Below are 230,686 nucleotides of genomic sequence, written 5' to 3' on the forward strand. Positions count from 1 at the left end.
GGAACGTATGTTTTATTAATTAAACATGATAATATGTCTGTATATGAAATTGAAAGAAGGTTAAGAAACAATACCATTCCTATTATAGTAAGAATTGAAGATAATTTTGTTAAGTTAGATGTTCGAACTATAGAAAAATGTGAATTTGATGAAATTTATAGAGCATTTATTAAATTGGAGTGTTAGAAGATTGAAAAATATTATATTAGGTACAGCGGGACATATTGATCATGGGAAGACCTCGCTTATAAAATGTTTAACTAATATTGATACTGATTCATTAGAAGAAGAGAAAAGAAGAGGAATATCTATAAATTTGGGATTTGCTTTTTTTGATTTGCCATGTAAAATTAGGGTAGGAGTTATAGATGTTCCTGGACATGAAAAGTTTATTAAAAATATGATAGCAGGTTCAGTTGGAATTGATATAGTTCTCTTAGTTATTGCTTGCGATGATAGTATAAAGCCTCAAACTAGAGAACATATAGATATTTTAAGTTTTCTTAATATTGATAAGGGAATAATTGTCCTAACTAAAAGAGATTTAGTTGATGATGAGTGGTATGAGTTTATAAAAAGTGAAATAAAAAATGAATTAAAAGGTACTTTTTTAGAAAATTCTGTTGTTGTGGGGTTTTCATCTAAAACTAGAGATGGATATGATGAACTTGTTAATGAAATAGAAAGATTAATTGATTATGATGATTATAAGAGTTCTGATGGTATATTTAGGATGCCTATTGATAGGTGTTTTAGTTTGAGTGGTTTTGGAACTATTGTAACAGGAACTATAATGTCTGGTAAAATTAGTTTAAATGAGAGTATATTTATATATCCATCTGGTATTGAGTGTAAGGTTCGTAATATTCAAGTTTATGAGGAAAATAAAAAAGAGGCATTCTCAGGTCAGAGGTGTGCAATAAATTTATCTAATGTTAAGAAGGAAATAAAAAGAGGAGATGTTGTATCAACAAATGCTTCATTAGCTTTAAGCTATATGATAGATTGTAGGTTTTATTCAGTTAAAAATTTAAGTAAAGATATATTAAATGGCCAGAGAGTACGTTTTCTCCATGGAACTAGTGAAGTAATGGGTAGAATACATATTTTAGATAAAGAAAATATTGGGAAAAATTCTGAGGCTTATGTTCAAATTCATTTAGAGAAACCTATTTTATGTTTAAAGGATGATAGATATGTGGTTAGAATGTATTCTCCTGTATTAACAATTGGTGGGGGGTACATTATAAATCCATTAGCTAAAAGGATTAAAGATAATAACGTAAAATATTTAGAAGAAGTTAAAATAAAAGAGAAGGAGCTAAACGAAGAATACTTAGCATTATTAATTGAAAATGATAAGAATTATATAATTGATATTAAATATATTTGTAAAAATTATTTATTATTAGAAGATGAAATCTTAGATAAATTTGATATCTTGGTTAGTAATGGTATATTGATTGATTTTCACGATGGGAATAATAGATATTTTATTCATAAAAATAATTTAGATAAGATTTATTTAGAAATTAAAAATATACTTACTGAATATCATTCTAAAAATAAATTCAGAATTGGTTTTTTAAAAGAAGAATTAAGAGGTAAATTGAATTTAAAAGAATTTAAGCCTAAAATTTATATGCTTATACTTAATTATTTTGAAGATATGGGATATATAAAGTCTACATCAAAATATATTTCATTGAGTGATTTTAAAATAGAGTTATCAAATGACATAAATAAAATGATTGATGGAATTATTAATGAATATAAGGAGTCTAAGTTTGTACCACCTAAGATTAAGGATTTAGAGAATAAGTTTGATTGTAAGGATTTTATGGAGGTACATTATTATTTAGAGGAAATTGGAGTTTTATACAAAGTTAATTCAGAGATGTATGTTTTAAGGGAAGATTTTATATCTGCAAGAGATAGGATAATTAATTTTATAGCAAAAAATGGGTTTATTGACCTTAATTTGGCAAAAGAACTTTTAAATTCTAACAGGAAATATTCTGTTTTTTTTCTTGAACATTTAGATCAATTAAAGATAACTGTAAGGAAAGATAATATTAGGGTTTTGTTTTGATAGATGGTGCATTAGTTTGTATCATCTTTTTTTATTTTAAGATAAATATTATTATATGAATTTTTAAGTTTTAAATGGAGAAAATAATTTCGATATATTATAGGGAGGGGATATAGGTTGACATTTACTAATGTTTTTTTAGGTATAGCGATATTTTTAAATAGTATAAGTTTTATAAGCTCTAGTAAAGCTTGCAAAAATCAATCATCTGTAGAAAAAAGTGACATAATGGTTTTAAATTATAATGAGGATTTATTTGATTTATATGAAAGTTCTCCCAAATATTTTTTAGATAGTTTGGTATATGAAAGCAGAGTAAAGGGTATATTAAACAAAAATTTTGAGAAAAGTTTTGATGAATTTTACGATCAAATTAATACTAAGATATCTTTTTTGGAAGGAGAAATAGAGAAGATTGAAAATAATACGCAAGCATTCTCTAGTGAGTACATATTTCATAGGAAAAATCACATAATGACAGAAATTCAAAATTTAAGGAATAGGATAGAGAATATGAGTACGCGAGAAAAGAGAAAGCTCATATGTTATGAATATAGGAATACAGATGTAAATAATTATGAAGGGGTTTTAGGATTTAGTGTTATATATGCTGATAAAGATAAACCATTTCTAATTGGAACTGTAGCAATGCCTGATTATATTGGTAAGATTGAACCGTTAATTACATTTAGATCTTTGGATACATATAGGTCTAAGTATAAAACAACAGCTGATAAATTTTATACTGAACCACTGAATTATTTTGACAGGTATTTTTTAGAAACAGTAGGATTTAAATAAATTATTAAATATTATTTATAAACTTGTAAAATCAATTAAAATAAATTAAATTATAAATAACAAATTGTTTACATGTATGATTTACGAAAGGAATACGAATGATAAAAGTTATAGAGGCTTTTGATGATGACTTCTTAGAAGATTATTTGCTAAGAGAAATTGGTTTTACTGCTGGATTTCATAATAGTATTTTGTTTTATGATTATGTTGTAAAAGACAGATTATTTAAATTTATTTTGGAGTATTTTAATAAGAACTCTATTTATATAATAAGTGGATTTAATATGAAACCATATCTAAATATAACGGAAAATATTTATGATATATTAAATATTGATTTGGATATGGATTCTTGTAATAATTCAATTTTTGATATGTATTGCAATATTTTAGATTTTAAAATGATTAATCGTCAATTTCATTTTTTGACTTATATGGATAAATTAAAGAGTATGATTATTACATCTTTATTGAGTAAAAATAAGGTTATAGTGTTTGATTGGACTTATTCTGATGATGTAATAAAGTGTGCAGAAGAATTAATGGATAAGATAAATACTTTAGGATTATTTTCAGATAGAGTATTTATTGAATTTAAAAAAGCAAGTTGACATTTATAAAAACTTGCTTTTTTGTGTTTTATAGATGTTTGAGCAAAATATTGTTATTAGTATTGATGTTAAAAATTTGACTAATAATCGATGATTTATTTTTAAAAAATTATTTTCAATTGGAATGTTCATGAATGTTGGTATGATTTCATCATCATTTTGAAAATTATTTTTATTATATTCTTTGATTGTTGATTTGATTTCTTCTAATGAAAAATCTTTGTTGTAGATAACTTTTGGTGATAGCTTTTTAATTTTGATAAAATCTTTGTATAATTCATCTATAGAAGTTTTTGGATCATCAAATGTATCACCATATATTTGTATCAATATTCCATCATAATCTTTTGTTTTTACAGTATTTTTAACATCTTCATAAAATAAATGAATTGTTCCATTATCACTTACATTAAAATAGTTATTATCTAAAGGACATTTTAAATTTAAATTTGTATTATTAACTTGTTTTAATTTATATCTACCTTTTGGTAAATTGAATATCTCTATTTTGTTTGATCCATTATGAGATAAAGTTTTAATTATTTTATTGTTATGATAGAGATCGTATTTTATATTTTCAAGATTTGATTGATCATTTGTATCAGTTATTATAATTAATTGTTTATTTCTATTTAAGATAGTTTTATATAGGAGTGATATACAATTTGATAAGTTATTTAATGATTTTTTCTCAATGTTGTTTAATATATAGTTTAGATTATCTTTATATGAATGAATAATCATTCCAAATTCTTTATTTCTGTATCTAGGATATCCAGTATGCATATTTATATCATCCCAACTTGTAGATTCGAAATACGCAAAGGGTATGCCTTCGTATCTAAAGTATACATGATCACTGTAATCGTAACATTCACCTTCTAAAATTGAAATTTCATCATCGTTATTGGATATTAATTTAGGACTAGTCTTTATATTTATGTTTTCATTTTTTGAAATTTCAATAACCTCGTCTCTAAACCATCCTTTGTTTCCGTTATTTCCGTATATGTAGAGGTCATCTCCAGTTAATATACTATCAATATTTATGTATAATAAGGTATTTGATTTTTCATCATTGGTCATATTTTTAACATAATGTCTAGAACCAAATAGCCCTAGTTCTTCTGCATCGAAGGCTATGAATTTTATGTTATAAGGGAGTGTTATTTTATTTAATTTTTGAGCTATTTCTAAAAGAGCAGATACACCTGATGCATTATCATCTGCCCCATTTGATGAGGTAGAGTCGTAATGTGCTCCGATAATTATTTGATTATTATTTAAACCTTTTTTAGAAGCGATAATATTTTTGGATGTTATATTTTTTGAATTAATGAGAGGCCAATTAAATATTTGTTCTTGAACTTCATATCCACATTTTTGAAATTCATTTTTAATGTATTTTTGGGCATTTAAGATTGATTTTGTTCCACTTATACGTGGGGTTTTAGATAAATAAGAAATGTGTTTTATAGCATCTTCCCCAAATATTAGTGTATTTTGTGAATAAGGATATGTTTTAATAACTGTAATATTTGAAGTTATAAATATGAAAAGCAATAATGTATTAAGGAATTTAAAAATATTTTTAAATTTTTTCATTTTAATATCTCCTTGAGAATTATCTGTTAGTTGTAGTTTTAGTATTTTCTTTATAAAAAATTATTTTATGTGGTAAATATTTATTGAATTTTATATTTACCATGATGTTAGTTTGTGTTACCATGGAGTTATTTAATTGAGAGGATAGTTTTTTAAGTGATTATAAAGTTTACTTTTAAGAAAAATAAAAGAAGACTAATAGCTTATGGTTCATTTTTATTATTAAATTTTATATTGATGGTTTATTCCCTATTAAATTGGGATAAAGGTTTATTATTTATATCAGTTTCAGGTTTGATTTTATATTTGATAGTTTTGATAAGAAATTTAGGTAAAAAATAATTTGGAGGGTTGTATTATGAATAAAAATCCTATTGGGGTTATGGTAATAGAAAATTTTGGGGAAATTAAATTTGAGTTATATCCAGAAATTGCACCAGTTACTGTTACGAATTTTATAGACTTAGTAAATAAAGGATATTATAATGGACTAACTTTTCATAGAATTATAAAAGATTTTGTAATTCAGGGAGGATGTCCTTTAGGATCAGGAGTTGGAGGACCAGGATACTCTATAAAGGGTGAATTTAAGATAAATGGAGTTAAAAATGATATAAAGCACGAACTTGGAGTTTTATCTATGGCAAGAGCAAATGATCCAAATTCTGGAGGGAGTCAGTTTTTTATAATGGTTGGTAATTCGCCACATTTAGATGGGAGTTATGCAGCATTTGGAAAGGTTACTGATGGTATTGAAATTATTTTAAATATTGCAAATGAAGAGGTATTTGGGGATAATCCTAAAAACAAACCAATTATAAATAAAATAGAAATTGATACTTTTGGAGTAGATTATGTATTATCTGAGGATCAAAAAATTAAGTAGTATAGAGGTGTGGGTTTATGATAGAGATTATTCTTAAGGATGGATCTAAAAAGGAAATAGATTCTCCTATAAGTGTAATTGACTTTGCAAGGTCTATTAGCAATGGTTTGGCAAAAATTGCCACATGTGCTGAAATTGATGGTAAAATTGTAGACTTGAGATATGTAATTGAAAGAGATTGTAGTGTTAATATATTAACATTTAATGATGAAAATGGTAAGCAAGCATTTTGGCATACTACGAGTCATGTGTTAGCCCAAGCTGTAAAGAGATTATTTCCTGATGCAAAAATCGCGATAGGACCTAGTATTGATAATGGATTTTACTATGATTTTGACATAGATACTCCTTTTTCACAGGATGATCTTAATAAGATCGAAGAAGAGATGAAAAAAATATCCAAAGATAACCTATCAATTGATAGATTCGTTTTAAATAGAGATGAAGCAATTAGTAAAATGAGTAAATATAATGAGATTTATAAGATTGAACTTATAAATGATATAAGTGATGAATGTGAGATTTCTTTTTATAAACAAGGAGAATTTGAGGATTTATGTTCAGGACCACATTTATTATCCACAGGTCCTATTAAGGCAATTAAATTACTGAGTGCTACTGGAGCTTATTGGAGAGGAAATGAAAAAAATAAAATGCTTACTCGTATTTATGGAATATCATTTCCTAAGGCCAGTATGTTAACAGAGTATTTAGATAAACTTGAGGATGCTAAAAAGAGGGATCATAATAAAATAGGAAGAGAGCTTGAATTTTTTACTACAAATGAATTTATAGGTCAAGGATTACCGCTTCTTATGCCTAAAGGAGCAAAACTTATGCAAATTCTTCAGAGGTTTGTTGAAGATGAAGAAGAGAGGAGGGGGTATGTTCTTACTAGGACTCCTACTTTTGCTAAAAGTGATTTATATAAAATATCTGGACATTGGGATCACTATAGAGATGGTATGTTTGTTTTAGGAGATGAGGAGAAGGATACAGAAGTATTTGCTTTGAGGCCTATGACTTGTCCATTTCAGTTTATGATATATAAAGCATCTCCCAAAAGTTATAGAGACCTTCCTATAAGATATGGTGAAACGGCAGTTCTTAGTAGGAACGAGGCATCTGGAGAAATGCATGGTCTTATACGTGTAAGACAATTTACTTTGTCAGATGGACATATAGTTTGCACAAATGATCAGCTTGAGGATGAATTTAGATCAGCTGTAGATTTAGTAAAATACATAATGGAATGCCTCGGAATCAATGAAGATGTTACTTATAGATTCTCAAAGTGGGATAAGGAAAACAAAGATAAGTATATAGGTGAAGCGGAAGTCTGGGAAGAAACTCAGAATAATATGAAGCAAATATTAGATAATCTTAATCTGAATTATAAAGAACAAGATGGAGAGGCCGCATTCTATGGACCAAAGCTTGATATACAATTTAAGAATGTTCATGGTAAGGAAGATACAATAATAACAATCCAGATAGATTTCAGTTTAGCTGAGAGATTTGGTATGTTTTATATAGATTCAGATGGTAAGAAAAAACATCCTATGATAATTCATAGAAGTTCTATAGGATGTTACGAGAGAACAATTGCCATGCTCATTGAAAAATATGCTGGTGCTCTTCCAACTTGGTTGAGTCCGATTCAAGTTAGGGTATTACCTATTTCTGAGAAATTTAATGATTATGCGAAAAAAGTTACAGATAAGCTTAAAAATTTAGGGATTAGGGTAGAATGCGATTATAGATATGAAAAAATAGGATATAAAATAAGGGAAGCAAGGATTGAGAAGATTCCGTATTTATTGATAGTTGGAGAAAAGGAGCAAGAATCAGGAAGTGTGTCTGTTAGGGATAGATTCAATGGTGATAGAGGAATTGTTAGATTAGGGGAATTTATAGATAGTATAAATGAAGAAATACTTAGCAAAAAATAGAGTAGTATATTTTGGATTTATAACTTTTATGAATTAATCTTTAAAATAGTATAAAACTTGAGTAAAATATTGAAAATATGGAATAATTTAAGAAAAACGACTAATTTTGGTATTTAATTTAATTTGTAATTTTTGGTTTATTTAATTATATTAGTAACATGCTTTTAGCACTCTTGATAAATGAGTGCTAATTAAGGATGTTTATTTTAATAGGAGGTTGTATTTAATGAATATAAGACCACTTGCAGATAGAGTTGTTCTTAAAAGACTGGAAGCAGAAGAAAAAACAAAATCAGGAATAGTTTTAGCGGGTAGTGCTAAAGAAAAACCGCAAGAAGCAGAAGTTATAGCTGTTGGACCTGGTGGGGTTACAATAGATGGTAAGGAAATAAAAATGGAAGTTAAAGTTGGAGATAAAGTTTTAATCTCTAAGTATTCAGGTACTGAGGTTAAGGTAGATAAAGAGGAATATATAATAGTTAAACAAGAAGATATATTGGCTGTTGTTGAATAAATTTTTGGAGGTAATTTATAATGGCAAAAACGATTTTATTTAGTGCTGAAGCTAGAAGATCTATGCAAAATGGTGTAGATATATTGGCTGATACTGTGAAAGTTACACTTGGACCAAAAGGTAGAAATGTTGTTTTAGATAAAAAATTTGGTTCGCCACTAATTACAAATGATGGTGTTACAATAGCAAGAGAAATTGAACTTGAAGATCCGTTTGAAAATATGGGTGCTCAACTTGTTAAAGAAGTTGCGACTAAAACTAATGATGTTGCTGGAGATGGAACGACTACTGCGACTGTTTTAGCACAAGCTATAATAAGAGAGGGTCTTAAAAACGTTACGTCAGGTGCTAATCCAATACTTATAAGAAATGGTATAAAACTAGCTGTAGATGCAGCAGTTGAGGAGATTAAAAAACTTTCTAAAAATGTAAATGGTAAGCAAGATATATCTAGGGTTGCATCTATATCTGCAGGTGATTCAACTGTTGGAGAGCTTATAGCTGATGCTATGGAAAAAGTAGGTAATGAAGGCGTTATAACAGTTGAAGAGTCTAAAAATATGGAAACTAGTCTTGAAGTTGTTGAAGGTATGCAGTTTGAAAGAGGTTATGTAAGTCCATATATGGTTACTGATGCGGAAAAAATGGAGGCATCTTTGGAGGATCCATATATTTTAATAACAGATAAGAAAATTTCTAATATTCAAGAGATACTTCCTATTCTTGAGCAGATTGTGCAACAAGGTAAAAAACTATTGATAATAGCTGAAGATATAGAAGGTGAAGCTTTGGCTACTTTGGTTGTTAATAGATTAAGAGGAACATTTACATGTGTTGGTGTTAAAGCTCCAGGATTTGGTGATAGAAGAAAAGAGATGCTTAAAGATATTGCTATATTAACTGGTGCACAAGTTATATCTGAAGAATTAGGGTATGATATAAAAGAAACAACAGTTGATATGTTAGGAAGAGCAGAGAGTGTTAAGATAACTAAAGAGAATACTACAATTGTTGATGGTAAGGGAAGTAAGGAAGAGATAGCTAATAGAGTTTCTCAAATTAAAAGACAAATTGAGGATACAACTTCAGAATTTGATAAAGAGAAGCTTCAAGAGAGACTTGCCAAACTTTCAGGTGGAGTTGCTGTAGTTAAAGTTGGAGCGGCTACTGAAACTGAACTTAAAGAGAAAAAATTAAGGATAGAGGATGCTCTAGCAGCTACTAAAGCAGCTGTAGAAGAAGGAATTGTTTCAGGTGGTGGAACAGCATATGTTCATGTACTTAGAAAAATATGTGGCTTATCTTCTGAAGTGCATGATGAGCAAGTAGGAATAAATATAATTTTAAGATCTTTAGAGGAGCCAATTAGGCAGATTGCATTTAATGCTGGAGTTGAAGGGTCTGTAATAATTGATAAAGTTAAGCAAAGTGAAGAAGGAATTGGATATGATGCCTTAAATGGTAAGTATATAAATATGGTTGAGAATGGAATAGTTGACCCAGCTAAAGTTACAAGAACAGCTCTTCAAAATGCAGCATCAGTTGCAGCTACATTTTTGACAACAGAAGCTGCCGTTGTAGAGATACCTGAGAAAGATAAACAAGTGCCACAAGCTCCAGGAATGGGAATGGATGGTATGTATTAAAGGTTTGGATTATCCAAACCTTTTTTTGTTTTTACTTGTAATAAAAATTTTAATATAGCACAAATTAATAGTATTAATTTATAGGATTTGTTTAGAGGAGAGAGGTTTTTGTTTAAAAGAATTTTGAGAAAAAATGGACCCAATAAGGTTAAATATGATAAAGATTTAATTGATAAAAGAGATAAAGATGAGGATAATGAATTCGAGTATGTAAACAGTAATAGTAGTCGAAGTAATGAGGAAAAAAATAATTTTGAGAATATTAGTAAGGCATTGTTAAATATTGATACAAAGAATGTGGAGTTTAATGAAAAGGCAGATAAAATTTTAAAATATGCCAATTCTCAAAATAATATGTTTGATACGTTAGAAAAGAGAGCAATAGATGGAATAGATGATTATAGTAATTTAAATCAGATAATATCAGATATTTTTAAAATTATAAAGGATGAAGAAATATTAGTATCAGAAGGTGAGGATAAGATTGTATTTTTGATATCTAATGTTGATAAATTAATTCAGAATTTTTCAAATATTAACAAAGTTTTTGGGAGTTTGAATAACAAAATAACGGATATAAATAAATTTACGGAAGTTATAAATAAGATCTCAAGTCAAACTAATCTTTTAGCATTGAATGCGTCTATTGAGGCTGCTAGAGCTGGTGAAGCTGGTAAGGGATTTGCAGTTGTTGCTGATGAAGTTAGAAAATTAGCAGAAGAGACTAAGAAAGCATCGGAACACATAAATAAAACTATAGATGAAATAACTAATGAGACAGAAGAGATTTCATATGAAATGATACAAAATATATCTGATGTGAGTGTAATAAAAGAGTCTTCAGAAGAAACTTTTGGTATGTTAGATTCACTAAAGCAAATGAGTTATAAAAGATATACCCAAATTGAGATGGTTAGGGATAAATTACAGGAATTAAGAACTGGTATGCAATCTATATCTAGTAAATTTTCAAAAATAAAGGATGTGTTTGGACTTAAGGAAGAAATAATAAAAGATATCTTAGAACTTTGTGTTTATTATGTTGATAAGTTGGAGCTATTGAAAGAGATGGTAGATAAAAATGACTAAAAATGTCTACATAAATTTGAATAATAAATAGATTTTGTTGAAAATATTTAAATATATTATGGATATTTAAATAGGGGGTAAACAAAATGAAATTTAAAAATAGAAAAAAGGATGGGTTTAGTATTATAGAGGTTATGGTATCATTTGTTATTATAATTATAATAGTACTTTTAATAGGACCTAATTTATTTTCTACATATGAGAGATCTAAGGAAATGTCTAAGGTAAGTGATGCAAGTGCTATAGTTAATGCAATTGATATGCATAATTTAAATAGGTTTATAGAAGGTGAGATTGAAGCGGTTTCGGATACTCTGACAATGTCTGAATTTCGTAAAATTAATGAACAATATAAATATTTGAATAATTGGCCTAAATGGATAACTGATTCGATGACACTAAAAGATATTAAAGATATAGCAAATAGTTCTGGGAATAAAAACATTATATCTAAAGCAATAGATAATAGAGTGTAAATATGATCTCATATGTATTTATATGTATTTTATTAAGCATTTTAATGAGTATCATATTAAATCTTATAATTATGAAGATTATAGGAAGTTTAGATTATAAGATTTTTGGATTGAAAGATAAGAATAGTTCTATATTTATAATATGCAAAAATATTTTAAAAGATGGGATATTGTTACTTAGGATTTGTTTTTGTAGTTTATTATTTATAGTATTTAATACTGTAATTTTAACTAAGATTTTAGATAATTTTAGTTTTATAATGATTTATACATATTTAAAATATTATTATTTATTTTTAGTAATTTATATATTTGCATTTATAGATTACATAACTTATTATGTTTATACGGTTTTATCTTATCCAATAATTATATTTTCTTTATTTATTTTCATATTATCTTTTTTGGATATAAAAAATATTAGAATTAATTTAGAAACTATTATTTTAATTGGATTTTTATATTTATTGATAAATAAATTTAAATTTTTGGGTGAAGGTGATTTTGACATATTTTTAATAATAGCCTTAACGCTAGGGGTGTTACCTACAGTGTTTATTTTCTATTTATCAATAATTATGTCTGGTATAATAAGTATAGTGATCTTAATTAAGAATTGTTTTAAGTTACAAAATAATAGATTAGCGTTTATTCCATTTATTTTTATAGCGACTACGGTTTTTATAGCTATAAAAGTATAAATATTAATTTGCTTTAATTAATATTTAAATATTACATTGAAACTTAATTATATAAGTAGTATAATTGTATAAATATACTTTGTTTGTATAGATTAAAAAGTAGTTTCATATTTGTTAATATTTAGGGTCACTTGAGAGGATATTTGTAACGTAAAGAACCAAATAATTACATAAAGGTTTATATAAAAAATTATTTTATATTTTTTATAATTTAAGATTAGTTATCTGGATGCCCTGATTAACGTATTACTTTGAGTCAATTATTGTAGTAAGTTAATGTTGTGGCATTTTTTTATTAATATTTAGGTGGTGTACTTAATGAAGCAATATATAATAAGGAGATTACTCTTATTTATACCAATAATATTTGGAATATCGTTTATTTTATTTTTTTTATATGTATCATCGCCAGGTGATCCATTGTCGGGTATAATATCAACACAGCCTGGTATAACACCAGAAAGAATACAAGAGCTAAGGACTCTCTATGGACTTGATGGAAGTATTATTCAGAGATATTTCAACTGGTTAAAAAATGCTATAAGATTTGATTTTGGGGTATCACTTAATTATAGGGAGCCTGTTAGTTCAATATTAGGTGTATATATTTGGAATTCATTTTATTTGAATGTTTTATCATTTTTGTTTTCAGTGTTTGTATCAATTCCATTGGGGATATATATATCAACAAAACATGGTAAAGCACTAGATAAATTTGTTCTTACTTTTTCATTACTATTTACATCTTTACCAACATTTGTTTTAGGTATTATAGCTATAAAATATGTGGCTCCTGTATTTGGATTGCCGATTATAGGTATGACGAGTATAGGGAGTAATTATACAGGGATTGCATATGTAAAAGATGTTTTGCTTCATACTGCTCTACCTTTTATAATTTTAAGTTTGTTTAGTTTAGCAGGCACCTTAAGAGTTGTTAAAACATCCATGCTTGAGGTAATAAGGCAAGATTATATAAGGACAGCAAGGGCGAAGGGAGTAAGTGAGAAAGTTGTTATATATAAACATGCTTTTAGAAATGCATTAATTCCATTAATACCTATTATCGTTGGAGGTATTGTTACTCTATTTAGTGGATCAATAATAATTGAACAAGTTTTTGGTTGGCCTGGTATAGGTAATATAACTTATCAAGCTATTTTAAATAGGGATTATCCTTTGTTAATGGGATCTGCCATGTTCTATGCAATATTGACTATTTTTTCAAATTTATTGACTGATATTGTTTACGCATTTGTTGATCCAAGAATAAGGCTTAAATAGGAGGTTAAGATTTATGAAAGAAGGCAAAGATTTAGTTATTAAAAATAATAGTAAATTTAATGAAGAGAATTATAAAATTGAATCTCCAACTAAGATTATGTTTAAAAGATTATTGAGAGACAAATTAGCTATATTTGGATTTGCCATGCTTACAATAATTTTGATACTAATCTTAATTGTCCCATTTTTTAGCCAGGATTCATCTGTAATAAATGTATTAACAAAAAATCAACCTCCATCTTCTCAGCATATTTTAGGAACGGATGCACTGGGTAGGGATATGTTTGCTAGAGTTCTCGAAGGTGGGAGATTTTCATTTTTTGTGGGATTTGCAGCAACAATTATATCTGTACTTTTAGGAACGGTTTTTGGACTTGTATCAGGTTATTATGGTGGAGTAATTGATATGGTTATAATGAGAATTGTTGATATTTTGATGAGTATACCAACACTTCCACTACTTATCATATTGGCTGCATTTTTATCTGATTTAGAGGTAAATCCTAAATATAGAATTTACGTAACTTTAGGATTATTGGCTTTTATATTTTGGACTACTTATTGTAGGAATATAAGAGGTATAGTTCTTTTGTTAAGAGAGCAGGAGTACATGCAAGCTACTGAAGCCTTGGGATTTTCGACTTTCAGGAAATTGTTTGGACATTTGTTACCTAATATATTGCCTTATATAATACTTTATATAGCAAGTGGATTAGGAACAATGATGATTTTTGAAGCAAGTCTGAGCTATTTAGGTTTAGGTGTTCAAGCACCATATGCATCTCTTGGGAATTTATTACAAACCACGCGTAATTTCTTCGATTTAACTAAGAGAGTATGGCTATGGATTCCACCTACTGTTTTATTATTTGCATCGGTTTTGTCTATAAACTTGGTCGGTGAGGGTTTAAGAAATGCTATAGACCCAAGACTTAAGAAATAGGGGTGATTTTGATGAGTAAAAAAATAGTAGAATTTAAAAACTTATGTGTTTCTTTTAAAGTAGAAGAGGGAATAGTTAATGCTGTAAATGATGTTAGTTTTGAAATTAGACAAGGTGAAGTACTCGGAATTGTAGGAGAATCTGGATGCGGTAAATCAGTTACATCTATGTCTTTAATGAGATTATTAGCAGTTCCTCCAGCTAAGTATGAGTCAGGGAGTATTTATTTAAATGGAATAGATATTTTAACATTATCAGAAGAAGAAATGAGAAAAAGGAGAGGTTCTGAGGTAGCCATGATTTTTCAGGAACCGATGACATCTTTAAATCCAGTTATGAAGATTGGATATCAAATTTCTGAAGTAATAACTATACACCATAAAGTATCTAAAAAAGAAGCAAAAAAACGATCTATTGATATGATAAAGTTAGTTGGTATACCGAGAGCTGAGTCGATTTATGATTCGTATCCACATGAATTATCAGGAGGTATGCGTCAAAGAATAATGATTGCTATTGCCTTAGTTTGTAATCCTCAGGTTTTAATTGCCGATGAGCCAACTACGGCATTAGATGTTACTATACAGGCACAAATATTAGATTTAATAAAAAACATGAGAGAAAAGCTTGGAACTTCTATTATGATGATAACTCACGATTTAGGAGTTATAGCAGAAATGGCTGATTATGTTATTGTTATGTATGCAGGTAAGGTTGTAGAAAAAGCAAAGGTAAGAGAAATATTTAATAATCCGAGGCATCCATATACAATTGGTCTTATGAAGTCAAAGCCTACGTTTGAAGGTAGTACAAGTAAGTTATATTCTATACCTGGGCAGGTACCTAATCCTATGGAGCTCCCAAATTATTGTTATTTTTATGATAGATGCGATAGAAGGCAAGATACGTGTAAAAAAGGTATACCGGAACTAGTGAAGGTTAATGATGCACATTATGCTTCCTGCTATATTTTGGGTAAGGAGGGAAATAATGAGTAGTAATAGAATTCTTGAAGTAACGAATCTAAAAAAATATTTTCCTATTAAAAATGGTATTTTACAAAGAGTTGTAGGTAATGTAAAAGCAGTTGATGATGTTTCTTTCATTATAAATAAGGGAGAAACGTATTCACTTGTTGGTGAATCAGGATGTGGAAAATCAACTTTAGGTAGAACTGTTATTAAATTATTAGATAAAACTGATGGAACAGTTCGATTTAAAGGTATTGATATTCATAGTATGTCTAGAAAGGAAATGAAGGAACTTAGACTTAAGATGCAGATAATATTTCAAGATCCATTTAGTTCCCTAAATCCAAGAAAACCTGTTAGTGAGTTGATAGGAGAGGCATTAATTGCTCATAAAGTTGTAAATAGCAAGAAAGAGTATTATAATAGAGTTGGAGAAGTTATGGAAATATGTGGTCTTGCGAAGTATCATATGAAAAGATATCCACATGAATTTTCAGGAGGTCAACGTCAAAGAATATGTATAGCTAGAGGATTAATTTTGAATCCAGAATTTATAGTTGCTGACGAACCTGTATCGGCATTAGATGTTTCTATACAGTCGCAGATAATAAATCTGCTACAACAGTTTCAGGAAGAGTATAACCTGAGTTATTTGTTTATATCACATGATTTAAGTGTTGTGAGACATATAAGTCATAGGGTAGGTGTTTTGTATTTAGGCTCTTTGGTTGAGGAGGGTAAAAAAGAGGATTTATATGAAAAACCATTACACCCATATACACAGGCTTTAATATCTTGTGTTCCTTTACCTGATCCGGATAGGAAAAATAATAGGATAATATTAAAGGGTGATATACCTAGTGCATCTAATCCTCCATCTGGATGTAAATTTCATACGAGATGTTTATATGTAAAAGATATATGTAAACATGAAATACCAATTTTAAGAGATTTAGGTAATGGTCATAAGGTTGCATGTCATTTGTATTAAATTAGTTTAAAATATTTTTAATAAATATAAAATTTATATTTATTAAATTTAATTAATTTTTATGATTTTTAGGAGGAATAAATGAAAAAGAGAAAATTAATTAGCATATTGGGATTGGTTTTGGGATTTATGTTTGTTGTATCTTCTTGCTCTTCATCAGATTCAAGTCAATTAGATAATCCTGATTTTACAATTCAACCATCTGATAATGTAGTTCTTACAAATGGTACTGGTAATTATGATAGAGAAACTTTGTATTTATCTGCTATGTTACCAGAAACTTTACCTGTAAATTCAGCAAATAGAAAAGATACACTTATAATTGGAATAATAAGTCCAAATGGTGTTTTTAATCCACTTCTTGAAGAATCGCAATATGATTCAGATGTAAATGATGCTATGTGGGCTCCATTACTTGAAATAAATTATGATGGAACAATAATAGAAGGACTTGCTTATATGCCGGAGATATCTGAGGATGGAAAAACTTATACATTTACTTTAAAAGATGATATCAAGTGGCAGGATGGTACACCTATAACATCACAAGATTTTGATTTTACATTTAAATATATAATGGATAAGACTTATACAGGAAGATTTGAAAGAGAAACTTTAAATGTATTAGGTTGGGAAGCGTATAGAGATGGTACATCTACTGAAATTGAAGGATTTAAAATAATTGATGATAAAACTTTTTCAATTACAATGGCTTCACCAAATGCTAAAACATTAGCCTATTTTTCAAAAGATCTTAAGCCTTTAGCAAAACATGTATATGGTGCTGATTATGTTCAAGGGAATGCTAAAGATTTAGATAAGTTTAATAGGAATCCATTTGGTAACGGAGCTTATAAGTTTGTAAGTTATAAGGATGGAGAAGAAGTTACTTTAGTTGCTAATGAAAATTACTATAAGGGTGTTCCAAAGATTAAAAATTTAGTGTTTAGAGTGGTAAATGAAACTAACCAAATGTTATTGTTAGAAAATGGTGATGTAGATATAATGGCTGGTACTGTATCTGTTACTGCAGAGAATTTATCACTTTTACAACAGCTTGGATTTATTAATGCAAATATAGTTGAATATTTGGGCTATGGATATGTTGCTATAAATCATAATGAACCAATTATGCAAGATTTAAATGTGAGGAAAGCGTTAGCTTATGGTTTAGATAGAAGTTCAGTTGTAGAAGCTGCATTTGGAGGACAGGCGAATGTAATAGATATTCCACAATCTACGGTTTCTTGGGCTTATCCTGAGGAAGGAGATTATACGCATTATGAATATAATCCGGAAAAAGCAAAACAACTTTTAGAGGAAGCAGGTTGGAAAGTTGGATCTGATGGAATAAGGGAAAAAGACGGAGTGAAATTATCGCTTAAATTTTTAGCATCTTCTCCAAATCCAGTTAATGATGTTTTGGTTCCTGTAATGATTGATAATTATAAAGCAATTGGTATAGAATTAAAGGCTGAGCAAATGGAATTTAGAACTTTAGTTGATAAGCAAAGTGAAGCTAAAGAAGGGAAATTTTCTTATCATTTAGCATTTTTGGCTTGGTCACTTGATATAGATCCAGATTCAACTTCTACATTTGCTTCAAATGGGGCAAATAATAAAGTTGGGTATTCAAATCCTACGGTTGATAAGTTGTTGAATGATGCTTTAAATGAAATGGATACAACAAAAAGAAAAGAATTGTATGCACAGTTATATAAAGAGATTTCAGAGGATTTACCTTATTTATTCTTGTATCAAAGAAAAGATATGAATGTTTATTCTTCTAAAGTTAAGGGTATGGAAGGAGGAACTCCTTACAGATCATTTAAAGATGAATTAGAGAAGATTTCATTCGAATAGTGTGTTGATTAAAATCTTGCTTATATATTAACTTTGGTTTAATATATAGGTAAGATTTTTTATTTATATATAGAAAGAGGATGATTAAATTAAATAAGTTTTTAGTTTTTACTTTAATATTCATTATGTTTACATTTTGTTCTTGTAAAAAGGAAGGGGATGTTACACAGAATAAAGAAGTTGTATTTGTTAATGGGGTAGATGAATTTGATAAAGAAACTTTATATTTAGTTCCATCGAATCCTGAAGCTTTACCTAAAAATTCTTTGAATAGGAAGGATACATTAATAATTGGAATGCCTTCACCTAGTGGTGTATTTAACCCATTATTTGCAATTTCAACAAATGATGTTGATGTTAATGATACTATGTGGGATCCTATTTTGGAAATTGGTGGTGATGGAAATGTTACGAATGGTATAGCTTATTTACCAGATATTATAGAGAGTGAAAATACTTATAATTTTATTATTAGAGATGATGCTGTGTGGCAAGATGGTGAGCCTATTACTTCTTATGATATGGAGTTTACGTTTAAGGTTTTAATGGACAAGACTTATACTGGGACTTTTGAGAGAGATAATTTTGATATGGTAGGTTGGGAAAATTATAGGGATGGTGTAACTGAAGATATAGAAGGATTTAAGATAATTGATGATAAAAGATTTTCAATTAAATTTAATTCTATAAATGCTAAAAAGAATTATTACTTTGAGAGGATTAAGCCACTTGCTCTTCATGTTTATGGTAAAGATTATATACAAGGAGAAGCATCTAAAATTGAATTGTTAAATAGAAAACCTTTTGGTAATGGTCCATATAAGTTCGTTGAATATATAGAGGGTGAAGAGGTACGGCTTGTAGCAAATGAAAATTATTATAATGGTGAACCTAAGATTAAAAATTTAATACTTAGAGTAATTAATGATTCCAATCAAATTTCTTTAATAGAAAATGGAGATGTTGATATAGTAAGAAAAACAATTTTACCTACACAAGAGAATTTTACTATTTTAAATGATATGGGGTTTGTTGGTGGAATTTTGACTGATGTTTTAGGTTATGGATATATTGCAATAAATCATAAAGAAGAGATTATGCAGGATAGGAATATTCGTCAAGCACTCGCATATGGCCTTGATAGGGAATCAATAGTTGATAGTAGTTTTGGAGATTATGGAAGTGTTTTAAACATACCTCAGAATAAAAATTCTTATTTTTATCCAGATGTAGAAAGCTTTACTAAGTATGATTATAATCCGGATAAGGCTCGTAAACTTTTAGAAGAGTCGGGTTGGTTCTTAGGTGATGATGGGATAAGGGAAAAAAATGGGAAAAAGTTGACCTTAAAATTTTTGGCAAGTTCTCCAAATGAGGTTAATGATATATTGATACCTATAATGCTTGATAATTATAAAAAAATCGGGATTAATGTTATAGTTGAATATATGGAATCTAAAACATTAATTCAGAGGCAAAAAGATGCTAAAGAGGGGAAATTTTCTTACCATTTATCATTTATGTTTACACCATTTGCAAGTCCTGATCCTGATTCATCATCAAGATTTTCTACGGATGGTCCTTCAAATAGATTTTCTTATTCAAATGAAAGGGTAGATAAACTCCTTAATGATGCATTGAATGAACTTGATAATTCAAAGAGAAAAGAAATATATGCAGAATTATATGAGGAACTTTCGTATGATCTACCATATATATTTCTGTTTGAGAGAAAGAATATTGATGTATATACATCAAAAGTTAAGGGGATTAAAAACTATAATTTAAATAGATGGTTTTCTAAAGATTTAGAAAAATTATATTTCGAATAAAAAGCTATCTTATTTTTAAGATAGCTTTTTATATTGTTACAATTGGTCTTATTTGTTTTCCTTTAAGAGCAAGTAGTATTGTGTCAATAACTTTTGAATAGTCTGTAACAAGAGAATTTGGTTTTGATATAACATTGTCTTGAATCATTGGGGAAAAATAAATATTTTTAGTATTTATAAGTGAAGATATATTTTTAAGAGTGAGTCCTAATGCATCATTTGATGATAATGCAATTACGACTGGTTTATCTTGTCCTCGTAGAAAAGATTTAATTGCCATAGTAACAGGAGTGTCGTTTATGCCATTTGCAACTTTTCCTAATGTATTAGATGTACAAGGGGCAACTAATAATAAATCTAAGAAGTTTTTAGGTCCTATAGATTCAGATTCTTCGATGCTTTTTAATATGGCATGATTAGTTTTGACTTTCAAAAATTTCATAGTTTCTTCTGGAATTGCAAATCTATTTTTGATTTTTTGAACATTGAAAGAAACAATAGGATATATATCAGCACCTAATTCTATAAGTTTTTCCATTAGAGCAAAAGATTCATTAAAAGTACAGAATGATCCTGTTATGGCATATCCAATTTTTAGACCTCTCAAATTTTCCATAAATAACCTCTTAAAATATTGATAAAAAGAAAATCATATATAAGAAAATATTCTTTAATATATTAAAAGGTTACTATCACAAGAAATATTTTCAGAGTATTTATTTAATCCTCTGATATATTTTTATAAAAAATATATCATATTCTTTTTGGTCAATAAGTTTAAAGTTATTTAATTGTATATTTAATTTTACGGACTGATTTATAGGGTAGACTTTGGTGTATTTATCTTTTATCATTGTTAAGTGTATTTCATCATAGAAATCTGTAAAATATTTATATATTTTACTTCCTCCTATTATAAAGATATCTTTTGGTGTATTTAGTTTTAAAACACTATTTATATCATTGAAGACAGTATAAGATTTGTCCTTAGGATTACATAAATTTCGAGATATAATTATATTTTCTCTATTTGGAAGAGGTTTGTTATTTAAACTATTGAAGGTTTTTCTACCCATGACGACTATATTATTAATAGTTTTTTCTTTGAAGATTTTTAAATCTTCTTTGATGAAATAAATGAGATTATTATTTATGCCTAGTGAACTGTACTTGTCTATACATGCAATTAGTTTAATCATGATTAAATTCCTAACTCAAATTTTAATTGTGGTGATGTATATTCATAGTTTTCAATTTTAAAATCATTAATTGTGAAATTATAAAAGTCATTTTCATTAGTATTTAATTTTAAAATGGGTTGTTTACCAATTTTTCTATTAAGTAAGATATGTGCTTGATTAATATGCCGATCATAAATATGTACGTTATTAATAACGTGGGTAAATTTTCCGGGTTTTAAATTACACGTTTTTGATATCATCATTTGAAGGGATACATATTGTATTGAATTTATTGAAGATGCTACTAGAAAATCTGAGCTTCTTTGTATTAGCATAGTATCTAAAAAATCTCCTCTTACAGAGAATAGAGTTTGAAATGCACATGGATTAAGTCCATCGCTATCATTAAAATCTTTTTCTTGCCATAAATTCATAATATGACGTCTTCCGTATGGATCTTTTTTTATTCCATTGATTAATTTGTTTATTAGGTCATATCTTTTTACAGTTTCTCCATATCTTATACCAATTGTATTTGGATATTTCTTGCTTTCCCATTCATCCCACCAAAAAATATTGTATTTATTTCTTAGTATGTTTAAGTCTGATGTCTGGTCTTGATATATCCAAAGTATTTCTTTTATAGCATTTTTGACTGGAATATGTCTTAATGTTATTATGGGGAATTCATTTTTGGATATGTCATAACTTTCTATATAGTGAGTTATGAATTTTGAATATGCAGGAGATCCATCTTTATATTTTGGACGTGGATTTTTATCAAATATTCCATTATCCAATATATTTTGAATGCACTTTTTATGGTTTATATCAGCAATACAAATCATCTTTTAAATTCCTTATAATAAATATTATTTAAATGATACTAGATTTTTAGTGTAATTTCTATATTAAAGTTAAAATTAATGAATAAATTGAAGTATTATGATAATATATTTAATTTAAAAATTTAACACTTAGCGTGATGATTCAGGGGTGATAGAATGGATTGTTGTTTAGTTATAGATATCTCAAAAATAAATTTGAAAATAATGTGTATTACACTTAGAAATGATAAAATATTTCTACAAGAGGTTCATAGATGCTCAAAAATTACTGCAAATGGTTTGAATTCTATGAAATATTTAAATGTAGATAAAATAATAAAGGAAATAAATGAGGCTTTAGTTAGTGTTAAACAAATAGGGTATAATATTGAATCAATTTCTATAAATTCTTCTATAAATGAACCCGTTATTTTGGATGATAAAAATAATTTAATAATGGAAATATACTTAGGCATAAATATGAAATCTATTTATTTAAATAAAATAGTAAATGAATTAGGGGCTGCGTATATTTATAGAAAAACAGGAGTTGAACTTAATAGTAATGACACTTTATGTAAACTTTTAATGTACAAAGATTTGTATAAAAGTGAATTTAATAATATCAGAAAAATTGTTTATTTAAGTGACTATATAGGCTATAGGTTAACTGGAAATTTATTCAATGAGAGAACTCAACTTGGATTTTCGCAGTTATTTAATTTTAAAAACCAAAATATTGATAATGATATAATTGATTATGTAGGCTTTGGAAACGAAGTAGAGTTTAATATAGTAGATTATGGGAAAAGTATTGGTAAGTGTAAAGTGAATGGGGTAGATGTAATATCACCTTATGGTAATACATTATTATCATCATTATTTACTACCCGTATATTAAATAAAAATTCTATATTTATAGTTAATTCTAACGAGGGTATTATTGGATGTACCGAAGATTTTTCTAAAATGTATCTTGAAGGTTCTAAATTTGGATTAAATCATCAGATGATTAATAGTGATTTAGTAAAAATATTTAGATATATACCTTGTTATAAGTTAGTTGATGATTTTTTGAAAAATATAGAAAATAACTTTATGGTCGAGAACTTATGGAATATTTTAGATAGTAATGGAGATATAAACTATATTATAGATTTTGATAGTGATATATTTAAAAATTCGGCGGTATTAATGAATATCGTAAAATATTATTTTGATTTTAAATTAAATAGTATGCCAAATTCAATTTCTGATTTTATAAGAATTGTTTACAATAGTTTTGCTGTGTATTATAGGAAGTGTATAAAAGATTTTGAAAAAGTAACAGGTGGAATATTTGATAGTATATGTATGGTTGGAGAGTATAGTTTAAATAATTTTTATAATCAATTTATATCTGATATTACATTGAAGGATTTGGAAATTGGACCTAAAGATTCTGGAATTATAGGGAATGCAATAAATCAGTTTATTGCGATTGGTAAGATAAAAAATATTTATGATATAGATGATTTGCTTAAAAATTCATTTAATTATTCAAAGATAAAATATAGTGGGAGAAAGATTGAGTACCAATATATAGAAAATATAGTTTAATTTCTAAATAGCTACCTCTAGGAGGTAGCTATTTTATTGTTTAAATATGGATTTATTAGAATATTTTATGGTATAATTAGGGATAATTTTAGTTTGGGGGATAGTTTGATGAAAAAATATGTAACACTTGTTCCGGGGTCAAGTCATCATATATATAAGATAGGATTGGGTACATATGATATATTAAAAAGTGGATTATCTGATGAAAAATTGAGAGAATTATTGACTGATTTTTTAGATATGGGAGGAAACGTAATAGATACCTCAATATCTGAGTTAGGATTGAGAAGGGATGAAGTAGAAGAATCTCAAAAATTTATTGGTAGATGGATTAGTTCTTGTAATAGACGTGAAAGTATTTATTTGATTTCTAAAAGTTCGTTTCTTTTAAGTAATAATACTTTTGATTCTTTATTGAATGATTTAAATATTAGTCTAAAAAATTTAAATACCGATTATTTAGATTTATTTTTAATTGATGGCGATGATGAGAAAACAGATGTTTCATTAATACTTGGATATTTAGAGGATATCAAAAAGGATGGAAAGATATTAAATTATGGATGCTCTAATTGGAAGCCTTATAGAATTAGACAAGCTATGGAATATGCAAAGAAACATAATATAGGAGGTTTTGTAGTTAATCAAATGTTATGGAATGCGGGAGTTTTTGGAATGGATGAATCTAAAATAGAAGATAAGTATGTAAAGATGGATTCTGAAATGATGGATATACATAATGAATTTAATATATTAGCCATGCCATATTCCGCATTAGCAAATGGTTTTTTTGCAAAACTTTATTTAAATGAAATGGAGCCACAAACTGTAGATATGGAAGAATTAAAACTAACTTCACCATATTATACGGAAAAAAATTTGGATTTATATGAAGAATTGAAAATCATAGGTGAAAAGTATATAGCATCACCCTCATGGGCTGCACTTGGATATTTATTTAATCAGAATATAGAAACGTGTTCTATAATATCTGTTAATAATTTAAACCAGTTAAAGGAAGCCTTTGAAGCTGTTGATATAAAATATACTTTCGAAGATTTTAAGAGTATAGATATGTTTAATATTGATGAAATTTTAGTTTAATATTTTAAGAGATGAATATATAAAAAGTGTATTTTTAGGGGAAGTTATTAAAATATATCTATATATAGAGTTTTGTATTATTAAATTTCGGAGGGGAAATTTTGAGAGAATTTTGGAAAGATATTAAGAGTCATAAGTTTTTTACAATTTTTATTATGGTTATTATATTGATTCTGTTATATAAGGGTATTGATTATGTACCAGAAGTTTGGGGTAATATTAAAGTATTTTGGGTTAATTTATTTAGTATATGCCAACCAATAATTATTGCGGCAATTATGTCATACATATTAAAACCATTGGTAAATTTATTAGATAAAGGATATTTTAGATTATTTTATAAAATTAAGAAAGATCAAGATCCATTAGAAGTTGTTTCTAAGAAACAATTTGGTAGGATAAGGCTATTAACTGTTGTAACAGTAATGTTAGTTTTAGGATCTGCGGTTGCTATACTTATAGCATTTATATTGGAACCGTTTTTAAATAGTTTAAAAGCTCTTATAAAAGAGTTGCCAGCCTATGTCGATATAATTATAAGATTTTTAAATAATTTTGAGATTGATCCAAATATTATTAATGTAATAAATGAGAAAGTAGGATATTTCCTAAATAATAATTTTAAAAATCTTTTGGATGTGTCTATTTCTGCTTTGACGGCTTTTATTTCCAGCACTGGTGTATTTATATTTAATTTATTGGTAGCTGTAATTTTATCTGTATATATGTTAAGAGATAAAGAAAAAATATCAAAATTTTTCTCAACATTATCTGATATCATATTTAAAAAGAATATTAGTACGAAGATTAAAAATTTTACATTAGATTTTGATCAGGTGTTTGGTGGATATTTTACAGGACTTATAGTAGATGCAGTATTTGTTGGGGTTTGTTCATTTATTTTAACGTATATTATAAAAAATCCATATGCAGTTATAATTGGGGTGTTAGCTGGTATGAGTAATGTTATACCTTATTTGGGTCCACTGATTGGGGCTATAGGTGCTTTTGTATTGGGATTACCATCCGGATTTAGCGTAGCTATACTTGGATTTTTATTATTAATGGCATTTCAGCAGATAGAAGGTAATTTAATTCAGCCTAAGATACTAGGGGATTTTGTTGGATTGCCGCCACTTGTTGTTATAGTTTCTTTAATAATAGGTGGAGGATTGTTTGGAATTGGTGGAATAATATTATCATCACCTGTTGTTGGTGTAATTTCTCTCTATTATAGGAGATATTTGAAGAAGATAGATAAAGAAATTTAATAAGTGTAAAGGTGTATTGATGTGATATCAGTACACCTTTATGTTTGTTTAAGTGAAAATATATTTCCATCATCATCATTGAATTCTGTAAAGATTCCATATCCTGTATCTAAGGGTTCTCTTAAAAATTTTACACCTTTTGAAGAGAGTTCGTTGTATGTTGATTGTATATCATCGGTAAAGAATGTTATTTCTTTATATGATTTTTTAGAATCAGTTCTTAAACTTTTTGGATATAGTACAAGTGATGTCGTGCCTTCCTGAGGGATTACTTCTGTCCAAGTATATTTTCCTTCTATTTGGATATCTTCTTTTATTTTAAAGCCCATTTTTTTTGACCAAAATTCTTTAGCTTTATTTTGATCTTTAACGAAAATAAATACATTACATAGATTTTTAATCATAATTTTCACCCCTATAAAAAATTAAGGTTAATAAATTTTTATGATTATATCGTAAAATACTTATATTTATTCAATAATTTTTAGTAATTAACGGTTAATTAATAAATTGAATAAATTAGTTAAATAATTTAATTAATTAATATTAATACTAAAGAGTGTGGTAATGAAATTTTTACATAGAGTTAAGGTGATATTTATGAGTGATAGTTTGAGAAAGTATCAAGATATTTCTGTTAATTTAACTTTAGATAATAGGACAATATATTTAGATAATCTTCACGATGAGGATTTTTTAGATTTATATATTTTAAAAAGTTATAACGAAGAAGTTTATTCCAATTTTATTAATTTTATATTTTCAGAGAATTGGGATATATTAAAAATTGTTGAAGACCCTTTAACTTGGCAGAGTGATAGATTATTTAAAATTAGGGAGTTAGCTAATAGGAATAAAAAAGAAAAGCTTGAGAAGTTTGAGGTGAATGATGATTTTTCAAGCATAAAAGAGTATGAGATATTTTTAGATGATTTTTATAAGGGAAACATAAACAAAAATTTGGATTTATTAAATGCGCAGTATAGTAGCATGAATGATGTTATTTTAAATTTAGATAAGTTGTGTAAAGAAAATAAAAGTAGGGATTTATATATAGGGTATCCGTTTGTTGAGGGATATATTGACAGCACAAGTTTTGTTCGTATGCCATTTTTTTTAATACCTGTTGAAGTTTTTAATGATAATAATGAGTGGTTTATAAGGAAGAAGATTGAAAGTAAAATAAAGATAAATAGATATTTGATTATTATACTTCAAAGGATTTTTAAACATAAGAATTTGGAAATTAAGCTTGATTATGAGTTTAAGAAAGATTTTAAAAGAGATATTTTAAAATTAGCATTAGATTTTTTGAAAAGTTTAGATATAAGTTTTAGTAATAATGAAGGAATTTTAGATAATAAGTTTGATGAATTTTCAGGTGTATTAAGAAGTTTAAGTAGTGATAATCCATATTTAGAGATTAAAAATTATTTGGTTCTTGGTGATTTTCAGGTAATAGGAGAAGAGTATGAAGATTATGAATCACTCATTTATGTGGATATATCTAATACTCTTGTAGGGAGATTAATTTCTGGAAGTGATAACAAAGAGAAATACAAGGAAGATATAAACAAAGAAATTTATGTGAGAGATAAACTTGATTTTAGTCAGAAACAATCTATTTGTCTAAGTGATGAGAGTTATATTACACTTGTAAATTCAAATTTGGATGTGGGCAAGGATACTACTATAACTAATTTTGTATTTGATAAGATTTGTAAAAATAAGAGTTTGCTTATAATTTCTAGGGATAAGGAATATTTGGAAAAATTGTATAATGAATTCTCTTTTACAAAATCAATTATTATGGACTTATTCCAAAATGATTTTTATCAAAAATTTTATAGAAGTTTTGATAGGATACTTAATTTTCGAGAAGATTTTGAAATAAAAAGGGTATTTAATGAAATTTTAAAAGAGATTAATGAAAAGTATAATTTTATAGAAGATTCTAATGGCATTTACAATAAAATAGAGAGCTTTGGTTTGTCGCTTAAGGATATGTATGAATTAACTATGGATGTAAGTGACAGTAGTATTGATAAAATGTCATTTAATAAATTTAAATTGAATAATCCTGTTTCTGGTTGTACATTCAATGAGATTGTGCACGCAATTGATGAAATTAAAGATAAAAATTTGATAGATATTTTTATATCTCATAAGGAATATTTAAATAAACATAAAATTTTAAATTTAATCAGAGAAGATTTTAATTTCGAAGATATAAATTTATATTTAGATAAATTAAAGGCTCTTAGACAAAAATATGATAAGTTAGCTTTAAATTTTGAAAAAAATAAATGTAGTCTTAGTGTGATTAGGTTATTCAAAGAGAATAAATTTTCTAAAGATGAGATTATAGATAAGTGTTTTAAATATAGTGAATACTACATTGAATCTGAAAATGATAATAATTATGATTCTTTAGAATCTTGGTTTAAAAGTTTAGGTTTTGGGAAAATCAAAAGAAAAAGTATTGAACTTAACAGGCAAGCTTTATTAAATACTGAGATGTATTATGAAGCTATAAAAGAAATTGATCATGATATTAGTTTTATTGGAGATATAGTAAAGCATGATAAATTTGAATTTATTAGGAATAGAATATTTGATTTTAATGATGTAACGCATTATACAGGTAATCTTTTGAATATGATGGATACTTTTCATGAATTTATAGAGTATAGTTATAAAATTAAAAATTTCAGTATGCTTGTTAATGATATATTAGAATATATATATGATAATTCTATCAATGAGAAAATGATGCGAGATAATTTAGATAAAATTTTGAAATTTTCTATATTTGTAAATATTTTAAGACGTCATAATAAACATGGGGATACACTTGAGAATTATAAAATGGTTGATAGATATTTTGATAATCTTATGAAATTATTTGATAAGAGAGCGTGTAATTTAGAAAGATTTGTATTAAATAAGGTTCTGTCTGAAGCAAAGGAAAGTTTAATTAATAATGATAATAAAATAGATAAAAATTCTTTTTCAAATATTTCTAGATATTTAATTAAAGATTTTATAAGCACTTTTAATAAGGAATGTTTAAAATTATTTCCATGTTTTTTAATCGATTATGATAGTTTGTCTTCAAATATACCTTTAATCGAAGGATTATTTGATTATATAGTTTTTGTAGATGGACATAATTATTTTTTAGAAGATATTTTACCTGTAGTGTATAGAGGTAAAAGATTGGTTGTATTCGGAAGTGATAATCAAATTAATTGCAGTAGTAAGAGTTATAATATAATATCTTATGATGTTACAGAGATTTCAAATAATGTGTTTAAATTTGTGAGTGATAAATTTAATAGGGTAAATTTAAAATATATGTATCCGTCTGGAAATGAAATTTTTAGGGATATATTAAATAGTTTATTTAGTATTGAAGACATTATTTCATTACCTAGAGACAGGAAATATTCAGATATTGACAATCCATTTATGATATTTACTATAGGGAATAAAGGTATAGAGAATATAAATGAATATGAGGCTAAATTTGTTGTAGATCTTTTATTTAAACATTTGAAAATTAAGAAATATGAGGATTCTATTGGAATAATTACAATTAGTAAAAGTCACGCAGATTTAATAAAAAAAGTAATTAGTGATAGATTGAAGGTAGATGAGGAATTTAATTTCTTGTATAACAGGGAATGTAAAAAGTATAAATCAAATGCTGGAATATACATAAGTAGCATTCCTGAAATTTTATATAAGAAGATAGATATTGTGATATTTTCTCTAGGTGGTGAGAGAAATATAGAAAATGAGGTAGAAATTAAGTTTAGTGATATAGAAGGTCGGAATTGTAGAAATAAACTAAATATGTTTTTAATGATGACTCAATATGAAATGGATATAGTTACGTCACTCAGTATAAGTGATATTGAGAGTAAAGAATATTCAAATGAAAACGCAAATATTTTAAAAAAATATTTGCATTATGCCAATGAAATTTATAATGGTAATGTGGATAAAATTATGAATGAGTTAAATTGTGATGAAAGTGATAATAGTAAAGTTAATAAAATATTAGATATTATTTGTGATAAGTTACTTGATAGGGGACTTATTGTAGAGAAAAATTTCGGAACTTCATTTTATAAATTTGATTTTGCGATATATGATAAAGACCTTAAAAAATATGTTTTATTTGTAGAACTTGAATCCAGTATAGTTGATAAATTCAAGTGTAGGTTGGAGCAATATATAGATTGTTTTATTTATTTTGATAAACTTGGATATAATGTTTTGAAAATTTGGAGTAAAGATTTATGGAGTGATATAGATTTTCAGGTTGAGAATATAATTTATAATTATTTTTTAGTTAGGGATAAATTGTTGAAGTATAATTCTAATAGAAACTGCGTTGATAGTTTGATTAATAGAAATGGAGTATTAAGCAAGTTTGTTAAGATTATTGAAAATAGAAGAATAGGAATGCTTTTCTCTGAGAAGGCTGATAAAGATTTTATAAAAAGATAGTAGGTTACTACTATCTTTTTTTGATTACAAAATTATTTCAAAATGTTGAACAAAATATTGAAATATGTTAATATATTGTTTACAAAATATTGATAAAATTTGTAAGAGGGGATTATGAAAAGGGTAAAAATTTATGTTTTCTATAAGAACAAGCTTATAGAATGGAATATTGAAAGCTTTCAAAATAGTTCAGTTGAATTTTTATTAGATAAAGATATAACCTTATTTTCAAGAGACTATACATTTCATTTTGAATATGAAAATGGGAATTATATATTGAAATCTTTTAATGATTTTGAGCTTATTTATAAAGATCAAAAATTAAACTCAAAATTGATTATAGATGGAGATATAATTATATGTGATTTAATTAGGGATAAATCTAAGGTTATTTTATCAATACAGTACGAAGATTTTTCAAATTGTAATTTTTATAAGTGTAAAGTGAATGAAATTTCACAGATAAAGATTGGAAAAAATGAATATGCTGATATTATTTATGATAATGATGATATGCTTGACTATCATATTATTTTAAATTTTAGGAAAAATAGTGTGGAAGTTATAAGTAATGGTATTGGTTGTTATCTAAATAATAGGAAGATTTCAAAAGGTGAAGCTTTATTTGGAGATACAATTTTTATTTATGGACTTAAGATTATTTATTTAGGAAAGTATATTGCAGTAAATAATCCAAATGGAAAAGTATCTTCAAGGTTAAAATTTTCCAATGATGATATTGAAGTAATGGAAACTAGGAGTTTTACTAATATTAATAGGGAAATTGAAGATGATGGTAAAGTATATTTGGATTTAGATGAAAATGTAGAGTTTAGGGTTGATGCACCTGTTATTTATAATCATAATTCCTTGAAATTTTTGTTTATTGGATTAATCCCATTAAGCTTAATAGTTTTAGCAGTTTCTATGTTATTTTTGTATTATATAGGGGCAAATTCTTTTTATTATCTTTTAGTTAGTTCGATTGGAACTTTAGTTATTGTATTACTTATATGTTTATTATTTTATTTTAAAGTAAATAGGAGAAGACAAGAAGAAAAGTACAATTCTTATTTGGATGATAAGTTTAAGGAAATATCAGTAATTAAAGATGAATGGGTAAGGGCTTTATCTCAAAGATATCCAAGGACTATTGATTGTTATGAAAGTGTTATTAATTTTGATAATAATGTTTGGAATAGAGTTGGAAGAGATAATAATTTTTTGAATTTGACAATAGGACAAGGTGAATCTTATTTTGGGAATTTAAAAATATTAACTAAAAATGTTCATGATAATAGACTTTTTGATTCCCATAAAATACTTAAGAAGGTGCCAATAACTATACCTCTTAAAAAGATAAGTAAGCTTGCAGTTGTGTCAGACATGCATAAAATTTATGATGTATTTAAAAATTTTATAGTACAATTTACGAGCAATAATTCTTATAAGGACTTGAAAATTGTTACGATTGCATCAAAAGATCATGAAGAAAACATAAATTATTTAAAACTAATCCCTCATGTGTATTCTGATAAAAATGATTTTAGATATTTTGCTATAACTGATGATGAAGTAATTGATGTTTTACATAATTTACGCAAAATAATTAAAGAGAGGGAGAGCATTTTAAGACAGAATACTAATTATGTTTTTAAGACATCTTACGTTGTTTTTTTATTTCATAATTTTACTACCCCAATGAATCAATTTTTAAATTATATAAAGAGTGTTAGTAGTAAGATAGATGTTCATTTTGTGATTTTTACTATAAATAATAAGGATATACCTGAGTGCTTTAAATATATACTAAATGTTGGTGAAAGAGAGCAGATTCTTTATAACATTCGAGAAAATGGAATTAAAAAAGTTGTTTTATCTTATGACTATGTTGACATAGCTAATTTGATTGATATAGATAAATTTACGGATACATTATCTAAAATCAAATTAAGCACAGAAGGAGTGATTAAAGGATTTGAAAGTAGATCAATTTTTGGTTTATATAATGCTTCTTCTGTTAAAGATCTAAATATAGAAGATAGATGGAGAAAGAATAAGTTATTAAGTTCTTTAAATATTCCTGTGGCTACTAAGAATTTTAAAGATGTATTTACTCTTAATATACATGAGAAGCATGATGGAATAAATGGAATAATATTCGGTGAAAGTGGAGTTGGAAAGACCGAATTATTGAAAAATATGATTCTTTCTTACTCAATAAACTTAAGTCCAAATCTTTTAAATTTCATAATACTTAAATCTAATTATAATATAAAGTTAAATAATTTTGTACATCTTCCACATGTGATTGATATTTTGGATAAGGAAGATATTTCAGAGAAGAATAGATTAATAGAACTTATAAAAAATGAAATTAGTAGGAGACAAAAATTATTTGATAGTATAGGTGTTAAAGATATAAACGCATATTTGAATACTTATGAAAATTATTCCGATACTATAATAATTCCACATTTGATTATTATTATAGATGATGTTTGTAAAAATGATATCGACTTTATACGTGAGTTATCACAGTTATATTCATCGATATTGAGTATTGGAATTCATATTATTGTATCTTCTAATTGTGTTAGTGCATTTGTTAAAGAAGAGAAAATTTTGAGTAATTTTGATTTCAAAGTATGTTTTAGGTTATCTGATGTGAGAGATTTGTTTGAAATTATGGGAGAAAATGAAATTTTAAATCCCAATTCCACAGGTAAATTTAATATAAGATTGTCGGATAGTGTTATAGTTAATAATGTGCAAATTGTATATTCGAATTGTTATGTTGGGGATTATGAGGAGCAATTAGCTATAGAACTTGTAAATAATTGTGGTACTATTAGCAAAAAGATCATAAGAGCTTATGAGACGAATGAATTTTTGCTTCAGGAAGATGAAATAATTAATGAAATTTCAAGTCTTTCAACAAATATAAATATGAGATATATGTCAGCATTTAATAGTTCACTTAGATATTTAAGTCTTTATGATTTATCTGGATATAAGAGTAATTTTAATGGGTTTATGTGGACTGAATCTGAGAAACCTTGTTCGGCAATCGTAGGAGTTGTTGATGATCCTAAGTATCAGGTTCAAAGATTTTTAAGTGTGGATTTTAAGAATATTGGTAATTTATTTGTATTTGGATCACCGGGAACAGGAAAGAGTAATCTTATTAAGACACTTATTTATTCTTTATGTTGTGAATATAAGGAAAGGAATTTAAATGTGTATATAGTTGATCCTAATACTAGGAATACAGATTGTTTTGGTTATGCTCCACATGTTAAGAATATAGCTTATACTAAAAGTGAAATTAACTCGTTATTTAAAAAAATATTGGAAGAGTTTGAACTTAGAAAAAAAATATTTGATAATTTAGATATTTCAACTATAGATCAATATAAACTTAGAGTTGGGGAAGAATTACCAAATGTAATTTTAACAATTGATAGTGTACAAGAAATTATAGATGATAAGTGGGATTATATGAAATTTATCAGAATGATAGCAAGAGACGGTAAATTTTATGGAATCTATGTTTGCATAACTTCATCTGAATATGGAAATATAGAAATGAACTTAAGTGAGTATTTTGATAATAAATTCGTATTGAGGTTTAATGATGAATCTTTATACAAAAAAATATTAGGAAGGGAATATAAATTGAATTCCAAATTTAAAGGAAGAGGTATAGTTAATTATAGAGATTCTTTAGGTGATAGGATTCTTGAGTTCCAAGTTGCTCTTCCTATGTTAAGTAATAATGATGTTGATCTTAATAATAAATTAAAGCGTTTATTTATTCACATGAATGAAATAAATAATAAGATTTATGGTGGATCAGAAATTATGGATGTATTAGAACATGAGATTAATGAAGAGAAGCAATTAATTGAAAGTAGAACGGAATTAGATTTAAATAGTTTTTTAGATAATTTTATTAATGATTGTAATAATTTGTGTGTTGTACATGATTCTAAAAACAATGATGGAATTTTATATAATATCTATAAGATTGTAGAAGAAAAGGGAATTAAGTCTTATTTTTTTCAAAATAGAGATTTAGATGAGAATGAGGTAAAAGAATTTATAAATTGGCTAGATTCTGTTACTGATGAGAGAGTTTGTGTAATTATAAGTAATATAGAGAAATTGATATCTTTGTGCAATGATGAGATGATAGGATCATTAAATTCTATTTTAGAGAGGCAATCAAGAAAAATGTATTTTGTTACGTCGATATATAGGACTAGTAATATAGATAATAGATGTTCAAAGGTAATAGATTTATTACTTTTAAATGGGGCAAGCATAATTGTAAATGATGATGAGAATGCAACTATTTTATATAAATCTCAAGAGAATCTCATCAAGATAAATTAGGAATTTTGGAGGACCTATATATGATTTATATACAAGTATATGTGCCAGATAAAAATAGATTTTTTGATTATAAGGTATCTAGGAAAATAAATATTTGTAATTTAAAAAGCTTAATTGTTGAATCAATATATAATGTGAAATGTAATGATGAATTTATAAAATGTAATTATACATTAATGGATTTTAATTGTAGAAAAAGATTGAAAGATGATGTAAATTTGTATAATTATCCTGTTTATAATGGATATAAATTTTTGTTAATATAGAACTTACAATGGCATGCTTATATATAAGCATGCCCTTTAATTTTAAAACATATATAATAAATGAATATTTTTATTTTATTTTTGGAGGTAAGATGATTAATAAAATAAAAACTCTTATTATGATAGGTTTTATTGCAGGATTAATAACTAATTTTAGTGTAATCACTAATGCTAAAAATAATATGGGAACAGAAATTTTAAATGGTTATGGTACCGGCGAATTAATTTATTTAATTAATGAAAATGGAGAATTGGTTATATTAAATAGTGATATGGAAGATATAGTTCCAGAGGATATGCCTAAACTTTTATCTATTGATATTTATGATGATGGTTTTGTTGCATTAACGAGGGAACATGAACTTATTTCTTCAAAAAATTTTACAACATCAAAAAATATAAGTAAAATTGATGGTAGATTTTTATTAACATTAGATGGTAAAGTATCTTCATTTGATATGGAAAATTCTAGAATATTTAAAGATTTTAAAAATGTTAGGGATATAAAAGCTTTAACTGATAATGCACTTATGATATATGAAGGTGAAGATAATGTAAGTATTGTTAATATTGGGAATTCTAAAGTAATGAGTATAAAAAATTTATTTGAAGTGAAAGAGGTAAATATTTTTAGTGATGATTTGATATTAATTATTAAAGAAGATGGGAGCATGATAGGATTCGGTGATGAATATAATAAAGTCTCAAAAATTGTAGAATCAATTAAGAATGCAAAAAAATTTATACATCAGGCAGATAATTTATATGTTGTAACTTATGATAATAAGGCAATACCAATAATTGAAAATGGTTTTAAAGCACCTGAAGAATATTTATTGGATGTATATGACATTACTGTTAACGAATTTTCAAATAGCGAAGGTGAATTTTATAAGTCTTATTTTGTAACTACGGAAGGTAAAGTTTTTTATTATATACAAAGTGATAATGAAATAAGTGATTTTAATAGGCAAAAAATTGAATATATGAATAGTTTTGATAATGTAGAGAAGGTATATGAATCAGGATATTTAACTATAGTACTTCATAGGGATGGATCTATAACTATACCTTTTAATATTCATCATGAATTAAATGGTATTACTGGAGTAATTAGTGTTGAGCTTAAAAATCAAAGTTATGTCGTTTATTTAGATGATGGACAAGCTATAACTTCACTAGATAATATTATTTTAAATGATAGAAGTTCATTTGTTAAACGAGATGAAATTTCAGATTTATATGATTATTTCAATGTAATTTCTTTAAATACTGTGAATAGAGAACTTAATAAGGAAGATTTTGAAAAGATGAGAGAATCTATTTTAAATGATAAGGAATCATTTAAAAATGTTATAAGGAGTTTATGTTTAGATAGGAAATTTATATTGATAGATAATAAATATGATGAAATAATGGATAAATTATATTATTCTATTTTAAATGTGAAGCCAAGTTCTGATGAATATAATCATATGTTATATGCAATAATTGAAAAATCAGAGGAGAATAATATGACTAAGGAACAAATTTTAATTCAGATTGTGAATTATATATTTGAAAATCCACTATTTGAGGACATATTTAAGAAATTTACTCAAATATAGTTGTTGTAGTTGAATATATTTCTATCCTTATGTATATTAACTAGTATGTAAGAATTTTATAGTAATTCGTGGAGGAATGTTAAGCATGAATAAAATAATTACTATAGGTCGTGAATTTGGGAGTGGCGGTAGAGAATTTGGGAAGCGACTTGCTGAATATTTGGGTATTGCATATTATGATAAAGAAATAATAATTGAGATATCCAAAAAAACGAAACTTGCAGAAGAATATATTCAGCAGGTTATTGAGGATAAACCTATTTCATCATTTCCTATTACTATAGGGAACAGTTTTTATGCAATTTTTAACCCTATGACAGAAAATTTAGAAGCAAATATTTATGCAGAGCAAAATAATATTTTAGTTGATATGGCTAAAAAATCTAGTTGTGTTATTATAGGAAGATGTGCAGATTATATACTTAAGGAATATAATCCATTTAAAATATTTATTTATTCTGATATGAAAACAAAGATTAATAGATGTATTGAAAAAGCACCTGAACATGAGAATTTAAGTGAAAAGCAGTTAAGGCATCAAATTTTAAATATAGATAAAAATAGAGCTAAGTATTATCAATTTATAACTGGAAGTAAATGGGGAGATAAATTGAATTATGATTTATGTGTAAATACTAGTTCTGTACTTATAAAAGATGCAGCAGAGTATATTGGTAAGATGATTGAAAATAGAATCTAAAAATAAAAAGCCAGTGTAAAATTACACTGGCTTTTTATATTATTTCGATATTATAGGTTTTGATAATGTTATTTACTTCAATTGTTATAGTTCCTTTAGATGGAACATTTATTGGGTGAAATATATAATCTGAATCAAAGTAACCAATATTACTTGATAATTTTAGATCTGGTAATGTGTATATATCTATTGGATTGAAATTTTTATCGTAAGATACAAAATTTAGTTTTTTTGATTCGTTTGAATTTATTTTTGGAGAATCATGAAAATAGAAATCTTCTATATCAAGAGTATAGGGCATTTTATTTATAATCATGATTGAATTTGATATTAAACGATTTTCTCTTGGGAGATTTGTATATTTCAGCGAATGTATTCCAGGTTCTCGAATCATCATTGACGTTGACCCTCCACCATCTAGGTTTATGGCTTTATATGCCCCTTTTGATTTTAGGAAGTGAGCGAGTTCTATTAAGGACATTCCTTTAAAATCATTTTTTTTGTCAACTGTTAAAGCTAAAAGTGTATTTCTATTTGTGAGGGCTAAAGCTGTTCTATGATTTTTTGAAGTAGTTGAGCCTTGTGACCATGTTCTTGAAAAATAATTTTGTGGTAATATTTGGTTATCATAGAGGATGAATTCATGACCTGTTAGAAGATGTTTTATCTTTGGAGTTGAATAGTTGCTAGATTTTCTTATTTCAAAATTTATTTCCACATCCATATCTAAGAAAGCATTATTAAATAGTGCCTTTTTTTTGTCGTATGAAATTACTATAATTTCATCATTTCTAATCTTATAGGTGTTTGGAGGATCATTTATTATTTCTTTGATTTTTCCTGATATTAAACTTTTATTGTAAAAGGAAGTGTTTTTATTGTTTGGTATTATGGATATAATAGTTGCATCCTCTTTATTGTCTGGTAGAAATATTGTCGATGATTCGTTGTCTTTGCAGTTGAATATGTTTACAGTATCTTCTAAATAGTCACTTCTGTTAATTGAATCTATGTTTATTTGCGTTTTATAGGAATTTGAATCTATTAAATTTATGTATCCTGTAAAATGATAGTTGTCTATATCAATACGATTATTTTCAAATATTGTAAAGCATGGCCTCATTACTTCTTCATCTCTTGTTAATGAGGTTGAAAAAATCTCACCATTTATTAAATTGCTACATACGGGAATACCATTTGACATATTGAAGAAATCACCGTTGATTGCACCGATTATATTATTTCCATTTTTTTGCTCATGATTAACTTGATCATTTAATGTGGATTTTCCATTAGTTATGTTTTGGGATTTATGACACATGAGTGAGTATGTTTGGTTAATTAAGTTTAAATCCATCTCAATATAGTTAATATTTTGGTGATTAAATTGTTTTCCCATAAAATTATAGATTATTTCATTTTTATGAGTTACTCCAATTGCTAAGGGAGTAGATGATATAATTTGTGAATGTTCATTAGATGATTTTGAAAAACATGGCTGATTTTCAAGTAAGGTAAAAATTATAAATACAAATAAAATTTTAATAAAACTTCTTATATCTCATCACCTCAAATTATTTACTTACATAATAGCTTAGTATTTCTTAATTATTAAAAAAAATACTTGATATTTTAAAGGGGGAATTATTTGTGAGGATTATGATCGTAGATGATGAAAGGAAATTGGTTAACATACTTAAAACTTATTTTGAAAAAGAGGGATTTAATGTGATTTGCTCATTTAATGGTGAGGATGCTGTAGATAAGTGTTATTCAAATAAAATAGATCTGGTTATTCTGGATTGGATGATTCCGAAATTAAGTGGGAATGAAGTATGTAAATATATAAAGGAAAATACATCATCTAAAGTTTTAATGTTAACTGCAAAGACTACAACAAAAGATGAGTTGGAGGCACTAAGTGTTGGAGCTGATGAGTATATCAAGAAACCTTTTGATATTAGAGTTTTAATAATGAGGGTAAATAAATTATTAAATCTACATAAAGAAATTGGTTTTAAGGATATTAGAATTAATATAAAAGACAAAAGGGTATATAAAGATGATAGAAATTTAAATTTGACTAAGCTCGAGTTTGATTTATTAAGCTATTTTATAAAAAATAAGGGAATTATATTATCAAGGGATAGAATAATCACTTCGGTTTAGGGATCTGATTACGAAGGGGATTATAGAACAGTAGATACTCATATTAGGAGGCTTAGAAACAAAATAGGAGAAGAAATCATAAAGACATATAGAGGAATGGGATATACTTTGGGGGTCGATGTAGATTAAAATTAAGAACAGAATTTTTGTAGGGAATGTATTTTTTATATTAGTTACGTTTGTTTTAATTGGTATTGCAAATTTATTTTTTATGGACAAGTTTTATATATTAGAAAAGAGGAAATTATTAGATCAAGTTTATAAGATTATATCCTCAGAAGATATAAATATCGTTTTAGATATGATTGATGATATAGAGAAGGAAACATCTACAGTTATTGTTTATATGAAGAATATAGATGATATTAATACATTAAATAATTATATTTTCAATTCCTTTTTTAAAAAGAATATAAAATTAAATAAGTTTTGGATCACAGAAGAGGCAATAAATAAACTGGATATAACAAGTGTGAATAATATATATAATCAGGAAGCTGTTAAGTATAAATTTTATACAAAAGTTTTTAAAAAAGATGATTACATATTTGTTGTTGGAACAACATTGTCAGATATAAATGAAATAATTAAGATAATTAATAAGTTTATAGTGTTTATAAGTATATTTTCTATTTTTATAAATTGGTTACTTGTCAATATAAATATAGGAATAATTACAAGACATATTAAAAATATAAAATATTTGTTGAGAGATATTGCTTCTTTAAATTTTAGAACAGAAGGAATAAAAATATGCGATGAGATAGAAGATTTATCTAGAAGTATAAATCATATGAGTAATAGTTTGAGGAAGGCTCATGAAGAAATAAATTCTCAAAATTTTAGATTAAAAGAACTATTAAGTAATGTTGCCCATGAAATAAAGACTCCATTATCTATTATAAAGGCATATGTTCAAGGAATTGAGGATGGATTTGATGATGGTACATATTTAGATATTGTATATGATGAGATTGGTAAGATTGATGGATTAATTGAAAATTTGTTGTTGTGGTTTAAAATTGAAAGGGAGGATAAGAAAGAAAGGAAAATTGATTTATTAAAAAAACTAGATGAGATTTTGGACAAATATAGATTAATATTTCAAGAAAATGATATTTCAATAAGCTTTAGATATAGTCAAAATGATGTTTTTAATATTTTGATTAATGATGATCATCTAGATATTATTTTGGAGAATTTATTAACTAATGCTATAAAATATACTTCTAACAAAAAATAGATATTGTTTTATTAAAATAAGGTAATAGTATAAAGTTTGAAATAACTAATGGTGTTAGAAATCTTGATAAGGATATAGATAAGATTTGGGTTCCATTCTATGTGGGAGATATATCTCGTGATAAAAATTTTTCTGGAACGGGATTGGGTCTTTCTATAGTAAGAGAAATATTAAATAGGTACAAATTGCCGTTTAATGTTAAACTTGAGGATAATAAATTCAAATTTTATATTTACTTCTCTTAAATTAGATGTAAAATTTCACATTCATGTAAGATTGCCTTGATATTATTAATTTCGAGGTGAGGTTAATTGAGAAAATTGTGTTTATTATTACTTATTTCTTTGAGTATGGTGTCTTGTACTAATAGAACTATAAATATGAAAAGCTCCAATAATGCAGAGGTTTTAAGTGTACAACGGAATTATTTTAAATCTGATTTTGATATTGAAGTAAATCCAGAAACTTTTACTTTAATGGTTAAGGTGAATGGAAGTAGTGAGTATATATCAAAATCATTAAGTGAAAGGAAAGTGTCAAACTTTAAGAAAGAAAGTGATAAGATATCATGGACTTATGAAGAAGAAGGAATTGATGTTTTAATCGAAAACAAGGGAGATCATATAGATGTATCGATTAAATCGACTAAAGATGATGAGAATGAGTTCACTTGGCCAAAGATTTCAGGAGATGAATATATATTGCTTATTGGACAAGGCAAAAAGATACCATCAAATGATGAAGTATGGAAGAAATATTTTACTCAAATTGAATCTATAAAAGGAATTGAAGGATTATCTATGCAGTTTTTTGGAGTTAATAAAAAAGATTATGGGTTGGTTTATATAATAAAGAATCCATATAATAATGAAATTAATTTTGATGTTGGGGATGAAATAGAATTTGATTTTAATCATGAATTTCCATCAATTAATGAGCAAAGAGAATATGGATTTAAAATTTATGTTACAGATAAAAATGTTACAGATATGGCTAAAGTTTATAGAGATTATATGATAAAGAATGGAAATTTTAAAACACTTAAAGAGAAAGAAGAGGATAATGATAATATAAAGAAACTCTATGGAGCTCCTCATGTATATTTCTGGAATAGTAGAGTAATTGCAAAAGATAATATAAAATGGCAACAGTTTAAAAATAATTTACCAGAAGACTTAAAATCATGGATTATTTATCTTTTAAAAGAGTATATAGAAGATAGTGAGTCACTATCATCATTATTTGATGAGATGAAGGAGGAGGAGTATATCAATGATTATATAAAAAATGGAATTATAAATGCGCTTAGTCATGTTTTATTGTTAAAAAACTTTTATAATCCTGATGTATTTATAGATGAAATTAGTTTTAAAAGTGATTTAGAAAAGGGAATAGAAAATCTTAATGGAATCGAACTTGTAGAATTTAATAAGAAAGTTTTAAAGTCGAAACTTAAAGATATAGTTGATCCTGTAGAAAATTGGGGAGATTCAGTTACATTAGATGTTATAGAAGATATGAAAGACTCGGGTATATCAAATCTTTTAATAAATTTTGATGATTGGAGAATCGGTTTTGCTAAGCCAGAATTTGTTAAAAATGCAAATGAATATGGATATTTAATTGGAACATATGAGTCATATCATTCAATACATAAACCAGGAGAGGAACAGTGGTTGACTGCTGCATTTGATGATGTGACACTATTTGATGATGCGACTGTTACGGATAAAAATGGGGAAAAAATAGAAGGATTTAATGGAGTTGGTAGAAAATTAAATCCAACACTTGCAATGCCTAGCGTTAGGAGCAGAGTTGATAGCATTTTAGGTACAGGTATAAATTTTAATACGTGGTTCTTAGACGCAGATGGCACTGGTGAAGTATTTGATGATTATTCTAAAGATCATATAACGACTGAGGGAGAAGATATAAATGCAAGAATTGAACGAGTTGAATATTTAAATAATGAAAAGGATATGATTGTTGGAACTGAAGGTGGGAATGATTTTATAAATAAATATGTTGTATATGCTCATGGTATAGATATGGGAGCTTTTCAATGGATAGATAAAGATTTAAAAGATAAGGATAGTGAATACTATTTTGGACAATATTATTCACCAACAGGTGGAGTAGCTAAAATATTTTCAAAGCAAGTTCCTCTTAAAGATTATTTTAGAGATATATTTTTGGATTATAAATATAGCATACCACTATATAAACTTGTTTATAATGACTATATAATTACGACATATTGGTGGGGAAATGGTAGTTTTAAATTTATAGATGATATTGAAGATAGGATGTTATATGAGATTTTATATAATATACTTCCTTTGTATCATATCGATGAAGAAGAATGGGAGAAGCATAAAAGCTTAATTGTGAATCACTACAATGTGTGGGGTGATTTTTCTAAGAAAGTTATAAATAAAGAGATGGTAGATTTTGAAAATTTAGAAAGCGATGATTCTGTTAAGATGACCCAATATGGTGATGATATAAAAGTTATAGCTAATTTTACAGATAGTGAATATGATTATGGGTAGATTAAGATATCTCCAAAATCTGTTTTAATTAAAAATGATAATGGAGAATTGGTACATTATACACCTTGAGTATAAGTTTTATGGTTGTAATTTAGTTTGATTTTTATTACAATAAAGCAATGAATATTTATTCTAAAGATATGTTCTAGAAGGAGAATAGTATGGGTAATCAATCCATTGTAAGAATAAAAAATTTTCAAGCTGATTATGATTTTAGGATTTGCAATTTAAGTGTGAGTATTTATTGTGTTGGAAGTGGAAATCTAGTTTTAGATATGATAAATAAACAAACTAAGGAATTAGTTCTTGAAAACATAGAAGTTAGGGATGGGACTCAATCGATTCAGTGTGATTTGGATAACGGAATATATAATTTTAAGATATATGAGGTTTTTTCTAGAGAAGATGTTTCTGATAGGTATTTGTTATATGAAGCAAATTTTACATATAGTAATCCTTATGATGCTAAAGATGGGGAGATAATTATTAAGAATATCAAATATAAGTGTGATGAGTATGCATTAAGATATTATTATAAAATTACAGATATAGTTAATGATGAAGAAAATAAAAATATATCTTATGCTAAGATGGTTGGATACGATAAGTTTGATATATTAAAAAGTATAAATGAGCCATATGAGATTAGGATTACTTATTTAGATGAAAAACAAAAAGAGATTTTCATAGAATTTGAAGAAGATGGGGAGTATATGTATTTTTTATTTCATAGAGATAAGAGGATGCTCCTTAAGGAAGAAGATAAAAATGATCAAATAAATTATGAGAGATATTTTGAGTTAATGGATGAGAATAGCAGTTATTTAACTACTAATTATAGATAGAGGTATCACTTTTAAAGTGATACCTCTTTTATTTGTTAATATGTATTGATTTATTTATAAATCTACAAATCTTGGGAAGAGTATGGAATTTTCTATCTGTGAATGAGTTATAACATCATCTTTAAATTCCTTTAATTCAAGATAAAATTTAGATATGCTTCCACATGCATTTTTTGGAGCCACAAAATCATTTGTAAGATCAGTTATCTTTTTTAGTGAAGGTCCTATTACATAGTGTTCTTCTACAGCTTCTTTTATAGATCTTTCCATTAATTCATATTCAGGACTATTTTTTGTGATTTTTTGTGAATTGAATTTTTTCATAGGTTCAAAAATTAACTTTTCTTCTAATATTAAATGAGATTCAAATATACCTCTTATTTTTGAAAATATTTCATGTATTTCCCAAAATAAGTCTTTGTACTCGTGGATATGGTGATCCATAATTTTTAATAATGTTTTAGTTAAATTTGGTATTGTTTTTCTAAGATTTGCATGATAATGATCTATGATAAAAGATATAATTTCATCTGAACTTTTTGATAAAAAATCTTCGAATTTTATAGTCTTTTTTAATTCACCAAATTGTAAAAAGTTACCTTGAGCAGGCTTCTTATTATCTAATTCCATTGTAAAACTCCTTTTTAAATTAGTATATTTAATATTTTACAATAGTTTAATAATTATTAAAAGAGAAATAGTAATTAGGGAATTTTTGATCATTCAGTAAACCTTGGGAATAAAACATTATTCTCAAGTTGTGTATGAGCCATTAAGTGATTTTGGAGTTTTTGAAGATTTTCGTATACTTTTATTACTGTATTACAAGCATCTTGTGGTGGAGTGTAGTTGTTTGTGATATCTGAAATTTGATTTAAATATGGTCCTACAACTGAATGTTCGGTTATCGATTCATTTATTGAGCAGATCATTGTTTTATATTCTACACTGTCTTTGTTAATTTTATTTGATTCGATAGATATCATAGTTTTGAAAATATTTTCTTCTTCAAGTATGAGATGAGATTCTAATAAAATTTGGATTTTTCCAAATAACTCATGAATTTTCCAAAATAGTTCTTTATGATTTTTTATATGAGCCCTCATAATTTTTAATATTAATTTGCTGATTTCTGGAAGATCACATCTTAATTCTTCATGGAAATGATTGATTATGAAATCTATGATATCTTTTGATGGTTTTAATAAAAAATCTGTTGATTTTAATATTTCGTCTTTACTATAATTTTGTATTTTATTGGATTTAATCTCTTTATAAAGTTCATTTAAAATTTCCGCATTTTCAATATTAAGTTCAATAAGAACGTTCTTTAATTTCTTTTGTCCTCCACAGCAAAAGTCAATTTTATATTTGTCAAAAAAGTTTTTGGAATTTGGAAATTTATTTAGTATATCTCCAACTTTTTCGTTCAATAAGTCCATTTTATGCCTCCTATATATAATTTTTATTTTAGTATTATATTAGTATTCTAATATAATTAAATATCTAAACGCAAAAAACCGATATATTTTAAAAATATATCGGTTAAAAATAGGGAAAACGGAGTGTTATATTATGATTAAGTAATTGAAAAGTTTAAAATGTACCTTTGTACATTAACTATATCGTATATATTATTTAAATATTTATAGTTTGAAATAAAAAAATATATTATGTACATAATAAAAATTTACTAAGTAATAATTTATGAGGTAAATTTATGTTGAAGTTTAAAAATGTATTGATAAAATTCATGATATTTTGTATGTGCTTAAATTTACTTTGTGCGTCAGAAGATACTTTTAATCAAGAGATTGATAAGAATAATAAGAAAATTAGAGAGTTATATGAATCTGATGTTAAGTTTAATACAGAAATGGATTTGATACAGAAGAAACTTCTAGAATTGAGTGGTGAGATTGACAAAAAACAGAAAATTGTAGAAGAGTATAGTAAACAGATAGAGTTAAGTGAACAAAAAATTTATGATGCAAATAAAACTATAGAGAGTTTAAATAATGAGATTAATGAACTTGAAGAAGTAATTCATCAGAATTTATTGGATGTTCAAAAATATGAAGAAGAGATAAAAAAGTTTAAACAAATTATTGATAATAGATTGAGAAATTTATATAAAAACATAGATACATATACAAATAATTTAATTAGAATTTTTTATACCTCAGAGAATGTAATAGATTGTATTGATAAAGTTGTGAGCATGAATAAATTTTTGGAAATAGATAGAATTACAATTGAAAAATTTGTAAATAATATTGATTTAATAAAGGTAAAGAACCAAAATATTGAATTTTCAAAAGGTTTGATTGAAGATAAGATAAAACTTGTAAATGAAACTATAGCTGAGAATGATAGGAATTTGCAAAATATGGAACAGCAGAAAAATGAAAAGCAACAGCAATTGGATGACATTAATCAATTAAATGCACAGTTGAATGCACAATATGAGAATTTATCTGAAGATAAAAAACAAATTCAACAAGAGATTATAAGAATCCAAGAAGATAATATAAAATTACAGAATGAATTAAAGAAATATATGGAAGAGCTTAATAAAAATAATAAGGATGCAAAAAAGAAAGTTAAGTATGGTAAATATTTGAAACCTGTTAATGGAAAGATAACATCAAGGTTTGGAAAGAGAGTACATCCTGTAACTGGGAAAGAAAGTAATCATACAGGGATTGATATTGCAGCACCAATGGGTGAAAATGTAAGGTCATCTTTGGGTGGTGAGGTTGTTTTTTCAGGATGGCATGGTAATGTTTATGGGAATGTAGTTATAGTAAATCATGGAAATAATATACAAACTTTCTATGGTCATTTAAGTAAAGTTTTGGTTAAACAAGGAGAGGAAGTTAAACAAGGGGATGTAATTGCAAAAGTTGGAACTACAGGGCTAAGCACAGGACCACATTTACATTTTGAAATTTATGTAAATGGTGAAAGAGTTGATCCAGAAAAAAGAATTTTCAAATAGAAAATTGAAAATTATTGAATACAAAAGTTAAATAATTGAAATAACTAAAACGGTATGAATTACCATTCAACTGTTTATAAAAAAATTATTTAATTTAAATAAAAATTATCATAAAAAATGTTTTAAATTATAAATTAATGAGCATTATTAATTAGTAGATTAAAATTTGTATATTTAAGATAAAAAGCAACATATAATGTACGGTGATATGAAGGGAGTGATATATTTGGTATTAGTCAGAGTAGTTTATGAGGGAAAAGAAAAAATATTGAATGATATAAAAGATGCTCTAAGAAGTATGGAACAATATGAAACTTCACTAAGAGTTTCAATTAAAAAATTTCAGAATATAAGTTTTATAGACATTGAATGTGATCCCTTAAAATATGCAGATAGATTGAAGGATGGGGTTATAAATACTGTAGCTAAGGGAATTTATAGCTTTGTAATAGATATATTTATTAATAAAGAGATGGACTATTTTTTTGATAATTCTTATTTTTTTATTAAATATGATGAAATTTCTGATGTTAAAGAAAAAATAATAGATATACTTGAAAATGATGATTTTGGTGAAGAAATTGATTCATTTTGTTTTGGTAAGAAACAGGATATATTAAATAAAATCATCAAATGTATAGATGAAAATAACGAAATAAATATAAATGGATTTATTAGATTTAGATTAAGAGAATTATTAAATGATTTTGAAATGATCGTTGATAGAGTTGTAGAACGATATATGGTTGAGAAGGAGTATAATGAATTTATAAAGCTTCTTAAGTATTTTGTAGATGTACAGGAAAATAAAATTGATGAGGTTAATATTATAATAGATAAATTAGGCAACTATACGATATTAGATGGGCAACACAATGATATATATGATTTGTTTTTGGATGATTTAAATGATTTTAATATGTCTTCTATGATGGTTAATAAAGATGATTTATTAATAAGTGGACTTATAACTAATTCTCCAAATAAGATAGTTATTCACGGGGTAAAGAATAGCATAAATGTAGAAATAATTGAAACAATAAAACAGGTTTTTGAAAACAAGGTTGAGTTTTGTTGTGGATGTTTGGATTGTGTAGAAATTGCCAATAAATTAATAAAATAAATTATTTACAAATAGTTTGAAATGATTTATAATGGTTTCAGATTTAAGAAGAGACTGCCGTTTCTCACCTTGGGGCTAAAGCTACCTAGGTAACCTGAAGTTTTTTATTTATCGTTGAATTTTTTTGTTCGATGGTGTAGGTTTGTTTATTTAGAGGACGGTATACAATTATACCGTCCTCTTTTGTTTTTTAAGGTAGATTGATTTTTAAATTCGTAAATTATTTGGAGGTGGCTAATATAGCAAAGGATGTTCAAATTAATGGTGAAATTAAATTTAAAGAGTTGAGAGTTATAGATAGTGATGGTTCTCAGCTTGGTATTATGCAAGCGAGAGATGCTTTGAGAATTGCAGAGGATAGAGAATTAGATTTAGTAGTTATTTCACCAACTGCGAATCCACCAGTATCTAGGATAATGGATTATGGTAAGCATGTTTATGAGTTGTCTAAGAGACAAAAAGAAGCAAGAAAGAATCAAAAAACTATAAATATTAAAGAGATAAGAGTTAGTCCGTCGATAGAGGAACATGATATTAACATAAAGGCTAATAATGCTAAAAAGTTTCTTAAGAGTGGAGATAAGGTAAAGATTACTGTAAGATTTAGAGGAAGAGAAGCGGACTATAGTTACATAGGAGAGAAAATATTAGACAATTTTGTTGAAATATTAAAAGAATATGGAGCTCCAGATAAGAAAGCTAAACTAGAGGGTAGAAACATGAGCTTAATTATGTCTCCAAAGAAATAATAAATATTAACGATTTATGGGAGGTATTTTGAGATGCCAAAAATGAAAACTAAGAAAGCTATTTCAAAAAGATTTAGAGTTACGGGAACTGGAAATTTGAAAAGAGCACGCGCCTTTAAACAACATATTCTTACTAAGAAGTCTGCAAAGAGGAAGAGAAATTTAAGAAAAGTTGGTTATGTTTCAGTTACACAATTAAAGACTATGAAAAAATTATTACCATATGTTTAGAAGTTGGAGGTAGGAATAAATGGCTAGAGTTAAGAGAGCTGTTAATGCACGTAAGAATCATAAAAAAGTGTTGAAATTAGCTAAGGGTTATTATGGAGCAAAATCAAAGTTATTCAAAACTGCTAATGAAACGGTTATTCGTGCTTTGTGGAATTCTTATGTAGGAAGAAGATTAAGAAAGCGTGACTTTAGGAAACTTTGGATAATAAGAATAAATGCTGGTGTTAGGGAGCATGGATTAAGTTATTCAAGATTTATATTTGGTTTAAAGAATGCTAATATTAATATAAATAGAAAAATGTTATCAGAGATGGCTATAAATGACAAAACTGCTTTTGCTGAACTTGTGAGGATTGCTAAGGAAAATTTGAATAAATAAATGCGACTTTTTTTGTCGCATTTATTTTTATATTAAAGATGTGAGGATTAAATTGAAAAATTTTAAAAAATTGTATCCTGTACAAATATTAGCATTGTTTTTTATAGTGGTAATAATAATTGGCAGTTTTTTATTAACTATGCCTATTTCTAGTAGTTCAGGTGTAATGACTAATTATCTAGATGCTTTGTTTACAGCTACTTCTGCTACTTCTGTTACTGGTCTCGTAACTTTAGATACTGGTACATATTGGAGTCCATTTGGAACAACAGTAATTTTAATGTTAATACAAATTGGTGGACTTGGCATAATGTCATTTACTACATTTGGAGTCCTTAAATATGGAAATAAAATTTCTTTGTATACTAGTCTTTTGATGAAAGAGGCTTTGAATGTAGATGAGTTCCAGGGAATGTCTCGTATGATTCGATATGTAATTATATTTGTTGTGGCTGTTGAATTACTTGGGATGATTTTTTTAAGTTTTGTATTTGTACCTAAGTATGGTTTATTTCATGGACTTTATGTGAGTTTGTTTACATCTATATCTGCATTTTGTAATGCAGGATTTGATATATTTGGAAATTTTTCTAGTCTTACATCTTACTATAGTAGTGCTTATGTTCTTATTATATGCATGGCTCTTATAATATTAGGAGGTATAGGATTTAGTGTAATAACTGAGTTTATAATTTACAGGTATACAAAAAAAATATCAGTCACGACTAAGGTTGTATTAGTTACTACGTTTTTTTTGGTATTAATAGGAGCGGCTTTATATTTTATATTTGAGTATGATAATCCATTGACTTTCCAAAACATGAGTTTAGGTAATAAAGTGTTAAATAGTATTTTTTCATCAGTATCCCCAAGAACTGCAGGATTTAATTCTATAGATCTAAGTGGTATTAGGTCTGGAACAGTATTTTTAACGTGTATTCTTATGCTTATAGGTGGATCACCTGGGTCGACAGCAGGAGGAATAAAAACTACAACATTTGGTGTTATAATATTATCAATATACCATTACATAAGAAATAAAAATAGAACTATTGTATTAGGAAAGGAAATACCTGCAAAAACAATAAATAAGGCTTTTATTGTATCATTTGTGGCTTTGTTTTTTATAAGTACATTTGTTATATTAATCTCTATGACTAACAAGGATGCATCATTTAGATCTATAGTATTTGAAGTTTTTTCAGCTTTTAATACTGTTGGTTTGAGTTTGGGTCTTACTTCTGAACTTAATGGTTTAGGTAAAATATTGATTATTTTGGCTATGTATTTAGGAAGAGTTGGAACTTTGACTTTAATTTTTGCATTTACGAATAAACATGATAACTCTAAAAAAAGTAGTAGTATAAAGCATCCAGAAGTTAAGATTACAGTTGGATAAAAATTTTTAAGGAGATGTTTCTGTGAGGAAAAAACAATTTGTTGTAATAGGGATAGGACGATTTGGTTTTAGCGTTGCTACGAGTCTTTATAGAGCAGGTTATGATGTGTTAGCGATAGATAAAGATTTAGAAAAGATTGAAGAAATTTCTACTGAGGTTACTCATGCTTTAGCACTTGATGCAACAGATGAGAAAGCATTATTTAGTGTTAATATTTCAGATTATGATACGGCCATAATTGCAATAGGAGGAAGTATACAAGAGAGTTTACTTGTTACCCTACTTGTGAAAGATGCAGGTATTTCTGATATTATTTGTAAAGGACAAGGAGAACTTCATGGAAAGTTATTAAGAAAAATAGGGGCTCGTAGAGTTGTTCTTCCTGAACAAGAAATGGGATATAGGCTTGCAAATAATTTAAAATTTCAAAGTTTATTTGATTATATTGAAATATCTAGAGGATTTTCAATTGCAGAGTTTACTGCACCGAAAGAGTGGATTAATAAAACTATAGGTGAGATTGATATTAGAGCAAAACATGAAGTTATATTGATAGGTATTAAGAAGAGTCCAGATTGTGAAATGAACGTTGATATAAATGCTAATACAATAATTAAGGAAAATGATTTACTTATACTTTTAGGTAGAGATGATAGGTTATGCAGGATACAAAATAAATTTACTTTTGTTCAAAAAGAGGATTAAAAGAATTGAATCATATAAGTAGTCTAGATAATAAAATTTTTAAAGAAATTATGGGATTGAAAAATAAAAAAAATAGATGTAAAAGTAGGCTATATCTTATCGAAGGAATAAGGTTTGTAGAAGAAGCTATAAAGAATAATTGTGAAATAAAATATATAGTAGTTTCTGAATCAAAGAAAGATTATATAATTGACAAATTTGAATTCCAAGATAAGCTATTTAATGTTATGGTATTTTCAGATGAATTATTTGGGAAAATTAAGCAAACAGAAAATACTCAGGGTATAATTGCCTGTTTAAGGATTAAGGATACTATTATAAAATTTAATTTTAATGAAGGAATATACTTTTTAATTGATAAAATTCAAGATCCAGGGAACTTAGGGACTATAATAAGAACTGCAGTTGCTGTTAATGCATTAGGTGTTATATTGATGAAAGGTAGTGTTGATTTATATAATGATAAGGTTTTAAGAGCAACAATGGGTTCTATTTTTAAGATAAATATTAATTTTATAGAAAGCTATTTAGAATTAAATGAGTTTATAAAAAATGATTTTAAACTTGTTATAGCAGATGCTCATGGTGATAATAATTATTATCATGAAGATTTAAAAGGTAAGATTATTTTAGCTGTTGGGAATGAAGGAAATGGAATTTCTGATGAAATTAAAAATTTTCATCATGTTAAAGTTCGTATTCCTATGTGTAATGATCTTGAATCTTTAAACGTTGCTCAGGCACTTAGTATTATTGCTTTTGAACGTGTGAGACAATTGGATGTGTGATTTTTGCAAATATGTTCCTTGATTTTAACCTGAATCAAGGAGTTTTTTTGTTTTTTAGGTATATAGGGAGGATGATGATTTTGAAAGAAAAGTTAGATCAGTTATTTAATTCTGCAATTGAGCAACTTAAGAAAGTTGATTCAATTAGTAAATTTGAAGAGTTAAGAGTTAGGTATTTAGGGAAAAAAAGTGAACTATCAAATATATTGAAGAATATGAAAAATTTGTCTAATGAAGAGAAAATTTCTACTGGGAAAATTATAAATGAGATAAAGAAGAACATAGAGTTAAAATTTTCGGAGACTTTTGAGTCTATCAAGAACTTTGAGATAGAGAGAAAATTAAAAGAAGAGATAATTGATATTACTTTACCAGGCAAGAAAATAGCTATTGGTCATAAAAATCCAATTCAAATTGTGCTGGATGAAATAAAAGAAATATTTCTTAATATGGGATTTGTAATTGAAGAAGGTCCAGATATTGATACGGAATATTATAATTTTGAAGCTTTAAATATTTTAAAGGATCATCCAGCAAGGAGTGAGCAGGACACTTTTTATATAGATGACGATTATGTTTTGAGAACGCATACTTCTACTATTCAAATTAGAACGATGGAAAATAAAAAGCCACCTATAAAAATTATTGCACCAGGTCGTGTTTATAGATCAGATGAATTAGATGCAACACATTCTCCAATATTTTGTCAGATGGAAGGACTTGTTGTAGATAAAGATATCAGAATGTCTCATCTTAAATCTACTCTAAATAAATTTATAAAGTCTATGTTTGGTTCAGAGATTAAGACTAAGTTTAGGGCTCATCATTTTCCATTTACGGAACCTTCTGCTGAGATGGATGTTAGTTGTTTTGCTTGTAAAGGAAGTGGATGTTCTGTTTGTAAAAATAGTGGTTATATTGAGATATTAGGTTGTGGGATGGTTCATCCTGATGTTCTTAGGAGATGTGATGTAGACCCTGAAGAGTATAGTGGATTTGCTTTTGGGTTTGGTATAGATAGAATGGTCATGCTTAAGTATGGGATTGAAGATATAAGGCTTTTATATGAAAGTGATTTAAAATTTTTATCTCAATTTTAATTTATAGGGGGATATTTAATGAAAGTTTCATTTGAATGGATTAAGGAATATTTTGATGAGGAATTAAAGTTGAATGATGTATGTGATAAGTTAACTATTAGTGGAACAAAGGTTGAAAATGTAGAATCTAATAAGATTGAAGTTAAGAATATTGTTACTGGTCTTATTGAGGAAATCAAACCTCATCCAGATGCTGAAAAACTCGTTGTATGCAGTGTTAATATTGGAGAAAGTTATGTTCAAATAGTTACTGGTGCAAAGAATATGAAGGAAGGAGATATTGTACCTGTTGCATTGCATGGGGCGATTTTAGCAGATGGTACTAAGATTAAGAAAGGAAAGCTCCGCGGTGTTGAATCTCAGGGAATGATGTGTTCTGAAGAAGAATTAGGACTTTGCGACCATGCTGATGGACTTATGATTTTGAAAGATGTTCCAATTGGAGAAAATATAGTTAATGTTTTAGATTCAGGACAGGAGATTGTTGAATTTGAAATAACATCAAATCGTCCAGATTGCTTAGGAATTTTAGGAATAGCAAGAGAGATTAAAGCGATATATGGTTTTGATTTAAAAAATCCAAAATTTGATTTTAAATATAGTGGATGTAAGGATATTAATGATCTTTTAAGTGTTGATGTTCAAAATAAAGATTGTAGACGCTATTCTGCTAGAGTCATTGAAAATTTGAAAATTTGTGATTCGCCTAAATTTATACAAGATAGATTAATAGCGTCCGGAATTAGACCGATAAATAATATTGTGGATTTAACAAATTATGTAATGCTTGAGATAGGTCAACCAATGCATGCTTTTGATTATAATGTTGTTAGTAATTCAAAAATTATAGTTGGGAATACTATAAATGGTGATAAGTTTATTACTCTTGATGGTATAGAAAGAGAACTTGATGATTCTATAATCTGCATAAAAGATTCTGAAAAGGTATTAGCTTTAGGTGGGATTATTGGAGGAGAAAATTCGAAAGTTAATGATGATACTAAAAGAATTATACTTGAGAGTGCAAATTTTAAATTTGATGTTATACGTAGGTCGTCAAGAAAATTAAATTTAAGATCTGAAAGTTCTTTAAGATTTGAAAAAAATATAGATGATAATTTGACTCTTATTGCTTTGAATAGGTTTTGTAGTTTAGTTGAAGAATTATCTTATGGAGATGTAGTAAACGGAACAATAGATATAATAAATGAGAGTTATGAGAGAGTTAACATAGAGGTGACTCCTCAATATATAAATAAATTTTTGGGGACTGATATATCTAAAGATAGTATTATAAAAATATTTAAAAATTTAGATATGGAAGTAAAAGAGGATAATGAACTTTTAATAGTAACACCTCCTACATTTAGACGTGATATATTTATTAAAGAGGATTTGGCTGAGGAGATTGCGAGAATTTATGGGTATGATCAAATTAAAGAGGAAGATTTAAAGAGTGTATCACAGGAGATTGGTAAAACTAAAAAGCAAAAATTTATTGATAATATTTTAAATACGATGATATCTTTAGGATTTAGTCAATCAATGAGTTATTCATTTTATAGTCCAAGATCTTTTGACAAGATGAATTTGGAGAAAGATAATGAACTAAGAGATGCAATTACTATAAGAAATCCATTAGGGGAAGATTATAGTGTAATGAGAACAACTATGGTTCCATCTATGATTGAAGCTTTATATAGAAATATTTCTTATTCAAATAGTGAAGCTTGTATATTTGACATAGGTAAGACATATGGCAGAGGTAAGGATGGGAAAATTTTAGAAAATAATGTTTTAGCTATGGGAATGTATGGTAAAAATTTTGATTACTTTACCATAAAGGGAGTTATTGAATCCTTATTTGAACATATTGGTATAACTTTTATGCTTGAGAGAGAAGGAGAAGTTTTTTATCATCCGGGTAAATCAGCAAGAATAGTCTTAGGGAAAAATGTATTAGGTAAATTTGGATCAATTCATCCTTATGTGCTCAGAAATTATGATGCTAAGGTAGAATTATTTATTTGTGAAGTTTATTTAGATAAGATCTTTAACTTTTATAAATCTGATAAAAAATATAAGCAAATTCCTAAATATCCGAGTGTAACTTTTGATTTAAATGTGGTTGTGGATGAGGATGTATTAGTTCAAGATATAGAAAAGATTATTAAATCAAAGTCTGGCAATATTTTAGAAAGTTTGAATATTTTTGATATTTATAGAGGATCACAAGTTCCTGAGGGTAAAAAAAGTGTATCTTATAGTATAATATTTAGAGATAGAAGCAAAACTTTAAATGATAAAGAAATAAATAAGTTAATTGAGATTATCTTAAATGCTCTTAAATTAAGTTTAGGGGCAGAACTTAGAAAGTAACAAATAAGGAGGCAATTAAATATGAAGTTGATATTATTTGATGCGAAGAAATATGATAAGGATTATTTTGATAAGTATTCTAAAGAGGCTAATGTAGATATTGTTTATGAAGAGCAGAAACTTACACCTGAAACGTCTCATTTAGCGGATGGATATGATGCAGTTTGTGTATTTGTTAATGATATTGTTAATAGAGAAGTTATTGATAAGTTATGTGAATTTGGAATTAAGTTAATTGTTTTAAGATGTGCAGGATATAATGGAGTTGATATTAAATATGCAAAGAACAAGATAACCGTGGTTAGAGTTCCAGCATATTCACCAAATTCAATTGCAGAAATATCAATTGGGATGATATTAACATTAACAAGAAAAATTAACAAGGCTATTGAAAAAACAAGAAATTATAACTTTTCACTTGAAGGATTAGTAGGATTTGATTTGTTTAATAGAACTGTTGGTATAATTGGAACAGGTAAAATAGCACAAGAATTTATGAAAATTTTATCTGGTATAGGTATGAAAATATTAGCTTATGATGTGTATCCAAATTATGAAATTGAAAAAGAACTAGGATTTAAATATGTTGATTTAGATACTATTTATAGAGAAAGTGATGTTATTTCCTTACATTGTCCATTAACAAGTGATAATGCACATATGATAAATAAGGATTCAATATCTAATATGAAAAATGGAGTTATAATTTTAAATACAGCTAGAGGAATGTTAATTGATACAAAAGCCTTAATCGATGCAATAAAATCTGGAAAAATTTATGGTGCAGCTTTGGATGTATATGAAAATGAAAAAAATTATTTCTTTAATGATTGTTCAAAGACGGGTGTTGATGATGAAATTCTAAAAGAACTTTTATCACTTGATAATGTTATAGTTTTCTCGCATCAAGCTTATTTAACAGAAGAAGCACTAACAAGTATTGCATTAATTTCATTAAATAATATCAAAAAGTTTTTAAATAATGAATTTTTAAATAATGAAGTATTTTATGATGAGACACAAGATAAGATAGTTGATTTTAGGAAATAGATTAGTAAGTTTATTGCAGTAATAATCACTATTACTGCAAATTTTTTTAAGAATTTATATATAGAGTCATATGAGGAGCAGATGAGGATGAAGAGATATAAAAATTTAGCACTATTTTTAGTTATAGTTTTATTGATGGTAATACAAAATAATTTGTTTTTAAATATGAGTGTACATGCTATAACAAATAGATATTTTGAGGATACTTTTGAAATAAGTGTAGCAGGACTTCCAAGCAAGTATGACAATATAAAGTGTAGTTTAGAAGATGTAAGGGTTGAAATAAAGGGGGACAAGATAGTAATATTGGATCTCGTACCTGATCAAGTTTATCATGACGTTAAAATTACATTTACAGATGATATTGGAAGGAAATATGAATTTAATTTTGACAATGTTATAACTTCACTTCCAAATAAAGCAAACAATAAATTTGTTTATGATGCTTATTCAAATGGTTTAGGTAGAAAACCAGAGCATACAGGATTTAAATATTGGTTTGGAAGATTAAGTAGTGCTACTATTACAGCTGTGGATTTTATAAATGAGATGGTGAATTCGGAAGAATTTAATTTAATTTATAAAACACCAAGGGAAAAAATAGGAGCATTATATAAAACTGTAGTTGGAAGAGAAGCAGAAAAGGAAGGACTTGACTTTTGGTTAAATCAATTTAATTTGTTAGTAGAAGAAGACGGTATGGAAAGCAGTGAGGCGGTATCAGATTTAGTAAATAGAATGGTAAGTGAGAATGAATTTAAGAGTATAGTAAAAGAAGCGGGATTTATATACAATTAAAGGGAGATTTATATCTCCCTTTTTATATATTAAAATAGTTTTAGACTTAGTTCATCACCATGATTATTGAAAAGATCAACAAATTTAATTTTTATAGTTATGTAGTCATCGACTTCTAAAATAGATTCTTCTGTAAGTTCTGAATATTCACCATCATTTATTTTATACAATATTTTTTTAACTGAGTTGTGATTAGATAAATCTAGAGTTACTCTAAAAATTGAGTCGCTAGTCGAAACAGATGGAATGGTTGGTTTATTCAATATATCAGAGATTATTTCAATTAAGAAGTTGGCACATTTAGTTATATCAGTTACATTTGTTTCAGAAACAATTCTTATGAAATCAATATTATTGTTTAAAATGTTATTGAATTGGGTTTTATCTATGATTTCTGAAGAATTAATAAAGTTAAATGAATTAAATTTAATAGAATCGTTAACAAATGTAGATATTTTAGATTCAGTATTTAAATTTAGTACATTAACTTTATTAAGAGTATTCTCAAACTGTAAATCTATTATAGATAATATATCAAGATATAATACGTCATTTAGTGAACTATCAATAGAATTACTAAAACTTGATGAGTTATTAACAAATAGTATAGAAAGATGATATTTTTTGGTGAAATTTTCAAATAATCTGAGTATTTCAAATATTATTGAAATATTTTTTGGGCTGAACTCATTATTGGAATTAAAATATGTTGTGGTAATTAAAAGAGTTTTAGTATTAATATCGCCTAATTCAGATCTTTTAGTAAATAGAAGATTATTATTTTTTGATTGTTGTAGGAAATTATATTCAATTTCTTCATCAAATCCGATATTATCAAGAGTATTTATAATTTTTGCACTAATATTTTTTATGAATTCATCATTTGATGATGAGTCTTGGTATATTTTTTGCAGTTCATTAGATTGGGAATTTATATTTGATATTTCAAAAGTTACCTCATTAACGGTAAGATTTTTATTTGATCTATTAATTTCAACATTAACGTTAAATTTTTTAATAGTATTATTAGTTCCATAATATTTGTTTGATATAGTAGGTTGTGAACAAGATGTAATTGAAAAAATTATGAGAAATATAAAGAGATATTTTTGTAATTTCATTAGTAAAATCCTCACTAAGTTAAGTTTAGTTTATGTTATTTTTTATATTATTTAGTCTTGAATCTATAGAGTTCATTAAAGTATTTTGTGTAGAGTTAGCATAATTGTTTATATTTAGATTATTGGCTTCCAGTATTTTTTTGATTTCTCCCAATTCGGAGTCAATATTATTGAGTTCAATTTCACTATAATTTGTATTAAAGTTATCTAAATAAGAATTTATATTATTCATATTTGAATTTATTTGATTAACAGAGTTTAATAAATTTTTTATTTTAGGGTCATTCATCTTATATTCCTCCAAAAAATAATTATAATATTAAATTATGTAAAAATAAACTTTAAAGGTTACAATTATAAAAATTAAATGTACATTTTTTAAAACAACAACTAATAAAATAAAAAAATAAAATAGAATTTTTGGAGGGTAATGTGACCAAAATTAAACTATTTAATTTTATTTTATTTATGAACTTTATTATATATATTTTTTCAAATTTAATTATATTTAAATATGTTACACAAAGTACATATTATGTATTTTACATGTGTTTAAGAGATATAATATTATTTTTATTTTCTATAGCACTGTATTTAAATTTTTATAATTCTAGAATAAGTTCAATGTTAGTATTTCCAAAATTAAACGGTAAAATTATTAAAAATTCAATAATAATTGGAGTTTCATTTTATTTAATAGCTAATGGTGCAAATTTAATTTTCACATCGATATTTAAATTTACTTTAGGTAATGGATTTTATTTGAATAGTATTTATATTAAGGATTATTTTGGTTTTGAATTTATTGTATATATTTTTATTCATACAATTTTTACAGAATTATTTTTTAGATGTATTTTAAAAGATGCATTTAGATTTTTATCAAATAAATCTAGATTAATATTAACATCTATTATATTTTCATTTTTCTTTTTTGGATTGTCACAAATTGTATATGGATTTATCATTGGCATTTTGCTCATGAGTTTTTTAGATAGGATAGGAAGTGTAACTACCATAATAATAACTAGTTTAACCATAAATATAGCTGATTATTTTGTTAGGGTAATTGGAAATAATTTTACACAAACTTTAATTTCATATAAAACATTTTTCAAGAGTACTGATGTATTTGTTAATCTTATATTTCCAATTATTATAATTCTTATTGGGATGATAATTTATTCGATTTTGAGAGAGAACATAAACATAAATACTAAATCAGTTTCAGCTTTACCTCCAAATGTTAAAGAAGGTAATTTTAATACTAGTATAGATAGTGTAGCAGATATTTATATTTTATTGTTTTTTGTAACATATTTTATTATCACATTCATAGGGTATAAAATATCTCTTTAATTAAATTTTTAGTTCAGCTTTGTCGATTTGGAGAATATATTGAATTGTTAGCTGTTTAAAAGGAGTATTATTTTATGTTTAAGAATAGATTAAGAAATTATGGTTTATGGGTATCTGTAGCAGCACTTATTCCTTTATTATTATCAGCATTTGGAATTAATCTTATTAATGAAGATAAATATGTACAGGTAATAAATTGTATATTGTCTATACTTGTAGCTCTAGGATTAATAAATAATCCAGATACAAATAATCGTTGGTATAAAGATGACAAAATAGAAGAGTGTAAAAATGAAAAGTTAAATTAGTTATTATTTGTGGGAATAAATGTTAACATTTATTCCCACTTTTTTGTATAAATAAACTCTATTATGGAAGTATAGATAATACATTAATAATAAAATGAGGATGAAATGAAGAATAAACCATTACTAAGAAGTGTAATAGTTATTTTATGTATAGGACTATTTATAGATTTACATATAGAAACTGTTTATGCTAATATGAATCTTAATGAGAATATTGCAAATATAGATAGGATTGAAAAGCACTGGTGGGGATATAGAAGGTATATTAGTAGTGATCAGATATCTAAATTTTCAACTGAACTTGATTTATTAGCAGCTGAGCTTAGTTTAATTGGGGGATTGACGACTCCTATAAGTTTTTTAAATCCTTTAGCTGGAGTTATTGTAGGTAGTATGTTTGAAATAACATCATCTTATTGTTGGTTGTTATCTACTTATTTTATCAAGATAGATAAAGGTAATGGTATTATTGTAGATTTTGCAAATGGATTTATATTTAGAGTAAGGGCTATGTAGATAGAGAGGACTAAAATAACTAGTCCTTCTCTTTTTGTTTATAGGTTTAACATCGAGTTCATATTGTATATTCCGGAATTTTTACCAAATAGATAGAGTGCAGCCTTTAATGCACCTTGTGCGAAAACATCACGTGATATAGCAGTGTGCTTTAATTCTATAATTTCATTATTTCCACCAAATAAAATTTCATGTGATCCTATCATGTTTCCACATCTTATTGAATGGACTCCTATTTCTTTTTTTTCACGTTTCTTTTCACCCAATCGTCCATGATTAAAATCAACATCTTCATTAAATTTATCCTTCACAAAATTATTTATTGTGTCCATGAGCATTATTGCAGTTCCACTAGGTGAATCAAGTTTTTGGTTATGATGTTTTTCGGTTATTTCTATATCATAATCTTTATAGAGTGATTGGAGTGCCGTTTTTAATAATTTTTGCAAAACGTTTATTCCAATACTCATGTTGTAAGATATAAAAATAGGGATTGTTTTGCTTGCATCGTTTATTTTATTTAATTGTTCTTTTGTATGACCAGTTGTGCAGATTACAATTCCTATTTTTTTGTTTAAGGCATAAGTTAAAATGCTATCTAATGAGTTTGGATGTGAGAAGTCGATTATTATATCAACCTTTTCTTGTACATCATTTATATTAAGATAGGTTTTAACTTTATTTTCATTATTTTGTTTATTATCAACACCACATATAATTTCTAAGTTATCATACGTGTGACTTAATTCCTCAATTGTTTTTCCCATACGTCCATTTATACCATTTAGAAGTATTTTTAACATTTTTCCTCCAAAGTTTTTTAGATTTTAAAGTAATTCAATATTTTTCATTTCGTCTTTTAATTTGTTTAAATTGTTTTGATCCATTTCTACAAGGGGTAATCTGAATCCTCCAACATTTTTACCCATTAAATTTAATGCAGTCTTTATTGGTATTGGATTTGTTTCTATGAAAAGTGAATTTGTAAAATTTAGATATTTAAGTTGAAGTTCTAATGATTTTTTGATATTGCCATTTATATATTCATGTGTGATATCATGAACGACTTTAGGAAGAATATTACCTAATACAGTAACTGTACCTTTTCCTCCTATACTCATAAATGGAACAATTTGATCATCATTTCCAGAATATAAGTCGATTTGAGGACAAAGCTTTCTATATAGTATAGCCTGGCTTATATTTCCAGAAGCTTCTTTGATTGAGGTAACATTTTTAAGTTTAGAAAGTTCAAGTAATATTTCAGGTGATATATTCATTCCAGTTCTTGAAGGAACGTTGTATGCCATAATTGGAAGATTAATATGATCATTTATAGTTTTAAAGTGTTCAATTAATCCTTTTTTAGAGGTTTTATTATAATACGGTGTTATAACTAATAGTCCATCAGCTCCAACTTCTTTTGAAAATTTAGAAAGTTCAAGAGTTTTTTGAGTATTATTTGTTCCAACTCCAGCAATTACTGGGATTTTTTTGTTTATAATTTCTATAGTTGTCTGAATTAATCTTTTCTTTTCGTTATCAGTGAGTGTAGAACCTTCCCCAGTAGTTCCACAAATTATAATTGCATCTGTGTTATTTTTAACATGCCAATTTAAAAGTTCTTCCAATTTGTTTAAATTAATATCACCATTTTCATTAAAAGGTGTAATAATGGCAACGCCTGAACCAATAAATAAACTCATAATATTACTCTCCTTTATTATTTAAAATATATTCAGCTATTTGAACTGCATTTAAGGCAGCCCCTTTTAGAATATTATCAGCAACAACCCAAATGTTTATTGCTTTGTCGCAAGACTCATCAAGTCTAATTCGGCCAACAAATACTTCATCTTTTCCAGAAATATATCTTGGCATTGGGTACTTATTTTTTTTAATATCATCTATTAATGTAATTCCTTTAAAATTTTTAAGCTCATTTAAAATATCGTCTAGTGTAAAGTCATTTTCAAATTCTACATTTATACTTTCACTGTGTGAATTTTCAATAGGAACCCTAACACAAGTAGCAGTTATTTTGAGAGATTCGTCTTGCAATATTTTCCTAGTTTCATTTATCATTTTCATTTCTTCTTTTGTATATCCATTATCAGTGAATACATCAATTTGAGGGATCAGATTTCCTTTTATTAAATATTGGAATTTGTTTAAATTTACTTCAATATCTACATCTAGATCTTTAATGCCTAAGTTCCCAGCACCTGAAACTGCTTGATAGGTTGAATAAATTATTCTTTTTATTTTAAATTTATCATGAAGTGGTTTAAGAGCTACGACAGCTTGTATAGTTGAGCAATTTGGATTTGCTATAATTCCATTATTTTTCAAAGCTTCTTTTCCATTAACTTCAGGAACTACAAGAGGTGTATTTTTATCCATTCTAAACGCACTAGAGTTATCAATAACAAGAGCATTTTTTTGTACAAATAAATGGGAAAATTTGAGGCTTGTATCACTGCCAGCAGAGAAGAATGCAAAATCTATATCATCTTTAATATTATCTCTGTTTAATTCAATAACTTCATATTCTTTATTTTTAAAATTAAGCTTGGACCCTTCAGATTTTTTGGAAGCGTATAGATAAATATTATTGACAGGAAAATTCCTTTCTTCTAATACTTTAAGAAAGGTTCTTCCTATTTTTCCTGTTGCACCAACAACAGCTACATTATATCGCATAGAAATAACCTCCAGATTTAAAATATAATATCTATTATAGTATAAATGAATTTAATTTAATAATCAAAAACTAATATAAAGTATATTTGAAATAAGTTGTGGTTAAACTGTTATTATATAAATATATACTTTTTTTGAAAGAGGTGATTTATTATAAGTAATAGTAGTTCTCTAAAAAGGGTAATAAAACAAAAGTTGAAGTCGAATAAGAAATTAACTGAATTAGAGCAATTAAGGGAAAATCTAAAGTATGAAATAGCTGAGGAGCTTGGACTGAAAGATAAAGTTGATAAATACGGATGGAGCGGGCTTACATCTAGTGAAACAGGAAAAATTGGTGGGATAATGACTAAAAGGAAGAAGGAATTGAATGTTCCTAAAAATTCGGATATATTGAATCGTTCAAAATAATAACCTTCTGTAAAAAATGGAGGTTTTTTGTTTTTTGATTATTGACTTTTATGTAGGAATTATGCATAATAATATCTGTGGTTTGTATTTGATTTGGCTGGATAGCTCAGTTGGTAGAGCAGAGGACTGAAAATCCTCGTGTCGCTGGTTCGATTCCTGCTCTAGCCACCAAAGAATTTAAGGCAGTGCAAAAGCACTGCCTTAAATATTTTTTGATTTTTCATAAATAAATGATTTAACTTCTTTATCTAGTTCAATAATGGTATTTAAATCTGGATTTTCTATAACTCCATAATGTGATAGAGATTTTTCAATTAAATTTTCTATATCTAAAAATGATATTTTCTTGGTTAAAAATAATCTAACAGCCTCTTCATTTGAAGAATTAAATACAGTTGTTGCTGTACCTCCAAGTTTACCAGCATCAAATGCCATTTTTACACAAGGATATCTAGATAAATCCACTTTAGAAAAGTTTAATGAGGATATTTCTTCAAAATTTAATGGTTTAAAATTTTTATTTTGTATTCTATCTGGATATGTCAGAGCGTATTGAATAGGAACCCTCATGTCTGGAGTTCCAAGTTGAGCTATTATACTTGAATCATTAAATTCGACCATCGAGTGTATGATACTTTCACGATGGAGTATTACTTTTATATTTTGATAATCTACATTGAATAGAAAGTGTGCTTCGATTATTTCAAGTCCTTTATTTGCCATTGTTGCAGAATCTATTGTTATTTTTGCCCCCATTGACCAATTTGGGTGTTTTAGTGCATCTTCAATAGTCACATTTTTAAGTTCTTCTCTTGTTTTATCTCTAAAACTCCCACCAGATGCTGTTAAAATTATATTTTTTATGTCCTCATGGGTTTTTCCATTTAAACATTGAAAGATAGCTGAATGTTCACTATCAAGTGGTATAAGTTCTACATTATATTGTTTGATTTTTTTATTTATTATGTGACCTGCTGTAACAAGGGTTTCTTTGTTTGCAAGAGCAATATTTTTATGAGATTCTATTGCGTATATTGTTGGAAGAAGTCCGATATTTCCAACTAAACTATTTATAATAGTATCTGATTTGTTAAATGTAGCAATCTCTAATAATCCTTCGTTTCCGTATGTGAATTTTATATTTGGATATTCCGCATGCATACGCTCAAAATCATCTTTATTTTTTAAGCATACAAGTTCTGGGGAAAAATGTTTTAAAATCTCTCTAAGTTTAGTTATATTTTCACCGATAGAGATTGAATTTAATTTAAATTTGTGTGGGTTATTCTTTATAACATCGAGAGATTGTATTCCAATGGAGCCTGTTGCTCCTAGAATAGAAATATTTTTCATTTTCAAAATCTCCTTATAAGTTAGTGTATGTATGCAAGTGATTTTATTTTATTTACTATGAGTTCAGGGTCAAGACCAGATATTTTTCTCAAGCTATTGGTATCCCCATGATGAAAGAAATTATTTTCAATTCCAAATATTTCGATGTCATTCTTATATTTATGCCTAATTGCAAATTCACAAATACCTGAACCGAATCCTCCAATTTTGCATGCTTCTTCTATTGTTACAATTGGTACATTTGATTTAAATATTTCATGAAGCATATCTTCATCCATTGGTTTTATAAAACGTGCATTTACAATTTTAATATTTATATTTTCACTCTTTAATGAGTTGCATATTTCGTGGGCAATATCAAGCATTGGACCGAAGGTTAAAATAGCTAAATCATTTCCTTCTTTTTCAACTGTCCATGAACCGAACCTGATATTTTTAAAATGCGGAACATGGGTTAATTCAGAATATCCTCGAGGATATCTATAGGATATGATTCCCTTATCTTCATAATTATAGAGACAATTATGCAATAAGTGTTGGGCTTCTATTTGATCTTTTGGCATTACTATTGATATGTTTGGTATTGGTCTAAGAAAGCTAATATCATAGATACCATGATGAGTATCGCCGTCACCTGTTGCGAAACCACATTTATCTATTGCAATTACCATATTTATATTTTGTCTTGCTATATCATGTATTATTTGGTCATACGCACGTTGTAGGAAAGTTGAATATACGAAAAATATTGGTTTGAGTTTTGATAAAGCTAATGCAGCAGAAAACGTTGCCCCGTGTTGTTCTGCTATTCCAACATCAAAAGTTCTATTTGGGAACTTATTTTTAAAAAATTCTAACTTAGAGCCTTTAGTCATTGCGGGTGTGATACAAATGATATTTTTATCCTTTTTTGCAAGATGTTCTACAGTTTCTGATATAACTGCCCCCCAGGCTCTATGATTTTGTTTTTTGGATTTAATTTTTAATCCAGTAGATTTATCAAAAGGACCAATACCATGCCATGATCCTACAGCATCATTTTCTGCATTATGAATTCCTTTTCCCTTTTTTGTGATTATGTGAAGAACACATGGTTTAGAAATATTTTTAATTTCAGTTAGATTATTTATTAAACTTTTGATATTGTGTCCATCGATTGGTCCGGAATAATGCAAATTCATACTTTGAAAAAAATTTTTAATTGAGTAATTTATTGATTCATTTTTTTTAAGATTGGATATGTATGATGACGAGTCATATATGTCTTTATTATTGCTATTTTTAGGAATTATGGCACAGATGTTTTTTGAGATGGACATTTGATTGTCATTTAAAATGATTATAAGTTTTCTTTGCTCATATCCAATATTATTTAGAGCTTCTAAAGCCATCCCACCAGTTAATGCACCATCACCTATAACTGAAACTATATTTTCTGACGTATTTTTAAAATCTCTGCTAACTGCAAATGCTAGGGCAGCAGATAAAGATGTTGAACTATGTCCTGTCTCCCAGACATCAAAATTACTCTCACTTCTTCTTGGGAATCCTGAGAGTCCATTAAATTTTCTTAGAGAATTAAAAAATTTTGCTCTACCTGTAAGAATTTTGTGAGCATAGCATTGATGGCCAACATCAAAGATTAGTTTATCTTTTTCAAAATTAAAAATATAATGTAGTGCTATTGTTAGTTCTATAACTCCAAGGTTTGAAGATACATGTCCACCTGTAGAACTTAATGATTCAATTAAAAAATCCCTTATTTGATCAGAAAGTAAGTAAAGTTCATCAATTGAAAGTTTCTTCAAAAAACTTGGATTATTTATTCTATATAAATGATCAAATTTTTTCATTTTCTTACCATCCTAAAATGTTTTTTAAATCAAAAGGATAGTTAATTATAACATTAAAACAACAATTAAAAAATTAAAATTGATTGATTTATTTAAATTTAATCTAAAACACTAGGATTATAAAAACAGGAAATAATATAGCACATATAATTAAGTTTATTAACAGCGTTCTATCATTTTTAGATTAATTTTTTGTATTAATACTACTATTTACTTTGTTTTTTTTGTTGGGATAATTTGATTGAATTGTTTGTTGATTTACTCTTTGAGCATAAGCATTTAAGACCATTGTATTATGAGTATTGGGAAGTGGAACGTATGCATGTATATCTTTATTTTTATCTAATGGGATTCTTATCATAGAGCTTGAAGATAAGTAGGTCGATATAATCATAGAAGAAACTAGAGAAGTGGCTAATAATAATTTTTTCATTTAACATCCTCCAAATTAATATTAAGTTAAAAATATTAAATAACTATTAATAAATTATACTATGAATATTTTAAATTGCAAGAGTTAAGTGGTTGGTTGCATACATTTTATATCCAAAATAGTTAATGATTTTGCATATAAAATTACACTTATTAACTAAAATACAAAATTAGATACAAATTTTTATAATTTGAATAGCTTAGTTTTTTATAGAAACCATAATAAAAATTTTTAAAACTGAGAAAACTTACTATTAGTAAAATTAAGGAGGAAATTAATTTGAATAGTAGGGTGAGTAGAAGTTTATTTATATTTTTTATGGTAGTTATTTATTGTTTTAATAGTGTTGTGACGGTATCGGCTATATCATTTTCAAAGAGTATAAATGGATATGATCTTTTGAGGGAAGAGTATGTTGAAACATTAAAATCAAAGGTTTTGTTATATGAACATAAAAAAAGCGGGGCTAAGATTATTCATATAAAAAATGATTCGAAATTAAAACTTTTTGATATAACGTTTAAAGTTCCTACAGTTAATAATAAAGGTACTAATCATATTTTAGAGCATATATTTTTTTCAGGATCTGAGAAATATCCGATCAAAGATGTATTCCCTGCATTGTTTTATTTGAATAATTTGGAGTATATAAATGCAGCAACGGATACAAATTATGTTACATATTACGTATCTTCAAGGGATAATAACCAGTTAAAAACTATTATTGATTATTATTTAAGTGCTTTATTTTATCCAATTGTATATAAGGAAGAAAATATTTTTAAGCAAGAAGGATGGAGATTTGAGTTAGAAGAGATGAATTCTCCATTAAAGTTAACAGGTGTTGTTTTAAATGAGATGAAGGGTTATGTTTTTAATAATGAATTTTATAAATCAATTGCAGCCGTAGACAGTTTATATAAGGGAGCTCCTGGATCATTTAATGGTGGTGGAGATCCTTATGTTATACCAGAGTTAACTTTAGAAGAATTGTTAGAGTCGCATAAAAAATATTATGTTCCTTCAAATTGTTTGGTAATACTCTATGGTGACATTGACACTAATGAGGTACTTAAGTTTATGGATAAAGAGCATTTAAGTTTGCACGATAGAAAAGAACAGATTCAAGAATATAATATCAGTGACAATTTAAGTGAGAAGGTTTATACAAATTTGAAATATCCTGTGCCAGAGAGGGAAAACAGGAACAATAAGCACATCTTTATTAATTCTTTTGCTACAGGAAGTATTAATGATGTGAGAGAAAGCTTTGCTATTAAGTTTTTGGTTTCAATGATGGGTGCGGAATTTTCTGGAATAGAAAAGCGGTTTAATGAGATGAATATCGGAACGGATTTTTCAATTGATTTTAGAAATGTTGGGTCGAAACAATCTTACGTAATGTTCTCTGCTAATTCGGAGCAAGAGTTTGGGGAAGAGTTTGAAAAATTTATTTATAGAGAACTTGAGAATTTTAGGGATAATATTTTAAATGAAGAGTACTTGGAGAATTATTATAATATAACGAGCAATATCATAAATAGGAAGATAACGGATACGCCTGATAGTTTTGTTATGTGGAATGTGATAAATGCTTGGTCATCAGGTGGAGATATCATAGATAGTATTAGATTTTATGAGAACTTGGAGTATCTAAAAGAATATGGAGTAGAAGATTTTATTAACATAATTGATATGCATTTTATAAATAATAAGCATTCAGCTTTTGTAACACTTGAGCCTGATTTTGGAATAATTGAAGAGAAGGAGAGAATCTTAAGAGAAGGTCTTAATAATTATAAGGAATCTATGAGTGAAAATGAAAAAGTTAATTTGATTAATGAAACAAATGATTTTAATTCATGGATTGAGCAAGAAGATTCTATGGTTGTACTTGAAAAGTTATCTAATCCATTTAAAAATGAACACAATAAGCTTGGTGACGCTAAGGTTCAAAGTAAGAATGGAATTTATGAATATGTTTGGGGAAAAATCGGTGAAAATGATTTTATAAATGTATCTCTTAACTTTGATTCGCGAACAGTTCCAAAGAGTAAACTACATTATTTAGCTTTGTTTTCTGATTTGATGAAAGAAGGATTTGGTACTTATGATAAAACAAATATAGAATTGATGAGTGATATTAAACAAACACTATTTAATCTTAATATAACATTAGAGGAAAATTTAAATTGTTTTGATGGGAATATTTATAATCCAACCTTTAGGATATCATTTGATACTACTAAAAATAATTTAGATAGATCTGTAAAGTTATTAAATGAGTTTATAAACAACATAAATTTTAAAAATGTAGATTTATTACAAAATAATTTTAATAGATTGAAATTCTACTATGAGTCAAATTTAATTAATCCTAGCATCGTTTATTATGAAATTGATGGATCAAATTATGATGGGGGAAAATATAAAAATTATGTGAAGGGATTGCCTTATATAAAATTTTTAATCAATGTATTTGGGAAATATGGAGAGGATCACGATTTTATACATACTGTTAACAAGGAAATTCAAAATGTTAGTAATACGGTGTTTAATATAAACAATTTAAAAATCGGAGTTGTTTCTAATAATGAGAATTATAAGCTTGTTAAAAAGAATTTGGAGTCAAATTTATTACCTAATTTGAGGAATAATACAAATAGGAAATATAAATATAAATTTGATGCAGTAAGGGAAAGAATATCAATAAAAGCTCCATCTCCAAATGTGACATTGTATGCATTATTAAATTTTAAGGCTAGTGGTAGAAATTATACACCTAAGTTCTTAGTTGCAGAGTCAGTTTTGGGTGAATATTTGTATAGGAATATGAGGGTTAAGAATGGTGCATATCAGGTAAATTCTTTGGCTACAACTCAAGGAACATTTGCTGTTGTTGCAGGATTTTCTCCGGTATTGAAGGAACAAATAAAAGTTGTAAATAATATAGGTAATTATTTAAGTGAAATAGATATAACTGAATCATTACTTGAAAAATATAAGATAATAACTATTTCATCTCTTGCAAATACTTGCGATGAAATTGATAGAGCAAAAACAGAAGTACATAATTATTTGATAGGGATGACTAAGAAAGAATTTAAAAATATGATCGATGAGATTAAGTCAACAACGATTCAAGATATTAAAAGTATTGGGAAAACTATTTCAGATATTGGTTTTAATAAGATAGGTGTGTTTGGCAATATGAACATAATAGAAGATAGCAGCAAGAATTTCAGCAATATTTTTACTTTACCACTTAAAGAATAGTTTAAGGGTGTATCAAATTTAATTTGATACACCTTTTATTTGGTATCTGCTAAGTAACAATTAATATTAAATTTTCATATATTAATATGTACTTAAATTATAGAGAGGCTATTCATGGATCAATATATAAGTAGTTTGAAGAGGTTAGTAGAAGAAAATTATGACATAACAATATTTGATATAATAAAATTCAAAAATATTTATAAGATATCGGCGGTTGAGGGAAATTTTTGTTTAAAGCAATGTAAATATAAATTTAGTAAATTCAAATATATATTGGATGTTTTGGATTATTTAAAAAAACAAGAATTTGATAATGTTTTGAGTATAATTGAAACGTATTCAGAGGGGAAATACATTGAGCTTAATGGTGTTTATTTTTATATGACCAAGTGGTTAGAAAGCCGTGAATTAAATTATAGCAATTATTATGATGTTATACGAGCATCACAAAATATTGCTAATTTTCATAATTACACAAAAGGATATAAGCCCTCACAAAATATTTTGCCAGACTCTAGATGGATGAAGTGGATTGATCTTTTTAATTCTAAGCTTAGTGATATTATTTCATTTAAAGAGTTATTACAAGATAGAAATGATTTAAACACATTTGATAAAATTTATTTGGAAAATGTGAATAAAAATGTTGATTTAGCCAAGGAAAGTATTGAATTGTTGTATAAGTTTGAGTACGAAAAAATTATAAATGAGCATTCTAAACTGGGTTATATTTGTCATCATGATTTGGCAAATCATAATCTATTGATCGATTCAAAAGGGAAAATTTATTTTATAGATTTTGATTATGTAATTTTAGATACTTATCTTCATGATTTAGGAAGTTTTATTAATAGATGTTTGAAGCTCGGTAATTGGAATGAGCATAAATTTAATATGGTGATTAATTCCTATAGAGATGTTAAGTATTTACCTAGACGTGAAATTTTGCTTACACTTTCTTTTATATTGTTTCCAAATGATTTTTGGCAAATAGGTATTCAGCGTTATAGAGAGAGTATTGGGTGGGATAATGAGAAATTTTTAAAACGTTTAAATAGATCTGAAAATGATAAAGATGATAGGACGAATTTTATAAGAAGTATAATTTTTAAATAGTTTTGTAGGAGTTCTTATGAGTTTGAAAAGTTTTGCTATCTCAAAAAAAATATATGAGTTTGAAGAATTTCAAAAAAATAGAGTGAAGGATTACACGGAAGGAGGTATTTTTGAGCATATTAATATACTTTCTGATTTACATGGACGTTTGAGGGGATGTCCAATACCTTTAACTAATTTGATTAATAAGATGGTAGAAAATTTTAAGATTTCAGAAATGTTTTTAAGTCAAGATATTGAGAGATATAGATTTAATTCAAGAAATGAATTTGAAGAAAATGTAGCACGATTTGGTGAAAAGATATTATATAGAATAAGGAAAATATTAGATATAATACATGAAAATAATTATGAAAACATGATATTAAGAAGTATAAGAAATAAAGAAATTTGCGTTTATAATGTGAATATTAATGATTTTTGTGTTGATTCAGATTCTAAAATATATGTAAGAAATATTAATAATTTTTGTGAAAATATTTTAGAGTATGATTATGTGAAGTTTTTTACCAGATTGAAAAGATCAAATAGAAACATTGAATTTATTAAAATGTGTTCTTATGTTTGTAGCAAAGAGAATTTTGGGATTAATAGTTATAATTTTATTTTGGCTTGCACGAGTTTTCCATATGAATTTGTAAAAGTTATATCAAGATATAGAGATTTAGGGCGTGAATTATCTGATTATTCTAGAGAGTGTGATTTTGGTGACGTCTTAATTAAGGATGGAGAGAGTCTTGTATGATTAATCAAGATATAGATATTTTGGATTTAAATGAATATAATTTGTCTTATGATTTTTTAAATAGTGTTATAGGAATAGATGTGAATGAATGTTACCCGTATAAAAATGGATTTTTTATAATTGATCAAAATGGAAATAATTATTTGATATTTAAAATTTTGGAGAGGGATGTAGAAAAATATATTCAGATATTTGATGTTTTACAGAATATAAATTCCATAAATAGATCAATTCAAGGTATGCATTTTTTTATGGGTAATAAATATTTTATAGATAAGTCCACAGGGCATTATTATGTTGTATTTAATTATCCCAACGGGGAATATATTAAGTGGCTAGATTTTAATATTAATTCTATCAAAGATATTTTAATTAATTTTTACAATGGATCTCAGGATATTCTTAAAGATTTGTATAATTTTAATTTAAAAGAAGATGTAAAGTTACTGACCATAGGTGATGAGGTAAAAGAAATAGATGAATATCTTTTAAACATACAAAACATAGAAATTTTCATTTTGCATAAGTACAATAAGGATAGGTTTGATGATTTATTTCTTGAAAATAAAACTTACATGAAGGATGAGCTAATAAAAATTAGAAAGTTTTTCACTAGCTCTAAGTTTAAAAATTACGTTAGTAACCATAAAAATATAAGATTTATAAATGGAAATTTATCGAATAAGTCTTTTATATTTAATAATGATAGAAGTTATATTATAAATTTTTATAATGCATCTATTGATTTATTTATTAAGGACATAGGTATTTTATCTGAGAAGGCAATATTCAATATTAATATGGATGAGTTTAAAACATTTATTATAAATTTTTTGAGTAACTTTGAAGGAAATATTAATGAACATATAGAGATGTTATTTAATTATATTAGACTTAATAATCGCATGTTTAAATGGTTTAATACTCAATACAAAAATATTCATTATAGTGGTAGAAAAGTTGATTTAGATAGTAAGATATCAGAAATTTATATGTATAAACAAAATATTAACGATTTTATAAATATATTATCCTTCACTTAGTGTGAAGGTTTTTTTATAGTTTGTTGTTATTTATAATGTGTTTTAATAGAGAATCGCATCCAGCTTTAACGAGTTCAAATGTTAAATCAAAATTTCTTGTATAATAAGGATCAGGAATAAATTTATGTGATGTATTTTCAATAAAATCTGTTAATTTATACACTTTTATATTAGGATTTATGTTCATGACATCATTCATATTTGAATCATCCATAACAATTATATAATCGTTTGTATTTAAATCTTTTTCTGTAAGTTTCTCAGATACAATGTTTGAAAAGTCTATGTTTAATTTTTTAAGGATCGTTTGAGTACCATGATGAGGAGGATTTCCCACATTGTATCCAGATGTAGCCCTAGATGATACGTTGATTTTATCACTAAGATTATTTTTTTTGATGATATGTCGCATATAGGCCTCACTCATTGGAGATCTACAAATATTACCTAAACATATGAATAAAACATTGACCAAAGTAATCACCTCAAATATAATTTTCTTAAGATTATATCATAATATAATTATAAATAGATGTTGTTTTTATTGGTATATTTCGTATAAAATTAAGTATAGACTCAAATACTAACTATTAAGATAATAATCAGTAGGGGTGAAATAAGAAGAATGTACATATATTCACACTTAAACATAACAGATGTTTTAGAAATAATTAGGAAAGTGAATCCCGTAAAGATATTAGACGTTAATGTTGGATTTGGACGTTGGGGCATTTTGTGTAGAGAATTATTAGAGAGAGACAATATAGGAAAGGTTCGAAGGCCTGACTTATGGAATATTAAGATAGACGGAATAGAAAATATCACTAGTTCTTGTATACAAACCTATCATGATATCTTTTATGATAATATATATAGGCAAGATTTAGAGGGATTCTTTAAAAACCATTTAGCACTATATGATTTAACAATTTTTTCAAATGTATTGGAATATAGGTCAAGAGAAGAAAGTATTAGAATGTTAAGTAGTGCGATGGAGATATCGAGATTTATATTGGTTTATGTTAAACTTGGAAAACATAATGATCAATACACACCAGATGAAAGACAAGTTAGTATCTGGAAAAAAGAGGATTTTAATGGATATGATGTTGTTAACAATATCATTTTAAATGATAGATATGGAAATAAATATGGGATTTTCTTGATTGAGTGTAATACGATTAAGAGAATATACAATAAAAATGTTGTTATATATGGAATAGATGATTATTTTGATTTATGTGTTAAACCATTTATAGATGAAAATAAAATCATATGTTTTATGGAAGAGAATGTATTTAAACAAGGACTTTTTCATATGGGAAAGATAATTCATACTATAAAGGGAGTTAAAAAAATAAAGGATGATTTTGTAATAATAATAGCAAGTGTATTTTATAGAGAAATAAGGAAAAAACTTGAGGCCGCTAGCTTATATAATTTTATATAATTGTAATTTTTGACGCAAGACCTAATTCTTGTGTCTTATTATTTTTTAAAGGATATTTTTCATTTAATATTGAATTCTTGGTTTAATATAATTTTAATAATGTTCTAGAAATAATTTATTTTAAATAATGTAAAATTGATTGAAGTTTTTTAAAAATAATGTATTTAATGAATGATTTATTTAGGAGAGATTGATATTATGGACAATTTGAGTACAGAGGTAGTCACAGGAAAAGTTCGTTTTAATTGTGTGTATTTATGGGAACCTAGAATTATTAATAGTAATCCTGAATATTCAGTATGTTTATTAATACCAAAATCAGATGAAAGGACACTGAATGATATTAGACAGGCTATGAAAAATGCAAAGGAAATAGGGATAAGTATTTTAAATTACAATATGGATTTAGATCTTAAAATGCCATTAAGAGATGGCGATATTGAAAGATCAGATGAGGTTTACGAAGGATGTTATTTTATGTATGCTAGTAGTGCTAATAAGCCATTTATATTAGATGAATTTAACAATCAAATTAATAATAAGGAAGATTTTTATAATGGTTGTTATGGATATGCATCAATTAATTTTTATGCTTTTAATACAGATAAGAATAAAGGTATAGCGTGTAGGATTAATAATATTGTCAAGATTGAAAATGGAGATTTACTAGATGATAAATCGACTGTAAAAGAAGATATGATATCTATAGAGGCTATAAAATTAGAAAATTTAGAAGGTTTTATGGTTTAGTGAAATTATATAAATTTAGATATAAAGTATTTTGTTTCATAGAAGTTTGAAACTTGTTTGTTATAGAGTTCTATAGGGCAAATGCAGAGCATTTGCTCTATATTTTTTATAGGAAAAGATACAATTAATTTAATGATTTCTCATTAAAAGATACTATTTCAAAATTTTATATTTGTATATAATTAAAACATTAAATAGAACAAGCAAAACAATATATAAATAATTTTTAGTAGATGATTAATATGTTAAAAGATAAGATTAAGAAGATAGTATCAGCGGTGGTTTTAGGGGCATTGTTAACAATTGGAGTAGGAAGTATAAAATCAATGGCAACAACAGACAATACACAACAACAAAATTTATAAGAAGTTTATATGGACTTTGATAGTGTAGACGGAGATTATTATGAATATGAAGGTTATTATGAATATGATGAGTCTACTTACTCTGAGATTATAAAAGAATTGCTAGATGCAGGATATATAGATCAAGCTAAAGCTGATAGGTTTATACAAAATATTAATTCTGAATCAGTACAAGCGGAAATTATTAAAGAGTATAATTTATATGCAGTTGATTCATATGTAAAAGAAGTATATTATAGTGCGGAAGCTGGGGAATTAGAGAAGCAGTTAATAGAAGCACAATATGTAGAGAATGATGCACTAGTTGAAGAGTTAAATAATAAATATATGGAACAATTAGAAAAAGATGGAGTGGTTTTTGATCTTTATGATGATACGTATTATCAAGATGCTGTGGATCATCTATTGAGTGAAGGATATATAGATCAAGCTAAAGCTGATAGGTTTACACAAAACATTGATTCTGAATCAGTACAAGCAGAAATTGTTAAAGATTATACTTTATACGCAATTGATTTATGGGTAAAAGATGGATATTACAGTGAAGAGACTGGAAAATTAGATAAACAAATATTAGAAGCAGAATATGCGGGGAATGATTCACTAGCTGAAGAGTTAAGGAATAAATATATGGAACAATTAGAGAATGATGAACTAGCAAGTTTTTATGAACTTGGATAAGAAATTATTTAGATATGATGGTATTTTAAGAAAGCTTTATAATAAAGCTTTCTTTTTTTATGTGAGTGTATCTTTTACATAAACAACATCACAATTTAAATGAGTGAATAATGGTTCTATTGATGTTTTGAATTCTCCAATTTCGTAATTTAAAGATTGGTTAAATAAAATTTGATTTGTTACATTGTTCATAACTAATAGATTTCCACTTGAAATATCATAGGTAACTGATAAGTCTGTATCATTAGATCTTATGTAATTTAATAAATCGTCGATTGAGTCGAACATAATAACACCTCCTAATTTATACATAATTTAATTATTTCAAGTAAATTAGAAATTATTCAACATATTTTAAAAAAATTAGTTTGTGTGGTAGAATTGCAGTATGGTTTTAATAGGAGGAATGTATGTTAGAGCGGTGGATTTTGAGAAATAGAAATACCTTAATAGAAGGGATAGAAAAGCTTGAAGTATCTAGCAAGCTTTTAAAGATACTCATTAATAGAGATTTTAAAAATTTTGATGATATGAGAAGTTATATGTATCCGAGTGAGGTTTTATTAAATGATCCATTTGAATTAAAAGATTTTCAAAAGGTTATTGATATTTTGATTTCATTAATTGAAAGTGGAGATAAGATAAGAATTGTTGGCGATTATGATGTTGATGGTATAATTAGTGTCTACATATTATATACAACTTTTAAGAATATTGGAATTGATGCTGATTTTGTAATACCTGATAGGGTTAAAGACGGTTATGGAATAAATAAAAAGATAGTTAGTGAGGCTAAAAATGATGGAGTTAAGGTTTTAATAACGTGTGATAATGGTATAGCTGCTATTGATGTTATAAAGTTTGCAAAAGAGAATGATTTAATTGTAATTGTTACGGATCATCATGATATTCAAATTATACACGGTGAAGATGGAAATTGTGATAGGGTTTTGCCTGATGCTGATGCGATTTTAAATCCAAAGCAAGATGAGTGTGCATATAAGTTTAAAAAACTTTGTGGAGCTGGTATTTGTTTTAAGCTTTGTTCTGAGCTATATAAGAAGTTTGGGTTAGAATATAAGATAGATGATTTGATAGAGGTAACTGCTATTGCAACTATTTGTGATGTTGTTGATTTGGAAGATGAAAATAGATTTTTAGCAAAGAAGGGTATTGAGTTATTAAGATCAACAAATAATATTGGCTTGAATGCTATAATTGATATAAATTCTATATCAAGAGAAAATATTTCTTCGTATGAGATAGGTTATATAATTGGTCCTTGTTTGAATGCACTTGGAAGGCTTGAGAGTGGTATGAAGGGACTAGATTTATTATTGTGTGATGACAATGATAAGGTTTATGAACTCGCATCAGAAATAAAGGATTTAAACGATAGAAGGAAGTCTATGACTTTGGATGGTTTTATTGAGTGTTTAAATATAGTTATGGATGAAGGATACTTCAATTCAGATATAATTGTTGTTTATAATGAAAATATTCATGAAAGCATAGCGGGTATAATTGCTGGAAGGATTAAGGAAAGGTTTTATAAGCCTACAATTGTTTTAACAAAAGGTGAGGAAATTTGTAAAGGATCGGCTAGGTCAATTGAGGGAATAAATATTTTTGATTTAATTTCTGAAAATCGAGATATACTTGAGACATTTGGAGGTCATCCTATGGCTGCAGGATTATCTATTAGAGAAGAAAATATAAATTTATTTAGAGATAGATTGAATTCATCAAATAGAATTGATAAGGAGAAGTATTTAAATACTGTGTATATTGATATCTTTTGTCCAATTCAGGATATAGATTATGATTTTGTCAGAGATTTGGACAAACTTGAGCCATTTGGAAAATCAAATCCAAAACCAATTATTGGTGATAAAAGGTTAAGATTATATTCCATCAAAAGAATTGGTAAAAATAGGAATTATATTTCTATGAAATTAATTTCGAGGGATAACAAAATTTTTGATTTTGTTTATTTTGGATATGCTGATGAATTTGATAAATCATTTAGTAATTATTATTCAAGAGTTGATCTCGAGAAACTATATTCTGGAAGATGTAATATGAACAGTCAATTTTTTATTGATGTTTTATATGAAGTTAAGATAGATAATTATAATTTTAGTGAGACGATAAAGTATTTTTTATTAAAGTATAGATTTTAAAGGTGATTTTATGGAAATATATGAGCTTGATAAGCAGATTGACATTATTAATTCGTTTAACGATATTGTTTTGGTTACAGATCTTAACAATATCATTAGATCGTATAATAAAAGGGCCTATGAATCATTTTCATTTGATAAGGATTTTTTAAGAGATAAAAGTATAATTGATTTTATTAGTGCGTTTGAAGTAAGAATATATGATGAATTTATTGATGGGAAAAATTTTGATTTAACGAGCAAAATGCCAAGGAATATATTGAACTATGATATGAAGACTGTTGTTTTTAAGAGAGTTTTTAAGCGTAAAGAATTATTTTTTAAGCTTGGGATTTATGAACATAAGTTATATGGTAGGGAAATAATAGGAAATATTTACATATTGACGGATATAACGGACATTTATATGGCTTATAATGATTTAAGTAAAAATAATGAAGCGATGAGAAATTATATTGTTGATATGAAGGGTCTCATTGATATAAAGCATAGATTGAATAAAAAGAAACATAATCAATTTATACATATAAATAATATAATTAACAATTTGCATGAAGGAATCATAGTAGTAGATAATATGTTTTCTGAAATTTACTGTAATGATGTCTATAAAAACACTTTTGATTTTACAGCAAGAGAATTTTTATCTTTAAAATTTTTGGATAATTATAAGGTTGAATCTATAGGAAATAATTTTATTGATATTAGAGAATTTTTGAAAAATATTAAATGTAAGAATGAAAAGCGGACGGGGCAATTTTTATTTAAGAATATTGAATATAATATTGAAAAATATTTTCAAATAACACTGAACACGATAGATTATCATGAAAATTCTAAGCTTAAATATCATAATATAATTACATTTTCAGATATAACTCAGCTTAAAATTCAAGAGTTGTTGAAGGATGATTTTTTTAATATGGTATCTCATGAATTAAGAACACCTATTACTTTAATAAAATCATCTCTTCAGGCACTTGAAAATTTGTGTAAAAACGAACTGACGATGGGCATGAAAAAATATTTGAGTATGATGAATAAAAATAGCTCAAGATTGTTAAAACTCATCAATAATATTTTGGATTTATCGAGAGCTGAATCTGGTTATATGTTACCTGTTATGAGTTATTTTGATATAGTAATTATAACAGAAGACATAGTTACATCGATAAATTTGCATGCTAATCATAAAAAGAACATAAAGGTTATATTTGAACCAAATGTAGAGGAAGAATATTTATTTTTTGATAAGGATATGTACGAGAAAATTTTACTTAATTTATTATCTAATGCAATTAAATTTACTCCAAATAATAAGATGGTTTATGTTAATTTGATTATAAATAGTGATAATTTTGTATTGAAAGTAAGAGATCAAGGGATAGGAATACCTAAAGATAAATTAGATGGTGTTTTTGATAAATTTAGTCAGGTTAACTCTGTTTTAAGTCGTGGTGCAGAGGGAAGTGGAATAGGATTATCTATAGTTAAGAGATTTGTAGACATTTTGAAAGGTAAAATTGTTGTTAATAGTGATATTGGAATTGGGACAGAATTTATTTTAACATTTGATAGATCTATTGTAGACAATAATTTTGATACAATTGAGGAGGATATATTGATAAATGATGAGATTGATGTTAAAGTAGATATTCATTTTTCTGATATTTATCCTTAAACTAAGATTAAATTAGAATTTATTTTAATATAAAGAGGGTATTCTAGATGAGTAAGAAGATTATATTAACTGGTGGTGGGACGGCAGGCCATGTTATTCCAAATATTGCAATAATACCTAAATTAAAGGAAATTGGATATGATATTGTTTATATTGGAAGCAGGACTGGGATAGAAAAAGAGCTAATACAGGCACATAAAATTAAGTATTATGGTATAAGTACGGGTAAGCTCAGACGTTATTTTGACATGAATAATTTTAAAGATCCCTTTAGAATAGTTAAGGGTGTTTTTGAGGCAGTTAAAATAATGAGAGATGAAAAACCTGATATTGTATTTTCAAAAGGTGGATTTGTTGCTATACCTGTAATATTAGGGGCATTTATAAATAAAATTCCTATTGTTTCTCATGAGTCAGATATCACTCCAGGACTTGCAAATAAAATTGCTATGCCTTTTATAAAAACTATATGTACGACTTTTCCAGAAACGGAGAGATATATTGGAAGTAAAAAAATTGAGCTTACAGGTACTCCAATACGGAAAGAACTATTTTTAGGAAGTGAAATAAAGGGGAAAGAAATTTGTAAATTTAAGAATAATAAGCCTATTATACTTGTAATGGGAGGAAGTCAAGGTTCTACTTTTATAAATAATTTAATACGTAAGAATTTGGATAGACTTTTGGTTAAATTTAATATAATTCACATTTGTGGCAAAAATAATCTAGATAACAGTTTAGATAATAAGGAAGGATATATTCAAAATGAATATATTAAATCTGAATTACCTCATTTATTTAAAATAAGTAGCTTAATAATATCAAGAGCGGGATCAAATAGTATATATGAAATACTTGCGTTAAGAAAACCTAACATACTGATTCCATTATCAAGACGAGCTAGTAGAGGAGATCAAATTTTAAATGCAAAGTCTTTTTTTGACAGGGGATTTAGTGAATTTATAGAGGAAGAAGATATAAAGAGTTTTGATGAATTAAATAATTTAATTAATAAGGTTTATGATAATAGAGAGATGTATATAAACAATATGAATATAAATTCTGATAATCCAATTAAAAATATAATTAATGTTATAGTTAAATATTCAAAATAAGAAAGGAGAATTCAATTTTAAGTTGAATTCTCCTTTTATGTTATAAAATTTTTATAGATACCAGATGTCAATATATTTAAAAGTTTGTCTGAAACTATTATATACCACTGATTATTTTTTTTAGATAATTGTATATCTAATATGCTGGAAAATTTATATTTTGTAGATTTTAACGATTCTAAAAAAATTTCGTATTTATTTTCATCATCTGGAAAAGATGGATCATTTTTAAAAAAGTTTATTATGTGCTTAGCTATATCGTAATATGTAAATCTTATTTTAAGTGTTGATGAGTTAAAAAATGTTTTTGAGGATAATATTTCGTAATCTATGTTGAACATCATATTTTGTATTTCGCTAATTATTTCCATTTTACTCTCATTGTCTGATTGACTTAATACATTATCAAACACATGATTTATATTTGGTATAGAGATATTTAATAAATATTTATTGGCTTGTTCAATATCTTTTGAGGTATATGAATTAATAAAATTTTGAAATGTGATTTCACTATCTTTAGATATTGATAGGGAAAATAGGATAGCAAAACCTAAGACTATAGAAATTAGTATTACACAACAAAATTTTAATAATATATTTTTACTTGTAATTTTCACATTACTCCGTCCTTTATATTAGATTATTTTAAAATTAAAAGGTGATCTTATGAAAAAGAATAACAAAAAATTAAAGAATTATACTGATAGAAAATTAATTAATTTAAGATTATTACAAATAAGGTTAATAAGTAGATTAAATGCACCTGATTTGGAGTACAAGCTATATAATTTACAACAATTAATTACTATTCTTGAAGAAGATGAATTTTATGATCATAAATTAGGTAAACAATACTTAGAAGATATAAAAAATAATAATTTTAATTGCATTGAGCAGTTTAAAGAGGATAATTCAACTATAGATTTAAATTTTCAAAGTGATTTTAAAGAATTAACATATAACCTTAGAAAGATAATTTACGATGGAAATTATGAAAAAGCAATAGAACTTGGAAATAAAATAGGAGAAATATATCAAAAAAAGGATTTAATATGGTTTTTAATAGCTTTATGTCATGACTTAAATGGTGATAAAGAAGAAAGTGTATTCTATTATAAACGATCTATATTGTTAAATGAATCAGAAGTTAAATATTATTATTATTTAGCTAATGTATATATAGATATAGGGGATTTAGAAAATGCTAATAAATATATTTCGTATGCATTAAAATTAGATTGTGAAAGCAGATATATACTTGAATCCCATGCTTATATTTTATTACACAACAATCAGTATGATAGTGCAATTAGTATTTTTAAAGAATTTATGTCTGATACTGAACAGTATAAAAATGTCAATAGAATAATTTCAATTATATATTTTTTGAAGGGTATTAATTATTCTTATAAATCAAAGGATGGATATCTTTATAACATAGATAAGAATGATACTTATAATGTTATTGCGTGTATAGATAAGGCTATGGATTTTGATAGTAGCGATTTATATTTTAAGGAGCATATTGATAATGCAAGAAATTCTTTAAAAATGTGTTTTGATTTAAAGAGAATATGGATTCTTTTGATAACGAGTTTATTTTATATATTAAATGTTCCTTTTATTAAAGTTTTAGTTATTATTATGTTGTTTGTTATATTTATATCTAGTTTCAAAATGGTATGTGTACTTGAAAGATTTAAAATAACAAATGATGGGAGTAAAATAGATAATTTCTGTGATAGAATAAATAAAGTATTTTATTTTAAAAGATAGTTGAAATTGGAGGTATCAAGTTGACTACATTGTATGAACATAATATATTGGGATCTAAGATTTCGATGATTAGTGCTATTTTTAATATACCATTTCTTGTTGGAGAAGGTACAATCTGTTTATATGAGCAAGGAATAACTCTTTTAGATAAAAATGGCAATGAAAAATACATTATAGGATTGGATGAATTAGTTATTAGCTATGAATCCTTTGTTAACACAAGAAATTTAAAATACATTTCTAATATAAAGTTTTTTACATATGATATTAGTTCTAAATTTAGAAACTTAAATAAAAAACTTAAGCATGTTAATGGATCTTATTATGGTAAGATGGTAATAACAATATCTGAGATTGGTGAAGTAGAACTTTTTGATAATCAATCATTTAAATATAGAAAGTTTTATAATCTTGTTAATGATTTAAAAAATGGAATTAGCCCTTTAAAAAATATAGAGGAACAAAAAGGAACGTTTTTATCAAAGTTATTTAAATATAAATTATTTTAAAAACTTTTGGCAAGTATTTGCCAAAAGTTTTTTTTATAAAAAATGAATATTAATTTATTTAATTTTAAAAAATATTAAAGATTTTAATTATTAAGTTCAAATGAGTATGTACCAATACCATTATCGTATTTTAAATCTATGTAGTATATTTTTTCACTGTTAGGTTTAAGAGTAACTTCTTCTTCTGAAGAAGAACTTATATGTAAATATTCTTTACCATCTTCATCTACAACAGTTATATATGTTTTACCTGTTCTAAGTTTTAATGAAGATTTTAGAGTAGATTCTTTTGAAATTGTGAATTTATAGGATTCAGTGCCAGAAAACTTTGAAAAATCTTGTGTTATTTGGGAATTTGGTTCTATTTCACCAATTATTGTTCTTTTTGTTTTAGGAGCATTAGAACATGAAGTTAAGAAAAGAGTAAGTGTTACAATAAATGTCCCTAATATTAAGCGTCGTGATTTCATTATTGAACTCTCCTTTTAAGTACTTTGGATTTAGTATTGCACAAAAATAGGAAAAATTTCAAACAGTTTTACGATTTAACAATTATTTTAAGAATTTAGGAAAGGAAGGAATTAATTTGAATAATGGAGCTTTAAAAATTTTAAATTCAATATTTTTACTCTTGTTTGTGGTAAATTGCTTGGGATTTTCTAGTGCATATTCTAAAAATAAAGTAGTTAAACAATCGAGAGCATATGATTTGGAATTAAAGATTGATAATGTGAATTTCAATTCAGCTAAATTTAGTTGGGTATATCCGGAAGACATTGAATTTACATTTGGAGATTACATAAGTTTGATTTTGATTAATGAAGAGAATGGAAGTCAAGGAGAAACTCCTATATTTTCTGTCATTCATGGTAAAGATGAGGCAGATTTATCAGAGATTACAAGTTTTGAAATTAATTCACTAATACATTCAACAAAGTATCAGTTGAAATTAGAATTAAGCAAAATACAAGGGGATTATTATTCTGTTGAGGAAAGTTTTGAAACATCTGATTTTGAAATATTTGATATTCAAATAGAGGGAGCAGAGGAGGGAGTAGTTAGAAATAAGCTATTGAAGGTTAATTGGAAAACAAATCCTGAAACAGTAGATTTTGGAGAAAATGATAAGGTTGAGATATTTTTAAAGAAATTAAGTGACAATGATTTTTCGAAAAAGCCAATTTTTTCATCAGATAAAGATGTTAAGAGTGCAGAATTTTCTCTCCCTGTGTTTGAAGAAATGTATGATTTCAAAATAGCGTATCGCTTGAAAGGAAATGTAATTTATAGTGATTTCTTTTACTGTGATTTAAAAAGTGGGGGAGCAATTCCTGAAATACAAGATATAAAATCTTCATCGGCTAAGCTTACTTTGAATTATCTGAATGAGGAAATGTTAACTGAAAATAGTAAAGTTAATATCTACATTAAAGAAGATAGGAATCTTGATTATAGTAAAGATCCGATTGTTTCATTTGATGGTAAGGAAGAGATTATTAAAAATAAAGAATATGTATTTAATAAACTTAAGTTTTCGACAAAATATTATGTTAAAGTTCAACTTGTTGTTGAAAGTTTTAATGAATTTGGAAAAGATATGCTAGCTATGGATGAGAATAGATGTGAGTTTGAAACGAAAAAATTTGATATAAAGGATTTAGTTTTTACTGATGGAAATGAAAATATCTCAAAGCTTAGTTGGAATTTTGATGGTGAGGATATTTCATTTTCTGAAGGAGATAATTTGAAAGTTTACATAAAAGAGAGCTCAAAAGATAACTATTCAGAGGATATTTTAAAAGACAGTACTTTAAGTGTAGATGAATTATTGACAAAAAAAGAGTTGGATATTACGTTTCCTAAGTATGATACAAAATATGATATCAAGTTAATTTATACTATTGGGGGTAAACAGCTTTCTAAATATTTAACTCATACTGTTTCTTTACCTAAAATTGATTTTGGAGTAAAGGTGTTAAGTGATGAAAGTTTGGAATTTAAATTTAATTTTGATCAAAATAAAACTAGGTTTGAAAAAAATGAGAATGATAGAATAGAAATTTTTGTTAAAAAATATGGTGAAAAAGATGAGGCTTATAAGTCTATAACATTTAACGATGAGGAGTTAAATGATATGGAAGTTTCATCAAGAGAGGGAGAAGATGTAACTGAGAACAAAATAGAGCGAAAATTGAAGATTGAAAATATTTCATCTGTTGTTAATGGAGCTTCGGGATCAAGAGAGGGAAGTCAGGATGAAGGAGATCAAGTTAACAGTAGTGGAGGAGGTCAAGATGATTCAAGTTCCACGCAAGAGGAGAAAAAGCAATATGATTTTAAAATCGTTGTAACAAAAGATGGGGCTTTGTTCCAAGAGAAGTTTTATAGAGTGTCAATGGAAAAGGATTCACTTCAAATTGTTGATGTGGTTTTTAAGAAGATAAATGAGAAAAAGGTTGAGACAAGTGTTGAGTATGCACCTTATGATTATGATTTTAATGATAAGGTTGAATCGCTTAGTTATACAAAGGAGAAGAATTCATCTTCTAAAAGTAAAAATCCTGAATTTAAGAGGTCATCGAATAAGACTACATCAATAACTAATGATTTTAAAACAAATAACAAATTTGAGATAGAGTTTGAAGATTTCGGAGTTTATAAATTGAAATTTTCGTATAAGATGAAGGAAAATGGAACTACAGATGGGGTTACTACTACTACTAGAAATTCAGAAAATCAGTTTAAATGTAACGAGATGGAAAAAATTTATGATAATAAGTTTGATGTTTTTAAATTTGAGTTAGTAGATGATGTTTTTAATGAAATAAAATTAAATTTAAATTTTGTGAATTATTATAAGCCTAAAAATGGAGATAAAGTTGATATATTTTTCAAAGTAAGTGGTGATGAAAGTGAATCTGAATCCGGAGATGATAGTTTTAGTAAAGATCCATTAGTCACATTTGTTCATAAAGATAATGAACTCGATTTAGTAAATATGGGAGCTTTTGATTTATCTGGACTTGATGCTGGAACTAAGTATACTTTTAGAGCGAAATTCACCGCTAAGGATCATATATCAAATGTGATACAAGAAGATAAAAATGCAGCTACTAAAGATATTAAAATTTCTAATTTGAGGATTGATCATGTATCTGACATAGTTGCATATGTAAGATGGGAGCTTGAAGAGGGATTTGAGTTTGGAGTTAATGATAAAGTGGATATTTTCTATAAAGTAGATGGAGAGGAATATCCAGAAGAAGCAAACCAACAGGAAGAAGATTTATATATTAGTGATGGAGTTATTATTTATTTAGATACAGTTGATACTCAATATAAAGTAAAGTTTATATTTAGGAGTGGAAGTAAAACTCTTGAGAAAGAAATAGATTTTAATAATAAAATAGATGATTTAGATGCCGAAATTACAGATGTTTATGAAACATCCACTTATATAAAATGGAATTATCCTTCTAATTATGATTTTACAGATGGAGAAAGTATTGCAATATTTATAAAAACAAAGGATGGAACTTATGATGAAGAGCCAGATTATTATGTTGAACAAAATGGAGAAGAGGGCGAGGATGTAAAAACATTTAAAAGTATTAAAATGACAAATTTGTATCCAAATACAGAATATGATGCAAAAATTTTATTAGATTTTGGGGATGTAGGGAAGAAAGAAAAGGAAGTTAGTTTTAAGACTAAAGAAATTGATATGTTAAATATTTCACTTAAGGCGTTGTCTAATAATTTTTTTGATATAGGCTGGGAGTTTTCTTCAGATACACTTGATTTTGATGAATATGTGGATTCTTTAAATATATATAGGAAGCTTGAAGATGATGATTTTTCGGATTCTAATATTATTTATAAAATTGAAAATGGTATTGATAAAAGAAATAGTATAAGACTTGAAGTAGATGATATTTATGAGAGTTATGATATTAAGATTGAATACAAATTTTTATCTGGAAGTATAGAGAAAACGATTTCTGCAGGAGGGTTTTTTGCGGAGTTTGAAGGGGATACATCTAATTTGATGGTGAAATATCCTGAATCTTTAGTATTTGAAAAAGGTGATTTTATAAAAGTTCTTGCAAGAGAAGGATTAGAGGGAGATTATGAAGATTTTATAAATATAGAACATTCATCTTCTGAAAATTTAAATAAATTAGAAAATATAGAATTAGATAGTTTACTTAGTGGAACATCGATTATTTTGAGCATTAACAATAAAAATACTCAAGTTTTTCCTGTAGAGATTACTTATGAATATGAGGAAGTTGGAGATGAAGACGGGGGAGAATCAGAATATCCAGTTTTAGATATTGTAAGTGAAATGAAAGGAAATTGGGTAGATATAAGTATTCCAGATGAATATGATATTGATACTTCATCAGAAGTTTTAAATAGCATTGGTGGTAATTCTTACTATGACCAATTAGAAGATGGAACGTATGTAATAGTAATAGATAGAATTGTACCTAAAAAAGTTTACTCTAATGTATTTGTTTTAACATCTGATATAAGTGGAAATGAAGTTAGGTTTGATATAGGTGAATTTCAATTAGAACCATATAATTTGTTAGAAGATTTTCTATTTAACTCTTATTATTTTGCTTTTGATAGGGAACCTGATGAAAACGGATACAATTATTGGAAAGATCAACTTGAAGTAGAGGGAAATTTGTCAGGTAAGTATTTTCTTATTAATTTAATGTTTGCAGAAAGAGAGTTTGCAGATAGAAATCTGAGTGATGAAGATTTGATTAAAGCTTTATATCAAATTGTAGTTAACAGACAGTATGATACTGAAGGATTAAATTATTGGATTTATATGTATGGTGAATATTTAAATGAGTTCGGCGGTGATAAATATGAAGCGAAGAAAACTTTAGTTTTAAGGATGGCTTATGAACCTGAGTTCGGAAGATTATGTGATGAAATGGGAATAGCTTGGTAATTTTGTATTTATGGAGGAGAGGAATGAAAATATGTATGAAGAGATTCATTATTAATCTTATGACTCTTATATTTTTGTTTGAATTGATACCATTTGGGGAAATGGGAATTAAGTTCGGCTTTTTTAAGAAAGCCGAAGCTTATTATACCCAACTTGAAATGGTTGCACCAGGTTATGTGATAAGCCCTGAGGAAGGGGGGATTGTATTTGATTTAAGTCAAAGATTATCATCTTCAATGAGTGTTGAATCGTTTAGTGTAAAGAATACAAATCCTGAACAGCAGAAGAAAGATTTAAAAGAGGAATCTTCTGATGGAGTTAGATGGTTATCAAAGGATGAAATGATAAATGGTCATATTTATGAAATTGAAAGTAAGATTTATGATACTGACACGCAGGAAACAATAACATTTATAAATTCTTTTAAGTATATAGATAAAAATATAGCTTATAATCCTAAGCTATCTTTTTCGAAGTTTGATTCTAGTAGAATGGTTACTCAAGATGTTATATTTGATTTTTCTGAGTGCAGGGAATTAATAGATAATTCAAATAATCTTAAGCTTGAGATTTTAAATTCTGATTTAACAAGAGCAGAGATAGATCCTATGAATATTAATAAAAATGATGTTGTAAATAATGGATATAAGTATACTATTTCTAGAGCAGCTTCTTTATTTAGACCAAACAAAGATTATATAGTTAGACTCCATGCAGATGGTATTATTTGGGATAAAATGATTTCTTGTCCAGTAAAGGGGAATCCTACGATAGTTGAAAATATTAAACCTGTAGCTATGGATTTTAGATATTATCCTGAAAGCAGAAATTTTTACTTTCATACAATAGATCTTGGAATTTGTAAAAAATTTGAGGATAGGATTAATGTTGTGGTTAAGGCTATTTTAAATAATCCAAAAAAAGGTTTTGTTCCAGTTGAGGTAACAGCTGAAATACCACATGTAATAGAAATTAAAGTTCCAGAAGAATATTATACTACATCAATACCAAGTGATTTGAGGGTTTATGTTATTGATAAGAGTACTGGACTTGTACTTGCTGAATATTTATTTCAGTTTACATTTAGGTCTGATAAGGGAATTATAATGTGGAGAAATTTAAAGCATTCAGCTGAAAAAGAAGCAACAGGATATAAGATTAATAAAATAAAATTAGATCATACTGACGATAACAATACTATTCCACATTCATGGGATGGACTTCCTAGGGCACATTATATAACTCTTTATGATAATAAATTAGAAAATCAAATAGGTGGAGAATTCAGATTTGATGTTACAGATCCTGAGTATAGAAAACAATTCCTTGAGCCGACTCATGATGTTAGAGGAGCTAATTTTAAGATACCATTTACTGATATGAAGCAAGGGTTTAATAGTTATAATTTTAAAGTTGAATCTAGTAGTCAGTATCCAGAGTGGGCATATGCACATATACCATTTGGATTTTATGCAGATGTTGCTGAAATAAAAGATTTAGATATTAATATAAAAAATGTAAAACCAAATGAAAATGGAGATAAGTATAGTTTTACTCTTGAAATAAAGAATCAAAAAATTGTTATTGGCGATAAGATGAGCTTTATAGATGATGACGGTAAGGAGCATATATCTACTTCAAATAGTTCGAAGACATTTGACTTTAAAGATGTCCCAATGGTATTTGGAGGGAAATATGTGGTAACTTATAATCAAATAAGTTCTTTGCTTCATTTTAAATCTACAGATTTATCTGTATTGTTTAATCCAGTTGTTATAGGTACTTTTTCAGATGAGAGGGATAGTATTGAAATTACTATCGATAATAAATATGAAAAAATTTTGAACACTGATAAAGGTCAAAATAAGTTAAGAATACTTAATATGAATGGTACTAGTACGGGAAATGATTTTTCAAATTTTGGGATAGGAAAAACTAAATTTGCGTTAAATGGAAATTTGATTGAAGGAGAAAATTATATAGCAGAGGTATCTAATTCTAAGGGAGAAGTATATAAAACTACTTTCCAGTATTCTACAATGAAACTTGATTTATCGGAGATAACAGGTACAACAGCAAAGCTTGACTGGGAATATCCTGATAATTACCTAATAACTGATGGAGATGCATTAAGTATATATTTCAAAAAAGATGGATCTGGATATCCTGCTGTTCCCGATGCAAAAATAGTGCATGGTTTTCAAGGAGTAGATTTCAATGACGTTACTACATACACGATTAAGAATATGAGCCCGAATGTAAACTATACGGCAAAGCTTGAACTTGCAACAAATGAAGGCATGACTTATGTGGATGAAGTTGAATTTGTAACGAGTACTTTTAAAATTTTAAATGAAGAAATTGAGGGTATTTCTGAAGATGGAACCGTAAATAGTAAATCTATAACTTTTAAGTGGGATATAAATCTTGGTGATATAGAATTTTATGAAGGTGATAAAGTTGAGGTTTTTCTTAAACCACTTTCTCATAATGCATTTCCCAAAACACCGACGGCAACTATTGATAAAGATTTAAATAGAATGAAACGGATTAAATTTGATGTACCAAATTATTATGAATCTTATAGTGTCAAAATTGTATATACAATAGGTGGAGTTAGGCATACGAGTAAAGTATTAAATTTTACTGTGAATATGCAAGATGTTGAAGTATATATGAGTACTATTACTCAGTGTACAGCTAATATTAACTGGAAGTATCCAAAGGATGTAGATGTAGATAGTAATTTTGAAGAGGTTAGGATTTATACAAAAAAACACAGTGATTTAGAATTTAAGCTTGAAAAAACTTATAATAAATCTGAGAAAGCTCTTAATGATGTAGTTAAACATGTGATTAAGAATTTAGGTATCGATACCAAATATAAAGCTAAATTAGTATTTAAAATTGGTGAAAAGTCAGTTGCAGGAGTGAAAGAAGAGATAACTCAAGTTGTTGAAACTGAATTTAAAACAGAGAATTTTGTTATAGAAAAATTTAATGTTACGAATGATATAAGTAATTTCATAATAGCAACATGGGATATAAAAGATGATAGTTATCCTTATACTACAAATGATAGTGTGGCACTTTTTGTAAAAGAAAGAGGAGAACCATCACAAAATTATATTAGAATTAATTTTATGGGAGGAGATATTGCAGGGAAAAGATCATTTAATGGCTCTATGGTACCTAAATACAATGTGGATTACGATGTAAAATTGACCTATACCTTAGGAGAAAAAGAAGTTAGTGCTTATTCAGCTATTAAATTAGATATTGGTTATATAAAACTCAAGATAGACGAAATAAATGATACTAAAATTAAACTTTCTTGGACTTATCCAAATGAGATTTTAAGAGGTGATAAGGTCGAAATAAGTTTAAAAAATCTTAGTAATGAAAATGACGTAAAATCTGAATCAAAGGTTCAGAATTTTGATTATGGAAATACTGTTATGATTGAAGAGTTTAGAGAAAAAGAATTTGATTTAACTAAGGATAATATGTATGAAGTTAAACTTAGGTTAACTTCAGATTATTTTTATCCTATGGAAGAATCATTCAGGTTTAAGGCTACTTCTGATTTTCAAATTTTAAGTTTAGATGGTGAGTCTATGGACTCTAGTACATTTAAACTTGATTGGGATTTTTATAATAATAATCAAGAATTTAATACAAGTGATAAAGTTGAAATTTTATATAAACGATTGAATGAATTAGATTTTCAAAGTAATGCTAGGACGACAAGTGAAGATGATCAATTTACAGGTATTAGTTCTGTTAATATGCAAACTGGAACTGAATTGAGCAGATTTAAATCCTACATAGTTCAGGGACTTGATGTGAATAAGGATTATTTATTTAGAGTACGTTATACATTTAATAAAGATAGAATTCAAAAGGTAGTATATAAAGATTTAGTAGGAAAAACAGAGCCTAAAAAACTGAATTCAAGTGTAATTGATGTACAGCCAACAGGTGTTAAAATTATGCTTGAGTATCCAGAGGCCTATGAAATAGTGGAAGGCGATATTTTAGATATATTTATAAAGGAAAAAGAAGGAGCAAATTATGGAGTTAATCCTAATTTTACTGGGAAACATGGTAATGAAGAGGGCGATTTTGATTTAAATGAGGTAACTATGCTTGATATACTTGGATTATCTCCAGATAAAGAGTATAATGCTAAAGTTGTATTTTGGCCAGATGGTGGGTCAGGAAATAAAGAAGAGGTGGAACTTAGTTTCAAAACAGATACCGTAAAAGGTATAGCTGAAGTATCTATAGGTGATGTATTGGATTATGTTGTAAAAGTTGGTATCAAGATGAATCCAGAAGAAATTATTTTAAGTGATAAGGATAGTTGCAAAATTTTTATAAAGAAAAAGGATCAACCACATTATCAAGATACACCAAATGGTGAAATGCGAGGAGATATATTCAACGAAGAAAGATTTGTATCAGCATATTTCGATGAGTTGAATGCAGAGTATACTGTAAAAGCTGTGGTAAATATCGGAGGTAGTGAATTTGAATATGAGACCGACTTTGTAAGCAAAGTTGATGATTTTAGTATTGATGTTATAGAAATTAATCCGATGACAACACAAGTTGAATGGAAATATCCAGATAACTATACTCTTGTAAATGGTGAAAGTATTCAAATATTTATTAAGTATAAAGATGAAGAAGATTTCTTGAGTGAACCTGATCTTGAACTTATTCAATCAGAAGAAATGAGCTTATATGATACAAATTTGGTTGAGTTATATTCACTAATACCTGATACAGATTATGAAGTTAAAGTTAAATTGAATTTATTGGAAGCAGATATTGAACCGATTATTAAAGAATTTACAACAACGACTTTTGAAATAGAAAATTTGGAGATAGCAGATGTAAGCAGTGATGGAATGTCTCTCACATGGGAGTTAAGTACAGAGGAATTGGATTTTTTAGATGATTATGATAATTTAGCTATATTTATAAAAAATAAGGATGAAGATGATTATGATTTTTCAAATCCTGTGGCGGAGTTTACTGAAGACTTAAATAATATAAGATCTGTGTCTTTTGAGACAGAAGAGAGTATATCAGATATTGATATTTATGTATCATATTTAATTGAAGATTATGAAGCATCTATGGAAATATCATATACAGCAATTGAACTTAGTGTTGAAGTGCAAGATGAGGGTGTATTAGTTGAATGGAGTTATCCTCCTGGAATAGAATTTGAACCTGAGGATAAACTCGATATTTATTTGAAACACGCAAATAAGTCAGGATATAAAACAGAGCCAAATTTTAGATACACTCATGAAGAAGATGGGGATTTGACTGAGTTGAATCAAATATTCTTTAATAAATTAGAAAAAGGGAACTATAAGATGAAATTTTCTCTAATTACTGCTGATATGAGATATAATCCTATAGAAATTGAGTTTAGTACGGAAGGTAGTCAAGAAGTAATAGATGGAATAGAACTTAAGTTTAATGGTAAATCGAGTGGAAGAAAAATAGAACTAAATATTGTTGGAGATGAAGAATTTGATTATGAAAAAGGATTTTATATTGATCCTGAAGGATTAGATCTTGAAATAGATGAAGATAGAAATAAGTTTATAGTTTTAAATTTAGTTCCAAATAAGGAATATAAAAATATAATTATAACGTTCTTTACAGCAGATGATGAAGAAGTTAATTTTATTGTTAAAAATGTGAAAATAGATCCAGAAACTCTTTTGGAAGAATTCATAACAAATATTTATAAGTTTGCGTTTGAACGTTATCCAGATGAAGAAGGATATAGCTATTGGTTAGGGAAACTTCTTGAAAAAGGTGAGATTACAGGTAAATTTGTTTTATATAATTTGATGTTTTCAGAACGTGAGTTCTCTGATAGAAATCTTTCTGATGATGATCTCATAAAGGTTTTATATCAGATAGTGGTTAATAGGGAGTATGATGAGGGAGGACTCAATTATTGGATAGGTGAATATAGAAACACATATTTACCTCAAGCAAATAATGATAGTTATGAAGCACAGAAGGCTATAGTAGAGAGAATGTTACATGAACAGGAATTTAAAGATTTGTGCAACAAAATGGGAATCTTATGGTAATATATTAACCATCAATATTAATTGATGGTTAATTTTTTGGCAAATTTGGAAATAATTAATTTTGTAAAGTTAATAATGATAATTTGAGTTAAAAATGGTAGATAGACTTCAGGTGCAATTATAAAGTAAGATATAAATTATTGATAATAAACCTAGGAGGTGGATCATGAATATTGTGACAATTAATGTAAATGGCGTTGAATATAAGTTGAAGGGTGAGGAATCAAAGGAGTATTTAAATAGCATAGCTAAAGAGGTGGATGATAAAATAAAAGAGATGATGGCATTAAATACGAATCTTACGTTGCACTCCTCATCAATTTTATTAGCAATAAATTATTGTGATCAGTTACATAAACTAGAAAATGATAAGGAAAATTTAAATAATAGCATTGAAAATTGTAATTTTAAAATACAATCTCTTATTGATGAAAATAATGAACTTAAAGAAAGAATAATACATATTGAAAATGAGAATTGTGAAATTAAATTAAAGAATGAAAATCTTGAAGAAGAAATAGAAGCCTATAATATTGTTTTAAAAGATGGAAATAAAGATTTATTTTCTAATAACAATGAGATTGAAGAGCTAGAGAAAGAAATAGAGCTCCTTAAACATACAGTGAGAAAAATTAAAGATGAAAATTTTGAATTACAAAATAAATTGAAGGGGAAAATATCTTAATATTATCAATACTTTAAAGTATTTTATTAAATACTAAGGATAATAGGAGGTATTTGAGATGAATTTAGCTAACAGTCAAACTAAAGAGAATTTAATGAGAGCGTTTGCGGGTGAGTGCCAAGCTCATATGCGTTATGATTTTGGAGCCAATTTAGCGAAAAGGGAAGGATTTCATGTTATTGAGAAGGAAATTAAAATTATTTCTACACAAGAGATAGCACATTCCAATGTATTTTATAAATTTTTGAGAGAACTTAATGGTCAACATATAACCTTACAAGGAGCTAAGTATCCAGTCGATTTGTATGATAAAACTTTAGATTTTTTGAAAGCTTCACATGAGAGAGAATTAGAGGAACATGATAGTATATATAAAGAATTTGCTGATGTAGCAGCTAAAGAAGGTTTTATGGATATAAGCTATAAGTTTAAAGAAATTAGTGAAATTGAAAAATTACATGCAGATAGATTTATAAAATTATATAATGATTTATCTAGTGGTATGATGTTTAAGAAAAATACTAAGATAAAATGGTTTTGTACAAATTGTGGTCATGTGCATGAATCTGAGGAGGCCCCAGAATACTGTCCTGTTTGTAGTCATCCACGTGGATATTTTACCCCATATACTAATCAAGCTTAATTAAATTTTAGGAGTATGATAATTTATCATACTCCTAAAATTTTTTTAAATCATTTGAAAATGTGATAAAAATTTGAGTATTTGTTATCCTTGAATTGACTATCTTTTTTAATTCTTGCCGAATTTCATCTAATTCATCTATGGAAAATCTGCCGTTTAAACTTAATGTGATGTATATTTCGGTGAATTTACCAAGTTTTGATATAAATATATCATAAATTCTAATTTCTGGATAATTATGTTCAATTAATAACATAAGTTCTTGTTCAGATTTATAGTGAATTCTTTTATAAGTTAAGATATTTATTTGATTTTTTAAGAGTTGTATTGGTTGATATGCGAAAAAAATAGTTAGAATGATGACAATAATTGCATCCGAGATTGGGAATAGAGGTTTAAGAAATGGAATTACATTAAATAAAATAAATGCAATAGATGCGCCAAGGCTGAGTATTGCATCAATGCTTGCACCGATTGCTTCAGATTTTAAGACTTCTGAACAATTCTCAATTTTTTTGTTGTAGTGCTTATAGATTAAATATAAAGCAAAACAAAGGAGAGTCATTAATGCTCCATTAGTAATGATCAAATTTAAATCTACTTCGGGAATTAGATTTGGATCAGAAATAAATGTGGAAATAGTTATCATACTTGAGAAAATAGATGAGACAAGCAATATTATTATAAGAATTGATTTGAATAAAACATAAAGAGTCTCTTTGCTATATTGACCCAAAGGATATTTTTTCCTACTCGAGGTTTCGATGTCTTTAGAAATTTTTATTGCTATTATGACTGAAATAAATTGTATGAATGAGAACAATCCGTCTATTAATACTGCTTTTGATTTGGAAAATATAAATAATATAATTCCTATAATAGCCATTAATAAGTTTAATATATTTCCACGTTTTAATGCTTTTTGCTCAATTGATAAATCCATTTTATCACCCTAATTTTTATTAGAAATTCTACTTATAATTATTTTAACATATTTGGGTTATGGTGTTCAAAAATAAAATTAAAAATAAGCGTTTATTTTGTGGTAAAATATCGTAAGGCATATTTTTAAACAATTTATTGGAGGTTATTAATTTTGTTTTTTGTAAAGGATAAGAATTTCTATAGGAAAATATTAACTATAGCTGTGCCTATAACATTACAAAGTCTTATAACTTTTGCAACTAATATGATGGATACAATAATGGTTGGAAGTCTTGGTGAGATAGCTTTGTCGGCAGCATCATTATCAGGACAGATTTTTTTTGTATTGAGTGTTTTATGTTTTGGTATAGGTGGAGGAGGAGCAGTTTTAACTTCTCAGTTTTGGGGTAAAAAAGATATGAGTTCAATTTCAAAAACATTATCGATAACGATTAAGTTAAGTTTAGTGGTTGGAATTATAGCCATGATACTTGCTTTAACTATGCCAGATAAATTACTCGGATTTTATATAAATGATTCAGCGGTTATACAGGCTGGAGTTTCTTATTTAAAATTGGCATCTCTTATTTATCCGATTTTTGCTGTATTAACTATAACATCAATAATACTCAGAACTACATCTCAAATTAAAATTTCTGTTTTGGGAAATAGCGTAGCATTTGTACTTAATGTGTTTTTCAATTATATTTTTATATTTGGTAAATTTGGAATGCCACAGATGGGTTTAACGGGAGCAGCGGTTGGTACAGTAATTTCAAGGATTGTTGAATTCTGTATAATAATGGGATATTTATTTTTTATAGATAAAAAAATACAATTCAGATTTAAGGATTTAATTAGTTTTGACAAATTGATATTTGTAAAATATCTTAGGAGTGGTATTAATGTTCTTATAAGCGATGCACTATTAGTTGCAGGACTTACAAGTCTTACAATGATATTAGGAAGGCTTGGACCTGAAATGATTGCAGCAAATAGTATTTGTAGTATAGTAATTCAACTTTCGACGGTATTTATAAATGGAATATCAAGTTCAGGACTTGTTATAATAGGAAATACCATTGGAGAAGGGAAATTTTCGCTTGCGAAGGAGCAATCTAGGACGTTCTTATTAATTTCTATAATAGTTGGAATAATAGCATCTTTATTAATTATTATAACGAAACATTTCATTATAGATTTTTATAATGTTGAACAAGTAACAAAGGACATAGCTCATGAATTAATGAATGGGGCAATATTTATTATAATTTTCCAAGTTCCATCTTCTGTATTAACGAAAGGTATTTTGCGTGGAGGAGGAGATACAAAATTTTTGGTATTTGCTGATGTTTTGTTTTTATGGCTATTATCAATACCACTTGGTATGTTAGCAGCATTTGTGTTTAAATTTTCACCAGCTTTTATATATATTTGCTTGAAATTTGATGAAATAATAAAGGCCATTTGGTGTAGCGTAAGAATGATTGGTAATAAATGGATTAAAGATGTTACTGTAAAAAATTAATGTACTTTAATTAGAGAAGGGATTTATATGGGATGTTTATTTAGGATAATTAAATCATTCATAGTGGTATCATTATTTGTTATTATTTTAGTTCTAGCGAGAGGTTTTTTATTTTATAAGGATGCATTGGACAAGACGCCTTTAAGTGTTAAAGTGAGTGAGATTACTTCAAACTCAAATTATGTAACTATAGATAATATTTCAGATAGTATGAAAAAGTTTATTGTAACTGTTGAAGATAAGAGGTTTTATACACATAGTGGTATTGATATAACCGCAATAGTAAGTTCGATGATCAGTAATTTATCTGTTGGATATTATAAATATGGTGGGAGTACGATAACTCAACAATTAGCGAAGAATATGTATTTTTCGAATGATAAGAATATTACGAGGAAAATTGCTGAAATGTTTACTGCGTTTAAAATTGAAAGAGAGTACTCTAAAGATAAAATTTTGGAAATGTATTTAAATCAGATATATTTTGGACACGGATATTACGGAATAAATTCTGCAAGTTATGGATACTTTGGGGTATCTCCAAAGGATTTAACAAGATATCAATCTTCATTACTTGCTGGTATACCACAATCTCCTAGCATGTATGATTTAAAAATTAAAAATAAATCAATGGGAAAGCGATATTCAGTTGTTCTTAAGAATTTATTGAAAAATGGGGATATAACAATTGACGAGGTAAAGAAGTTTGAAGATGATTATAAGGCATCATGATTTGATTCATGATGCCTTTTTATTTATGTTATAATGTAATTGATTTATGTTAACTCATATTTATTAGGATAAAATTAAGGAGAATTGAGATGAATTTAAATAAAACTGAGCGAAATATAATTATAGATATTGATAATTACAAAAATAAGTATTTAAATGATCCGATTTTTACGAAATACGTAATAGAGTTTTCTGAAAAGGGTGGGGCTACAGCATTTTTAACTAATAATTTTACAAATTTTAAAATATTAAAAGAGTCAACGAGTTTACCAGTATTTTTTGAAGTTGATAGACAATTTAATGGAATAATAAATATAGATCCTGAATTTTTAATTATAGATATAGTTAACTTTGATGGTATTTATGAACAATTAAATGAATTTTTAAATGGAATTAGAGATAAATTTAAGGGAAAAATAATCGGTAAGATTTTTAATAAGAAACAGGCTATATTGGCGTGTAAATTATATTTGGATGGTATTTTGATTGATGTATCTGAAAATAATTTTGATAAAGATTTTATAGCCGAAATTTATTTTGATATAAATATATCTGTTATATTAAGAATTAAATCTTTAGATATAAATAGTTGCAAGGATTTAGTTAAAATTGGTATAAATTACTTTATTTTGGGGGAGGATATAACTAATCCTAATAAAATTCTGAGTAAGATTTAAAAAAACTATACTTCTTAACTGAAGTATAGTTTTAATTTTTTGCTGAACTCATTATCAAAATTTTTAAAACCTTTTCTTTATATATCAATTCTGTAATCATATCCAAATTTTTAATTATTTCATCAAATGATATATTCAAATTCAAATATAAATTACTATCAATTATTCGCTTTGATTTTAGAAAATATTTTTTATCAAATGAAAAATATTTATTGTTTAATTTAGGTGATGATATATTTTCATTGAAGACGTCTTTATGATTAATGTATAAAAAATCTATTATGTTTGGATAAAGATCAAATAAAGAAGGATTGTAGAATACTAAATCATTGATCTTAATTCCACAAAATTTTTTATACCCTAGGGTGTACTCATTAGCTGGTATGTTTTTAAAATATATCTTTACTTCTGAGGTATTATTTAATTTGGCAGCAGACATAATTATATTTTCGATTTCTTCATTTTTGAGGTTATAGGTATTTTTTTCATGATTATTGTTACGAATAATTTTGAATTTATAATTTTGATTATTTTGCATAATTAGTCTCCATATTTTAAAGTAGTATATTAAATATTGTATTTATATTTTAAAAAAGTATGTAGAGGCATATTTAATTTTTAATATTGACTAGTTCGATTAGTTTTGAAATTATAAGATCAATGAAGATGAAAAAATTACCACTGCAATTTAAATTGTATGTTTTCATTAGTTTGTTTTCTGGTAAAAATACAAATAACGAAGCTGAGTTATTTATATTTTTTATCATTGTATTTGATAAAACGATAATTGTTTTGTTTGATAATCTCTCTAATGAATTTCTTAGAGCAATATCTCTAATAGAATCAACTATGTAAATGATTAATGGTGCATCTTTATTTTTTGAGTTTATTTTTAAGGATGATGTTATGCTTGTTTTAATATTTAGGCATTTTAGTTTATCCTCAAAATACTGTGCTATTATTTTATATGATTCTGAAAATAGGAGTGACACTTCTTTGTATTTGAAGAGGAAATCGGATATTAGATTTATATGGGTTTCGTTGAGATTTTGAATGAAATTGTTTAACAAATCTTTTGATATGTTGTACATATTATTTTTATTTGATAGTTCTGCTTTAGAACATTCATTTAGTATAGAAATTAAATTTTCGTAGCTATCCAAGTTTAATTTACTGCAAAATTTATTTATTGAATATTCGCTTAAGTTTAAAGATAAACTGAGTTCTTTTATATTCATTTGTGAGACGTGTGATATGTTGCATGAAATAAAATTGAATATAAATTTTTCCTTTTCAGACAGAGAATTAAAAAAGTCTCCAAACATTTCCTTAAATAAATTCATATTATCACCACCTAGAAAATAATTTTACTCCTAATAAATTTTTAAAAACTTACGATTTAAAAGTTGATTGATAAATTTTTATTGGGAGGTTTATACGATGAATAGTTTATGTGAACATAAATTGAATAAAAAATTTTTAAAGTATGCCCTCCTGCTAGGCGGAGTGGCAATAATTTCATTACACATAGGTAAAAGTATGTTAAAGAAAAAACGTAATGAGCATTCTTATAATTTAATAGATTGCTATATTTCAAAGATCAATAATTTTGATGATTTGGAAGGTTTGGTTTACAGTAATGGAACCCAAGTTATTTTAGATGAGACGAGTGGATTAGTATCAATAGTGTTTATTAATGCTGATGGAAAAGCTGAAATCATTGAGATATCTGATAGCGATTTAAGTGAATTAATTTCTAATAGGTTTTTTGATACAGCTAAGAATTAATTTTATTAGAAATTTTTTATGTTGTAAACCATGCATAAATATTTTAAAATATTTTATAAATGTTTGGAAATTAACCACTATTTTTATAGTGGTTAATTTTATATATTTGGAGGAAGAATTTTATGTCAGTTGAGCTATTAGCTCCAGTTGGAAGTTATGAGTCTTTTATCGGTGCAATTAATGAAGGTGCGGATGCTATATATTTGGGGGGTGAAAAATTTTCTGCAAGGGCGAATTGTGAGAAATTTTCAGATGAAGAATTTCAATATATGATTGATTATGCTCATGAATATGAGGTCAAAGTTTATGTTGCTTTCAATACTCTTATAAAGCAAGAGGAGCTTAAAGAAGCTTTTGAATATGGGTTGAAGCTGTATAACATGGGTGTGGATGCTTTAATAGTTCAAGATCCTGGGCTTATATATATGTTTACAAAATTTAAGGAACTTGAGGTTCATGCGTCAACTCAATTAAGTATACATAATTTATTTGGTGCAAAGTATTTTAAAGATAACGGAATAACTCGTATTGTGGTTGCGAGGGAATTATCTATTGAGGATATAAGAACTATTTCTGAGGAAGTTGAAACTGAGGGATTTATTCATGGAGCAATTTGTGTTAGTTATTCGGGTCAATGTACTATGAGTGGACTTATATCAGATAGAAGTGGGAATAGGGGAAGGTGTGCTCAGCCCTGTCGTATGGAATATTCTTTGATAGATGATAATAGTAAATTTCATAAAACAGGTTTTCTCATGAGTACAAAAGATTTGATGACTATAAATATTTTGCCAAAACTTTTAAAGGAAACGAAGATTAAATCATTAAAGATTGAGGGAAGAATGAAACGTGGAGAGTATGTTGTGAATACGGTTCGTTCTTATAAGGAAGTAATAAGGGAGATTGAAAAAAATAAGGAAGTTACAGATTTATATATAAAGAAAAAGGAAGATGATTTATTAAAAGTATTTAATAGAGAGGGATTTACAAATGGATATATGCTTGGTTATGAAGGTGAGAAGTTTTTATCTGTAAATAACCCTAAAAATCAAGGCACATATTTAGGAGAGATGTTAAATGATGGATATATTATTTTGAAGAATGATGTGTCACTTGGAGATGGAATTTCTTCGTTATATGATGGATGTATTTTAACAAAGATACTTTATAATAATGAAAAGGTATCTGTAGGAAAGTCTGGCATGAAGGTTAAATTATTTCCAACGAGATTTTCAAAAGGAGATAAAATTTTTAAGACTAATGATCAAAAATTTGAGAGAGAATTGAGGGAGAGTTTTAAAAAAGAATATGTAAATAAAAATTATGTTAATGCTAATTTTGTATTTGAAGTTAATAAACCTATGACTTTAGAACTTAAATATAAGGGTTATAGGGTGAAAGTATTTGGTGGGGTTGTTGATGAAGCCATAAATACTCCTTTAGACAGAGATAGGATTATAACTCAGTTAAAGAAAGGAAGTATTGGAAGCTTTTCTATAGGTGAGGTTAGTTTGAATTACCAGGAGGGATATATAAATATTTCAAAGATAAATGAATTAAGAAGAGAGTCTCTAACTAAGTTAAGAGATAAGGTGGTTAATAGTTATCACAATAATTTTGAATTTAGTTTTGATGAAAATTTTTTAGCTGATAAAAAAGATATTCAAAATGATGATGAAAGTTATATTATTTATGTTTCAACTCAAGAACAGTTTAATGTTGTTTATGAAAATGGATATAGAAATATTATAATATCTCCTTTTATATATAGAAGAAAATTAGACTTTGAAAGTATTTTATCGAAGGGTGATTTAAATTTATATGTGAAATTTCCAACAATAATAAAAGATAGTGAAATGGAAAAAATATTTAGAGTATTTGAAAAATTTAAAGATAGTATAAAAGGAATTTTAACAAGTAATGCAGGTATACTTAGACATTTTAGAGGTTCAGACTATGAAATAATAGGAGATGTTAAACTAAATGTATTCAATGAAGTTTCAACTAGATTTTATAAAGAAATAGATATTTTTACAATAAGTGTGGAACTGTCTAGGAAAGAAATATTTGATTTATCTACGATAAGCGATAAAAAACTTTGTATGTTTGTTTACGGGAAGACGGACATAATGGTTAGTGAATATTGTCCAATAGGAACATTTGTAGGGAAAAGGTCTTTAAATAATAAGTGTTCACGACCTTGTACTAGGGACAATTTTTATTTAAAAGACAGGGTTAATAATAAGCTACTTTTAACAACGGAAATTAATTGTAAAATTCATACATATAAAGAGAAACCTATTGATTTAATAAGTGAGATTAATGAGATTAAAAATAAAAATATAAATGTTTTTAGGTTAGATTTTATTGATGAAAGTTGTGAAGATGTTCAGAAAATATTAAATAATTTGTTTGAAAAACGTTCAGCTAAAAATGCATTTAGTGGGAACTATTATAAGCCTGTTGAGTAATAGGGGAGGTAATCAAATGAATTCTAGAGTTTTAAAATTGCTCGAGTTTGATAAAGTGAAAGAGAAAATTTTTAAATATGTTAGAACTCAGAATGCAAAAAAAATTATAAATGAGTTGCAACCATTTTCAACAATAGATGAAGTTATACAAAATTTAAATGAAACGAGTGAAGCAATTGAATTTATAAAAGAGTTTAGTTCTCCAGATTTTGTAGGATTAGATGATGTCTATATATATCTCGAAAAAATTGATAAGGGTGGGAGTGTATCGATTAAAGAAATATATAAGATTGGTACAACTTTAAAATGTATAAGAGAAGTTAAGGATTATTTGTCAAAAAGAAGTTTAAATTATCTGAATTATTATTATGATAATATTTCTACATTTAAATATTTAGAGGATGATATTTTTAAAGCCATAAAAGATGGAGAAGAGATAAGTGATTTTGCTAGTGACAATTTATTTAAAATTAGAAAAGAGTTAAAGAGTAAGACTGCCTCAATTAAGAGGAAATTATCTGAAATACTAAAGACATATTCAAAATATCTTCAAGAAAATGTATTTACAGTGCGTGGCGATAGATATTGCATTCCTGTCAAATCAGAGTACAAATCTCAAATTCAAGGCATTATACATAATCAAAGTTCTTCGGGATCTACATATTTTATTGAACCGCTTGTTCTAGTTAATTTAAATAATGAAGTTAATGAATTGATAGAAAATGAAAAAGAAGAGATACAGAGAATTTTAAGATTAATTTGTATGAAAATTCAAGATTCTATTGATAATATATATCTAAGTATAAAAATTATTTATTCTCTTGAATTTATATTTGGTAAGGGAAATTATTCTATTGAAATTGACGGAATAAAACCTGATGTTAATGATGGGGAAGATATATATTTAATTTCTGCAAGGCATCCACTTATCAACAGAGAAGATGTAGTGCCACTTAATCTTGATTTTACGAAAGATAGAAAAGCGATAATTATAACAGGTCCTAATACTGGAGGTAAGACTGTAACCTTAAAGACTTTAGGATTAATGCATTTGATGGCACATAGTGGATTGTTTATACCTGCATATGAAGGAAGCAGGGTAATGTTTTTGAATGAGATTTTTGCAGATATAGGGGATGAACAAAGCCTTGAGCAAAATTTATCAACTTTTTCTTCTCACATAAAAAATATAATTAGTATGACAGATAATATTAAAGATAAAACTTTAGTATTGCTGGACGAAGTTGGTTCTGGGACTGATCCTGAAGAAGGATCAGCTTTAGCGATTTCTATAATGGAACATTTTATAAATTCTGGATGTAAACTTATGGGTACAACTCATTATAGTCAACTTAAGACTTATGCTATAAACTCAGATAATGTTGAAAATGCATCGGTTGAATTTGATGTTAAAACTCTTAGGCCAACGTATAGGTTAAATGTTGGTATACCTGGGAAATCTAATGCATTTATAATTGCAGATTCTTTAGGTATGAATCAATCAATAATAGAAAATGCACAAAAATATTTATCTGAAGATATAATAAAATTTGAATCTATAATAAAAACATTAGAGGAGAAGACAACAGAAGCTATTAAAAATAATAGAGAGATAGAGATTTTAAGAGAAGAAAATAAAATTTTAAATGATAAATTGAAAAAACGTCTTGAGAATATTGAGAAGGAAAAACTTAGAATTATTGAATCAGCAAAGGATGAGGGATATCAAATTATAAGTAATGCAAAAGGAGAAATAGACAAAGTACTTAAAATAATAAATGCTTTCAAAATGAATGGAATTGATTTAAGTAGTGTAAAAGATTTGGAATCAGCACGACGAGAAATTAAGAAGAAAATCGATAAACAAAATCAGATGAATGAAGAGAAGAGTTTTAAAAATAGTTCTAAATTTAACATAGAATTCAAGTCTGGAATGACAGCATTTTTAAAAAGAATAGGTCAAAATGTTATAATTCTTGAAAATCCTGATTCTAAAAGTAATGTATTGGTTCAAGCTGGGGTATTGAAATTAACAGTAAATATAGCAGAACTTGAAAGTCCTATAAAAGATAAATTTAGTAAAGTTATTAAGAGTAAGAGGGATTTGAAACTTAGAACAAATACTATATCTACATCTCTCGATTTAAGAGGAATGGATGAATTAAATGCAATAAGTGAGGTTGAGAAATATTTAGATGATGCTTTTGTTTCTGGACTTAATGAAGTGTGTATAATACATGGTAAGGGTACAGGAGTGCTTAAAAATTCTATAAATAATCTTTTAAGGAATCATATTCATGTTAAGGCACATAGACTTGGTGAATACGGTGAAGGTGGGAATGGAGTTACAATAGTTTATCTTAAATAAAAGAATCCAATTATTTAATTGGGTTCTTTTTTTTCTTTTTAATCATAAAATTTTATTAAATTGAGATAAAGGAGATTATTATGGGAAAATTTATTGGTGAGATCAAAGATGTTATGGTTAATAAATTAGATATTCCTCGGGAAATCGTTAAAAATTCGTATAAAGTTATAATAGATGGTGATGAGTTTATAACGATTGAAAATCATAAAGGTATTTTAAAATTTCAAAGTAATGAAGTTGTATTGAGGGTTGAAGGTGGTAAATTTATTATTAATGGTAGTAATTTTGTGATAGTTTATATTTCTGGCAAGACAATAAAATTGATGGGGAGTATTAAGGGGGTAAATTATGATCAACTTTGATAAATTCCCATTTATAAATGGAAAGATACAATTAAGAATAATTTCTAAGAATTCTGAGCAATTGCTCAATACAATTTGGAAAAGAGAGATAAAAGTCACAGATGTTATAAGAGAGAATCTTTATAGTATGTGTTTGATGATTAATTCTGAAAATTTTAAAGAGATTAAGAAAATTTGTGATGAAACAAATAGTGAAGTAAGTGTTATTAAGATGGGGAAACTTATTAAGTTTATATATAATCTAAAGGTTTATTTTACTTTATCTATTGGAATAGGTGTATCTATAGGTATAATAATGTTTTTATCTATGTTTATATGGAGAATTGATATAGAAGGTGATAAACATATGTCACCTTATGAAATAAGACAAGCTATAAAAGATCTCGGTGTACATAAAGGAATGTTAAAATTTAAAATTGATACAGATAAATTAGAAGAGGAGATAGTGGCAAATAATAAAAATCTATTGTGGAGTAAAGTTAGAGTTCAAGGATCTACTCTTCAAATAGAAGTTATTGAGAGTTTTAAGCCTCCAGTGATAGAGGTTGACTCATCTCTTGGAGATATTGTTGCAGATAAAGATGGAGAAATTGTTCGTGTATATACTCAGTCTGGAACATCTGTAGTTAAAGCTGGAGATATTGTTAAGAAAGGAGATATTTTGATAGGAGGATATCAAGGTAAAGAGGGGAATGTTTATGAAGTAGCCCCTATTGGAGATGTAATTGCGAAGACTTTTATGGAGTTTGAAGAAATAATTGAATTAGAAGGAACAAAAAATGTAAATACTAAAAATATGATAGATGAGTATTATATCAATATTTTTGGAAAGAAACTTTATATTAAAAAATATAAAGATGAGTTTGAAAATTATGAGAAGATTAGTTATGATGGAAAATTTATTAAAAAGAATATATACTATGAAGTAGATAAGGTATCGTACACATTAAGTCCAGATAATGTGAAAAAAAGTTTAGTTGACCATTATACTAAGTATGTTAAACAAAATTTAAAACAATCAGATTCTATTGCTGGAGTTATAGTTAAGGATGAAATTGTTGATAACAAGCTTAAATTTAAAATTTCATTTGTTATAGAGGAGAAAATAGGGGTTAAGGTTTCTAAAGCTCAAGATGATCAAGAATTGCAAAAAATAACTAATGAAAGTCAGAATGTAGAAAATATTCAATAAGCATTAATTAGATATTGGTATAAGATAAGTTTTATAGTAGAGTTTAAGCAGAATATTGGTTAAGGAGGAATGATTATTGAAGATACCTAGATTTACTAGTAGTATTTGGAAATATAAAAATTATTTAATGTTATTGTTTCTTATGTTATTTGTAGTGATTGTTGTATTATCATCTACACTTGAGAGGAAATATGATCTAAAACTTGGAGAAGTATCAACATATACAATAAAGGCACCAAGGGAAACGCTAGATAGGATTTCTACAGAACAAAGAGTAAAAATTGCAAGAGAGGAAGTATCGGCTCAATTTAATCATGTAAAAGAGGTAAGATATGATGTTTTAGATAAATTAAGTAATTTATTTAAAGAATTATATGAACTAAAGAATTATTCTTCAATTGCAACTGTAATATTTGATGAATTGAATCAAAAATATGGTATTACTTTAGATGCAGCAGGTTATAGAAAGATATTAGCTTTAGATACAGAATCAATGACAAATTATGAGAGGTTGTTAACTGATATTATAAACAAAATATATGAATTGAAGATTGAAGAGGGAAATTTAAGCGATATCGAAAATGTAAAGTCTTTTGCAAGGGAAGAAATAAATAAAAGAATGTCAGATAATAATTTTATTGATATTTCTCTTAATATAATTTTTCCAATGATAAAGCCAAACTTTTTCTATGATAGTGAAAAGACAGAGCAAAAAAGGGAAGAGGCTGTAAAAAATATATCTCCTGTTATAATCAAAAAAGATCAAATAATAATTAGTGCAGGGGAGGTTGTAACTGAAAATCACATCTCTATTTTGGATAGTTTAGGATTGCTCAAAACTTCAAATGTGAATTGGAAATTAAACATTTCTATAATTTCATTGATTTTATTTACATTTTTAATTGAGTATTTGTATTATAAGAAGTATAGGAAAGAATGTATTTCCAATACTAATTATTTAAATGTTATTATGATAATAAAGCTTATTATTATAATTTTGGTTAGAGTAATTAGTGATCAGTATATATACATAGTTCCATTTGCCCTTGGACCTCTTGCTATAACAGCTTTGATTGATAACAAAGTATCTCTTATGACTAATTTGATGACACTTGTATTAATAGCAATAATAATTAAATTTAATATTGTTGTGGTTTTTATAGGATTGTTCGATGTTATTTTAGGAGGTTTATTTTTAAAGAGAATAAGAAATAGGATGCATTTTATTAAATTGTCTGTTTGGTTTGGATTAACTAATGTGATAGTATTAATGACTGTTTCATTTATAATAGCAAATGTAAAGTCTATTACTTTTATAGATATAATTCTATCGTTTTTTAGTGGAATACTTTCTTCTATACTGGTTGCAGGTATATTACCTATATTTGAAAATTTGTTTAATATAGTTACTTCTATGAAATTATTAGAATTGATTAATCCGGAACATCCTCTTTTAAGGAAATTGGTTGTTGAGGCTCCAGGAACTTATAATCATAGTTTAATGGTTGCAAATTTATCTGAGGCTGCTAGTGATGCAATTGGAGCAAACTCGCTACTTACAAGGGTTTCTGCTTATTATCACGATATTGGTAAGACGGGGAGACCATATTTCTTTAAAGAAAATCAGGTAGGTAATAAAAACCCGCATGATAGGATTGATCCACTAACAAGTGCTAATATAATTTTTTCACATGTTAAGTATGGGTTACAGCTTGCTCGTGAATATGGTTTACCTAAGTTTGTTGAACATGCAATAGAAGGTCACCATGCAAATACACTTGTTAAATATTTTTATATTATGGCTAAGAAAAATGCTGAAGATCCTGATCTTATTAAGGAAAAAGATTTTAGGTATGGGGGAGAGTTGCCTAGGACAAAAGAGGTTACTATTCTCATGTTTGCTGATAGTGTTGAAGCTGCTGTTAGATCGCTTAGTGATCCTACACAGGAAAATATACGAAATACTATTGAGAATATAGTTAATGATAAAATAAGCGATGGTCAATTGAAGAATAGTCCAATATCATTTAGGGATATTGAAATTATTAAGCAATCATTTGAAAAAACACTTAAGGGTATTTATCATGAAAGGATAGAGTATCCAAAAGAAGATGATATTAATGGTAAATCTAAAGGAAAAGGATTAGATACTAATGGATATTAATATAGAAAATTGTCAGGATATTTTTGAGATAGATGTTCATGAGTTTATAGATAATGTTGTAAGACATGTATTGAAATTTGAGGAAGTAGATATCGAATGTGAACTAAATGTATTTTTGGTTGATAATAAGAAGATAAGAGAAATTAATTTAGAGTATAGGGGGATAGATAGATCAACAGACTGTCTATCCTTCCCTATGCTTAATTATAAAAAGGGTAATGTTTTTAAAGATCAATATAAAAATTATGAGTTTAAAAATTATGAATTAGATGATGGGAAACTTATTTTAGGTGATATAATTATTTCTCTTGAGAAAGCAAATGAACAATCTATAGAGTTTAATCATAGTTTTGAGAGAGAAACTAAATATTTATTAATACATTCTTTATTGCATTTGCTTGGTTATGATCATATTGAAGATTCTGAAAAACAAATAATGAGAGTTCGAGAAAAAAGTATAATTAAGTATTTGAAAATATTTAGGTAAACTTTATAATTAGGGAGGAAGATAACCATTAAGATAAAGAGGATAGTTGATAGTTTTAATAATGCATTAGAAGGCATGCTTTACGCTGTTAGAACTCAAATGAACATGAAAATACATTTATTGATAGCATTTTTTATAATGAGTATATCTTTATTTTATGATATAACTAAAATTGAATTGATAATATTATCTTTGACGATAACTTTAGTTGTTTTTGCAGAGCTTGTTAACACAGCCATTGAAATTGCCATCGATGCTACGACAAATTATTATCATCCGCTGGCTAAAATAGCTAAAAATATATCTGCAGGGGCAGTATTACTTACAGCTCTTAATGCGACGTTTATTGGTTATTTAATATTTTGGGATAAAATAAGTAACTTTAGTTTTACAGTTATAAATAAAATTAAGCAAAGCAATCCATATATGGTATTTATGATTTTGTTAATGGTAGTGATATTTACAGTAATAGCAAAGGCTATATATGGTGAAGGAACACCATTAAGGGGTGGAATGCCAAGTGGGCATAGTACTATTTCCTTTTCTATAGCAACAATAATTTCATTTATAACAAATGAACCCATAATTGTAGGGTTGAGCTTTATTATGGCAATTATTGTAGCTCAGAGTAGAGTAGATACTGGAGTACATAGTTTAAATGAGGTTATCGTTGGAGCTATACTTGGTATAGGTCTGACTATTGTAATACTTAAAATATTTTTGTGAGTAATTTAAGGAGGAATGTTTCTTGGATAAATTATTGATACAAAATCTTATAGATAATGCACTAAAAGTTAGAGAAAAGGCATATGTTCCATATTCTAAGTTTCCTGTAGGAGCTAGTATTTTATTTAAAAATTTTGAAATATTTACTGGATGTAATATAGAGAATGCATCTCTAGGTGCTACTAATTGTGCCGAAAGAACTGCTGTATTTAAGGCAGTTTCTGAAGGCTATAAGGAGATACATGCGGTATGTGTTGTTGGATCTTTTTGTGATTTTACATATCCATGTGGAATATGTAGACAAGTTTTAGCAGAATTTGCTTTTGATATGGATATTCCAGTAATTGTAGCTAAGAGCAAAGAAAATTATAGAGTACATAAATTAAGTGAAATTTTGCCATATGATTTTGGAATAAAAAATTTAGTTTAGAAAGTATATGAGGTTGTTTAATGCACAAATCTGGATTTGTAAGTATAGTTGGAAGGGCAAATGTTGGAAAGTCGACCTTACTTAATAATTTTATAAATCAAAAATTGAGTATTGTATCGAGTAAACCGCAAACTACGAGAAATAATGTAATTGGGATATTGAATAATGATGATTATCAAATAGTTTTTACAGATACTCCAGGGTATCATAAACCAAGGTATAAATTAGGAGATTACATGATAAAATCTATTTCTAGTGGTTTGAAAGAAACAGATGTTATTATTTTTGTAGCTAATATTAGGAAAGAAATTCCAAAACTTGATCTTGAAATTTTGGATAAGATAAAAGATTTAAGTATTCCAAGGATTTTTGTACTTAATAAGTGTGACGAAATAAGTAGCAAAGATATAATGGATACTTTATCCAAATATAGTAAGATTGTTAACTTTGATGAGTATATACCGATATCAGCACTTAATGGTAAAAATATTAATAAATTATTAGAGTTAATATTGAAATATTTGCCTAATGGACCTAAATATTATGATAGTGATTGGACAGCTACTAATAATGAAAAATTTTTTATATCTGAGATTGTGAGAGAAAAGATTTTGAAACTTATACACGATGAGGTTCCTCATGGAGTAGGGGTTGAAATAATATCGATGAAATATGATGATCAAAAAAATAGATATAATATTGAGGGGAATATTTTTTGTGATAAGGAAACTCATAAAGCTATAATAATTGGGAAAAATGGAGATATGTTAAAGAGGATATCGACTTATTCGCGTCAAGATATGGAGAAATTTTTAGGTAGTAAAGTGTACATAAGATTGTGGGTTAAGGTTAGAAATAATTGGAGAGATGATAATAATCATCTTAAGAGTTTAGGATATAAATAATTTTTAGGAAGTATTTAGTATGCTTCCTTTTTATTTTGTAGTGATATTTTAATTAAGATATAATGATTATATATGCTTTGAATTTGTTAATAGGAGGTGTAAATTTCATAAGTATTTTTATGAAGTTAAGATTTGAAGTTAATTGATATAAGGGGTTTTGTATTAAAAGAGCAGACATATAAGGAAAATGATAAAATTGTATGGGTATTATGTGAAAATATAGGTAAGGTATCCATATTAGCAAAAAACGCTAAAAAAATGAAAAATTCAAAATTTATACTTACTCAACCATTTAGTTTGGTACAATTTACTCTCATTAAGGGTAAAAGTTTCTATTATATACAAGATGGATCACTTATTAAAAATGTAAATTTTATAAATAATGAGGATGTAATCTTTTATCTTTCTTATTTTTTTGAATTATTAGATATTTGTTTTCAAGATAAAGATATTTTGGATACAAACTTTTTTAAAATTATAATGAAAACTTTTTTAGTATTGGAATCAAATAGTATGGACAAGGATCTAATGATGAGAATTTTTGAATTCAAATTATTAAATAAGTTAGGGTGTAGTATAGAATTTGAAAAATGTTATTATTGTTCGCAAAATTTAAAAGAAAGTATAGGATATTTTGATTTTACTTTTCAAAGTGTTGTATGTAATTCTTGCTCTAAATTAAAGGAGTTTAAGATTGAAAATAGAATTATAAATATCATGAGATTTTTAAATAAAATTGATATGAGAAATATACCAAGGTTGAGCGTAACTAATAATGATATGAAATTGATTTTTGATTTTAATAAGATTTTGTTAGATCAAAATCTTATTAGAATGCCTAACAGTATAAAGTTTTTGGGAGGATATGAGTGATATGGGTGATAATTTATTGTTTCAGAATATGGAAATATTAAAAGAGAAATTTGGAGTTACTTATAAAGAGGCAAAGGAAGTTTTACAGAACAGTAATAACGATTTAATAGAAGCTTTGATATATCTTGAGGAAAGGTATCCTATTAAAGAGTGTTGTTCAGTAAAGTCATATATTTTAGATTTTAAAAAGCGTTTGCTTGAATTATATGTTGAGGGCAGTAATCAACGTGTTATCTTTAGTAAAGGTGGTAATGTGTTAATGGACATTCCTCTTACAGCATTTATAGTTGGATCATTTACATTTGTATTGTATCCTATACTTCTCCCTTTTAAGATAGGCGGTATATTATTATTTGATATACATGTTAAGGTTGTTGATAAATCAGGAAATGTTTATGATGTGAACTCAAATGTTAAACAAAGAGTAAATGATACGATATCGACATCTAAAGAGAAAATAAGTGATATTATTTCAAATGTAAATTTTAGAGCTAAAACAGATGATATTAAAACAAAAGCAGTTGAATTTGGTAAAAAAGCAATGGAAAATTTCAATGGTATTGTAGAAAACAAAATCGCTAGTACAATAAAAGAAAAGTCCTCAAATTATGCTAAATTTATTTATGATGTTGAAAGTGATCAGATAACTAAAGAAGTTAATTACAATATAGATGGTGATAATGAAAATCATGATTTTATAGAGGTAACTGAGTTTATAGAAACCTTAGAAAGTAAAGATAATGGAATAAAAACTGAAAAAACAGAGGAAAACGAGTAAAAATTTGCGATAAACTGGTTTTAATTTCTTAGAATAGTATATATTTAAATAATTTAATTTATATACAATAATTGTGAAATAATGTATAATTAAGTAGGTTTTAGTCAAACATTAAATTATGCGCAGCAGTATAATTTTATTTCTTAAGAATAAAAGGAGTGAATTAAATGTCTAAGAAGTATGTTTACCTTTTTAGTGAAGGTGATTCTTCGATGAAAAACCTTCTTGGGGGTAAAGGAGTTAACCTTTGTGAAATGACAAAGATTGGAGTTCCAGTTCCTCAAGGGTTTATCGTAAGTACAGAAGCATGTAATCAATATTATGAAGATGGAAAAGTTTTAACTTCAAGTATTGAGCAGGAAATTTATGAAACAATGAAAAAATTGGAATCCATAACTGGTAAGCAGTTTGGTGGAACAACTAATCCTCTATTAGTTTCAGTTAGATCAGGTGCTAGAGTTTCTATGCCTGGAATGATGGATACAATTTTGAATTTAGGATTAAATGATGAAGTTGTTGAAGTTATATCGAAGTCAACAAATAATGAAAGATTTGCTTATGATTCTTATAGAAGATTTATACAAATGTTTTCAGACGTTGTTATGGGAATTGAGAAGAAAAGCTTTGAGAATTTAATGGATGAAATGAAAGAGAAAAAGGGCGTTAAACTTGATACTGAATTGGATGCTAATGACTTAAAGGAATTGGTAAAACAATTCAAGGATCACTATAAGAAAGAGAAAGGCGAAGATTTTCCAAGTGATCCTAAGAAACAATTAATTGAGGCAGTTGTTGCTGTATTTAGGTCATGGAATAATCCAAGAGCCATAGTTTACAGAAGAATGAACGATTACCCTTCAAGTTGGGGTACAGCAGTTAATGTTCAAGAAATGGTATTCGGAAATAAAGGTGATCAATCCGGAACTGGAGTTGCTTTTTCAAGAAATCCATCTACAGGAGAAAACAAAATATTTGCAGAATATTTGATGAACGCTCAAGGTGAGGACGTTGTTGCTGGTATAAGAACACCAGAGCCAATTGAGACATTAGAGAAAAGAAATCCTGCTATATATAAAGAATTTATGGATATAGTTGAAAAATTAGAAAAGCACTATAAAGATATGCAAGATATGGAATTTACGATTGAAGAAGGAAAACTTTATTTCTTACAAACAAGAAATGGTAAGAGGACAGCTCAGGCGGCTTTAAAGATTGCGGTTGATTTAGTTGAAGAAAAATTAATTAACAAAGAAGAAGCTATGCTAAAAGTTGAACCTAAGCAATTGGATACATTGTTACACCCTACATTTGATCTTCAAGTAATTAAAAATTCTACTCCAATAACAAAAGGTCTTCCAGCATCACCTGGAGCAGCTACAGGTAAGATTGCATTTACGGCTCAAGAGGCTAAAGAAAGAGCTGGTAATGGAGAGCAAGTTGTATTAGTTAGACTTGAAACATCTCCAGAAGATATTGAGGGAATGGTTGCAGCACAAGGTGTACTTACGGTAAGAGGAGGAATGACTTCTCATGCGGCTGTTGTTGCTAGAGGAATGGGAACTTGTTGTGTTGCAGGATGTGGTGATATAAAGATTGATGAAGATGCTAAATTATTAGAAGTTAATGGCAAAAAGTATACATCGAATGACTTCATATCTATAGATGGTTCTACTGGTAATGTATATGGAGAAAAAATTAAGACTGTTGCTCCAGAAATAAGTGGGTATTTTGAAATATTTATGAATTGGGCAGATGAGATTAGATCTTTAAGAGTTCGTACTAACGCAGATACTCCAAAAGATGCTGAGCAAGCTGTGAAATTTGGGGCAGAAGGAATTGGATTATGCAGAACAGAACATATGTTCTTTGAAGCTGACAGAATTCCAGTGGTTAGAGAGATGATAGTTTCTAAAACAGAGGAACAAAGAAGAGCTGCATTAGACAAATTGTTGCCAATGCAGAGGAAAGATTTTGAAGGTCTTTATGAAGCTATGGAAGGTCATCCAGTTACAATAAGATTTTTAGATCCACCTTTACATGAATTTTTACCACATAAAGATGAAGAAATAAAAGAGCTTGCTAACGAGATGGGGTTAACTTTTGATGATTTAAAAAATACTGTAGAGAGTTTACATGAGTTTAATCCTATGATGGGTCATAGAGGATGCAGATTAAGTGTTTCATATCCTGAAATAGCTGAGATGCAAACTAGAGCAGTAATAGAGGCAGCAATAAATGTAAATAAGGCGAAGGGATTAAACATAGTTCCTGAAATAATGATTCCACTAGTTGGTGAAATAAAAGAGCTTAAATATGTCAAGGACATTGTAGTTAAGACAGCGGATAAAATAATGGAAGAAAAAGGTATTAAGTTAGAATACATGGTTGGTACGATGATTGAAATACCTAGGGCGGCTCTTACTGCTGATGAAATAGCAAAAGAAGCTGAGTTTTTCTCATTTGGTACAAATGATTTAACTCAAATGACTTTTGGATTTTCAAGAGATGATTCGGCTGCATTCTTAAATGATTACTATGATAAACAAATTTATGAATCAGATCCATTTGCGAGAATTGATGAAAATGGTGTAGGACAGTTAGTTAAGATAGCTGTTGAAAAAGGAAAGAAAACAAGACCAAATATTAAGCTTGGTATTTGTGGGGAACATGGAGGAGATCCATCATCTATAGAGTTTTGTCATAATACGGGATTGAATTATGTATCATGTTCACCGTTTAGAGTTCCTGTTGCAAGGCTTGCTGCGGCACAAGCTCAAGTTAAAAATAAAAGATAATTTTTAGAAAGCTGACTATTAATTTAGTCAGCTTTTATTTTATAGATATATTGAATTTAGAATTAATATATTTTTCAAATTCTTTGAGAAAGATTAATTGTCTCTTAATATCATCACAGGATTTATTTAAATTATTTTCATAGTCAAGTATTTCTTTATTTGTTAAATTATGATTAGCATAAAAATATAATTTTGATATTTTTAAAAATCTATATGGTAGGGATAAATAAGATAGTAAATATAGATATTCATCTAAGTATATTGGGTTATTTGCATTATAATAATTTATAAATATTAGAGTATTTTCTATATCCCAAGGATTAGGAGAGTGTCTTAGATATCTTTTAAGAAAATATGCTAGATCAGATATAGAATAATTTATACAGCATCTGTCGAAATCTATTGGAACAACAGAATTGTCATTTATAATGATATTTTTATTTACATAATCTCCATGACATAAACTAATATTTAGATTTTTAAAATTTATTATTAATGAGTATCTGTAAGACATAGTTGCTAAGTATAAGGAATCATCAAAATTATTTAAAAATATTTGTGAAAAATTATCATATTTAACTTTAGCTAATTCATGTATTTTATGTAGATCTTGAATATATTTGGCAAATTTTTGTTTAATATTAGACAAATTTATGGTTGGAATTGAGAATTTTATAAATTTAATTTTATCTGAGTTATAATGCATTTTAGCAATTATTTCAACGGCTTTTATACAATGATCAATTTTATTATATAAAAGTTTAGTGCCGCTTATCCAATTGGTTAATATATAAATTTTGTTATCATATATTGTAAATGGTTTATTATTGATGGACTTAATAAAATACGGAATTTTAAACTCATGTAATTTTAACCATTCTAAATATGAATAAATAAATAATATTTTTTGAATATTAAAGTATGTTTGTTTGAGACAAAATAATTTGTCGGAAGATTTTATTTTATATACAATTCTAGGTTTTTTTGATATTTTTTCTTTTATTTTTTCAATTTCATAAGTTTTAATATTAAAATTAGATAAAATATAGCTAAAATCTACATTTTTATACATATATTGATCCTTTTTAAATTAAATATATAAATAAGAATATTTTAAAAATCATTATATTATACATTATTTTTTAAAAATATATTTTAAAGTTAGAAGGAAAATATATTTGAACAGAGAATATTAATATATGAGATATCACTAAATATTATTTTTTGTAGAAAAATGGAAAAAATAATTTCATATTTTTTAATTAAAATTATTAATAGCGAATAATAATGTTAAAAGATGGAAAAATTAAAAAATAATTTATAATTCACACCCTTGGGTATAGTTTATATAAGGTAGTTATTAATGAGAGTTTCTGATGATATTATAAGAGATATAGAAAATAGAAATGATATCGTTGATGTATTGAGTGAATATTTAACTTTTAAAAAAAGTGGAGATAATTATTTTGCTTTGTGTCCTTTCCATAGTGAAAAGAGTGGATCATTTGTTGCTTCTAGAAGCAAGCAGATATTTAAATGTTTTGGTTGTGGTGAAAGTGGAAATGTTATTTCTTTTATCATGAAATATAGAGGATTAGATTTTTTACAATCGTTAAATTTCTTGGCACAGCGTGTTGGTATTGCATTAGATTTTGATTCTAAAAAAATAGATTTAGATAAATATTATAGAATACTTAAGGATGCTGCAAGGTATTTTTATTTAAATCTAAAAAAAAATAACAATATTAAACAATATTTAATAAATAGAGGATTATCTGAATCTACCATTATTAAGTTTGGATTAGGATATGCTTTAAATGATTTTAAAGCATTAAGTATGTATTTAGAGCATAAAGGTCATAGAATAAGTGACTTGTTAGAATTAGGATTAGTTAATGAAAAAAATAAAATTGTATATGATCGTTTTATAAATAGAGTAATATTTCCTATATTTGATGTTAATGGTAATGTTATAGGATTTGGAGGTAGAATTTTAGAAAATAGATTGCCTAAATATTTGAATTCCAAGGATAGCTGTGTATTTAAAAAAGGTAGTAATCTTTATGGATTAAACTTTTTAGTTAAAGATAGCATATCGTATGATTTTATTATTATTGTTGAAGGTTATTTGGATTGTATATCTTTGCACAATAGTGGTATAAAAAATGTAGTCGCATCTTTGGGGACAGCTTTAACAATTGATCAGATTAAACTTATAAGTAAATATACGAATAAAATATATTTGTGCTTTGATATTGATGAGGCTGGTAAAAAAGCCACTGTTAGATCTTTTGATTTGTTTAAGGAATTTATTAGTGATAGCATAATTGAAGTTTATGTTATAGAGTTGTATGGTGTTAAGGATCCCGATGAATTTTTGAATAGGAATTCTATAGATGATTTTTGGAATTGTATTAATAACAGTAAGACATTAGTGGAGTATATATTGTTATATCATATGAAAAATTTAGATTTATCTAAAAATATAGACAAAAAAAAATATTTGCATATCGTAAAGAATATAATAGGACAATTAAGTATTGTTGATAGAGATTATTATATAAAATTTATATCAGAGCATCTATCGATTAGAGAGGAATTAATTAAAGATTACTTAGGTAATAATTTTTCTAAATTTAAATTAGAAGGTTATGATATTGAAAATAATTGCATTGAAACTGCAATTATTAAGGCTGAAAGGCAATTATTAAATTTGATGTTAAATAAAGAATATTTAACATATATCTTAAATAATAATGTGGATGAGAACTTATTTTGCATAGAAGAACATAAAGAAGCATTTAAATTGATATGTAATTTTAATGGGAATGGATTTGATATAGTAGATTATTTAAAGACTAAGTTAAATACCTATGAAGGGATTAAATTATTAATATATTTTAAAGAAAATATAGGAAATTACGATAATAACAATATTATTAGCCAAATTGATGATTTTATAAGAGTTCTAAGAAATAATATAGTAGCTGATTTTAAAAGTAAGATTGCACATTTAATAAAGGAATATGAGTCTACATGTGATGAAGATAAGTTTATAGAATATCTGAGTATATTGAATATGGTATCTAAACTGGAGAGAGATGGAAAATTATCAGATATTATAGATTTTATTAGTAATTTTAAGGTGTGATTGTAGGAAGGAGGACAATTCTGTGAAGGATAATAGTTATGTTATGTCTGTCTTAAAGGGTTTGTTAACTAAAGGGAAAGAGTCAGGCGGATTATTATCCAAAGACATAATGGATGAATTAGAGGATGTAGATTTAACCCCAGAACATGTTGAAAAGCTGTATATGGCTTTAGATAAAATGGGAATAGAAGTGGTAGATAATTTTTCTAATGAATTTGTTGAGGATTTGGATTTAAATTCTGTAATACCTGAAGGTATTACAATGGATGATCCTGTTAGAATGTATTTGAAAGAAATAGGAAGTGTTCAACTTCTTACATCAGAAGAAGAAATTTTGTTGTCTAAGAAGATAAAGCAGAATGACACGACTTCTAGAATAGCTAGAAAGAAATTGGCAGAGGCAAATTTAAGATTAGTTGTTAGTATTGCTAAGAGATATGTAGGTAGGGGAATGCTTTTTTTAGATCTAATACAGGAGGGTAATTTAGGGTTAATAAAAGCTGTGGAAAAGTTTGATCATACGAAGGGATTTAAATTTAGTACTTATGCTACATGGTGGATTAGACAATCTATAACTAGAGCAATTGCAGATCAGGCTAGAACTATTAGGATTCCTGTTCATATGGTAGAAACTATTAATAAATATACAAGAGTATCTAGGCAGTTATTACAAGAATTAGGAAGAGATCCGCTGTCTGAAGAAATAGCAAAAGAAATGAATATGCCTGAAAATAAGGTAAGGGATATTCGTAAGATTGCTCAAGAGCCAGTATCATTAGAAACTCCCATTGGTGAAGAAGAGGATAGTCATTTAGGAGATTTTATTCCTGATGATGATGCACCAGCACCTGCTGAAGTAGCTGCATTTACTTTATTGAAGGAACAATTAATGAATGTTTTAGATACTTTAAGTGCTAGAGAGAAGAATGTATTAAAACTTAGGTTCGGATTAGATGATGGGAGGGCTAGAACCTTAGAAGAAGTAGGTAAGGAGTTTAAAGTTACTAGGGAAAGAATTAGACAAATAGAAGCCAAGGCTTTAAGAAAATTGCGTCATCCAAGCAGGAGTAAAAAGTTAAAAGATTATCTGGAGTAGCTTTGTTTCGGCTACTCTTTTATTTTTAAATTAGTAAGAAGGAATTATATTATGAAATCAAGCAATAGAATAAGGCATATAATTAATATGTGTAAATACAATGAAACTATTATAGATGTAGGATGTGATCATGGATATATATCAATTGGACTATTGAATTATAATAAGTGTTCAAGATGTTATGCTGTAGATATCAATAAAGATCCAATTAATATTGCAATGAACAATATAAAAAAATATAATTTAGATACTAAAATAAGATGTATTTTATCGGATGGATTTAATTGGTTCGATAGTTTGGAGAATACAAGTGCGGTTATTGCTGGAATGGGAGGTTCTACGATTGCATCTATAATAAATAGAAATATAAATAAAATTAAATATATGAACTATATTTTAATCCAACCTAATGCTTATTCTAAGGATATAAGGAAATATTTATATGATAAACAGTTTCATGTAGAAAAGGAAGATGTTATTTATAGTAAGGGAATATATTATGAGTATATACTAATTTTACCTAAACAACAAGAAAATTTAGATAAAGAATATATTAATTTTTTGGTGTGTTTTGATTATGATATGCCATTATGTATTTTTAATAATGCAGAGGGTAAATATAATGATTTTATAAAATATAAAATAAATAAATATAAGGGAGTATTATTTCATTTAAGAAAAAATAAATTATCTAATACGATTAAGTATGAAACGTTTAGTCGTAGAATTGAAATACTTGGGAGGTTTTTATTGTGAAAATTAGTGAGTTCATTGATAGAATGGAATTATTAGTTCCAAGTAACTTAGCATTATCATATGATAATGTAGGTTTATTGATAGGAAATATGGAAAGTGATATTACGGGATTATATATTTCATTAGATATTAATGAGGATATAATTAATAAAATATTAGATTTAAAAATAAATACTGTGATAACTCATCATCCAGTTATATTTAATTCAATCAAAAATTTAAGTTTTCAATATGATAATACAGACATATTAAAATGCATAAAGCATGATATCAATGTTTTATCTTATCACACTAATTTAGATATGATAAATAATGGGGTAAATGATGAATTAATTAACATACTGAAATTTGAATATAATAATATATCTATTTTAGAACCTAGTGAAATTGATTCTAATTTAGGAATAGGTAGAATTGTGGATCTTTCTAGACCTTTGAATATTAATGTAATTATAGATAAAATTAAAACTAATTTATACATAAATAGTATGAGATTAGTGAATAATAGAAATGATAGCATTAATAGGATATGCGTTATTAATGGATCGGGTAATAGTTTAATTAAACTATGTTATGGTAAGAATATAGATTTGGTTATCACTGGGGATATTACATACCATACTGCTTTTGAGGCGTATAAAAATAGGTTATCTATATTAGATATTGGTCATTTTAATTCAGAAAATATTGCATATATGAATGTAATGAAGAAGATATGTAGAATTTTAGATATAAATGATAATTTAAACATAGTTTATGATGATATTTTAACCGATATTTATAATTATATTTGATTATATATGGAGGTATAGTGAAGAAAAATTTATATATTAGTGTAGGTATTTGGTTATTTGGGACAGTGCTATTATTTGGAGTATTACTTAGTTTTATTTATTATAGGACAGATTATAATATCAAAAATTTTATGCTATATGAATCTAAGTATTTAGATTTTAAATATACTAATGATTATATATCCTTAAGTAATAAAATTAATAGTAGTGATGAGTTTGGATTAATATTTTGTCCTGGAGCATTTATTAAAGAAGAGGCGTATTTACCTGTTTTATCTGAATTATCAAAGCAAGGCATGAAGGTTTATCTACTTAAATATGGACATAATTTTGATATGTTTAATATTGGCAATATAAATAAAATATTAAGTAGTTCAGATATTAAGAATTATATTTTAGTAGGACATTCTTTTGGAGGTAGTAAGATACTTAATTATTTGAAACAGAATGGATCAAATTTAATAAAGTGTGTTGTACTACTATCTTCTTATGGAACTAATAGTCAGGATTTTTCTGATAGTAATATAAAGTTTCTTTCTATTGTTGGTAGTGAAGATAAAATTATTAATTTTAAAAAATATGAAAACTATAAAAATAATTTACCTAGTACAACTAAATATGTTTACATAGAAGGTGGAAATCATTCTTATTTTGGTAATTATGGTTTGCAATTTGGTGATTCAGTTGGGTCAATTAGTAAAGAACGTCAACAATTTATTGTAATAAATGAAATATTAAAATTAGTAGAGGAAATATGATTTTTTTAGAATCATATTTCCTTTTTCTTAATATATTTTAAAATCAAGCTTTTATTAATGAGGTATAATTATTTATGAGTAATAGTTCAAATGTTAGGAATGAAATAGAGAGTATTGTAAGGTATGTTTATGTTAATATTTTAAAATCGAATATTAGTTCTGATACTTTAAATTCATGGGTTAATAGATTAACATCAAAACAAGTTACTTTGTATGATTTTTTATTTACTGTGATATCTCCTAATATAAATTCTTTATCTATTTCAACTTTAATTCAAAATTTATATATTGGCATACTAGGTAAGGATATCAGTATGACTAAAAATTCAGAATTGGTTGCTGTTTTTAATAATGAATTAAGAAAATATGGGAATAAGAAACGTGCATTGCAGAAAGTTTTATTGAGTTTTGTTGGTGATGCTTCTTTAAAGAAATATTGCAAAAGATTAGGAATAAATGTTAAATAGATTTGTTTTTTGGGTTTATCTTATGTTATAAGATAAACCTTTTTATTTGATTTAATATCATTTATTTGGTAGAATATATAACGGAGTAAGTCAGACAATCGCTGCTCAATTTTTATTGAGGAGAGGAAAGTCCGAGCTCCATAGGGCAGGGTGCTTGGTAACACCAAGTGGAGGCGACTCTAAGGAAAGTGCAACAGAAATAAACCGCCTAATTTTTTAGGTAAGGATGGAAAGGCGAGGTAAGAGCTCACCAGCAGTATGGTGACATACTGACTATGTAAACCCCACCTGGAGCAAGACTGAATAGGATAGCGTTAAAGTTGCCCGCTTTGCTATCGGGTATGTCGCTCGAGTCTATTGGTGACGATAGACCTAGATAGATGATTGTCTAATACAGAACTCGGCTTATAGATTTGCTCTTTTTTTTAAAATGGATACTCTTTTGAGTATCCATTTTTTAATAGGACAATTCTCTCTTATATATTCTTAATATTTCCATTTTTTCGTTTTCTAATCTGTTTTTAATACCATTGTATAGTGAGACTATGCCAGGATTTGAGCTATTTGGTGGGTAGGATTTTGATATTATATTTAATCTTTCTGTGTATATTGATTCTATAATTGAGTCCATTGATGAATTTAATGATATTTTTTTAATGATATTTACAGCCCCGCTAGCTCCATGTTGTACTGCTGTTGACCATATCATATTTGATGTTGAATTATAGTTTAGCAAAGAATCAACATTTAAGTTATTTTTATTGGCTATTTTTATAAATGAATCGTAGTAGTTCTTTTTTATAAATAATCTTTGTAATTCGTAGAAGTGTTCATATTGATTGTATGCTATCTCTTTCCACGTAGATATAAAGTTTTCTTCAAAATTTCCATTATCTTTATTTTTGGCTTCTGTTAATTTTAGATATATTAATTCATCTTTATCTTTTATAAATTTTATAAATTCATCTACAGATCCTGTCTTACTAGCTAACTGCCAAACACCGAATGAGGCTCCACCTTTATCATTTGGATTTAATCCAATAGCTCCAGGATCACCATTAGATTCTTCTCTGGCAGATATGTAGCCAAGTTGTGATCGGTTTATATCATCTTGAATTATGTCTATATAGCTTGGTATGTATCCAGTTTTTAGATTATTATTTTCATCGTAATATAAAACGTTGTAAAATCCATTTATAATATTACTTACTTCTAGTAAAACTCCTTCTGGAATCATTATGTCTGTTCTTGCACTCATCTTTGGCTCACTTCTTAAATTGACTCTTTCTCTTGTAACTCCAATTATCTTTCTAAAATTTAGATTTTTATTGTATACGACATTTCCATTCTTAGATATTACAATAGAATCATCTAATAATGATGCAGAGTCTACTGCATTGCGGAGTGATTTTGTGGATGTATTCGGCTCATTATTTGAATACACAAAGTAACTATTATTGTCCCAAATTATAAAATCGTTATATTTAACTACTCCATTATTTTGGGAAGCTAAGGATATAGCATTTATTAAATTGTCTTTTGAAAAATTATCTAAAGATATACCATTTTTATCGTAAGCTGTGAATATTGCTTCTGAATCTTGACTAGAAGGTATTTGTTTTGCAACTATAGCTATATCTAAAGCATCAACTATTCCATCATTATTTATATCATATTGTTTATTATCAGATCCTGTATGAATTGAAATTGTATGTAGATCTAAGTGATTTATAATACCATCATTGTTTACATCAATATTTTTAGCGAGAGTTATATTATTTGGATTTAAAAATAAATAGAATATGCATGATAAAATTATTGTCTTTATATTTAATTTCAACAATGAATTTACCTCCTTAGTTGTTTATAGGTTAATATTATCTACAAAAAAGTAAAAAAAATTTAAATTATTATTACTAAAACACCAAAAATTTGTAAGTAAATAAAATAATTGTATAAGCAATATTTAAGGTGGTGATTAGGTTGTATTTGTATGTAAATGAATTTTTAAAAGTAATTATGTGGCTTGTAATTTCATTGATATTTTTTATGATTGAGTTAAATAGGAAAGAGATATTTTTTATATATTTTTCAATTTCTTCATTATTATCATCAGTATTATCTTTATTTGTAAATGATATAGGTAATCAAATTGTATTTTTTATAATTAGTTCAATTATATTTATAATTTTTGTTAAGACAATATTGGATAAAATGATTGAAATTAACATTAGATTTAAGCATAGTCCTAAATTTAATGAAGATAAGTTATGTTTAATTTTAAGAGAGGAAAAAAAGGATGAGTCATTGTATAAAGTTATATCAAAAAGTGGAATTTACACTGCAAAATTTATAAATTGTGGAAGGAATGCTGTTAAATTTAAAGTTTGTAACATCATACATGATGATGGAGAATTAATTATTATAAGATGATGTTTAGATTAAAAAGCATATATAATTTGATATATGCTTTTTAATTTTTTAGATATACTTATTTGAATATTTGTTCAATAAATCTTGGTGACTATTCCATAAGTTTTTTGATAAATCAACAAAGTAATTTTGAGGGTTTTCAAGTCTGGTAATTTCTGGCCATAATTTAGAGAATTCTTTATTTTTAATTTTGTGTATTTCCATAACACTAGGAGATTTGTATACACAAACTCCTTTATCAAATATTTTTTTGTGTAATTTTATGGTATAGAAATCAGTTATCACCTTTTTTTTCCATGTAAAATTTGGATCAAATATAGTAAGTGGTTTTGTTTCGTCTATTGTATCATAAAAATTTGTTATAAGATCTGCTATTGCCATATTTGTTTTAGAATCGAATATTCTATAAACTGTTTTAAGTCCTGAAATTGTGATTTTATCATGGTTTTCACTAATTTTAATTTTAGGAATGAGGACATCGTTTTTATATAATGCACAAAGCTTGTATACTCCTCCTAATACGGGTTCGCTCTTTGATGTTATGAGTCTTTCTCCAACACCGAACATATCTACTTCTGCCCCTTCAGATAGAACATTTGTTATTATATTTTCATCTAATGAATTTGAAACTATTATTTTAACCTCGTGCAAACCTTCCTTATTTAATATTTCCCTAGCTTTTTTGGTAAGATAAGTGATATCTCCACTATCAATTCTAATTCCGAGAATTCTATCGTCATTTTTAGGAAGTTCCTTAAATACCCTTATTGCGTTTGGTAATCCTGATTTTAAAACATTATAAGTGTCAATTAATAGAACACAATTTTTGGGTGAATATTTAGCCCATGTTTTGAATGCTTCATATTCTGAATCAAACATTTGAATCCAACTGTGAGCCATAGTACCAAATGAAGGTATATTAAATTTTTTTTCCGATATTGTACATGATGTGGCAATACATCCGCCTATTATTGAAGCTCTTGCACCATAAATTGCTCCACTGTATCCTTGGGCTCTCCTAGAGCCAAATTCTAAAACATCTTTTCCATTAGCTGCAGTACAAATTCTACTAGCCTTTGTCGATATTAATATCTGATGATTTAAAGTTAATAAAAGCATAGTTTCAATTAGTAGGCATTCTAAAATAGGTCCTTTGACTGTAACAATAGGTTCTTTTGGGAAAATTGGAAATCCTTCTTCTATTGCGTATACATCACAAGAAAATTTAAAATTTTTAAGGTAGTCTAAGAATTTTTTATCAAATAAATTTTTGGATTCTAAAAATTTTATGTCTTCTGGAGTGAATTTTAAATTTTTTATAAATGTAATAATTTGATCTAAGCCAGCCATTATACAGTATCCACCATTATCAGGTATTTTTCTAAAGAACATATCAAAACAAGCTATAACATCTTCTTGTTCATCTAAAATGAAGTTATTAGCCATAGTTAGTTCGTAAAAATCTACGAGTAATGATAAATTCATTTCATCATTTTCAAACATTAAATAAACACATCCTAAAAATTATTATAGATAAGATAGTAATTGTAAATATAAAAATTTTCAATATTAATAATTACAATATTTATTAAAAATTGTTTAAAATTAGATTTTTTTGGAATAATTTTAAAAAAGGGAATTAGGGGTGAGTTTATGTTTGATGAATATCAAAATGATGCAATCTTTTCTAATGAGGATAAAGTTTTGTTAGTGGCATCACCTGGCAGTGGTAAGACAACAGTTCTTATAGAGAAACTTATGCATTTTATTAGTTGTGGTTTTAAAGAAGATAGTATTTTGGTGATTACATTTACTAAGAAGGCTTGTGAAAATATGAAACAAAGGTTTGCTGTATCAAGTAAATCGTCAACATCACCTCACTTTTATACTTTTCATGCTTTGTTTTATAAAATTATAAAAGACAATATAAGTTTTAATTTTGAAATTATTACAGAAGATCATGTTTATAAATTTTTAAGTAATATATTGAAGAATTACATAGATTCAGTAAGTGAGTATAAGATTCAATTGCTTGTGTGTGAGATTACTAGATTCAATGGAAGTAATAAGAGTATAGATGAGTTTGAGACAAATTTACCAAAGCATGTGTTAGATGATGTTGTAAAAAAATATAAGAGATATAAACTTGATAATAATTTATATGATTTTGATGATTTGGAAAAAGAAGTATTAAAATTATTTCAAGAAAGAAAAGATATTTTAGAATTTTATAGAGATAAGTTTAAATACATATTGGTTGATGAATTTCAGGATTGTAACAATCTTCAATTTGAAATTTTAAAAATGTTAAGCATGAAATCTAAATTATTTTGTGTAGGTGATGATGATCAGAGTATTTATAAATTTAGAGGTGCAAATCCATCTATAATGGTTGATTTTTGTGATGTGTTCGAAGGAGCTAAGAAATATTATTTAAAATATAATTATAGATCTAAGCATTCTATTGTTAAATTTTCACGTAATGTTATTGAAAACAATAGGATAAGGAATAAAAAACAATTAGTTGGTAAGAAGGAAGAAGAAGGTGAGGTTATTTGTAAAAAGTTTTTAGAGGATTCTGATCAGGGAAAATATATTGTAGATGATATAGATAATTTGCAAAGAAGAGGAGTAAGTTTATCTGATTTTGCAGTTTTATATAGGAATCATAAAGATTCTTTCAGTATATTGAGTGAATTTATTAAGAGGAATATCAAAATTAACTTTCTTGATAATAACTTTAATATATTTGAGCTTTTTTATATAAGAGATATAATAAATTTACTTTTATTTATAGATAATCCAACTATAAATAATTTTAAAAATATATGTGATAAGGTCACATTTTTGTTTAGTAGGAGAGTTAATCAGATTATAAATAAATTTGATTATGGCTTGAACTTTTTTAGTGTGATGGATGCAAGTTTTGATAAAATTTCTTATAATGATAAACGAAGTATATATAATTTGAGGAAAATGATTAAAAAATTTATGAAATACCCTATAGGTAGTAGAATTAATGGTATTTTAAATAAACTTGGGTATTCAGTGTATCTTAATAATATTATTGTACAAAAAAATCTGAATAAAGCGGAGATTGATTATTTTATAGAGTATTTTTATAATTTGATTACGAATTTTAAATCCTTAGATGAGTTTAATAAAAATATTAGATTGATTAATTCTGTGCATGGAGTAAATTTTGGAACTATTCATTCTTCAAAGGGTATGGAATTTAGATACGTTTATATTATAAATGCTCAAAATATAGAAAGAGATATAAGTTTGAATAGTAATATAAGTATACTTTATGACGAAGAAGAGGAAAGGCGTATTTTTTATGTAGGAATTACTAGAGCTATAGATTCATTGAAGATTTTATCTCCATATTTTATAGATGGAAGATTTAATAATAGACCGTTAAAATTTGTTGGGGAAGGATTGATGAATCCTGACTATGGGAATATAGACACTTGTAATGTAAAAAAAATATATAAGAACAAGGTTCTTTTGTATGTTGATGGTAAAAAGAAGAGTTTAGATACTAAAGATTATTTAAAGATAACTTAGGTGAGAGATACTTATTTTATGATAAGTATCTTTTATTATTTTAAATTGAATTATGTAAAATTCGTAATAATGCTATAATATAAGTTGATGTATATTATTAAGTTGGGAGTTTTGTGGTTATGAGTAATGATTCAATTGTTTATGTAAATGGTAAATATGTACATAAGAATGAAGCTTTGGTTTCAGTATTTGATAGAGGTTTGTTGTATGGTGATGGATTTTTTGAAGGAATAAGGATATATAATGGGAAGATATTTATGTGTAATGAACATATAGATAGATTTTTTGATTCGGCTAAGTTTACTAATATAATTTTAAATTATTCCAAAGAAGAAATAGTTAATATTATTTATAAACTTATAGAAGTGAATAATATCAAAGATGGGTATATAAGACTTGTAGCTACAAGAGGGTCTTACAATTTAGGACTTACACCTCCTAAAGATAATATAATTAATCCTACGTTAATTTGTATAGTGTCAGATATAACTCTTTATGATAAGAAGTTTTATGATAATGGAATGAGTGCTGTTTTTTCATCTTTTACTAGAGTTAGCCCATCTATGTTGGATCCTCAATGTAAATCTTTGAATTACCTGTTAAATATTTTGGCTAAGATGGAGGCTGGGAATAGGGGTGCTCAAGAGGCGATTTTCTTAAATTCTAATGGAATTGTTACAGAATGTACAGGAGATAATATTTTTATAATAAAAGATAGTGTCATTTATACACCACCTAGTTATATAGGAATATTAAATGGTATTACTAGAATTTTAGTTATTAAAATTTTGAAAGATTTAGGATATGATGTTAGAGAACAAGAGTTCACAAGATATAATGTTTATACAGCAGATGAATGTTTTTTAACAGGAACCGCTGCAGAGGTAATAGGTGTTGTTAATATTGATGGAAGGTATGTAAATGACGGAAATGTTGGAACTCATACTAGGATTATAATGAATGAATATAAGAAATATATAGATAGTGTTTGTAATTAGAAGAAGCTCAGGGCGATTAATTCACTCTGAGCTTTTTATTTATTTTAACCTAATTATTATTTAATCTTGTTCTATCAGGTAAGAAAATTGTAGGTAAAGCACTTCTCTTACTAGTTAAAAGAGTAGTTATACCACTTTGATTATTAGAACGTAATTTTAAAAGTAAACTAGCTGGTGTAGGTTTACTTGGATCAACTCTTTCTATGGGATTAATGGAACGATTTGAAGTAAAAATAATATTAGGAATTCTAGGTGAAGCGTTTGCTATTATTGGTAATCCTCCAAACAAGGATAAAGAAGCAGCTGCTATAATCTTTTTATGTAATTTTTTCATAATTATGCCTCCAAAAATTTAGTCAATTATAGAGTCTATGTTAACATATAATTTTTAAAAAATCAATAATTTATTAATATTTTTTTCGAAAAAAATTTACTAAAAAGCAATAAAAGTGATATAATTTAATCGTAATTTAACTCTGGAGGAATTTTTTTAATGAATAGTAAAGATTCTGAAATAGTTTTAGAATATACTAATAGAAGATATATTGAAGATTATATAATAAACAATCAAAAGTACTTATACAGGATTGCATTTAGTTATGTAAAAAATAAGGATGATGCTTTTGAAGTAGTTCAAAATACTATTTATAAATCTTTGTCATCTAGTAGATTGATTAAAGATTTAAATTCAGTTAAACCCTGGGTTACTAGAATACTTATAAATACTAGTTTTAATTTTTTGAAGAAGAGATACAGAGATATTACCAATGATGAAGTATTTGATTCAGTTGAAGACTGTAATGTTAGTGTATTGGATAAAATTATTTTAAAAAATGCTTTGGAAAATCTCCCAATTAAATTGAAAACTATAGTCATTTTAAGGTTTTTTGAAGATTTTAAGATTAAGGATATTTCAAATATTTTGGATATGAATGAGAATACAGTTAAAACTAATTTATATAAAGCATTGAAAATACTTAAAATTAATTTAGAGGAGGAGGGTATTAATGTATAGTGATAAGGATTTAGATTCTTTAAAAGAAGATTATTTAAGTCAAGACTATCCTGATGATTTAAATGAATATGTTATGGGGTGTATTTCTAAACAAGCTATTAAAACATCAAATAAGTCCAAGAGTATAACTACTTTTTATGTTGGAGTAGCCTTTGCTGTATGCTTATTGCTTGCAATTTTACCAAAAACTCTAAAAAAATATGATACTGATAATAATCAAATTGTTGATGGGTCAATTGATTCTCATTTATCTAGAATTACCGTTTATGGTGATAATCCTGAAAATAAAAATTCTATAGTAGAGAACGAGTCAATAATTTCAATATATACCATTAATGAAGAAATTACTTTAAAAGATAAGATTTACAATATAGATAAGAATAAGGGTGTTTTGATCGAGTTAAGAGATATATTAATTGAAGGGATTGAAAATATAGAGATAGATAATAAGCTGAAAGAAATTTTAATTAATCCTGACACTAAGTTCTTTTTAGGTGAGAGTGGAGATTATATTATTTTATCTGAAGATGGCAAAATTGTAATTGATGATATTTTAAGTCACAAAATATTTAAATCTGAGTATGTGTTTAAAAGCTAGTAATTTTTATTATTAGCTTTATATTTTTTCAAAGTTCGGATAACTCCATTGCAAGAAATAAGTTTGAGCATTAAAAATTGATTTGAGTGCAAGTATGAGGAAATGGAGTTAACCAAACTTAAAAAAAATATATTTTTAGGTAATTTTAGTATTAATATTTAGTTGTTATATATTCTTTATAGGTATGTAAGTTTATATTTTTAGTATTTAAAAATACATAATATTTTAATGATTTTTCATTAAATGACATTATTTTTTAATATTTATATAGTTAAGGATACTAGTTTTTAATATTTATTTAATTAAAAGTTCCTATTTTTAATTTATTAATGATTGTATAATTAAATCATCAAGTAGGACAAACAAGTATTTAATATTAGTAGAATATAATTATTTAGGAGATGTTTAATATGTTAAATAATGATAATGATAAGGTTTCAAGTAAAGAAATTAAAGATTTAAATAAAGTAGGTAAGAGTTTAAGTAAGAAAACAAAGATAGTGTTGTTATCTGTTGGAGTGGGAGCTTTTATTGCGTTAGCAGTATATGGTATATATAAGGGATTAAATAAAAATATACAAAATGATGTAGCACAAAATATACAAGTTTCTGGAAGTTATCCAAATGAATTTTATAGTGAAAGTGACCGGTATATTGATAGTATTAGTGAAATGTTAGATGCAGGATATATAGATCAAACGAAAGCGAATAATTTTATAAATAATATAGACTCTGATGATATAAAATTGGAGATAGGTAAGACATATGATTTATTTTTAGTTGATTTAGATGTAAAAGAAGGATACTATAGTGCGGAGTTAGGAGAGTTAGAGAAACAATTGATAGAAGCAGATTATGCAGGTAATGATGCATTATACAATGAGATATATAGTAAGTATGAAGAACAGTGGGAAAAAGATTTTGGAGATAGTGGAGATAGTGGAGATAGTTATGTATCAGATGATTATCCTAGTTTAGTGAAAGAGATGTTAGATGCAGGGTATATAGATCAAGCGAAGGCGGATAATTTTAATAATAATATAAATTCTGAAAGCACACGAATGGAGATAGATAAGACATATGGATTATTTGTAGTTGATTTGAATGTAAAAGAAGGGCACTATAGTGCGGAGTTGGGAGAGTTAGAGAAGCAAGTAATAGAGGCAGAGAATTCAGTGGATGGATTATCAGAAGAATTATACAATAGATATATGGATCAATTAGAGAAAGAAGGATTTTTAGTTGAATAGTTAACTAATTTTAGTGACCAATTATATTTTAAGGAAGTTTTATTGTAAAGCTTCCTTTTTTGCATAGATGATGAATATTTAACAAATTTTCATTAAATGACATTATTTTTTAATATTTATATAGTTAAGGATACTAGTTTTTAATATTTATTTAATTAAAAGTTCCTATTTTTAATTTATTAATGATCGTATAATTAAATCATCAAGTAGGACAAATAAATATTTGATATTGATAGAATAGAATTATTTAGGAGATGTTTAATATGTTAAAAGATAAGATTAAGAAAATTGTATCAGTAGTAGCTTTAGGAGCATTAATAACATTTGGAGCAGGGGCTGTAAGCTCTATGGCAACTACTAATAGTGAAGCACAAATAGTTCAATCATATGGTATGGATTATAGTCACTCTAATTTAGTGAAAGAGATGTTAGATGCAGGATATATAGATCAAGCGAAGGCGGATAATTTTAATAATAATATAAATTCTGAAAGCACACAAATGGAAATAGATAAGACATATGATTTATTTTCAGTTGATTTGAATGTAAAAGAAGGATACTATAGTGCGGAGTTAGGAGAGTTAGAGAAGCGAGTAATAGAGGCAGAGTATTCAGTGGATGGATTATCAGAAGAATTATACAATAGATATATGGATCAATTAGAGAAAGAAGGATTTTTATCATATAGTTATCCTGATTTAGTGAAAGAGATGTTAGATGCAGGATATATAGATCAAGCGAAGGCGGATAATTTTAATAATAATATAAATTCTGAAAGCACACAAATGGAAATAGATAAGACATATGATTTATTTTTAGTTAATTTGAATGTAAAAGAAGGATATTGTAGTGCGGAGCTAGGAGAATTAGAGAAACAATTGATAGAAGCAGATTATGCAGATAATGATGCATTATACAATGAGATATATGTTAGATATATGACTCAATATTATTTAGATAGTGTAAAAGAGTTGCTAAGTGCAGGTTATATAGATCAAGCGAAGGCGGATAATTTTAATAATAATATAAATTCTGAAAGCACACGAATGGAGATAGATAAGACATATGATTTATTTTTAGTTGATTTGAATGTAAAAGAAGGATACTATAGTGCGGAGTTAGGAGAATTAGGGAAGCTAGTAATAGAGGCAGAGTATTCAGTGGATGGATTATCAGAAGAATTATACAATAGATATATGGATCAATTAGAGAAAGAAGGATTTTTATCATATAGTTATCCTGATTTAGTGAAAGAGATGTTAGATGCAGGATATATAGATCAAGCGAAGGCGGATAATTTTAATAATAATATAAATTCTGAAAGCACACAAATGGAAATAGATAAGACATATGATTTATTTTCAGTTGATTTGAATGTAAAAGAAGGATACTATAGTGCGGAGTTAGGAGAGTTAGAGAAGCGAGTAATAGAGGCAGAGTATTCAGTGGATGGATTATCAGAAGAATTATACAATAGATATATGGATCAATTAGAGAAAGAAGGATTTTTAGTTGAATAGTTAACTAATTTTAGTGACCAATTATATTTTAAGGAAGTTTTGTTGTAAAGCTTCCTTTTTGTTTTTTAGAGTTTGAAATAATGATAAATTCTAGCTTTGATATACTAATTGTGTTAGAATATTTTTGAATTTGTGTTTAGGAGGTATAGTGTAAGTGTTAAATAGTCTGGAAAAGAGATATGGGTTTTGGACAGCCGTTGCGATGGTTGTAGGAATTGTTATAGGGAGTGGTGTGTTTTTTAAAGCAGAAAAAGTCATTCAAATTACCGATGGTAATATATACATAGGTATATTTTCTTGGATTGCTAGTGGAAGTATAATGGTTATTTGTGCTTATGCTTTTTCAATTTTAGCAGGACGGTATTCTAAAGTTAATGGAATTGTTGATTATTCAGAGGCTTCTTTTGGGAAAACATATGGTTATATTGTTGGTTGGTTTATGTCTGTTGTTTATTATCCATCGCTTACTGCTATATTGTGCTGGATATCTGCACGATATACGTTAACTCTATTTGGGATCAACATTGGTGCAAATAGTACAGAAGTGTATGTAATAGGTATAATTTATTTAGTTTTAATTTGTGCTTTGAATATATTTGCTCCGATGTTAGCAGGAAAAATTCAAGTTTCTACAACTTTTATAAAATTAATTCCACTAGTTCTTATGGGAGTTATAGGTATAATTAAGGGGATTTCAAATGGACAGATAGTACAAAATTTTGTTAGTGTATCAACTGATATTGTTACTTCTAATTCAATATTTGGGGCAATTGTGGCTACAGCGTTTGCCTATGAGGGTTGGATTGTTGCTACAACTATAAACTCTGAATTAAAGAATTCACGTAAAGATTTGCCTAAAGCTTTGATTGTAGGGAGTATTTTCATAGTTGTTGTATATACGTTATATTTTATAGGAATCTCTGGACCATTGTCTGTTAATGATTTTATACAAGGTGGAGAAGACTCAATTAAACATGCATTTTTTAATATTTTAGGAAATTTTGGAGGAAGTACATTATTTATTTTTGTCATAATTTCTTGTCTTGGAACTTTAAATGGTATGATGCTTGCAACTATAAGGGGATTATATTCATTATCGATTAGGGGAATGGGACCATGTCCTAAATTTTTCTCAAAGGTGAGTGAGAAAACTAATTTACCCGTTAACTCAGGGTTATTTGGAGTTATAATAGTATTCATATGGATATTATTGTGGTATTTAAGTAATAAAGGTTTTTTTGGTCTGTTTTTAGATTTTTCAGAGTTACCAGTTATTAGTATGTATGCATTGTATATTTCTATATTCTTATGCATGAGTAGGAAACTTGAGGGTTTGAATATATTTAATAAGTATATCATACCTTATGCAGCTGTAGTATGTTCATTATTTATGATATATGCGACTATTCTTTCTCATGGAATTGTAGCTGTTAGTTTGTATTTTGTATTATTTGTATTTGTGATTGTAGTAGGATTGATATTTAAAAATGGTTCAAAAAAAGAGAGTCTGTAATCAGACTCTCTTAATATTTTATACCGATTAATTTTATAAGATTTTTAAATTCAGATTCACCAACCATTTTAGTTACAATACTCTCAACAGATTTTTTATCATCATTTGTAATTTTAAAATTTTCTTCGTATTCCTTTATCCAGAAATTAAGCCCTTCATCATCAGGAGTTCTATTGTACATAACAGCGTATATTTTGGTTATTTTATCTATAGAATTTTGTGAAACCTGTAAGAATTCTTCAGTATTTAATAAATTTAATATAAAATCTCTTGCACTTATATTAAAATTAGAAAGTTGAATAAACCAATACTTAAAACCACTTTTATCTAATTCAGTTCTATTTAATGCTGTAGAATAGGCATTTTCAATATATGATGCAAGTTTCTTTAAATCAATATTAACGATATTTGTTGAAAAATTATTAATTATAAAGTTGTGTAGTTTGTTATCTGTATCCTGAACGATTAATTTAACATTTTTATATTCTTCATTTTGCTTTAGATTGGTTAATATAAGCTCATTTGTTTCTTTATTTATAACAAAGCTTAAATTAGTATCAGATAGTTTGGCATCTTTTATTACTAAATCATTTGGCAAAAGAACTTTACCTTGTATGTTGTTGTTATTTTTGCTTAGCTTTATATCAATGTAACTAAAGTTTTTGTTTACAGTTGTGAATTCATTTAGATTAAACATATGTTGATTATTTTGATCATCTAAAATTGTTAATGTTAAATGTGAATATGTAGTTTCAGGTTTTAGTGCAAGTAATGTAATAATACCATCTGAAACATCAATTAATAAATTATTACTGGATATACTTGCAGATACTGGATATATGTATGTTGGAAGTACAACTTCTCCGCTAAAATTATTTTTATATGAAGAAACTTTTACATCAAGAGATTTGGTAACTTGGCTAGGAGTTTTAAAATCGTTCAGTTTGAATGTATAAGTTTTATTAGATAAATCGGTTAATTTTATTGAAATATTTTCATATGTGGTTTCAGGTTTTAAGTTATATAATTTGACTTGATTATCAGCGATGTCAATGGATAGGGAAGTATCAGAAACTTCCGCAGAAGTGAAGTTATATTTATTAATTTCTGGAATTATCACTTTAGCCACTATCATATCGCCTTCATGTATAAAGAATCTAACATTTAATTTTTCTGATATGTTATATGTACTTTGATTTTCTATTGATAAAGTTTTAATGCCTGTATTAATTATGTTACTTAAAGGAAATAATGCAGTTGTTGATGCAATTAATAATTTTACAAATGATTTTTTCATGAAAGAAAATATCCCCCCATTAAATTACAATTCTATAATGTAACTAAAACGAAATTAAATCTTAAAAAATATTACAATATGATTATATATTAATTAAAAATATATTGTCAATGTATAATTAAGTTTGTGTTTTACTGAAGTTTAGAGTGATATAATTTTCGAAAATAATGTAATAAAAAATTGAAATTATTTTATATGTGGTAAAATTTTTTATATATATTTTACAATCATTAACAATTTTTATTATTATAGTTATAATTTCTATTATTTTTAGAAATAATTTTAAAAATATGTTGTATTGGAGGTAATTTTATTTTTGCTAGAATTGTAGATACTGAAAAGCTTGTGAATATGGATAATGTTTGCATAATAGATGTTAGGTCTGAGAATGAATTTAAAAATGGAACGATAAGTGGTGCGATTAATATTCCTATATTGAACAATGGAGAGAGAGAAGAAGTAGGATTTGTTTATGTTAATAAGAGTGTTCGTGAAGCGAAAAGATTAGCTTTAAAATATGCAGGATATAAACTTGAAGAGATTTTTGATAAAGTTTCTAATCAGTTTGAAAAAAATAAAGATATAGTATTTTTCTGTGCACGTGGAGGAATGAGAAGTTTAACTATACATAATTTATTTAATTCTATTGGTATAAAAAATTTTAAGTTGGATATGGGATACAAAGGCTATAGAAAATTTTTGAGAGAGAATTTTGAAAATTATTTAAATAAGATAAGGTTTATTGTAATTCACGGAAAAACTGGAATTGGAAAAACAAAAATATTAAATGAGTTGAAGGCGCAAGGATATCCTGTTATTGATCTTGAATATGCGGCGAATCATCGTGCTTCATTTTTGGGTGGAGTTAATCTTGGAGAACAAAATTCCCAAAAAAATTTTGAATCAATAATTTTTCATAATATTTTAGAAATAATCAAGAGAAATAAGCACAATAATCAAGAGAAAATTAACGTTTTTATAGAGGGAGAAAGTAAGAGGATAGGTAAGATTATTATGCCTGAGTACTTTTTTAAATTTATGAATGAAGGTATTCATGTTTGTGTAGACTTGCCTGTTAAACTCAGAGTTGAAAATTTGATTGAGGATTATTTGAAAGTTTCACTAAGTGAATTGAATACAAGGAAAATAAATGTTGATAGAGAGATTTTGGAAGATTTTAGAAAAAATATGACTCTTTTAGATAAATACTCAAGTAAGAATGATATGAAAGAATACAATAATTTATTAGAAAATGGAGAGTATGAGAGATTAGCAGAGACGTTGATTAAAAATTATTATGATCCTAAATATTTAAATTCGATGAGTAAGCATAATTTTGAGTTTAATTTTGAGTTAGATTCTTTGGAGAAATTTTTAAGAGAATTAAAAGATTTATATAAATCATTAGAATAAATTAGATATGGATAAAATTAATTTATATGGGAATACTACTAATTAAATTATGGGTAATTAATGCTTTAATTTTTTAAGAGGTAGTTTAATGGGGAAAATAATTATTTTTATTATAGGATTATGTTTAATTTTTGGTGTGAACGTTAGTGCTAGGAGTTTTACTAAGGATGTTAATTTGATTGATATCATTGTATTTGAGAATTTTGAATATAAGGAATTAAAAGATGATTTTTTAAAGCAAGTTGGTATTGATGTGAATTATATTACTATTTTTAATAATGCCAAGAAAGAAATTACTGAATCTAATTATAAAGAATTTTTAACTGATTTTCATAATGAATTAATATACGATTACAAAGATGTGTTTGGTAAGAAGGTATCTAAAACTAGAAATGTGTATATTTTACCTGAGGATGAATTTAGAAATAGTGTATTTATAAATAGCAAAATAAAGATAAAGAATGTATCGGTAGATACTGTTTATAATGATACATCTGCAAATAAAATATTGGTTGGTAAGATATATTCTTCACCTAAATTAGAGGATAATAAGGATTGTTATATTATAAAGTTAGATAGAGATAACAATATTATTTGGGGGAAATTGTTTGAAGATTCTAGAATAAATAGATTTAATAAAGTTATAGGGATTTTAGATGATGAATATTGCATAATAGGATCAGGATATAGAGAATCAGATTGGACTGATGGATTTATAGCAAGATTTGATGGACTTGGAAACTTGCTTTGGAGTGGATTCTATGGCTCATCTCATATAGATGATTTTAAGGATGTTGTATCTATAGGAGATGGGGAAGTTATTGTATTAGCTGAAGTTAGCAATCAAGACGGAGATGTTAAGACAACAATAAGTATAAATAATCCTTTAAATAAAGATTTGGTATTATTAAAATATAATAATGATGGAGAAATAATTTGGCAAAATAGTATAATGAATGAGAATGATTTGTCTGGATTAAAAATTATAAACAACTTTGGTAATATTATGGTAGTTGGTGAAGTTTTAAATTATAAGAACTTAGATAAGAGAAGAGATATAATTTTATCTACATTTGATTTGGATGGTAAGATGAAATTATGTACAATAATAAATGATTGTGATGAAAATATGTTAAATAAATTATACTAAAGATGTACATAATAAGTAGGTATCAGATTTTTCTGGTACCTATTTTTTATTTAGGAGCGTGTAATGATTAATTATGTAAATTATGGAGGAGCTGATGGAATAACAGGAGCATGTCATATGATTTGTACAGATTATGGAAATATATTATTGGATTGTGGGATATTTCAAGGTAAAGATATAAAGAAATATTCTAATGTGGATTTTTACTTTGATCCATCGAAAGTTGATGCTATTGTTTTAAGTCATGCTCATATTGATCATTGTGGACGGATTCCTATTTTATATAGCATGGGATACAAAGGAAAGGTTTATGGGACAAAAGCAACAAAGCTTCTTTCAAAAGTTTTGTTAGAAGAGAGCTTAAAAATATATAATTCTTCTGAAGATAGTGATAAATTATTTGATGATAAAAGCCTTGATATGTTTATGGAAAATTATGTTGAAATAGGTTATAGAAATAATAGTAAAATTTTAGATAATGTATATGTTGAATTATTTGATGCTGGTCATTTGCTAGGTTCTGCCTCTGTTGTATTGAAGATTAAGGATAAATCAATATTTTACAGTGGGGATATAGGTAAATTAAATACTCCTATACTACGAGATCCAGAGCAAGTTACTGATGTTGATTATGCAATAATTGAAAGTACTTATGGAAGTTTAGAAGAGCACGAACCGAATGAGTTTTTTGATAAATTTAAAGAAATTATTATTAATACCTTAATGGAAGGTGGTAAATGTATAATACCAGCTGCTACAGTTGGTAAAATGCAAGAGATATTATATTTGTTGAATGATATTTATGAGGAAAATAAATTTGAATATAAAGTTTATATAGATAGTCCTATGTCTGCTAAGATTATAGATATTTATGAAAAGTGTGAAGATATTTACGATGAAGAGGCTAAATGTAGATTGGACAATGGTGACAACCCTTTATATTTTGATTCACTTAGATATATAACAACTAAAGAGGAATCTATTGAGGTTCAAGAAAATAATGAGCCTTATGTTGTTTTAGCCGCAGGGGGAATGTGTGAGGGTGGAAGAATAGTATATCATTTAAGAAAGCAAATTGAGAATTCCATTAATTCTGTTATATTGATAGGAAATCAAGCTCAGGGGACATTAGGGTGGAAGCTTAGTAATGGAGTTAAAGATATAAAAATATTTAAAGATAAGCTTAAAGTTAATGCTAAGATCTTTAATTTTCCAAGTTTATCTGGGCATGGAGATTGTAATAGTTTGGTTAAATATATATCATTTATGGAAGGGAAGCTTACAAAATTATTTTTAGTTCACGGTGACAGAAAAAGTCAAATAGATTTAAAAAATAAATTGGGTATTTACAATATTGAATACACAAAATTTTTAGAGAAATATACTTTAAAATAGAATCAAAAAATAACATACTTAACAAAAAATACACAAATTATTTAAAAATTATCAATAAAAATTTGTTATAATTTATTAGCGATAAGTTATAAATTCTTCAAAAAAATGTTCTTAAGTGTTAGGATTAGTATGGAAAGAAGGAATTAAAGTGATTAAAAGAAAGACAATGACTGTTGATGGTAATGGTGCTGCAGCATATGTCGCATATGCATTTACAGAAATAGCAGCTATTTATCCTATATCACCTTCAAGTGGTGTTGGAGAAAATATAGATGAAATGGCATCACAAGGCAAAAAAAATATATTTGGGAGAGTTGTTGACATTGTAGAAATGCAATCAGAGGCAGGGGCAGCAGGTACGGTTCATGGCTTACTACAAGGCGGAACTCTTACAACTACTTATACAGCGTCTCAAGGATTATTATTAATGATACCTAATATGTATAAGATTGCTGGAGAGTTGCTTCCAGGAGTGTTTTATGTAACAGCAAGAGCTGTAGCAGCACAAGCACTATCTATATTTGGTGATCATCAAGACGTTATGGCAACTAAACAAACAGGATTTTCTTTGTTAGCAGTTAGTGGAGTTCAAGAAATTATGGATTTAGCTCCTATTGCTCATTTATCTGCAATTAAGGGGAAAGTTCCATTTCTTGTATTTTATGACGGATATAGAACATCACATGAAGTTCAAAAGGTAGAAGCATTTGAATACGAAGAATTAAAGAAATTAGTTGATTTTGATGCTTTGAATGAGTTTAAGAGCAGAGCATTAAATCCTGGAAATCCTGTAAGTAGAGGTACTGCACAAAACCCTGATATATATTTTCAGGCTAGAGAGGCTGCAAATACTTATTATGAGGAATTACCAAAAATAGTTGAGCAGTATATGGGCAAAATAAATGAGCTTACTGGTAAGAATTATAAATTGTTTAATTATTATGGGGCACAGGATGCTGAAAGAATAATAATTTGTATGGGATCTTCTGCAGAGACTGTAGAAGAAACTGTTGATTATTTGATGTCAAAAGGTGAAAAAGTTGGTGTTCTCATAGTTCATTTATATAGACCGTTTAGTGTTAAGCATTTGTTAAATGAGATTCCTATGAGTGTCGAGAAAATAGCTGTTTTGGATAGAACCAAAGAGCCAGGATCTCAGGGTGAACCATTATACAAAGATGTTATATCAGCTTTTTATGGAACGGATAGAAATCCAACAATAGTTGGTGGACGTTATGGATTAGCTTCTAAAGAGATTAATCCTACTCATGTGGTTTCTGTATTTGAATTATTAAAATCTAATAGTGTAGTTAATGGATTTACTGTTGGTATAGTAGACGATGTTACAAATACTAGTATAGATTTAGTAGATGATGTATTAATAGAGGATTCGGCAATGATTAGCTGTAAGTTCTGGGGATTGGGATCTGATGGAACTGTTGGAGCTAATAAAATGGCTATTAAAATAATTGGAGATAATACTGATAAACATGTTCAAGCTTATTTTGAATATGATTCTAAAAAATCTGGTGGGATAACAATTTCTCATTTAAGATTTGGAGATAGCAGGATTAGATCTACTTATGGAATAGTTAAGGCTGATTTTGTAGCTTGTCATAATCAGGCGTATATGAGTAAATATGAAACAATTGTTACCGGTGTAAAAAATAATGGTGCATTTTTGTTGAATACATTGTGGACTCCTGAAGAATTAGAGGAAAAATTGCCTGCACACGTTAAGAGAACGATTGCAAATAATAATATACATTTTTATACAATAAATGCTGTTAAGATTGCTAGAGAGTTAGGTCTTGGTGGAAGAATTAATATGATAATGCAATCAGCGTTCTTTAAACTAGCGAAAATAATACCTATAGAGGATGCTGTTAAATATTTAAAGGCATCTGCAGAAAAAGCATATGGTAAAAAAGGTGAAAAAATTGTAAAAATGAACTTTGATGCTATAGATGCAGGTGTTTCTGCTATAGTTAAAATTGATGTTCCAGAAAGCTGGAAGAATGCACAGGATATTGATAAAAAAGATGTTTACACTTGTAATTTAGGTAAAACTGATTACGTGAAGAGTATTCTTGAACCAGTAAATAAACTTCAAGGAAATACTTTACCTGTAAGTGTATTTAAAGGTAGAGAAGATGGTACATTTGAGCATGGAACTTCTAAGTTTGAGAAGAGAGGTATTGCGGTTACCGTACCTAAGTGGAATCCTGAGACATGTATCCAATGTAATATGTGTGCGTTTGTTTGTCCACATGCTGTTATTAGACCGTTCCTGTTAACAGATGATGAGATGAAAAATGCTCCAGAAGGATATTTATCTGCTGAGGCAAAAGGTATTAAGACAGAAAATAAATTACAATTTTCTATGCAAGTTTCTATAGAAGATTGTACAGGATGCGGTAACTGTGTAGATGTATGTCCATCTAAACCAAAATCATTGGAAATGGTTTCTACTGATGGTGAACGTGATAAGCATAAGCAAGAGCATTATGATTATTCATTTGATCCAGAAAAAGTTTCTCCTAAAAAGAATCCACTCCCACTTACAACAGTTAAAGCGAGTCAATTCCAAGAACCATTGATGGAATTTAGTGGGGCTTGTGCTGGATGTGGCGAGACTCCTTATTCTAAACTTGTAACTCAATTGTTTGGACCAAGAATGGTAGTTGCCAACGCAACTGGATGTTCTTCTATTTGGGGTGGATCTGTACCAGCTATGCCTTATACTAAAAATAGTGAGGGAAGAGGACCAGCTTGGGCTAACTCCTTATTTGAAGATGCTGCCGAGTTTGGTTATGGGTTATATTTAGCTTCAAAAAATAGAAGAAACGATAATCTTTCTTTGGCTAATGAATTGATTGAAAAAGGAAATATTTCTTCAGAACTAAGTGCGTTATTAAAAGAGTGGTGTGAGAATTTTAATAATGGTGATATGACTTTGGAATTGCAAAAGAAAATAGTTCCATTATTAGAGAAAGAATCAGACGCTATAGCTAAGAAATTGTTAAATAATAAAGAGTTTTTTGTTAAAACTTCTAATTGGATATTTGGAGGAGATGGATGGGCTTATGATATTGGATTTGGTGGTCTAGATCATGTTATTGCACAGAATCAAGATATCAACATTCTAATATTTGATACCGAAATATATTCAAATACTGGAGGTCAATCTTCTAAGTCAACTCCATTTGGTGCTATAGCTAAGTTTGCTGCACAAGGTAAGAGAGTCAAGAAGAAAAATTTAGCTGCAATGGCTATGAGTTATGGATATGTTTATGTTGCTCAAGTATCTTTAAGTGCTGACTTTAATCAAGCATTGAAGGCTATAAAAGAAGCTGAGGCTTATCCAGGACCATCAATAGTAATTGCATATAGTCAGTGTATAAGTCACGGAATATTGACTGGAATGGGTACAGCTCAAAAGCAAGCTAAGAGAGCTATAGAGGCTGGATATTGGAGTTTATTTAGATATAATCCGGCATTGAAAGATGAAGGAAAGAATCCATTTATATTAGACTCTAAAGAGCCAACTCAAGACTTTAAAGAGTATATTAAGAGTGAGATAAGATTTAATTCTTTATCTAAGATTGTTCCAGAAGAGATGGAAAAAATATTTGATCAAGCAGCTAGAGATGCTGAAGAGAAAAATAAACAATATAGAGATCTTGCTGGTTTAGAATAAATTTAATATTAAATGTGAGTTATTTATTAACTCACATTTGTTTTTGATAGAATAGTTTTTATCATAAAAAATTTTTGTAATGTGGGTTTATTTTAACTCACATTTATTTTTAGGGAGATGGTTTTTATATTAAAAAGGGTTTTGATCCTATTATTTTTGGGTTTGTTTACTTTGGGTTCTTGCTCATATTACTATAAGAAAGATGAAACATATATTTCAGTGAAAGTTAGTGAGCCAGATGAAATATTAGAGAGAATAAATGCTATGAGTTTAGATGAGAAGATTGGGCAATTATTTATAGTTGGATTTGATGGTGGATCATATTTAACTCAAGAGGATATTTCTCTTATAAGAGATTATAAAGTTTCTGGATTTATATTTTTTAGGAGAAATATTCAAACTTCTGATCAGGTTGTTAAACTTATTAATGAAATTAAGAGTGTTAATAATGCAGAATGTACTGTTCCGATGTTTCTTTCATTAGATCAGGAAGGTGGGACTGTCACAAGACTTCCTGATGAAATTATTAAATTTAATCGTGCACATGATATTGGAAAATTAAATGATGAAAATTATGCTTATGATGTTGCGAAGCTTATGGGTGAGATAATACATAGTTTAGGGTTTAATATGAATTTTGCTCCAGTTTTAGATGTATATACTAATTCTGAAAACATGGTTATCGGATCAAGATCTTTTTCTTCGGATAAGGAAGTTGTGGCGAAATTGGGAATAGCTACTATGAACGGACTTAAAGATAATGACATTATTGCTGTAGGAAAACATTATCCAGGTCATGGAGATACGAAAGAGGATTCTCATTATGAATTGCCTGTACTTGATCATGATTATGAGAGAGTGAAGGGTGTTGAGATTTATCCGTTTAAAATGGCTATAGAAAATGGTATTGATTCAATTTTAGTATCACATTTATTTTATAAAAATATTGATCCAGAGAATATTGTTACTCTGTCTAAAGTTTTTTTGTATGATATACTTAGGAAAGATTTAAAATTTAGAGGGCTTGTTATAACAGATGATATGATAATGAAAGGACTTACTAACCATATTTCTATTCCTGAAGCTTGTTTTGAAGCTTTTAAGGCTGGTGTTGATGTGTTACTTATTGGATCAGGATATCAAAATATCGTAGAATCTATTAATTATATTAAACAATCAGTTTTGAACGGGAAAATTCAGGAGTTTGAAATCGATAGAAAATTGTATAATATTTTAAGGATTAAACAAAAGTATAATGTAAATAATGACAGTGTATCAAGGATTAATGTTAATGAATTCAATGATAAAATAAGAAGTTTAATAGATAAAAATTAATAGAAAAATAATATATTTACAAAAAATTCAAATTGTGTTATGATTAACTCATGTCATTGTCATAGTGTTTTTAAAAGAGGTGAGTTAATTGGCAGTTAAAAGGGAATGGACAGATAGTGAAAAACAAAGTCTTTTAGAACATGTAACTGAGTGTAAGAAGAAAAATATAACTATTAAAGATGNGGCGAAACTTTTTTCAAATATGTATCCATATATTACACCAGGGCAGGCTAGGGTTTATTATTATAAATTAATTAATGAAACAGAAAATTTTAGAAAGAGATATCTTCAAAGAGTATGGACTAATGAGGAGAATAATATATTATTTGATTATGTGGCAGAGTTTAAAAATAAGAGAAAGATAGAAATATTTGATATGTTATCTGTTAAGCTCAATAGGCATCCAAAAGCTATAGCATCACATTATTATTCTTTGAAAAACAATAGTTATAGGAAAAATGTAAAGTATTATTCACAAATAATAAATAATACAAGTCCAAGTAATTTTGGTACTTTGTTTTTTAAAATTAGCAAGATACATGAAATTTATGAAAAGGCTTTAGAGATTGAATCAATTTTACATAAAGAAGAATCGATCATTGAATTAAAAGTACAATTAAGTGAGGTTTGCAGCAGGATTAATAGTATAGAGCGAAAGATTGTATCTTTTTAATAAGTGTTTTTTAAAACTTCTAGTTTAAAATTTACTAGAAGTTTTGTTATTTGTTTAAAAGTTAATTGACTAAAATACTTATATGTAATAGAATTGTTTTGTAAATGTTGAACATTTTAAGTATTAGTACGAGGAAGTGTAAATTATGAAAAAAGTAGATATTTGCGAGAGTAATTTTGCTTTGGGCACAGATAAAGTTGTAGAAGAATTAGAAAAGTCACAAGAATTTGAAGTTGAAGTTCACGGCTGTTTAGGTCATTGTGGAGAATGTTGTGAAACTCTTTTTGTTTTATTGGATGGTGAAATGATTTCAGCAGATTCACCAGAAAAATTACTTGATGAAATAAATAATAACAAATAACATAATTTTATTTTAATTGTTAACAATATAAATAGGTACGAAAGTTTAAAATAGGGAGGTGTATTCCTTTTTAGGATAATTATTATGGTGAATGAAGATAAAGATAAAGAATTATTAAATGATGAAGAATTTGAACATGAACCAGTGTTTGTTGAATTTGAAGACGAGAACCAAAACACTATAAGGTGTGAGGTTATTGATGGATTTGAATACAAAGATAAAAATTATTGTGTTGTTCATAATGATGAGGATGGTTCGTCATATGTTTTTAGATTGACTGACGATGATGAGTTAGTTGTACCAGAGGAAAAAGAGTTCGAAGAAGTTGCCGCTTATTATGATAGCATGATAGAGGAAGATTAAGAACTTTTTTTAGGTGTCCTTATTTTAGGGGCACTTTTATTTTACATATTGGGGGATTAAATGAAGTTTGCAATATTTGATGTTGATTTAACATTGACAAAGAAAGATACATTTATTGAATTTTATAAATTTTTATGTAAAGAGGATAAGCGGTTTTATGCTTATTTTAATAAGGCTATTTTTTCAGGTTTGATGTATGTACTTAAAATATATGATGAGAAAAAATCTAAGGAGCAATATTTATCTTTTTTGAACGGGATTCGTGAAGACGTTTTAAATAGATTTGCGAGAAAATTTTTTTATGAGTATTTGATAAATGAACTTATTTACAGGGATGCTATAATTGAAATTGAAAAGCGTAAGAGTGAAGGATATGTTATAATTTTAATTTCAGCTTCTCCTGAATTTTATTTAAAATACTTTAATGAATTGAGTTGTATTGATTATGTTTTGGGGACAAGATATGAAATTATAAATGGATTTTATACGGGTAAGATGATAGGCTTTAATAATAAAGGTAGGGAAAAAGTTTTTAGATTTCGAGAGCTTTTGTTTGAAGAGAAGATAAGGAATTATGATTTTGATAGTTCAATAATGTATTCGGATTCTCTACATGACCTCCCTATGTTTAGTATTGTTGGGACTGGTTTTTTGATAAATAGTAATAAAAGGGTAGATAAATTAATTAATTTGAATTGGAATTAGTGGAGATGGAATTTAAGTTTAAGAAATTTTTGTTTAATGGTGAGTTAATATCTGAGACAGAATTTAAAGATTATTATGAGTATCATAAGAAGAACGTTTATGAAGTTATTAGAATTATAAATTCAAAAATATTGTTTTTGAATGATCATATAAGTAGGCTTAGTAATTCGATTTTGTTAATGTATGGAAATAAAATTAATTTAGATGATTTAATTCCAAATATAGAGAAAGTTATACAAGAAAATGAAATTTTTAATGGTAATATAAAGATTGAATTTATATTTAAGGATGATAAGGTTAATATATACATTTATCCTATTAGTTTTTATTATCCTGATACACGGTTTGGGGTAACAAGTGTTACACTTAACATTGAGAGGGATAATCCATATATAAAATCTTATAATTATAGTTTGAAGAAGAAGATGGAAAAGGCTATTGAAGATAATGGTGTGTATGAGGTTTTGTTGGTTAATAAAGATGGTTTAATTACTGAAGGGAGTAGGAGTAATATATATTTTATTAAAGATGATAGTTTTTTTACTGCACCAATTCATATGGTTTTGAATGGAGTTACTCGTATCAATGTAAATAAGATTATACGAAACTTAGGCTTTAATTTATTTGAGAATGCTGTTCATGTTGACGATATAGATAAGTTTGATGCTTGTTTTCTTACAAGTACGTCGTCAAATGTTTTGTCTATAAATAGAATTAATGATATTCAAATTAATTCGTCTGAAAATAAATATTTAAATATGGTTAGTTCTTCCTTTGAAAAATATTTAAAAAAAATATAATATAATAAAATATTCTAGGCTATTTGTGAAATAATAAAAACAAATAGCCTTGAGTTTTTTTTGTATGTTTTTGAGATGAATGGGAGTTTATTAAAAGGAGGTCAGTTGTTTTAATGTTTAGGAGTAAGCTTTTGATGTTTAAAGTCGGTAATAGTAAATATGCGTGTAATATAAAAGACGTTGATAGGATTATTAAATATGAAAATTTGACACATGTACCATCAAATCAACCAAGTTTTGAAGGGTTTTATAATCATGAGGGAAGAGTTATAAAGATATTTAATTTGTCTAAAAGATTTGGTGTAGAAGATGATCATTCTGTAGATTTAGCACATAAAAAAATAATTATTGTAAAGGATGAGGATATATTAGTTGGTATAGTTGTTGATGAGGTTCTAGAGGTTTTTAATTATGGAGATTCAAGTATTAAGACAGAAATTAAGGATGAACTCAATACAATTAAGAAGGAAAAAGGAAAGTCTATAGATTTACATTATGTTAAAGATATGATTTTGCTAAATGGTGAAATTATTATATATATTTCGATAACCAAAATAATTGCAATAGAATTAGAAGAGAGTGATTTATAGATTTTATGGATACAAATGTAAATGTTGGAATCGGAGATGTAAGAGTTGGAACATATCCAATGATTTTAGAAACAAGAGGTTTAGGATCATGTGTTGGAGTTACAATGTATGATCCGACAAAGAAGATAGGTGGTTTAGCACATATTATGCTGCCAAATTCTAATCCAGATGAAACATTAACAGATTTGACAAAATTGAGGTATGCTAATTATGCTCTACCTTTTATGGTTGGGAAGATGATATTTATGGGTTGTTCTAAAGAAAACATAGTTGGGAAATTAGTTGGAGGAGCCTCAATGTTTAGAAAAAAGTCTCCAACTCTTGATATAGGAAAGAAAAATATTGAGGCAGTTAAACAGTTTTTTCATGAAAATTCATTGTCTATTGTAAGTGAACACATTGAAGGGGTAGTGGGAAGAAGTTTATTTTTTGATTTGAATAGTGGTAAAGTCATTATAAAAATTTATGGGAAAGATAGGCAAGAATTTGAAATATAGAGATCAAATTATAAAAACAAAACTTATTATATATGATGAATCAAATTTAATGAGAAAACTTGTATATGACAGATTGGCTAAGGACGCTGGAATAAATATTATAGATATTTTTGATGATTATGATGAAATGAAAAATTTCATCTTGGGTTCAGGCATTGTATTAGATGTAATAATTTTGAATCAATCGTTTTATGAGAATGGAGATTTTATTAAATATTTATTAGATTTAAAAAATTTTGCTGTTAATTTAATAGTAATATCGAATCTTGATGACAGTATAATTTCATTTATAGAGCGAACTGTAGGAGCTGAAAAATTAATATTTATAAGATGTTTAAATAAATCAGGATTAAAAGATATTTTTGACATAAAAGAAAAATTGATAGATGTAGTCTATGGAATAAAAAATAGCCGTATTAAGCGTGCTATATTTGATGTTCAAAAAGCTATAGTAATTGCATCATCAACGGGTGGACCAAAAGTGTTAGAATATATATTTGGGAATTTGGAAACCAAAATAGATATGCCTGTATTTATAGTTCAACATATGCCAGAAGGTCATACGAAACACTTTGTTGATAGATTGGGTGAACTTTGTAGTTACAAAGTTTGTGAAGGGAAAAATGGAGAAATTGCAATGGCTAATGTGGTTTATGTTGCACCAAGTGGTTATCATATGGAAATTGACAACAAAAAACAGATTAATTTAAACGTTAACAAACCATTAAATAATGTTAGACCATCTGCTGATGCTTTGTTTTGTTCAGCATCTAAGATTTATAAAAAAGGTCTTTTAGGAATAGTACTAACTGGAATGGGTAGAGATGGTTCTGATGGAATTAGGTATATAAAAATAAATGGAGGGATTACTATAGCTCAAGATGAGGGAAGTAGCACTGTTTTTGGAATGCCTAAATCAGCAATTGAAACTGGAATGGTAGATAAAGTTTTATCAAAAGATGAAATATTATTTGAGATTGTTAAACATTCAGGTAAACTATAGAGTATTTTTCAAATGAGGTATTGATAATGTATGATATTAACAGGATTCATGACTATGTTTATAATGAATTTAATATAAGATTAGATGCGTATAAATCTGTTCAAATGAACCGCAGAATTGAAAATTTTATTTCAAAGTTGGAATTTAATACAACAAGTGATTTTATAAGAGAATGTAGTATAGATAAGCATTTGCGGGAGAATTTTTTAGATTTAATAACAATAAATGTGACACAGTTTTTTCGAAACTCAGATATATTTTTTAGATTAGAGGAACTATTTAAAAAATATATACCTAAAAGAGATGTTTATAGGATTTGGAGTAGTGCTTGTTCCAATGGTTCAGAAGCTTATTCTGTAGCTATGATACTTGAGAATATCAATATGCCTAATTATGAAATATTAGCAACAGATATTGATAAAAAGATGTTAAATTATGCAGAAAAGGCTATTTATACAACATATGATTTGCGCAATGTTTCATCAGAGTATATAGATAAATATTTTAATTTTTTCAATGATAAATTTAAAGTTAAAGATTTTATAAGAAATAAGATAGAATTTATACGGCATGATTTAATACTAGATTATTTTCCTAGTTGTTTTGATTTGATACTATGCAGAAATGTTGTTATATATTTTACTAAGGACGAGAAAATGAAGATATATAATAAGTTTTATGATTCACTGAATAATAATGGGGTTGTTTTTATAGGGGCTACAGAAAATATTTATGATTACAAACAAATTGGTTTTAATAAATTAGGTACATTTTTTTATCAGAAGGTGGTGAAATAAATTGGATGTTTCACAATATTTGTCAATGTTTCTTGAAGAGTCTATGGAAAATTTATCGAAATTAAATGATTCTCTATTAGAACTTGAGCAAAAGCCGGATAATTTAGAAGTTGTTAATGAGATATTTAGAGTTAGTCATACAATTAAAGGAATGTCCGCAACAATGGGATACATGAAAATGTCTGAATTAACTCATAAGATGGAAGATGTTTTATCTAAATTCAGAGATGGTACTCTTAAAGTTAATAGAGATGTTGTTACGCTTTTGTTTAAATGTCTTGATACATTGGAATCTATGATTAATAACATAAGTGATGGTAATAATGATGAAATGGATATTGAGGCTATTGTTGTGGATTTAGCTGGAATTTTGGAAGATAAACCAATTGAGAACATAAATGAAACCATAGAGGAAAAGTTGAAACTTGAAGATCATCACATGAATATTATAAATATAGATAAAACTCCTTATTTTGTTTATGAGATAAAAATTGTTTTAGCTGATACTGTTTTGTTAAAAACTGCAAGAGTATTTATATTTTTTAGAGAGATAGAAAAGTATGGAGATATTATTCATACATTACCATCTACCCAAGATATTGAAACAGAAAATTTTGATTTAGAAGTTGACATACTTTATGTAACTATGATGGCCAAAGAGAAACTTCAGGATATTATAAAACATATTTCTGAGATAAAGAAGGTTGCTATAAAAGAAATAAATTCTGACAATGTTAAGAAATCTTACGGTAATGAAGTATTTATAAATCTTGAAGAGGCTTCAGAGAATTTAAAAAATAATATTAAGAGTGATGATGCAAAATCTGAAGAGATATCTCAGGTAAAAAATAACAGAGTAGTTAATGAAGAAAATATAAATAAAGTTCAAATAAATGCAAATAATAAGGATGTAACTAAAGAAAAGGCGTCTAAATCTAAAAAGCAATCTATGTCGATTAAGAAAGGGACACAATCTGTTAGGGTTGATTTGGATAGATTAGACATGGTTATGAATATGGTGTCAGAGCTTGTGATTCACAGAACAAGGCTTGAGCAGATTAGTAATACATATAATTCTTCAGAGTTGAATGAAACGCTTGAACAAATTGCTCGGTCTACATCAGAATTACAAGACTTAGTTATGAAAATTAGAATGTTACCATTAGAAGTTGTGTTTAATAGATTTCCTAGAATGATAAGGGATTTATCTCTAGAACTTAATAAGGATATACAATTCATTATTGAGGGAGCGAGTACTGAACTTGATAGAACTGTTATTGATGAGATCGGGGAACCTCTTATACATCTTCTAAGGAATGCAGTAGATCATGGGATAGAAACTAAAGAGAAAAGAGTTGAAGCTGGGAAGAATCCAACAGGGCAAATACAACTATATGCTTATCAGGAAGGTACTAAGGCCGTAATTAAAATACGAGATGATGGAAAGGGTTTAGATGTTGATAAGATTAAAGCTAAGGCTGAAAAGGTCGGTATAAGTACTAATGGAATGTCTGATACAGATATAAAAAATTTAATTTTTTTAGAAGGGTTTAGTACTAATGATAAGGTTACAGATATTTCAGGTAGAGGGGTTGGTATGGATGTTGTTAAGACAAAAATATCATCTCTTGGTGGAACGATAGATCTTCAAAGTGAAGTGGGTAAAGGATCAACTTTTGTAATAAAATTGCCATTAACTTTACAAATAATTAAAGCTTTACTTGTTAAAGTTAATGGTGAAACTATGGCGATATCATTAGGTTTTGTAGATAGTGTTATAAATTGGAAAGAAGATTTGATAAAGAAGAGTAATAATAAGGAAGTTTTATCTTATAGAGATGAGATTATTCCGCTTATACGAATGTCTAAGAAGTTTAGTTTAGATAGTGGAATATGTAATTTAAACAATGAGAGTAGTTATATAATTGTTGCTAAAGTTGGAGAAAAAATTGCTGCTCTTTTGGTAGATGATCTTCTTGGTCAGCAAGAGATAGTAATAAAAAATTTAGGAAAAAGCTTACAAGGATTAAAAGAGTATATAGGAGCAACAATATTGGGAGATGGCCTTGTTACCCTTATAGTCGATGTAGCATCAATTATATCTTGAAAAATGGGAGGAGAGAGGTATGCTCGAATACTCTGAAGAACAATTAGATATGATGAAAGAAATATCTAATATAGCATTAGGAAATTCAGCAACATCGTTATCTAATTTGCTTAATGCTAGAATTAATATGTCTATTCCGAATGTTCATATCGAATCTATAAGTGATTTTATAGAGGAAATTGATGATGTTGAAGTAATAGGGAAAATTTTGATTTTAAAAGGCGATATAGAGGGAAGTGTTTTATTATTATTTGATATTAATACAGCAAAGAAAATGGTAAAAGATATAGCTAGTGGGCAATTATTGTTTCAGGATGAGTTGGATGATATAAGAATTTCTTTTATAGAAGAGGTTTGTAATATAGTTGGTTCGACATACATAAGAAATGTTGCTGATTGCCTTAATTTAAGAATTGAAATTGAAAGTAGTAGTTTGCTCTACGACAGTCTTACTGCAATTTTATCTTACACATTAATGGAAGAGGAGCAATTTTATGATGAGATATTAAATATAAATACAGATTTCAAATATGAATTAGATACTGAAATGATGAATGTATATTTTTACTTTGTTCCCAGAAAGGGTAATTTAAATAAAATCTTTAAAACTGAAAGTCAATTTTAGGAGGAATTACAATGAGTAGAATTTTAATAGTTGATGATGCAGCTTTCATGAGAATGATGCTTAAGGATATATTGGAGAAGAATGGTTATCAAGTTATTGGAGAAGCGAGTAATGGTCTTAAGGCTATTGAACTTTATAAAAAAGATAGACCAGATGTTGTTACAATGGATATTACAATGCCAGAGATGGATGGTATTGAGGCATTAAGGGAAATTATGAGTTTCGATCCTAAGGCAAATATCATAATGTGTAGTGCTATGGGTCAACAAGGAATGGTTATGGATGCTATTAAGTCTGGAGCTAAAGATTTTATAGTTAAACCTTTCCAATCAGAGAGAGTTATTGAATCAGTTAAAAAAGTTTTGGGATAATTTAAAATTATGCAATTAGTCATATTTAAAATTAGAGAGGAATTCTTTGGGGTTGAGGCCTCAAAAGTTCTAAGTATAAATGATATGATGACTATTACAAAGGTTCCTAATGCCCCAAGTTATATTAAGGGACTTATAAATTTAAGAGGAATTATTATTTCACTTTTTGATATTTCTATATTATTAAATTTAGATCATCGCTCTTATGATAATGTAAGTTTAAATGATAGTAGTGTAATTATACTTGATATTGAGTTTGAAGAAATTGGAATAATAGTTGATAAGGTTGATGAGGTGGTGGATATAGATCCAAATTTTATTAAAAGATCTATAGATACGAAAATTCCATTTGTTAAAGGTGTATTGGAACTCAATTTTAAATTAATTACTGTTATAGATATTAATAAATTTGTTCCGAAAGATAGTGGGGTGAATTGAGGTTTTGGGTGATAATGTATTAAGCCAAGAAGAAATTGATAAGCTTCTGAAAAGCATTGAGTCTGAAGGTACTTCATATAATAGGTCTAATATTTTGCAGAAGAATGTAAAGAAATATGATTTTAAAAGACCTCAAAAGTTCACAAAAGAACATATGAAATCTTTAAGTATCATACATGAAAATTTTACTCAGTATCTTTCGAGTTATTTTGTTTCGGTATTTGGCATTCAGATTAAAGTTGATATTATGTCCACTGAACAAATTACATTTCATGAGTTTATTTTTTCGATGCCTAATCCAACTACAATAGTATCATTTGAGATGCCACCTTTATTTGGAAGTATTTTTATGGGATTGGAGTCAGCTTTGTCTGTATTATTATTAAATTCTCTTCTTGGATCCAACGATAGAAAAAATTTGGGAATAATGAGGGAATTTAGTGATATTGATAAAAAGATTTTAACTCAAGTATCAAATGAGATACTTAATATAATAAGAGTGTCATGGGATGATATTATAGGTGTTGAACCTAAGTTCATTAACTTAGAAACTAATCCATCTACTGTTCAATCAATGGGTCCCAATGAACCAATTCTATTTGTAACTTTTAAGATTGAAATTGAGGGAACGGCATATTTTATGTATATTTGTTTGCCTTATATTTCAATAGAGAAGATAGGTGATAAGTTAAATAGAGATTATTTAGTTAAGACAAATACAGAAGAAGAAGTAGAACTTATCAAGAAATCTATTAGGAAAGAATTGAATAGTGTAAATATAGAGTTAGAAGCTATATTGGATAAAAAATTGATTAGTGTTCAAGATTTCTTATCTCTTCAAACTAATGATATCATAATTTTAAATAAAAAGTGTAATAGTCCAGTTGAGATATATATTGAGAATAGGTTGATTTTTAATGGAGTATTGGGACTTGTTGGGGAGAATAAAGGTGTAAAGATTTTAGATATTTATTATAGTGAGGAGGTTATGAAAAATGGAGAAGGAAAATCAAAACCAGAGTGATGTAAATCAGACTGAAAATGGTACGGATCCAATTGTTACTAATGAAGAACGAGATCTTCTTGGTGAAATCGGTAACATTTGTATGGGTAATGCATCAACAAGTTTTTCCAAGTTATTACAAAAGCCTGTTACGATAACTACTCCTACTGTTGAAGTTGTTAATATATCCGATATAGCTAAAGAGTTTATGCAACCACATATAGCTTTAAAGGTAAAGTATACGAGAGGCATTGATGGAAATAACGTACTTGTTATGAGTATAAGGGATGCTATAATTATTGCTGATATCATGATGGGTGGAGATGGTAAAAATGTTGAAGATAGGGAAACGCTAAATGAAATAGAAATAAGTGCCGTTTCTGAGGCGATGAATCAGATGATAGCTTCGTCGGCTACTTCTATGTCTACGATGTTTCAAAAAACTATAGATATTTCAACCCCAGAAACAGTTATAAGTTATAACAGTAAAGATAGCGAAAAGATATTTGGTAATAGCAATGAGAAAATTATAAAAATAAAATTCCAAATGAATGTTGCAGATTTAATTAATAGTAACATTGTGCAGGTCGTGAGTATAGAGACAGGTAAAAATATTATAAATATTATGCTTAATGATCAAAATGGATTTAAAGAAGGATCAACTGATCATAGATATGATGATCAAAGTTTGGATAACCAAAATTTGAAAGCAGTTGAGAATTCTAATAATTCAAAGCCGATTAAAAATTATGATGTAAGTGATGCTGTTTTGATGCCATTGAGTCAAGGAGCTACACCAGCAACCCCTAATAATATCGATTTAATTTTGGATGTTCCTCTTGAAATCTCTGTTGTCCTTGGGAAAACGAAGAAGAATGTTGGAGAGATTTTAAATCTAGGTACAGGTTCGCTTGTTGAGCTTGAGAAGTTAGCAGAAGAGCCGGTTGATATATTAGTTAATGGAAAGCAGATTGCGACAGGAGAAGTTGTTGTTGTTAACGAAAATTTTGGTGTAAGGATCACAGCAATTTTAAGTAATACAGAACGGGTTAAAAACTTAAATTTATAGTTATTTAGTTTTTAACTTTTTTTATATAAAAATATACCTATGTTTATTATATTGGAGGTAATGAGTTTGAACAAAGAAGTTAATGGTATAATTCTTAATCAAATTAAATTATTTGACACTTTACAAAAATATTTGGAAGAGCAAAAAGAATTTATAAGGAACAATAAATTGTTTGAACTTGATGGGATATCGTTTAAAATTAATAATGTTTGTAAGAGTATTGCAGATGAAGAGGTTAAGCTGAGAAAATTATTAAATAATGAGTATATTAAAGATTTTGTTATGAAGAACAAAGATGATAAAGAATTATATGAAAGCTATATACTTCTTGTTTCTTTAGTTGAAAAGATAAATTTGATTAAGGATGATAATAAATTTCTTATTAAAAAATCATTGAGCTTTACAAACAAACTGTTATCTTCTATTAATAAGAATGCAAATCAACCTAATGTTTATACGAGGAAACCTAATTATTAAATTTAATTGTTGTTTCTAGAAAGGGGGCGTTTTATTATGGCAGGTTTGTTTAATACTCTTAATATTTCTAAGCGTGGTATAAATGTTATGCAGGCAGGTCTTAATGCAACTTCTCATAATATTAGCAATGCATCACGAACAGATTATACAAGACAAAGGATAAGAGTTGAGGCGTCCTCACCATTGACGACTGTTGGGAGTGCTGGTCAAATTGGAACTGGTGCTCAGGTTGCAATGGTTGAGAGGGTTAGAAATACTTTTTTAGATTATCAGATTAGAAATGAAAATTCATCACTTGCAGATGCAAACGTTCGCCAAAATGTTTTATCTGAAATAGAGAGTCTTGTTAATGAAAGTGGCGATAAAGGACTTAGTAAGATGTTTGATAAGTTTTTTGACAGTTGGCAGGATTTGTCAAAGAATCCATCTGATATTAATACGAGAAATATTGTTTTGCAAGAAGCATCCAATATGGCTACAGAGATAAATCGTATTTATTCAAAACTTCAAGAATCAAAGGGTGATGTAAATGATACGATTAAAAATTCAGTCGTTGAGGTTAATTTAATTCTTAATGAAATAAATGAGCTTAATCAAAAGATACAAGAAATTTCTATGGTTGGGAATCAACCAAATGATTTAATGGATAAAAGAGATGCTCTTCTTGATCAACTCAGTGGTAAGATGGGAATATCACTTGAGAATAAAAAAAATAATGGAATTAATGTTACTGGGAAAGATATAGCATTAGGGAATTTGGTAAGCAGTAAAGAAGGAGAAGGTGATTTAAGATTAACATATATAGAAGAAATTGAAGTAAATGGACAAGGTGCTTTTCCTAAAAGTGTAGTGATAACTTATTATAAGAATAATGATTCAAGTGATCCGAATAATAGAGCTACCCTTGAAATAGAGAACATGAGTGAGAAAGATTTTAATGATCTACAAAAGAATAGAATTGTTTTATCGAATAAGGAAGGAAATCTTATTGATAAAGCAGGGAAGGAAATTACAAATCCTCAGGTCAACGCAAATAATTTCTCATCGCTTAGTCTAAGCACTGGAGAACTTGGAGGTCTCCAAAAATCCCATGATGAACTCGATTCTTTTATAAATCAATTAAATCAATTGACGAAGTCTATTGTTTTTTCCCTAAATGCTGTTCACAGTGGTAAAACAGATGCTGCTACGGATAATTTGCCATTTTTTGTAAACTCCGATGGTGGAGATGAAAATTCTATAACTGCAGGTAATATTTCTGTGAATACTACTCTTTTAGATGATCCCATGAAATTAAAAGTCAGAAAGAATGATCATATGTTCGATGATGCTACTCAGAACACTATTGATGGACAAGGTGACGGAGATAGAGCTTTGGCTATTGCATCTTTGAGAGATAAATTGTTTAACATCTCTGATATTGGGAAAACTATTAATAGCAGAGAAGATTTTTTCAATCCTAATAAGGGCGGAAGCGAGCTTATTAATAATGGACTTGACATCAATAGTGCAAAAAGTGGGACAAAGATTGAATCACAATATAAAAATATGGTGACAACTGTTGGTATAAGATCACAAGAAGCAGCTAGGGAAGCAGATAATTTTGAGGATTTGGTTTATAATCTTGAAATTTCTAGAATGAGTGTTTCTGGGGTTTCTCTTGATGAAGAAATGAGTAATCTTATAACTTTTCAGCATGCTTATAATGCGAGTGCTAGAGTTATTTCTACAGTTGATAAGTTATTAGATGTTATTATAAATGGATTGATGTAGTTGTTAGGAGGGCATGATAATGAGAATTACAAATGGTATGACCAATCGGAATTTTAATTATAACCTTCACAAAAATCTTACAAGGATGAACAAGATAGATAATCAATTGAATACAGGAAAAGAGATTAATAAGATTTCCGATGATCCAGCAAAGGCTGCAAAGATTATGCGTCTTAAAACTGATATCGCAAAGAATGCTCAATACAATAAAAATATTGTTGATGCGACCAATCATCTTGATGTTACAGATAAGGCATTAGAGCAAGCTAATGATGGACTTCAAAAAATGAGGGAACTTTTGGTTAGTGCGGGTAATGCAACTTATGGGTCAGATGAGAGAGCTGCACTAAAAGAAGAGATATCTCAACTTGTGAATAAAATGGGAGATATTTTAAATACAACTTTTGACGGGAAATATATATTTGGTGGTGAAAGAATTGATCAAAAGCCTGTAGAAATATCAAAAGATCCAATTAGTGGCAATATTAAGCTTGATTATAATGGAAAAAATGGTCAACAAATAACGCAAGTTGAACTTGATCAAATTAAACATCCACTTGAAATGGAAATTTCTTCTGGTGTAAAGATTGATTATGGAGTTAATGCAATTCAAATGTTGGAATTTAAGGATAAAGATGGAAATGATATTAATCTTATGGAGAGTTTCGGTGAAATTTTGCAAAATTTAGATGCAACAGATGAAACAGCTTATAAAGAACTTACAACAAAAAATTTGGAACAAATTGACAATGCACTTCAAAATATTTCAAATATTAGGGGTCAAATTGGTTCAAAACAAAACAGAATGGAAGATGCACTGGAAAGAAATGAAGAAGAAAAATTTAATATTAAGGAAATTTTATCGAGTATTGAAGATATAGATTTTGCAGAAAAAACAATCGATTATGTAACAGCTATGACGATGTATACGGCTTCACTTCAAGCAAGTTCAAAGATAATGCAACCGTCATTGATCGATTATTTAAGATAAACTTGATTGTATATATTTTTTAAACAGGATAATAATAATATTAAAAATATTTTTAAAAAGTATTTTAAATTTTTTAATTTTTGAATTTAGGAGGAATTTAATCAATGGGAGAGCAAATGGTTTTAAAAAATGGTAGTGTAGTATTTGAAAAAGGGTTACCTGGATTTGATGGGCTTAAAAATTTTGAATTGGCGGCATTAGAGCAAGTTGGATTTTTTAATTTAAGTTCTTCTGAGCAGGAAAATATTTCTCTTCTATTAATTGATCCATATATTTATTTTCCTAATTATGAAATAGAAATTGATGATAATACAACAAAGAGATTAGGAATAAAAGATGCAACTGATGTTTTAGTTTTAAGTGTTGTAACATTAAATGATGATGTAGAAAAAATAACTGTGAATTTAAGGGCTCCTATAATTATTAATCTTACAACTGGAAAGTGTGAGCAAGTAATATTAGATAGAGAAGATTATTTGGTTAGACAATCATTAGTAGTCAAAAGAGGGTGATTTTTAAGTGTTAGTTATTTCGCGTAAGAAAGAGGAGAGTTTATTCATTGGAGATGACATTGAGATAAAGGTTGTGAAGATTGAGGACAATTGCGTTAAACTAGCAATAGAAGCTCCGAAAGAATTAAAGATTTTAAGAAAAGAGCTTATACAAGATATTAGTTCCCAAAACAAAAAATCTGTTTCTTCTAATATGATTGACGTTATTTCTAAGATTGATAATTTAAAATAGGTAGGTTTATATAATTATTATTTGAAAATAGGTAGGTAATATTTATGTTAAACGCAAGGGATACTTATAAGAACAGCAGTATTAACAATGTGTCGAAAGAAAAGCTCTTGATTATGTTAGTTGAAGGTGGAGTCAAGTTTTGTAAAATTGCAAAACTTGCCTTTAAAACTAATAATTTAAAAGAGATTCATACGAACTTGGTTAAAGCTCAAGATATTTTTTATGAGCTAATGATAACATTAGATACTGAAAAAGGTGGGGTTTGGGCAGAAAACCTAAAAAGTATATACGCTTTTATAATAGATAGGCTTTCTAGATGTAATATTGAAAAGAACGAAGCGATACTTGATGAAGTTTTCCCTGTTGTTCAAGAAGTGAATGATATGTGGCAAGAGGTTTACAAGAAGGTAGTTAATTCAAAATAATTGTAGGAGGGATATATATGTCATCGATTCAAATGACTGGTATGGCCTCTGGTTTGGATACAAAAGCTATTGTAGAAAGTATGCTTCAGACTGAAAAAAGCAAGATTGATCGCATTAATCAAAATAAACAAATACTGGAGTGGAGACAAGAACTTTATAGAGAATTAATAAATGATGTTAGAGATTTTACTAAAAAGTATTTTGACCCATTGAATAAAGAAACGTATATAATGGGTTCTTCATCTCTTTCTGGGATAAAAGCTGATTCAACGGTTGATAAAACTATAGCAAATATTATAGCTGGAGGGACAGCTGAACCAGGAAATTATGAATTAAAAATGACGCAAATGGCACAATCTGCGAAAGTTAGTGGCTCGAATGTAATAAACCAATCTACGGTTAAAGGAGATTTGAGGATACCGGTTATTGTTGGAGATAGCAATAACACAATAAAAATTGACGGATATGAGATAAAATTAGATTCAAAGGCATTTGATAGTAAAGAAAGTCTAGCTAAAGCTATAAATGTAAAAATCCAAGATAATGAATCAACAAAAGATAAATATGAGGTTTCAGTTAATAAAGATGGACAACTTGAAGTTAAAAGTAATTTTGTTGTAGATGATACCAACAATTCTATAGAAATTAATGTTGGTGGTAAAGATTACACGATTAAGTTAGATAAAGGAGCATATAGTCAAGATAAATTTGTAAGTGAAATAAAAGCAAAACTTAAAAAGCAAATACCTGATCAGGAATACAAAGAATTAAAAGTAGAAGTTGATGAAAGTGGACAAGTTAAAGTAAATGATACCGCATTAGATTCAAAATATAAATTTGAAACTCCAAAGGTTTCAATTAAAGGACAAGAATCAACCAAAGCTGATGGAGCAAGTAATATTTTGAATTATGAATCTAAATTCGTAAAGGGTGAAAATTCAGATTTAGTTATAAGCGTTAGAGGACAAACTCCTACTGTAATAGATTTGTCAGATGTAGATAATTCAAAAAGTAAACAAGAAGTACTGGATCAAATTTCAGAAAAGATCAATGAACATAAGGATGTAACAAATGTAAGTAGTAGCGTAGTTAATGGAAAACTTGTGTTTAAGACAAACAGCAAGGAACAAATCGTTATTAGTGGGAATGCTGCAAATTCAATTGGTATCGGTAACAGTTTAGACATGACCCTTGATGTTAAGACTGAAAAGATGGTAAATGTTTTAAACTTTGATGATCCAAATAATAAAAAAGTTGAATTTACGATTAATGGTGAAACTTTTAAATATGATTTTGGATCTAAAGAAGATAAAGATGGATATAAAGGTGGACAAGATTTGACAATAAAACAGGTATTTTCTGATATTTCATCAAGAGCAAAAGTTAATATTTCTTATAATACGATTTCTAGGACTTTTAACATAGAGTCCAAAGAAACAGGAAAAGAAGTTGTGTTAACAGGAAGTGATACTTCGGGGAAATTTATTGAATCTTTATTTGGTACCGGTACATTAGATGCAAAAGGAGAGAGTGCTGTTGTGGAATTTACAGACGGAGATGGGAACAGTAATATCTTTGAATTTGCATCAAATAATTTTACACTTTCAGGAATTACTTTTGATATAAAAACTCTACCAACAGAACCTATAAAAGTAAGCATTGTTGAAGATATGGATAAGACTGTTGATTTGATGAAGCAATTTGTTGAAGATTTTAATGAGATTATGGATGATCTCAACACTAAGACAAGAGAGAGGAAGAACTCAAAGTATTCACCTTTGACTGAGGCACAAAAAGAGGCGATGACTGAAAAGGAAATTGAGCTTTGGGAAAAGAAAGCAAAGCAGGGAATACTTGGAAATGAGACAAAACTTGAAAGTTTTATGTATGAGCTCAGAAATGCAATTTTTACACCAGTTGATGGTGTGAGTGTGGGTATGCGTGAAATTGGACTCGATACATCGAATGATTATAAGCAAGGTGGAAAAATTATATTTGATGAAGAAAAGTTTAGGAAAGCTTTGGCTAATGATCCACAGAATATTTCAGAATTATTTACAAAGACTTCTGATAGTGGACATGAAAATTATGATCCTGATTTGACTGCTGAGGAGAGGAAAGCAAAGAATGCTGATCAGGGTATTTTTAGAAGAATAAACGATGTTGTGAATGACTATACGAGAACGACAAGAAACAAAAATGGGGAAAAGGGTACGTTTATTGAGATTGCTGGTATAGAAGGAGATACAACGTATACGAGCAACACTATATCAAACAAGATTAAGGAATATGATAAAAAAATTGATAGACTCAATGATTTGATGACTACAAGAGAAAATAGATATTATGCACAATTTACACGGTTAGAAACTGCGTTAAGTAAGCTACAATCTCAGGCATCGATGTTCATGCAATAATATTTAATTTTGAGGTGAGTGTTTATGGAAGAGTTGGTTTATAATCAGTTAAAAATATTTAAAGATCTTACCATGAGAATTATTGATGCTGTGAACTTTGAAGATACGGAAATGGTCTTGGATCTTATAGATGAAAGACAGATTGTATTAAATGAATTAGATGGATGCGATAAAGATATATTGATTAAATGTGCTAAAGATTTAGATATTATAAAGATGGATTCATTGCTTGAATCTCTTATGAAAAATAAGATAAGCGACATTTATGATGAGATTAAAAATATTAGTAAAGAGCGTAAAACAGTGCAAGCATATAACAATAATAATTCATCAAATTATTCTGCATTTGTGTATGAAGTCTAAACAATTTTTTGTAAATGAGTAAATGAGGTGATTTTATGATTAGAGGTATGTATGCAGGTATCAGTGGTATGAAGGCTCAACAGAATAAATTGGATGTTATTGGTAACAACTTAGCAAACGTTTCAACGACAGGTTTTAAAGGTTCAAGGGTTGTGTTTAAAGATATGATGTATCAGAATTCATCAAATGCAGTTGGGGCGTCAAATAACCTTGGAGGAAGTAATGCGAAGCAAGTTGGTCTTGGTGCTAGTGTGGGAAGCATTGATAGAGTAATGGGACAAGGTATGATGCAACCAACAGGACGTCCATTAGACTTGGCTATGGATGGCGAAGGATTTTTTATGGTAGCAAAAGGTCCAGTTGCACACAAGGATGGTGACATAACAATTGATCAAGACGGAAAACTTGATGCAGGTGGCCGTGAAATAATGTATACAAGAGATGGATCATTGTCTTTGGATTCTGAAGGATATCTTGTTACATCAAGTGGTGAGAGGGTACTTGGTTATGTTATGACTGATGGTATGGACGATGATGGAACTATTAATTATGTTGATGCTGATTCTCCAGATCTAGAGGCAGAAGATGGATTAAGAACATTGAGAATACCAGATAAAGTTAAGTTTCCAGGAGCAAATGGTGGACAAGATGAATACAAAAAAGTTATATCATATTCAATTGGGAAAGATGGGGTAATAACTGGAGTTGTTGAAGGTGGACAAATGACTGTTATTGGGCAACTTGCTACAGCTAGTTTTAAAAATGCCGAAGGTCTTGAGGCAGTAGGGAATAATATGTATTTGAACTCTGCAAACTCTGGAACTCCATTAATATCAACAGGACTTGGAGATGATGAGCCTATAGAGAATGGCAGCATAATGCAAGGTATGCTTGAGATGTCAAACGTTGATATAGCTGAGCAATTTACAGATCTTATAGTTACAAGTAGAGCGTTTCAGGCTTCATCAAAAATTATTTCTGCTAGTGATGAGATACTTCAAGAAGTTGTTAATTTAAAAAGGTAGCATAACAGGAGGCACTAAAATTTTAGTGGCTTTTGTTATTTTTTTAATAAAGTTATTTTTAGATTCTTCGATAATGAGAAATGTAACGCTTTGATTGTGTTACATGCTAGATAAAAATTCCTAACATGTTTATAAATACAACATTTTAAAAAGTATATGAAATAGATAAAATTACAATAATAAGTAATGTCTGAATATTTGTTTAACACAAGGATGTAAGATGAAATTCAAGGAGGAATGAACAATGATAATTAACCACAATATGAATGCGATGAACGCACATAGAAATATGGGAAGTACAACAGTTTCACAAGGTAAATCAATGGAGAAATTGAGCTCAGGTTTGAGAATAAATAGAGCGGGTGATGACGCAGCAGGTCTTGCGATTTCTGAAAAAATGAGATCACAAATAAGGGGACTTAATCAAGCGTCAAGAAACGCACAAGATGGTATTTCAATGATTCAAACAGCAGAAGGAGCATTGTCCGAGACTCAAGCAATAGGACAAAGGATGAGGGAACTTGCAGTTCAATCTGCAAACGGAACTTATACAGATGAAGATAGAGAACTTATTAACCAAGAGTTTAATCAATTGAAATCTGAGATTGATAGAATAGCTAACGATACTGAGTTCAATGGTAGTAAGGTTCTTAATGGAGATAAATCAGGAGAAAAAATTGAATTTGATACTGGTTCAATTACAAGTACAACAGCTACTGGTGGTACTCCATTAGATGCTGCAAATGCAGTAAATGTTTTTTTGGAAACTGAGTTAAAAAATGTTAATACTTTAGGTGAAGGTACGTTCCATCTTAAGTTAACAGTTGATGGGGATGAGGCAAAAATAGAATTAACAGATACATCTAAGTTTAATGATAACAAGGAATATGTTGTTGATAGTATAACAGTTGATATTTCTAAAGATGACGAGCAGACCATTACATTAGGTGGAGCGGATTTTAAATTAGCAAAATTGAAAACTCATATACAAGATGCAAATGTAGAAACAGTTGACCTTACTTTGAATAACAAAGTTACAGAAAAAACTGATGGTGTTGAACTCCAAGTTGGTGCTAACAAAGATCAAATGATAGGTGTAAGCATCGGGAATATGGGTTCAAGAGAGTTAGGATTAGGTGGAGTAAATGTTTCTACTGCTGAAGATGCAAAAGATGCAATCGGAAGATTAGATGAGGCAGTTTCAAGAATTTCTGCACAAAGAGCTGACCTTGGTGCTGCTCAAAACAGACTTGAGCACACAATCGCATCAACAGATAACACAGCTGAAAACTTACAAGCTGCTGAATCAAGAATAAGAGACGTTGATATGGCAAAAGAAATGATGAACTTAACAAAGTTAAACGTTCTTCAACAAGCATCTCAATCAATGCTTGCACAAGCAAACCAAGCACCACAACAAGTACTTTCTATATTGAGATAATGAAGGGATGCCTCAGGGCATTCCTTTTTATTTTTAAATCTGAAATTTATACCAGTATAGCAAGCAAATAAACCACTAATAATATAACTATGTCTAGGATGTTTGGCAGGGACGTAAGGATGAAATTCAAGGAGGAATATAACAATGATAATTAACCACAATATGAATGCGATGAACGCACATAGAAATATGGGAAGCACTACAATTGCCCAAGGTAAGGCAATGGAAAAATTGAATTCAGGATTGAGGATAAATAGGGCTGCAGATGATGCGGCAGGTCTTGCGATTTCTGAAAAAATGAGATCACAAATAAGGGGACTTAATCAAGCTTCAAGAAACGCACAAGATGGTATTTCAATGATTCAAACAGCAGAAGGAGCATTATCTGAAACTCAAGCGATAGCACAGAGAATGAGGGAACTTGCAGTTCAATCTGCAAATGGTACTTATACAGATGAAGATAGGGAACTTATTAATCAAGAGTTTGGACAATTAAGAAGTGAGATCGATAGAATTGCAACTGATACAGATTTTAGTGGTAGTAAGGTTCTTAATGGAGATAAATCAGGAGAAAAAATTGAATTTGAAAGTGGTACTGTTGCAAGTACTGGAACTGGAACTTTGAATAATACAGATGCAGCTGCAGTGTTTTTAAAAACAGATCTTGAAAATGTTAATACCCTAGGAGAAGGAACATTTAAGCTGAATTTATCACTTGATGGAGATGATGTAAAACTAGAGTTGATAGATGAATCTAAGTTTAATGATAATAAGGCGTATGTATTAGATAGTATAGTTATTAAAGATGGAGCTGCTGATAATAATGAACATGAAATAACACTTGGAGGAGCAGCATTTAAATTAGCACAATTGAAAGATAAAATAAAGGATGCAAATGTAGAAACAGTTGAACTTACTTTGAATAACGTTGTAAAAGAAAAAACTAATGGTGTTGAACTTCAAGTTGGAGCTAACAAAGATCAAATGATAAGTATAAGTATTGGTAATATGAGAAGTCGTGAACTTGGTCTTGGTGGAGTTAATGTTGCTACGACTGATGATGCAAAAGATGCAATCGGAAGGTTGGATGAGGCAGTTTCAAGAATTTCTGCACAAAGAGCAGATCTAGGAGCATCTCAAAACAGATTAGAACATACAATAGCATCAACTGATAATACAGCTGAAAACTTACAAGCTGCTGAATCAAGAATAAGAGACGTTGATATGGCAAAAGAAATGATGAACTTAACAAAGTTGAATGTTCTTCAACAAGCATCACAAGCAATGCTTGCACAAGCAAACCAAGCACCACAACAAGTACTTTCATTATTGAAATAAAAGGCTTATATTATAAATGTAAGTCTTTCATATTTTTATATATGTTAACAAAAGGAATGTTTAGTAACATTCCTTTTGTTATTTGCTATCTAATTATCTGCAGAGTAATGAATAAAGTGCGATTAGTCCAAGTGTGCTACTACCACATCCACCGCCGAAAAATCCAAAGTTATTACCACAGCCACATCCTCCGTATCCATAAGATGCAGGATAGCAAGTATAATTAGGATAATTGTATCCGTAGTATGGCATCATATAGTTATATCCGTATGAATTACAACAGCTCATCGTTTTTGCTCCTCTTTATTTTAAATTTTAGTTATACAATATACTACGAAAAAGAAAAAAAATTGTTACTCTGATTTATAGTTTTTGTTGATGATAGGACAAATGTATATTTGTTCTTCATTTTCAAAAATTTTGAGTGTTCCCAAGTTCTCAAATTCATTAATTTCGTCATCATCTTTTGAATGTTTGATGTTCTCATTAAGGGTAATAACACTCTTAACTTCCATACCTTTTGTTACAGGAACAATTACATCATCCTTTAATATTCCTTCAATCTTTATACCATTTTCTAAACTTTCGTTAATAATTAAATCATTTGAAGAAAATAATTTTTGATACTCATAATTATCTTTTGCATAATTGTAAAGCCATTCGCTAGATTTCCATCTTGGTGTGCAATTAAGCACAACAACTACAATCTCATTGTTGTTACCCATGTTAAATGATGATACTAAACATTTACCGGCCTGACCTGTGTATCCTGTCTTTGTGCCTGTTGCCTGAGGAACCATATATAAAATCTTGTTGATGTTTTGATATGATCTTGAAAATCCAGTATCTGTGTATTCTTTTGTCTTTGAAAGCTCATTAAAAAAATCTATTTGCTTTGTTTTAGATGTAAGCATTGCTAAATCATAAGCAGTTGAATAATGATTTTGACTATCAAGACCATGAGGTGATTCAAAATGTGAATCAAGTATTCCGATTTCTTTTGCATATTCATTCATAAGATCACAAAATCCTTCGATTGAACCAGCAATTCCCTCGGCAATTGCAATTGCTGCATCATTTCCAGATTTGAACATAAGTCCGTAAATAAGTTCTCTTAAAGAAATTTCTTCATCTTTTTTATATCCAACTTTGGATCCTCTAATGGACGCAGCATTAGGTGAAATTTTAATCTTCTGATCCAAATCACCATATTTAATAGCAACTAAAGAAGTAAGTATCTTTGTTGTACTTGCCATAGGTAGAATATTTCGGCCATTTTTATCAAAAAGCACTCTGTGCGTTTTTGCATCAATAACAATGGCAGCATGAGCATTTAAATCATAAGGCTTTTGTTTTTTCACGCTGGCAGAATTAACCTCGATATGTACAGTTGAAACACTAAATATCACGCAAAGTATTCCTACTAAAAGTTTAGAAAATTTTTTCAAAAATAACCACCGCCTAAATAAAATATATTAGTATAGTATGATTAATTAAAATAAAAACTATTCTTAGGAAAATTTTGCATAATAGAGGATATATTTGGTAAAAACTATCTTGAAATAGAACTTAATAGGTTGGGTTGATAAGATGATAAAACTTTTAATTATCCTTTTCATTATTTTAACTCTTTTCATTTCTATAAAAATAAAATTTGATATGACATATGATAAGAATAAATTAGATTTCAAAGTTTATATTTTTAATTTTGATATAACAAAAATGATAATTAAAACAAAGAAGATCAAGAAAAATGATGAAGAATTAGTGAAATCTCATAAAGAACGACGAGCTTTTGATACAAAAATTTCTCTCAGAATCTTCAGAGAAATTTTATCGAGAATCAAGTACTTAAAACGCAAACCAAAATTTATTATTACAAACATACTTGAGTTTGGAGTAGAGGACGCAGATGTTACAGCAGTTTTGTACGGTCACATATGCACTATTGTTTATTCAATATTTGGAATAATATCGTGCTATGCTTACACACAAAATAGTAAGATTGATGTAATTCCAAAATATAACACTACACTCTTTAAATTACATTTTGAAGGTATATTAAAAATAAAAATAGCTCAAATTATCTATATAACTTTTTTATTTATTACTTTGGGGAGGAAATTAAATGGAACAACATCCAATAGAAAACTTAATGAAAACTACTCTTGAAAATATAAAAGATATGATTGATGTTAATACAATCATAGGGGATGCTGTAAACACACCAGATGGAACAACAATAATACCTATATCAAAAGTCGGATTTGGATTCGGAACAGGTGGTTCAGATCTTCCAATGCCAGAAAATGCTTCTAGTACAACAAAGCCAAATCTATTTGGAGGAGGAGCAGGTGCAGGTATATCTATTAAGCCTGTGGCATTTTTGGTAGTGAGAGAGGATGCAATAAGATTATTGCCAATAGATCATAACAACTCATACGAAAAAATAATAGATTCAATCCCTCAATTAGTAGAAACATTTAAAGGAATGTTCGAAAAAAATGAAAATTAAATAAATATCCCAAAGGCTTTTAGTTCAATTGTGTGACTAAGAGCCATTTCTATTTTTTATCTATGCTGAAAGTGTATAATATTTTTAAAAAATCATTATTGACTTAGAGTTAACTCTAAATTGTATAATTTATTTGACCATTGGAACAAATGATGTAGGAGGATATTGATAACTATAAAAGAAGTATGTGAAAGGTGTGGAATTAGTGCAGATACGCTCAGATATTATGAAAGGGTTGGAGTAGTTCCACCAGTTGGTAGAACAAAGGGAGGTATTCGTTTTTACACTGATGAAGATATTAGTTGGGTAGAAAATGCTATCTGTATGCGTAGAGCCGGTCTTTCAGTAGAAATGTTATCGGAGTATGTTCGTTTGTTCCAAAAGGGAGATAGTAGTATTCCTGCAAGACGTACTTTACTCATGGAGGCGAGAGAAGAAATTAATAGTCAGTTAAAGAAGTACCAGGAAACTATGGATAAATTAAATTATAAGATTTCTCTATATGATGAAGCAATGAGAACTGGAGTCTTGAGATGGAATATGTCAAAGAAAAGGAGAGATTTTCAAATGGAATTTATGACACTAAATAATGGACAAAAATGTCCAGTAATTGGGATTGGTACATTTTTGATAAAACCAGTTGATGCAGAGAACAGTGTAAGAGAGGCTCTTAAAATGGGTTATTCTTGTATTGATACGGCGGCTGCTTATTGTAATGAACGTGCAGTTGGAAGAGGAATGAAATCAAGTGGTGTTGCTAGAGAAAACATATTTCTTTCAACAAAAATTTGGCCATCTGATTATGAAAATCAAAATGCAGTAAACGAAACGCTAGAACGTCTTGATACAGATTATGTTGATTTGTTATATATTCATCAACCTGCAGGTAATTGGATGTCAGGATACAGAATGTTAGAGAAAGCATATAGAGATGGGAAAGCGAAGTCAATTGGAATTTCAAATTTTGAAGGTGAATTTATTGAAGAGCTAGAGAAAAAATGGGAGATTGTACCACAATTTATGCAAGTTGAGGCACACCCATATTTTACACAAGACAAATTACGCACAAAACTTGATGAATTTGGAATTAAATTAATGAGTTGGTTCCCACTTGGTCAGGGTGACAAAGCATTAATTGGAGAAACTATTTTCGAAGAATTAGGTAAGAAATATAATAAAACTTCTGCGCAAGTTATTCTTCGTTGGCATACACAAATGGGATTTGCAGTTATTCCAGGAAGTAAAAATATAGATCATATTCGAGATAATTTAAATATTTTAGACTTTAAACTTACTGATGAAGAAATGGCTGAAATTTCGAAATTAAATAAAGGTACACGTTATTATAATAGAACAGATGAACAGTTAGAAAAATTTGTTTTATGGCATCCAGAATTTGAAACAAAATAAAAAATGTGAGGAATTGAATATGAAATATGCTGAATTAGGTAATACAGGTATACAGGTTTCAAAGATTTGTATAGGTGCAATGTCTTTTGGGAAAGCAAGTCAGAAATTTTTGCAGTGGACTTTAAATCAAAATGAAACAGAAGATATGATTGCTCATGCATGGGAACTTGGTATTAATTTCATAGATACTGCAAATTTTTATGGCGGCGGAACAAGTGAAGAGTACACGGGGAAAGCACTAAAAAATCTTGGTATACCTAGGGATAAAGTTATTCTTGCATCTAAGGTTTATTTCAATGAGGGAAAACTTTCTCGTGCGGCAATTTTGAGAGAAATTGATGGTACATTGTTACGACTAGGAACTGATTATTTAGATTTGTATCAAATCCATCGTTTTGACTATGATACACCGATAGAAGAAACCATGGAGGCTTTAGATTCGCTTGTAAAATCAGGAAAAGTTCGAGCATTAGGTGCATCAGCAATGTATGGATATCAATTTCATAATATGCAAGTTTGTGCAGAACAAAACGGATGGACAAAATTTTCAACTATGCAAAATCATTAAAATCTTTTGTATCGTGAAGATGAAAGAGAACTTATTCCAATCTGTAAACAGTACAATGTTTCTCTTATCCCATATAGTCCATTAGCAGGTGGACATTTGACTCGTATTGAGTGGGAATCTGGTAGTAAACGTAGTAACACAGATAGTTATTTAAAAATCAAATATGATGGAGCAAAAGAAAACAATATGGAAATTATTAATCGTGTAAATGGACTTGCAAAAAAATATGACGTTTCTATGGCACATATTGCTCTAGCATGGCACTGGAAAAAAGGTGTGATATCACCAATTGTTGGAGCAACAAAAATTTCTCATTTAGATGGAGCAGTGAAAGCCCTTGATATAGAGTTGTCAGATAGTGATGTAATATATCTTGAAGAACTATATAGAGCACATGAAGTAATTCTGACTAAAGTAGAAAATTAAAAAAGTTTTAAACTTGTACAATAAGAATTGGAAAAGTGAGACAGCTAAAATGAATGGTGAAAAATTAATATTAACAAATATTTGGGATAAGACATTTTCGAAGAGTGATAAAGTAAATCATCAAAAAGTGACTTTTTATAATCGTTATGGTATTACATTAGTGGCAGATCTTTATATTCCAAAGGATGTTTCTGGAAAGTTACCTGCTATAGCAGTTAGTGGACCTTTTGGAGCTGTAAAAGAACAAGCGTCTGGCTTATATGCACAAACTATGGCAGAGAGGGGTTTTCTAACGATTGCCTTTGATCCTTCTTTTACTGGTGAAAGTGGAGGTTACCCACGTTACGTAGCATCACCTGACATTAATACAGAAGATTTTCAAGCTGCAGTTGATTTTCTTTCTGTACAAGAAAATGTTGATTTAGAAAGGATAGGTATTATTGGAATTTGTGGATGGGGTGGCATGGCCCTTAATGCTGCAGCAATTGATACTAGAATTAAGGTAACGGTTACTTCTACTATGTATGATATGACTCGTGTAAATGCAAAGGGATATTTTGATTCTGAAGATAGTGTAGATGCACGATATGAGAAACGAAAAGTCATGAATGATCAGAGAATTAGAGATTATAAAAACGGAATGTATGCATTTGCAGGTGGTGTGCCTGATAAAATACCAGAAGATGCTCCTTTTTACCTTAAAGATTATTATAATTATTATAAAACAGATCGAGGATACCATTCACGTTCTTTAAATTCTAATGCTGGATGGAATATAACATCTTCTTTATCATTTTTAAATATGCCAATTCTACAATACGCAGATGAAATTCGAAGTGCAGTTTTATTAATTCATGGTGAAAAGGCACATTCTTGTTATTTTAGTAAAGATATATATGAAATCTTAAAAGGAGATAATAAGGAATTATTTATTATTCCAAATGCTGTTCATATAGATTTGTATGATAACATTGAAGTTATTCCATTTGATAAAATAGAAGACTTTTTCAAATTAAATTTCAAGTAATAGTGATAGGCATATGTTTATAATGTTAGAGTGCATGGATTGTTAAAAAATAAGTTTAGATATGAATATTAAAATATAGTCTTTAAATGGGCTATATTTTTTTGTTTTTGAGTTCTTTAATAAATAAAAAACACATAATATATAATGTATGAATATTAAAAAACCCGTCTAATACAACAAATGTTAAATATATTTTTATTTTTAGAAATACCTTAAGTTTATAAGTTGGAGAATAGAGGATAAGAAGAATAGTAATAATTAGAAATTTTTAAATCTGAGTATATTATATGTGTCTTAACAATTTAGGAGGTTAATAATGGCAAGGTTAAGTAAGCAAATTAAAAATAAACTTGTCGCTTATGTAAACGATCGTGAAAAAGGAAAAAAAGCTGGCCAAGCTATTATGGAATTTTACGCATTGAATGAGGAAGAACTTAAAAAATATCAAGATGATGTACCTATGGAAGAATTTATACAGAAGTTATATATAGCATACAGAAATGAATATTTTTTGAAAAGTGTTGCTAACAAAAACATAAAGACGGTACCAATTGAGACAGATAAAGATCAATTATTGAATGAACTTAGTGAGACTATAGATAAAATGAATGAATTATATAACAAAGTTAAAAAGATGCTTAATGCTTAGTTAAATAAAAGCATGTTGACTTATGATAAGTAACATGTTTTTATTTTAACAATCAAGTATAAAAGTTTGTTATTTAAGGTATTTTATTATAGAATCAAGGTATACATAAATTGATTATTGGTGAACGTAAAGGAGTAATTTTATGAATATATATATTTCATCAGACCATGCAGGATATGAACTTAAGTTTAATTTGGTTTCAATGTTAATCGAGGAATTCAAAAATCATGAAGTATTTGACTGTGGACCATATTCAGAAGAATTAGTTGATTATCCAACATTTGCTGAAAAAGTTTGTGAAAATGTTTTATTTAATGAGGGTTCTTTAGGTATATTAATATGTGGCACAGGCATTGGGATGAGTATTGCAGCTAATAAGATAAAAGGAATAAGAGCAGCTTTGTGTAATGACATATTTAGTGCTAGACTTGCAAGGCAACATAATAATGCAAATGTCTTAGTTCTTGGATCAAGGGTAATAGGGAACGGTTTAGCTCAAGAAATTGTAACATCTTTTTTACAAAGTGAGTTTGAAGGTGGAAGACATAGCGAAAGATTAGCGTTAATAAAAAATTTAGAAAATAGAAACTAATTGTATATTAATACAAAAAGAGTACAAACTATCTATGTAGCAATTTAAGGGGGATTTCTTACATGAAGGTTTGTAAAAAAGGAGATTATAAGGAGGTTGCTAAAAAAGCAAGCGAATTATTAAAAGAAGGAATAGGGATTTCTGAGATCATAAATTCGACACAGAAGAGCTTAATGAATATTAAAAAGTTAAATAAAAAAATTAAATAGGTTTTTATATTTATGGATTATTCCTTATGTTATTTTTAGATTGGGATAATCCATTTTTTTGAATAATTTTTTATTGAATTTAAATATTTTTATTTATATAATAATCTTATTATATTTTTATATATACTATATGTAGAATTTAGTTTTATTTATTTTTAAGCTGGATTAGAGGGATGATAATATATGAGTATCAAATTTATTAATATAGGTTTTGGGAATATAGTGTCTGCTAATAGACTAATTGCTATTGTAAGTCCTGAATCAGCTCCTATAAAGAGAATAGTAACTGAGGCTCGAAGTAGAGGTATGTTAATTGATGCTACTTATGGTAGGAGAACTAGAGCAGTTATAGTTACAGATAGTGATCATGTTATACTTTCTGCAGTACAACCTGATACTGTAGCACATAGACTGGATATTAAGGAAAATAATTTGAAGGAACATTTGATGGAAGAGGATGAGTAGTATTTTATGGATGAAATGTACAATAAGGGATTATTGATTGTTCTTTCTGGACCTTCTGGTGTCGGGAAAGGTACGGTTTGTAAAGAACTTATGAAAAAGTATGATTATAAGGTTTCTATTTCTGCTACTACTAGGTCTCCGAGAGAAGGAGAAGTTGATGGAGTTAATTATTATTTTTTAGATAAGGATACCTTTAAATCAAAGATTGAAAATAATGAATTTTTAGAGTATGCTGAAGTTTATGGGAATTATTATGGTACGCTTAAAAGTCAAGTTGAAGAAGAGTTAAGTAGAGGGAGTAATATTATACTTGAGATTGATATTCAGGGGAGTATGCAGGTGCAAAGTGTTTTTGAAAATGCAGTGTACATATTTTTATTACCACCGTCTATAAACGAGCTTAAAAGTAGGATTTTGAAAAGAGGAAGTGAAACTGAATCTTCGTTCAATTTAAGATTTTCTTCAGTTAGTGAAGAATTAAAATGTATGGTTAATTATGATTATGCAGTTATAAATGATGATGTTGAGGGTGCAGTTGAGAAAATAAATGGTATAATAAGGACTGAAATGAGTAGAATAAGTAGAATGAATTTAGAAAAATTTATTGGTGGATATATTTTTTAGTTTTTATAAGAGGAGGGATCTTATGAAAGATTCTATTGTTTACCCATCTATAAGTGAACTTATGAAGAAAGTAGACAATAAATTTTCACTTGTTATACTTTCTGCAAAAGTTGCGAGGCATAATATAGATAAAGATAAGGATGTAAAAAGAGATAAACACATTAATTATTTAACTCAATCTGTTCTTGATATTTATAATGATAAGATAGATTTTAGTACAATTGATTCCGAATAATTTTTTTGTAAATACTTAGGTATAAAATTAGCCTAAGTATTTTATTTTAATTTCATAGGAGATCTGATGAGTAAGTATGCAAAAGTAATTATACAATCTATAAGTGATAAGTTAGATAAATTCTTTACATATATAATACCAGATGAGATGAAGGATGAAGTTTCTTTAGGAAGTGTTGTGAAGCTTCATTTTGGATTTAATAAGAAATTAGTTTTTGGATTTGTTTTTGAGATATTAGATGAGGAAGATTTATTTGAAGATGATAAAAAGTATTTAGATAAAATAAAGAGTTTAAATTCTATTGACAAGAGATTTCACTTGAATAACGATTCATTGGAGCTTATTAAATATATTCGAAATAAATATTTATCTTCTTATTATGAAGCTATATCTTTATTTATACCTTCAAAGTTTTTAGATGATGCAAGTTTAAAGATAAAGGATTATTTGTACTTGGATTGTGAGGTTGCTGTTCCTGAAAGATTTAAGAAAGATCCATATATAAGCATAATGGAATTTGTTTTTAGCAATCCGAATGTTTATGATAAAAATGAATTAAGTAAGATTAATAATTTTTCTAAGAGCTCTATATCTACTCTCATAAAACATGGAATATTGAAGATTAATTCTAAAGAAAGGTCTATATTACCATCTTTTCGAGATTCAACTTATACAAAAAAACACCTTAACGATGAACAAAAAACAGTTTATAATGAGGTTATACATGGAGATGAGAAGATTTTCTTAGTTCATGGGGTTACTGGTAGTGGCAAGACGGAAGTTTATTTATCAATATTTAAAAATTTTGTTAGTAGAGGTTATGATTGTTTAATACTTGTACCAGAAATTTCTCTTACTCCTCAAATGATTGATAGAGTGAGAGAACAGTTTGATAATGATGTAGTTATATATCACAGTAAGTTAACTACTAATGAACGTTTTACCGAGTGGCAAAAAATTAATAGTGGTAAAGTTAAGGTTGCTATAGGAACTCGTTCAGCTTTATTTTTGCCTTTTAAAAATTTGGGATGTATTGTAATTGATGAGGAACATGAGAGTACATATAAGTCTGATAGTGATCCAAAGTATTTGGTGAGAGATATTGCTGTTAAATATTCTGAACTTAAGGATGATTTAAAGATTGTACTTGGATCAGCAACACCAAGTATAGAATCGTATACTATGGCAAAAAATAGAAAATATAAACTTTTAACCATTAAAAATAGAGTTAATAATAGAAGTTTCCCAAATGTTTTTGCTGTTAATATGAAAGATGAACTTAAGTGTGGGAACAAATCTATTTTTAGTAGACTTTTGTATGATAAGATAAATGATAGGATCTCTAAGTCTGAACAAGTAATATTGTTTATTAATAAGCGTGGTTTTTCCAGTTTTGTTTCATGTAGAGCTTGCGGATATGTATACAAATGTAAGTATTGTGATATAACATTGACATACCATGGTAATAATAGTCATTTGATATGTCATTACTGTGGATATGCACAAGCTATGAGTAACATATGCGTGGAATGTGGAAGTAACTATGTCAAACATTTTGGAATTGGTACAGAGAAAGTTGAGTTTATAACTAAAAAGATATTTCAGAATGCTAGAGTTTTAAGAATGGATTTTGACACGACTAGAAGAAAGGATTCATATTCTAAATTTTATGATGAAATTAAAAACAAGAATGTCGATATTGTTATTGGAACTCAGATGATTGCCAAAGGATTTGATTTTGAAGATGTTACTCTTGTCGGTGTTTTAGCGGCAGATTTGAGTATGAATGTTCCGGATTATAAAGCTTATGAAAGAACATTTCAACTTTTGAATCAGGTTTCTGGAAGATCTGGTAGAGGATCAAAATTGGGTGAAGTATGTATACAAACATATAATCCAGAGAATTATGTTATAAAACATTCAATGAATAATGATTATGAATCATTTTATAATGATGAAATTAAGCTCAGAAAGATGCTTGATTATCCACCATTTGTGGATATATTAAATATATTATTCCAAGCAAAAGATGAAAATTTATATACTGAAGTTCTTATTCCCTTATATAGGGAACTTAAAAGTAAGTTTGGAATAAAATATCAAATTTTAGGTCCTTCATCTTGTATGATATCTAAAATTAATGATTATTATAGGTGGCAGATTATTTTTAAAGGGGATCAGGATAATGAAACCTATAATAATATAAAGGTTTTAATCAATGATAAATTGAGTAATGTAAAATCTAAATATAAAATTAGTTTTGATGTAAATCCATATTCAATATTTTAAGGAGGAAAGTTAAATGGCATTGAGACAAATAAGAGTTGATGGAGATGAAATTTTAAGAAAGATAAGTAAAAAAGTTGATGTAATAGACGATAGTTTAAAAAGTCTAGTAGATGATATGTTTGAAACTATGTATCATGCTGATGGAGTTGGATTAGCAGCACCACAGATCGGTATATTGAAAAGAATAATAGTTATTGATATAGAAGTTATAAAAAAAGTTATGATAAATCCAGAAATAATTTCTGAGAGTACAACAGATATGCAAGATGGTCCAGAAGGATGTTTAAGTGTTCCAGGTATTGAGGATACTGTAAGGCGTCCAAAGCTTTTAACTGTTAGATATATGAATTTAGATGGAGAGATTGTAACAGAGGAAGCAAGAGATTTATATGCAAGAGTTATTTGTCATGAGGTAGATCATTTAAATGGAATTTTATTTACAGATAAAGTTTTAAAATAATAAGAAGGTGTTTGCTTTGTTTAAAGATAAATTTAATGTATTGTTTATGGGAACTCCAGAGTTTGCAGTTGATACACTCGAGATGCTTATACATAACCATAATGTTTTAGCTGTTGTAACTCAACCAGATAAACCTCAGGGTAGGGGATATAAATTAAAGTCATCACCTGTTAAAGAGGTTGCACTTAAATATAGTATAGATGTATATCAGCCTGATAAAGTTAAGGATAATGATGAATTTATTAATAAAATTAGAAATATGGATTTGGATTTAATTATTGTTGTTGCTTATGGTAAAATATTACCATCAGATATTTTAAATATACCTAAGTTTGGATGTATAAATTCTCATGCTTCATTGTTACCAAGACATAGAGGAGCAGCACCTATTAATTTTGCTATAATATCAGGAGATAATAAGAGTGGAATAACTACAATGTTTATGGATGAAGGGTTAGATACGGGTGATATAATTGAAAAATATGAAGTGGAAATTGAAGATTATATGACTGCAGGTCAATTACATGATAAATTGAAACTAATAAGTGCTTATGGTATGAAGGATACACTTCAAAAAATTAAAAATGGAACCATAAAGAGACAAAAGCAAGATGATTCGAAAAGCACATATGCTCCTATTATCACGAAAGAATTTGCTCATATTGATTTTTCTAAATCTGCACGGGATATATTAAATTTAATAAAAGGATTAAATCCGTGGCCTGTTGCATATTGTTTATATGAAGAAAAAAAAATAAAATTATATGAGGCTAAAGAGGTTTCGATTAATGAAGATAAATATATAGATTTTAGTTATGGTCAAATAGTAGAAATTAATGATGATGGACTTTTAGTTAAATGTGGACAAGGATTTATTTTAATAACTACCATACAATTTGAAAATAAAAAAGTTATGTCTATTAAATCTTTTTTAAATGGTAATATTATAAGTAAAGTTAGATTGAATTAAGGAGTGATTTTAATGTTTTATTTTGATAGGACGATAATTTTGTTAATACCTGCAATAATTGTTAGTGCTATTGCTCAATTTAAAATTTCATCTGCTTATAATAAATATTCTAAAGTTACAAACCAAAGAGGAATTACTGGAGAACAGGCAGCTATTAATATTTTGAAGGCAAATGGAATTTATGATGTTGAAGTGGAAATGGTAAATGGTCGTATGACAGATCATTATGATCCTAGAGCGAAAAAATTGAGATTATCACAAGAGGTTTATTTTGGAACGTCAATAGCAGCAGTTGGAATTGCATCTCATGAGGTGGGTCATGCGATACAACATAATGTTAGTTACACACCTTTAATTTTAAGAAATGCTATTGTTCCAGCAGTAAATTTTGGAGCTGGATTCTCTTGGATATTATTTTTATTAGGTTTAATAATGGGTATCAAGCCATTACTTTCTATTGGGATAGTTTTATTTTCACTTACAGTTATATTTCAATTGATAACACTTCCTGTTGAATTTAATGCGTCAAATAGGGCGATAAAGTCAATTAAAAACATGGGATTATTAGTTGGCAATGAAGTTAATGGCGCAAAAAGTGTTTTATCATCAGCAGCATTAACGTATGTAGCAGCAGCACTAATGTCGATTATGAGCTTACTCAGACTTATAGTATTAGCAAGGGGAGACGAATGATAAATAATTTAAGATATGATTGTGTTATTATACTTGATGAAGTCTTAAATAGAGGTGCTTATTCGAATATTACACTTAAAGATTATTTAGATAAATCGAGTTTAAAAGATATAGATAAAAGATTGGTTACAGAGATTGTTTATGGGACAATACGTTATAAGTTAACTATCGATGATATATTAAATAAGTTTGTTAAGAAACTTGATGAAAATAATATTTCAACTATTATTCTTAGAAGTGCAATTTATCAATTGAAGTATCTTGATAAAATTCCTGAATATTCTGTTTTAAATGAGAGTGTGGAAGTTGCTAAAAGGTTGTGTAAGAATAAAAGTGGATTTGTGAATGGAGTTTTAAGAAATTATTTGAGAAATAAGAAATTCATTGATAGTGGTAAGAATACTCTGCAATATGAGTATTCTTTTTCTTCATGGATGGTAAAATTATTTAAGTCTCAATATCCTAAAAATTATATAGAATTGATGAGGGCTTTGAATAAAAGAAGTGAAACTTGTTATAGGATAAATTCTAAAATGATTTCTAAGCAAGATTTTATAGAAAGGTTTAAAGATGAATTTAGAATTGAAGATATCAAAGAGTTTAAAAATTCTATAAAAATAAAATCTCCAATTAACATATCTAAACTAGATTTATATAAAAACGGATTTATTAGTGTTCAAGGTTTGAGTTCTCAGATAGCCTGTGAAATATTAAATCCTAAAGAAGGTGATGTAATTATTGATTTATGTGCAGCACCTGGAGGAAAGTCTACATATATTGCTGAACTTTCAAATGATAAGTGTAAATTGATTTCTTGTGATATATATGATCACAAGATAGACCTAATTAAAAATAGTGCAAACAGGTTGAAACTCAGTTCTATAGATTGCTTTATAAATGATGCTACTATTTTGAATGAGAAGTTTATTGATAAGGCAGATAAGGTTTTGGTTGATGCTCCGTGTTCGGGATTGGGAGTAATTAATAAGAAACCTGAAATAAAATGGTTTAAAAATACTTATGATTTGAAAGAAATTATTGATATACAGAGGAAAATTATTTTTAATGCATCAAGATATGTTAAATCAAATGGTGTTTTAATGTATACTACATGCACTCTTAACAAAAATGAAAATGAAGATATAATTAAGTGGTTTTTGGAAACTAATAATGACTTTATTTTAGAGTCGATTGATGATTATGATTTTAGTAATTTATTTTTTGAAAACAATAAAGGAATGATTACTATTTTTCCGACTGAATTGAGCAATGGATTTTTTATAACTAAATTGAGAAAAAATTAAGAGGATTATATGTTTAATGTATTGAATTTTAAAAGTGATGAACTTAGAAAATATTTAGAAGAAAATAAATTTAGAGGATTTAAAGCAAATCAAATAATAGATTGGATTTATAATAAAAAGATTTTTGATTTCGATGATATGACAAATCTTAGTAATATAGAGAGGAAACAATTTAAAGATATTTTAAAAATTGAACTTCCATTAATTGAGAAAGTCCAAAAATCTATAGATGGTACAATTAAATTCTTGTTAAAATTAGTTGATGGAAATTTAATTGAATGTGTGTTTATGGTGTACGATTATGGAAATACTATTTGTATTTCTACTCAGGTTGGATGTGCTATGGGATGTAAATTTTGTGCATCTACTGTAAATGGATTTTTAAGAAATCTTGAATTGTGTGAGCTCATGGGTCAAGTTTTAGTTGTTGAGAGATACACATCGAAAAAAATAAATCGTATAGTTCTTATGGGTACTGGGGAACCGTTGTATAATTATGAGAATATAATAACATTTATACGTGAGATGAGAAGCAAAATGGGTATGAGTAGCAGACATATAACTTTGTCTACTTGTGGAATAGTGCCTAAGATTTATGATTTAGCAAACGAGGGTTTGAGTATAAATCTTGCTATATCGTTGCACGCTATTAATGATGATAAGCGTAAGACAATTATGCCTATAGCAAATAAATATTCTATAAATCAGTTAATTGATGCATGTTTGAATTATTTTGATAAAACTAAGAGGAGGATATCTTTTGAATATCTTCTTATAGATGGTGTTAATGACAGCGATGATGATGTAAGGGAATTAGTTTCTTTGTGCAAGAAAAGTAAGGCTCATGTTAATTTGATACCAGTTAATGAAATAAATGAAAATGATTTTAAAGAATCTAGGAGATTAAAGAAATTTTATAACTATTTGTTGGATTCAGGAGTTAATGTGACAATGAGACAGAAAAAGGGAGTAGATATAGATGCAGCATGTGGTCAGCTTAGATTAAGTTATAGTAAGTAGGGGGATATTCTACAATGGTTGGAGCTATGAGTGATATAGGTAATCTTAGAGTTGTTAATGAGGATTATTTAGATTATTATATATGTGGTAGTTATCAATTATACATTATTGCTGACGGCATGGGAGGACATAATGCTGGTGATATTGCTAGTAAAATCTGTGTTCGAATGATTAAAGAGTATATAATGAAAGAATATTTTGATGGAATTGATTTGGAGTTACTTTTAAAGAATGCTGTTCAATTTGCGAATAGAGAAATTTACTTTAAGTCTTTAGAAAATAAAAAGTATAAGGGTATGGGTACTACTCTTACTCTTTCTCTTGTTCATGGAGATAAAATTTATATTGTTAATGTTGGAGATAGTTGTTTTTTCTCTATAGGTGGTAGTGAGATAACCAAGATAACTAAAGATCATTCATTTGTCCAACAATTAATAGATAATGGTGTATTAAGTCAGGATGAAGCTAAAGATTATCCTAATAGGAATATTATAACTAGATCTGTTGGAATTAATGTTAGTGTAGAAGTAGATATGTTTATTATAGATAATGATAAGAATTTTTATTTGTTGTGTACAGATGGATTAATAAATGAGATAAATCAGGATGAAATAGTTCCATATATAGAAAATAATAAAAATGATTTGTATAAGGCATGTAATGATTTGATTACTTTAGCTAAAGAAAGAGGAGGCAGAGATAACGTATCTCTAATAATTTTTGGAGGCACTAGCAATGATAGGTAAGGTAATAGGTGGCAGATATGAAATAATAGAAAAACTTGGCGAAGGTGGAATGGCTAATGTATATAAGGCCAAGTGTAAAATATTAAAGAGATTTACTACAATTAAGATTCTTAAACAGGAGCTTACTAATGATGAGGAATTTGTACGTAAGTTTAAGGATGAGGCAATGGAAGTTGCTAAGTTATCTGATAATAATATAGTAAAGGTTTATGATATAGGAGTCGAAGATAACTTGCACTATATTGTAATGGAATATATAGATGGAAAGACTTTGAAGGAGTACATAAGTGAAAAAGGAGTACTTTCTATAAAGGAAGCATTAGATTTTAGTATACAAATTTGTAATGGGTTGGTTATTGCCCATGATATAGAATTAATACATAGAGATATAAAGTCTCAAAATATTTTAGTTTCGAATCATGGTAATATAAAAGTGACTGATTTTGGAATAGCAAAGTCCTCTGATTCTGCCACAATAACTAATTCAGGAAAGATATTAGGATCGGCATATTACATATCTCCAGAACAGGCTCGTGGAAATTTCGTAGATTGTAGAAGTGATATTTATTCTTTTGGTGTTGTGATGTATGAAATGTTTACAGGAAGGTTACCATTTACTCATGGAACGCCGGTTAATGTTGCGTTGCAACATATACAAGTAGATCCAGTTGAACCTATGGATATAGTTAAGAAATTACCTATTGGGATAAATAATCTTATAATAAAGTGTCTTCAAAAGAATCCTGCATTAAGATATCAAAATTCTAAGGAGTTAAGAGATGATCTGAAAGCACTGCAAAATAATAAAAAGCACTTTGTTACAAGATGTAATATGCTTGATAAAACCACAGTTATGTCTGCAGTAACACCACCAATTCCAACTAAGTTAAAGAAAAATAATGTATTTAGAAATATTGTCATCGTTCTTTTGCTTATACTCGCTATTATTGTTTCAATAATGAGTTTTAAATTTAGTGGGTTAGTTGGAAAATTTTCTGCTGATATCAGTGTTCCTTCATTTTTGGGGAAAACTGGGGTTCAATATGAGCGAGAGTTGGAAGAATTAGGTTTAAATTATAAAGTTTCTGGATATGTGGAAAGTGATTTAGAAAAGAATTTTGTAGTTGATACTTATCCTAAAGAGGGAACAATAGTAAAAAAAGGAGATACGATTAAAATTGTATTAAGTGATGGAGTTGAACTCGTAGATGTTCCTAATATAGTTAATATGACTTTAGATAAAGCTAGATTGGTATTGCAAAGAGAAGGACTTACTATTGGGAATATAGAAGAAAGATTTAGTGATGTATATGAGCGTGGTGTAATAATGATTCAAAATCCTAGTCAGACTTCAAAAATAGGTAAGAATGAAACTATATCTGTTGTTATAAGTAGGGGATCTGAAACGGAACTTGTTGTTGTTCCTCAATTTGTAGGTAAGGATATAGTTGAGGCACAGAATTTAGCTGTATTGAATGGGATTAATATAAAATTGAAGTCGGTTGATACAACTAATCAAGAGAATGATAAGAAAATATTTTATCAGTCTGTTCCAGATGGAATTGAGATTAAGCCAACAGTTGAGATTGAGTTAAGTTATTATAACTATGTTAAAAAGCAATTTGATGATGATACTTCTCCAGATAAAGATTTAGATAAAGAACCAGATGACACTGTTGAAGATAATGTTAAAGATGAGCTTACCAGCAGTGAAAGTAATGATGAGACTGATGAAGGCAATAAAGAAAATTTAATAGGACAAAGTGAAACTATTAATCAAGAAGGTAATATGACTAAGGTACCAGATATAATTGATTACACTGTGAAGGATGCACGTGAAATTCTTAAGGAGAGTGATCTTGAATTAGATGCTAACAATTTTGATGATACAGATGTTATTAAAAAAATTGATTGCTTAGTTGGAGATGAAGTGATTTCAGGGTCGCAAATAAAGATAGAAGAAGTATATTGATATTTATAGCTTTTTAAAAATTTATGTTTAAATTTTTAAAAGCTATTTTTTTAACTATATAAAGTATGATGAGGAATTGTTATGGTAGAGATTGGTGGAATTATAACAAAAGCTATAGATGGTTTTTATTATATATTGGTTGATAAGGAAGAGTATTGTTGTAAATCTAGGAAAAAATTTAGATTTAAAGAAATTGAACCTAAAGTGGGAGATAGAGTAACTATAAAAATAATTGATCGAAATAAAAAAGAAGGAGTTATTGAAAACATTCATAAAAGAGTTTCAGATTTTATAAGACCGCAAATTTCTAATGTTACTCAAATATTTATAGTACTATCTTATTTAGAGCCTAAGATTAATTTTGAAATGTTAAATAAAATGCTTATTAATTTTGAAGCTGATGGAGTTAAAATCAATATAGTAATTAACAAGTGTGATTTACATACAGATGTAGATGATAAAGAAGTTGATGAATTATTTAAAAATTTTCCTTATGATGTGATTAAGATAAGTGTTAAACACGAAAATAACATAGATATTATAAAAGATAAATTATGTAATAATATATCATGTTTTTGTGGGGCATCTGGAGTTGGAAAATCAAGTTTGTTAAATAAGATCGTGGATAAAAATATAATGGATACTTCAACATTGAGTCAAAAAGTCAAAAGAGGTAAGCACACGACTAGGTTTTCACAATTGGTATATATAGATGAGTTAGATGGATATTTAATTGATACTCCAGGATTTAGCTCTGTGAATATTTCAAAACATATAGATATAGATAATTTAAGAGAATATTTCATTGAGTTTAAAGATTATTATGAAGGTTGTAAATTTAGAGGATGTAAGCATATTAATGAAATTAAATGTAATGTAAAACAAGCATTACAGAATGATAATATAAATAGAACAAGATATGAGATGTATGTAAAATTTTATAATAAATTTAATCAAAAGGAGAAGTAATTATATAGTGGAATGTGTTATTTTTGGAAATGGAGGCTTTAATAAATTTGACATAGTGAATAAATTTGTAGATTTAGACAATATATTTACTATTGCTGTTGATGGCGGATGTAATTATTTAATTGAAGAAAATAGAAGGATAGATTTAGCTATAGGAGATTTTGATTCGCTGAAATATAAAGAAGTTATTTACAATAATAGACATATTTTAAAGACAGATATGGATTATAATGATTTAGAAATAGCTATGGATTATTGTTTGAAAAATGGATTTAAAAAGATTTATCTTTTTGGATTTACTGGTAAGAGATCGGATCATTTTCAATTTAATTTGAGAGTGATGCAGAAATTTATTGAACGTGGTTTAGATATAGTTATGATTGATGAGTTTAATGTTATATTAGGATCTATTGGCTGTAATAATTTTGATAGGGGGTCTTATAAATTTTTTTCAATCTTACCTGTATATGACGACACTATTATTTCTATATGCGGTGCAAAGTATAATTTGAATAATTTTCATTTAAATCTTATTGATACTCTTACACTCTCCAATGAATGGATATCGGAAAAAGTAAAAATATCTTCAAATAAATTAATTTTTATTTATTTAATATTTTGAAGATCATAAATTGATTAAACATACAATATATTGGTAGTAAAAGTTTTTTTATTTTTGAAATTAAGGAGAGATGACAATTATGAAGATTATAGCTATAAAGCTACCTAAATGTTTAGCTAAGATAGTTAAAATATTTAAAAAATAAGATATTTAGGTAATAAAGAGTGTGTATCACTCTTTATTATTTTGTTTAAGTACTTAAAATTATTTAAATTAAGAGTAATTTAATTTATCTTAAATGGAAAATATAATTGTAATTGACTCAATAGTAATAGTACTATTATAGTAGGCATTACGAAAAATTAATTAACAAATTTAAATATGAAAGGAAAGTGTGTAGATAATGTTTAGAATTAATACAAAAGTTTTAGGGTTTGGATTGTTTGCTTTTGTATTTTGTTTTGGATCAACTAGTAGAGTAAAGGCTTATGAGAACCAAGTAAGTGAACCTTATACTTGGACAGGCCAAATGAGTAGTGAAGCTGAAGATTACGATTTAAATCTTAGAGAACAAAGAGATACTTTGTTAAAGGAAGTGCTATTCATTAATGATGATGATTTAGAAAGATATCTAGATGATTATAATTTGTTTTATGATGTTTCTGTTCAAAAAGGTAAAGTAGAGGAAGTCGAAGATATTATTACACAATATGAAAAAGAGTATATGTATTACGAATTATTTTTGCTAACTGGAGATGAGGATTTAGCTAATCAATATTATACTGATCCTCAGATTCATTTTAGTTTTGAGAATATAATATAGATGATCTGTAAAGATTGAATCCTGTTAAATGTATATTTTAACAGGATTTTTTATTTAATAAATTAATATAAAATTTGAATTTATATATTTTACAATAAAATATTTTTTTGGTATAATATTAGGTCTGAAATTAAGGATAAATATCTATTTTAAAGGAGCGTTTTTATGGTAGTATTTAGGAAGTCTATATTAGCGGGAATTATAGTTTCTATTGCTGCGTATAATTATCTGTTAAATTATGATACATTATCAAAAATAGTATTTTCTGCTGCATTGTTAGTAATTTTAGCAATGAATTTAAATTTGTATACAAGTAAAATTGCTAAATGGTGTTGTTGTAATGAAGAGTTGACTTGTAAGGTTAAGAATATAGCTATTATTCTTTTAGGTAACTTTATTGCTTGTGTTATATTTGGATATTTGTTTTCTTTTTTAGGTGAAACTCATGCGGGATCAATTTGGGAATCCAAAATGCAGACACCGTTATTAATTGCACTTTTTAAGTCTATAGTAGTTGGTATACTTATGCAAATTGCTGTATTTAGTAAACATGATTTGGTTACTATCGGAATTGTATTATTATTTTTAGGAACTAAAACAGAGCATAGTATAGCAAATATAGTTTATATGAGTGTAGCTAGAGCTTTTTCTTTAAAGTCTTTATTTTATATTGTAATTTGTTTGATAGGAAATGCGATTGGAGGAAGTCTTGTTTATTTATTGAATAAAGACGATAAATCAGCGTCATATTAAATTTATTATGTTTATATGAATAAATCCATTAGGGAGTTATCTCTAATGGATTTATTTTTTTTATTTTAGTAATTATTTAGATAAAAAGAAAATATATATTAATCATTATAATCTACAAGGAGGAAAAATTGGTGAAAGATAATGGATTATTAAATGGTTTGACTAAAGAACAGGTTGAAATAAATGTCAAAGAATTTGGCAAAAATAGAATAAAAGAAAAAAATAAGACCTCTATATTTTCTATTTTATTATCTCAATTCAATGATATTATGATTTGGATTTTAATAGTTGCAACTATAATTTCAGGTATCATAGGAGATGTTGCTGATTCAATTGTAATTGTTGTAATTATTGTAATAAATGCTATACTTGGATTTATTCAGGAATTTAGAACTGAGAAATCTTTAGAGTCACTTAAGAAACTTTCATCACCAACTACTAAAGTTATACGTGACGGAAATTTGAAAATAATAGATGCAGTTGAATTAACTATAGATGATTTGATTTTGTTAGAATCTGGGGATAGGATTCCTGCAGATGCTAAAATTATAAGAGGTGATCTGACTGTAGATGAATCTTTGCTTACTGGTGAGTCCGTAGGAGTTATCAAGACTAATAGAAATAAAGAAAATAATATTTTTATGGGAACTATTGCTTTGAAAGGTAAGGCATATGCTAAAGTTACTAATATTGGTATGAATACTGAAATGGGTAAAATTGCAAATATGCTTCAGGATATTGATGAGGATAAGTCGCCATTAAAAGAAAGATTGGAAGGACTTGGGAAGGTTTTAGTTGTTATATGCTTGTTAATATGTGCTGTAGTTACTGTTATTGGTATAGCAAGAGGACAATCTGTTACAGATATGTTTTTGATTGGTGTGAGTTTGGCTGTTGCAGCAATACCTGAAGGGTTACCTGCTATAGTTACAGTTGCTTTAGCTCTTGGTGTTTCTAAAATGCTTAAGAGGAGAGCTTTGATTAGGAAACTTCCATCAGTTGAAACACTTGGATGTACATCAATAATTTGTAGTGATAAGACAGGGACTTTAACTGAAAATAAAATGTCAGTTAGAGAAGTTTATTTTGATGGTAAGGTTTATGAAAAAAGAGAAGTCGAAGTAGATAAGAATGAAATTTTGAAGGAAATATTTGTAGTATGTAATGATTTTAATATAAATAAGAATGAAAAGAATTTTAAAAATCAAATAATTGCTGATCCGACAGAGAAGGCTCTTATTGAATATTATTTTGATAATGTTGAAAATTTAGTTAGTTATCACAGTTCATTTAAGAAATTGAGTGAAATTCCATTTGATTCTGATAGAAAGATGGCATCTGTAGTTGTAAGAGATCCAAAGACTGATGAAAGTATTTTATTAGCTAAAGGAGCACCAGAAAAAATACTTTTAATGAGTAAATATTATTTACATAAAGGCAATGTTGTTGATCTTACTAATGCTAAAAGGCAGGAAATCATTAAAGAAGTTGAAATGATGTCGCTTAAGGGACTCCGATGCCTTGGAGCAGGATTTAAGAAAAATAATCTTAATGATAAATCTAATTTAGAGAAAGATCTTATTTTTGCAGGTTTTTGTTCAATAATAGATCCACCAAGAAAGGATTCAAAGGATGCTGTTATTAAATGTAAACAAGCAGGAATAAATATGATTATGATCACTGGAGATCATAAAAATACAGCATTTGCGATTGCTAAGGAGCTTCAAATTTGTACAGGATTAAATGAAGTATTAACAGGTGATGATATTGAAAAGATGTCAGATAAAGCCTTATCAAAGGTAATTGATTTCATAAGAGTATTTGCTAGGGTTACACCAAAACATAAATTTAGAATTGTTAAAGCATTTAAAGAAAAAGGACATGTTGTTGCAATGACTGGAGATGGTGTTAATGATGCACCAGCTATAAAAGAAGCTGATATCGGTATTTCGATGGGGATAGCAGGTACAGATGTAACTAAGGAAGCATCTGCCATGATATTGATGGATGATAATTTTAGTACTATAGTTTCTGCAGTTGAGGAAGGAAGAAAGATTTACCTGAATATAAGGAAGTTTATAAGATATCTATTATCTTGTAATATTGGGGAAGTTTTAACAATGTTTCTAGCTTCTATATTCAGTCTTCCAAATCCACTTACTCCTATTCAAATCTTATTTGTTAACTTAGCGACAGATGGACTTCCAGCTCTTGCACTTGGAGTTGATAATTCGCATGATAATATAATGAGTAAACCACCGAGACCACGAAATGAAAGTATTTTTTCAAGAGGTCTTTGGGAAAAAATTTTATTTAGAGGGGCTTTAATTGGAATTAGTACAATATTTACATTTATTATTGGTCTTTATCTTGGTTTTAGTGTACGTACTTGTAGAACTATGACTTTAGCAACTCTTGTATTATCCCAATTGATACATGTGTTTGAATGTAAATCTGAAACAAGAACTTTGTTTGAAATAAATTTATTGTCTAACAAATATTTGTTGTTATCAGTTATTATTTCGGTGGTGATGATTTTTGGAATAATATATATTCCATTTTTCCAAGCTATATTTAAAACTACAAATATAAATTTATTGCAATGGGGAATTGTATTATTATTTTCAGGAATTATAGCAGTTTCTAGTAGTGGATTCGGTTTGATAAAACGAAAGAAGTCTTAAAATAAAAAGGTAAGCTCATTTGCTTACCTTTTTTGTTATTTAAATTAAATTTTTTAAAATTAAATAAATATGTATTTTTGATTGATATTGACGATAAATTTAAAATATGATATATGTATATTGTTAATCAATCGGAGGGTTAGTAACATTTTAAGTTGCGAGCTGGATAAGATTGCAGGTGAAATTCCTGTTTTCTTATCCAGCTTTTTTTAGAAAGGAGTATAAAATGAAACAATTAAAAGAACAAAGTTTAATTAAAGGAAATATTTTTAAATCTCTTATTTCATTTGCATTTCCTGTATTATTAGCACTTATGGTGCAGCAGACTTAATTATTGTTGGTAAATTTTCTGGAATTTATGCTCAGTCTGGTGTTGCATCTGGTAGCCAATTATTTAATATGATTACTATGGTAATTACAGGACTTACAATGGGTATAATCGTATTTTTAGGTGAGTGTATTGGATCTAAAAACCGTGAAAAAGCAGGTATAGTTGTTGGAAATGGTGTTGTTATATTTTCAATTTTAGCTATTGTTATAACTTTTTAGTAGTTCCATTTAGTGATAAATTATATACTTTTATGCATGCACCAATAGAATCTTTTGAACAAACTAAACAATATGTACAAATTTGTGGTATGGGTATGATATAGATGTTCTATTGGAATGTTTAGAGGATTAGCTGAGGTATATGAATTTAATACTAATTTTTCTAGAATTTTATCTAGGAATTATGGAGAAGAAATGCCAAAGTATATAGCTAAAGCTATGATTTATTTTTGTGATATTAAAGAGGGTAAGGAAGTTTTTAAAGACTGATATTTAAGTTAAGAGTGTAATTAAATTTCTAAATTTAATTACACTCTTAACTTAGGAATATCTCTGTATTTTATTAGACTGTAAACATTCAATACAAATTTTTACAGTCTTTTTTGAATTATCAATAATAGCTTTAATTTTTCTTAGATTAGGAATCCATTTTTTATTAGATCTACAGTGATAATGGATATATTGTCCACCTCAAAACTACACTTTTGTCACAAATTTCACATCTTTATAGAAATATTATATATGCCTCCATATTAAAATCTATGGCACATAAATAATACAATACTATGAAATAATAAAAGAATAATACATCATTTAATGTTATATTATTTATGGAATTCGATATAATAGCTTTGACAATAGGTTTTAAATAAAAAGATGAGATAAGTAGTTTTATAAAATTAATGAAATTGTTTATTTATTACTTAATATTTTTATTTATAAAATCAAGAGATACTTCATTAAATAAATGTGCATATCCAATACCTTTTTCTGCATGAGCACCCCATACTATTCCTACGACTTTATTATCTTTTAATATAGGAGAACCTGAATGTCCGGATTCTGTAATTGAATTAAAAAAAATTGTATTATGAAGAAAAATTGTATCAGTATTATCAATAGTTGGTTTTGTACTTCCATAAAGAGTAGTTATAACTGCAACATCATAAAATAAATCTGGTTGTTTAAGCATAGGATATCCAGCATATTCAATTGTATCTCCAACTTTAATTTTTTGAATTTCTTCAAGTGCAGCAATTTCAAATGAACCAAAACTATCTGATAAATTTTTTCCATCCTTAGGTTTAACTTGAATTACTGATAAATCTACATTAATTCCTTCAATACCATATACTCCATCGGTATTATCAAATGGAATGATTTTATCAATTTCAAAAGTAGTTGTAGTTCCATTTTTATTTAATTCAACAAATAATTCTTTTTCAGGATTTAAAATATGGTCATCGGGATCTGTATCTGTAATATGTTTATTAGTTAAAACAGTGTTTGGTCCGACAATAAATCCAGTACCACAATAAATTTTAGAATTATTTTTATCTCTTCTAGTTATAGGAACAACTAAATTATATTTGCTATTTTCAATATCTTTGGCCTCTATTTTAACTTTAGGACTAGTAAAGTTAGGTTCATTATTTCCAGAACATTGAATTAAACTTATTCCTAGAACTAATAAGCATAACATTTTAATAAATCTTTTTTTCATTAAACATATCTCCTGATAATTAAAATTTGATTCATACATTTCTCATTGTAACATAATTTAATTTTTAAATATAGTTTTAATGGAAATAAATAAGATTATTAATATTTAATTATATTTTATTTGTTTTTTAAAGTTAATTGTATTATAATTTGATGTGAAGTAATTAATTTATAGGTGATTTAAGTTGGCGGAAAGAATAAATTATAGTTCATTAAATAAGATTAATTTATTAAAAGAACAAAAGAAGAGAGATATAATTTTTAAAAATATACAAAATAAAATGAAATCAAATAAGTATAATGATGAATGTATACAAGATATGATATCAGATCTTTTTAATTTTATGAATAGGTTTTATAGATGTTCTATTGGAATGTTTAGAGGATTAGCTGAGGTATATGAATTTAATACTAATTTTTCTAGAATTTTATCTAGGAATTATGGAGAAGAAATGCCAAAGTATATAGCTAAAGCTATGATTTATTTTTGTGATATTAAAGAGGGTAAGGAAGTTTTTAAAGACTGATATTTAAGTTAAGAGTGTAATTAAATTTCTAAATTTAATTACACTCTTAACTTAGGAATATCTCTGTATTTTATTAGACTGTAAACATTCAATACAAATTTTTACAGTCTTTTTTGAATTATCAATAATAGCTTTAATTTTTCTTAGATTAGGAATCCATTTTTTATTAGATCTACAGTGATAATGGATATATTGTCCACCTCAAAACTACACTTTTGTCACAAATTTCACATCTTTATAGAAATATTATATATGCCTCCATATTAAAATCTATGGCACATAAATAATACAATACTATGAAATAATAAAAGAATAATACATCATTTAATGTTATATTATTTATGGAATTCGATATAATAGCTTTGACAATAGGTTTTAAATAAAAAGATGAGATAAGTAGTTTTATAAAATTAATGAAATTGTTTATTTATTACTTAATATTTTTATTTATAAAATCAAGTGTTGTCTGATTTAATATGAATCCACTTCCTTCTTTTTCATTAGAAGCTCTTAGCAGGCCTACAATTTTATTTTCTGAATTTAATAACGCTGAACCTGATTGACCACCTTTTGCTATAGATTGAAATGTAATATAATTAGTAGAGTTTGTTAATGTATTAACTTTTATTTTATCGCAAAATAAATCAGGTTGTAATTCAGATGGATATCCAGCGTATTCAATTTGGTCCCCAACTTTTAAACTATTAATTTCCTCAACTGTAGCAAATTTAAAAGTTTCGATATTGTCAGATAAATTTCTACCATTATTAGGTTTAACTTGAATTATTGCTAGATCTACATTAGCTCCAGCCTTTCCATTTGATTCTTCATCAAATTCTATTATATTCTCGACTTCAAATGGAATTGTTGTATCACCTTCATTTAATAGGACATACATCGTATCTTTTGTTTCTCCTGTTGTAACGTGTTTATTAGTTATAATTGTATTTGTTCCAACTATAGTACCTGTGCCCATATAGCGATTATAAAACTCTGGACTTTTAGAAACGATAGGTACAACTGATTTATATTTGCTAGCACTGATGTCTTTGGCAATAATTTTAGTGAAAGTATCTTGTGGTTTTTCTACTTGGTTTTCAATAACAATACCATCTGGAGAATTAGGATCAGGAATAACAGTTATTTGTTCATTATTTTGAGATGTTGAATTATTAGAACTTTGACTGGAGCATTGAACTAAACCTACTCCTAAAATTAATAAGCATAACATTTTAATAAATTTGTTTTTCATTAAACATACCTCTTGATAATTAAAATTTGATTTTTATAGTATCTATTATAAATATATTTCGTTTAATTTAAAAATTATTGTAGTCCTTATGGAAATAAAAAATAACTTTTATTTGTAATTAAACTAATAATTAGATACTATTTTATGGATGTTTTAAAAGTGTAATTAAATCTGGATTTAATTACACTTTTAATTTTATGCAGACCTTTCTATTTTACCAGAACGCAAACATCTAGTACAAACTTTTATAGTCTTTTTAGAATTATTAATAACAGCTTTAATTTTTCTTAGATTAGGAGTCCATTTCCTATTAGATCTACGATGAGAATGGCTGTATTGTCCGCCAAAAACTACACCTTTATCACAAATTTCACATTTCTTAGACATATTACATACACCTCCATATCTAAAAACATGATATACAAACAAACTTAATAATAACATGAAATAATAAAAGAATCAATATATAATTGAATAATATACTCATTTAATATAAAATGAAAAAGAGGAAAGGAGAGCCGTTTTATGTTACATGTTAAAACACCAAGTGGGAATATTTATTATAACGAAGAGCTTATTAAAAATATTGTTGCTTTAGCTACAATGGAATGCAATAGTGTTGTTGGTTTAGCAAATCGTAATTTCAAAGAAGATAATAGCAATTTAAGTAGTGGAATTAAGATAAATTTAACGGAAGATAAATCAAAGTTAAATATACATGTTTTTGTAATTATAAAATATGGGATTAAGATCTCCATAATAGCAAGTGATATAATTCATTTAATTAAGGATAGTGTCGAAAGATTTTTAGAGCTTTCTATTAATTCTATAGTTGTCAATATTCAAGGTATTAGATATGAAAATTAAAGCTTTATTTTTATTTATAGAAAGGTAAGTATGCTCGAAAAAAGTATTATAAGTGTTAAAGGTGTAGGTCAAAGATACGCTGATTTATTTTCAAAAAATGGCATTAATACAGTTGAAGATTTGATTATGTATTTTCCGAAATCATATGAATTTATGGGAGAGTGCTCTTCTGATAAATATGTATTTGAGGGAATTGTCACAGAAATACTTAGAGATGTAGCTGTCAAACAAAACTTGATATTGACAACAATAAAATTAAAAAATACTGAAGGTAGGGTTGCGAAGTTAATATATTTTAATAAACCATATATGAAACATAGTTTTATTTTAGGTAATACATATAAAGTTTACGGATCTTGTAAGGAAACAAAAAATTATATAGAACTTGTCAATGCAGAGAAAATTAAAGAATTTTCAAATGATATTATACCGAAATATAAATCAATTAAAGGAATTGGTAACAATCAAATTATAAATATAGTAAGTAATGCCATTGAGAAAATTAAGCTTAAAGATAATCTACCGAAATTTATTATTGAAAAGAGAAATTTGATTTCTTTGGATGATGCCGTTATAAATATACACTTACCTAAAAATAAAGAAATGCTTACTAAAGCTATAGATAGATTTAAATATCAGGAACTTATGTATTTTTTTGTTAATATAAAGCTTTTAAGAGATAAATTAGCTTCTAAAGGAAATGGGATTAAGTTTAGTATTTTCACTGAAAAATTAATTGAATTAAAGAATCAACTTGGTTTTCAGTTAACTAGTGATCAAAATAATGCAATAAAGCAGATTTTGATTGAACAAAAAAGTGATTTTTCAATTAATAGGTTACTTCATGGAGATGTTGGTTCGGGTAAAACTATTGTGGCATTTATTACAGCATTTAATGTTCTATTAAATGGATATAAAGTTGTATTAATAGTTCCAACTGAAATTTTAGCTGTTCAACACTACAATGAAGCGATTAAATTATTTGAAAAATTTGATATACAAATTCGGCTTTTAGTTGGGAGTATTAAAGAAAAGGAAAAAGATAAAATAAAGGAAGAATTAAAGGAAGGATATTCAATTTTATTGATAGGTACTCATGCAATACTTGAAGATGATGTTGAACTTAAAAATTTGGGGTATATAATTTTCGATGAGCAACATAGATTTGGTGTGAGTCAGAGGTCCAAACTTATACAGAAAGGAAAAGATAAAAATTGTGATGTATTGGTTATGACTGCGACTCCTATTCCGAGAACTTTATTTTTGTACATATATAATGGAATGGATATTTCATCGATTAAAGAGCTCCCATCAAATCGTAAGAAAGTTAATACGATTCATATTAAGAGAGAAGATAAGAAATCTAAATATAAAATTATATTAGATGAAATTAATAAGGGTGGTCAATGTTATATAGTTTGTCCTCTCATTGAAGATAATGAAAAGGTAGATTTATTTTCTGTTGAATCATTATACGAGGAATTGAAGACATCTATTTTATCTTCTTGTAGTATTGGAATTTTGCATGGCAAAATGAACAACAAGGACAAGAACGGAGTTATGAATAAATTTAAAGAAGGATTAATTGATATATTGATTTCTACTACTGTAATAGAGGTTGGTATCAGTGTTTCTAATGCAACTGTAATGGTAATTGAAAATGCTGAGCGTTTTGGAATTTCACAGATACATCAACTTAGGGGTCGAATTGGTCGTGGATCTAAAGAAGGTATATGCATTCTTGTTACTAACACTATGAATTCTGTAACTATGAAGAGAATTTCAACGCTCCTTGAAAGTAATGATGGGTTTTATTTATCTGAACAAGATTTGAAGATAAGAGGAAGTGGAGATATTTTTGGATATAAACAACATGGGAATACTGGATTTGTATTTGCGGATGTTATTAATGACATAGGTATTCTGAAAAAAGTTAAAGAAGATATTGATTATATGGATTTACTTAATACAGATGAAATAAGAAATTTTTATGATGGTGTTCAGAAAAAATTAGATGGAATTGATAATACTATTTGTTTTAATTAAGGAGATTTAAATGAGAATAATTACTGGGAAAGCTAAGGGTAGAAAGATTATTTCTCCAGATGGGTATGATGTCACACGACCAACACTTGATAGAGTTAAGCAATCTATTTTCAATATAATTCAAAATGATTTAACTAGAGATAGTGTTGTTCTTGATTTATTTGCTGGAACTGGAAGTCTTGGACTTGAGTCTGCTAGTAGGGGAGCTAAGAAAACTTATCTATGTGACAGAAATGATATTACATTTTCATATTTAAAACAAAATATTAGGAATCTAGGATTGTCAGACTGTGCATTTGCAATAAAAGGAGAGTTTGATGTAAATCTTAGAAGATTTAAGGGTAAGGAAAAATTTAATTTAATGTTTATAGATCCGCCATATAACTCAGATTATGTTAGTAGAAGTATAAACTTAATTGATGAGTTAAATCTTCTTGATAAATATGGGCTTATAGTGGTTAAAATATCAAGTTCAGAAAGCAAGTTTATAGAATCTAAAAATATAAATTTAGTTGATTATAGGAAGTACGGCAACACTACTGTGTGTTTTTATAGATATAAGGAGAATTATAATGAATAGGGCAATAATACCTGGAAGTTTTGACCCAATAACTCTTGGGCACATTGATATAATAGAACGTTCTTTAAAGATTTTTGATGAGATAACAGTATGTGTTTTAGTTAATCCTGATAAGAATACATTATTTTCTATTGAGGATAGGAAGAGATTAATAAGTAAATCTGTATGTAATCTAAATGATAGTGATAAAATAAAAATAGATAGTTATGAAGGCTTGTTAATTGATTATATGAATAGAAAAGATATAAATATAATTATTAAGGGACTAAGAGCTTTTTCGGATTTTGAGTATGAAATACAAATGGCATTTTTAAATAATAAAATGGCACCTAATATAGAAACTTTTTTCCTTATGACAACGGAGAACTTATCTTATATAAGTTCGTCGTCTATAAAGCAAATAGTAAAGTTTGGTGGTAATATATCAGGGTTAGTACCTTCTGTTATTGAACAAGATATTATTCATAAAATTTTGGAGTGATTATATGGATGTTTTACAGTTATTAGATTATTTACAAGAAGTTATTGAGAATGCTACTGAAATTCCTATAACTGGGAAGATTGTTTTAAATAAAAAAGATATATTAGAGTTAATAAAGAAGATTTTACATGATTTACCTGATGAATTAAAGAGGTCTAAATGGATAATTAGCGAGAGGGATAGGATAATAGGTGAGGCAAAAAAGTTTAGTGAAGAAGCTATGAAAGAATCCAAGCTTATGCTTGAAAAAGAGATAGAAGAACATGAAATCGTAATTGAGGCGAACAATAAAGCTCAAAGTATTATAGAAATTGCAAAAGGTGAAGCAAAGGCTATAAGAGGTGGAGCTAATGATTATGTTCGAGAGGTGTTAAGATCATTAGTTGATGATATTGAAAATACTAAGAATAGTGCTATTGAAACATTGGGATCATTATATTCTAAGAATATATCAGAAATATCTAATTTTTATGATGATATTTCTTACAAGATAAAGAATGACTTGGATAAAATAAAATAAATAAGTTAGTGAGGGATTGATCTTGTATAAATTAATAGCTATTGACATGGACGGTACTCTTTTAAATAGTGATGGTCAAATTTCTAATGAAAATATTTCTGCTGTAAAAAGGGCTCTCGATAAGGGAGTAAAAGTGGTTTTTACAACTGGAAGAGGGATTAGAGCAATCATAAAATTTATCGAAAAGGTTGGATTATCCGATAAAGATGAATACATTATAACAAATAATGGTGTATCATTGTATAAAAGCAATGATTTGAAGTGTTTGAAGGCCAATTTATTATATGGAGATGAAGTGAAAACATTAGTTGATGTTGGTATAGATTTAAATGCTAAAATATTGATATATGATTATAAAACTGAGGGAACAATTGTTTTAGAAGAAAATGAGTTTTCAAAATTTGAGAGAGATCATATAGGTATGACTGTTCGTGTTGAACCAGATTTTCCAAATAAAATAAATAAGGAAACAAAAGTATTTAAGATAATTTATACAGAAGAGCCATCAAAACTAGATGTAATACAAAAAAATATTCCAGAGTATATAAAAGATAATTATACAGTTGTTAGAACTTTACCTATATGTCTTGAATTATTTCATAAAGGTTCAAATAAGGGTAATGCTGTTAAAGATTTATCAAATATTTTTGGTATTTCAAAGGAAGAAGTAATTTGTATTGGTGATCAGCAGAATGATATGGAAATGATAAAGTACGCAGGACTTGGTATAGCTATGGGTAATGCAATAAATCCGATAAAGGAAATTGCAGACTATGTTACAGATACAAATGATAATAATGGAGTTGCTAAGGCTATTGAAAAATTTGTATTATAAATTTTTATGAGTATAGGTTTTTTAAAACCTATATTTTTTTTGATAAAATATATTGAAATTTAATTTTAGATATGATACAGTTAATAACGTAGTAATGATAATCACTATCAAATTAATTTCTTTATTCCTACTGATTTAAAATTGTTAGATTTAATATTGAAGCTAGATTTTATACCTCCAAAATGTAAAATGTTTGATTGAAGTATTATATTCTAACTTAAAAAGCCTCTGTACATAGTACGGAGGCTTTTATATTGTAAATATACAAATAATAAATGTTATAACAAATGCAATTATAGATTGTATAAGTTTGTAAAATATATATTTACTTATTTTGAATGAAGTATTTTTGTATACAAATGAGTAACATTGAAGAATTATACATGATCCACTAAAACTACAAAGAGTACTAATAAGTGAGAGTTTTAATTTAATTGGAATAATAGCATCACTTAATAATTTAATACCATTTGTTATTTCAAAAATTCCAACGATAATTGATTTTAATATAGGAAGATCTTTAAGTATAACTTGGGTATAGAAATTATTTAGTAAGATCTCTTTTATTAAAGAAAATAGTATTACAAATCCTCCAACTATCGCACATGTTTTTAATGCATTTTCTAAAGCATTTTTTAAAATATTACCAAAATTATTTTTGGCTTTAATTTGGCTTGGTTTAATATTTAAAATTGATGTTTCTTTTCCCTTTGGAATTATAAACGACATTAGTATACAAGATAAATAATTAGCAAATAAAAGTATGTATCCAAAAGTTTTATTTTGAAGCATTGATACCCCGATAGTGCCAATAATAAATAATGGGCTTGCATTTGATGCAATATTTGTCATGCGTATAAATTCATTTTTACCAATAATTTTTTCGGTGTACATATCGTTTAAGTATTTTATGCCTAATGGGTAACCACATATAAAACTTATAAGTAATGGGAAAATAGAATTTTTAGAAATTCTTAAAGGTTTTGCAAGTATAGAACCAAGGAGTTTACCAAAAATATCTATTCCTCCGTAGTTTATTAAAATATTTGTTAAGATTAAAAATGGAAATAATGTTGGGAAAACTGAATTTATAAATAAATTGGTTCCATTTAGTACTGCATCAATTGATGATTTTGGGAAAATGATTAAGTATGTTATGCTTATCGTAATTGTGAAAGTGATTAGAGCATTTATTTTAGATTTTCCACAGATATAAAAAATTCCTAATATCATAATAGATAAAATTAAAAATACCAACAATTAATTTACATCCTTTCTTTTGTCTTTATTAATTGTTATGAATAAAAAAAAATATTATGATATTAGAAAATATAAATAGACTATTATTCTATAATTGGTGGATGTGTAAAGTCATCCGTTGGTGATACTGTTTTGTTTATAATAGAGTATGCTATCGTGCTTAATATATCTAGTGGTGCTAAAGATGAGTTTTTTTTGTCAAATTTTGATATTATATTTATATTACAAGATTTTTTGATGGTGTTTAATAAATTTTTTCCTTTTGAGTCAAATCCTAGAACTCTAACATAATTACTAAAATTTTTAATTGTTTCCACATCGTAAGATTCAAATCCTATAAAAAATTTGCATAGGATACGACTTAATCTTGAATAGGTGTATCTTTTTGATTTTACATTTAAAATTAATTCATTTAAAGAATTTGATTTATGTATTTCTGTGTAAAATTTATTGTCAAGACCTTCATTTACTCCACTAATTTTTGATAGGTTTTTACTTATTGAAAGCTTGTATTTCAAATAAGGGAACATATCTTCTTTATTAACGAAACAACCTTTTATGGAAGATTTTTCTAAAACTTTAAAGGTTTTTTCAGGGACGTGATTTTTAATAATATTTATATCAGATTTAGTGTTTAGAATATTTCTTATAGCTGTTGCAGATGAAAAAAGTTTGTTTAAAGATGTATCATTATAATTACTTCCAATTCGTTGTATAAGTATAGGTTTTATTCTGCTGTTTAAAATTTTTAAAGATTTAAGATATTCTATAGCTAGAATATTGTTAGAGGATTTCATTAAATTTGTTAGGTTTTCATCTTTCGATTTTTCATGGACAATTAATTCTTGTACTTTTGCAAATGAGTAACCTTTATTTAAATATTTGGAATAATTTATTTTGTTTGATTCTATTAAGATGTTTGAAATTAAGTTTAATTTTTCTTCATTTGGAATTTCACATCCAAAACAAATATAATCAACGCATTTTAATGAGTCGAGAATTTTAATTGCTCCATATGAAAATTTTTCTGCAGAGGATAGAGATATATGTACAGGAATCTCTAAGCATAGGTTAATACCGTTTTTAATAGCAGATTTACAACGCTCAAATTTGTTTAAAATGCTAGGTTCTCCTCTTTGTATAAAATTCCCACTCATAATTGAGATGATTACAAGTTCTTCAGGATGGAATATTTTTTTTATTTGTTCTATTTGGTTAAGATGTCCGAGATGAAATGGGTTATATTCGGATATTATGGCGACTACTTTCACAATAATAAACTCCTTTAAATAAATAATAAAAAATATATTATAAATCATAATAGAAAGTAAAGTGTAATTGAAATAAATATATTGCTTTACCTTATTTCTTAAAGATAATATGTTGAAGAGTATAATTAACTGGTTTATAATAAAAATGAGTTTATTATTTGTTGGTTTGGAAGGAGTCATATATGAGACTATTAGAAAAAATTTTAGAATTGGCTAAAAGTGACAAAAAAAAGATAATTTTGCCAGAAGGAACTGAAGAAAGGACTATTAGAGCGACTGAAACAATTATTAAGGGGAAAATAGCGGATATTGTTTTAATAGGGAATGATGATGAAATTAAGTCTAAAGCTAAAAGTTTAGGAGTTAATATAGATGGTTCAATTATAGTTGATCCAATTAAATCTGAAAAATATGAGGAATATGTGAATTTATTTTTTGAGTTAAGAAAAAATAAAGGGATAACTATTGAAAAGGCTAGAGAGGTAGTAAAGGATGAAATGTATTTTGGGACGTTAATGCTCAAAAACGGAGATGGTGATGGTTTGGTTTCTGGAGCTATACATACAACAGCGGATCTTCTAAGACCTGGAATGCAAATAATAAAAACTTCGCCTGGAACAAAGATTGTTTCGAGTTTCTTTATAATGGATGTGCCTAATAAAAATTATGGTCATGATGGAATAATGTTTTTTGCTGATTCAGCTGTTAATCCGAACCCAACAGCTGAAGAGTTAGCGTGTATTGCTATATCTACTGCAGATAATGCTAAAGCTTTAAGTGGTATAGAGCCTAGGGTTGCATTGTTGTCTTTTTCATCAATGGGAAGTGCAAAGCATGAGTTAGTAGACAAAGTTGTCGAAGCGAATAGAATTGCAAATGAATTAAGACCTGATTTAATGATTGAAGGTGAGCTTCAATTGGATGCAGCAATAGTTTCTGATGTATGTAAAACTAAGGCTCCTAATAGTAAGATACAAGGAATGGCAAATATCTTAATATTTCCGGATCTTCAGTCAGGCAATATAGGATATAAGCTTGTTGAGAGATTAGCTAATGCTGATGCTATAGGACCAATATGCCAAGGATTTGCTAAACCTTTAAATGATTTATCAAGAGGTTGTAGTGTAAATGATATTGTAAGTATGGTTGCAGTTACGTCGGTTCAAGCTAAAATGAGTTAGTTATGTATCTAAAATAAAATTCATTTATAAGGAGATAATGAAATGAAAATTTTAGTTATAAATTGTGGGAGTTCTTCCTTAAAATATCAATTGATTGATATGAATACAGAAAATGCAATTGCAAAAGGATTAGTTGAGAGGATAGGAATACCTGGATCTAATCTTGAGCAAAAAGTTGATGGATCTAATGAAAAATATAAAGTGGAAGTTGATCTTAAAAATCATAAAGAGGCTATCGCATTAGTTTTAAAAACACTATGTGATGATAGATTTGGTTTAATAAAAGATTTAAGTGAAATTAATGCTATTGGGCATAGAGTGGTTCATGGAGGAGAAAAATATTCAAAATCTGTTATTGTGGATGAGGAAGTTATTAAAAATATAGAAGAATGTATTAAACTTGCTCCACTTCATAATCCTGCAAATCTCATTGGAATAAAAGCGTGCAGAGAATTGATGAAAGATACTCCTATGGTTGTTGTGTTTGACACAGCATTTCATCAAACAATTTCAGATAAAGCTTTTATGTATGGGTTACCATACGAGCTCTATGAGAAGTATTCAATAAGAAAATATGGATTTCATGGAACAAGTCATTTTTATGTTGCGAATGAATGTGCAAGAGCTATGGGTAAAAGCATAGAAGATTTAAAAATAATAACTTGTCATTTAGGAAATGGTGCTAGTGTTAGTGCTGTTAATGCCGGTAAGAGTGTTGATACATCAATGGGATTTACACCCCTACAGGGTTTAATGATGGGAACAAGATGTGGGGATATAGATCCTGCGGTTGTAACATTTTTAATAGATGAGCTTAATATGAGCGGAAAAGAAGTTAATGAACTTATGAATAAAAAATCTGGATTCCTTGGAGTTTCAGGAAAAAGCAGTGATTCAAGAGATATTGAGGATTTAGCACAACAGGGTGATAAGAGAGCTAAGTTAACTTTAGATATGTATTGTTATAGAATTAAGTCTTATATTGGGTCTTATATTGCTGCGATGAATGGAGTAGATGCTATCGTATTTACTGCGGGTATAGGTGAGAATTCCGCAATTACAAGATATGGTGTTTGTAAAGATATGGAGAGCCTTGGAATTATAATTGATGAGAATAAAAATAATGTAAGGGGAAAATTGACTGAAATTTCTGCAGATAATTCTAAAGTTAAGATTTATTTAATTCCAACAAATGAGGAACTTGTTATAGCAAGAGATACTCAGGATTTATTGAAGTAATTTTAAATATTGACAATTTGTGTAGTAGAATTATATAATCTATATGATAATGTATAGTTAGTCACACATTAAACTATTAGGTGAGGTTAATTAAGTCATGCATATAAATTTGAGAAAGTATCAAAAGAGTAAAGTTTTAAAACAAGATGGAGAATTTTCTATTCCATTACAAGACCTCGAGGTTTATAATGGTGATGATTTTAAATTTGTTGATGATGTTCGAGTTAAGGCAAATGTTTTTATTTCTGAAGATTTAATGAAGCTTAAGTTCGACATTTCTACGAAATTTAAATTTAATTGTTCTAGATGTTTAATTGAATTTATTGAAGATTTTAATTTGAAGTGTGACGATGAAATTTTATTGAGTAATTTGGATGAGGATATTATTTTAGATTCTGAACAAAATTTGGATTTTAGAGATTATATAAAAAATTGTGTAATTATTAATATACCTCAGAAAAAATTATGTAAGGATGATTGTTTTGGTTTGTGTCAAAAATGTGGCATAAATTTAAATAATAATAAATGTAGCTGTGAAAAAGAAGAGTTTAATAATGTATTTTCTAAGCTAAAAGATACTTTCGTAGATTTTAAGGAGGTGGAGTAATGGGAAATCCAGCACGTAAATTTTCTAGGGGAAGAAGAGATAGTAGAAGAGCACAAACTTTTAAGTTATTAAGCCCAAATGTTATGGAGTGTCCACAATGTCATGAGGTTAAGTTGCCTCACAGAGTATGTAAAAAGTGTGGTTTCTACAATGGTAAGCAAGTTATATCAGTTGAAAATTAATGATACTGCCTAAATTAGTTTTTCTAGTTTAGGTAGTTTGTTTTTTAGGGGTAGAAAAATGGTAAGGATAGTACTTGATTGCATGGGAGGAGATAATTCTCCGAAAGCTCATGTGGAAGGTGCCATATTAGCTTTAAAGTGTAATAAATATTTACATATAATTCTAGTAGGAAATAGTGAGGAAATTCTACAGGAATTAAATAAGTATAAATTTGATAAAGATAAGGTTGATATAATTGATGCAAGAGATATTATTTATGGCTATGATGATCCAGTTAATTCTATAAGAACTAAGTTGAAATCTAGTTTAGTTGTTGCACTTAATGAGTTGGTTGATAAAGATTATGATGCAATTGTATCTACAGGTAATAGTGGTGCTTTTTTAGCTGGATGTTTGTTTATTATAGGAAAGATTAAAGGCGTTGCTAGACCCGCTCTTGCACCTATAATAAGTAGAGAACATGGAAGATTTATTTTGTTAGATTCAGGTGCTAATGTTGATTGTAATGTAAAAAATATTATACAATTTGCCGATTTTGGTCGACTTTATTATAAAATATTATTTAATGAAAGGAATCCAATTGTAAAGTTATTGAATATTGGAACAGAAGGAAATAAGGGTAATTCTGTCATTAGAAAAGCACATGAGGAGTTAAGTAATGATCCAAATATTAATTTTAAAGGTAATTTAGAAGCAAGAGATATATTTAATGATGACGCAAATGTTATTGTGTGTGATGGATTTGTTGGAAATATTGCTTTAAAGATAATAGAAGGAACTAGTAAGTATGTAATGTCAGTAGCTATTAAAGATATTTCGAACTTTTTTTTGTATAAGATAGCTAAGAGAATTATGCCATCTTTTTTTGAGAAGATTAGGACTAAATATGATTATAGAAAATATGGTGGAGCTGTGTTCTTAGGGGTTAAGAAGGTATGCGTAAAGTCTCATGGAGATTCGAATGAGATTGCTATAAAAAATTCGATTGATACAGCATTTAAACTTGTGGATGAAAAAATTATAAGCCTATTAGAAAAACTTTGCTTGTAAAAAATAAAATATTGACTGTTAAACTTTTATAATTTATTATGTTTATGTGATAAATAGGAGGTGAATGTAGTGTTTGAAAAAGTAAGAGAAATAATTTCTGAAAAGTTAAATGTTGATCCAGATGAGATTAAATTAGAATCATCTATAGTTGATGATTTAGGGGCTGATTCTATAGATTTAATTGAACTTATAATGAACCTTGAAGAAGAATATGGTATAAGTATATCTGATGAAGAAGCTGTTAAACTAAAAACAGTTGGAGATGTTGTAGATTTTATAAACTCTCAAGTAGAAAATTAAGTTTATTTACATATTAGTCGTCTTAAACTGTTATTGTGTTTTGGACGACTTTTAAATTTTGGGGAGATGCATCATATGGATGAAATGCTTATTGAGAAATTTCAGGAAAAAATAGGGGTTAAATTTAGAAATATAGAGATATTAGATTTGGCATTAACTCATAGTTCTTATGCTAATGAACGTGGTTTAAGTGAATATAATGAGAGATTGGAATTTTTAGGAGATTCTGTGCTTCAATTATGTATAACTGAGTATTTGTATAAAAATTGCAAAGATAATAATGAAGGTGATCTTACTCGTAAAAGGGCATCGATAGTTTGTGAAGCATCATTATATAAAGTTGGAGAGCGATGGAATCTTGGAGAGTTTATTAAATTAAGTAAGGGAGAAAAGTTGAGTGGTGGTAAAACGCGAATTTCTACGATAGCTGACGCAGTTGAGGCAGTTATTGCAGCTGTTTATTTGGATAGTGGATATGATTTTGTACAAAAATTTATACTTAAATTTTTTTCAGATATTTTGAAAACAGGTGCGATAGTAAATTATTTAGATCATAAAACAAGGCTTCAAGAATATATTCAATCTAAAACTACTGATAAGATAAAATATAATCTGATTAAGGAAGAAGGTCCGCCACATGATAAGATATTCTATGTCCAAGTTATTATTGGGGACAAAAATTACGAATCAGGAACTGGAAAGTCTAAAAAAGAAGCTGAGCAAAATGCTGCACAAAAAACTTTAAAATTATTTGAGTAGTACATTGAATTAGTAGTTTATTTTAATGAAACTATTAATTCAATGTAAATGTTTTAACATAGCAACGTCGAAATATTTTGAAAATTTTTATATATATTTTAAAAGGAAAAAAAAGGAAAAAAGAAAAATTAATAGAAGTATATAGGGGACAAATGTTTAATAAAACTTAAGAGAATTTGGGAGGAACACTTATGGAAATTTTAAAAGTATCAGCGCAATCTCAACCTAAAGCAGTTGCAGGAGCTCTAGCAGCAGTATTGAGAGATAAAGCAGTAGCTGAAGTACAAGCAGTTGGAGCTGGAGCTGTAAATCAGGCAATAAAAGCAATTGTAATTACTAGAGGTTTTGTAGCTCCAAATGGGATTGATTTGGTTGTTATACCAGCATTTTCTGAAATATCAATTGATGGTGAGGAAAGAACAGCAATCAAATTTATTGTTGAGCCTAAATAAATTTTTTATATATAAAATGAAAAGGAGTAAAGATATTACTCCTTTTCATTTTTTTGATTATATATTTTCATAAATGTTTTTCATTAACAATGCATCTTTTTCGAGAATTGGGCTTTCACATATTATGCAGCCTTTAACATCGTATTTGACAAAAGCTCTTAGACATTCAGTTATATTGAAATCACTTTCTTCAAATGGAAGATGATTTTTTTCTCCTTTTGCAGTGTACTCAATTCCAGATAAGTGTACGTGAAAATCTTTGAGGGCATCTTCACCTAAATGTTCGCCAATGAATTCAAAGATTTTTGCAAAGTCATCGTATTCTTTCAATATCCCGTTATACCTTGCATGTATGTGTGAAAAGTCTACACATAGTTTTACATGTTCATGGTTTTTTACTAGATTACAAAGTTCTTTTAGGTTTCCGAATTGAGTTTCTTTTCCTGTTGTCTCAAGTCTGTAATATGAACCAGGTATTATTGGAAGTTTCCCTAATTCTTCGTTTATAGAGTTGTAAGCATCTTCTTTTGTTGAATCTAAGTAAAATCCTGGATGAAATATAATGTCAGTTCCACCTACAGATGATAATGCTACTATACCTTTTTCTAGTCGTTCTATTGACTTCTCTTTTTTATCAATTTCTTTTGCATTCATATTTATAAAGTATGATCCATGGGCAGTTAAATGGAAATTATATTTTTCGCGAGTAGCTTTCACAGCTTCACGATTTTTATCTGTGATATTCACAGATCGAACAAATGGGAGCTCCATCGCAGAAAGCCCTAATGAGTGCAGATATTCTATTCCAGTTACATATGTAAATTTTTCTGATCCGTTTCCCATAGGTAGACCAGAAATTCCAAATATAAGCTTATCCATTTTCAATAATTACTCCTTTATAATAATCATTATTTCAATTATAACATAAAAAGTTTTATTATAAAATTTGATAAAATTTTATTTATCTTGAATAATAATTACACCTAATCTATAATTAAAATTAATTTATAAAATGGAAGTAATTGTATTATGAGCTTTTATCAAATTACGGATACAGTTAAGAAACTGTTGCTTGATAATGTGAAAGAAAAGAATATATCAGTTGATTTCACTTTAGGTAGGGGTAATGATACCATTTTTCTTAGCGAAAATTTTAATTATGTTTATTCTTTTGATTTACAGAAAGAATGTATTGATGATTTTGAATTGAAAAATATTCAGAATGTGAAATTGATTTTGGATAGTCACGAAAATGTTGATAAATATATAGATGGTTTTGATTGTGGTATGTATAATTTAGGATATTTACCTGGATCTAATAAAGAGATAACTACAAATGCTGAATCTACACTTATTAGTTTGTATAAAGCTGTAAATATTTTGAATATTGGTGGTTTTATATCTATTGTTTTATATATTGGTCATAATCAGGGTAAGAGAGAAAGCCAAGAAGTTTTAGAATTTTGTAGTAGACTTGACAATAAGAGATTTAATGTTGCTTATCTTAATTTATTAAATAAAAATAATCCACCATCTTTAGTATTAATTAATAAAATGAGGTAGTTTTGATTATGAAGAATGTAATAGTTGTTGGATCAGGACCTGCTGGTATGATGGCTGCTATATCTGCTTCTAAATGTGGACATAGGGTGACATTGCTTGAAGGAAATAATAAAATAGCTAAAAAATTGTACATATCGGGAAAAGGTAGATGCAATGTAACAAATAAGAAAACAATAGATAATTTTTTTGAGAATGTATTAACAAATAAAGAGTTTTTGTATAGTGCACTTTATACTTTTACAAATGAGGATACGATAAAATTTGTTGAAGATGGTGGGACTAAGCTTAAAGTTGAGAGAGGCGATAGGGTTTTTCCAGTTTCTGATAAATCAAGTGATATAATTAAAAGTTTTGAAAAACAATTGAAGAGAAATAATGTAGAGATTTTGATCAATTCAAAGGTTGAAAGGATAAATGTACATAATAATACGATTGAGTCTCTGAAATTGTCAAATGGGAAAAAGGTTATAGGAGATCATTATATTTTTGCAACCGGAGGTGCATCATATCCTTTGACTGGATCCGATGGTAAATTATTTAGTGAGTATAAAAGGATAGGTCATAATGTTATAGAGTTAAAACCTTCGCTTGTACCAATAGAAATAAGGGAAAAGTGGCCTACGGAACTTCAGGGTGTTAGCATAAAGAATGCGAGTATGACACTTTATAAAAATAACAAAAAGGAAATTTCGTTTCAAGGTGATTTTATATTTACTCATTTTGGATTATCAGGACCAATTGTTTTAAAAATGAGTAGATATATTTCTGATGATGAAAATTATTCTATAGAAATTGATTTAAAACCTGCACTTGATGATAAGGAGTTTGATTTAAGACTTCAGAAAGATTTTATGAAATATAGCAATAAAAATTTTAAAAACTCTCTGGACGATTTGTTACCAAAAAAATTTATACCGGTTATGATCGATCTTGTAAAAATTGATCCAGACAAAAAAATTAATTCTATTACAAAACAAGAGAGGAAACGGATACTTGATTGTTTTAAACATCTTATTGTTAATGTCGAAGGATTAAGACCAGTTAGTGAAGCAATAGTAACAAGTGGAGGGATAGATGTTTCTGAAATAAACCCAAGTACTATGAAATCAAAAATTATTAGAAATCTTTTTTTTGCAGGTGAAGTTATGGATGTTGACGCTTTTACTGGTGGATATAATGTTCAAATAGCAATATCCACTGGATTTTTGGCAGGAAACAGTATTTGAAATTTGAGAGGAATGAAAATATGAATATATCAATAGCTATTGATGGACCAGCTAGTTCTGGGAAGAGTTCGATTGCAAAATGCATTGCGGATAGATTTAATTTTAAGTGTATAAATACAGGCCTTTTATATAGACTTGCTACTTATATTTCCATAGATGAAAATATAGATTTTGTACTGGAGGAAAGTAGACTAATAGATAAGTTGAAGAATGCTAAGATTGATATACATAGTGATTACTTAATTTATAATGGATTGATTTTATGTAATCAATTAAGAACTCAAGATATAGATAGTAAGGTGTCATTATTGTCAACTAGACCTGCTGTTAGAAGATTGATAAATGAAATTTTAAGATATTTCAAATCCGAAAGTGGTATTGTTATGGATGGTCGAGATATTGGAACTGAAGTTTTAAAAGATGCCAGTCTTAAATTTTTTATAGTAGCTGATCCAGAAATTAGAGCTAGGAGAAGATATGATCAACTCATTAAAATTGGGATTGATACAGAATATAAGAAAATATTAAATGAAATTGAAAAACGTGATAATATAGACTATAATAAGGAGGAGGGTCCTTTAAAGAAAGCAAATGACGCTAAAGTGATAGACACATCTAACTTAAACTTTCAAGAGTCAGTTGATGAAGTTTCGAGGGTAATTGTTGAATATATGGTACCTAAGATGAAGTTTAAAAAAGTTAGAGTTGCAGAAAATAATGGATTTTGTCATGGAGTTTTAAGAGCAGTAAATGAATTGGATAAGGTAGTAAAGAGTGAAAATAAGAAAAATATTAGTACTCTTGGAGAGATAATTCATAATAAACAAGTTATAAATCATTTCTCTCGCCAAAATGTTAATATAGTCAAAAAAGAAGACTTAGATACTTTAAAAGATAGTGAAGATATTTTGATAGTAAGAGCACACGGTATTCCTAGGGATGTTGAAGATGTTTTAATAAGTAATTCTATAGAATATATTGATGCTACTTGTGGCAGAGTTAAAGTTATACATAAAAAAGTAAGAGATTACCATGAAAAGGGATATGATATTGTAATAGTTGGAAACAAAAATCATCCGGAAATCATTGGAGCTAACAGTTATTGTGATTATAAGGCGAAATTTTTTTTTGAGGACAAGCTAGATGGTGAAATTTCGTCGGATAAGGTTTGTGTTTTGTCACAGACAACAGAGAAATATGAAAATTTTGAAAATGCGATAAAGTTAGTAAGTGAAAAATGTGAGGATGTTGTTTCGCTAAATACTATTTGTGATGCTACATACCTTAGACAACGTGATGCAGCGCAATTAGCAAAAGATGTAGATTGTATGATAATTGTTGGAGATAAGTTAAGTTCTAACTCTAATAAATTGTACGAGGTTTCGAAAAAATATTGTGAAAACTCTATAATAATTGAAAGGGCTTCCGATTTAAAAAGTGACATTTTAAAGGATATAATTACTAATTGTTGCAAAGTGGGAATAACATCTGGTGCTTCAACGCCAGATTGGATTATGAAGGAGGTAATTTTAATGATAGAAAATAGAACCGAAAACAACATAAAAATAGGAAAGCTATTACGAGGAAAAATCGAATTTATAGATGAAAAAAATGTGATTTTAAGTGTTGATGATAATTTAGAAGCAGTTTTACCAATTACTGAGATTAGTTCAGATGAGAAAAACAATTTTAGTGAAATATTTAAAGTTGGAGAGTATATAGATGGTAAAATTATTTCTTTAAGTAATTCAGATGGGAGAATTGTACTGTCTAGATTAGAAATTTTTAGGGAAAAATCTCTAGAAATACTTAAAAATAAGTTCAATAATAATGAAAGAATTTCAGTTGTTGTTAAAGAAGATGTAAAAGGTGGAGTAATTGTTGAGTTTAATAGCATTAAATTGTTTGTGCCTGCTTCACATTTAGATTTTGTACATATTGAAAATTTAAATGAATTTGTTGGTCGTGAATTAGAAGTTAAAGTTATTGAAATGAAAGAAGAAAAGAATCAATTTAAGATTATCGGTTCAAGAAGAGCTGTATTAGAAGAGGAAAAAAAGATTAGAGAAGATGAAATTTGGAAGAGTCTAGTTTTAGGTGATGTTGTCGAGTGTGAGGTAAGGAGAATAAATACATTTGGGGCTTTTGTTGATGTAAAAGGTATAGATGGATTATTACATATATCTGAAATATCTTGGGGTAGAATAGATAAAGTAAGTGATGTTTTAAATATAGGTGATAAAATTAAGGTTAAGATAATTGATCTTGATATAGAAAATCGAAAATTATCTTTGAGTATGAAAGTATTGCAAAATGATCCATGGTCAAATGTGGATGAGAAATATCCTGTTGGAGCTGTAGTACTTGGTAAGGTTGTTAGGTTTGCCGAGTTTGGAGCTTTTGTTGAGTTGGAGCCAAGTATAGATGGTTTGGTTCATATATCACAAATTAGTCATAAGAGAGTTAATGATATAGCTGACTTTTTGCAAATAGGACAAGAAGTCAAAGCTAAGATTGTTGAGATAAATAAAGAAAATAAGAGAATAGAATTGAGCATTAAAGTTATAGAATAAATTTAGGCTTAAGGGTGATCTGCCCTTAAGTTTTTTTTATAAGAGGGGTGGAGTAAGTTTGGCAAAAAAGTTTTATGCTGTTAAGAAAGGACATAAGAAAGGTATATTTGAAAGTTGGGATGAATGTAAGAAAAATATAAATGGATATTCCGGAGCTATTTATAAAAGTTTTAAGACACTTAATGAGGCGAATAATTTTTTGGATAATAATGAAGAAATTTTTGAATCAAGTGATTTAGTTGCATATGTAGATGGAAGTTATAACTCTGATACGAAAGAGTATTCATATGGTATGGTTATAATAAATGGTGATAGTGAGGAACACTTTTATGAGAGATTTAATGATCCAGAATTGTGTGAAATGAGAAATGTTGCTGGGGAAATTATGGGGTCAATGAGTGCCATGAAATATTGTTTAGATAATAAGTTTGAGAGTATTGTAATTTATTATGATTACGAAGGAATAGAAAAATGGTGTAAGGGATATTGGAAAGCAAATAAGGTTGGCACTCAAAATTATAAAAAATATTATGATAGCATTAAAGATAAGATAAATATTGTATTTAGAAAGGTTAGGGCTCATTCTGGTGATAGATATAATGATTTAGCCGATAAATTAGCTAAAAAGGCTCTGAAGACTTAAAAATTTAATGCAATTATGTTTTAATCATTGTATAATTATTGAAACATATGAACGAAGAAGATAAGGAGTGTGGATTATATGGCGAGAATTATTAAAAATGCATATACTTTTGATGATGTTTTATTGGTACCAAATAAAGCAGAGATTTTACCAAATCAAGTTAGTTTAAAGACAAATCTTACTAGAAAAATATCTCTTAATATACCTCTTATGAGTGCTAGTATGGATACTGTTACAGAAAGTAAAATGGCAATAGCTATGGCTGTACATGGAGGAATAGGAATACTTCATAAAAATATGTCAATTAAGGATCAAGGTAAACAGTTAGAGAGTGTTAAAAACTTTAGTGGTAACAAGCTAGAAATATCTTCTTTGGATAGTAAAGGTAGACTTTTATGTGGTGCATCGATTGGTATTACTCAAGATATGATTGATAGAGTTAAGGAACTTGTGAATAAGGAAGTAGATATTTTAGTTTTAGATACAGCTCATGGGCATTCAAAGGGTGTAATTGATGGAGTATCCATTATAAAACAGTTGTATCCAGATGTTCAAATAATTGCGGGGAATGTAGCAACTGGCAAAGCAGTATATGATTTGGTTCATGCTGGTGCAGATGCTGTTAAGGTAGGTATAGGACCTGGATCAATATGTACGACTAGAATAGTTGCAGGTGTCGGGGTTCCACAACTTACAGCTATAATGGATTGTGCTGAAGAGGCTATAGAGCATAATATACCTATAATTGCTGATGGTGGAATTAAATATTCTGGGGATATTGTTAAGGCATTAGCAGGTGGTGCGAGTGCTGTTATGCTTGGTTCTATTTTTGCTGGGTGTGATGAGTCTCCTGGTGATAAAGTTGTATTTGGTGAAAATATTTATAAGTCTTATAGAGGCATGGGGTCTCTTGGTGCTATGGATAGTGGATCAAGTGATAGATATTTTCAAAATGGGAGTAAAAAATTTGTACCTGAAGGAATTGAAGGAGTTGTTCCATATAAGGGAAAGATTAGTGAAATAATCTATCAACTAATTGGAGGAATAAAGTCAGGAATGGGATATCTTGGATCAGCAGATATTAAAACTTTATTCAATAATTCAAGATTTGTTGTGCAAACTGCTTCAGGTATAAGAGAAAGTCATCCACACGATATAAGTTTGATGAAAGATGCTCCAAATTATACGAAATGAAGGATTAGAAGATAAATTTGAGTGTATTATTATATTTTTATATTGACTTTTTTAGTTAATGACTTTAACATTAAATTATTAGTATTGGATTATCCCGTATATAATCGATAATATGGTTCGAAAGTCTCTACCTACTTACCTTAAATGAGTAGACTACGGGTGCTTATTAAATTGATAGATTTAGATTGTTGTTGTATGTTGATTTACTATGCTAATTAGGGACCTTCAACTTTTGAGCTGATAGTCCCATATTATATTTTTTGCTAAATTTATTAAATAAAATTAGTTGGAGGTATGAACTTTTATGCTAAACAAGTTTTTCAAATTAGAAGAACGAGGTACAACGGTATCTAAAGAATTTATTGGAGGATTAACAACATTTTTATCTATGGCTTACATAATTTTTGTTAATCCAAATATTCTTTCAGTTACAGGAATGGATCAAGGTGCAGTATTTACATCAACTATTTTAGCTGCAGCAATCGGAACTCTTATAATGGGATTGCATGCAAATTTCCCTGTGGCTCTCGCTCCTGGTATGGGATTAAATGCGTTTTTTGCTTACACCGTTGTATTATTATTGGGTTATACGTGGCAACAAGCTCTAGCAGGAATATTTATTTCAGGAATTTTATTTATGATATTATCTTTAACTGGTTTGAGGGAAATAATCATTAACAGTATTCCCACATCTTTAAAGCACGCAGTTGGAACTGGAATTGGATTTTTCATTGCATTTTTGGGATTTCAGAATGCAGGAATTATTGTAAATAATGATTCAACATTAGTTGGATTAGGTGATTTTACAGATTTTAGTGTATTAATTGCAATAATTGGATTGGTTATAACTTTAATTTTAATGGTGAGAAAAATTCCAGCAGCTATATTTATCGGTATGGTTATTACAGCAATTATTGGAATATTTTTAGGAGTTGTAGATTTGCCACAGCAAGTTATCGCACCAATACCTTCTATAAGTCAAACTTTCGGAGCATTGTTTGAAGCCTTACCTACTATTTTCTCAAAAGATATTATATTAGTTATATTTTCATTTTTATTTATAGATTTTTTTGATACAGCAGGAACTTTGATGGCAGTTGGATTTAGAGCAGGATTTGTAAATGAAAAGGGTGAATTACTAAGAGCTAATAAAGCTTTATTGGCTGATTCAACAGCGACAGTAATTGGAGCTATTTTGGGAACATCTTCAACAACTTCTTATGTTGAGTCTTTAGCAGGTGTTGAAGTTGGTGCAAAAACTGGACTTGCTTCTGTGTTTACATCAATTTTCTTTTTGTTAATGTTGTTTTGTTCTGGACTTTTAACAGTTGTAACACCTTCAGTTACTGCGCCAGCACTTATTACAGTTGGTGTTTTGATGGCTTCATCGTTAAGTAACATTGAGTGGGGTAAAATTGAGATAGCGATTCCAGCATTTATTACTATTATTATGATGGTACTTGGATACTCTATATCTGAAGGAATAGCATCAGGATTTGTTTTGTATCCAATTATGATGTGGGCAGCTGGTAGAAGAAAAGAAGTTCATCCTATAATGTGGGTACTTACTTTGATCTTTTTAGTGCATTTTATATTTTTATAATTAATTGGTGAAGAAATATTTTATTAGGGGTGATTAAATGAAGAGTGATCAAGTGCTGGTTATTGATTTTGGGAGTCAATATAATCAGTTGATTTGTCGACGTATTCGAGAACTTGGAGTTTATAGCGAACTTAAGTCTCATAAAATAACGGCACAAGATATTAAACAATTGACGAATGTTAAGGGAATTATATTAAGTGGTAGTCCAAATACTGTTACAGATAAAGACTCCTTTGTTATGGATCCAGATATACTTAATCTAGGAATACCTATTATGGGAATTTGTTATGGTATGCAACTCATAACTCATATGAATGGTGGAGTTGTTGAGAGGTCATCTGAAAGAGAGTATGGGAAGACAGAAATTAAGACCGATGGCAGTGGAATTTTTGAGAATATCCCAATAGAGCAGATTGTTTGGATGAGTCATGGATATCATGTTAAAACTCTTCCATTAGGTTTTATAGCAAATGCTAGTAGTGAGTCTTGCCCAATTGCTGCTGCATTTAATGAAGATAAGAATATACATCTGGTTCAATTTCACCCAGAAGTTGAACATTCTGTTTATGGAACTGAAATATTAAAGAATTTTGTATTTAAAATATGTAAAGCTAATGCAAATTGGTCTATGAGTAATTTTATTGAGGATCAAATTGTTAAGATAAGAGATCAAGTTAGAGATAAAAAAGTTTTGTGTGCACTTAGTGGGGGAGTTGATTCTTCTGTTGTAGCAGCACTTATTTATAAAGCTATTGGTAATCAATTGTTATGTATGTTTATTGATAATGGACTTCTTCGTGAAGGAGAGGCTCAGGAGGTTGTCGATACTTTTGATGGAAAATTTAAAATGAATTTTGTTAAGGTTGATGCTCAAGATAGATTTTTGAATAAATTGAAAGGTGTTTCTGATCCAGAGCAAAAGCGTAAAATTATAGGTAATGAGTTTGTGTTTTGTTTTGAGGAAGAAACGTCTAAATTAAATGATTTTGAATTTTTAGCTCAGGGTACTCTTTATACTGATGTTATAGAATCAGGCACTAATACAGCTCAAACAATAAAATCTCACCATAATGTTGGTGGACTTCCTAAAAATATGAGATTTAAATTAATCGAACCATTAAATACTCTTTTTAAGGATGAGGTTAGGGAACTTGGATTAGAAGTTGGATTGCCTGAAAGCATTGTTTATCGTCAACCATTTCCAGGACCAGGACTTGGGATAAGAGTTATTGGTGAAGTTACAAATGAAAAACTAAAAATATTAAGACGAGCGGATAAAATTTTGAGAGATGAAATTGAAAATGCGGGGTTGAATAAGGAAATATGGCAGTATTTTGCTTGTTTAACGAATATGAAGTCTGTTGGTGTCATGGGTGATGAAAGGACATATAGTTATACGGTAGCTTTGAGAGCTGTGACATCGAGTGACGGGATGACTTCAGATTGGGCAAGAATTCCTTATGAAATTCTTGATGTTATTTCAAGACGCATAGTCAATGAAGTTAGTGATGTAAATAGGATTGTTTATGATGTTACTTCGAAACCACCATCAACAATAGAATTCGAATAAAAATTTTTGCCGAAGAATGAGTGATTTTATTCTTCGGCATTATTATTTATTTGATGTTGATAATTATATCTAATAATAGATCTGTACTTATTGGATTATTTGTTGTTATAGCAAATGTATATCCATTGTTTGTCCAAATTGCTACGCTGATTTTTCCGTTGTTTCCTTTCGTCGTTACGTCTAAATTATTTATGTAGATTCTGTTTATTTCTGAGTAATCATTGTAATCGCCACTTATGTCTTCAGTTCCAGTGGATTTCCTAATAAATAGAGTGTGTTGATTTGCATTGAATGAATCAAATGTTATATTTTTTAAATCTTCTTCATTTATACTTTCGAGTTTTTTCTCATTGTAATAAGTAATTTGAATTGTTTCGTCATTAATAATTGAATATTTTTTATTTTCATATCCAACAATTGTATCAGGTATAGAAAATTTAAATCCACAAGCCTCTATAGCTTCTTCAAGTGTTTCATATTTTACTATTGAATTAGGTAATTTAATTATTTTATTGCTTTCGGTTTCTGAAATTATAGGATTGTTATTAGATACGTTTTTGTTTTTGTTTGAAGTGTTACAGGATGTAATAGCAATTGCCATTGATGCTAATACAGTGAATGAAATTAATTTTTTCACGTTTTTTCCCTTCTTTGTCAAAAAATTATATTAAATGTTTCTCAAATATATTTTATATTTAATTTTTGTGTAAGTCTATTGTAAAGATTTCTTATCTTACCAACAAATAATTTAAGTATTTTCACATAAGAAATTTAAATTGGTACAACTTATTTTATAGGAAATGAAGTTTGGAGAGTATTAAGATTATGATAATAAATCACAATATTAATGCGATGAACGCACATAGAAATATGGTAAGTACTACAATTGCTCAAGGTAAGGCAATGGAAAAATTGAATTCAGGATTGAGGATAAATAGGGATGCAGATGATGCAGCAGGTTTCGCAATTTCTGAAAAGATGAGATCACAAATAAGAGGACTTAATCAAGCTTCGAGAAACACACAAGATGGTATTTCAATGATTCAAACAGCAGAAGGAGCACTTTCAGAAACTCAAGCAATAGCACAGAGAATGAGGGAACTTGCAGTTCAATCTGCAAATGGTACTTATACAGATGAAGATAGAACTTTAATAGATCAAGAGTTTAAGAAATTAAAATCGGAGATTGATAGGATATCAGAGGATACAGAATTTAATGGTAGTAAACTTATCAATGGGAGTATTTCTGGGAAAGAAATCAAGACTCGTGATAAAGATTCAGTTATTATTAATGGAGATATTAAGAATCCAAATTCAATTAATGAGGTTATGAAAGAAATAGATCCAAATGAATTAGTTAGACTTGGAGAAGGAACATTTGATTTAATTATTTCTAAAGATAGGAATCTTGATGTTACTATTAGTATAGTTGATCGATCCCATTTTAATGGATGGAAACCATATGTTATTGATAGTATAATTATAGATAATCCTTCAGTAATTGAAGATGTTGAATTGGCAGGAATTAATTTAAGATTTAACAATATTCACGCTACATCGTCTTATCTTCCCGCTGGGAAAGAAATAAGAATTTCCTTTTTTAATGATTCAGAGAAGAAATCAAATGGTGTGGATTTTCAAGTAGGATCGAATAAAGGTCAGATGGTTGGACTTGATATAGAGAATATGAGAAGTCGTGAACTTGGTCTTGGGGGAAGTGATTTATCTACAATAGAAAATTCAAAGGAGGCAATTGAAAGATTAGATATAGCAATTTTTAGAGTATCAGAACAGAGAGCCAATCTTGGATCTGTACAAAATAGACTTGAGCACACAGTATCTTCAATTGGGAATACAGCAGAGAATTTACAAGCAGCAGAGTCGAGAATACGAGATGTTGATATGGCAAAAGAGATGATGAATTTAACAAAATTAAATATTCTTCAACAGGCAACCCAATCAATGTTAGCACAAGCAAATCAATCACCGCAACAAGTTATTTCTATTTTAAAATAAAGATTATCTCCTTTTTAGATTTTATTATATTATTTGATTAGAATGTTATTAGATAGTCATAACATAATTCTACATTTTTTATAAATTTAATATAGACAATAAAAATAATTTTATATTAAAATGTACATAGAACGATTAAATTTTGGCATTCTGATTGAAAAACATAATGATTCTTTACGTTTTTTAATGTAATTTTTAATAAATAGCTCTTATAGCCGTTTATTTTAAATATAAACCATTATACAAAAAGGAGATAAATTATGAAAAAGCATGTTACACGTATACTAACTTCTGGTTTTTTGGCATTATCACTTTTAACTGGTTGCATTGGTTCACCTTCAACTGATGGCTCAAATACTTCATTAAATTCTGATACAACAACAAATACTATAAATATTGATAAGTTAAATATAGCTTTTGTTCCTTCGAAGGACCCGGATCAAATTATTACAGCAACAGAGCCTTTGAAAGATATGTTAAAAAATGAGTTGAATAATCAAGGATATTCAATTGGAGAAGTTAATATTTCAGTTGGGACAAACTATGAAGCTGTAGGAGAGGCTTTGGTATCTGGTACTGTCGATATTGGATTTATTCCAGGTGCTACATATGTATTATACGATGATGGTGCTGAAGTGTTATTAACAGCTACAAGGGATGCAGTAAGTCATAGTTCTGAAAATGCAATAGATTGGAATCAATCGCCTACAGAATACATACCACAACAAGCTACTTCATATAGATCACTTATTATTGCTGGACCTTCTGCAAAAGGGAAGGAACTTAGTCAAAAAGTAAATAATGGACAAGAGTTAACATGGGAAGATTTAAATAGTGCAAAATGGGCTGTAATGAGTCCAGCATCATCTGCAGGATATATTTATCCAACTTTATTATTAAATGATAAGTATGGTAAATCTGTAGCAGATTTAGAAAATAAGGTTCAATCTGATTCTTATGGAAGTTCCATTGCTAGATTAGCAGCTGAACAAGTAGATGTTGTAACAGTTTTTGCTGATGCAAGAATTGATTATGTTGAAAATTGGATAAATGATTATGGACGTACAGGACAAATTTGGGATGAAACAAATGTTATAGGTGTGTCTGATCCAATTTATAATGATACGATAAGTGCAAGTAAAAATTCTCCTATTATGACACCTGAATTCAAAAATGCATTTGCGACAGCTATGATAAATATAGCAAATACTGAAGAAGGTAAAAAGGTAATCTCAGTTTATAGTCACAAAGGGTATGAACGTGCTCAATCTGCCGATTATGATAATGAAAGAAGAGTTCAGGAGATTATTCGTGAACTAAGATCTCAATAATTTTGAAAGTTATGGCGGGGACGAGTCCCTGCCTTTTTTATAAATAAAATAAATGAGAGGATTAATTAATGATAGAGTTTAAAAACGTTTCAAAAGTATATCCAAATGGCACTAAGGGACTTGATAATGTTAACTTAAAGATAAATCGAGGAGAATTTGTTGCAATTATCGGTTTATCTGGTGCGGGTAAGTCGACTTTAATAAGGACAATAAACAGAATGATTGATATTACAGATGGAAATTTAATTGTAAATGGCAAAAATGTTAAGGAATTAAAAGGAAAGCAACTTAGAGAATTTAGGAGAAAAATTGGTATGATTTTCCAATCTTTTAATCTTGTAACTCGCACAAGTGTAATAAAAAATGTTTTAACTGCAAAAGTACCAGATATCCCATTTATAAGATCAATCTTTGGGATATTTACGAAAGAGGAAAAAATACAAGCATTAGAGGCCTTGGATAAGATGGGAATTGTTGACAAAGCATTTATAAGAGCAGATCAACTTTCAGGAGGACAGCAACAGAGGGTTGCATTATCAAGGACTCTAGCACAAAATCCTGAAATTATCTTAGCTGATGAACCTGTTGCGGCTTTAGACCCTATTACAGCAAGAAAAGTTATGGAAGATTTTAAGAAAATAAATAGAGAAATGAACATTTCAATTTTGATAAATATTCATCATGTTGAACTTGCCCTTAATTATGCAGATAGGATTGTTGGGATTAAAGATGGAAAAATAGTTTATGATGGCTCTTCATCTGAAGTTACGGAAGAAATATTAGAAACTATTTACAAGGGTAAGGTGGAGGTGGTTGCGTGAATATCTATGATAAGATATTTAGACCACGAGTTATAGAATTTGGAAATGGAAAGCAAGTTGAAGAAAAAAGATCGAGAATGCCACTTATAATTTTGATTTTTATTATTGCCATTATAGTGTCTGTAAAAATTACAGGATTTAACTTTACCACATTAATTCAACGTGGAAAAAATTTTTTTAGTATCATAGGACAAATGTTTCCGCCAAATATTGATTACATAAATAAGATTTTGAAACCACTTTTTGATACAGTGAAGATGTCTCTTTTGGGATCTGTAATAGGATCTCTGGCTGTTATACCGTTTTCTATAGTGTCATCAAGTAACATAATAAAAAGCAAATTTGTTGTGTCATTTATGAGATTTTTACTTAGTATAGTGAGAACGCTCCCTACTCTTGTTATCGCACTTATTGCTACATATGTTTTTGGGCTTGGAACTTTTGCGGGTACTGTTGCGATTTCTATATTTACTTTTGGATATGTTGGAAAGAAACTTTATGAGCAAATAGAAACGGTTGATATGGGAGCTTATGAAGCGATTCAAGCTTTAGGTGCGAGTAAATCAAGAGCATTTTTAAGTGCAATTATACCACAAGTTTTACCATCGTATATCGCCACAAGTTTATTTTGTTTTGAAGGTAATGTTAGACATGCAGCTATATTAGGTTATGTTGGTGCTGGAGGAATAGGATTAATTCTTAATGAGAATCTTAGTTGGAGAGAGTATGGAAATGTTGGGATGGTACTTATATCTTTATTTATGGTTGTAATCTTGATTGAATTGTTGAGCCATTATCTCAGAAAGAAATTAACTTAGGAGGTAATATTTATGAGTGAGATGGTTTTAAGACAATACGAAAAAGAACCTCGTAACTTTATTTGGAAAATAATTACTGCTTTAATTTGTGTTTTCCTTATTGTATGGTCAAGCAGTACAGTTAGTTTAGAAGGAATATCACAAAATGGTCTTCAGATAGCTAAAAATATTTTTCTTGGAATATTTGCTCCAGATACAGAACTTCTTTTTGATTTTGTAGGTGGTGTTCCATACCTTTTACTTGAAACAATGTGTATTGCATTTCTTGGTACACTTGTTGGTTCAGTTCTAGCAATCCCAATTTCATTTATTTCTGCTACAAATATTGTTCCTAAGCCAATAAGTGTTGTTGGAAGATTTATAATTATGTCAATTCGTACAGTTCCATCAATTGTGTATGCATTAATGTTTATAAGAGTAACGGGACCAGGTGCATTTGCAGGACTTCTTACTATGTCTTTGGCATCTATTGGAATGATTTCAAAAATGTATATTGAGTCAATAGAAGATTTAGATACTAAAATTTTAGAATCGTTAGATGCTTGTGGATGTAATTTTTTTCAGAAGATTCGTTATGGAATACTTCCTCAACTTTTTCCAGATTTTATTTCGACAGTTATATATCGTTTTGATATGAATTTGAGAGATGCTAGTATATTAGGGATAGTTGGAGCAGGAGGAATTGGTGCACCATTAATATTTTCAATGAATTCTTATAGGTGGAATGAAGTTGGGGCGATTATAATAGGACTTATAGTTCTTGTGCTTATTATAGAATTTATTTCAACTAAGATAAGAGTGAAGCTAGCTAGGGGGTAAATATGAACAAGAATTTAAGAATAATTTTCACATCTGATATCCACGGATATTTTTTTAACACCGATTATATGGACAGAGAAGTCAAGCATCAAGGATTATTACATTTAGCAACAAGATATAATAAGGATGATGAAACTCTAATTATTGATGGGGGAGATATACTTCAAGGCTCCCCATTTACATATTTTAGTCAGATGCAAAAGTCTCCTGATAAAATCGCACGAATTATGAATGAAGTAGGGTACGATTTTGTTACTATTGGTAACCATGATTTTAATTATGGCTATGAATATTTTAAAAAATATTTGGAGCATTTAGATGCTGAATGTGTTTGTGAGAATTGTCTTGATGAGAAAGGTAACTCATTATATCCACATAAAATAATTACAATGAAAAATGGACTTAGGGTTGGAATTGTTGGATGTGTAACTGAGTTTGTGAAATTTTGGGAGAGTCCTCAAAATTTAAGTGGAATATTAATCGGGAATATTATTGAAAATTTAAAGAAAGCTTATGATCAAATGAAAGATAAAGTTGATGTAAGTGTATGCGTTTATCATGGCGGATTTGAATGTGACATTGATACTGGGAAAATAGTTGAAACGAGTGGGGAAAATGTTGGTACAAAAATTTGTGATGAGTTAGATTTTGATGTACTTTTAACAGGTCACCAGCATATTGGAATTAAAGGTAGGTATTTAAAAAACACTTATGTTGTGCAAAATTTATTTAATGCTATGAGTTTTCATGAGATAAAGATATCAAGAGAAAATAATGAAAATATTATTGAGTCTGATATGATACTTGCAAAAGATATACCGCTTTCCGATAAAAAAGTTCCATTCTATGAAGAAAATGAGAGAATTCAAAATCTTATAGATAATTTTGTTGGCGAGATAGATGAGGAGTTACTTCCTGATACTCATTTAAACATGGCACTTAATGGAAGTAAGCTTGCTGACTTTATAAATAAAGTTCAAATAGAATATACTGGAGCAGATATTTCTTCAACGAGTTTTGCTAATAGAATTTCAGGTCTTCCAAGAAAGGTTAGAATGAGAGATCTTTTATTGACGTATCCATTTCCAAATACTTTAGTTCTTTTAGAAATAAATGGTAAAAATTTAAAGAAAGCTCTTGAAAGAAGTGCCGAATACTTTGACATGAAAGATGGAGAAATTATTATTTCTGAAAGATTTTTGAAACCAAAGATTGAACATTATAATTATGATTATTTTATGGGTGTGGATTATAAAATCGATTATGAAGGGGATCTTGGGAATAGAGTTTATGATGTTAAAGTAAATGGAAAAGAAGTATTTGATGATGACACTTTTACAATTTGTTTAAATAGCTATAGAGCAAAAGGAACAGGCGGATATTCAATGTATAATGATTGTAAAGTAATAAAAAAATATGATGAAGAAATATTTGAAATATTAGTAGATTATGTTAAAAATTTTTAAAGATATATTGAAATTAAATAAATTATATTATACAATACACTTGGGAGCTTAGAGAGTCACACAAAAAATTTTTTTGTGTGACCTTTTTTGTTTTTAAATATTTTAGTTAAGTTATTGTTTATATCAGGTGATTATAGTTGATTAATTAGCAAATACTTAAAAAAAACTTTAAATATTTATGAAAATCTAAAATTTTCGAAGGAAATAGCATGGAAATTTACTAATTAGATTAATACATCTTGATTAGTAAGTTTATAAAGTGTAATATATACTTGTCTAATATGTAAAAGGAGGCGTACGGTGATGATAGGTTCTTTAGGAAGTAAACTTAAGTTTAACAATGGAATTGAAATTCCTGCATTTGGTTTAGGTGTATATAAGGTTCCAGAT

At 27.7% G+C, this 230,686-nt stretch carries 217 protein-coding genes, 1 tRNA gene, 1 other RNA gene, 2 pseudogenes and 1 riboswitch (2 of these 222 running past the window's edge); of the genes and pseudogenes, 182 read left to right on the forward strand and 39 right to left on the reverse strand.

Features of this window, described 5'->3' with window-relative positions; translation table 11 throughout:
• The 4 genes from selA to SFBMNL_RS02300 form a co-directional block, all read left to right on the forward strand.
• Positions 1-186: the 3' portion of an L-seryl-tRNA(Sec) selenium transferase gene (selA, locus tag SFBMNL_RS02285; protein WP_042294354.1), read on the forward strand. It extends 1,203 nt beyond the left edge of the window; the window shows 186 of its 1,389 coding nt (coding positions 1,204-1,389); the start codon falls outside the window, past its left edge; the stop codon is at positions 184-186.
• 4 nt (positions 187-190) lie between these two features.
• A complete protein-coding gene (gene selB, locus SFBMNL_RS02290; RefSeq protein ID WP_007441412.1) occupies positions 191-2,092 on the forward strand; it encodes a selenocysteine-specific translation elongation factor in 1,902 nt (633 codons plus the stop codon).
• 117 nt (positions 2,093-2,209) lie between these two features.
• A complete protein-coding gene (locus SFBMNL_RS02295; protein WP_042294356.1) occupies positions 2,210-2,893 on the forward strand; it encodes a hypothetical protein in 684 nt (227 codons plus the stop codon).
• A gap of 98 nt (positions 2,894-2,991) precedes the next feature.
• On the forward strand, positions 2,992-3,504 hold the full coding sequence (locus tag SFBMNL_RS02300; protein ID WP_005806851.1) for a hypothetical protein: 513 nt from the start codon (positions 2,992-2,994) through the stop codon (positions 3,502-3,504).
• Between the two features lie 3 nt (positions 3,505-3,507).
• On the opposite strand, the gene SFBMNL_RS02305 is transcribed toward SFBMNL_RS02300, so the two are convergent.
• Positions 3,508-5,109: a M28 family metallopeptidase gene (locus tag SFBMNL_RS02305; protein ID WP_042294358.1), complete on the reverse strand. Its 1,602-nt coding sequence runs from the start codon at positions 5,107-5,109 to the stop codon at positions 3,508-3,510.
• A gap of 156 nt (positions 5,110-5,265) precedes the next feature.
• Between SFBMNL_RS02305 and SFBMNL_RS02310 the strand changes: the two genes are divergently transcribed.
• The 14 genes from SFBMNL_RS02310 (at position 5,266) to SFBMNL_RS02375 (ending at position 20,257) form a co-directional block, all read left to right on the forward strand.
• Entirely contained in the window at positions 5,266-5,451 is a 186-nt protein-coding gene (locus SFBMNL_RS02310) for a hypothetical protein (RefSeq protein ID WP_005806847.1), read from the forward strand.
• A gap of 16 nt (positions 5,452-5,467) precedes the next feature.
• Positions 5,468-5,995 carry a peptidylprolyl isomerase gene (locus SFBMNL_RS02315; RefSeq protein WP_042294361.1) on the forward strand — a complete coding sequence of 176 codons (528 nt, stop codon included), beginning with the start codon at positions 5,468-5,470 and terminating at the stop codon, positions 5,993-5,995.
• A 17-nt stretch (positions 5,996-6,012) separates the two neighbouring features.
• The gene (gene thrS, locus SFBMNL_RS02320) at positions 6,013-7,947 is read left to right on the forward strand and encodes a threonine--tRNA ligase (protein ID WP_005806843.1); all 1,935 of its coding nucleotides are present in this window, start codon (positions 6,013-6,015) and stop codon (positions 7,945-7,947) included.
• Between the two features lie 226 nt (positions 7,948-8,173).
• Entirely contained in the window at positions 8,174-8,461 is a 288-nt protein-coding gene (groES, locus tag SFBMNL_RS02325; protein ID WP_005806841.1) for a co-chaperone GroES, read from the forward strand.
• Between the two features lie 20 nt (positions 8,462-8,481).
• Positions 8,482-10,107 (forward strand): chaperonin GroEL, encoded by a 1,626-nt coding sequence (groL, locus tag SFBMNL_RS02330; protein ID WP_005806839.1) that lies wholly within the window; start codon positions 8,482-8,484, stop codon positions 10,105-10,107.
• A gap of 108 nt (positions 10,108-10,215) precedes the next feature.
• Positions 10,216-11,196, forward strand: coding sequence for a methyl-accepting chemotaxis protein (locus SFBMNL_RS08415; RefSeq protein ID WP_007440459.1), 981 nt, complete (start codon positions 10,216-10,218; stop codon positions 11,194-11,196).
• A gap of 86 nt (positions 11,197-11,282) precedes the next feature.
• A complete protein-coding gene (locus SFBMNL_RS02340) occupies positions 11,283-11,672 on the forward strand; it encodes a prepilin-type N-terminal cleavage/methylation domain-containing protein (protein WP_005806835.1) in 390 nt (129 codons plus the stop codon).
• Between the two features lie 71 nt (positions 11,673-11,743).
• Entirely contained in the window at positions 11,744-12,373 is a 630-nt protein-coding gene (locus SFBMNL_RS02345; protein ID WP_242838776.1) for a prepilin peptidase, read from the forward strand.
• 318 nt (positions 12,374-12,691) lie between these two features.
• A complete protein-coding gene (locus SFBMNL_RS02350; RefSeq protein WP_005806831.1) occupies positions 12,692-13,657 on the forward strand; it encodes an ABC transporter permease in 966 nt (321 codons plus the stop codon).
• 13 nt (positions 13,658-13,670) lie between these two features.
• A complete protein-coding gene (locus tag SFBMNL_RS02355; protein WP_005806829.1) occupies positions 13,671-14,600 on the forward strand; it encodes an ABC transporter permease in 930 nt (309 codons plus the stop codon).
• Between the two features lie 11 nt (positions 14,601-14,611).
• Positions 14,612-15,598 (forward strand): ABC transporter ATP-binding protein, encoded by a 987-nt coding sequence (locus SFBMNL_RS02360; protein ID WP_042294364.1) that lies wholly within the window; start codon positions 14,612-14,614, stop codon positions 15,596-15,598.
• Positions 15,591-16,562: an ABC transporter ATP-binding protein gene (locus tag SFBMNL_RS02365; RefSeq protein WP_042294366.1), complete on the forward strand. Its 972-nt coding sequence runs from the start codon at positions 15,591-15,593 to the stop codon at positions 16,560-16,562. The genes SFBMNL_RS02360 and SFBMNL_RS02365 overlap by 8 nt, the downstream gene beginning before the upstream one ends.
• An 81-nt stretch (positions 16,563-16,643) precedes the next feature.
• A complete protein-coding gene (locus SFBMNL_RS02370; protein WP_042294368.1) occupies positions 16,644-18,425 on the forward strand; it encodes an ABC transporter substrate-binding protein in 1,782 nt (593 codons plus the stop codon).
• Positions 18,426-18,505: 80 nt separating this feature from the next.
• Positions 18,506-20,257 (forward strand): ABC transporter substrate-binding protein, encoded by a 1,752-nt coding sequence (locus tag SFBMNL_RS02375; RefSeq protein WP_005806821.1) that lies wholly within the window; start codon positions 18,506-18,508, stop codon positions 20,255-20,257.
• Between the two features lie 28 nt (positions 20,258-20,285).
• Here SFBMNL_RS02375 and SFBMNL_RS02380 read toward each other — a convergent pair whose 3' ends face one another.
• The 3 genes from SFBMNL_RS02380 to SFBMNL_RS02390 form a co-directional block, all read right to left on the reverse strand.
• Positions 20,286-20,873, reverse strand: coding sequence for a dipicolinate synthase subunit B (locus SFBMNL_RS02380; protein WP_005806819.1), 588 nt, complete (start codon positions 20,871-20,873; stop codon positions 20,286-20,288).
• Between the two features lie 100 nt (positions 20,874-20,973).
• Positions 20,974-21,456 (reverse strand): dihydrofolate reductase, encoded by a 483-nt coding sequence (locus tag SFBMNL_RS02385; RefSeq protein ID WP_005806818.1) that lies wholly within the window; start codon positions 21,454-21,456, stop codon positions 20,974-20,976.
• Positions 21,457-21,458: 2 nt separating this feature from the next.
• Positions 21,459-22,286, reverse strand: coding sequence for a thymidylate synthase (locus tag SFBMNL_RS02390; protein WP_005806816.1), 828 nt, complete (start codon positions 22,284-22,286; stop codon positions 21,459-21,461).
• 156 nt (positions 22,287-22,442) lie between these two features.
• Between SFBMNL_RS02390 and SFBMNL_RS02395 the strand changes: the two genes are divergently transcribed.
• The 3 genes from SFBMNL_RS02395 to SFBMNL_RS02405 all read left to right on the forward strand — a co-directional run bounded on the left by SFBMNL_RS02395 (position 22,443) and on the right by SFBMNL_RS02405 (position 26,239).
• Positions 22,443-23,864: an FGGY family carbohydrate kinase gene (locus SFBMNL_RS02395; protein ID WP_005806814.1), complete on the forward strand. Its 1,422-nt coding sequence runs from the start codon at positions 22,443-22,445 to the stop codon at positions 23,862-23,864.
• Positions 23,865-23,900: 36 nt separating this feature from the next.
• Positions 23,901-24,968: an aldo/keto reductase gene (locus SFBMNL_RS02400; protein WP_173400378.1), complete on the forward strand. Its 1,068-nt coding sequence runs from the start codon at positions 23,901-23,903 to the stop codon at positions 24,966-24,968.
• A gap of 101 nt (positions 24,969-25,069) precedes the next feature.
• Positions 25,070-26,239: an AI-2E family transporter gene (locus SFBMNL_RS02405; protein WP_042294372.1), complete on the forward strand. Its 1,170-nt coding sequence runs from the start codon at positions 25,070-25,072 to the stop codon at positions 26,237-26,239.
• A gap of 38 nt (positions 26,240-26,277) precedes the next feature.
• On the opposite strand, the gene SFBMNL_RS02410 is transcribed toward SFBMNL_RS02405, so the two are convergent.
• The gene (locus SFBMNL_RS02410; protein ID WP_005806809.1) at positions 26,278-26,643 is read right to left on the reverse strand and encodes a VOC family protein; all 366 of its coding nucleotides are present in this window, start codon (positions 26,641-26,643) and stop codon (positions 26,278-26,280) included.
• A gap of 163 nt (positions 26,644-26,806) precedes the next feature.
• On the opposite strand from SFBMNL_RS02410, the gene SFBMNL_RS02415 reads away from it, so the two are divergent.
• From SFBMNL_RS02415 to SFBMNL_RS02435, 5 genes are all read left to right on the forward strand, one after another.
• Positions 26,807-30,757, forward strand: coding sequence for a helicase (locus tag SFBMNL_RS02415; RefSeq protein ID WP_042294374.1), 3,951 nt, complete (start codon positions 26,807-26,809; stop codon positions 30,755-30,757).
• Between the two features lie 114 nt (positions 30,758-30,871).
• Positions 30,872-35,155, forward strand: a complete 4,284-nt coding sequence (locus SFBMNL_RS02420) for an FtsK/SpoIIIE domain-containing protein (RefSeq protein ID WP_042294376.1) — start codon at positions 30,872-30,874, stop codon at positions 35,153-35,155.
• 20 nt (positions 35,156-35,175) lie between these two features.
• Positions 35,176-35,421: a hypothetical protein gene (locus SFBMNL_RS02425; protein WP_042294377.1), complete on the forward strand. Its 246-nt coding sequence runs from the start codon at positions 35,176-35,178 to the stop codon at positions 35,419-35,421.
• A 92-nt stretch (positions 35,422-35,513) separates the two neighbouring features.
• Positions 35,514-37,028: a hypothetical protein gene (locus tag SFBMNL_RS02430; protein WP_007442410.1), complete on the forward strand. Its 1,515-nt coding sequence runs from the start codon at positions 35,514-35,516 to the stop codon at positions 37,026-37,028.
• A gap of 85 nt (positions 37,029-37,113) precedes the next feature.
• Entirely contained in the window at positions 37,114-37,728 is a 615-nt protein-coding gene (locus SFBMNL_RS02435) for an AAA family ATPase (RefSeq protein ID WP_005806800.1), read from the forward strand.
• Positions 37,729-37,762: 34 nt separating this feature from the next.
• On the opposite strand, the gene SFBMNL_RS02440 is transcribed toward SFBMNL_RS02435, so the two are convergent.
• The gene (locus SFBMNL_RS02440) at positions 37,763-39,049 is read right to left on the reverse strand and encodes a phosphodiester glycosidase family protein (protein WP_242821481.1); all 1,287 of its coding nucleotides are present in this window, start codon (positions 39,047-39,049) and stop codon (positions 37,763-37,765) included.
• A gap of 338 nt (positions 39,050-39,387) precedes the next feature.
• On the opposite strand from SFBMNL_RS02440, the gene SFBMNL_RS02445 reads away from it, so the two are divergent.
• The 6 genes and pseudogenes from SFBMNL_RS02445 to SFBMNL_RS02460 all read left to right on the forward strand — a co-directional run bounded on the left by SFBMNL_RS02445 (position 39,388) and on the right by SFBMNL_RS02460 (position 44,537).
• Positions 39,388-39,897 (forward strand): response regulator transcription factor, encoded by a 510-nt coding sequence (locus tag SFBMNL_RS02445; protein WP_242838794.1) that lies wholly within the window; start codon positions 39,388-39,390, stop codon positions 39,895-39,897.
• Positions 39,898-39,909: 12 nt separating this feature from the next.
• Positions 39,910-40,026 (forward strand): annotated as a pseudogene (locus tag SFBMNL_RS08420) (winged helix-turn-helix domain-containing protein); the annotation flags it as partial.
• Positions 40,027-40,108: 82 nt separating this feature from the next.
• Positions 40,109-41,140: a HAMP domain-containing sensor histidine kinase gene (locus SFBMNL_RS02450; RefSeq protein WP_242838778.1), complete on the forward strand. Its 1,032-nt coding sequence runs from the start codon at positions 40,109-40,111 to the stop codon at positions 41,138-41,140.
• Between the two features lie 101 nt (positions 41,141-41,241).
• A complete protein-coding gene (locus SFBMNL_RS08425; RefSeq protein ID WP_242838779.1) occupies positions 41,242-41,385 on the forward strand; it encodes a GHKL domain-containing protein in 144 nt (47 codons plus the stop codon).
• Between the two features lie 66 nt (positions 41,386-41,451).
• Positions 41,452-43,692, forward strand: a complete 2,241-nt coding sequence (locus SFBMNL_RS02455) for a glycoside hydrolase (protein ID WP_081832570.1) — start codon at positions 41,452-41,454, stop codon at positions 43,690-43,692.
• Positions 43,693-43,853: 161 nt separating this feature from the next.
• The gene (locus SFBMNL_RS02460; protein WP_005806794.1) at positions 43,854-44,537 is read left to right on the forward strand and encodes a hypothetical protein; all 684 of its coding nucleotides are present in this window, start codon (positions 43,854-43,856) and stop codon (positions 44,535-44,537) included.
• A 54-nt stretch (positions 44,538-44,591) separates the two neighbouring features.
• Here SFBMNL_RS02460 and SFBMNL_RS02465 read toward each other — a convergent pair whose 3' ends face one another.
• Positions 44,592-45,167: a hemerythrin domain-containing protein gene (locus SFBMNL_RS02465; RefSeq protein ID WP_005806792.1), complete on the reverse strand. Its 576-nt coding sequence runs from the start codon at positions 45,165-45,167 to the stop codon at positions 44,592-44,594.
• Between the two features lie 89 nt (positions 45,168-45,256).
• Positions 45,257-45,979: a DUF542 domain-containing protein gene (locus SFBMNL_RS02470; protein WP_042294380.1), complete on the reverse strand. Its 723-nt coding sequence runs from the start codon at positions 45,977-45,979 to the stop codon at positions 45,257-45,259.
• Positions 45,980-46,257: 278 nt separating this feature from the next.
• Between SFBMNL_RS02470 and SFBMNL_RS02475 the strand changes: the two genes are divergently transcribed.
• From SFBMNL_RS02475 to SFBMNL_RS02530, 12 genes are all read left to right on the forward strand, one after another.
• Entirely contained in the window at positions 46,258-47,538 is a 1,281-nt protein-coding gene (locus SFBMNL_RS02475) for a M23 family metallopeptidase (protein ID WP_042294382.1), read from the forward strand.
• 217 nt (positions 47,539-47,755) lie between these two features.
• Positions 47,756-48,661: a putative sporulation protein YtxC gene (ytxC, locus tag SFBMNL_RS02480; protein ID WP_242838796.1), complete on the forward strand. Its 906-nt coding sequence runs from the start codon at positions 47,756-47,758 to the stop codon at positions 48,659-48,661.
• A 230-nt stretch (positions 48,662-48,891) separates the two neighbouring features.
• Positions 48,892-49,410, forward strand: a complete 519-nt coding sequence (gene infC, locus SFBMNL_RS02485; RefSeq protein WP_007440535.1) for a translation initiation factor IF-3 — start codon at positions 48,892-48,894, stop codon at positions 49,408-49,410.
• Between the two features lie 33 nt (positions 49,411-49,443).
• Positions 49,444-49,641, forward strand: coding sequence for a 50S ribosomal protein L35 (gene rpmI / locus SFBMNL_RS02490; RefSeq protein WP_005806787.1), 198 nt, complete (start codon positions 49,444-49,446; stop codon positions 49,639-49,641).
• Positions 49,642-49,660: 19 nt separating this feature from the next.
• A complete protein-coding gene (gene rplT / locus SFBMNL_RS02495) occupies positions 49,661-50,020 on the forward strand; it encodes a 50S ribosomal protein L20 (protein ID WP_005806785.1) in 360 nt (119 codons plus the stop codon).
• A 52-nt stretch (positions 50,021-50,072) separates the two neighbouring features.
• A complete protein-coding gene (locus tag SFBMNL_RS02500; protein ID WP_242838780.1) occupies positions 50,073-51,419 on the forward strand; it encodes a TrkH family potassium uptake protein in 1,347 nt (448 codons plus the stop codon).
• A 22-nt stretch (positions 51,420-51,441) separates the two neighbouring features.
• Entirely contained in the window at positions 51,442-52,125 is a 684-nt protein-coding gene (locus SFBMNL_RS02505; RefSeq protein ID WP_042294388.1) for a potassium channel family protein, read from the forward strand.
• 5 nt (positions 52,126-52,130) lie between these two features.
• Positions 52,131-52,913 (forward strand): TrmH family RNA methyltransferase, encoded by a 783-nt coding sequence (locus tag SFBMNL_RS02510; RefSeq protein WP_052341887.1) that lies wholly within the window; start codon positions 52,131-52,133, stop codon positions 52,911-52,913.
• An 80-nt stretch (positions 52,914-52,993) separates the two neighbouring features.
• A complete protein-coding gene (pheS, locus tag SFBMNL_RS02515) occupies positions 52,994-54,013 on the forward strand; it encodes a phenylalanine--tRNA ligase subunit alpha (protein WP_042295245.1) in 1,020 nt (339 codons plus the stop codon).
• An 18-nt stretch (positions 54,014-54,031) separates the two neighbouring features.
• Entirely contained in the window at positions 54,032-56,392 is a 2,361-nt protein-coding gene (pheT, locus tag SFBMNL_RS02520) for a phenylalanine--tRNA ligase subunit beta (protein ID WP_042294390.1), read from the forward strand.
• A gap of 21 nt (positions 56,393-56,413) precedes the next feature.
• A complete protein-coding gene (locus tag SFBMNL_RS02525; RefSeq protein WP_042294392.1) occupies positions 56,414-57,442 on the forward strand; it encodes a 2-hydroxyacid dehydrogenase in 1,029 nt (342 codons plus the stop codon).
• Between the two features lie 87 nt (positions 57,443-57,529).
• Positions 57,530-58,240, forward strand: a complete 711-nt coding sequence (locus tag SFBMNL_RS02530) for a DUF4214 domain-containing protein (protein ID WP_005806776.1) — start codon at positions 57,530-57,532, stop codon at positions 58,238-58,240.
• A 29-nt stretch (positions 58,241-58,269) separates the two neighbouring features.
• Here SFBMNL_RS02530 and SFBMNL_RS02535 read toward each other — a convergent pair whose 3' ends face one another.
• Both SFBMNL_RS02535 and SFBMNL_RS02540 read right to left on the reverse strand, forming a co-directional pair.
• Entirely contained in the window at positions 58,270-59,361 is a 1,092-nt protein-coding gene (locus tag SFBMNL_RS02535; protein ID WP_042294394.1) for a hypothetical protein, read from the reverse strand.
• Positions 59,362-59,386: 25 nt separating this feature from the next.
• Entirely contained in the window at positions 59,387-59,650 is a 264-nt protein-coding gene (locus tag SFBMNL_RS02540) for a hypothetical protein (protein ID WP_005806774.1), read from the reverse strand.
• A gap of 143 nt (positions 59,651-59,793) precedes the next feature.
• On the opposite strand from SFBMNL_RS02540, the gene SFBMNL_RS02545 reads away from it, so the two are divergent.
• The 3 genes from SFBMNL_RS02545 (at position 59,794) to SFBMNL_RS02555 (ending at position 61,544) form a co-directional block, all read left to right on the forward strand.
• Positions 59,794-60,720, forward strand: coding sequence for a type II CAAX prenyl endopeptidase Rce1 family protein (locus SFBMNL_RS02545; RefSeq protein ID WP_014017873.1), 927 nt, complete (start codon positions 59,794-59,796; stop codon positions 60,718-60,720).
• 74 nt (positions 60,721-60,794) lie between these two features.
• A complete protein-coding gene (locus SFBMNL_RS02550; RefSeq protein WP_005806770.1) occupies positions 60,795-61,028 on the forward strand; it encodes a phage holin in 234 nt (77 codons plus the stop codon).
• 105 nt (positions 61,029-61,133) lie between these two features.
• Positions 61,134-61,544 carry a hypothetical protein gene (locus tag SFBMNL_RS02555; protein WP_005806768.1) on the forward strand — a complete coding sequence of 137 codons (411 nt, stop codon included), beginning with the start codon at positions 61,134-61,136 and terminating at the stop codon, positions 61,542-61,544.
• Between the two features lie 38 nt (positions 61,545-61,582).
• Here the strand turns inward: SFBMNL_RS02555 and dapB are convergent, their stop codons facing one another.
• From dapB to SFBMNL_RS02570, 3 genes are read right to left on the reverse strand one after another with little or no spacing between them, the layout of a single operon-like run.
• Positions 61,583-62,347, reverse strand: a complete 765-nt coding sequence (gene dapB / locus SFBMNL_RS02560) for a 4-hydroxy-tetrahydrodipicolinate reductase (RefSeq protein ID WP_005806766.1) — start codon at positions 62,345-62,347, stop codon at positions 61,583-61,585.
• 24 nt (positions 62,348-62,371) lie between these two features.
• Positions 62,372-63,250 carry a 4-hydroxy-tetrahydrodipicolinate synthase gene (gene dapA / locus SFBMNL_RS02565; RefSeq protein ID WP_042294396.1) on the reverse strand — a complete coding sequence of 293 codons (879 nt, stop codon included), beginning with the start codon at positions 63,248-63,250 and terminating at the stop codon, positions 62,372-62,374.
• Positions 63,251-63,254: 4 nt separating this feature from the next.
• Positions 63,255-64,247, reverse strand: coding sequence for an aspartate-semialdehyde dehydrogenase (locus SFBMNL_RS02570; protein WP_005806762.1), 993 nt, complete (start codon positions 64,245-64,247; stop codon positions 63,255-63,257).
• Between the two features lie 153 nt (positions 64,248-64,400).
• On the opposite strand from SFBMNL_RS02570, the gene SFBMNL_RS02575 reads away from it, so the two are divergent.
• Together SFBMNL_RS02575 and SFBMNL_RS02580 are read left to right on the forward strand one after the other, a co-directional pair.
• Complete coding sequence (locus tag SFBMNL_RS02575; protein WP_242821370.1) at positions 64,401-64,658, forward strand: small, acid-soluble spore protein, alpha/beta type; 258 nt, start codon at positions 64,401-64,403, stop codon at positions 64,656-64,658.
• A gap of 95 nt (positions 64,659-64,753) precedes the next feature.
• Positions 64,754-64,829 (forward strand) — tRNA-Phe (locus tag SFBMNL_RS02580).
• Between the two features lie 30 nt (positions 64,830-64,859).
• On the opposite strand, the gene dxr is transcribed toward SFBMNL_RS02580, so the two are convergent.
• The 3 genes from dxr to SFBMNL_RS02595 all read right to left on the reverse strand — a co-directional run bounded on the left by dxr (position 64,860) and on the right by SFBMNL_RS02595 (position 68,297).
• Positions 64,860-66,011: a 1-deoxy-D-xylulose-5-phosphate reductoisomerase gene (dxr, locus tag SFBMNL_RS02585; RefSeq protein WP_005806759.1), complete on the reverse strand. Its 1,152-nt coding sequence runs from the start codon at positions 66,009-66,011 to the stop codon at positions 64,860-64,862.
• Positions 66,012-66,031: 20 nt separating this feature from the next.
• The gene (dxs, locus tag SFBMNL_RS02590) at positions 66,032-67,864 is read right to left on the reverse strand and encodes a 1-deoxy-D-xylulose-5-phosphate synthase (RefSeq protein ID WP_042294400.1); all 1,833 of its coding nucleotides are present in this window, start codon (positions 67,862-67,864) and stop codon (positions 66,032-66,034) included.
• Positions 67,865-68,048: 184 nt separating this feature from the next.
• Positions 68,049-68,297, reverse strand: a complete 249-nt coding sequence (locus SFBMNL_RS02595; protein ID WP_042294402.1) for a hypothetical protein — start codon at positions 68,295-68,297, stop codon at positions 68,049-68,051.
• Positions 68,298-68,576: 279 nt separating this feature from the next.
• Here SFBMNL_RS02595 and SFBMNL_RS02600 point away from each other — a divergent pair, with 279 nt between their 5' ends.
• From SFBMNL_RS02600 to SFBMNL_RS02615, 4 genes are all read left to right on the forward strand, one after another.
• A complete protein-coding gene (locus SFBMNL_RS02600; RefSeq protein ID WP_007440787.1) occupies positions 68,577-71,573 on the forward strand; it encodes an insulinase family protein in 2,997 nt (998 codons plus the stop codon).
• Positions 71,574-71,687: 114 nt separating this feature from the next.
• Positions 71,688-72,692 carry a CotS family spore coat protein gene (locus SFBMNL_RS02605; RefSeq protein WP_005806752.1) on the forward strand — a complete coding sequence of 335 codons (1,005 nt, stop codon included), beginning with the start codon at positions 71,688-71,690 and terminating at the stop codon, positions 72,690-72,692.
• Positions 72,693-72,708: 16 nt separating this feature from the next.
• Positions 72,709-73,437, forward strand: a complete 729-nt coding sequence (locus tag SFBMNL_RS02610; RefSeq protein ID WP_005806751.1) for a hypothetical protein — start codon at positions 72,709-72,711, stop codon at positions 73,435-73,437.
• Positions 73,434-74,480, forward strand: a complete 1,047-nt coding sequence (locus tag SFBMNL_RS02615) for a spore coat protein S (RefSeq protein ID WP_042294404.1) — start codon at positions 73,434-73,436, stop codon at positions 74,478-74,480. The genes SFBMNL_RS02610 and SFBMNL_RS02615 overlap by 4 nt, the downstream gene beginning before the upstream one ends.
• Before the next feature lie 13 nt (positions 74,481-74,493).
• On the opposite strand, the gene SFBMNL_RS02620 is transcribed toward SFBMNL_RS02615, so the two are convergent.
• A complete protein-coding gene (locus SFBMNL_RS02620; RefSeq protein WP_014518687.1) occupies positions 74,494-74,964 on the reverse strand; it encodes a low molecular weight protein-tyrosine-phosphatase in 471 nt (156 codons plus the stop codon).
• 141 nt (positions 74,965-75,105) lie between these two features.
• Between SFBMNL_RS02620 and SFBMNL_RS02625 the strand changes: the two genes are divergently transcribed.
• The 4 genes from SFBMNL_RS02625 to SFBMNL_RS02635 all read left to right on the forward strand — a co-directional run bounded on the left by SFBMNL_RS02625 (position 75,106) and on the right by SFBMNL_RS02635 (position 77,726).
• On the forward strand, positions 75,106-75,930 hold the full coding sequence (locus SFBMNL_RS02625) for a hypothetical protein (RefSeq protein ID WP_005806745.1): 825 nt from the start codon (positions 75,106-75,108) through the stop codon (positions 75,928-75,930).
• 198 nt (positions 75,931-76,128) lie between these two features.
• The gene (locus SFBMNL_RS02630) at positions 76,129-76,680 is read left to right on the forward strand and encodes a DUF2815 family protein (RefSeq protein WP_042294406.1); all 552 of its coding nucleotides are present in this window, start codon (positions 76,129-76,131) and stop codon (positions 76,678-76,680) included.
• A 233-nt stretch (positions 76,681-76,913) separates the two neighbouring features.
• Entirely contained in the window at positions 76,914-77,045 is a 132-nt protein-coding gene (locus SFBMNL_RS08525; protein WP_005806742.1) for a hypothetical protein, read from the forward strand.
• A 9-nt stretch (positions 77,046-77,054) separates the two neighbouring features.
• On the forward strand, positions 77,055-77,726 hold the full coding sequence (locus SFBMNL_RS02635) for a hypothetical protein (protein WP_042294409.1): 672 nt from the start codon (positions 77,055-77,057) through the stop codon (positions 77,724-77,726).
• Between the two features lie 57 nt (positions 77,727-77,783).
• Here the strand turns inward: SFBMNL_RS02635 and SFBMNL_RS02640 are convergent, their stop codons facing one another.
• Positions 77,784-78,014, reverse strand: a complete 231-nt coding sequence (locus tag SFBMNL_RS02640) for a hypothetical protein (protein WP_007439870.1) — start codon at positions 78,012-78,014, stop codon at positions 77,784-77,786.
• Between the two features lie 122 nt (positions 78,015-78,136).
• On the opposite strand from SFBMNL_RS02640, the gene recJ reads away from it, so the two are divergent.
• From recJ to SFBMNL_RS02655, 3 genes are read left to right on the forward strand one after another with little or no spacing between them, the layout of a single operon-like run.
• Positions 78,137-79,909: a single-stranded-DNA-specific exonuclease RecJ gene (gene recJ / locus SFBMNL_RS02645; RefSeq protein WP_005806738.1), complete on the forward strand. Its 1,773-nt coding sequence runs from the start codon at positions 78,137-78,139 to the stop codon at positions 79,907-79,909.
• A 10-nt stretch (positions 79,910-79,919) separates the two neighbouring features.
• Complete coding sequence (locus tag SFBMNL_RS02650) at positions 79,920-81,590, forward strand: sensor histidine kinase (RefSeq protein WP_014017875.1); 1,671 nt, start codon at positions 79,920-79,922, stop codon at positions 81,588-81,590.
• A 47-nt stretch (positions 81,591-81,637) separates the two neighbouring features.
• Positions 81,638-82,705 carry an undecaprenyldiphospho-muramoylpentapeptide beta-N-acetylglucosaminyltransferase gene (locus SFBMNL_RS02655; RefSeq protein ID WP_005806734.1) on the forward strand — a complete coding sequence of 356 codons (1,068 nt, stop codon included), beginning with the start codon at positions 81,638-81,640 and terminating at the stop codon, positions 82,703-82,705.
• 35 nt (positions 82,706-82,740) lie between these two features.
• Here the strand turns inward: SFBMNL_RS02655 and SFBMNL_RS02660 are convergent, their stop codons facing one another.
• Positions 82,741-83,325, reverse strand: a complete 585-nt coding sequence (locus tag SFBMNL_RS02660; protein WP_042294413.1) for a hypothetical protein — start codon at positions 83,323-83,325, stop codon at positions 82,741-82,743.
• A gap of 49 nt (positions 83,326-83,374) precedes the next feature.
• Between SFBMNL_RS02660 and SFBMNL_RS02665 the strand changes: the two genes are divergently transcribed.
• Together SFBMNL_RS02665 and SFBMNL_RS02670 are read left to right on the forward strand one after the other, a co-directional pair.
• Positions 83,375-84,484, forward strand: coding sequence for a tetratricopeptide repeat protein (locus SFBMNL_RS02665; protein WP_005806730.1), 1,110 nt, complete (start codon positions 83,375-83,377; stop codon positions 84,482-84,484).
• A 20-nt stretch (positions 84,485-84,504) separates the two neighbouring features.
• Positions 84,505-84,993, forward strand: a complete 489-nt coding sequence (locus SFBMNL_RS02670) for a hypothetical protein (protein ID WP_007443676.1) — start codon at positions 84,505-84,507, stop codon at positions 84,991-84,993.
• Between the two features lie 83 nt (positions 84,994-85,076).
• On the opposite strand, the gene SFBMNL_RS02675 is transcribed toward SFBMNL_RS02670, so the two are convergent.
• On the reverse strand, positions 85,077-85,463 hold the full coding sequence (locus SFBMNL_RS02675; protein WP_042294415.1) for a hypothetical protein: 387 nt from the start codon (positions 85,461-85,463) through the stop codon (positions 85,077-85,079).
• Positions 85,464-85,579: 116 nt separating this feature from the next.
• Here SFBMNL_RS02675 and SFBMNL_RS02680 point away from each other — a divergent pair, with 116 nt between their 5' ends.
• The 4 genes from SFBMNL_RS02680 to rbr all read left to right on the forward strand — a co-directional run bounded on the left by SFBMNL_RS02680 (position 85,580) and on the right by rbr (position 97,421).
• Positions 85,580-89,965, forward strand: a complete 4,386-nt coding sequence (locus SFBMNL_RS02680) for a DUF4214 domain-containing protein (RefSeq protein ID WP_042294417.1) — start codon at positions 85,580-85,582, stop codon at positions 89,963-89,965.
• A gap of 23 nt (positions 89,966-89,988) precedes the next feature.
• The gene (locus SFBMNL_RS02685; RefSeq protein WP_042294419.1) at positions 89,989-96,093 is read left to right on the forward strand and encodes a DUF4214 domain-containing protein; all 6,105 of its coding nucleotides are present in this window, start codon (positions 89,989-89,991) and stop codon (positions 96,091-96,093) included.
• Positions 96,094-96,259: 166 nt separating this feature from the next.
• The gene (locus SFBMNL_RS02690) at positions 96,260-96,778 is read left to right on the forward strand and encodes a cell division protein ZapA (protein WP_042294421.1); all 519 of its coding nucleotides are present in this window, start codon (positions 96,260-96,262) and stop codon (positions 96,776-96,778) included.
• Between the two features lie 58 nt (positions 96,779-96,836).
• Entirely contained in the window at positions 96,837-97,421 is a 585-nt protein-coding gene (gene rbr, locus SFBMNL_RS02695) for a rubrerythrin (RefSeq protein ID WP_042294422.1), read from the forward strand.
• 34 nt (positions 97,422-97,455) lie between these two features.
• On the opposite strand, the gene SFBMNL_RS02700 is transcribed toward rbr, so the two are convergent.
• Positions 97,456-98,364 (reverse strand): cation transporter, encoded by a 909-nt coding sequence (locus SFBMNL_RS02700; RefSeq protein WP_042294425.1) that lies wholly within the window; start codon positions 98,362-98,364, stop codon positions 97,456-97,458.
• Positions 98,365-98,517: 153 nt separating this feature from the next.
• On the opposite strand from SFBMNL_RS02700, the gene SFBMNL_RS02705 reads away from it, so the two are divergent.
• The 3 genes from SFBMNL_RS02705 (at position 98,518) to SFBMNL_RS02715 (ending at position 101,282) form a co-directional block, all read left to right on the forward strand.
• Entirely contained in the window at positions 98,518-99,873 is a 1,356-nt protein-coding gene (locus SFBMNL_RS02705; RefSeq protein WP_042294426.1) for an MATE family efflux transporter, read from the forward strand.
• Between the two features lie 27 nt (positions 99,874-99,900).
• Positions 99,901-100,605, forward strand: coding sequence for a transglycosylase domain-containing protein (locus tag SFBMNL_RS02710; protein WP_042294428.1), 705 nt, complete (start codon positions 99,901-99,903; stop codon positions 100,603-100,605).
• Positions 100,606-100,694: 89 nt separating this feature from the next.
• A complete protein-coding gene (locus tag SFBMNL_RS02715; protein WP_005806712.1) occupies positions 100,695-101,282 on the forward strand; it encodes a hypothetical protein in 588 nt (195 codons plus the stop codon).
• Positions 101,283-101,313: 31 nt separating this feature from the next.
• On the opposite strand, the gene SFBMNL_RS02720 is transcribed toward SFBMNL_RS02715, so the two are convergent.
• Both SFBMNL_RS02720 and SFBMNL_RS02725 read right to left on the reverse strand, forming a co-directional pair.
• Positions 101,314-101,820: a hypothetical protein gene (locus SFBMNL_RS02720; protein ID WP_005806710.1), complete on the reverse strand. Its 507-nt coding sequence runs from the start codon at positions 101,818-101,820 to the stop codon at positions 101,314-101,316.
• Positions 101,821-101,893: 73 nt separating this feature from the next.
• Complete coding sequence (locus tag SFBMNL_RS02725; RefSeq protein ID WP_007440843.1) at positions 101,894-102,625, reverse strand: MurR/RpiR family transcriptional regulator; 732 nt, start codon at positions 102,623-102,625, stop codon at positions 101,894-101,896.
• Positions 102,626-102,722: 97 nt separating this feature from the next.
• Here SFBMNL_RS02725 and SFBMNL_RS02730 point away from each other — a divergent pair, with 97 nt between their 5' ends.
• From SFBMNL_RS02730 to ppdK, 13 genes are all read left to right on the forward strand, one after another.
• Positions 102,723-103,070 carry a hypothetical protein gene (locus SFBMNL_RS02730; RefSeq protein WP_042294431.1) on the forward strand — a complete coding sequence of 116 codons (348 nt, stop codon included), beginning with the start codon at positions 102,723-102,725 and terminating at the stop codon, positions 103,068-103,070.
• A gap of 122 nt (positions 103,071-103,192) precedes the next feature.
• Positions 103,193-105,541 carry a U32 family peptidase gene (locus SFBMNL_RS02735; RefSeq protein WP_042294434.1) on the forward strand — a complete coding sequence of 783 codons (2,349 nt, stop codon included), beginning with the start codon at positions 103,193-103,195 and terminating at the stop codon, positions 105,539-105,541.
• Between the two features lie 16 nt (positions 105,542-105,557).
• On the forward strand, positions 105,558-107,909 hold the full coding sequence (locus SFBMNL_RS02740; RefSeq protein WP_042294436.1) for an endonuclease MutS2: 2,352 nt from the start codon (positions 105,558-105,560) through the stop codon (positions 107,907-107,909).
• Between the two features lie 80 nt (positions 107,910-107,989).
• Positions 107,990-108,271 carry a sporulation protein YqfC gene (gene yqfC, locus SFBMNL_RS02745; RefSeq protein ID WP_005806699.1) on the forward strand — a complete coding sequence of 94 codons (282 nt, stop codon included), beginning with the start codon at positions 107,990-107,992 and terminating at the stop codon, positions 108,269-108,271.
• Positions 108,258-109,463, forward strand: a complete 1,206-nt coding sequence (gene yqfD, locus SFBMNL_RS02750) for a sporulation protein YqfD (RefSeq protein ID WP_042294437.1) — start codon at positions 108,258-108,260, stop codon at positions 109,461-109,463. The genes yqfC and yqfD overlap by 14 nt, the downstream gene beginning before the upstream one ends.
• A 76-nt stretch (positions 109,464-109,539) precedes the next feature.
• On the forward strand, positions 109,540-111,627 hold the full coding sequence (locus SFBMNL_RS02755) for an HD family phosphohydrolase (protein ID WP_042294440.1): 2,088 nt from the start codon (positions 109,540-109,542) through the stop codon (positions 111,625-111,627).
• Positions 111,617-112,114 (forward strand): rRNA maturation RNase YbeY, encoded by a 498-nt coding sequence (gene ybeY, locus SFBMNL_RS02760; RefSeq protein WP_005806693.1) that lies wholly within the window; start codon positions 111,617-111,619, stop codon positions 112,112-112,114. The genes SFBMNL_RS02755 and ybeY overlap by 11 nt, the downstream gene beginning before the upstream one ends.
• Before the next feature lie 75 nt (positions 112,115-112,189).
• The gene (locus SFBMNL_RS02765; RefSeq protein ID WP_005806690.1) at positions 112,190-112,840 is read left to right on the forward strand and encodes a diacylglycerol kinase; all 651 of its coding nucleotides are present in this window, start codon (positions 112,190-112,192) and stop codon (positions 112,838-112,840) included.
• 22 nt (positions 112,841-112,862) lie between these two features.
• Positions 112,863-113,270 (forward strand): cytidine deaminase, encoded by a 408-nt coding sequence (locus SFBMNL_RS02770; protein WP_005806687.1) that lies wholly within the window; start codon positions 112,863-112,865, stop codon positions 113,268-113,270.
• A gap of 20 nt (positions 113,271-113,290) precedes the next feature.
• The gene (gene era, locus SFBMNL_RS02775; protein WP_005806686.1) at positions 113,291-114,175 is read left to right on the forward strand and encodes a GTPase Era; all 885 of its coding nucleotides are present in this window, start codon (positions 113,291-113,293) and stop codon (positions 114,173-114,175) included.
• A gap of 132 nt (positions 114,176-114,307) precedes the next feature.
• Positions 114,308-115,048, forward strand: coding sequence for a DNA repair protein RecO (gene recO / locus SFBMNL_RS02780; RefSeq protein WP_005806684.1), 741 nt, complete (start codon positions 114,308-114,310; stop codon positions 115,046-115,048).
• Between the two features lies 1 nt (position 115,049).
• Positions 115,050-115,826 carry a DUF4342 domain-containing protein gene (locus SFBMNL_RS02785; protein WP_007440417.1) on the forward strand — a complete coding sequence of 259 codons (777 nt, stop codon included), beginning with the start codon at positions 115,050-115,052 and terminating at the stop codon, positions 115,824-115,826.
• 167 nt (positions 115,827-115,993) lie between these two features.
• The gene (gene ppdK / locus SFBMNL_RS02790; RefSeq protein WP_005806680.1) at positions 115,994-118,621 is read left to right on the forward strand and encodes a pyruvate, phosphate dikinase; all 2,628 of its coding nucleotides are present in this window, start codon (positions 115,994-115,996) and stop codon (positions 118,619-118,621) included.
• Positions 118,622-118,655: 34 nt separating this feature from the next.
• On the opposite strand, the gene SFBMNL_RS02795 is transcribed toward ppdK, so the two are convergent.
• Positions 118,656-119,693, reverse strand: a complete 1,038-nt coding sequence (locus tag SFBMNL_RS02795; RefSeq protein WP_042294446.1) for a CotS family spore coat protein — start codon at positions 119,691-119,693, stop codon at positions 118,656-118,658.
• 291 nt (positions 119,694-119,984) lie between these two features.
• Here SFBMNL_RS02795 and dnaG point away from each other — a divergent pair, with 291 nt between their 5' ends.
• The 7 genes from dnaG (at position 119,985) to rnpB (ending at position 126,067) form a co-directional block, all read left to right on the forward strand.
• Positions 119,985-121,772: a DNA primase gene (gene dnaG / locus SFBMNL_RS02800; RefSeq protein ID WP_042294449.1), complete on the forward strand. Its 1,788-nt coding sequence runs from the start codon at positions 119,985-119,987 to the stop codon at positions 121,770-121,772.
• Between the two features lie 22 nt (positions 121,773-121,794).
• Positions 121,795-122,868, forward strand: a complete 1,074-nt coding sequence (gene rpoD, locus SFBMNL_RS02805) for an RNA polymerase sigma factor RpoD (RefSeq protein WP_005806674.1) — start codon at positions 121,795-121,797, stop codon at positions 122,866-122,868.
• Positions 122,869-122,889: 21 nt separating this feature from the next.
• On the forward strand, positions 122,890-123,624 hold the full coding sequence (locus SFBMNL_RS02810) for a tRNA (adenine(22)-N(1))-methyltransferase (RefSeq protein ID WP_255346741.1): 735 nt from the start codon (positions 122,890-122,892) through the stop codon (positions 123,622-123,624).
• A complete protein-coding gene (locus tag SFBMNL_RS02815) occupies positions 123,621-124,418 on the forward strand; it encodes a Nif3-like dinuclear metal center hexameric protein (RefSeq protein WP_042294454.1) in 798 nt (265 codons plus the stop codon). The genes SFBMNL_RS02810 and SFBMNL_RS02815 overlap by 4 nt, the downstream gene beginning before the upstream one ends.
• Positions 124,419-124,435: 17 nt before the next feature.
• The gene (locus tag SFBMNL_RS02820; RefSeq protein WP_007439809.1) at positions 124,436-125,176 is read left to right on the forward strand and encodes an alpha/beta hydrolase; all 741 of its coding nucleotides are present in this window, start codon (positions 124,436-124,438) and stop codon (positions 125,174-125,176) included.
• A gap of 74 nt (positions 125,177-125,250) precedes the next feature.
• A complete protein-coding gene (locus SFBMNL_RS02825) occupies positions 125,251-125,643 on the forward strand; it encodes a hypothetical protein (protein WP_042294456.1) in 393 nt (130 codons plus the stop codon).
• 82 nt (positions 125,644-125,725) lie between these two features.
• An RNA gene (gene rnpB / locus SFBMNL_RS08115) (RNase P RNA component class A) lies at positions 125,726-126,067 on the forward strand.
• Between the two features lie 33 nt (positions 126,068-126,100).
• On the opposite strand, the gene SFBMNL_RS02830 is transcribed toward rnpB, so the two are convergent.
• A complete protein-coding gene (locus SFBMNL_RS02830) occupies positions 126,101-127,486 on the reverse strand; it encodes a dockerin type I domain-containing protein (RefSeq protein ID WP_007439810.1) in 1,386 nt (461 codons plus the stop codon).
• Between the two features lie 131 nt (positions 127,487-127,617).
• Between SFBMNL_RS02830 and SFBMNL_RS02835 the strand changes: the two genes are divergently transcribed.
• On the forward strand, positions 127,618-128,076 hold the full coding sequence (locus tag SFBMNL_RS02835; protein WP_242821482.1) for a hypothetical protein: 459 nt from the start codon (positions 127,618-127,620) through the stop codon (positions 128,074-128,076).
• A gap of 48 nt (positions 128,077-128,124) precedes the next feature.
• Here SFBMNL_RS02835 and SFBMNL_RS02840 read toward each other — a convergent pair whose 3' ends face one another.
• Positions 128,125-129,579 (reverse strand): nicotinate phosphoribosyltransferase, encoded by a 1,455-nt coding sequence (locus SFBMNL_RS02840; protein ID WP_042294460.1) that lies wholly within the window; start codon positions 129,577-129,579, stop codon positions 128,125-128,127.
• A 150-nt stretch (positions 129,580-129,729) separates the two neighbouring features.
• Here SFBMNL_RS02840 and SFBMNL_RS02845 point away from each other — a divergent pair, with 150 nt between their 5' ends.
• A complete protein-coding gene (locus SFBMNL_RS02845; RefSeq protein ID WP_042294462.1) occupies positions 129,730-131,646 on the forward strand; it encodes an ATP-dependent helicase in 1,917 nt (638 codons plus the stop codon).
• A gap of 119 nt (positions 131,647-131,765) precedes the next feature.
• The gene (gene ilvE, locus SFBMNL_RS02850) at positions 131,766-132,644 is read left to right on the forward strand and encodes a branched-chain-amino-acid transaminase (protein ID WP_005806660.1); all 879 of its coding nucleotides are present in this window, start codon (positions 131,766-131,768) and stop codon (positions 132,642-132,644) included.
• 49 nt (positions 132,645-132,693) lie between these two features.
• Here the strand turns inward: ilvE and SFBMNL_RS02855 are convergent, their stop codons facing one another.
• Positions 132,694-132,978: a hypothetical protein gene (locus tag SFBMNL_RS02855; protein ID WP_042294464.1), complete on the reverse strand. Its 285-nt coding sequence runs from the start codon at positions 132,976-132,978 to the stop codon at positions 132,694-132,696.
• A 159-nt stretch (positions 132,979-133,137) separates the two neighbouring features.
• Between SFBMNL_RS02855 and SFBMNL_RS02860 the strand changes: the two genes are divergently transcribed.
• The 5 genes from SFBMNL_RS02860 (at position 133,138) to SFBMNL_RS02885 (ending at position 138,540) form a co-directional block, all read left to right on the forward strand.
• Complete coding sequence (locus SFBMNL_RS02860; RefSeq protein ID WP_005806657.1) at positions 133,138-133,659, forward strand: sigma-70 family RNA polymerase sigma factor; 522 nt, start codon at positions 133,138-133,140, stop codon at positions 133,657-133,659.
• Positions 133,652-134,257 carry a hypothetical protein gene (locus SFBMNL_RS02865; protein WP_005806655.1) on the forward strand — a complete coding sequence of 202 codons (606 nt, stop codon included), beginning with the start codon at positions 133,652-133,654 and terminating at the stop codon, positions 134,255-134,257. The genes SFBMNL_RS02860 and SFBMNL_RS02865 overlap by 8 nt, the downstream gene beginning before the upstream one ends.
• A 410-nt stretch (positions 134,258-134,667) precedes the next feature.
• A complete protein-coding gene (locus SFBMNL_RS02870; protein WP_042294466.1) occupies positions 134,668-135,507 on the forward strand; it encodes a hypothetical protein in 840 nt (279 codons plus the stop codon).
• A 263-nt stretch (positions 135,508-135,770) separates the two neighbouring features.
• The gene (locus SFBMNL_RS08265) at positions 135,771-137,027 is read left to right on the forward strand and encodes a hypothetical protein (RefSeq protein ID WP_052341888.1); all 1,257 of its coding nucleotides are present in this window, start codon (positions 135,771-135,773) and stop codon (positions 137,025-137,027) included.
• 154 nt (positions 137,028-137,181) lie between these two features.
• Positions 137,182-138,540, forward strand: a complete 1,359-nt coding sequence (locus tag SFBMNL_RS02885; protein ID WP_081832571.1) for an APC family permease — start codon at positions 137,182-137,184, stop codon at positions 138,538-138,540.
• 10 nt (positions 138,541-138,550) lie between these two features.
• On the opposite strand, the gene SFBMNL_RS02890 is transcribed toward SFBMNL_RS02885, so the two are convergent.
• On the reverse strand, positions 138,551-139,837 hold the full coding sequence (locus SFBMNL_RS02890; protein WP_007439879.1) for a hypothetical protein: 1,287 nt from the start codon (positions 139,835-139,837) through the stop codon (positions 138,551-138,553).
• Between the two features lie 351 nt (positions 139,838-140,188).
• On the opposite strand from SFBMNL_RS02890, the gene mnmH reads away from it, so the two are divergent.
• From mnmH to SFBMNL_RS03045, 30 genes are all read left to right on the forward strand, one after another.
• Complete coding sequence (gene mnmH / locus SFBMNL_RS02895) at positions 140,189-141,250, forward strand: tRNA 2-selenouridine(34) synthase MnmH (RefSeq protein ID WP_005806644.1); 1,062 nt, start codon at positions 140,189-140,191, stop codon at positions 141,248-141,250.
• Between the two features lie 88 nt (positions 141,251-141,338).
• Positions 141,339-142,400, forward strand: a complete 1,062-nt coding sequence (locus SFBMNL_RS02900) for a hypothetical protein (RefSeq protein ID WP_005806643.1) — start codon at positions 141,339-141,341, stop codon at positions 142,398-142,400.
• Between the two features lie 63 nt (positions 142,401-142,463).
• On the forward strand, positions 142,464-143,795 hold the full coding sequence (locus SFBMNL_RS02905; RefSeq protein ID WP_005806641.1) for an MBL fold metallo-hydrolase: 1,332 nt from the start codon (positions 142,464-142,466) through the stop codon (positions 143,793-143,795).
• Positions 143,796-143,961: 166 nt separating this feature from the next.
• Complete coding sequence (gene nifJ / locus SFBMNL_RS02910) at positions 143,962-147,495, forward strand: pyruvate:ferredoxin (flavodoxin) oxidoreductase (protein ID WP_014518695.1); 3,534 nt, start codon at positions 143,962-143,964, stop codon at positions 147,493-147,495.
• 156 nt (positions 147,496-147,651) lie between these two features.
• Positions 147,652-148,830, forward strand: a complete 1,179-nt coding sequence (gene nagZ / locus SFBMNL_RS02915) for a beta-N-acetylhexosaminidase (protein WP_242838781.1) — start codon at positions 147,652-147,654, stop codon at positions 148,828-148,830.
• An 818-nt stretch (positions 148,831-149,648) separates the two neighbouring features.
• Positions 149,649-149,864: a DUF1450 domain-containing protein gene (locus tag SFBMNL_RS02925; RefSeq protein WP_005806636.1), complete on the forward strand. Its 216-nt coding sequence runs from the start codon at positions 149,649-149,651 to the stop codon at positions 149,862-149,864.
• An 84-nt stretch (positions 149,865-149,948) separates the two neighbouring features.
• Positions 149,949-150,227: a DUF1292 domain-containing protein gene (locus tag SFBMNL_RS02930; protein WP_005806634.1), complete on the forward strand. Its 279-nt coding sequence runs from the start codon at positions 149,949-149,951 to the stop codon at positions 150,225-150,227.
• Positions 150,228-150,287: 60 nt separating this feature from the next.
• Positions 150,288-150,932, forward strand: a complete 645-nt coding sequence (locus tag SFBMNL_RS02935; protein WP_005806633.1) for an HAD family hydrolase — start codon at positions 150,288-150,290, stop codon at positions 150,930-150,932.
• 5 nt (positions 150,933-150,937) lie between these two features.
• Positions 150,938-151,732: an aminotransferase class IV gene (locus SFBMNL_RS02940; protein ID WP_042294472.1), complete on the forward strand. Its 795-nt coding sequence runs from the start codon at positions 150,938-150,940 to the stop codon at positions 151,730-151,732.
• 113 nt (positions 151,733-151,845) lie between these two features.
• Positions 151,846-152,322, forward strand: a complete 477-nt coding sequence (locus SFBMNL_RS02945; RefSeq protein ID WP_007440014.1) for a chemotaxis protein CheW — start codon at positions 151,846-151,848, stop codon at positions 152,320-152,322.
• A 5-nt stretch (positions 152,323-152,327) separates the two neighbouring features.
• Entirely contained in the window at positions 152,328-152,819 is a 492-nt protein-coding gene (locus SFBMNL_RS02950; protein ID WP_005806629.1) for a chemotaxis protein CheD, read from the forward strand.
• Complete coding sequence (locus tag SFBMNL_RS02955) at positions 152,788-153,822, forward strand: CheB methylesterase domain-containing protein (protein WP_042294474.1); 1,035 nt, start codon at positions 152,788-152,790, stop codon at positions 153,820-153,822. Before SFBMNL_RS02950 ends, SFBMNL_RS02955 begins: the two co-directional genes overlap by 32 nt.
• 26 nt (positions 153,823-153,848) lie before the next feature.
• Positions 153,849-154,619 carry a CheR family methyltransferase gene (locus SFBMNL_RS02960; protein ID WP_042294475.1) on the forward strand — a complete coding sequence of 257 codons (771 nt, stop codon included), beginning with the start codon at positions 153,849-153,851 and terminating at the stop codon, positions 154,617-154,619.
• Position 154,620: 1 nt separating this feature from the next.
• Positions 154,621-156,726 (forward strand): chemotaxis protein CheA, encoded by a 2,106-nt coding sequence (locus SFBMNL_RS02965; protein ID WP_042294478.1) that lies wholly within the window; start codon positions 154,621-154,623, stop codon positions 156,724-156,726.
• Positions 156,727-156,745: 19 nt separating this feature from the next.
• Positions 156,746-157,351: a chemotaxis protein CheC gene (locus SFBMNL_RS02970; protein ID WP_042294480.1), complete on the forward strand. Its 606-nt coding sequence runs from the start codon at positions 156,746-156,748 to the stop codon at positions 157,349-157,351.
• Positions 157,352-157,362: 11 nt separating this feature from the next.
• A complete protein-coding gene (locus SFBMNL_RS02975; protein WP_005806621.1) occupies positions 157,363-157,722 on the forward strand; it encodes a response regulator in 360 nt (119 codons plus the stop codon).
• A 9-nt stretch (positions 157,723-157,731) separates the two neighbouring features.
• Positions 157,732-158,160: a chemotaxis protein CheW gene (locus SFBMNL_RS02980; RefSeq protein ID WP_005806618.1), complete on the forward strand. Its 429-nt coding sequence runs from the start codon at positions 157,732-157,734 to the stop codon at positions 158,158-158,160.
• A gap of 4 nt (positions 158,161-158,164) precedes the next feature.
• Positions 158,165-159,184 carry a flagellar motor switch protein FliM gene (gene fliM / locus SFBMNL_RS02985; RefSeq protein WP_005806616.1) on the forward strand — a complete coding sequence of 340 codons (1,020 nt, stop codon included), beginning with the start codon at positions 158,165-158,167 and terminating at the stop codon, positions 159,182-159,184.
• Positions 159,156-160,232 (forward strand): flagellar motor switch phosphatase FliY, encoded by a 1,077-nt coding sequence (gene fliY / locus SFBMNL_RS02990; protein WP_007440009.1) that lies wholly within the window; start codon positions 159,156-159,158, stop codon positions 160,230-160,232. Before fliM ends, fliY begins: the two co-directional genes overlap by 29 nt.
• A 66-nt stretch (positions 160,233-160,298) precedes the next feature.
• A complete protein-coding gene (locus tag SFBMNL_RS02995; protein ID WP_014017890.1) occupies positions 160,299-160,709 on the forward strand; it encodes a flagellar protein FlgN in 411 nt (136 codons plus the stop codon).
• A 36-nt stretch (positions 160,710-160,745) separates the two neighbouring features.
• The gene (gene flgK, locus SFBMNL_RS03000; protein ID WP_005806610.1) at positions 160,746-162,482 is read left to right on the forward strand and encodes a flagellar hook-associated protein FlgK; all 1,737 of its coding nucleotides are present in this window, start codon (positions 160,746-160,748) and stop codon (positions 162,480-162,482) included.
• 19 nt (positions 162,483-162,501) lie between these two features.
• Entirely contained in the window at positions 162,502-163,473 is a 972-nt protein-coding gene (gene flgL / locus SFBMNL_RS03005; RefSeq protein ID WP_042294483.1) for a flagellar hook-associated protein FlgL, read from the forward strand.
• Between the two features lie 104 nt (positions 163,474-163,577).
• Entirely contained in the window at positions 163,578-163,985 is a 408-nt protein-coding gene (locus SFBMNL_RS03010; RefSeq protein ID WP_005806606.1) for a flagellar assembly protein FliW, read from the forward strand.
• Positions 163,986-163,992: 7 nt separating this feature from the next.
• Complete coding sequence (gene csrA / locus SFBMNL_RS03015; RefSeq protein ID WP_005806604.1) at positions 163,993-164,217, forward strand: carbon storage regulator CsrA; 225 nt, start codon at positions 163,993-163,995, stop codon at positions 164,215-164,217.
• Positions 164,218-164,261: 44 nt separating this feature from the next.
• On the forward strand, positions 164,262-164,642 hold the full coding sequence (gene fliS, locus SFBMNL_RS03020) for a flagellar export chaperone FliS (protein ID WP_005806602.1): 381 nt from the start codon (positions 164,262-164,264) through the stop codon (positions 164,640-164,642).
• A 17-nt stretch (positions 164,643-164,659) separates the two neighbouring features.
• A complete protein-coding gene (gene fliD / locus SFBMNL_RS03025) occupies positions 164,660-167,059 on the forward strand; it encodes a flagellar filament capping protein FliD (protein ID WP_042294486.1) in 2,400 nt (799 codons plus the stop codon).
• Positions 167,060-167,083: 24 nt separating this feature from the next.
• Entirely contained in the window at positions 167,084-167,422 is a 339-nt protein-coding gene (locus SFBMNL_RS03030) for a hypothetical protein (protein ID WP_005806598.1), read from the forward strand.
• A 35-nt stretch (positions 167,423-167,457) separates the two neighbouring features.
• On the forward strand, positions 167,458-168,447 hold the full coding sequence (locus SFBMNL_RS03035) for a flagellar hook-basal body complex protein (RefSeq protein ID WP_042294488.1): 990 nt from the start codon (positions 167,458-167,460) through the stop codon (positions 168,445-168,447).
• Positions 168,448-168,691: 244 nt separating this feature from the next.
• The gene (locus SFBMNL_RS03040; RefSeq protein WP_042294490.1) at positions 168,692-169,888 is read left to right on the forward strand and encodes a flagellin N-terminal helical domain-containing protein; all 1,197 of its coding nucleotides are present in this window, start codon (positions 168,692-168,694) and stop codon (positions 169,886-169,888) included.
• Between the two features lie 144 nt (positions 169,889-170,032).
• On the forward strand, positions 170,033-171,226 hold the full coding sequence (locus SFBMNL_RS03045) for a flagellin N-terminal helical domain-containing protein (RefSeq protein ID WP_042294491.1): 1,194 nt from the start codon (positions 170,033-170,035) through the stop codon (positions 171,224-171,226).
• Positions 171,227-171,319: 93 nt separating this feature from the next.
• On the opposite strand, the gene SFBMNL_RS08175 is transcribed toward SFBMNL_RS03045, so the two are convergent.
• Together SFBMNL_RS08175 and SFBMNL_RS03050 are read right to left on the reverse strand one after the other, a co-directional pair.
• Positions 171,320-171,514, reverse strand: a complete 195-nt coding sequence (locus tag SFBMNL_RS08175) for a hypothetical protein (protein ID WP_005806592.1) — start codon at positions 171,512-171,514, stop codon at positions 171,320-171,322.
• Between the two features lie 65 nt (positions 171,515-171,579).
• On the reverse strand, positions 171,580-172,674 hold the full coding sequence (locus tag SFBMNL_RS03050) for a D-alanyl-D-alanine carboxypeptidase family protein (protein ID WP_005806590.1): 1,095 nt from the start codon (positions 172,672-172,674) through the stop codon (positions 171,580-171,582).
• A gap of 211 nt (positions 172,675-172,885) precedes the next feature.
• Here SFBMNL_RS03050 and SFBMNL_RS03055 point away from each other — a divergent pair, with 211 nt between their 5' ends.
• From SFBMNL_RS03055 to SFBMNL_RS03175, 26 genes and pseudogenes are all read left to right on the forward strand, one after another.
• Complete coding sequence (locus SFBMNL_RS03055; RefSeq protein WP_242821483.1) at positions 172,886-173,398, forward strand: DUF2953 domain-containing protein; 513 nt, start codon at positions 172,886-172,888, stop codon at positions 173,396-173,398.
• Positions 173,355-173,741 (forward strand): GerW family sporulation protein, encoded by a 387-nt coding sequence (gene ytfJ / locus SFBMNL_RS03060; RefSeq protein ID WP_005806586.1) that lies wholly within the window; start codon positions 173,355-173,357, stop codon positions 173,739-173,741. The genes SFBMNL_RS03055 and ytfJ overlap by 44 nt, the downstream gene beginning before the upstream one ends.
• Positions 173,742-173,906: 165 nt before the next feature.
• Entirely contained in the window at positions 173,907-175,151 is a 1,245-nt protein-coding gene (locus SFBMNL_RS03065) for an aldo/keto reductase (protein ID WP_369751271.1), read from the forward strand.
• A gap of 19 nt (positions 175,152-175,170) precedes the next feature.
• Positions 175,171-176,145 (forward strand): annotated as a pseudogene (locus SFBMNL_RS08080) (aldo/keto reductase).
• Between the two features lie 49 nt (positions 176,146-176,194).
• Positions 176,195-177,172 (forward strand): alpha/beta hydrolase, encoded by a 978-nt coding sequence (locus tag SFBMNL_RS03080; RefSeq protein WP_042294495.1) that lies wholly within the window; start codon positions 176,195-176,197, stop codon positions 177,170-177,172.
• 316 nt (positions 177,173-177,488) lie between these two features.
• Positions 177,489-177,821, forward strand: coding sequence for a hypothetical protein (locus SFBMNL_RS03085; RefSeq protein WP_005806580.1), 333 nt, complete (start codon positions 177,489-177,491; stop codon positions 177,819-177,821).
• A 142-nt stretch (positions 177,822-177,963) separates the two neighbouring features.
• A complete protein-coding gene (gene rpiB, locus SFBMNL_RS03090) occupies positions 177,964-178,413 on the forward strand; it encodes a ribose 5-phosphate isomerase B (RefSeq protein ID WP_005806578.1) in 450 nt (149 codons plus the stop codon).
• Between the two features lie 62 nt (positions 178,414-178,475).
• Positions 178,476-178,622, forward strand: coding sequence for a hypothetical protein (locus SFBMNL_RS08370; protein WP_005806576.1), 147 nt, complete (start codon positions 178,476-178,478; stop codon positions 178,620-178,622).
• A 183-nt stretch (positions 178,623-178,805) separates the two neighbouring features.
• Complete coding sequence (gene remA, locus SFBMNL_RS03095; RefSeq protein ID WP_005806575.1) at positions 178,806-179,087, forward strand: extracellular matrix/biofilm regulator RemA; 282 nt, start codon at positions 178,806-178,808, stop codon at positions 179,085-179,087.
• 15 nt (positions 179,088-179,102) lie between these two features.
• On the forward strand, positions 179,103-179,711 hold the full coding sequence (gene gmk / locus SFBMNL_RS03100; RefSeq protein ID WP_173400383.1) for a guanylate kinase: 609 nt from the start codon (positions 179,103-179,105) through the stop codon (positions 179,709-179,711).
• A 22-nt stretch (positions 179,712-179,733) separates the two neighbouring features.
• A complete protein-coding gene (gene rpoZ, locus SFBMNL_RS03105) occupies positions 179,734-179,946 on the forward strand; it encodes a DNA-directed RNA polymerase subunit omega (protein ID WP_007440518.1) in 213 nt (70 codons plus the stop codon).
• A gap of 66 nt (positions 179,947-180,012) precedes the next feature.
• Entirely contained in the window at positions 180,013-182,235 is a 2,223-nt protein-coding gene (gene priA, locus SFBMNL_RS03110; RefSeq protein ID WP_042294501.1) for a replication restart helicase PriA, read from the forward strand.
• Positions 182,236-182,248: 13 nt separating this feature from the next.
• Positions 182,249-182,695, forward strand: coding sequence for a peptide deformylase (gene def, locus SFBMNL_RS03115; protein WP_005806567.1), 447 nt, complete (start codon positions 182,249-182,251; stop codon positions 182,693-182,695).
• Between the two features lie 16 nt (positions 182,696-182,711).
• Positions 182,712-183,665, forward strand: a complete 954-nt coding sequence (gene fmt, locus SFBMNL_RS03120; protein WP_007443331.1) for a methionyl-tRNA formyltransferase — start codon at positions 182,712-182,714, stop codon at positions 183,663-183,665.
• A 12-nt stretch (positions 183,666-183,677) separates the two neighbouring features.
• Entirely contained in the window at positions 183,678-184,358 is a 681-nt protein-coding gene (locus SFBMNL_RS03125) for a zinc metallopeptidase (RefSeq protein ID WP_042294505.1), read from the forward strand.
• Positions 184,355-185,662, forward strand: a complete 1,308-nt coding sequence (gene rsmB, locus SFBMNL_RS03130) for a 16S rRNA (cytosine(967)-C(5))-methyltransferase RsmB (protein WP_144238981.1) — start codon at positions 184,355-184,357, stop codon at positions 185,660-185,662. Before SFBMNL_RS03125 ends, rsmB begins: the two co-directional genes overlap by 4 nt.
• Positions 185,663-185,671: 9 nt before the next feature.
• A complete protein-coding gene (gene rlmN / locus SFBMNL_RS03135; protein WP_042294507.1) occupies positions 185,672-186,682 on the forward strand; it encodes a 23S rRNA (adenine(2503)-C(2))-methyltransferase RlmN in 1,011 nt (336 codons plus the stop codon).
• A gap of 14 nt (positions 186,683-186,696) precedes the next feature.
• Positions 186,697-187,428: a Stp1/IreP family PP2C-type Ser/Thr phosphatase gene (locus tag SFBMNL_RS03140; RefSeq protein WP_005806557.1), complete on the forward strand. Its 732-nt coding sequence runs from the start codon at positions 186,697-186,699 to the stop codon at positions 187,426-187,428.
• Positions 187,418-189,400 carry a protein kinase domain-containing protein gene (locus SFBMNL_RS03145; protein WP_042294508.1) on the forward strand — a complete coding sequence of 661 codons (1,983 nt, stop codon included), beginning with the start codon at positions 187,418-187,420 and terminating at the stop codon, positions 189,398-189,400. Before SFBMNL_RS03140 ends, SFBMNL_RS03145 begins: the two co-directional genes overlap by 11 nt.
• 81 nt (positions 189,401-189,481) lie before the next feature.
• The gene (rsgA, locus tag SFBMNL_RS03150; protein WP_005806554.1) at positions 189,482-190,369 is read left to right on the forward strand and encodes a ribosome small subunit-dependent GTPase A; all 888 of its coding nucleotides are present in this window, start codon (positions 189,482-189,484) and stop codon (positions 190,367-190,369) included.
• Positions 190,370-190,376: 7 nt separating this feature from the next.
• On the forward strand, positions 190,377-190,991 hold the full coding sequence (locus SFBMNL_RS03155; RefSeq protein ID WP_005806552.1) for a thiamine diphosphokinase: 615 nt from the start codon (positions 190,377-190,379) through the stop codon (positions 190,989-190,991).
• 343 nt (positions 190,992-191,334) lie between these two features.
• Positions 191,335-191,754 (forward strand): hypothetical protein, encoded by a 420-nt coding sequence (locus tag SFBMNL_RS03160; RefSeq protein WP_005806550.1) that lies wholly within the window; start codon positions 191,335-191,337, stop codon positions 191,752-191,754.
• Between the two features lie 165 nt (positions 191,755-191,919).
• The gene (locus tag SFBMNL_RS03165) at positions 191,920-192,507 is read left to right on the forward strand and encodes a formate/nitrite transporter family protein (RefSeq protein WP_042294509.1); all 588 of its coding nucleotides are present in this window, start codon (positions 191,920-191,922) and stop codon (positions 192,505-192,507) included.
• Positions 192,508-192,638: 131 nt separating this feature from the next.
• Positions 192,639-195,191 carry a calcium-translocating P-type ATPase, PMCA-type gene (locus tag SFBMNL_RS03170; RefSeq protein WP_081832572.1) on the forward strand — a complete coding sequence of 851 codons (2,553 nt, stop codon included), beginning with the start codon at positions 192,639-192,641 and terminating at the stop codon, positions 195,189-195,191.
• Between the two features lie 333 nt (positions 195,192-195,524).
• Positions 195,525-195,740: an MATE family efflux transporter gene (locus tag SFBMNL_RS08180; protein ID WP_242838797.1), complete on the forward strand. Its 216-nt coding sequence runs from the start codon at positions 195,525-195,527 to the stop codon at positions 195,738-195,740.
• 117 nt (positions 195,741-195,857) lie between these two features.
• Entirely contained in the window at positions 195,858-196,010 is a 153-nt protein-coding gene (locus SFBMNL_RS03175; protein ID WP_242838782.1) for a hypothetical protein, read from the forward strand.
• 51 nt (positions 196,011-196,061) lie between these two features.
• On the opposite strand, the gene SFBMNL_RS08185 is transcribed toward SFBMNL_RS03175, so the two are convergent.
• Positions 196,062-196,199, reverse strand: coding sequence for a L28 family ribosomal protein (locus SFBMNL_RS08185; RefSeq protein WP_369727697.1), 138 nt, complete (start codon positions 196,197-196,199; stop codon positions 196,062-196,064).
• A 241-nt stretch (positions 196,200-196,440) separates the two neighbouring features.
• Complete coding sequence (locus SFBMNL_RS03180; protein WP_042294513.1) at positions 196,441-197,244, reverse strand: S1 family peptidase; 804 nt, start codon at positions 197,242-197,244, stop codon at positions 196,441-196,443.
• A 184-nt stretch (positions 197,245-197,428) separates the two neighbouring features.
• Here SFBMNL_RS03180 and SFBMNL_RS03185 point away from each other — a divergent pair, with 184 nt between their 5' ends.
• Complete coding sequence (locus SFBMNL_RS03185) at positions 197,429-197,770, forward strand: TipAS antibiotic-recognition domain-containing protein (protein WP_007442276.1); 342 nt, start codon at positions 197,429-197,431, stop codon at positions 197,768-197,770.
• 51 nt (positions 197,771-197,821) lie between these two features.
• Here the strand turns inward: SFBMNL_RS03185 and SFBMNL_RS08190 are convergent, their stop codons facing one another.
• The 3 genes from SFBMNL_RS08190 to rpmB form a co-directional block, all read right to left on the reverse strand.
• Positions 197,822-197,959, reverse strand: a complete 138-nt coding sequence (locus SFBMNL_RS08190; protein ID WP_369727697.1) for a L28 family ribosomal protein — start codon at positions 197,957-197,959, stop codon at positions 197,822-197,824.
• A gap of 241 nt (positions 197,960-198,200) precedes the next feature.
• Positions 198,201-199,022 carry a S1 family peptidase gene (locus tag SFBMNL_RS03190; protein ID WP_042294515.1) on the reverse strand — a complete coding sequence of 274 codons (822 nt, stop codon included), beginning with the start codon at positions 199,020-199,022 and terminating at the stop codon, positions 198,201-198,203.
• Positions 199,023-199,217: 195 nt separating this feature from the next.
• Positions 199,218-199,409, reverse strand: coding sequence for a 50S ribosomal protein L28 (rpmB, locus tag SFBMNL_RS03195; protein ID WP_007440604.1), 192 nt, complete (start codon positions 199,407-199,409; stop codon positions 199,218-199,220).
• Positions 199,410-199,547: 138 nt separating this feature from the next.
• Here rpmB and SFBMNL_RS03200 point away from each other — a divergent pair, with 138 nt between their 5' ends.
• Genes SFBMNL_RS03200 through SFBMNL_RS03225 form a run of 6 tightly spaced genes read left to right on the forward strand, consistent with a single transcriptional unit; the run spans position 199,548 to position 204,351 of the window.
• Positions 199,548-199,889, forward strand: coding sequence for an Asp23/Gls24 family envelope stress response protein (locus SFBMNL_RS03200; RefSeq protein ID WP_042294516.1), 342 nt, complete (start codon positions 199,548-199,550; stop codon positions 199,887-199,889).
• A 30-nt stretch (positions 199,890-199,919) separates the two neighbouring features.
• On the forward strand, positions 199,920-201,935 hold the full coding sequence (recG, locus tag SFBMNL_RS03205) for an ATP-dependent DNA helicase RecG (protein WP_042294518.1): 2,016 nt from the start codon (positions 199,920-199,922) through the stop codon (positions 201,933-201,935).
• Between the two features lie 10 nt (positions 201,936-201,945).
• Positions 201,946-202,515: a 16S rRNA (guanine(966)-N(2))-methyltransferase RsmD gene (rsmD, locus tag SFBMNL_RS03210; RefSeq protein WP_042294520.1), complete on the forward strand. Its 570-nt coding sequence runs from the start codon at positions 201,946-201,948 to the stop codon at positions 202,513-202,515.
• Entirely contained in the window at positions 202,508-202,996 is a 489-nt protein-coding gene (coaD, locus tag SFBMNL_RS03215) for a pantetheine-phosphate adenylyltransferase (protein WP_005806530.1), read from the forward strand. Before rsmD ends, coaD begins: the two co-directional genes overlap by 8 nt.
• A 4-nt stretch (positions 202,997-203,000) precedes the next feature.
• On the forward strand, positions 203,001-203,516 hold the full coding sequence (locus SFBMNL_RS03220) for a hypothetical protein (protein ID WP_007440039.1): 516 nt from the start codon (positions 203,001-203,003) through the stop codon (positions 203,514-203,516).
• A gap of 22 nt (positions 203,517-203,538) precedes the next feature.
• Positions 203,539-204,351: a Cof-type HAD-IIB family hydrolase gene (locus SFBMNL_RS03225; protein ID WP_005806526.1), complete on the forward strand. Its 813-nt coding sequence runs from the start codon at positions 203,539-203,541 to the stop codon at positions 204,349-204,351.
• 249 nt (positions 204,352-204,600) lie between these two features.
• Here SFBMNL_RS03225 and SFBMNL_RS03230 read toward each other — a convergent pair whose 3' ends face one another.
• Together SFBMNL_RS03230 and SFBMNL_RS03235 are read right to left on the reverse strand one after the other, a co-directional pair.
• A complete protein-coding gene (locus SFBMNL_RS03230; RefSeq protein ID WP_242838783.1) occupies positions 204,601-205,584 on the reverse strand; it encodes a nucleoside recognition domain-containing protein in 984 nt (327 codons plus the stop codon).
• A gap of 110 nt (positions 205,585-205,694) precedes the next feature.
• Entirely contained in the window at positions 205,695-206,882 is a 1,188-nt protein-coding gene (locus tag SFBMNL_RS03235; RefSeq protein ID WP_042294522.1) for a nucleotidyltransferase, read from the reverse strand.
• Between the two features lie 182 nt (positions 206,883-207,064).
• Here SFBMNL_RS03235 and pta point away from each other — a divergent pair, with 182 nt between their 5' ends.
• From pta to SFBMNL_RS03275, 8 genes are all read left to right on the forward strand, one after another.
• Complete coding sequence (gene pta, locus SFBMNL_RS03240; protein WP_005806521.1) at positions 207,065-208,063, forward strand: phosphate acetyltransferase; 999 nt, start codon at positions 207,065-207,067, stop codon at positions 208,061-208,063.
• 42 nt (positions 208,064-208,105) lie between these two features.
• On the forward strand, positions 208,106-209,302 hold the full coding sequence (locus SFBMNL_RS03245; protein ID WP_005806520.1) for an acetate/propionate family kinase: 1,197 nt from the start codon (positions 208,106-208,108) through the stop codon (positions 209,300-209,302).
• A gap of 97 nt (positions 209,303-209,399) precedes the next feature.
• Positions 209,400-209,909, forward strand: coding sequence for a YceD family protein (locus SFBMNL_RS03250; protein ID WP_042294524.1), 510 nt, complete (start codon positions 209,400-209,402; stop codon positions 209,907-209,909).
• On the forward strand, positions 209,909-210,091 hold the full coding sequence (gene rpmF, locus SFBMNL_RS03255) for a 50S ribosomal protein L32 (protein WP_042294526.1): 183 nt from the start codon (positions 209,909-209,911) through the stop codon (positions 210,089-210,091). Before SFBMNL_RS03250 ends, rpmF begins: the two co-directional genes overlap by 1 nt.
• 58 nt (positions 210,092-210,149) lie before the next feature.
• Positions 210,150-211,142, forward strand: coding sequence for a phosphate acyltransferase PlsX (gene plsX, locus SFBMNL_RS03260; RefSeq protein WP_014017901.1), 993 nt, complete (start codon positions 210,150-210,152; stop codon positions 211,140-211,142).
• Between the two features lie 69 nt (positions 211,143-211,211).
• Positions 211,212-211,442: an acyl carrier protein gene (gene acpP / locus SFBMNL_RS03265; protein ID WP_007440386.1), complete on the forward strand. Its 231-nt coding sequence runs from the start codon at positions 211,212-211,214 to the stop codon at positions 211,440-211,442.
• A 75-nt stretch (positions 211,443-211,517) separates the two neighbouring features.
• A complete protein-coding gene (rnc, locus tag SFBMNL_RS03270) occupies positions 211,518-212,201 on the forward strand; it encodes a ribonuclease III (RefSeq protein ID WP_042294527.1) in 684 nt (227 codons plus the stop codon).
• 191 nt (positions 212,202-212,392) lie between these two features.
• A complete protein-coding gene (locus tag SFBMNL_RS03275) occupies positions 212,393-212,653 on the forward strand; it encodes a stage V sporulation protein S (protein WP_005806504.1) in 261 nt (86 codons plus the stop codon).
• Between the two features lie 57 nt (positions 212,654-212,710).
• Here SFBMNL_RS03275 and SFBMNL_RS03280 read toward each other — a convergent pair whose 3' ends face one another.
• A complete protein-coding gene (locus SFBMNL_RS03280) occupies positions 212,711-213,532 on the reverse strand; it encodes a TIM barrel protein (protein WP_005806500.1) in 822 nt (273 codons plus the stop codon).
• 150 nt (positions 213,533-213,682) lie between these two features.
• Between SFBMNL_RS03280 and SFBMNL_RS03285 the strand changes: the two genes are divergently transcribed.
• The 7 genes from SFBMNL_RS03285 to guaA all read left to right on the forward strand — a co-directional run bounded on the left by SFBMNL_RS03285 (position 213,683) and on the right by guaA (position 223,025).
• Entirely contained in the window at positions 213,683-214,216 is a 534-nt protein-coding gene (locus SFBMNL_RS03285) for a tRNA (mnm(5)s(2)U34)-methyltransferase (protein ID WP_005806498.1), read from the forward strand.
• A gap of 8 nt (positions 214,217-214,224) precedes the next feature.
• On the forward strand, positions 214,225-215,442 hold the full coding sequence (locus tag SFBMNL_RS03290) for an NAD(P)/FAD-dependent oxidoreductase (protein WP_042295260.1): 1,218 nt from the start codon (positions 214,225-214,227) through the stop codon (positions 215,440-215,442).
• A gap of 20 nt (positions 215,443-215,462) precedes the next feature.
• On the forward strand, positions 215,463-218,015 hold the full coding sequence (locus SFBMNL_RS03295) for a bifunctional 4-hydroxy-3-methylbut-2-enyl diphosphate reductase/30S ribosomal protein S1 (protein WP_042295262.1): 2,553 nt from the start codon (positions 215,463-215,465) through the stop codon (positions 218,013-218,015).
• 58 nt (positions 218,016-218,073) lie between these two features.
• The gene (locus tag SFBMNL_RS03300) at positions 218,074-218,658 is read left to right on the forward strand and encodes a ribonuclease H1 domain-containing protein (protein ID WP_005806494.1); all 585 of its coding nucleotides are present in this window, start codon (positions 218,074-218,076) and stop codon (positions 218,656-218,658) included.
• A gap of 78 nt (positions 218,659-218,736) precedes the next feature.
• Positions 218,737-219,852, forward strand: a complete 1,116-nt coding sequence (gene guaB, locus SFBMNL_RS03305) for an IMP dehydrogenase (RefSeq protein WP_005806492.1) — start codon at positions 218,737-218,739, stop codon at positions 219,850-219,852.
• A 74-nt stretch (positions 219,853-219,926) separates the two neighbouring features.
• Positions 219,927-220,028, forward strand: a riboswitch (purine riboswitch).
• A 128-nt stretch (positions 220,029-220,156) separates the two neighbouring features.
• A complete protein-coding gene (locus tag SFBMNL_RS03310) occupies positions 220,157-221,455 on the forward strand; it encodes an NCS2 family permease (RefSeq protein ID WP_005806491.1) in 1,299 nt (432 codons plus the stop codon).
• Positions 221,456-221,492: 37 nt separating this feature from the next.
• Positions 221,493-223,025: a glutamine-hydrolyzing GMP synthase gene (gene guaA / locus SFBMNL_RS03315; RefSeq protein ID WP_042294531.1), complete on the forward strand. Its 1,533-nt coding sequence runs from the start codon at positions 221,493-221,495 to the stop codon at positions 223,023-223,025.
• Positions 223,026-223,071: 46 nt separating this feature from the next.
• On the opposite strand, the gene SFBMNL_RS03320 is transcribed toward guaA, so the two are convergent.
• Entirely contained in the window at positions 223,072-223,626 is a 555-nt protein-coding gene (locus tag SFBMNL_RS03320) for a hypothetical protein (RefSeq protein WP_242838784.1), read from the reverse strand.
• A 224-nt stretch (positions 223,627-223,850) separates the two neighbouring features.
• Between SFBMNL_RS03320 and SFBMNL_RS03325 the strand changes: the two genes are divergently transcribed.
• The 7 genes from SFBMNL_RS03325 to SFBMNL_RS03355 form a co-directional block, all read left to right on the forward strand.
• Positions 223,851-225,041, forward strand: coding sequence for a flagellin N-terminal helical domain-containing protein (locus SFBMNL_RS03325; protein ID WP_042294534.1), 1,191 nt, complete (start codon positions 223,851-223,853; stop codon positions 225,039-225,041).
• A gap of 260 nt (positions 225,042-225,301) precedes the next feature.
• Complete coding sequence (locus SFBMNL_RS03330) at positions 225,302-226,372, forward strand: phosphate/phosphite/phosphonate ABC transporter substrate-binding protein (RefSeq protein WP_005806485.1); 1,071 nt, start codon at positions 225,302-225,304, stop codon at positions 226,370-226,372.
• A 68-nt stretch (positions 226,373-226,440) separates the two neighbouring features.
• Positions 226,441-227,193 (forward strand): phosphonate ABC transporter ATP-binding protein, encoded by a 753-nt coding sequence (gene phnC, locus SFBMNL_RS03335; RefSeq protein ID WP_042294536.1) that lies wholly within the window; start codon positions 226,441-226,443, stop codon positions 227,191-227,193.
• Positions 227,190-228,011 carry a phosphonate ABC transporter, permease protein PhnE gene (gene phnE / locus SFBMNL_RS03340; protein WP_042294537.1) on the forward strand — a complete coding sequence of 274 codons (822 nt, stop codon included), beginning with the start codon at positions 227,190-227,192 and terminating at the stop codon, positions 228,009-228,011. Before phnC ends, phnE (SFBMNL_RS03340) begins: the two co-directional genes overlap by 4 nt.
• Positions 228,012-228,023: 12 nt before the next feature.
• Positions 228,024-228,830 carry a phosphonate ABC transporter, permease protein PhnE gene (phnE, locus tag SFBMNL_RS03345; RefSeq protein WP_007439751.1) on the forward strand — a complete coding sequence of 269 codons (807 nt, stop codon included), beginning with the start codon at positions 228,024-228,026 and terminating at the stop codon, positions 228,828-228,830.
• Between the two features lie 2 nt (positions 228,831-228,832).
• A complete protein-coding gene (locus SFBMNL_RS03350) occupies positions 228,833-230,296 on the forward strand; it encodes a bifunctional metallophosphatase/5'-nucleotidase (protein ID WP_005806481.1) in 1,464 nt (487 codons plus the stop codon).
• A 303-nt stretch (positions 230,297-230,599) separates the two neighbouring features.
• Positions 230,600-230,686: the beginning of an aldo/keto reductase gene (locus SFBMNL_RS03355; RefSeq protein WP_005806479.1), read on the forward strand. It continues 762 nt past the right edge of the window; 87 of the gene's 849 nt are visible here — the first part of the coding sequence; it begins with the start codon at positions 230,600-230,602; the stop codon falls past the right edge of the window.

Origin of the sequence: Candidatus Arthromitus sp. SFB-mouse-NL (assembly GCF_000709435.1) — a bacterium.
Classification (GTDB): Bacteria; Bacillota; Clostridia; order Clostridiales; family Clostridiaceae; genus Dwaynesavagella.

What these genes read in the sequence shown, in the direction of transcription:
- dnaG (WP_042294449.1), top strand. Translation starts at nt 119,985, where the DNA reads ATGAGAGTTTCTGATGATATTATAAGAGATATAGAAAATAGAAATGAT.
- SFBMNL_RS02685 (WP_042294419.1), top strand. Translation starts at nt 89,989, where the DNA reads ATGAAAATATGTATGAAGAGATTCATTATTAATCTTATGACTCTTATA.
- SFBMNL_RS02720 (WP_005806710.1), bottom strand. Translation starts at nt 101,820, where the DNA reads ATGCAAAATAATCAAAATTATAAATTCAAAATTATTCGTAACAATAAT.
- SFBMNL_RS02315 (WP_042294361.1), top strand. Translation starts at nt 5,468, where the DNA reads ATGAATAAAAATCCTATTGGGGTTATGGTAATAGAAAATTTTGGGGAA.
- SFBMNL_RS02540 (WP_005806774.1), bottom strand. Translation starts at nt 59,650, where the DNA reads ATGAATGACCCTAAAATAAAAAATTTATTAAACTCTGTTAATCAAATA.
- SFBMNL_RS02475 (WP_042294382.1), top strand. Translation starts at nt 46,258, where the DNA reads ATGTTGAAGTTTAAAAATGTATTGATAAAATTCATGATATTTTGTATG.
- SFBMNL_RS02340 (WP_005806835.1), top strand. Translation starts at nt 11,283, where the DNA reads ATGAAATTTAAAAATAGAAAAAAGGATGGGTTTAGTATTATAGAGGTT.
- SFBMNL_RS03290 (WP_042295260.1), top strand. Translation starts at nt 214,225, where the DNA reads ATGAAGAATGTAATAGTTGTTGGATCAGGACCTGCTGGTATGATGGCT.
- priA (WP_042294501.1), top strand. Translation starts at nt 180,013, where the DNA reads ATGAGTAAGTATGCAAAAGTAATTATACAATCTATAAGTGATAAGTTA.
- SFBMNL_RS03320 (WP_242838784.1), bottom strand. Translation starts at nt 223,626, where the DNA reads ATGGCAATTGCTATTACATCCTGTAACACTTCAAACAAAAACAAAAAC.
- rsmD (WP_042294520.1), top strand. Translation starts at nt 201,946, where the DNA reads ATGAGAATAATTACTGGGAAAGCTAAGGGTAGAAAGATTATTTCTCCA.
- SFBMNL_RS02440 (WP_242821481.1), bottom strand. Translation starts at nt 39,049, where the DNA reads ATGTGTCATAAATCCCAAAACATAACTAATGGAAAATCCACATTAAAT.
- SFBMNL_RS03125 (WP_042294505.1), top strand. Translation starts at nt 183,678, where the DNA reads ATGTTTTATTTTGATAGGACGATAATTTTGTTAATACCTGCAATAATT.
- era (WP_005806686.1), top strand. Translation starts at nt 113,291, where the DNA reads ATGCACAAATCTGGATTTGTAAGTATAGTTGGAAGGGCAAATGTTGGA.
- SFBMNL_RS03030 (WP_005806598.1), top strand. Translation starts at nt 167,084, where the DNA reads ATGGAAGAGTTGGTTTATAATCAGTTAAAAATATTTAAAGATCTTACC.
- pta (WP_005806521.1), top strand. Translation starts at nt 207,065, where the DNA reads ATGAGACTATTAGAAAAAATTTTAGAATTGGCTAAAAGTGACAAAAAA.
- SFBMNL_RS02700 (WP_042294425.1), bottom strand. Translation starts at nt 98,364, where the DNA reads ATGGATTTATCAATTGAGCAAAAAGCATTAAAACGTGGAAATATATTA.
- def (WP_005806567.1), top strand. Translation starts at nt 182,249, where the DNA reads ATGGCATTGAGACAAATAAGAGTTGATGGAGATGAAATTTTAAGAAAG.
- SFBMNL_RS02900 (WP_005806643.1), top strand. Translation starts at nt 141,339, where the DNA reads ATGGGGAAAATAATTATTTTTATTATAGGATTATGTTTAATTTTTGGT.
- SFBMNL_RS02655 (WP_005806734.1), top strand. Translation starts at nt 81,638, where the DNA reads ATGAGTAAGAAGATTATATTAACTGGTGGTGGGACGGCAGGCCATGTT.
- SFBMNL_RS08265 (WP_052341888.1), top strand. Translation starts at nt 135,771, where the DNA reads ATGTTAAAAGATAAGATTAAGAAAATTGTATCAGTAGTAGCTTTAGGA.
- SFBMNL_RS02945 (WP_007440014.1), top strand. Translation starts at nt 151,846, where the DNA reads ATGTTTAGGAGTAAGCTTTTGATGTTTAAAGTCGGTAATAGTAAATAT.
- SFBMNL_RS02740 (WP_042294436.1), top strand. Translation starts at nt 105,558, where the DNA reads ATGAATTCTAGAGTTTTAAAATTGCTCGAGTTTGATAAAGTGAAAGAG.
- rpiB (WP_005806578.1), top strand. Translation starts at nt 177,964, where the DNA reads ATGAATATATATATTTCATCAGACCATGCAGGATATGAACTTAAGTTT.
- recJ (WP_005806738.1), top strand. Translation starts at nt 78,137, where the DNA reads ATGTTAGAGCGGTGGATTTTGAGAAATAGAAATACCTTAATAGAAGGG.
- nifJ (WP_014518695.1), top strand. Translation starts at nt 143,962, where the DNA reads ATGACTGTTGATGGTAATGGTGCTGCAGCATATGTCGCATATGCATTT.
- SFBMNL_RS02430 (WP_007442410.1), top strand. Translation starts at nt 35,514, where the DNA reads ATGATTAATAAAATAAAAACTCTTATTATGATAGGTTTTATTGCAGGA.
- SFBMNL_RS02635 (WP_042294409.1), top strand. Translation starts at nt 77,055, where the DNA reads ATGGACTTTGATAGTGTAGACGGAGATTATTATGAATATGAAGGTTAT.
- SFBMNL_RS02890 (WP_007439879.1), bottom strand. Translation starts at nt 139,837, where the DNA reads ATGAAAAAATCATTTGTAAAATTATTAATTGCATCAACAACTGCATTA.
- SFBMNL_RS02905 (WP_005806641.1), top strand. Translation starts at nt 142,464, where the DNA reads ATGATTAATTATGTAAATTATGGAGGAGCTGATGGAATAACAGGAGCA.
- ybeY (WP_005806693.1), top strand. Translation starts at nt 111,617, where the DNA reads ATGGATATTAATATAGAAAATTGTCAGGATATTTTTGAGATAGATGTT.
- SFBMNL_RS02410 (WP_005806809.1), bottom strand. Translation starts at nt 26,643, where the DNA reads ATGATTAAAAATCTATGTAATGTATTTATTTTCGTTAAAGATCAAAAT.
- ilvE (WP_005806660.1), top strand. Translation starts at nt 131,766, where the DNA reads ATGAGTAATGATTCAATTGTTTATGTAAATGGTAAATATGTACATAAG.
- SFBMNL_RS03035 (WP_042294488.1), top strand. Translation starts at nt 167,458, where the DNA reads ATGATTAGAGGTATGTATGCAGGTATCAGTGGTATGAAGGCTCAACAG.
- SFBMNL_RS03330 (WP_005806485.1), top strand. Translation starts at nt 225,302, where the DNA reads ATGAAAAAGCATGTTACACGTATACTAACTTCTGGTTTTTTGGCATTA.
- SFBMNL_RS02365 (WP_042294366.1), top strand. Translation starts at nt 15,591, where the DNA reads ATGAGTAGTAATAGAATTCTTGAAGTAACGAATCTAAAAAAATATTTT.
- SFBMNL_RS02445 (WP_242838794.1), top strand. Translation starts at nt 39,388, where the DNA reads ATGATCGTAGATGATGAAAGGAAATTGGTTAACATACTTAAAACTTAT.
- SFBMNL_RS02530 (WP_005806776.1), top strand. Translation starts at nt 57,530, where the DNA reads ATGAAGAGATATAAAAATTTAGCACTATTTTTAGTTATAGTTTTATTG.
- SFBMNL_RS02570 (WP_005806762.1), bottom strand. Translation starts at nt 64,247, where the DNA reads ATGCGATATAATGTAGCTGTTGTTGGTGCAACAGGAAAAATAGGAAGA.
- SFBMNL_RS02935 (WP_005806633.1), top strand. Translation starts at nt 150,288, where the DNA reads ATGAAGTTTGCAATATTTGATGTTGATTTAACATTGACAAAGAAAGAT.
- SFBMNL_RS02960 (WP_042294475.1), top strand. Translation starts at nt 153,849, where the DNA reads ATGTATGATATTAACAGGATTCATGACTATGTTTATAATGAATTTAAT.
- SFBMNL_RS02465 (WP_005806792.1), bottom strand. Translation starts at nt 45,167, where the DNA reads ATGGAATTAGATAATAAGAAGCCTGCTCAAGGTAACTTTTTACAATTT.
- rpmF (WP_042294526.1), top strand. Translation starts at nt 209,909, where the DNA reads ATGGGAAATCCAGCACGTAAATTTTCTAGGGGAAGAAGAGATAGTAGA.
- SFBMNL_RS02765 (WP_005806690.1), top strand. Translation starts at nt 112,190, where the DNA reads ATGCTTTACGCTGTTAGAACTCAAATGAACATGAAAATACATTTATTG.
- groES (WP_005806841.1), top strand. Translation starts at nt 8,174, where the DNA reads ATGAATATAAGACCACTTGCAGATAGAGTTGTTCTTAAAAGACTGGAA.
- SFBMNL_RS02980 (WP_005806618.1), top strand. Translation starts at nt 157,732, where the DNA reads ATGCAATTAGTCATATTTAAAATTAGAGAGGAATTCTTTGGGGTTGAG.
- SFBMNL_RS03325 (WP_042294534.1), top strand. Translation starts at nt 223,851, where the DNA reads ATGATAATAAATCACAATATTAATGCGATGAACGCACATAGAAATATG.
- SFBMNL_RS03310 (WP_005806491.1), top strand. Translation starts at nt 220,157, where the DNA reads ATGCTAAACAAGTTTTTCAAATTAGAAGAACGAGGTACAACGGTATCT.
- SFBMNL_RS03165 (WP_042294509.1), top strand. Translation starts at nt 191,920, where the DNA reads ATGGTAGTATTTAGGAAGTCTATATTAGCGGGAATTATAGTTTCTATT.
- rplT (WP_005806785.1), top strand. Translation starts at nt 49,661, where the DNA reads ATGGCTAGAGTTAAGAGAGCTGTTAATGCACGTAAGAATCATAAAAAA.
- remA (WP_005806575.1), top strand. Translation starts at nt 178,806, where the DNA reads ATGAGTATCAAATTTATTAATATAGGTTTTGGGAATATAGTGTCTGCT.
- SFBMNL_RS02735 (WP_042294434.1), top strand. Translation starts at nt 103,193, where the DNA reads ATGTCAGTTGAGCTATTAGCTCCAGTTGGAAGTTATGAGTCTTTTATC.
- yqfD (WP_042294437.1), top strand. Translation starts at nt 108,258, where the DNA reads ATGATCAACTTTGATAAATTCCCATTTATAAATGGAAAGATACAATTA.
- SFBMNL_RS02425 (WP_042294377.1), top strand. Translation starts at nt 35,176, where the DNA reads ATGATTTATATACAAGTATATGTGCCAGATAAAAATAGATTTTTTGAT.
- rlmN (WP_042294507.1), top strand. Translation starts at nt 185,672, where the DNA reads ATGTTTAATGTATTGAATTTTAAAAGTGATGAACTTAGAAAATATTTA.
- SFBMNL_RS03250 (WP_042294524.1), top strand. Translation starts at nt 209,400, where the DNA reads ATGCATATAAATTTGAGAAAGTATCAAAAGAGTAAAGTTTTAAAACAA.
- SFBMNL_RS02795 (WP_042294446.1), bottom strand. Translation starts at nt 119,693, where the DNA reads ATGTATAAAAATGTAGATTTTAGCTATATTTTATCTAATTTTAATATT.
- coaD (WP_005806530.1), top strand. Translation starts at nt 202,508, where the DNA reads ATGAATAGGGCAATAATACCTGGAAGTTTTGACCCAATAACTCTTGGG.
- rsgA (WP_005806554.1), top strand. Translation starts at nt 189,482, where the DNA reads ATGGTAGAGATTGGTGGAATTATAACAAAAGCTATAGATGGTTTTTAT.
- SFBMNL_RS03055 (WP_242821483.1), top strand. Translation starts at nt 172,886, where the DNA reads ATGACATATGATAAGAATAAATTAGATTTCAAAGTTTATATTTTTAAT.
- SFBMNL_RS02555 (WP_005806768.1), top strand. Translation starts at nt 61,134, where the DNA reads ATGAAGAATAAACCATTACTAAGAAGTGTAATAGTTATTTTATGTATA.
- SFBMNL_RS02940 (WP_042294472.1), top strand. Translation starts at nt 150,938, where the DNA reads ATGGAATTTAAGTTTAAGAAATTTTTGTTTAATGGTGAGTTAATATCT.
- phnE (WP_007439751.1), top strand. Translation starts at nt 228,024, where the DNA reads ATGAGTGAGATGGTTTTAAGACAATACGAAAAAGAACCTCGTAACTTT.
- dxr (WP_005806759.1), bottom strand. Translation starts at nt 66,011, where the DNA reads ATGAAAAATATTTCTATTCTAGGAGCAACAGGCTCCATTGGAATACAA.
- SFBMNL_RS02730 (WP_042294431.1), top strand. Translation starts at nt 102,723, where the DNA reads ATGAATAGTTTATGTGAACATAAATTGAATAAAAAATTTTTAAAGTAT.
- SFBMNL_RS02625 (WP_005806745.1), top strand. Translation starts at nt 75,106, where the DNA reads ATGTACATATATTCACACTTAAACATAACAGATGTTTTAGAAATAATT.
- SFBMNL_RS03045 (WP_042294491.1), top strand. Translation starts at nt 170,033, where the DNA reads ATGATAATTAACCACAATATGAATGCGATGAACGCACATAGAAATATG.
- SFBMNL_RS02345 (WP_242838776.1), top strand. Translation starts at nt 11,744, where the DNA reads ATGAAGATTATAGGAAGTTTAGATTATAAGATTTTTGGATTGAAAGAT.
- SFBMNL_RS02870 (WP_042294466.1), top strand. Translation starts at nt 134,668, where the DNA reads ATGTTAAATAATGATAATGATAAGGTTTCAAGTAAAGAAATTAAAGAT.
- SFBMNL_RS03220 (WP_007440039.1), top strand. Translation starts at nt 203,001, where the DNA reads ATGGATGTTTTACAGTTATTAGATTATTTACAAGAAGTTATTGAGAAT.
- mnmH (WP_005806644.1), top strand. Translation starts at nt 140,189, where the DNA reads ATGGATAATGTTTGCATAATAGATGTTAGGTCTGAGAATGAATTTAAA.
- groL (WP_005806839.1), top strand. Translation starts at nt 8,482, where the DNA reads ATGGCAAAAACGATTTTATTTAGTGCTGAAGCTAGAAGATCTATGCAA.
- SFBMNL_RS03285 (WP_005806498.1), top strand. Translation starts at nt 213,683, where the DNA reads ATGAGCTTTTATCAAATTACGGATACAGTTAAGAAACTGTTGCTTGAT.
- ppdK (WP_005806680.1), top strand. Translation starts at nt 115,994, where the DNA reads ATGTCTAAGAAGTATGTTTACCTTTTTAGTGAAGGTGATTCTTCGATG.
- SFBMNL_RS02640 (WP_007439870.1), bottom strand. Translation starts at nt 78,014, where the DNA reads ATGTTCGACTCAATCGACGATTTATTAAATTACATAAGATCTAATGAT.
- SFBMNL_RS02395 (WP_005806814.1), top strand. Translation starts at nt 22,443, where the DNA reads ATGGATTGTTGTTTAGTTATAGATATCTCAAAAATAAATTTGAAAATA.
- rbr (WP_042294422.1), top strand. Translation starts at nt 96,837, where the DNA reads ATGAATTTAGCTAACAGTCAAACTAAAGAGAATTTAATGAGAGCGTTT.
- SFBMNL_RS02375 (WP_005806821.1), top strand. Translation starts at nt 18,506, where the DNA reads ATGATTAAATTAAATAAGTTTTTAGTTTTTACTTTAATATTCATTATG.
- SFBMNL_RS02690 (WP_042294421.1), top strand. Translation starts at nt 96,260, where the DNA reads ATGAATATTGTGACAATTAATGTAAATGGCGTTGAATATAAGTTGAAG.
- SFBMNL_RS02610 (WP_005806751.1), top strand. Translation starts at nt 72,709, where the DNA reads ATGAGTTTGAAAAGTTTTGCTATCTCAAAAAAAATATATGAGTTTGAA.
- SFBMNL_RS02715 (WP_005806712.1), top strand. Translation starts at nt 100,695, where the DNA reads ATGAATTTAAATAAAACTGAGCGAAATATAATTATAGATATTGATAAT.
- SFBMNL_RS03280 (WP_005806500.1), bottom strand. Translation starts at nt 213,532, where the DNA reads ATGGATAAGCTTATATTTGGAATTTCTGGTCTACCTATGGGAAACGGA.
- SFBMNL_RS02370 (WP_042294368.1), top strand. Translation starts at nt 16,644, where the DNA reads ATGAAAAAGAGAAAATTAATTAGCATATTGGGATTGGTTTTGGGATTT.
- recG (WP_042294518.1), top strand. Translation starts at nt 199,920, where the DNA reads ATGCTCGAAAAAAGTATTATAAGTGTTAAAGGTGTAGGTCAAAGATAC.
- SFBMNL_RS02845 (WP_042294462.1), top strand. Translation starts at nt 129,730, where the DNA reads ATGTTTGATGAATATCAAAATGATGCAATCTTTTCTAATGAGGATAAA.
- rnc (WP_042294527.1), top strand. Translation starts at nt 211,518, where the DNA reads ATGGATGAAATGCTTATTGAGAAATTTCAGGAAAAAATAGGGGTTAAA.
- rpmB (WP_007440604.1), bottom strand. Translation starts at nt 199,409, where the DNA reads ATGTCTAAGAAATGTGAAATTTGTGATAAAGGTGTAGTTTTTGGCGGA.
- SFBMNL_RS03145 (WP_042294508.1), top strand. Translation starts at nt 187,418, where the DNA reads ATGATAGGTAAGGTAATAGGTGGCAGATATGAAATAATAGAAAAACTT.
- dapA (WP_042294396.1), bottom strand. Translation starts at nt 63,250, where the DNA reads ATGAGTTTATTTATTGGTTCAGGCGTTGCCATTATTACACCTTTTAAT.
- fliY (WP_007440009.1), top strand. Translation starts at nt 159,156, where the DNA reads ATGGAGAAGGAAAATCAAAACCAGAGTGATGTAAATCAGACTGAAAAT.
- dapB (WP_005806766.1), bottom strand. Translation starts at nt 62,347, where the DNA reads ATGTTAAAAATACTTCTAAATGGTATAAATGGACGTATGGGAAAAACA.
- SFBMNL_RS02355 (WP_005806829.1), top strand. Translation starts at nt 13,671, where the DNA reads ATGAAAGAAGGCAAAGATTTAGTTATTAAAAATAATAGTAAATTTAAT.
- ytfJ (WP_005806586.1), top strand. Translation starts at nt 173,355, where the DNA reads ATGGAACAACATCCAATAGAAAACTTAATGAAAACTACTCTTGAAAAT.
- SFBMNL_RS02525 (WP_042294392.1), top strand. Translation starts at nt 56,414, where the DNA reads ATGAAGTTGATATTATTTGATGCGAAGAAATATGATAAGGATTATTTT.
- SFBMNL_RS02955 (WP_042294474.1), top strand. Translation starts at nt 152,788, where the DNA reads ATGGGAAAGATAGGCAAGAATTTGAAATATAGAGATCAAATTATAAAA.
- SFBMNL_RS03040 (WP_042294490.1), top strand. Translation starts at nt 168,692, where the DNA reads ATGATAATTAACCACAATATGAATGCGATGAACGCACATAGAAATATG.
- SFBMNL_RS08525 (WP_005806742.1), top strand. Translation starts at nt 76,914, where the DNA reads ATGATTAATATGTTAAAAGATAAGATTAAGAAGATAGTATCAGCGGTG.
- SFBMNL_RS08175 (WP_005806592.1), bottom strand. Translation starts at nt 171,514, where the DNA reads ATGAGCTGTTGTAATTCATACGGATATAACTATATGATGCCATACTAC.
- SFBMNL_RS03175 (WP_242838782.1), top strand. Translation starts at nt 195,858, where the DNA reads ATGTTTAGAGGATTAGCTGAGGTATATGAATTTAATACTAATTTTTCT.
- phnC (WP_042294536.1), top strand. Translation starts at nt 226,441, where the DNA reads ATGATAGAGTTTAAAAACGTTTCAAAAGTATATCCAAATGGCACTAAG.
- SFBMNL_RS03245 (WP_005806520.1), top strand. Translation starts at nt 208,106, where the DNA reads ATGAAAATTTTAGTTATAAATTGTGGGAGTTCTTCCTTAAAATATCAA.
- SFBMNL_RS02925 (WP_005806636.1), top strand. Translation starts at nt 149,649, where the DNA reads ATGAAAAAAGTAGATATTTGCGAGAGTAATTTTGCTTTGGGCACAGAT.
- SFBMNL_RS03160 (WP_005806550.1), top strand. Translation starts at nt 191,335, where the DNA reads ATGTTTAGAATTAATACAAAAGTTTTAGGGTTTGGATTGTTTGCTTTT.
- SFBMNL_RS03140 (WP_005806557.1), top strand. Translation starts at nt 186,697, where the DNA reads ATGGTTGGAGCTATGAGTGATATAGGTAATCTTAGAGTTGTTAATGAG.
- rpmI (WP_005806787.1), top strand. Translation starts at nt 49,444, where the DNA reads ATGCCAAAAATGAAAACTAAGAAAGCTATTTCAAAAAGATTTAGAGTT.
- SFBMNL_RS02305 (WP_042294358.1), bottom strand. Translation starts at nt 5,109, where the DNA reads ATGAAAAAATTTAAAAATATTTTTAAATTCCTTAATACATTATTGCTT.
- SFBMNL_RS02630 (WP_042294406.1), top strand. Translation starts at nt 76,129, where the DNA reads ATGGACAATTTGAGTACAGAGGTAGTCACAGGAAAAGTTCGTTTTAAT.
- SFBMNL_RS03230 (WP_242838783.1), bottom strand. Translation starts at nt 205,584, where the DNA reads ATGATATTAGGAATTTTTTATATCTGTGGAAAATCTAAAATAAATGCT.
- SFBMNL_RS02415 (WP_042294374.1), top strand. Translation starts at nt 26,807, where the DNA reads ATGAAATTTTTACATAGAGTTAAGGTGATATTTATGAGTGATAGTTTG.
- SFBMNL_RS02665 (WP_005806730.1), top strand. Translation starts at nt 83,375, where the DNA reads ATGAAAAAGAATAACAAAAAATTAAAGAATTATACTGATAGAAAATTA.
- SFBMNL_RS02650 (WP_014017875.1), top strand. Translation starts at nt 79,920, where the DNA reads ATGGAAATATATGAGCTTGATAAGCAGATTGACATTATTAATTCGTTT.
- SFBMNL_RS02840 (WP_042294460.1), bottom strand. Translation starts at nt 129,579, where the DNA reads ATGTTTGAAAATGATGAAATGAATTTATCATTACTCGTAGATTTTTAC.
- guaB (WP_005806492.1), top strand. Translation starts at nt 218,737, where the DNA reads ATGGCGAGAATTATTAAAAATGCATATACTTTTGATGATGTTTTATTG.
- SFBMNL_RS02710 (WP_042294428.1), top strand. Translation starts at nt 99,901, where the DNA reads ATGGGATGTTTATTTAGGATAATTAAATCATTCATAGTGGTATCATTA.
- SFBMNL_RS02385 (WP_005806818.1), bottom strand. Translation starts at nt 21,456, where the DNA reads ATGATTAAACTAATTGCATGTATAGACAAGTACAGTTCACTAGGCATA.
- thrS (WP_005806843.1), top strand. Translation starts at nt 6,013, where the DNA reads ATGATAGAGATTATTCTTAAGGATGGATCTAAAAAGGAAATAGATTCT.
- SFBMNL_RS02300 (WP_005806851.1), top strand. Translation starts at nt 2,992, where the DNA reads ATGATAAAAGTTATAGAGGCTTTTGATGATGACTTCTTAGAAGATTAT.
- rpoZ (WP_007440518.1), top strand. Translation starts at nt 179,734, where the DNA reads ATGAAAGATTCTATTGTTTACCCATCTATAAGTGAACTTATGAAGAAA.
- SFBMNL_RS02460 (WP_005806794.1), top strand. Translation starts at nt 43,854, where the DNA reads ATGGGTAATCAATCCATTGTAAGAATAAAAAATTTTCAAGCTGATTAT.
- rsmB (WP_144238981.1), top strand. Translation starts at nt 184,355, where the DNA reads ATGATAAATAATTTAAGATATGATTGTGTTATTATACTTGATGAAGTC.
- SFBMNL_RS02450 (WP_242838778.1), top strand. Translation starts at nt 40,109, where the DNA reads ATGGACAAGTTTTATATATTAGAAAAGAGGAAATTATTAGATCAAGTT.
- SFBMNL_RS03190 (WP_042294515.1), bottom strand. Translation starts at nt 199,022, where the DNA reads ATGAAAAACAAATTTATTAAAATGTTATGCTTATTAATTTTAGGAGTA.
- flgL (WP_042294483.1), top strand. Translation starts at nt 162,502, where the DNA reads ATGAGAATTACAAATGGTATGACCAATCGGAATTTTAATTATAACCTT.
- gmk (WP_173400383.1), top strand. Translation starts at nt 179,103, where the DNA reads ATGTACAATAAGGGATTATTGATTGTTCTTTCTGGACCTTCTGGTGTC.
- SFBMNL_RS02605 (WP_005806752.1), top strand. Translation starts at nt 71,688, where the DNA reads ATGGATCAATATATAAGTAGTTTGAAGAGGTTAGTAGAAGAAAATTAT.
- SFBMNL_RS02435 (WP_005806800.1), top strand. Translation starts at nt 37,114, where the DNA reads ATGAATAAAATAATTACTATAGGTCGTGAATTTGGGAGTGGCGGTAGA.
- flgK (WP_005806610.1), top strand. Translation starts at nt 160,746, where the DNA reads ATGGCAGGTTTGTTTAATACTCTTAATATTTCTAAGCGTGGTATAAAT.
- SFBMNL_RS02975 (WP_005806621.1), top strand. Translation starts at nt 157,363, where the DNA reads ATGAGTAGAATTTTAATAGTTGATGATGCAGCTTTCATGAGAATGATG.
- SFBMNL_RS02860 (WP_005806657.1), top strand. Translation starts at nt 133,138, where the DNA reads ATGAATAGTAAAGATTCTGAAATAGTTTTAGAATATACTAATAGAAGA.
- SFBMNL_RS02865 (WP_005806655.1), top strand. Translation starts at nt 133,652, where the DNA reads ATGTATAGTGATAAGGATTTAGATTCTTTAAAAGAAGATTATTTAAGT.
- SFBMNL_RS03295 (WP_042295262.1), top strand. Translation starts at nt 215,463, where the DNA reads ATGAATATATCAATAGCTATTGATGGACCAGCTAGTTCTGGGAAGAGT.
- SFBMNL_RS02725 (WP_007440843.1), bottom strand. Translation starts at nt 102,625, where the DNA reads ATGAATTTATTTAAGGAAATGTTTGGAGACTTTTTTAATTCTCTGTCT.
- SFBMNL_RS02855 (WP_042294464.1), bottom strand. Translation starts at nt 132,978, where the DNA reads ATGAAAAAATTACATAAAAAGATTATAGCAGCTGCTTCTTTATCCTTG.
- guaA (WP_042294531.1), top strand. Translation starts at nt 221,493, where the DNA reads ATGAAGAGTGATCAAGTGCTGGTTATTGATTTTGGGAGTCAATATAAT.
- SFBMNL_RS03080 (WP_042294495.1), top strand. Translation starts at nt 176,195, where the DNA reads ATGAATGGTGAAAAATTAATATTAACAAATATTTGGGATAAGACATTT.
- dxs (WP_042294400.1), bottom strand. Translation starts at nt 67,864, where the DNA reads ATGAAAAAATTTGATCATTTATATAGAATAAATAATCCAAGTTTTTTG.
- SFBMNL_RS02535 (WP_042294394.1), bottom strand. Translation starts at nt 59,361, where the DNA reads ATGAAATTACAAAAATATCTCTTTATATTTCTCATAATTTTTTCAATT.
- SFBMNL_RS03200 (WP_042294516.1), top strand. Translation starts at nt 199,548, where the DNA reads ATGTTACATGTTAAAACACCAAGTGGGAATATTTATTATAACGAAGAG.
- SFBMNL_RS02390 (WP_005806816.1), bottom strand. Translation starts at nt 22,286, where the DNA reads ATGATTTGTATTGCTGATATAAACCATAAAAAGTGCATTCAAAATATA.
- SFBMNL_RS02380 (WP_005806819.1), bottom strand. Translation starts at nt 20,873, where the DNA reads ATGGAAAATTTGAGAGGTCTAAAAATTGGATATGCCATAACAGGATCA.
- SFBMNL_RS02360 (WP_042294364.1), top strand. Translation starts at nt 14,612, where the DNA reads ATGAGTAAAAAAATAGTAGAATTTAAAAACTTATGTGTTTCTTTTAAA.
- SFBMNL_RS02675 (WP_042294415.1), bottom strand. Translation starts at nt 85,463, where the DNA reads ATGAAATCACGACGCTTAATATTAGGGACATTTATTGTAACACTTACT.
- SFBMNL_RS02615 (WP_042294404.1), top strand. Translation starts at nt 73,434, where the DNA reads ATGATTAATCAAGATATAGATATTTTGGATTTAAATGAATATAATTTG.
- fliD (WP_042294486.1), top strand. Translation starts at nt 164,660, where the DNA reads ATGTCATCGATTCAAATGACTGGTATGGCCTCTGGTTTGGATACAAAA.
- plsX (WP_014017901.1), top strand. Translation starts at nt 210,150, where the DNA reads ATGGTAAGGATAGTACTTGATTGCATGGGAGGAGATAATTCTCCGAAA.
- pheT (WP_042294390.1), top strand. Translation starts at nt 54,032, where the DNA reads ATGAAAGTTTCATTTGAATGGATTAAGGAATATTTTGATGAGGAATTA.
- SFBMNL_RS02420 (WP_042294376.1), top strand. Translation starts at nt 30,872, where the DNA reads ATGAAAAGGGTAAAAATTTATGTTTTCTATAAGAACAAGCTTATAGAA.
- fliS (WP_005806602.1), top strand. Translation starts at nt 164,262, where the DNA reads ATGTTAAACGCAAGGGATACTTATAAGAACAGCAGTATTAACAATGTG.
- SFBMNL_RS03180 (WP_042294513.1), bottom strand. Translation starts at nt 197,244, where the DNA reads ATGAAAAAAAGATTTATTAAAATGTTATGCTTATTAGTTCTAGGAATA.
- SFBMNL_RS02825 (WP_042294456.1), top strand. Translation starts at nt 125,251, where the DNA reads ATGAGTAATAGTTCAAATGTTAGGAATGAAATAGAGAGTATTGTAAGG.
- SFBMNL_RS02470 (WP_042294380.1), bottom strand. Translation starts at nt 45,979, where the DNA reads ATGGACTTATTGAACGAAAAAGTTGGAGATATACTAAATAAATTTCCA.
- SFBMNL_RS03350 (WP_005806481.1), top strand. Translation starts at nt 228,833, where the DNA reads ATGAACAAGAATTTAAGAATAATTTTCACATCTGATATCCACGGATAT.
- SFBMNL_RS02350 (WP_005806831.1), top strand. Translation starts at nt 12,692, where the DNA reads ATGAAGCAATATATAATAAGGAGATTACTCTTATTTATACCAATAATA.
- SFBMNL_RS02785 (WP_007440417.1), top strand. Translation starts at nt 115,050, where the DNA reads ATGGGTGATAATTTATTGTTTCAGAATATGGAAATATTAAAAGAGAAA.
- SFBMNL_RS02550 (WP_005806770.1), top strand. Translation starts at nt 60,795, where the DNA reads ATGTTTAAGAATAGATTAAGAAATTATGGTTTATGGGTATCTGTAGCA.
- SFBMNL_RS03010 (WP_005806606.1), top strand. Translation starts at nt 163,578, where the DNA reads ATGGGAGAGCAAATGGTTTTAAAAAATGGTAGTGTAGTATTTGAAAAA.
- SFBMNL_RS03275 (WP_005806504.1), top strand. Translation starts at nt 212,393, where the DNA reads ATGGAAATTTTAAAAGTATCAGCGCAATCTCAACCTAAAGCAGTTGCA.
- SFBMNL_RS02595 (WP_042294402.1), bottom strand. Translation starts at nt 68,297, where the DNA reads ATGAAAAAATTATTATTAGCCACTTCTCTAGTTTCTTCTATGATTATA.
- SFBMNL_RS08370 (WP_005806576.1), top strand. Translation starts at nt 178,476, where the DNA reads ATGAAGGTTTGTAAAAAAGGAGATTATAAGGAGGTTGCTAAAAAAGCA.
- SFBMNL_RS02930 (WP_005806634.1), top strand. Translation starts at nt 149,949, where the DNA reads ATGGTGAATGAAGATAAAGATAAAGAATTATTAAATGATGAAGAATTT.
- SFBMNL_RS02950 (WP_005806629.1), top strand. Translation starts at nt 152,328, where the DNA reads ATGGATACAAATGTAAATGTTGGAATCGGAGATGTAAGAGTTGGAACA.
- SFBMNL_RS02970 (WP_042294480.1), top strand. Translation starts at nt 156,746, where the DNA reads ATGCTCGAATACTCTGAAGAACAATTAGATATGATGAAAGAAATATCT.
- SFBMNL_RS03085 (WP_005806580.1), top strand. Translation starts at nt 177,489, where the DNA reads ATGGCAAGGTTAAGTAAGCAAATTAAAAATAAACTTGTCGCTTATGTA.
- yqfC (WP_005806699.1), top strand. Translation starts at nt 107,990, where the DNA reads ATGGGAAAATTTATTGGTGAGATCAAAGATGTTATGGTTAATAAATTA.